This is a genomic window from Clostridium sp. AF17-21AC, assembly GCF_003461365.1.
Taxonomy (GTDB): domain Bacteria; phylum Bacillota; class Clostridia; order Lachnospirales; family Lachnospiraceae; genus Coprococcus; species Coprococcus ammoniilyticus.
This window is the reverse complement of sequence record NZ_QTWY01000001.1, coordinates 115,344-346,029: the sequence shown is the minus strand read 5'-3', so window position 1 is coordinate 346,029 and position 230,686 is coordinate 115,344. Positions and strand designations below refer to the sequence as shown.

The following is a 230,686-nucleotide window of genomic DNA, read 5'->3' as shown; positions in this document are numbered from 1 at the left end:
CCTGCTCCCACGCATCTTGATACTACTGTGACCATGGCAAGGGAAGCCGCCATACCAGCCATCAACTGGAATCCGGCAATCACATTACCGACTGCATTTGCAGCGATCGCATATGTGCCAAATGTTGAGACCAGGCTGAGCACAAGGATCTTACCAAGCTGGAACATACTGTTTTCCAGTCCGTTTGGAATACCTACCAACAGAATGCTTTTCAACATATGCCAGTTCGCCCGATAATGCAGACTTTTCTTTATATAAATACGTGTACTGTCCTGCTTCGCCTGTGCACTTTTCTTCGGGATCAGCAATATGATCATGATAACCGCTGCTGCCAGTCTGGAAACCAGAGTAGGAATCGCAACGCCTTCCGTTCCGCATTTGCATACATAGATCAAAATGGCATTTCCCACTACATTGATCCCGTTCATGATCAGAGATACCCGCATGGATATATTGGAATTACCGATGGAACGGAAAATAGCCGCACCGGCATTATAAAGTGCCAGAAACGGAATCGATGCATTTACGATCATCATATAAGTATCTGCATGACCATATACGTCTGCTTCGATCTGACCAAACACATGATTTAGGATCAGTCCCTTGCCCGCATACATTAGCGCCATGACTCCGAGCGACAGGATCATCGAAAACCACACAAGCTGGGTAGCTGCCTCTCCCGCCTTTTCTTTATTCTTCTGTCCGAGATATTGTCCGACAGTAACCGCACCCCCGGTCGCAAGTGCCGCAAACAGATTGATGATCAGCTGGAAACAGCTGTCCACCAGTGATACACCGGATACTGCTGCTTCTCCTACAGAAGATACCATGATCGAATCTGCAAGTCCGACCAACATCGCAAGCATCTGTTCAATGATCAATGGCACATACAGAGCGACCAGATCTTTATTTGAAAATAAATATGTACTTGTATTCCGTTTCCTTCTATGCATAACCATACGCTTCCTGCTTTCATTTTCTATCTGCACTGTAATTTCATTTGCATGTGTATTTCCGTCCTTTCATTTCTGTCTGTCATGTTCCGGACGCAACACACCAATACTGCATTATACTCATCCCAGAATTTACTTGCAAGCCATATCCTTTTCCATCGTGCTCTTTTCTCTTTCATCCGTCTTTTTTATTATTTAAGTACTGCCTTGTTACAAATTTCTACGCCAGATTCTGAAAAATATACTTTTCTGTAGATATCCTGTTACTGTTTTATTTGAAAATTATTACAAAAAAATGTTATGCACTTATTACCGATTGTTAAGATAATTTTGGGTAGCCTGGCTGATTTTTTTATGCTAGTATGGGTTGTATTCATAGAAAAATACGATTACAGCAACAGGAAGGAGAACATATCTATGAAAAGAAAAATTTTACTGATTTTTGCCGCTCTGATCCTGATCCCGACACTCCTGAGTGCCGGATTTACCAGTCAGGCAGCCGGGAAAAAACAATCATCCGGTTTTGTCAAAGAAAAGAACGGAACCCATTATTACTATAAAAATGGGAAGCAGGCGAAAGGCCGGGTAACGATCAACGGGCACACCTACATTTTTAACAGTAAGGGTGTCATGCAGAAAAAAGGCTGGTATACGACCAAAAGGGGAAATACCTATTATCTCCGGAAAAATGGTACAGCCGTGAAGGGCAAACAGGCGATCAAAGGTAAGACTTATATTTTTTCCAAAATCGGACGTATGCGAAAAGGCATGTACAAAAGTCCTTATACCGGAAAAAAATATTACCTAAATCCAAAGACAGGTGTATTACTTACCAATTCCTGGTTTACAACAAAAAAAGGAAATAAAATGTACTTCGGTTCCAGCGGTGCTGCCTACACCGGAAAGCATACGATTGGAAAACATACCTATCTGTTCTCAGACAAAGGTGCCATGAAAAAAGGCTTCCAGAAATTAAACGGGCATACCTATTATTTCCGTAAAAAAGGCGGGGCTATGGCAACCGGATTTCTCAGAATAAAAGGGAACATGTATTATTTCAACCAGAATGGTATCATGCAGACCGGTTTTCAGACCTTAAACAATAAAACATTCTACTTCAAAGAAAATGGTTGTATGTTAACCGGCTTCCAGAAATTAAACGGTCATACCTATTATTTTACCAAACGGGGTGTCATGGCAAAAGGATTTAAAAAACTGAATGGCCAAACTTATTACTTCCATGATAATGGAACTATGGCTGTCGGTGTCCAGAAAGTTGGCAGCAGCAATTATTATTTTAAGGCAAACGGAACCATGGCAACCGGTTTTCAGAAGATAAACGGCAAAACCTATTATTACAAAGAAAACGGAACCATGGCATATGGGATGCAGACGATTGGAAAAGACAGATATTATTTTAAATCAGATGGTACATTACTGACCGGCAGAGTTAAGATCGGCAACTGCCTGTATGTCGCAAATGACAAGGGTGTTATCTACAGAACGGTAGATGGAAATAAGAAAATGGTTGCCTTGACCTTCGATGATGGTCCTTCTCCATACACACCACTGGTATTGGACACACTGGAAAAATATAATGCAGTTGCAACCTTCTTTGTTGTTGGAAACCGCTGCTCCACATACAGTTCTTACCTGAAACGGGAATATGCACTCGGCTGCGAGATCGGTACACATACCTATGATCACGCATGGTTAAACAGATTATCCGCAGACGGAGTCAAAGAAGAGATCAAAAAGGGATCAGATGCGATCATCCGTGAGATCGGAGTTGCTCCTACTCTGATGCGTCCGCCTGGTGGCTGCGTCAATGATACTGTACGTGAGAATGTAGGTCTTCCAATGATCATGTGGTCTGTGGATACCAGAGACTGGGAAACCAGAAGCACTCCTACTACGATCACACGAGTTGTGGATGGTGCTTATGACGGAGCGATCATTCTGATACATGACCTTCACCAGTCAACCGCTATTGCCTCACAGACATTCATTCCGAAGCTGATTGAAAATGGTTATCAGCTTGTAACTGTCAGCGAAATGGCTGAGCTTCGTGGTGTAACAATGGAAGCCGGGCAGTCCTATAATTCATTCAGATAATACACAGGAATCTTGTCCTGAAACAGGCTCCCACACATATTTCCGCTTTACAGAATGGGATTTCTTATAATGAGAATCTCCCTGACAACGCAAAAAATAAGATGGAATCTTACTACCCCATTGTAATAAGATTCCATCTTTTTATTATAATCACCATAAAACCCCTGGTAATTTTTTATCTGTTGTATTTCTTATGAGCTGACTATAGCATGCCATTTTTCAAGCGTCAACCCATAATTGTCAGATTTTACAGACATTTTGTTGAATATTCAGAAAATTAATTCAGGCGGTATAAATACAATCCTGCGTACCTATACCGCCTAATAAAATTAAGTACTATTCTATTATTTTTCTATTACTTATTACTTTAAAGGCTTGCCTGTGAGAAGCTCATATGCCTGAAGATATTTGTCAATTGTTTTCTGAACAATCTCGTCAGGAAGCTCCCAGTTGTTATCCGGATTTGCCTTTAACCAGTCACGGGCAAACTGCTTATCAAAGGATGGCTGACCATGACCCGGTTCATATCCTTCCGCAGGCCAGAAACGGGAGCTGTCCGGTGTGAGCATCTCATCACCGAGAACGATATTGCCATTCTCATCCAGACCAAACTCGAACTTGGTATCTGCTATGATGATACCTCTTGATAATGCATATTCTGCACACTTCTTATATAAAGCGATCGTATAGTCACGAAGCTTTGCGCCATATTCTTCGCCCTTGCCAGGAAATCTCTTTTCCAGATATTCAACACTCTGCTCGTATGAGATATTCTCATCATGATCTCCGATCTCTGCCTTTGTGGAAGGTGTGTAGATTGGTTCCGGAAGCTTATCGGATTCTTTTAATCCTTCCGGAAGCTTGATACCACATACTGTACCGTTTTCTTTGTAGCTTGCCCAGCCACTTCCTGTGATATAACCACGAACGATACACTCAACAGGGAGCATTTCCAGTTTCTTGCACATCATACTGTTTCCGTCAAATTTCTCCTGCTGGAAAAATTCAGGCATATCCTTTACGTCAACCGAGATCATATGGTTTGGAAGAATATCTTCTGTCATATCAAACCAGAATTTGGACATCTGTGTCAGGACTGTACCCTTCTTTGTAACGATGTTCTTTAAAATGACATCAAAACAACTGATACGGTCTGTTGCTACCATGATAAGGCTGTCACCATTATCATAAATCTCACGTACTTTACCCTCTTTAATCGGTTTCATTTCCTGCATTTTTGATACCTCGCTATGATTTTATGATTTGTATTTTTTACTCTTACAAACTATCACTATCTACCTTTAATGTCAAATAGGTTATATGATTTATTGTAAACGCTTTTATTTTAAAAATCCATTGATGATCTGCTCTTCCGCTTCTGCCTCTGTCAGCCCAAGCGTCATCAGCTTGACCAGCTGCTCGCCTGCAATCTTTCCGATCGCTGCTTCATGGATCAGGTTTGCATCAATGTTATTTGCCGTCAGCTTCGGACTTGCTGATACGCTTGCGCTATCCATAATGATCGCATCACATTCACTGTGACCCTTACATTCATTATTGCCATTGATCGTGGAGAAAAATTCCTGTCTGGACTGATCTCTTGCAACGGATCTGGATACTACATTTGCACTGCAGCCTTTTCCATTCAAATCCACAACAAAATCAGTCTTTGCATACTGTTTGCCATGTGTCATGATCTTCTCCCTGATCTCTAATGATGCGTTATCCTTCAGATCACCGCCGGTCTTTCTGACAGTCGAATCAATTCCCTTGATCTGAGTCGTCTCCATCTCCATCGAGGCCCCTTCTTCCAAGTGCACGATGGTTTCCGGATTCATGATATTCTCGCCATTTCCATCTCCCTCACCATAGTGTCGTTCGATGTATTTTACTTTTGCATTTTTACCAATATAAAAAGTATGGATGCCGTCATGCTTGGAGGTGTCCACACCACAGTTATGGATACCACATCCGGCTACGATCGTAACATCGCAGTCCTCTCCGATATAGAAATCATTGTATACCATATCCTGCAGACCGCTCTTACTCAAAAGAACCGGAATATGCACACTCTCATTTTTTGTTCCCGGTTTAATGATGATATCGATTCCCGGCTTATCCTCTTTTGTTACAATATCTATATTTGCAGTTGTATTTCTGCTGTCAAGCTGTCCGTTGACACGAATGTTATATGCGCCCTCCGGTACATCATGAAGTCCTGCTACCTGCTGCAATAAACTCTTCTGAATTAAATCCATGTTCTGTTACCTCACAACTTATTTCTGTTTTTCTTCCAGCACCTTGCAAGTGGCTGATTCACCAGTCAGTCTTGGCATGATCACATCTCTGCTTCCGATTGCATCAACATGACCATTTGCGATCACAACGATCTTATCTGCTATATTAAGGATCCGCTCCTGATGGGAAATGATCAGAATCGTTCCGTTGATCTCTTCACGCATCTTTTCAAATACCTTGATCAGACTGTTGAAGCTCCACAGGTCGATGCCTGCCTCCGGCTCATCAAATAATGACAGCTTCGTACCTCTTGCAATGATCATGGCGATCTCAATACGTTTTAACTCACCACCGGAAAGACTTGCATTTACTTCACGGTTCACATAATCTCTTGCACATAAACCAACTTCGGAAAGGATCTCGCAGATCTGTGAAACATTCAGTGTTTTGCCGGATGCTATAGATACCAGATCTTTTACAGTAAGCCCTTTAAAATGAACCGGCTGCTGAAATGCATAGCTGATTCCTTTCTTTGCACGTTCTGTTATATTCAGCTCTGAAATATCTTCTCCATCTAAAAGAATCTGTCCGGTTGTTGGCTTGATAATTCCGGCTATGATCTTCGCAAGTGTTGATTTACCGCCACCGTTAGGTCCGGTAATTGCTACGAAATGTTCGTCTACTGTAAGGTTAATGTCTTTTAATATTGCTTTCTCTTTTCCATCCTCATTTACAATATATGAGATGTTTTTTAACTCTAACATAGTTCCTCCATCGCTGTTTGTATTTTTTAAACACACTGTTTTATAGTATATCCTAAAATCCCCTATATTCCAATATTCTTTTAGTATTTTTTCCGGTTTCCGGTGGAAGTATGCGTGGTTTTTCTTCCTATAATCAAAAATAAGTCCATCCGGTTGTGTGGGGGGGATGACTATATTCCCCCACACACAACCGGATGGACTTATTTTTTATAGACGTTTTATATAAATTAAGAATTTCTCTTCTTTGTTAATACGCCTGCGATTATGAATATAACGCCGAATGCTACGGAGATAACGCCCCAGATTACTAAATCAGCATAGGAACCTGCACATATAAGGCCGATCAGACCACCGACTATGTAGAAGCCTGCACTTGTGAATGCACCGCCTGCTCCGGTTGACTTTCTGGTTACAATTCCAACAATTCCTGCAACAAGGAAACAAACTGCAAGTAATACACCTGCAGAGCCTCCGGATTCCCCGTTTTCTTCCAGTGCATTTGATAATCCTGCCGCACAGGACTGAAATGTTACTAAGACTGATAACACGATCGTTATGATCCCTGCTACGAGTCTGAATGTTGATAAAGGTTGCTTTGTCTTTTCCATAATAAATTCTCTCCTCTTTCTGCTGTTATAAGTGTTCTTGCTATTATATTAAAATCCCCCTGTATCAGTCATCATTCAGGGTATTTTGATATAATTACAACCACTGCATATTCTATCTTATAAAATTTTCAGAAAGAGCTGGTGTGCTGACAGCACACTATCGGAATATATCCTCTACTATAACGAATACAAACATCACTAAAAAAAACCATGCCAGCGTATATAAAAACAATCCAACCAGCTTCCATATCTTCTTCGGTGAGCGCACAAGCGGGAAATAATTCCAAACGTCCAGATAATTATTCCAAAAAAACGGAGTAATAATAAACATCATAAAATACACAAAGCGATTTACATATAACCAAGTTCCGGAGAGCGGTTCTCCATGATCTTTTACTTCTACTGTCAGACAGAAATACATCCAAAATATATAATAAATGGCTGCAACAACCATATTCAGGATTTTTCCTTCCCGAAATCCCGGTGGCAGGAAACGAGTCCATGCCGGGCGGGATTTATCATTCAAGGATACTTTATCTGTAGCTTCATCTAAAATCATGCTCTGTTGCATCGCATCGAGCATTTCCTCTGCTGTCTGATATCGTTTCTCCGGATCGATCTGGGTTGCTTTCCGGATGATCTGTGACACTTCCTGATGATCTGCGTAAATTCCATCCCGGATCAATTTTCCACACAACATATAATTTAATAACACGCCAAGTCCGTAGATATCTGTCCGCGCATCTGACTGCGAAAAACCGTATTGCTCCGGAGCTGCAAATCCTCTTGTACCGATCAACTCGGTATCCCGATTCCTTTCTGCGTCAAAAACTCTTGCAGTATTGAAATCGATCAGATATACAGATACAATACCATGTCCCTTTTTGAAATCCCCCTGAAGCATTATATTTGTCGGCTTGATATCCCGGTGTACGATCGGCGGTATATGTCTGTGCAGTTTTTCCAATGTCCGGCAAAGATATTCGATCACTCTTCCGGCAGCATCCAAATCCAGACATCCAAACTGTTCAATATATGTTTCCAGCGTGATCCCCTGTATGTATTCTTCGATCAGATATAACGTACCATCCTCTTCCATACATTCATAAATCTGCGGAACGTAAGGGAGTTTTGATTGTTGCAGCCAATCATATATAGATTTATCATATTGCGTCAGCACTTTTTCTACATAAATCTGTCCGGTCTCTATATGCCGCACCAGAGAAATTCCCTTTTTATGCTCTACTTCTTCCAGTCTGCGATAAAAGGACAGACGACTTTGTATTTCTAAATTCATATCATTTTCCTATTGTTTATCTTGAAATTGCTTTATCGACAAGTATAATAAATATTATATGGTACTGATAAAAATTATCAAGGGAAAGAATGCAGGATTAATCATGAAAACGACCAGAACAACAGATCTGCTGAATGAATTATCAACCGATGATTCAAATATACATTTTAAATCATATATAACATCTCATGCAGATGATATGTCCTGTGACAATCTGCAGGATTATTTTAATCTTTACTTTAAAGATCACCCGGAGCTTCTGACCGCCGATGTCATAAAACGAAGCAATCTGGACCGCGGCTATGCTTATCAGATCTTAAACGGCAGGAAACCACATCCCGGAAAATACAAGCTGGTTCTTCTGGCATTATGCGCCGGAATGAATTTGAAAGAGATCCAACGTGCACTTACAATCTCCGGAAATGCCGTGTTGTATCCCAAATTTCCACAGGATGCTGCCCTGATCGTATGTATCAATCAGAACTGTACTTCTGCATTTGAAGTGATGAATTTCTTTGCAGAAAATAATCTGGATTTCCCTGAATAAACGGAGGTATATCAAATGGATACTTTTAGAAACATGAGAAACGACAAACTGGCGAAAGCCATGATAAACAAGCTGGCTGCCAGAAATATGGAAGGCTTCTATGTCCAGACAAAGGAAGAAGCTAAGGAGCTTGCACTGAGTCTGATCCCGGAAGGAAGCTCTGTCGGCTGGGGCGGTTCCATGACCGTAAAAGCAACCGGACTTTTAGATGCTCTTATCGAGGGAAACTACAAAGAGCTGAACCGTGATGCAGCAAAAACACCGGAGGAAAAAGACCGGATCTCCAAAGAATGTTTCTTCGCTGACTACTTCTTAACAAGCTGTAATGCGATCACCGAAGACGGCATTATGGTAAATATCGATGGCAATGGAAATCGTGTGGCTGCCATCGTCTATGGTCCTTCCCATGTTATCGTGATCACAGGAATGAACAAGGTAGTACGGACAGAAGAAGATGCTTTAAGCCGTGCAAGAAATGAAGCAGCTCCGATCAATGCACAGCGCTTCGGACTTTCAACCCCTTGCAGTACAACCGGCGAATGCGCAAACTGTCTGTCACCGGAAACAGTCTGCTGCCAGTTCTTAACCACCCGCTATTCCAAGCACAAAGGACGTATCAAGGTCATCCTTGTAAATGAAGATCTGGGATTTTAGAAAACAGACAAATTTCAGGGGCTGTTTATTATTATTGCGCAAGACACTTTCGTTCTATCCTACTCTGTATAACTTCGAACTAACCTCGACAATACCTCGCTAAGTTCTCAGTTATCGACGCAACGGTACATAAGGTTGCAAAATACGCAACCTAAGTACCGGCGCTCGGACAGGCTTGCTACATTATAATAAACAGCCCCTGAAATTTGTCCGTTATCCTTCTATCGAGATAATCTTCTTTTCTTCTACTTCCGGTTGGTCGTCGAATTTTGGTACATAGACATACAGAACACCATTTGCAAATCTTGCTTTAATATCTTGTTCACTGACTTTGTCGCCGACATAGAAGCTTCTCTTATAATGACCGGAATACCGTTCCTTTTTGATATAGCTTCCTTCCCTGTCTTCACGATCCTGTCCAGTATAGCTGGCAAGAATTGTCAGGTAACCACCTTTTAATTCTGCCTTGATGCTTTCCTTTGGAAATCCCGGCAGATCCATCTCTATCTCATATCCGTCCTTTGTTTCGAATATATCAGTTGCCATTGTAGTCATGGTACGAAGTCCGGAATGGCTGCCCCAGAAGGGATCATCAAAGAAGCCATTCATCATCTCAAAATTATCTGAAAAAATACTTGGTCTATCCATCCTAATTACCCCATTTCTATCTATATTTCTGATTCTCTTTCATCAGTCATATATTACTGTCATTTTCCTGCATTTTATTAGACTCACACAACTTTCTCTATTATATGCAGTTACTTCATACCATTATTTATAGCACGTTTTGTTAGCACTGTAAACAGCTGAGTGCTAATTCAAATATTATCTTTTTGTAAACTTCTCCTCCAGTACCCGGATACCATGATAGAACATCTCATTAATCGGAGTGGGCACGCCAAGCTCTTTTCCCATCTTTATGACATTACCTGCAAACATCTCTACCTCGGTCAGCTTCTCCGCTTCCAGATCCTGCAGGGTTGATGGTTTGTTCTCGGGTGGAATTGTCTTTACTGTAACATCCTGCTCCGCTATTTCTTTTTCACCTATATCGATTCCCTTCCTCTGCGCGATCGCAGCCACTTCCCGCATGGCATTGTCACGGATCCAATTCGCACTGTCGCTGATACGAAAAAATCCAAATGGGATACCGAGCAACGCACAAGTCATATTTTCCCCAATATTGCACATGTATTTAAACCAGAGTCCCTTTAACATATCCGGATCGATCTCATATGGAATATCGGCATGATCAAATACTTCTTTTACAGCAAGTACACGATCTGACAGAACATCATTTTTATTCTCTCCGAAGTGGATCTTGCCCCAGTACGGATCAAAGTCTGCTTTTCCGTCTTTCATAACAATGGACATTCTCATATATGCATACAATACATGTTCTTCGCCAAATGCCTGAATCAACTGTTCCTCACTGTCTACACCATTTAACAAAGACAGGATCAATGTATGTTCGCCTACCTGATGGCGGATATCTTCTATTGCCTGTGCAAATCCATAGCCCTTTACACCGATCAGTATCAGATCCGCCGGCTCACCCTGTTCTTCGGGTGTCACGATCGGGAATCTGTAGTTGACGCCATTGATCGTAACTCCTTTACTTTCCAGACGTTTTTTACGTTCACCACCTGCAATAATATAAAAATCATCTCCAAATGCTTCATATAATCTTGGCGCAAAAAATACACCCATCGCGCCAAGTCCAATCAATACAATTCTTTTGATCTTCATATTTCTTATTCCTCTTTTCCACTATATTGATTCTTTGTTTAACATTCTATCCTGTTTTGGTGTGATTCCACGCCATCTTTTATATGTTCTTATAAAATGACTACAGTCAAACTGTCCTCCTCACAAAACAGTCATACATTTTCTGCAAATATGCCTGGGGGATATTTAATGTATGAATGTTGAACTTGATAACTGCATACCAGACGTTTTCTGTTCTCAATCGATGCCCCGATTGAGGGTGTTTACCTTTTCGCAGTCTTCTTCCAATAATCTGCGAAATGATCTTGCGGCTGTATTCAGCGGATGCTGGCTGTCATATATCATGCAGATATGCCGGTCAGGAATTTTCTCCTTTAGGACTGCCTGTATTACCTCTCCGCGTTCGAGCGCCTCACCTGCCATGGATTCCGGTATAAATGCCAGTCCCAGCTCACAACGGACAAGCGGCAGGATCTGATCTGTTGTCGCAGCCTCCGTATCCGGTGCAAATTCTATCCCGTACGATAAAAACAGCCGCTCATAAAACCGAAATGTCATCGTTTCTCTTCCAAGACTGATCAACGGATAATTCTTTAATTCTTTTAAAGACAACGTCTTTCCCTGCAGCTCTTTAAAGGATTGTCCACCGATCAGGATCTCCCGAAACGATCTCAACATTCTGGTTTCAAGGGGCGAGTCTGCTTCCACCGGTGTCGACACAACAGCAAAATCAATCTTACCGCTCTTTACTGCATCTACTGCCTCCGGCGTGGAATGATTATAGATTCTCAGTCGAATTCCCGGATATGCAGTATGAAATGACCTTAATTTATCAAACAAATATATATTTAACGCTGTCTCGCTGGCTCCGATCGATATACTTCCATGTACCATGCCCGAATAGTCCGCCAGTTCTTCCTCTGCCGTTAATAACTGATGCATAGCTGCCGACACATACATATATAGTTTTTCTCCCTCAGGTGTAAGCTGAACGCCCCGGTTGGTTCTTACAAATAAGGTACTGTGCATCTGCTGTTCCAGACAGTTCATCGCTCTTGTAACATTTGGCTGGCTGTTTTCCAGAACCTTCGCAGCCTTTGTAAAATTATGATATTTGGCCACATAATAGAATATTTTATAATATTCAAAGTTAATATTCATCTGTCTTCTCCGTTTCTTTTATCATATCAAATGATTATGTCTATCATATCAATTATATCTTTTACTTATCATCCTGCCAATAGTATAATTATGCAGAACAGAAAAAGAAAGGAAGTCGGTTAAGCATGAACGAAACTACAATTTTCCCACGAGAAAAAAGAGCAGATTTCTTATTTGAAAAAATCCTGAATGATCCATGGGCATGTGAGAAATTACAGGAAACATTTGCAAATTACCTGTGTTATAACGAGGATGCTTACGATGCACCACTTCCGGCAGAAGAATTTGCACAAGCACTATTCAATTCCTATCATAACCGGGATCTGTCTGCATTTCTTATGGCGATCTGCAACAATACCCTGTTTGATCTTCTGCGTAATTCCTTTCTGATCCCATATCGATTCAACGCAGATGGCAAAACAAATCCTGTCATTATGACAGATGATAATGGTCAGTTGCTTCCTGAATACGAAACTTCAATCTGGGAAAAAGAATATCGTCATTTTCATAAGATCTATCAGACACTTGGAAACAACAAAAATATCTATCTCGCCCGCGCATACAGATACAGTCACGATTATGCCGCAAATGACATGAAACCGGAACAGAAGATTCTGGAAAAAAGTGACGGTGTACTGTTGATCCGCGAGCTTCCCGATACTGTAAAGCAAAAGGAGACAGAGGCAGAAGCATATTCTGCTGTATGGAATCTTATGATCGCACTGGAAAAGGAGCTTCCTATGTCCTACATTTTCTACGGGCAGGATTCTCTGGTGAAAAATAATTCCCGATATGATGAAATCGGCATATTCCTTCCAAATTCATTATTCCTGACGAATCTGGAACATCATATTGAAAAAGCGGAGGAGATCATCTATGCCAAAGAACAGTAATTATACAGATATCATGGAAAAAAACCATATGGAAATTCCATGGCATGATTATGTAAAAAACGATAGCAATGTCCTGATCGCCAAGGCGGGGCTGATAGAAAAAGCCTCTGTTATTGGAAGGGTCGGGTTAATTATGCTCTCCTGTGGAACAGGTGCCTGGCGTGTTCGTACTTCCATGAACCGTCTGTCCAAAGAACTGGGCGTAACCTGCACCGTTGATGTCGGATTGATGTCCATTGAATTCAACTGTTTTGATGGAACCGACTGCGTTTCACAGTCTCTGAGCATTGCGAATACCGGTGTAAACACCTCGAAGCTCTATCGGATGGAACAATTCGTTGACAATTTCCCAAAAGAAGAAGCCCATCTGACGGGCGAAGAGATTCACCGGCGTCTTGATCAGATTGAGAAGATCCATACACTTTATTCACCTGCAAAACTGGGTCTGGCTTCAGCCCTCGCCTGCTGTGCATTTACCTTCCTATTAGGCGGCGGTCCTGTTGAAATGATCCTTGCTTTTATTGCAGCCGGTGTTGGAAATGTCATCCGTACCAAAATGATCAAGCACCATTTTACCCTTTTCTTTAACATAGCAGTATCCATATCAGCCGCATGCATGACATATGCCATCTGCTTTCACCTTGCAGAAATCTTCTTCCACGTATCTGCACTCCATGAAGCTGGCTATATCTGCTCAATGCTGTTTATCATTCCCGGATTTCCATTCATAACAAGCGGCATTGACCTGGCTAAACTGGATCTTCGGTCCGGGCTTGAACGTCTGAGCTACTCTGTCATCATAGTTTTAGTAGCCACTATGTTCGCCTGGATCATGGCATTGCTGTTACATTTTCATCCTCAGGATTTCTCCGCTTTGAATCTGGCTGTAGGTACAAAGCTTATCCTGCGGATCATTACAAGCTTCTGCGGAGTCTTCGGTTTCTCCATTATGTTTAACAGCTCGATTCCGATGGCTGCAACTGCTGCCTGTATCGGAGCAGTTGCAAATACTCTCCGGCTGGAGCTTGTCGATTACACAAGCACGCCTCCGGCTGCTGCCGCATTCGCAGGCGCATTAACCGCAGGTATTCTTGCCTCCATTATAAAAAGGAATAACGGATATCCAAGAATCTCTCTGACCGTTCCGTCCATCGTTATCATGGTTCCGGGACTTTACCTTTATCGTGCTTTCTATAATCTTGGTATCATGTCCCTAACAGAGGCTGTTTTATGGTTTTCATCTGCGATCATGATCATTGTTACCCTGCCCCTCGGTCTGATATTTGCAAGGATCCTGACAGATCGTACTTTCCGGTACTGCTCCTGATTCATGTATCGGGCGCAAGTCCTTATTTATCTTTTATGTTGAAAAATTATCATTGAATTATGTCGTATTCTGGCATATAATATTTCCAGATATTTATATATTCAGGGAGCTGACAAATTAGCCGGCTGAGAGGAGAATGAAGTTCTCGACCTGTGAACCTGATTTAGGTAATGCTAACGTAGGGATGTGTATTAGAGGTGCCCTGCGGCATCTTTTTTATTGCTCTGTGGCAGATCGGGAGCACCACTTTCTACCACGTAAAATAACATTGGTTGTAGTAGGAGGATAATATGGAAAATTACACAACACAAATGGACGCAGCCAGAAAAGGGATCATCACTCCGCAGATGAAGATCGTAGCGGAAAAAGAACATATGGCTGTCGAGGCGCTCAGGGATTTAGTTGCAAAGGGACAGGTTGCCATCTGTGCTAATAAGAAACACACCTGTCTGAATCCTGAAGGTGTCGGCAGTATGCTGCGTACCAAAATTAACGTAAACCTTGGAGTATCCAGAGACTGCAAGGACTATAACATTGAGATGGAAAAAGTAATGAGTGCAGTTAATATGGGCGCTGAGGCGATCATGGATCTGTCCAGTCATGGAAATACACAGCCATTCCGTCAGAAGCTGACAAGCGAATGTCCTGCCATGATCGGTACGGTTCCGATCTATGACAGTGTCATCCACTATCAGCGTGATCTTGCAGAGCTGACAGCAAAGGATTTCATCGATGTTGTCCGTCTTCATGCAGAAGATGGTGTTGACTTTGTAACCTTGCACTGTGGAATCACAAGAAAAACGATTGATCAGATCAAAAAACATAAACGTAAAATGAACATCGTAAGCCGGGGCGGAAGCCTTGTATTTGCATGGATGAGTATGACCGGTCAGGAAAACCCGTTCTATGAATATTTCGATGAGATCTTAGATATCTGTGAAGAATATGATGTTACGATCTCCCTCGGAGATGCATGTCGTCCGGGCTGTCTGGCAGATGCGACTGACGTATGCCAGATTGAAGAACTGGTACGTCTGGGCGAGCTGACAAAGCGTGCCTGGGCACACAATGTACAGGTTATGGTGGAAGGTCCCGGTCATGTACCGCTTAACCAGATCGCAGCAAATATGGAAGTCCAGAAGACCTTATGTATGGGCGCACCATTCTATGTTCTCGGACCTCTGGTTACAGATATCGCTCCCGGTTACGATCATATCACCAGCGCGATCGGTGGTGCTGTTGCTGCCATGAACGGAGCTGCTTTCTTATGCTACGTTACACCAGCCGAGCATCTTGCACTTCCAAATGTAGATGATGTAAAACAGGGTATTATCGCATCGAAGATCGCTGCTCATGCAGCCGACATTGCAAAGGGTATTCCGGGTGCCAGAGAGATCGATGATAAGATGGCGGATGCCAGACGTGTCCTGGACTGGGATGCACAATATGCCTGCGCACTTGATCCTGCTACAGCCAAAGCGATCCGCGACAGTCGTATGCCAGAGGATGACCACTCCGACACCTGTAGTATGTGCGGCAAGTTCTGTGCTGTCCGCAGCATGAACAAGGCTCTCGCCGATGAGTACATCGACATTCTGTAGTACGAATGCATATAAAATGAGCGGTTCTCTGCCACTGACTATCTATAATTGACTCGCTATGATTTCTATTTGATGCACATGCCTGATTCGTAAATACTCCTGTGCCAACTCGCCTTCGGCTCAGACAGGCACCCGTATTTACTGGCAATGTGCATCGCGTGACGAAATCTTTGCTAATGTCAATATATAGTTCGTCAGTGACAGAAAAACGCCCATTTTATTTGCTGTCGTATTGCAGAATGTAAAACATGCAGTTCTTAATATAATCAGAATGTTTTCCAACATCTTTCTTTCATAAAATCTGCAATAACAAAGATATTTTCACCTTCAGCTAAAAAGCCTCTCCCATGTTTGCATTTCTCCAATATATGCATTCATCTTTTCTTGTCATACAATGGATGGTCGCCGCGGTCAACCACAACCTCGTACCCGATTCCCTGCATTCTCCGCATCATACAACCACAACACTCCGAGGCTTCTTCCCCGGTGCAGATCTTATTGTCATATAACAGATATTTTTTCCTGACACCGACCGGTGACAGATTCGGCATCACAACATTTGCCCCGGCAAGAATCCCCTTCTCCCTGCCAAGCGGATGGATCGTGCCAAGTGCTGTTGTCGCAGGAAGCAGCACAGTAGGATGGATCAGACGGATAATTGACAGCAGCCGTAAGGTCATCTCAAGTGTTCCGGCAGCATCTTTTCCAAATGGTGTGTCTGCCTGCGGAATAAAAGGTCCGATTCCGCACATTTCCGGTTCCAGTTCTTTGATCAGACAGAGATCCTCATATAACGTATCGACCGTCTGATATGGTGAACCGACCATAAAGCCACACCCAGTCTGATAACCGATCTCTTTCAGGTCATGCAGGCACCGGATCCGGTTGTCAAATGACATTTCTTTCGGATGAAGCTTCTCATAATGTGCCTTATCCGCAGTCTCGTGACGAAGCAGATAACGTTCCGCCCCGGCAGCAAAATACCGCTCATAGGCTTCTCTGCTTTTCTCTCCGATCGACAATGTGATCGCACAGTCCGGATGCTGATGTTTAATCTCTGATACGATCTCACAGATTAGGTCATCTGTATAAAACGGATCTTCGCCTCCCTGTAACACAAATGTCCGGAACCCGAGCCGGTATCCACTCTGACAACAGTCAAGGATCTGATCTTTGGTCAGCCGGTATCGATCAACATGACAGTTATCTCTTCTTATCCCACAATAAATGCAGTTATTTTTACAATAATTTGTGAACTCGATCAGTCCACGCATATAGACTTTATTTCCGTATACCTTCTGTGCTTCCGTTCTGGCACATGCCATCAATTCTTCGATCATTTCCCGATTGTCTGTTTCCAGCAGAAGCTGAAGCTGTTCCTTTGTAATATTCTGTTTATCGCGAATCTCTGTTATCAGTGTATGCATAAACGGTTTCCATCCTGTTTTTATTTACAAATAGTTTATCACATTTTACTCTTATACAACATCCACTTTTCCGGATTGCATACAAACGATGCAAAAAAAGTTCAAAGATATTGCATTTCTGTGTCGGTTTTTATACAAAAATGATGCATTTCGAATATATGCTAGATTCATCAAATAAATGAACAACCGCTCATGCCCGGGCAGCGAGTTTCGACAACAGACCATATGTCTGTAGATAAACAATGAGATAAATACTTACATGAAACCGGAGGAACTTGAGGACATGACAACTCTTACAATCAAAACAAATGCACTGGATAACAATATACGGATCATCAAACGTCTGGCAAATGGCGCAAAGGTCATAGCAGTATTAAAGGGGAACGCTTATGGGCTTGGGCTTACAAAATTTGCATCATTCTTACAATCAAAGGGTATTGATAACTATGGTGTAACCGAACTGTCAGATGCTGTCACCTTACGCAGAAACGGCATCACGGGAAATATCCTGCTGATGACGCCTTTATATAACTCAGAAGATATCACGACGGCAATCGATCATGATATCACACTCAGCATCACCAGTACCGACTGTGCACATGTGATCGATGAAACAGCCGCCTACATGAACCATCCGACAGTCCATGCACATCTCTGCATTGACACCGGATTTGGCAGATACGGTTTCTTATGTTCCGAAGAAAAACAGATTGCCGATACCGTACAGTCACTAAGGCATGTGCGGATCACCGGTATCTTCTCTCATTTCCATGCAGCTGCATGCAGAAATGAATACTATGTGAAGAAACAGTTTCAGGATTTCACTCACCTCTGTGACACACTCCAGAAAGACGGTATTCCGGTAGGCATCCGTCATATCTCATCTTCAACCTCGATGATAAAATATCCATCCATGAATTTAGATGCCATCCGCATCGGCTCTGCCTTTCTTGGCAGACTTGCGGTTCCAAATGATTATGGTTTTCATGAGGTCTGCAATCTGTCTGCCTGTGTGGACGATATCTATGAGCTGCCGGTCGGTCACAACATCGGCTATGGTCACAGCTTTAAACTGTCACACAATACAAAAACAGCCGTTATCTCCGTCGGATATTATCATGGACTTGGGATAGAACGCCACACCGATTTCCGGACAAATTTCTTCTCTCCGATCCGTATTTATTATAAATTAAAAGGCACTTTCCATAAAAAATCACCGGCTGCCAGCTTTAAAGACTGCCGGCTTCCGGTGTTAGGTCAGATCAGTATGAACTCCGTGATCGTGGATACAACCGGATGTAATATCTCGGTAGGCGATATGGTTACATTTCCGATCAACCCGATTTTCGTCAACAGCGCTGTTCCGCGGGTATATATGTAACCTGTCTCGTGTTGTCTGAACTACTGTTGTGTATATGTATCCTGCCTCATGTTGTCTGAACTACTGTTGTGTATATGTATCCTGCCTCATGTTGTCCGGGATACTGCCGGTACACTTTGTACTATCGTTTGCTTTTTTTCGTTATGAGATGCAAATTGTCAGCGAATGCGGGTGCCTGTTTGAGCCTGAAAGGCGAGTTGGTACAGGAGCATGAGCGAATCAGACATTTGCAACGAATAGAAAAAAACAAGACATACAAAGTATACCGGCAGTATCCCGGACAACATGAGGCCGAACACATACACATCCGTAAAATAGCAGTATCCCGGGCAACATGAGACAGCCAAATTTTATATCACATGGATGCGACAGGTGTTACTATCATATACCTTGCATCCCCGGTCAGCGGATCACGGCGTTTGTAATCGAATAATATATAGCATACTTCAGACAGACGATTTCCCGTCTCTCTGTTGTAATAAATCTTTTCTATGTGTGTCATTCTGGACATAGATTTCCAGTCACAGCCATGATAGTCTTCTTCCCGAAGGTATCTGTGGTCGTTGGCCTCACGGATGTAGAAGTCCCGGAACAAATCTCTCACACCCTCCTGTTCCGGGGCGAAATCCGGTCGGGTCTTCATATTCTCACGAAGATATAAATCAAATACCAGCATTTGCCGAATCAATTCTGTCTTCTTAGGGAAGTGTTCTTCTGCAAAATGAAGCAGTACATGATACCGGTAGATTCTCGCCGGTGTCTGGATAAAATATCCCTTTTTGTCATAATAAGAAGCAAGGCTCGCATAAAAATCAAACGGCGAATCAAATTCTTCCACCAGGAATGGCAGCGTGTTCTCAAACTGACAGCTGTTATAATAAATCTCTACCATTTCTTCGATCTGCTTTAACCGCAGGATCTCATCATAAGATATCCACTTTGTAAATAATACTTCATACGGCGGACAGCTTGTATACTGTAAACCATATCGTTCTGCATTATCATGCATCTTCGAACCCTTTAGCACCTTTAAAAAACCTAGCTGAAGCTGCTCCGGCTTCATCGCATATACGTCATTAAAAGAATGTGCAAATGATTCATAATCCTCATACGGAAGCCCCGCGATCAGATCCAGATGCACATGCACATTATGTCCCTGATGGATCCGGGCAACGATCTTTGCAAGCTTATCAACATCCATTACACGATTGATCTCCTCTATCGTCTGCAGATTTGTCGACTGCACTCCGATCTCCATCTGTATCGCACCTGGCCGCAGACTGTTGACCAACTCCAATTCTTCCTCATTTAAAATATCTGCAGCAATCTCAAAATGAAAATTCGTGATTCCATTGTCATGTTCTTTGATATACCTCCAGATCGCCATCGCATGTTCATGGGAACAGTTAAATGTCCGGTCTACAAACTTCACCTGTTTTACTTGATGATCCAGGAAAAACTGCAGCTCCTTCTTCACCAGATCAAGATTGCGGAACCGAACCCGTTTGTCAATCGATGACAGACAATAACTGCACCGGAACGGACAGCCTCTGCTGCTCTCATAATAAATGATCTTATTTTTAAAAGTGTCCAAGTCATAATACAGAAAGGGAAGCTCCGACAGATCGGTAAGTCCTCTTGGCTTCGTACAAAGAATATCTTTTCCTTCCCGAAGCACCAGGCCGTCAATATCCCGAAAACCCCCGGTATCACGGAAATTTTCAATACCACAGGAATTCCCAGTATTACAGGCGTTCCCGATATCATAGAACTTCCCAGTATTATGAATATTTCCAATATCAAGATATCTTCTCAGCACATCATAAAAGGTTGCCTCTCCTTCTCCAACCATAACTCCTGTAAGCTCCGGCATCTCCGCAAGAAGCTGATCGGCATCGTAGGTTACTTCCGGTCCGCCAACCCAGATATCTGTATCCGGAAGGAGCTTCTTTAATTCTGTAATGAGCTCACGGATCATCTCGATATTCCATATATAACAGGAAAATCCAATCGCATCCGGCCTTCTCTTATAGATATCCGCAAGAATCTCTCCTTTTTGATTGTTGATCGTATATTCTGCAATCTCAATATATTCTGCAAGAGACGGCTGTTTCTTTACTGAATAAGAATACAGGGAATAAATCCCTGGATTCGAATGAATATATTTTGTATTTAATGCTGCCAGTAAAAACTTCAAGGAATTCACAACCTCCTACTATATGATTTTCTGTATCTTTGCAGGCTTATTCATAATAATCTCTTTTTCATGTTTCTGATATATGAAATTATTTATCCATTTCAAGGATTATACCACAGATAAGATTTATTAAGCTACAAAATCCGGTATTTGCCTTTACTTTAGGAAACGCGGATGATAGACTGAGTCTGTAGACAAAATTTTATTATAGGAGGGTATCTATGAACAAAAAAATGAAACACGTACTTTTGGCATTGTGTGTCTGCATCTTTGGTCTGATGATGACCGGCTGCGGTTCTGCTATTAACACAACCGTAAAACTCACCTCTGCCACCAAAGCAACCTGTACGATTGAACAGGGTTATGATGATGAAATGTTGGATGGACTTGCCAGCATGTCTGAAATGACCAAAAAAGAACTCATTAATGAACTTAAGGGATCCGGTGCCAAATATTCAAAAAAGAAGATCGATGGTGTTACCTACCATATGTTCTCCATGACCGTAAAAAACAAGAAACTCAGTGATATCGAAGATTTACTTTCATCTGCAGGTTACACAAATGTATGTCTGACAAAGAATTTCTTCTATGCTACACTTGATCCTTCTACAGCAGGCAGTAATCTTACAATTGCAAAACTTGCCGACGCTGCACAGCTTCAGAAAAACGATCTTACTGACAGCCTGTCATTCTACATGAATGTAAAGGTTTCATTTAAGAATAAGGTTAAGACCACAAACGGTAAGCTTTCAAACAAATCAAAGACCGTTTCATGGACTATCAGGGATGCCAGCAAGAAGAAAAACTTCTACGCATCTACCAGTAAGGTTACAAAAACAGCAAAGACAACAGCCGTTAAGAACAACAAGTCCTACAAAGCCGGCAAGAAGATCACAGTATCCAACAGCAAGAGCCTTGTAAAGATGAAACTGGACGGCAAGGTAGTTAAGAAGAACACAGTCGTTAAGAAAAAGGGAACACATACCCTAACCATCTGGTCAAAGAACGGCAAGGTTCAGAACGTAACCTTTACAATTAAATAAGACGATTTATCACATAAAAAACATCCATACCTTTATTTACAGCATTTATCTGTATTATAAAATATGGATGTTTTAATTTTATAATTTTATCTTTTTATCATAGACAAGAATCCATCTGCTCTGTATTGTTATAAAGCAGATGGATTCTGTACTATAATCATATTCTTAATGTTTTCTATTTCATCCAGACGTCAATATCAACGGATCCTGAGATTCCCGGCACACTTCCCTCACTGGTATACTGCCAGCCGGTAAACAGATATGGGAAATCGGGTACATTGGAATATTGTGCCAGCCAGAGCTGATAATCACCCAATCGATCCATATCCAGATTCTGCGCATACCAGTTTCTATTTGCATAGATCATCGGTGTATATCCGGCATTTTTTATCGTCTCACAAAAACCAACAATGGCATCGGTACGCTCTTCATTTGAAATATCATTTGCGCGGGCACCTTCTGCTTCCATCTTCTCCGTATCAATTACAACCGGATAACTGATCTTATAACCTGCGATATTCTGAAGTACATACTGTGCTTCTTCTACTCCTTCATCATAACTTACTGCCTGTGTATAGAAATATACCCCAACCGGCATTTCTGCTTCCAGAGCTGTTTCTATATTCGTCACATAGCCGTCATCCAGTGCCAGACCACCCTGTGTATATCCACGATATCCCAAACGGATCATTGCAAACTGGATACCGGCTTCTTTTACCTGATCCCAGTCGATTGATCCCTGATGACTGGATACATCGATTCCAAGCTTTGCATGCTTGATTTTATCATCCGAATAACTCATATAGCCATTATCATCCAGTTGAAACCGTTCCAAATCATAATTATGTCTGGCTACCTTACTACTGATCTTATAAAGCTGTGCAGTTTCTTTATCATCTCCTACAATGATGTAACTCTTCTTGATATAATTCCAGTAATTGTCATAGATCAGATTTGCCAGCTCTCCCGGTGTCAGTTCTAGACCATGTTCCATTTCCGTGTACAAGGCAGGTGTCGATCTGGTTGTCTTATTATAATCAATACCAATACAGATTCCTGCAATGATTCCAATTACAATTCCTGCGCCGATGCACACTGCATATTTCATTCTTTTTGCTAATTGTTTTCTTCTGTCTGCTTCTCTCATGTCAATCACAAGCCGTTTATATTGCAATTCGTTCCGTACCTAACCGAAGCTGTATGATCTTATCATATTTTCGTCTGATCGCATGACGATATTTTCTTGCTATATCAGAAGAAAACATCTCCGTGATATCCTCCTGATTCAGGATTGCCCTGTCATACAGTACTCTGTACTTAATATTCCAGTCATACATCAGGCTGGTACAGTTATCGATACTTACTTTTATAAACGAACCTTTCTTCTTTCCTGTTAATACTTTCAGATTTGCCCGTTTTCTGCCAACGGAGTTCTTGACATCAAACAGTACCTCAGCACCCGGAAACCGCTCCCATATCGCATTCAGAAACGCCTGCAGCTTCTTATCCGTAAAATACTTCGTTACATCACAGCATACAAATAAGATTGCTTCACCCGGTTTCTTCTTCACACTGTCAAGCCATGAAAAATCAAGGATTGATTTGCCGATATTCTGCTCCCGGTCCCTGCTCTCCACCATCTTGCGCCGCAGTTCCATGGTCTCAGGCATATCTACATTGTACCATCGGATCCTGCCATTATCCATGCGGGAAAACATGGTATCTAACTCAGCTCCGACATTTACAATAACGCCATCTGCATACCTCATAATAAACTGTTTTACCCGTTTGTCAATCTCTACGATCCGTCCAATCTTAACAAGGCGATCATATTCCTGATACATCGCATTGAAATCCTTATGTGACACATTTAATTTGGCTGCAATCTTAATCGACTCATCATCCTGAAACAGCTTCGGATATCGTTCCGCTACCATTGACCGTGCCCATACTGCACGCTTGATCTCAGGATTTACAAGCTTTGCTTCATCCTTGATACTGTCGCTGATACGATTGATGATCATACGGCATTCCGGCACATGCTGATGCTCAATATAATCATGAGGCATTCCAAAATATTCAAAATAGTGAATCCGGATCTGCTCTTTCTTAAGCTTATCATATAATAATCTTGCATAGCTGTTCAGCAGATCATTTTCTACTGTGAATATGGCGATCTCATCACAGATATCAGTCAGATCCGCATAGATCGGGCAGGTATATTCATTCTGATGATACAGATCCTGAATCCAGTACCTGCTAAGAAATTCCTTAATGCCCAGCCGGTAATAATACTTCCGTACCTCTTTCTTGCGATCAAGCATATGATTGGCGAGATTTCCATCCATAAATTCTGTATCTAATGAAGGTGATAACAACACCAGCTTATCCGGTCTGCGAACACCTTCCTTCCATGCCAGAACTGCCAGTGATAACGCCAGTCCACCGCCTGTGGAATCTCCAACAACAACCAGACGGTCGATTGTCTCCTGCCTGGTCAGATGTCTGTATGTCCCGATCAGCATATCAAAAGTATCCTGTGCATTATGCTCTGGCGCCAGCGGATAGATCGGAACAGCCGCACCATATCCATTTTCCTCGACCACAGTCGCAACAAATTCCCACTGGTTTTTGTTGATTTCCATACAATGACCGCCGCCATGGATATAAAAGAAGAAATTCTTTACCTCTTTCTTCTTTGGTTTCACATAATAGCATAATCCATTCTCTGACTCTGCCTTTGTAATATGAAATGCATCCTGCATCCACTTTGGAGGCGTGCTGCATTCCCGTTTTCTTCCCTTCAGGACTTTTTTAGCAATATCATCCGCTTTCATGCGCTTATCATCCAGCATGACACCTGCAATTTTCTCTTTTATGATAACAAGACTGTTTTGTGTACTCATATAATGTATCCCTTAATATACATATGTAACCATTTTCACCTGCTACCATTTTCACATAACCGGGATTGAATATCAAGTCTAATTTTAATCTGCTGATATCTTCATTGCTACATTCAACATATCGATCACAGATCCATCGGCTGCATCTAATACCACCATCTCACTTGGATAATCCGGATCCGATTTATCATCACAGGAAGAAAAGATCCAGACAGGTTTATATTCAAATTGTCCATCTGCTGCGCCTGCTGTCAGGTAATAGGTCAAGGTCACATCATTAAAATTGATCGCGTTATATTTACATGGATAGGTTTTGTAATATTCCGGTATGGTTTCATTTGCCTTTTCAAGCAGCTCCGGAAATGAAAGGATCTCAGTCTTTGCGCTTTCTCCGGTGGACTCCAGATAATCACACCAGTTCGCATTGATGATTCCATTGGAATCCATTGTGATCTCATAGCGTTCAACCGGCACATCATAATATTCCACCTGCTTCTGCAGATTTTCAACCTGATTAAATGCCATCGTTGACACCGGCTGCTTATCAACAGCTCTTACGTAGGTGAACGAATACCCATCCACATCCGTAGCAACAACCGAATTTGTCGCATCTGTATATACCCAGTAAAGATCAGAACTGTCCTGTAAGGCTACATCCTTCGCACCGATCTTCGACAGAAATTCTTCTGCCTTCATCTGTGCTTCCTCTTTGGAATAGCTGCAGGCATTCTGAACTGTATTCTCCTGATCCGCTTCTGTTCCTGTCTCTCTTTCATAGTCAGCCTTTGAATATGGCGTGACATACGTTGCCTTTTCTTTCGGACGATACATCATAAAATCTTCCCGCATATTAAAGGAACGATAAACGCTGTCGGTTTTGTAATACAATTCATATTCCTTCCCATCCACAGTACCAACATAATCATCCGCGGAATAATCTCCGGCAGCCGGATAACTGTCCGGGGCATCTGCCAGTTCCGTTTCCAGATCGCTGATCCATGAATCATAGGAATCCGCAAATACAGGATCCGGATAATTCTCCTTTGCTGTCTGATACTGTGTGATCTCTGCCTGAATGTCCTTTTTTATCCGATGCATGGAATCATATACATAGATTCCCTCATCCTTATCAAACAGATTCTCTGCCACCTGCTTCTTCACTTCATTACTCTCCGGATCTTTCTTCTTATACTGTGCGATCTGAAGGTCGGAGGTATCCGGAACACTGATATCATCATCCGTTACATGGATCTTTGATAAGCCGGTATCTCCAATCGCAATCTCCGTATCACAGGTAAATGGAATCTTATACTTACTCCACAGACTTCCACTATCCAGATCTTCTCCGGATGCAGATGTCTCCGTCTGTCCCTGATCTGCCTCTGTTTGTTTCTGTTCGGTATTGTCTACATTGTAGTCAACATTTTTCCTTCCGCATCCTGTAACATCCGCAGATACTGTAAGTATTCCTGCAAGAAACAGTGCCATCATTTTTCTTCTTTTTGTAATGTCCATTTTCATCATTTGTATCCCTTCTTACTTAAAGATTTTCCCGTTTTCCCTCATATATCAGATAAAAATGACTTCTTTTATTATCCTTATACCGCCTCCGTTTAATCCTGTATTACACTGCATGTTCCCAGTGCCTTCGATACCTCAAGGATATCAATATAGGATCCGTCGGTTGCATCCAGCACGACCATCTGTTGAGGATCTTCATATGTAACTTCTTCAAATTCATATACTTCAACCTGCGATATGATCCATGCCGGCACATATTCAAATTCACCGTCCTGTGCTCCCGGTTTCAGACAATAGGTAAGCTGCATACGATTAAATTCGATCGACTTGTACTGTGTATTATACTTTGCATAATATTCAGAAACAGATGAATCCGCCCGCTTCATCAGTTCTTTAAAAGAAAGCAGTTCTGTTTCCTCTGCCTCACCTTCGACAGACAGATTATTCGTCCAGACAGCTCCGATCACTCCATTATCATCCACCGCAATCTTACAGTAATCTGTAGGTATATCCACACCTGCTTCCTGCTGCACCATATTATCAACATTCAATGCCTGTAAGCCCTCTCCAAGAGACTGATCCTTTATCATCTGGTTAAATGTAAAATAATACCCATCAATATCACGCTCTATAAGCGTTGATAAAGCATCATCATAGGTCCATGCCAGTGCGGAGGACTCTCCAAGTGTCATATCATTACAGTCGATCTTCTTCAGAAATTCTTCTGCTATCTCCAATGCTTCCTCTTCTGAATATTTACACTGGTTTTTATCGTTCAGTGCCTCCTCTGCACCTTCGGAACCATATTTTATACTGTCATTTAATGACACATAGCCGCCATGATCGATCATCTCCGTTCCATCCTCTGTTCCGTCTGCAGGTCTATATACCATGGCATCCTCCTTCAATGATAAATCATAGCTTAAAATCGTATCATCCGGTGTCCTCAGAACAAATTCATATTGACCACATGTTCCAAGGTACTTTGTTGCAGAATAATCTCCGGCAGCCGGATAATCTTCCGGTGCTTTTTCCAGCTCATCCTGAAGCTCTGTAAGCGTATCATTTATCTCCTTAATACGTTCCGCATCGGTTCCCAGCTCTTTTTTCAGTTGTTCATAGGATGCGATCTGTTCTTCTATATCTGCCTTTGTCTGATTGTTCTCATCATAAGCATAGATTCCTTTGCTCTTATCAAATATCGCTTCCGCTATTTTTTTAAGTGCCTCTCCTGCGGTATCATTCTTTGTTAACTTCTCAGTATACATGATTGATGTATCAGGAACCGAGATCTCATCCACCTTCAATGTGATCTCACTCAAACCCGAATCCCCTACTGCTATACTGTCATCATATGACTTTGGAATATCGTACTTATCCTGAATGCTTCCGCTGTCCTTTTTTCCGCCGGATCCATCGATATCATAGTCGATATCTTTTTTCCCGCATCCGGTAAATACCGCCGCCATCATCATTGTTCCAAACATCAGCCAGGCGGTTCCTCTTCTCCTGATCTGTTTTCTCATCTTCCTTCCTCCTCATATCGTAAATATATTTTATTTCTTTCCCGATCCCGATCACTTCTCTGCACTATCTGAAGTATCCGTATCTTCTCCAATTTTTGTATTTTTTCTCCAAATTATCTTACGACTTTCTAATTAAAACACAGGGAAAAATCATTTTCGCATCATAGCTGTATATTTTCTGAATAATTAAAAATGCTCATGTACTGCTTATTACATGAAACAGTACATGAGCATATCTTTTATATTAATATTTTTATTCTTCAGAAGATGTATCTTCGGCAGAAGTGTCCTCAGCGGATGTATCTTCAGAAGATGTATCTGTGTCTGTATCCGTATCGTCTACGTCTTCTGTATCGGAATCGTCTTTGTCATCATATGTATAATATGTGCCAAGTGACTTGGCCAGTTCCAGAAGATCGATCACTGATCCGTCTCTTGCATCGACTACAACCATCTGTGTCGGGCTGTCCTTATCTGTATAATCCTGATATTCCTCATACTGGGATAATATCCATGCCGGAATATATTCAAAGGTTCCTTCTTTGTCTCCTGCTTTCAGGAAATAGGTCAGCTCCATACCGTTAAATTCAATCTTCTTGTAATGAGATGTGTACTTGCTGTAATATTCAGGAACGGTTTCATTCATTTTATCTAACAGATCCTTATAGGAAAGAATCTGTGTTGCCTGTGGTTCTCCATCTGCTTCCAGATATTCGCTCCAGCTTGCACTATTGATACCCTTGGAATCAATGCTGATGGAACATTCCTCCTTTGGAATATCAATGGATGCATTGTCCTGCTGGATGTTATCGACATTCCATGCATTTACTGTTGCGGTTGGCTGGTTATTGATCGCTCTTGAATATGTGAATGTATATCCATCCACATCTGTTGACTGGTTGTCACCATTATCATCATAATAAACCCAGCAAAGTGCTGATGTATTCTTTAAGGTAACATCCGTACATCCGACTTTTGCAAGGAAATCATCTGCCATCTGTCTTGCTTCATCTTCTGAAAATGTACACTGATTTGTATTTGCATCTACAGAATCTGACTCATCTCCACCATACTGCATGTAATCGTCCATGGAAGTTGAATAACATCCACTTGCTCCATCCTTTGGACGATATTTTAAGAAATCATCCGCAAGATACAGGGAATATCCGGTTGTACCATTTTCCTCGCTCGGAGTGGATACCGTAAACCTTGTATCTCCGATCGAACCAATAAAAGTATCTCCTGTATAATCGCCTGCTGCAGGATATTCATCCGGTGCAGTCGCAAGCTCATCCTTCAGATCATTGATCCAGGAATCATAATAAGATGCCATGTCACTGTCACCTTTTTTCTTTTCGGCTTCATACATATCGATCTCAGTCTGAATATCTTCTTTGGTACGCTTATCGTAATCATATTCATAGATACCCTTATCTTTGTCCAGAACTGCCTCTACTGTTTCTTTTTTACTATCATTTGTTGTTTCTTTCTTCTTAAACGATGCAACATACAGATCTCCTGTATCCGGTACGATCACTTCTTCTGCATCGATTGCAATCTTCTGAATACCGGAATCTCCTGTTGCGATCTCGGTATCACAGCTTTCAGGTATTCCATATTTACCCTGCAGGCTGCCACTGTCCGCATTGCTTCCGGAACCACCATTTCCTTCTACATCATAATCAATATCCTTCTTGCCACAGCCGGTAACTGCTGTGCTGACTGCCAGCATACCAACTAACAGGCAGGCTGCCATTTTTTTACGATATACGCGAAATCTTTCTTTATTATTCTTTGTTTTGTTCTGCATATAAGAACCTCCTCTTTTCTTCTCTCATTTATTATAGCTTCTGGATCCGATCCAGTAAATGACATATTATTTGGCGCCATGTTCCGCGACCGATTACCCTTCAGTCGTATCACCGGTTGTATCTGCATCACCCTCTGTGGAATCTCCTTCACTGCCTGCGGAATCTCCGGAAGTGTTGGTATCATCATCTATAGTAGATATCGATGAACTGCCGTCATCAGATACATCTCTTGCGATCGTATCTGTTTCATAACTCTGATATGTGCCAAGTGACTTGGACAGTTCCATCAGATCGATCACCGTACCATCTGTTGCATCAAGGACAACCATCTGGGTTGGATATGTCTCATTTGTTGAATCGGTCATATCCTCATACTGTGTCAATATCCATGCAGGTACATATTTGAATGTTCCTTCTTCATCTGTCTTCTCCAGATAATAGCCAAGCTTCATAGAATTAAACTCTACTTTTTTATATCTGGTTGGATATGTGGTATAGTATTCTGCAATATTCTTATTTGCTTTTTCTAACAGCTCCTTAAATGATAAGAGTTCATTTGACTCTGTTTTTCCGGTTGTTTCCAGATAAGATACCCAGCTTGCAGATATAATACCATTAGAATCAACATATACCGTACAGGTTTCGGCAGGAATGCTTACCGATCCATCATCCTGCGTAATATTATCAACATTCCAGGCTTCCGGAACATCTGTAGTCTGATTATTGATCGCTCTGCTGTATGTAAATACATACCCGTCAACATCGACAGCCTCGGTATTCCCGTCTGTTCCATAGTAATACCAGTAAAGATCCTGTGTGTTAGTCAGGGATGCATCTGAAATACCGACCTTGCCGATAAAATCGTCTGCAATGGACTGTGCCTCTTCCTTTGTAAATGTACATACATTTGAGGCTGACACATCTACATCTGACAGATCATCCCCGCTATCCGGAGTTGAATAATATACTCCGTTCATTCCATCTTTTGGACGGTAGGTGATCAATGAATCCTTCAGACCTACGGAACCACTTCCTCCTTCCTGATCATCCATATACATAATATATTTTCTTCCGTTGATCTCTCCGATAAAGGCACTACCGGAATAATCATCAGCCGCCGGATATTCATCCGGTGCATTCTGAAGCTGATCTTTCAGGTCGGAGATCTTGGAATCGAACCAGGATGCACTGGAATTATCTCCATTTGCTGCAGAATCCTTCTTTTCCTTTTCATACTCATCGATCTGGTCCTGAATATCTGCTTTTGTCATATTGTTATAATCATATGTATAAATACCTTTGTCTTTTTCAAGGACAGCTTCTACGATCTGTTTTCTGGTATCATTTGATGATTCTTTTCTTTTTACATATACAGTCGGAAGATCTACCGTATCCGGCACTGTTACCTCATCTGCTTCTATTGCAAGTTTGCTGATCCCGCTGCTTCCAGCGTCCAGTGTAGTATCACAGGATTCCGGTATTCCGTACTTACCCTGAAGGCTTCCACTGTCCGAGCTGCCTCCGTTTCCTGATTCACCGTCTACACTGTAATCTATATTCTTCTTTCCACAGCCTGTAAGTGCAGTTCCTGTTGCCAGAACTCCTGCAATGGCAAGTGCTGCCATCTTTTTATAGCGCATTTTTCTGCTTACCTGTGTTGTCTTATTACCTGCTGTTTCTTTTCTTATTTTCTTCAAAATAATTACCTCCTGCTGTGATCCTACATTTTAACAAACAAAATTAATATGTATATTTTTTCAGCGCTGTAAAAATATTAACACAAACCATCGATTTTGTTCATTAATACGGGTCTATTTTTTTATTAAACTTTCTTAAGCTTTCTTTTCATTTTTCCCGACATATTAAATGTACATGATCACTACATATTTTATGCAATATAGTTGCATCCTTTTTGCATCCTTTTTCTACAATTTCTTGTATTTCTATATTGCATTTTTTCTTTTTATGTTATAGTATGTGCGGTGAGAAAGAATAAAGAGGTGTCATTCTAATGAATATTACCATGTTAAAAAGTAAGATCCACAGAGCCGTTGTTACACAGGCTGAACTGAATTATGTCGGCAGTATCACCGTAGACTCTGAGCTTTTGAAGGAAGCAGGAATTCTTGAATATGAAATGGTGCAGATTGTTGATATTGAAAATGGAAATCGTTTTGAGACATACACGATCGCCGGAGAACCGGGATCCGGTGTTATGTGTTTAAATGGTGCCGCTGCCAGACAGGTTCAGGTAGGCGACCATATCATTCTGATGTGTTATGCTTCTATGACACCTGAAGAAGCCAAAGAATACCGACCAACGGTAGTCTTTGTAAACGAAGACAATTCCATCTCCCGTATCACCAGCTATGAAAAGCATGGCGAGATAGGATAAATACCTGAAAACGAGGTGTATAATTACCCTTGGTATTTTGAGTTAGTTGCATAATTTATTATACCCAAAATAGCTATAGGCATGAACCCATAGCTATTTTTCTTTTTAGGGGAGTTTTTTACAGTCCCTTTTATTAATAATAAGATTCGTTAACGTCTGAAATGGCTCTTTTTCATTTCATTCCTGTTTTGTGTCCGGAGCATTCTTTTCGTCCGATGATATATATTGTCCATATGTATCCGGCATATATGTCTGTGCATTTGCAGCATATCCATTCGGATAATAGCCCTGATTCTCTGCAGTATATCCATTCGGATAATAGCCCTGATTCTCTGCAGCATATCCGTTCGGATAATAGCCCTGATTCTCTGCAGCATATCCATTCGGATAATAGCCCTGATTCTCTGCAACATATCCATTTGGATAATAGCCCCAGTTATCTGTATCATATCCATTTGGATAATAGCTTTGCATGCTTACATCATAATTATCTGATACTGTGTCATCGGCAACTGTCTGAGGCTTCTTTGCATCTGTCTTTTTCTTCTGTTTTTCCTGCCTTTTTGCCGCTTTTTTCGCTGTTTTTTTAGCCAGACGCTCTTCTCTGTGTTTCATCCTGTATCTATGCCAAGCCAGTATATACAGCACCCACAAAAGCAGTAATACCGCAATAGCAATGCCTGCATATAACTGCCACTGGCGATAAGCAACCGCGTACCGATAACCTAATGTACTGTCCATGGTCAGCAGCCGGTCACCGGAAACCTGTACAGTCAGAAATATACTGTAACCGATCACACCAGCCGCAGCAAGCGTAATGACCACCTGAATGATTGTATATACGATCATGACTGCTTCCTCCTTTTTCGCCCCTTGACAAATACAATAATATAAAGGATCAATAATACCAGTACCAGACCACCAAGTATCACATATTCAAATACACGTTTTACTGTTTTTACAGCTTCAAAGGTCACCACAGCTCTGTATACTGACTGATTTCCTACTGCATCCTCTGCGATCAGCTCCAACGTATTTTCTCCATTTGCAAGTGACACTTTTTTATGGAAATAGCTTTGTGTCAGTTCGACTGTTTCGCCATTCAAGGTCAGGGAAGCTCCTGCTTCCGTATAACCATTCAGATAAATGGTATTTTCGGTTACTACCTTTCCATCAACATCCTCGGATATGGACAACTGCGGTGGTACGGTATCCACATAGATCTCTTTGGAATATTCTACAGCATTGCCTGCCGGATCCATAATAACAAAGGTCACCGTATTATCTCCATCCTTTAAGTTCACCCGATACATACCATTTTCTTTTTCATCCGTAAGTATCCGCTCATCTCCCAGATATGCATCAAATGTATTCTTATCCTGCATCGTGACCGTTGCCTGAATGAAGCTGCTCTTTGTTCTGTCTGCATCTGTATCAAAGACTACATCAGCATCAGCCTTTACTGCAGTATCTGCCGACACAAGCTCATACCTGCAGTTCTCATCTGTTCTTATCACTGCCAGATAAACCTTAGAAGCATCACCTGTAAAATCATCATAATAGAAATCCGTGGTTCCCTGCTCCTCTTCTCTGATCAGATTATGCGCCTCATCATAAACCCGTACCGAATAAGCTTCCTCATTAGAAGCTTTCCATGAAATATAATATCCATCATTATATGTTCCACCCTTTACCCCGGAAACCTTCTCTACATCCTCCGGATTCTGATAGCTGATAAATGCATCACTATAGGCACGCTGATACACACCGTCTACGGATACACGAATATAAAAATGATATTCTCCGCTTGGAAGCTGATCCAGATCAAATGTAAACGATCCGGATTTTTCCATATTGTCACTATATACGCAGGTTCCGTCAAAGCCCTCTGAATCAGTATCTGCAAACACCTCCACATAAAGCTCATCCGGGCAGTCTGTGATCTTATAGTTTACCTTGACACTTCCGGTTCCTTTTTCTGATATTTCAAATTTACTGATGACCAGCGAATCCGGAACCTCACCTATCGTTACGTCCACCACACCAAGATTTTCTCCGGTTACCGCAGCCTTCCATGTACCTTCTTCTCCTTTTCCGACATGTATGATTGCTTCGCCATTTGCCTCATAAACCTGATCCGGCGTTTTTTTCTTGCTATATACTTTACCGGATGGTGAAGTCAGCACAATCGTTCCAGGCTGTTCATAATTTTCCCAGGTTACATAAAAGACCGCCTTACTGTAACCTTCCGGCATATCAATCTCGACTTCTGTCTGTGCTGCCCACACCTGTATCGGAAGCCAGACGATCATCCCTATAAATAATAATACGCCTGTCCACAGCCTCCACATTGTTTTCCTTACTCTCTTCATGTTAAACTGCCCCCTTAATTAGATGATGTGCTGATCTTATCCCACAGGAACAGACCTCCATCTTCATCATACCATATAGATTTTTCCTGTTGTTTTCCGTTATTCGCCTTATAATTTAATGTTACCTTAGCTTTACTGAACTCTCTGTCCCAATCGATCGTGAGCTTGCAGTCACCCTTTGCATGGACATCCACCGGCGCCATATCTACATTTCCATTTACTCCAATCTTAATATATCGATCAGTGAAGTTTCCTCCAAGATTTGCTGCTGCACTTCCTTTTACCTCGCAGCCAAAACCGGAAATTCCAAGCTCGAGTGCCGCTGATATATCAAGTCCATCCTTGTTGATCTTGGCTCCTGCCTTTGCTTTTTCAGCACCAAGCAATGACATTTCTGCTGAAACAGCAAACTCCGGCTCGCTGAAATTGATCTCAACCTGTCCCTTTGCATTTCCGATCTCGCCCCATTGCCTGAACTTTTTCATCCACTGATTTCCGGTATTCTCGTCGCCAAAGCATCCGAACAGATCCGCCTCTGCCTCAACAGTTCCGATCAGCTTAATATCCTTGTCATATAACGTCTGATCGATTCCGGCATTTAGGATCTTCTTTGTCTCTTCAGATACGAGAGAATCATATAGTCCGATCAGTAATGTGCTCATACCCTGTAATTCTCCGCCTACCTTATTGATCTCCATTATCTCGCAGACTCTTGGTCCCGGTCGCAGATTCGCATCAAGCTTAACTGTATCCGGAATCCAGTAATAGGATGACAGATATCCATCAAAGCCGGAAATTCCGGTATTACCAAATGCACCTATTGATGTTGAAAAATCAATCTTACCGCCAATTTTCCAGTATTCATGCTCCGGATCCAGCGAATTCAGCTTGACCGACATTTCATTTATTCCAAATATTCCAAAGCTGATCTTATCATCCGGAGACAAAGTCAGTTCTCCACCAAACTCCAGTCCATCTGCTGTAACTGCTACTGAAGCCGAAATATCAAAGCCCTTAAAGAAATCGGAAACGCCAAATTCCTTTAAGCTGGCTCTTTCCTGTGGTTTTTCTGTCTTTTTGTATTTGTTGGCACCGGTTTCATGCTTTAGTGACTTAATTCCTGATTTTATCATTTTATCCACCCGGATCGAATCAATGTCGATCTGCAAGCGGTTACTGTATAATTTTACTTCCGCCGCCTTGATATCCATGATAAATGGGATCGATATATTCATGTTTGAAAGGTTCTGATCAAAGGATGTCTTCTCCTCATCTATCGTTGCATAAAAGCCTGACTCTGCAACAATATAATCCCTGCCATTCATGACAAGATCCGCAAATCTGCTGCTTTTTTCCTGCATTTCTGTATAACTGACATAAAGCTTGCCATCACCCTGAATTGTACCGGAATCTCCTGCCTTTATCATCTTGCCGGACACAAGCTCCAGCTCCGGATCCATATCTGCCACGATCATCTCCATATCACCTGAGCAATGCATAAAACCATTGATCATAACATTACCACTGGCTGCCAGCCTGTCATCTGCCACCTGTCCGATCGAATCTGCTGTGATCGTCATATCTCCTATTCTTACAGACTCTGAGGTTCCTGCCTTAAATACCTTGAAAGCAGCACTTCCTGTTACAACTCTTCCATCGGTTGTTCTTACCTTTACATCGTAAATGCCTGCGGTGAGTTCTCCGGTCAGTACGCCAGTCAGACTTGTTCTATCTGTTACCTGTATATCCGTCAAAGCTGTATTTCCGATAAATACACTTTCAATATCAGCAAATCCACCTCCATTTACGGTAACGGTTATACCTGCCTTTACATCCTTTTCCGATGCATTCCCCGGTGTGACGGATGATATGCCAAGTGTATTCTCGTCTACCTTCCGGATCAGATCATCCTGCCCCAGATCTTCCGGTCTGTTTTCTTCATTTATATAATAATCCTTGGTCTCTGATGCATTATATTCTGCAATATCAACCGTCAGAAATCTTGGATCTGCTTCCGGATTTCTGGTCACAGTATATTCAATGCTGTAATTATTGACAATATATTTCTGCAGATACAGATAAATATCCGACAGCTCCGTGGATGCCTCTGCCTTTACAAATTTTCCACCTGTGTATTCTGCGATCGCCTGCATATAGGCATCATCACACTCACCAAATCCAACCGTATATACACTGATGCCAAGCTCTACCGCGCGATCAACTGCCGCCTGCATATCCTCCTCCGAACCGCCGTCCTGTCCATCGGACATCAGGATCACAGCCCGGCTTCCATTCGCGCTTTCCAGATTATCCAGTGCAAGATTTAAACCAGCCGAAATATTGGTTCCACCACCACTTGATATATTATTAATAGAATTCTTCAGGGTTCCGCTTTTTGATGTCAGGGTCTGTTCCAGATATGCTTCATTATCATAGGAAATGATCATCATCTTTTCTGCTGTTATATGATCGACTGCTTCTGCCGCTGCCTGTTTTGCATTTTCAAGCGCTGCTCCCTCCATGCTTCCACTCTTATCCATGACAATACCGATGCTTGCTCCTTCACTCTCCGCACCACTATGTAAGGTAAAATCTGTTATCTCATACTGTGTATCGATCACTGAAAAGTCTTCCTTTGTAAACTGGTCTGCCAGCTCTTCCTTGGAATCCTTTGTTCCGTTAATATTGATATAAGCACGGATAGCAGGATAATCCGTTGTATCGATCCGGCTGATATGAATACTGATCCTGTCATATTTCAAAGTCGTTGATACATAAGAGTTAAATGACCCATTAATGGTATCCTCTGACACCGGAACAACCTGTGCACTCTGTTTGTCCACCAGATCAGTCACGGCTGCATTCAGCTCCGGATTGTATGCATCATTGGATATCTGATTATACTGGGTAACAACCTCATCGATTGAATCCTTCAAAGAGGATTTATCACTGATTGCTGCACTATTATCAATTATCTGATGCAGATGTTCATTGGCAGTATCCCGGTCATCCATTGCAAGGTACAGCTTCGACAGCTGCAGTTCATAAAATCCGGTATCATCGCCATGTCGTGGTATCTGTACCAGAATATAATTTGCCGCACGCTTGATCGGAACATTACATGCTTCCTTGTAACTTTCATCTGCCTCTTCTAATAATTCATTGATCTCATCCGCATGCTTTCCTTCATAGCCCTCTTCATCAATCAGCTTCTGTGCTTTTTCCTTCGTACGTTCTGCCTGTTTCACCAGCTTTCTGATCTCCTCATCCTTCATATCAAAGGAAGCCTCTGTATAGTTTTTATCCATGTTGTTACGATAAACCTCTTCGGCGATCACATCCGTATAAATAACCGTATTCTCCGGACTTTTAAATTGTCGGTTCAATTCCGATGCTTTTTCCTTCGCCTTATCATAATCCTGTTGATAAACATAAAAGCTAACCTCCCTGCGAAGGATCTCCTCTGTTTCTCCATAGGTATGTTTCAGGTCCTTGATATCATCCTCTGTAAGCTCCGAAACAGCCACTCCATGGATCTTGTTGTCAAGCTCATACGCCTTTTCATATTTGCGCTTTTCTTTTCTGGTGAAATGCCGTTCATCCACATACTCTTCTAAAGCAGAAAAAAACTCCTGTCCTGCCGTCTTCTTTTCCTGTACATCATCGGATCCGCTTTTATATGTAGCTTCCTCCACCGCACCTTGCTTTTCCAGATCCGAAAGATATGCTTCATAATCCGTATATGCCTCTGTTCCACCATCTGTCATACCAAGCTTTTCGGAGCAATAAGTATCAAGCTTCGTCAGGCAGGTTTTGCCAGCCTTGCTGATTCCTTTTCGTTCCAGCAGCTCCTGGGTTTTGAAGTACCCATTGATATAATCACCATTCATCGTATCACAGGCTGCACCAAGCACCTCTTTTTCCTCCGAACTGCCTGATATATCATTCAGGATCCGGACTGCCTGGTCTGAATTGCCATCCATTATATAGCAATATGCCATATAGATACCCTGCTCATTTGTATCTGTATCATCGAAATAACTGCGTACGCCAAGAAAGGTAGTCCCGGCAAAAGCCAGAACTACCCCTATCGTGAGCAGCCATTCCGGGACATTTCTCTTTGTCTTAAAGATGAAATGTCCGCATATATCAACGGCTGTAAAAAACAGAAAGATAATTGCTATCTTCAGTAATATATTTAATTCCAAATTTTGCCCTCCCTTAAATATCTGAATCGGATCTGTTTTAAATGAAGACCATTTTTACCGACATTCAGACGCATAACTGAAAATCTGGTATGCAGATCAAATTCTTTTTTGATAACCATGTCTTCCCCATTTGTTCCATGGAATGTGAAACTGAGGATCGGTATATTGGTATAATACAACGTACATGGCATTTGGGCAAGTTCTGAAAGATCGGAGCTTCCGATCAGTTCAATCTCATAAATTCCTTTTTTCTGTACATCAAACGGAAGTACATAATTTACACCGGCCTTCGACTCCTTGGTATCAAGTCGTAATTCATAGTCGCCATCTAATCTGACAAATTCAACCTCTGACAGATCCACATCATCAGGCTCTGCCGGACGATTGATGATCGATACCTCTGTCGGACATCCCATGGCTCTGCGCATTGCTTCTGTATGAAGTACAAAGCCACAGATATTTGCCGCATTTCTCTGAAGCTCAGAGCGTTTCAGTCTTCCGTCTACAAGTGCTGCGACTGTATTGTCTCCGCTGGCATTTGTTGATCCATCCGGACATACCATATAGATATCATTCTGTGCACGCGCCATTGCCGCAAAATTAATCTTATCCGGCTCCTGTCCACGCTCATTGATGGATGCCCACCAGTCAGTCATGACAATACCTTTAAATCCCCATTCTTCTCTGAGGATTGTCGTACAGAGATCATAATTTCCGGCTGTCCATACTCCGTTTACCGGTCCGTATGTCGTCATGATCGCATCGCAGACACCGCTTCTTACGATCATCTCAAAGCCTTTCAGATAGATCTCCCGAAGTGCACGTTCTGATACAACAGGATCTGCAAAATGTCGTCTCATCTCCTGATTATTTGCACAGAAATGCTTCGCTGCCCCTGTTACACCTGCTGCATGCAGACCTTCTAACATCGCACCGGCAAAGCATCCTGTCACATATGGGTCTTCCGAGAAATATTCAAAGTTTCTTCCATTTAACGGATGACGGTGAATATTCATACCGGGTCCCAGTAAACAGTCAACCTTCTGTGCGATCATCTCATAACCGGTACAGGTGTAAAGCTCTTTTACAAGCTCTGTATTAAATGTACATCCAATGATCGTTCCATTTGGCAGGCTGAATGCTTTCACGCCACAATCTAACCGCATACCGGACGGTCCATCACTGCAGCATACAGAAGGGATTCCATGACGGTTGATCAGTGACTTGGATACACCGCCAAACGCTGCTGCCGTTCCCGGTGTTACAAGTGAACTTCCCATGCCTTCTCCTCGAATGATACAAGTAAGGTCATCGTCTGTCAATTCTGATATAAATTTATCCATTCCGATCGAACCATCTGCCACATCGGATAATGTATGCTTCCTCATCGTCTGACGGATCTCCTGTGGAAGATGAGCCTGTCTTCTCTGCTTCTCGTTTGATGCATGATGTGGTGCTGCTTCCATCATGACCTGATATCCGTTCTCTGTCTCTGCTGCCTTCATTCTGTCAAATGCTTCTACCGGAGCAAGTGCAGAGCAAAGCTGTTTGATCACAAGATCTCCTGCAAGCTCAAATGTGCCTGCACATTCCGCACTTCTGACATCTGCACCTGCAAATACATGATATGTGCCTGCCTCTAATACAAATGCATACGCATGTCCTGTAATACCGGAGTCGTCATAGGATGCAAAGCGGCTGTATGGAACAGTGATCTCTACTTCTTCGGATTCACCCGGTGCAAGCTCCTTTGTCTTTGCAAATCCGACAAGAACCTTATCTGCTTTTCCAAGCTTACCCTGCGGAGCTTCCGCATAGATCTGAACAACATCTTTTCCTTTCTTTAAACCGACATTTGAAACAGTTACATGAAGTGTAAACTGCTGTTTCTCCGGCTCATTTGCAAATACAACGACTGACTTTTCAAATGTTGTATAGGACAGGCCATATCCAAACGGATATCTGACGCTATCCTTTGCGAAAGTCTCAAAATAACGATATCCGACATAGATATCTTCACTGTAATAATTCTTATCCGGATCACCAAAATATGGTGTAGAAGGATAATCAGCAACTTTATATGCGATCGTGTCTGTCAGATGACCGGATGGTGAAACTGCTCCTGTTAATACATCTGCTGTTCCAAGTCCGCCAACCATGCCGCCCTGCCATACATACATAACAGCTTCCGGCTGGTAACGGTCTGTAAAACTCATATCGAGCAGACCACCGACATTTAATAAAACGATCATCTTATCAAAGTTCTTTCTTACTTTTGTGAGCAGATCTTCTTCCACATCTGTAAGCTGATAAGAACCCTTGGTATCACTTGCATCTTTATCCTCGCCTGCTGTACGTCCGATGATCACGATAGCTGTCTCTGATCGCTTGCCGGCTGCTTCCACAACCTCATCGGTCAGCTCCATTTCTTCCTGACACCATGGTTCATTTCCCCAGCCTTCGCCTTCGTTAAATGGATGTGTCTCTTCCCAGTCCTGATAGATCTTGATCAGCTCCTCATCCAGAATGACCTGACCACTCTCACGCAGACCATCTACGATTCCATAGACCTTTGATACATTTACCATTCCGCCTGAACCGGTTCCGCTCTTATAATAGTGGTTCTGGATTCTTCCAAATACTGCCACCTTCTCATCTTTTACAAGCGGAAGTGCCTGATCTTTATTCTCAAGCAGAACACAGCCTTCTGCTACTGTCTGTCTTGCAAGTGCTACATACTGATTCCAATCCAATACTACCTGATTCTTCATATCCATCATACTCCTTTTCCTGATTTTATCCGTTTGTTTTATCTCATTTATATAGTTACGTCCTTGTTTAATTTATAAATATAATAATATTTTTTTATTTATATCAATATAACAAAAGCGATATTTGCGTCATTTTTGCGACTAATTTATAACAACAAAAAACTGCTGTTTGAATTATTCAAACAACAGTCTTTTTTCATATTTTATTTGATTCATTCTTACAATATTAAATGATTTTATTAATCTGTTCTTTTAAATATGGTATATCTTCAACTAATGTATTCCACACAATCTCTAAATCTACATTTTCATAATCATGTGCATGTAAATTTCTCATACCTTTAATTGCATGCCATGGTATTGCATTATACTTTTCAATAAACTCATCCGATAATCTTCCTACAAGTTCACCTATTTGAATAATACACATATTACACGAATATTGAAATGAAATATCATTTTCATAACTTTCAAAACTACAATTATATTTTTCTTTCAGCAGTTCTATATCATCGCAATATCCAATTATTTTCTTAAGAATCTCTACATCATTATTCTTCATAAAGAACCACCCCCTCATTTTGAATATTGTCTAAAAATATCTTGTCTTTTATACCCGTCGTAACGACATCAACATGACACTGTAATTCATCTTCTAAATCATACACGAACGCCATGTACTTTATTAAACTCGTCATCTTTCCTTTATCCACATAAAGATCTACATCACTGTCATCATTTGCTTCTCCTCTTGCATAAGAACCAAACAAACACATACGAGATATGCCATGTTTTTTTGCAATTGGTATTGTTTTATCTTTGATTTCTTCAATTGTATAACACATCATACATACCTCCCTCTCAAAATATGCAAGCAAGTAATTTTATGTTTATTATACCACAAGAATCCCGCCTAGCATACACCAAACGGGATTCTTATATTTTTCTGTATGACTGACACTTACTGTTTATTCTTTCTGCTCTTTGCGAACACACAGCCAGCTCCAAGGGAAGATACCAGAACGCCTGCGATCAGAAGTGATCGAACCGAAAGTCCTGTCGCTCCCTGAATGACCAGTAGTTCTTCCGCATTGTCACTGTTAAATCCTGTAAGATGTAAGGTTTTTGAACTTATGTAAAAAATAATTCCTGTTACTGCAACTCCAAGTACAGTAGCAAGTGCGGATACAGCCGTCCGTCTGCTGCAGCCATTTAACAACAACAGGCTGACTGCTGTTCCTGTTAATATGGTCAGGATTGAGACAATCACAGGAGGAAATCCGTGGTAGATCGCCTGAATCATAAACAGTACTACCAGAAGAAGTGTAAAAACGACACCGGCTAATGCCCGTAAGCCTTTTCCTTTCCCCACAAACAACATTACCGCAGCAAATACCACCACAAGGATGCCAAGTGGCAGGCACCTGTCATAATTGAATACTGTGTAGTAGGGAGCTGCTTCCTCCGGCATATCTGCACATACGATTATTTTCTGATTCGCGTTTACATAGATGTTATGTGTCTGCGACAAATAATTATCAATCGATACTTTGTCGCCTTTCTGATCTCCTTCCAGAATCAGAACTGTAAGCTCCTGTTCCCCAAGATATCTGGAATGATCATATGGATCTGTCTCCAGCCGTTCATTATCGACAGATACTCCCCGCCCTCTTACGAATGTCCTGCTGTCGTTATTGTACATTGTATAGCTGTTGATCCGATCCCAGTCAAATGAACCTGCCGCCAGAAGAAAAGCTGCTCCTTATACATATGAAGCGGACTCACCTGCTCCTTGAGGTAATCTCACTTCATTTCTGTATTTATTATAGATATGACCGCATGTGCCTGCTATCACACTTCCGTAAAGATTGCAAGGGTTGTATATCTCTTTTGTAAAATTCACGAAAAAACAGGCAGTCTCGTTATAAGACTGCCTGCCTGATAATTATTTTTATATTGTATTGTTTTCTATATCTCATATATCACATAGGATATACCTGTATCTTCATGAGAAAATCAGTTCTCCAATAACTGTTTCTGCTGATGACTTACTCTATCTGGAAAAGCCATCATAAAAAGATTCAATCAAAGCACAGTCCATGATAAGAACATAGAACACATTTCCATAGTAACGGCTTTCTACAATTCTTCCATGATCAAGAACAGGGCGGTAGGATCCATCTTTTTTTGCAAAATGGAATCTTACATAATCATTATTTCCACTGGTCTTTGCATCAATCTGTTTCCAGATACTGGTCTCCACAGAATCCCGTTCATCCGGGTGAATAAGATTCCTGAATCGCTGCCCGGTATAATCCAGAAAATCATCGAAATCCTTGCAGCCTGCAAACTCAATCAATTCACGATTTGCAAATAAAATACGATCATCCTCCGGATCAGCTATATATATCAGGAAAGCTCCCGGAAGATTTTTTGACACATCCTGAAGTGCAAACCCAAGCTGACTTCTGTGCTGTATCTTATAATCACTGCGATAAGGACTGCAACTATGCTTCCCATGTAGTTTTACCGCATAAAGTGCCATATCTGCGCATCTGATAAGCTCCAAAACATCGTCACAGTCCTTCGGATATTCTGCGTACCCAAGAGAAATATAAAAAGGATGCTCTTCACCATTATATGTTATATACCTTGGCTTAAGGGTAAAACTCTCTATTATACTCTTTGCCTCTTCCTCTGTTGTTCCGATCAAGATAACAGAAAACTCATCGCCGCCATTTCTGCATAGAATGGCATTTACACCAAAATTATCTTTCATGTCCTGTGCAAGACTTTTCAGTGCGGTATCACCAACGACGTGTCCATACATGTCATTTATAAATTTAAAATCATCAATATCCATCTGTGCGCCCACACAATGAATACAATGACCGTCCTGTATCACCTTTTCAAGCTGCTCATCAAAACCTTTGCGGTTCAAAAGACCGGTTAACGGATCTGTTATCGCCATTTTTTTTAATATCTCACGATGTCTCTCAACCACAAGAACGATCACCGTTAATCCCGTTAAAAGCAAAATAATACAAATTCCAAAAACGAGCTGCGGAAGTATGTTCCATCCGTGGTTCCAACCATCAGTTGGCATTACCTCTAAGCCAAATGTGCTGCCACAAAATTCAAACTCAAATGTAATCGGCTCCTTCAAAATATTACCTGATGCCGATACCACCTCTGTATCATCCGACAAAGGAGAAACTGTCTTTGTCAGACAGTAATCATAACCAAATTGGGTAAGTGACTGAACCGATTTCTCAAATACCTCCGGAATACGGATAATTACAATAGTGAATCCCCAGAACGCAGAGGTTCCATCCGGGCACTCCAGATATACGGGATTTCTGATTGCAATGCCCCGGCCTCCTTGTTTTAAGTCAAACGGGCCCTGCATAGTAACTATATTTTTATCTCTCCCGTAACGGCATATCTCTCCACGACTTTCATCGTGGATCAAATCTATCTTTCCCGCTTCATTTCCCGCCTCCGGATATATATCTGTAACAACACCATTAGGTGCAATCTGTATGCTCTGAACAAAATCTGTCATCAGATTTCCTGCAACTTTTTGAAAATTATCAATTTTTCCATTTTCACTGAGTACTATTTCCTCAAGTGTATCTGTAATCGCAACGCCACGGTTCATATCATTCTGCAACCGTTCTGCATAGGTTGTGGCATTAAGTTCTGTGACAGCCCGCATATGTTTTAAATTTGTTCTGTATGAATGATATAAAACTGCTGCCAAGGCCAGACAACCTGCCAGGAAAATGAGAACCGGCAATATGAGTTTTTTGTTATGGATTTTCTGTGAATGCATAGCTTGTCATCTCTCCTTGTTCTAAATCCAACTAAACAAATTCCTGTAAATTGCACATATTCTATCGCATTCTTTTATTTTTGACAAGCCACCCATTGTGGTATATTCCTTTTTTTGTAAAATGGGATTATAATACAGGAGCGAAAAGAGGTAATCAATATGCAGATAAGTATAATTTTGCTCGGAAAACTTGTTAACTTTTTTATTATGATCCTGCTTGGTTTTATTCTTGTCAACAAACATATATTAAATGCTTCTGACAGCAGGATCCTGTCTATCATTGTAGTATATCTGGTGATGCCCTGCGCCATAATAAATTCATTTGAAATTGGCTTTACAAAAGAAAAACTGCAGGGACTATTATTTTCCGCTGTTCTTGCAACCATTATACATATTCTTCTATTGATTTTTATAAATATCGGAAGGAAACTCTGGCACTGGAATACAGTTGAATGTGCCACTGTCATGTATTCCAACTCGGGAAATATGATAATCCCACTTGTAAATGCTATGCTGGGTACCGACTATGTACTGTATTCATGTGCATTTATGTCTGTACAGCTGATATTTCTCTGGACACACTGCAGCACCATGCTCGCCGAAAAGCCACATATGGAATGGAAAAAGATAATAACCAATATAAATGTAATAGCCATAATAGCCGGACTCCTACTCTTTTTCTGTCAGATAAAACTGCCATCTGTCATACTCACACCGGTAAAAGACATAGGAAATATGCTTGCACCTCTCAGCATGTTAGTAACTGGCATGCTGATGGCTGATTCGCCGATCCGCGACAGCCTGAAAAATGCAAAACTATACATTTTCTCTGCCATCAGGCTCGTCATCTGGCCTGCTGTTTTACTGCTTATAATGTATGTAAGTCATGTATATGCCCTTATTCCAGAAGGAAGAACTTTACTCCTCATAGTATTTCTTGCCTCCATCACACCATCCGCTTCAACAATCACCCAGATGGCTCAGGTATATAACAAAGATGCTGCATACTCCGGTCTTTTAAATGTATTTACTACCTTGTTCTGTATCATAACCATGCCTTTGGCTGTCATATTGTTTTCACGGCTTGTGATATAATGGAGTTGCTCAAAAACCAATTAACCACGCCCCGACCATCATCTCTTTAGTCTTTCCATACGCCGGACATTCACCATATTTAATATAATCACTATAAAATGCAAAATTATAAATATCTATTAGCAATTCTGCATCCGTAATATCTGCTTTTCTATATTCAATCTTCATAAACAATACCTCTCCAAATTCCGATTTAACTTTCCATCAATTTAATTGCGTCATCAACAGATACACATGTAGCAAATCTCTTTGGCCACATCATATCATTGTAATATTTATAGGTTTCTTCTCCAGACATATAGTCGTTATCAAATGTTGAATTTGCCCCTTGTGGAACAATTACTTTATATCCTCTTTCAAAAGCAGATTTCACAGTTGCATCTATACAGAAGTTTGTCTGTAGTCCCACTATCACTAATGTATTATCATCTTTAACATAATCTGTAAAATCTTTATTTCCAAAACAACTATTGATATTTTTTATAAATATCTTTTCCCCTTCCTTGGGAATCACTTGTTCTGCAATTTCGAAGTCTTCATCACCGATTGAAAACCCCGTTCCTGGTCCATCATCATGTTGAAAATAGATAACCTCTATTTGATTATCTCTAGCTGCTTGTATAATTCTTGTAGTATTTTCAATAAATTCATCAAAATTAAAAAGTCTACTATCTGTTATTCCTTTTTGTATATCTATCACAAGTAGTTTCATTCATTTCTCCTTTATACATAAAAATTGCGATTTTACTTTCTTCTTAGTGGAACAAGTTATTATCCACAATATATTTTAAATTACATCTATTTAACATCCATGATTTATTCCTTGCCCCATTTTGATATTGAATAACCTGTTCTTTACATTCGTCAGATAAACCCTCATATATTTGTTGTGCTTTATCTTTAATTATTTCCTGACCTAAATTATCTGCCACAAAGTCAAGATACACATTATATTTTTCAAACCCTTCAAAGAAAAGATATCGTATAGCTGCATTATAATCTTCATCAAATCTTTTTACCAAATCCATTGCAGTATCTCGAAATCTTTTTTCTAATATATTCTTCGTTTCAAGCAATTTACTTTCCGTTGATATATCATACCAATACCCATCTTTGGGATTATAACTCATAGATGCTATTACATTGTCAACTGGTAATTTTCCGTATTTTTTATAAATAATCCTCAAATCGGCATTTACTTCAATACTCTGCCCAGATGCATTCCATTTTAACGAGAAAAAGTTTATTTCAAACACAATGTCTTTTACTGTTTTCTTCAAAATACCACTTTTTAAATACTTAAAGCCAGTTACTGTTGACAACTCACATATTAATCTTGTTTTCGTTTCTTCAACACTTAAAATATTTTCCATTTTTTCTCCTAATAACCCATGTGAAACTTCAAAGTTTCTGTTGCTTTCAATCTCTCCGCATGACTGAAAGTTTTGAGTGCCTTATATTTATCTAAATAATTTTTGCATCTGCTTCTCGAAGCTTTTTAAAATATTTTTCTTTATTCTTATTAAACATTGTTCCGATAGCTGATTCATTAAGTATTACACTATAGCCTTCTTTTATGGCCCCTAACGCAGTCAATGCTACGCACCCACCACCATCAACTCCTACGATTTCCACACATTTAATCTTATGTGCTTTTAAGAACTCATTAAGTTTAGGATTGCTAAATGCGTTTCCCTCATATTTTATGAAAACATAATCAGATATAACATGAAGATTGCTAACTAATTCCACTTCTTCAGTTCCTTCATAAGCCTTAAATGGTGCAAGCTTATTTATTAAATTTTTCTTCATGATATTTTTGATATAAACAACCACATTACTTTCATTTGCGTCAATAACTTCGTTTACAGTTTGAATCAGAATTTCATTATCATATTTAAAGTATGTAGCGTGATTTTTTCCAACACATACATTCTGCATATCAATTACCAACAATGCTTTTTTCACTTTCTTTCCCTCCGTCATCTTCAAATTCATCTAATACTTTGCATTTTTATATGAAATCAATATATGTGCAGGTGCAAATAATAGCGATGCTACAATCAATAATACAGACCTGCTCATAATTCCACTGAAGATGAAAATTACGGATGGAATAATAGATAATGTCAATGCTTTAAAAATCGTATTATTTCTAAAACAAATAATCCATATCACACAATAAAGTATAATTAAAACGACATTTGCTATTAAATATATCGCAAAAGCTTCATCAGACCACCAACCGAACCAGGTTCCAGGAATATTGACAACCATAAATCCGAAACACCCAAATCTTCCTATCTGTTCTACAACTTCAACACCTTTATTATTCCACTTATTTTCAAAACCATCTTTATACTTTAATGTAAAAATAATATTGGGTACCATGATTACTGCTATAAATACTGCCCCAAAAATGTTTATCCACTCCATCATGTTCTCACCTTCAAATTCAAAGTTTATTCTCTGTCATTCAACAGTTTATTTACTCTTTCAACTGGAAATCTGTCTTCAATATCAATTATCTTTATTATCAACTATTATAATTCCTACTATCACAAAAATAACACTTATAACAGATAATAGTAACCCTCCGTTACATTTTGCCCGGTAAAATTATTTGGACGAACTTAGGTATTTACTAATTTTTATATTTTACCGTCCAATTACCTTCAACACTTTCTGAGGTTGCATATTGACCGTAATCTAACACTGCTAAATCCCTCATCGATTCATCTATGCTTAAAATTTCACCTAAGGAAACCACTCTCGCATCTTCTTCCTTATGGTTTTCGCCGCATAAAAACTGCCAATACCCGTCCTCATCGTGAGAAACGTATAATATAGGCTTATACCCCTCCAACACATGGTAGCAGGTAATGCAGGCAGTGTCAGGACTATCTTCAAACGGAAATTTTCTATTATCCGCTTTCTTTTCAACTCTTTTAAATTTATCAAGTAATCCCATAATTTAATCCTCTCTACAACTTCAAAGCTTATGATCTGTTCGTCATATAACCAACAACAGAATCTACTCCCATAGTGCATTAATTTTATCTGGAAGTAATTCTATCTCCGTTCCAAGCAAAGCAACATCATCTTCATCTATTGGCACTGGTACATTAAAGTAGTTTCCCTTATTATCAATTCCATAAAGTTCACCACCATTTGAGCCAATAATAATGTGACCCGGCAAAATTTCTTCAATTTCATAATCATCATTTATTTCTTGCAATTCTTCCAACGGATATAATATAAGCCAGGTTTCACCAATATCGCCTTCACCACCATTATGTTTTTTCATCAATTCTATGTAATCGTTTGGCAATACCACGTCATTTATTTTCTCTATAATTTCCCCAAAATAAGGCGAATTAAATTCAAACATTCCCCATTTTTCCATATTATTCACCTCGTCGCTAAATTCCGATTTCTCAGTTTCAAAAACTGGAATTTATCGCCATATTCCACTATTAAGTTATACTCGCTTATAAATAATTGGCTCGTCATATCCAAAAGTTTTCTTTCCATTAACTTCCATGCTTTCAGATACTTCCAGGCAACTGTCAGAAAACTTTTCCCAAAGCTTAAATGTCATTACCGGAGAGAACTGGCTTGTACTGCCTCCTTCCCAGATTTCATCCTTTTCATGGTAGATTGCTGGGGTAAACTTTTCGGATTTTTTCAATTCGGTGTAATCAACATTTTTCATAGAACTATATGAAAATGTACTCTTATCTTCTCCTTTAGGTATTTCATAAGAATACAATACAATTTCATCCTCTATCTCTGTAATAAGGAAAAGATGTGGGGAAGCATTGCGTTTCCCATTTATCTCATAGTAGCTTTCTTCAACAACAAATTTACCATTAAAATCTTTAGGAAGGTTCAAAATTTTTCCATTACAGATTGTATTAATGTGTTCTGCATAAGGATATATTTTTCCTTCTGTCTTCATCTTATCAAACTGCTCTTTGTTATTAAAGTGTCCCGTCATCATATCAACAAAATTATCGAGTTTCATAATTTTTCCCTCCAAATTCCGATTTCATAGTCGTTAAAATCAAAGTATTACAAACACTGCTACCAAACATGCAACTAATCCCATGAACCAAGGTAATATAAAAGATAGAAAATTTGCCTTATTTTTTCGAAGCAGAATCATTGCGGTTATCATTATAGCTAACCATGCGAACATAATAAAATATCCAAATGGTACAAAAGACATATCCTCTACATAATCTTTTGTGCCGGGAGAAGTTTCAGGAAAAGCAAACGCCCACCCAAGTAATGCTAAGTAACTACCAAGCGTTCCTTGCAGAAGCCCTAGTATTACCAAGCATATTTTTTTGATTACATTGTTCAAAATAAACACCTCCAAACAAAAGATAAACTGGAAGTTGCCTGAATGTTATTTTTGTTGACGAGTTTGCCCGTCATGTGTTCGATTTTTATGGCAAACAACTGTGTCCGTAATGCAGAACGTTCCATTTCTTCCTCAATCTCATCTGTAGTTGGATAATATTTTGCTGCTAGCTTTCTCAATCGATCCTCAAAGATATTATTTTCTGTTACCGGCTTCACCTTTCCAAACACAACAACGCTTGTCGGATTCCATTCCCAATGACCTTCTTTTTTGAATCCCTGATTCCAGACAGTCAAGCAAACCTTATCGCATCGGTTCATTGCATCAACCTTATGCCCTCTTCTCCTCCTTCAACACCTTTTTACATTCTTCTGTTGTTATCTGCTGCTTAAATCTTCTCATTTCTCTGAACATGTCAATCTCTCCTTACTTTATAGGGAACTGCAACCCGATAACACCCCTCATCTGTTGTTCTACTCATTTTCTTCAAATAAAGCATTCCAGGCACTCACTGTATCATAACGATAGATGTCGTTCACATCATGTTCCCGCCAAAAATCTTCATCACTATAATGTTCTTCATTATAATACGGATTCGGCACCATCACATAATTATCATTCTGATTATCATCTTCCAGACAAATAGCTATCCAAAAACACTGATACCAGTCTAAGTCATTTCCCATCAGGCTGTCACTATATCCTGCATAACGGTTATACATATCAAATTCCACTTGAATACTGTCATCATCTTTCGTAATACTTTTCTGTTGCACAGTATATCCAAGGGGTTCTCCAACGCCCTTCATAAATGTCAAAGCCTCTCCTAACGCTTCATAACAGTTATGTGAGTTAAAGGGGCTTGCCATATCGTAATCACAGCCAACCCATAAATTCTCCGTTTCCACCGGATTATCCGAATCATTCCGGATGGTTACACTCACTGTATAATGCTGGGGATTTCCCGATTCTTCTCCAATATATGTTTTTTCCACTTTTACGCTGTCTTCATCAACATGCACATTTCCATCTGTTTGCTGTGGTATTATATCCCTTACTTCATCAACGGCACTCTGTTCACCATGAAAGTATAAATATTTTTCTTTGTCAAAAAATGGATTATAAATTCCTGCATAATTATCTGAGATAAAGCCATCATCATATCGAAATGCCACCCATGCCTGTTCGTATGATGTACTGTCAGAATCCATCAAGGCGTCGTCTGTTTCCCCCTCGTAATATACCACACCTGTAGTACCCCTCTCAATTTTCAATTTTCCCTTAAACACCTCTTTAAACTGTCCTTCTGTTGCCCAGGCAGATGCCTCTTTATCAAGTTCTGATACATTTTTCTCCATATCAAAATAGTAATACACAGGTATGGTACAGTCGTGCTGAAAAGTCCCTGTAATCTCAATCGGAATCGTAAATTTATAAATCTGCTTACCGTCAATTCCTAAATCCTCGTCAAAGCGGACTTCTTCTATTTTTACTCCGGACTTCACAATTTTTAAGCTGACGTTTTCCTCATATTCCTGCTCTGAAGGGAAGCTGCAACCCGACAGCACCCCTATCAAAAGCAAGAACAAGGCAAATACTTTACCCATCATTTTGGCAATACCTCCACCAATTCTGTAGCCCCTTCAAATACTCTGTTCACCAAACGTCTTGCATCCTTTTCCATTCCGACATAAGCTTCGGAAAATTCCTCTGCCAGACTTTTTGATATTTCTTCATATAAGTCATCCGTAAACGAATCGAAAGTCTTACTATTTATCAAAGCAATTAACACAATTTTCTTACCGGCTTATGGTGTATCCGTTCCGGTAAACCCATCACTTTATCGTAACTTAATTACTTTATTTTTGTCTTCATGTAACCCCCCGGCATTCATACTTTTCCCAATACATGTTCCGGTATCAATACGCCTTTATCATTATTTTGTCCCCATTCCAATAAAAAAATTATACCATAAGTTTCTACTGCAATAAAGTAAGAGTTCCGTTTTGGTTACTGTCAAGTAACCGTTGGCACGATTTACAATTAAACTATTTTCCCTGTCATCAATCTTGGAACACTTGCCGCAATCAACAGGAATACCGGTATGCAGGCAAACATCGGCCATACAACATAATGATAGGTGAACATTATGGTACCTCCTGCAATGGCATATACAATCAAATAATTTAAAAGCTGTCCTACGGAAAGCACAAATACAAATGCCAGACACATTCTCAATATTCCTTCAAAGGAAAGCATGGATGCTATCTGATTTTTTGTCATTCCAACAGACCATAACACCTTAAGCTCCTGATTTCGTTCATGAATGGATGTATAAGTAAGATTTATAAAATTCATAATACCAATCAAAGCAAGAATTGCACTAAGAGCACTTCCTACAATTAAAAACATCCGCACGGTATTCTTAAATTCCTTCAAATACACATCTCTGGATTGATAATCCAAATCCTCATTTACTGTCTCACAATATTGTTCCACATAGCTTTCTGCCTCCTGCAGATGTTCCTTATCCAGATTCATCAACAGCTGCATTGCTCCTTTTGAGTCCGGAACAACCTTCCGGTATTCCTCTGAAGAAATCGTTACATAGACATCCATTCCGTGACTGTGCTTTGGCCCCATAGAGTATGGTACATCCCCAATAGCAATTACTTCATACTCTTTTACCTTACCACTTGGCAATTCTACCGGTATTTTTTCTCCCACCTGATAAAGTGCAAACCCGGAATCATTGCGCCTTCCCTCTGTCATGGAAGAAACAATTGCGTAATCACCGGAACAAAATGTATCCCAGTCCACTACCTCTGTGTCCAATTCCATAGCATCAAAAATCATCTTATCCACACCATACAGATGAGCATCAATTTGTTTTTGGTCATAGACGAGGGAATCAAACCAGTTTTTTTGATCCTGCTCACTCACAAACCAGTCATTATGTTCCTCATAAATCCTTTTCAACCGCTCCCATGAAGTACCATCCACCTTCTGCTGTATCTCAGACATATAAATGGCTCCACATTCCGTAATACCATCCATTTTCTCCAGTGCCTCCATATCCTGAAAAGTCACGCCATCCAATACCGTTTCCAAAGAATGGGAATTATACAAGGTTGCATCAGCCACTGAAATATCACTGCCTGCAAAAGTAGAAATATATTTATCCTCATCAAAACAGGACACAATGGATACCGTTACATTTATCATTAAAATACTAAGAACCATGGAAAGAATTACCGCCGTAGATCTCTTCTTATTTCTTTTCAAGTTCTCCCATGCCATAGAAAACGGATTTACCTTCTTTGCCTTTTTCCTTTGAGACAATTTTTCTACCTGACAGTCATTAAACTCCACCGCTTCTACCGGAGATATTTTTTTGATAATCCTGCATGGTTTTGCACAACTGATTCGGACTGTAACCCATGCAAAAACAGCACATGACAGGAATACAAAAGGATTGGAATAAACCTTACATGCCTCAGATGTTATATTCTCAGCAATCAACGGCAGGACAATATGAGAAAGCACATATCCCAAAATCATACCAACGGGAATCGCAATCACACTTAAAAGCATTGCCTGCTTCAGCACCAGTTTTTTTAACTGTGTATTCGTCATACCGATTGTCTTAAGCAAACCATAGTAATGAATATCCGCCGTTACCGCAATCAGAAAAATATTATAAATGATCAAATATCCCGATAACATGATCAAGGTAAGCAAAATCAAAACAATCAGCACGGAAGTCGCATCAATGGAGCTTGTTGTATATGCCCAGTTAATACCATCATTTATCTCATCACCGAACCCATGTCTTTCCTTTAAGGCATCCATCTGTGCGGATATATTAAAAGTCGAAGGAAAATCAAAGTCCGAATTCATGGCACCGGCATAAGAATTTTGTTTCAAAAACTTGTTATAATCCTCTCTGTCTTTCCAGACCGGAGCAAAGCTTTCTTGAAATTTCTTTGACACAAAAATCTGATTTGCTATGGTTTCTGCCGGTTTTTCCCAGATACCGCACACCGTAAAATCTCCTTCATAGGTGTCAAAACCATTGGAAATTTTAAGATGAAGAATCTGTCCTAATTCATGAGGAATACCAAAATCATCCAAAACATTTGTACAGACTGCCACCTCATTGTACTTCTCAGGAAGGCTTCCCATTTCCGGATAAGCAAAGCTTTGTTTGGCATTCAATTCCTGGGTATATCGAATCTCTGTATAATCTTTTTTTAATTCTTCATTTAACAGATTACCAATAATAACATTATAAGATAAGTTGTGTATTTTTTTATCTGTTGCCAGTTCATCATATTCTTCCTGTGTCATAAATTTAAATCCTGCATGGGAACTGGTTCCGACCTGATAACAGGTAGAAGTCTCATATGACTTTATCAGACTGTTTACAACCGTAAACAATGTTGTAAGCATTACCGTTGTTAATATAATGGCAGCCAGCAGGATTCCATTTCTCTTTTTATTTGCCAACATACTTTTTTTACTGATATTGATGATACAGCGGTGATTATCAACCTTACGCATTGGTATCTCCCCCTCCCGATATAATCCGTCCATCTTCAATCCGGATAATCCGATCAGCCATCTGGGCAATTTCCTCATTATGGGTAATCATAACGATGGTCTGTTTGAATTTCTGACCTGTCACCTTCAAAAGCCCCAGCACATCCTGACTTGTTTTTGAATCCAGATTTCCCGTAGGTTCATCTGCCAAAATGATGGATGGTTTTGTTGCCAGTGCTCTTGCGATGGCAACTCTTTGCTGCTGCCCGCCGGAAAGCTGGTTTGGAAGGCTGTTGATTTTTTCGGAAAGACCTAATATATCAATTATCTGTTCCACAAAATCCGTATCCACAACTCCTCCGTCAAGCTGTATGGGAAGTACAATATTTTCATATACATTCAATACCGGCACAAGATTATATGCCTGAAAAACAAAGCCGATTTTTCTTCTTCTGAAAATCGTAAGCTCCCCATCTTCCAGATCGAATATCCTTTTTCCGTCCACCAGCACGGTTCCGGAGGTAGGACGGTCTAAGCCTCCAAGCATATGCAAAAGGGTCGACTTTCCACTTCCGGAGGTTCCCACAATTGCCACAAATTCCCCTTGCTCCACAGAAAGACTCACTCCATCCAGTGCCTTTACACAGACCATGTTCTGGTCGTAATATTTTTTCAAATTCTCTGTTCTTAAAATTTCCATTTTCCCTTTTCCTTTCCGATTCCCACAAATTATGAGAAATACGCTTCTCATAAAATAAACAATGCCGGGTATCTGTTTTTCATACCCAGCATAGCTTATCCTTCTTTCCAGATTCTTTCTCAAATCTTACAATGTTGAAATATTTGGAAAACAGACATCAAATCTCGAACCCGTTCCCACTTGTGAAGTGACCTTGATATAGCCTCCGTTGTTTTCTACAATCTCCCGTGCCAGAAACAATCCAACACCAATTCCTTCTTTGTCATGTGCGGACCTTCCTCTGTAAAATCTTCCAAACAACAAAGGAATTTCTTCCTCTGATATACCGATACCTTGATCTGTAATCCGGATACCCGAAAAAAACTCATAAGAGAATTCTTCAATATAAACGGTAGTACCCTCTCCGGAATATTTAATCCCATTATCCAGAATATTATAGACTGCTTCAATTACCCATTTTTCATCTACATAGGAGCGGTACCTTCCCACGTCCCTTACAAGAATGGAAATATTCTTTTCCGATGCTTTGGGAAGTGCCTGTTCCACTGCCTTATGGATAATTTCCCGATATGCAGTTTCCTTTTTCTGATATTGAAAAATACCGGTTTCAAGGCGGGACATTTTTACCAATGCTTCAATCAGGCTTTCTAACTTCTTTCCCTGAGCAAAAACCTCACCGGCATATTCCTTCTCCTGCTCGGTAGCTGCCACCTCTGTTAAAAGCTCCGAATACATCAGTATATTGGTAAGAGGTGTTTTGGTCTGATGGGAAATATTCGTAATCAGTTCCTTTAAATTGTCTTTTTCTTCCTGAATCTTCTTCTCGGACATGGATGCAGTAGACAGATACCGCATAAACTTTGTCTGCAATTTTGAAAGCTCGCTTTCGTCAAAGCAATTTTCCTCAAAGGTACCTGCAATTGCATCATCCAACATTTGATTCAAAATCTCGTATTCATTTCTTCTAATTTTCATTCTTCCCATTTAAAGACATAACCAATACCATATACCGTATGGATTATCTTTTCTCCAGAGCCTTCTATTTTATCTCTTAATCTTTTCACGCTGACGGATAGGGCATTTTCATCCACATACTGTTGATTCTGCCATACATAATCAATCAGCTTTTCCCGGGAAAGGGTAATTCCCTCATTCTCCGTAAAATACTTTAACAGTCGGATTTCCGTCTTACTTAATTCAATCTCCATATCATTTTTCTTGAATATCAGATTGTCAAAATCAAACAATAACCCATGCTTTTCATATCGGTTCGGAACATCACAAGGCTTCCCGGCTAACGCCCTTGATAAAAGATTATTCACCCGAAGCCTGAGTGCCATCAGGGAAAATGGCTTTGTCACATAATCATCCGCTCCAAGGGTAAGACCTGTCACCTCATCCAATTCCGTATCGTTTGCAGTCACAACCAAAACCGGTACGTCAGAAGTCTTCCTTAACTGTTTTAGAAAGTCAAATCCATTCCCATCCGGTAAATTAATATCCAAAATGATAAGATCTGCCTGCTCTGTGTCTTCAACCTCACCTAAGGAATAAAACTTCCGATATTCATATTTTTCATTTCCCAGAGTAAGCTCTATACCATGATTGATGGTTGCATCATCTTCAATAATATAAATGCACTTTTTTTCATTCGTCATAGGTGGCTCTCCTAAATTCTGTCTTTCCATTACATCTTCCTATAAATATCGTTAAACCCTCAACAACTGTAATTTATAATTCTAACGAATTTGTATTTAATAAAAATTCATACACATTCATGATTAAAATACCTTGATCATTATAAAATGGTTTTGGCGTATCAGATGTAATTACAATCTTCTTAAATGAATCATTTATTTTCAAAAAAGGACGAATCTCTTGTTCCATTTTTGCTTCGGTCTCCAACATATACGCGGACTGGATATAATATTTTTTAGAACCCTTATTACAGATAAAATCGACTTCCAGTTGCTTTTTTACCAGTTTTGCATCTTTCCCCTTTTCAACAACAGTCAGATTGCCAACATCCACATGAAAGCCTCTCATTCTTAATTCATTGTAAATTACATTCTCCATAGAATGTGTCACTTCCATTTGCCTGTAATGAATTCTTGAATTTCTAAGTCCCATATCCATAAAATAGTACTTCATTGGCGTACTGATATAGGACTTTCCCTTAATATCATATCTGCTCGCCTCTTCAATTAAAAAAGCATCCTCCAAATATTCAATATATTTCGTAATCGTTGTTGCTGTAATTTTCGAATTGTTTACGCTTTTAAATGTTTTCTGAAGTTTGTTAGGATTTGTCAACGCGCCAATTGCGGATGCCAAAACATCAAGCAATGATTCCATTTCTCCAACGTTTCTGATTTTGTTTCGTTTTACAATATCACTGATATATGTTTCCTGAAACAGATTATCCAATAGATTCATTTTTTGCTCATCCGTTTCAGCTAATACCACCAACGGAATACCGCCATAAGTAATATATTCGTTCCATCCATCATATTTATTTCCATCATAGCAACTCATAAATTCCGAAAAGCTCAAAGGGTACATATGCACCTCATCCCCTCTGCCGCCAAATTCAGTAGCTATATCTCTGGATAAAAACTTTGCATTACTTCCCGTTACAAATACATCGCAATTCTTCTTATCCGCTAAACCGTTAAGCACACTCACAAACTCATCCAGTAACTGCACTTCATCTAAAAGAAAGTAGTATTTTTCATTATCTTGAAGTTGTTTCTTTGCCCAAGGGTAAAAGATTTTCGGATCTCGATATTCTATATTATCGAATAAATCAAACGCCATTTCAATGATGTGTTTTTCATCCACTCCATTTTCAAGCAAATGATTTTTAAACAGCGTTCGCAATAAATATGATTTTCCACATCTTCTTATTCCTGTTACAATTTTAATCAGACCATTTCCTTCACGATTTATAAGTTGTTCTAAATAGTAATCTCTTTTAATTTCTTTTACCATGACATTTTCTCCCAAAAGATATTTCGGTTATTGTATCCCTAAATATCTTCTATTATACCCAACAACATAATACTATGCAATCGTCTAAAAGATATTTTGGTTAATATATACCCAAACATCTTCTAGATTCTTTCCGTATTCATATATAATATAAACACCAAAAACGGCAGGCCGTCTGTTATATGACCACCTGCCTGTTACCTGCTCTAATACTATTTTCCGTGTATCATCAGTCAATCAAACTGGAATTTAGCGATTTCTTTTTCCGGTATTCTCTGTCCCACGGATTTCCTCATGATAGAAATAATCTACGATCACCGGATGCCCCTGCGGGACTCTGCCATAAGGCATTTCATTATCCACAAAAGCACAATCATACTTCTTAGCCATTTTCTCAGCTTTTACTTCAAGTGCTTCAAAGTAGCTGCGGTTATGCTTGTTATAGATCTCGTCGTAAAGTGGTACAAGATCAGGATATTTTCCGGCGATATAATCCATAATTGTCTTTTTGAAACCGCCTCGAAGATTGAGATTTTCGAGCCAGAACAGATCGCACTGATTCTTTACCCGCTCAAAGATTGCTTCAAAATCCGTGATACCGGGGAATACCGGGGATACGAAACAGACTGTACGGATACCTGCCTCATATACCTGCTTCATAGCAACGATACGGTGCTCAATGCTCGAAGCAGAATCCATATCGTTCTTGAAATTTTCATCTAGTGTGTTGATCGACCATGAAACGGTTACACGTCCAAGCTTCTTCAACAGATCAATATCCCGTACCACAAGATCCGACTTTGTGCAGATCAGAATATCTGCGTCACTGCCGATCAGCTGCTCCAGAAGTTTTCTGGTATTCCCGAATTGCTCCTCTTGTGGATTGTAGCCATCTGTCACAGAACCGATGACCACCCGCTGTCCGGCATATTTCTTCGGATTTTTAATTTCCGGCCAATGCTTCACATCAAGGAAAGTGCCCCATTCCTCCTTGTGCCCGGTAAAGCGCTTCATAAAAGAAGCATAGCAATACTTGCAGGCATGTGTACAGCCTACATAGGGATTGACCGAGTAACCGCCTACCGGCAGACTAGACTTAGTCATGATGTTCTTTGTTTCCACCTCACGAATGAGGATTCCATTTATTACTTCTTCCATGATTTCTGTTCCTCTAACACTTTATTAAATTCTTCCGGCATTTCCTGAATCATATTTTCATCCCCTATGATAGGGACAAGGTCTTCCTTCATAAACACCGGAATGCCGAGCTTATGTGCCTGGTCCGCCAGAGACCATGCCCATTCCGGTTCCGTATGAATCTTCCTGCTCTGAGCTCCGGTCATGGTGCCGACAACGATCCAATTGATTCCGGAAAGGTCAACTGTGCCGGGATCATCGAATAACGGCTCAAAGGTAACATGGTAATGTTTTGCTCTGACGTTTTTCCGAAGAGCGTCGATACGCCACAGTTCTGCTTTTCTCGTCACCGTAACGCCAAACCACGCATTTTCCAGATCGGTATCAAAATCCAGCAAATCAGGTCGCTTGGTAAGGAACAGGAACTGATGCTGTGGATTTTCACGGATCTTTGCAAATACCTTGTCTCTCCATTCCGGCTTCCATCCGGAGAGATCGCTCATGCCGGTAAGAAGAAAGTTCTGCGGACGTTTCTTTTCCATCATCTTGAGCTTACCTGGAAAGAATTCAGGGTCAGCGAAGTCATCAATCATATGCCAGCGTTTCACGTTGTTGCGGGCATAGCAATATGTACACCCCACTATGCAGCCAATGACGATATTCATGTTCTGAATCTGATCTTTGATACAAATACTCATGACTTCTGCCACTCCTCAAGATTCTTTCTGATGCGGTCGAGGCATTCCTCAAACCGGATAATTTCTTCCTCTGAAAAACCTTTGTAGTAAATACTGCCCATCTCATCAGATACAGAATCGTACTCGCCCTTCAAGGCATGTGCTTTCTCAGTCAGAAACAGGAGTGTTTTCCTTTTGTCCGTTTCAGACTGAACACGGCTTATCAGCCCTTGATTTTCCATTCTTTCCAGCATCGTAGTAAGAGATGTTATCGCTAATCCGCATTTAGTCGAGAGTGACCTGATTGAGATACCATCCTCCTGCCACAGTACATAAAGAATACGCCCCTGGGCTCCATTAAACGCATCAATATTCTTTTCACTGAGAATCTTCTCGAAAATCCGGTCTCCAAGCTGTTTTATTTTGGTGACAAGAAATCCTCCATTCATTTCCATACAAAAGCTCCTATATAGTAGTTTATTAAAATAACATACTATATAGGAGCTTTATTGTCAACAGTTTATATGTCTTAATAGGTAAATTCCATTTTTTTCAATTCTCCAAACTGGAATTTATATAATTATTCCTCTAACTTTCCCTATTTTACAGGCTTTCCCGCCTGTTCATTAGTGAAATGATATGTAGTTTCCCTTATTTTTGCCCTTATGAGATAATCACAAGGGAAATAAGGGAAATTTTTTAGTCATTGCCTACCACTTTATCAAGAAGCCGAACCGATTTTCGTTTCGCATCTCTTGTGGAGTGAGCATAGACGTTCATTGTGGTACTGACATCTGAGTGTCCTAACAATTCCTGCACATCTTTTGGGGCAGCTCCATTTGCTAAAAGGTTGCTTGTATAGGTGTGACGTAACTGGTGGAAATGAAAGCCTTCAAATCCCTCTAATGTTTTTGCTACCTTTCTGCATACCGTTCCCAAAGTAGTCGGAAGTTCCAGACAGCCATCAGGTCTTAAGCAGACGAAAGAAATTTCTTTATAATCTGCCGGGACTTCCTCTGTTCTGTCTAAGCAATAATACTCGTAGTACACTCTGTTTTTCTCTTTGACCTCTTTGTAGTAGTTCGTGTGATAAAGTTCTCCGTACTGCATTCGATTCTTTAACTGCTCTTTCCGGGCATTACGGAAAATCTCTACCAGCGTATCTCCAAAATCAACAATCCTCACTTTTTTCCGCTTGGTTGGTCCGATGATATATTTGCGCTTTGAGCCATCATATCGGATGCTGCGTCTTATGGTAAGGCATTGTTCTTCCAGATTTACGTCCTGCCACGCCAAACCGCAGGCTTCTCCAATACGAAGCCCGGCATAATAGGCTATCTGGATTGGAAGTATTGCGGCTGGGTTCTTTTTTTGAAGATACGCAAGCAGTCTTTCATAATCTTTTCGTGAAATTGGTTGGATATTTCCGTCCATGTCCTCATCCGAAAACAAATCAACTTCGTCCGTCTGATACCGCAGTTTAATATACTGCATAGGATTGAACGTAATATACTGTTTTGGAAATACTGCAAAGCGGAATGATTGCTGCATGACTGCGGAAAAAGAATGGATGTAGTCTTTGCTGTAACCCTTTCTCTCTTTTCCATCGGGATGAACTCCCCCGAAGGAAAGCAAATCAAAGAAGGATTGCAAATGCTCAGAGGTTACATTTTTTAATTTCCGTTCTGCCAGCGGATGTTTCTTAATATTTCGGATTGTTCCGAGGTAATTCTCCACCGTACCATTGCTGAGCGTACCTGTTTTTAATTCCTCCTCTGCCCACACATCCAGAAGTTGTCCGACTGTGAGATTTTCCGCTTTGGCAACAAATTTCTTTTTCTCATAATCATCCATTGCCTGACGGAGCAGTTTTTCAGTTTCACTTTTGCTTTCTGTTCCAACGCATTCTTTCTGAACAAGATTGCCGCTTGCGTCCTCTACATAGAAGCGGTAGTACCATTTCTTTCCTTTTTTTCTTACAGATCCTTTTGCCATAATCGTATGTCTCCTTTCGATATTAGACAATCGGAACTGATGAAATGCTTCGTGCGTGTAAGTATATCATAACTCCGGTTGTCTTACTATACCGATTCGGAATCTTCGTATAAGACTTCTGATAAAAGATTTGCAAGCCTTTGTTCTGCTGTTTTTGGTTTCTTGGAATAGAGCCTTACAACGTCTGCCATCTCATTAAGAGCATTGATGGTAGGAGTGATTTCCCTTAAGAACATAATCTCATTATATTCCTCATTCGATTCAAACCCTATTGTTTTGGCAATATCCGTCTGACCATCATTCCCCTTGAAGTTTTTGCAGGCGAACTGGAAGGAATCCAAAAACAGACCATATTGTTTTAACATCAGCAGTAATAAATCTTTTGAAAAAGCATCTTCTTCTTTGGTAAGGGCAAGCGGTAACTGTTCCAGAATATCTCCCATCGCATCACGAATCTGTAACTCTCTCTTATCCGTAATGTCGGTTTCATATTCGTCTGTTTCCCCTTTGAGCCATTCCACAGATACATGGAGTGCTTCCGAAAGACCTTCCAGCACCATTTTTTTCGTATTGTCAATCGAACCATTCTCATAACGCAGGATTGTAGAAGCGGTAACTCCCATCTTTTCTGCGACATAAGGCTGTGTCAGATTCAATTCCAGACGGCGCTGTTTTATTCTGCTGCCTATCAGCTTGCGTAGTTCTTTATCTTTCATGCTGACTGCCTCCTTTTTCGGTATGTATGAATTATAGCATTGTTTCTCTAAAATTGCAATATGCAATATAAAAATTGTTTTTAATATTTCGTAACGCTTGACAAAAAGATTTGGAAGGGATATACTTACATCACAAGAATTGCATAATGCAATTTACAAGGAGGTGATTATATGACGCAAAGAAAAATTGCATTATCCATCGAAGAAGCTGCCGACTATACGGGAATCGGCAGAAACACCTTAAGACAGCTTGTAGAATGGAAGAAACTTCCGGTATTAAAGGTTGGTCGTAAAGTCCTGATTAAAACCGATATTCTGGAAATGTTTATGGAAGCGAATGAAGGTCGTGATTTGAGGGATAGAGGAAATGTAAAAGCCGTAACAAGAACTGCGGCAAATTAAAAAGGCGGCTTCCAAAGAAACCGCCAAAGGTTCTATCAGACCGAAGCCATGATATACCTACACGCAAGAAGATTATACCATGTGCTTCTTCTGATACGCAACCGAGAACTTATGTTTGCAAAAGAAAGGGGAATGTAATAATGGCAAAATCAACAAAAAGTTATGAAGAACGAATGCTTGAAATGGAAAAGAAGGAACAGGAAAGCCTTGAAAAAGCAAAACGATATGCAGCACAGAAGAAAGAACTTCTAAAACGAAAGAAAGCCGAAGAAAGTAAAAAACGAACCCATAGGCTCTGTCAGGTTGGCGGTGCGGTGGAATCCGTTCTTGGTGCGCCTATTGAGGAGGAAGACATCCCAAAGCTGATTGGTTTTCTGAAAAAGCAGGAAGCCAATGGGAAATTTTTCTCAAAGGCAATGCAAAAAGAAACAAATACTGATATGGAGGAAGTGTAATGGCGGAGGGGATGAGTTTTTCATTCCCTTCATTGCTTTTTCATGAAGGGCGCACTTATGGACAACCAGAGGTCGTCCCAATAAGTTTGCCACAAGTGGCAACCGGTCTGCGCTCACGCTTGCCGGGCTCGTTCCGTCAGCGGGGCTTTCAGCCAGACCTGCTCATGCCGCAGGAGGCACTCTTCGCCAGAGAGGCGCATTCCATGCAGGCTGCTATGCGCAGGGCACTCTTACGCAGAGGGCGTTCCGGCAATGCTGCTTTTTCTAAAACTGAAAGCAATGTTGCCGGAAATCTATGCCGGATACGTCAGAAAGGAGGAATCCAGACATGGCGATTTTTCATTACACAATCAAAATAGTCGGACGAAGTAAAGGGAAATCTGTTATCTCCGCTTCCGCATATCTCAATGGGGATGTGATGAAAAACGAGGAAACCGGGAGAATCAGTTATTACACTTCTAAAAAAGAAGTGGTCTACACCAGTCTTATGATGTGTGAAAACGTACCTCCTGAATGGCAGATAGTACTAGAAGAAAATATAAAACGCTTTCAAAAATCTGTCCGATACAAAAGATCAGAAGATAAAGAAGCTACTTTAGAAAAATTTAAAATCACATTTCAGAAACAAAGGTTATGGAATGAGGTATTGAAGATTGAAAAAAATGCAGATGCCCAACTTGGCAGGTCATTTGAATTTGCCCTTCCCAAAGAATGGAACAGACAGGAACAAATTCAATATACAACTGACTATATTCAAAAAACTTTTGTAGATAGAGGAATGTGTGCTGATTGGAGTATCCACGATAAAGGGGATGGCAACCCCCATGTTCATCTGCTTCTGACTATGCGTCCTTTTAACCCGGATCATTCTTGGGGAAAGAAAGAAGTCAAGGATTGGGATTTTGTCAGAGATAAAAACGGAAATATCGTGATTGATGAATCCCATCCGAACTGGTGGCAGGATAAGAAAAACCCTGACCGTCATGGAATCCGTATCCCTGTATTAGACGAAAACGGAATTCAGAAGATTGGTGCAAGAAACCGCCTGCAATGGAAACGGGTGCTGACCGATGCTACCGGATGGAACAATCCAAAAAATTGTGAACTGTGGCGGAGTGAGTGGGCAAAGGTGTGTAATGAACATCTTCCTTTGCATAATCAGGTCGATCACCGTTCTTATGAAAAACAGGGAAAACTCCAGATTCCTACCATCCATGAAGGCGCTGACGCAAGAAAGATTGAACAAAAGTTTCTTGCCGGGCAGGAAATAAAAGGTTCGTGGAAAGTAGCGGAAAATCAAATCATAAAACAACAAAACACGTTATTGCAAAAGATACTGGACACCTTTGGAAAAGTATCGGGTGCATTATCATTATGGAAGGAGCGATTAAATGACATTAGAAGAAAGCCGGGAAATTATACCCTTAATGGAATCCATGATTGGGCAAATCGAAGAACAGCAGACCTTAATGGCAGAAATGATTCTGGAAATGCAGAATCGGGACACCCAACTCTCTCTTATGCAGGAACAGAATCAGAAATTGCAAAAATTAAACAGCGAGTTATCCGAGCTGCTCAACATTTTGCCAAATACCGAGGAACTGCTTTCCAAGATGGAAGAACAGAAAACGAAGATAGAACTTTTGGAAAACGAAAATCAGCAATGGCAGAAATTGGTACAGAAGCTGAACAGCGAAAACAGTTTATTACTGAAACAGAACACCGAATTGCTGAACTGGAACAGCAGATAGAGAAAGGACGTGATATAGATGAACGAATCCAGAGAATCAAAGAACGCCGAACAGTTGGAAGAACTTCTCCTCTTGACCGAGGAGATACAAGAAGAACTGGAACAGAAAGACCAGCTTATCGTGGAACTAAAGACGCAGCTCAACGAATCTCTGACCTTGAACGAGAAATTAAACAAAGAGAACAGAGCCGGGAATATTCAAGCATTAAAGAACGACTTGAAGCTAGCAGACAGAGCATTGCGGAACGAGAAAGAGAAGCTGCGAAGCGCAAACGTCACGATAGGGGAATGTCAAGATAAAATACGATGCTTAACACAACAACGGGATTATGCCCGGACACATCAGAAAATCGTAGAGATACCGGTAGAAAAGCCGGTACCCTATGAAAAATGTGAAGCCTGTGACCGGACAGCCTATCAGAATGAAAAAGCGAAATACGAAACACAAAAAGAGCGACTTGCAGGACAGTATAAAGCAAAAACGGTAATGTTCCAAACAACCTTGTTCCTTCTTGCATGGTATTCGCTGACAAACACTCTTTTTCAGGCAGTACAGTCAGATGTGTTTCTTTCCGATTGCAAATCATTCTTCCATGATGCAGCGTCATTCATACAAACTTTTATCGGTTGGACGATTGAGGTCGGGCAATCTGTGGCACAGATTAGCACAAAAATTCCAAATCCTTTTATAGCCGGAATGGTATATTGGATATTGCTAATATTGATTGTAGGAATATGTGTGGCAGGAACAGGGATACTGGCGATACTGATAGAAATAAAGGTTATAGAATTATATAGGGAAAAGTGTTGGGATGTCATTACTCTACTGATGATACTGACAAGTGCTGCTGTCATCATTTATTTTGGAGAAGCAATCAAAAAAGCACTGTCAGTAAATCTTCTATTGCTTTTTGTACTTTTGCAGGGCGCATATGTTGGACTTAGGTGTTATTTAGAATCGTACCTTGAGAAAAGAAACTATTAAGCATTTTTTACAAAGCTATGTACAAAATCATTCTAAAATTCCCATTCAATAATACGATTGAGAAAACCTCTCTGATACAGTATAATAAAGTGTTAGGGAGGTATCTCTATGAAGGAAAAAATACTAATCATTGAAGATGATTTTACGATACAAACACAGCTTAAAACTCTTTTGTATGGGAATGGATATGAAGTATTTGCAGTTACGGATTTTTCCCAAACAATAGAGCAGTTAAAAGAAGCTGCACCACATCTGGTTATTCTGGATATAAAACTTCCGGGGAATAACGGTTTTGAAATATGTTCTCAAATTCGCACTTTTTCAGATATTCCGATTGTATTTGTAACAAGCAGCAATACAGATATGGACGAACTAAACAGCATTATGCTGGGTGGAGATGCGTTTATCACAAAGCCTTATAATCCTGCTATTCTTCTTGCTAAAATTGCTGCATTGTTAAAGAAAGCCTACCGTTCCTCTCAAACAGAAATTTATATGTGGAAAGAAGCTACCCTGCATTTGGAGAGTAGCATGATAGAGTACAAAGGACAGAAAGCAGAATTGACAAAGAATGAATTGAAAATCCTCTACTACCTTTTTAAGAACGCTGGAAAAATCTGTTCCAGAAATGATATTGTGGATTTTCTTTGGGATAATCAGCTTTATGTTGATGATAATGCCCTAAGTGTCAATATTACCCGTATTCGTGACAAACTGGCAACAATCGGACTTGTAGATTTCATTAAAACAAAACACAGGCAAGGATATACATTATGAGTGGAAAACAATATTTGAAAAATCAACTCCCCGTTATTTTAATCAATCTGCTGGGTATGCTTGCCTTTGCCTTGTTCCTGATTGCAAGCGATAATCCTATCCAAACAGTCCTGTTTATTCTTGCGGTCTGGTCGATTGTCCTTGTTTTATCTTTGCTGACTTTTTATTTCTCACGAAAAAAGTATCTGAATAAATTGCTCAATATGACGGAGCAATTAGAAGAACGATATTTATTGCCGGAAATCATGCAAGTGCCGGAAAGGGCTGATGAACAGGTTTTTTACCAGATTATGAAAATGGCTGAAAAATCCATGTTGGAACGGATTGGCGAAGTACAGAGGGAACGCAGGGAATATAAAGAATACATTGAACAATGGATACACGAAGTAAAAACACCAATTACAGCTATGAAGCTGCTGTGTGAGAATAACCGTTCTCCCTTTTCCAGAGAGGTATTGGCAGAGTTAGAGAATATCAATCAATATACAGAACAGGCACTTTACTATGCCAGAAGTGAACACGCTGAAAAAGACTATTCTGTCCGTGAAGTCAATTTATGCGATGTTGTGAATAGTGCAATCGCAGATAATAAGTATCTTTTGCGTCAAAGTAATATGTCAATTCAGATAGACGATATAGAAACAATGGTTTACACTGATGAAAAATGGGTGCGGTTCATCTTAAATCAGATTATCGGTAATGCAATCAAATACCATGCAGAGCAGCCTATTTTGCACTTTGGGGCAACAAAAACGAATGACAAGATTGTGTTATCTATCAGCGATAATGGGATAGGTATTCCTAAAAGTGATTTACCCCGTATTTTTGAAAAAGGATTTACAGGTCAGAATGGGCGAACCGGGAAAAATTCTACTGGAATTGGCTTATATCTTTGCAAGCGTCTATGTGATAAACTGGGAATAGGACTTACTGCTTATTCCGAAAACAGAGGAACAACGATTTCACTTATCTTTCAAATGAATGATTTTATTATCGGAGTGCAGGGCTGACAGGTTCTGCACTTCTTACATTTTTGTAAGAATTGTGTAAGAAAACTTGATACAAAAAATGAGATACTCCATTTAAAATATGGGTATGGAACAGTTAAGGAGGTTTATCCGATGAATACAATTTTGAAGCTGGAGCATATCCAGAAATATTATGGCAATGAGGGGAATATTACCAAAGCCATTAAAGATATTAGTTTTTCTGTGGAAGCCGGAGAATTTCTCGGAATTATGGGTGCGTCCGGTTCTGGAAAGACAACGCTGCTAAACTGTATTTCTACGATTGATACCGTAAGTGCAGGGCATATTTTTTTAGAGGGAACAGATATAACGGAAATCAAACCAAAATTCCTTGCCCGCTTTCGCAGAGAGAATTTAGGTTTTGTATTTCAAGACTTCAATTTGCTGGATACATTGACAATTTCAGAAAACATTGCACTGGCATTAGCAATCAATAAAGTCCCTGCAGGGATTGTAGAACCCCGCATTTTGGATATAGCCGGAAAGCTGAATATCAGCGATATTCTAAACAAATATCCTTATCAGGTATCGGGCGGTCAAAAACAGCGTTGTGCCTGTGCAAGAGCAATTATCAACAATCCGAAACTCTTATTGGCAGATGAACCGACAGGAGCATTAGACAGCCATTCCTCACAAATGCTGCTGTCTACCATTCAAAGTATCAATGAACAGCTTAGGGCGACAATTCTTATGGTAACTCATGACGCTTTTACCGCCAGCTATGCCAACCGTATTCTTTTTTTGAAAGACGGAGAAATCTTTATGGAACTGCGCAAGGACAACGACAGCAGAAGTGCTTTTTTTGATAAAATTCTGAATGTCCTTACCATGATTGGAGGGGGACAGAGCCATGTATGCTAAACTTGTTTTCAGAAATGCAAAACGGTCTGTAAAAGACTATCTGGTCTACATTGTCACAATGACAATCTGTGTTACCTTGTTTTATGCGTTCTTGTCTATTTCCAGTAGTTATTATAGCCCGGATATAGGCAGCGAGTATGATTTTACTCTGTTAAGTGACGGAATGAAAATTGCAATCTGCATGATAACATTGCTGTTGTTATTTTTGATACGGTTCGTCAATCATTATATGCTAAGACGGAAGCAAAAAGAGTTTGCTGTCCAGTCCATTATGGGAATGGAACAAAAAACTATTGGCAGGATTTTCTTTGCAGAAACACTGATTATGGGTATGTTTTCCATTTTGATTGGTATTTTTTGCGGTGTATTTTGTTCTCAATTCATTACCGCAATGCTCCTTACTGCTTATGGAAAGCCTTATGAAATCTCATGGACATTATTCCCGGATACCGTTTTGTTGACAGTGGTATTTTTTGTGGCAAGTTTTTTTGTGGTAGGAATTTTCAATACCCGTACCATTCAGAAAACAAAAATTATTGATATGCTTTCCGCAGAGAAAGAGAACGAACCAGAGCTAAAAAAGACCCGCTTCATTTCTGTTGTAGTAGTCCTCTTTGAAGTATTTACCGTATGGGGATTGATTGCAGGAATACAAAAGGTCTGGTTTTATTATGACACCCGCTTTGCGTTTCCGGTGCAGCTTATGTTTTGGGGAAATATTCTTTTTCCGCTGCTTACTTTGCTGTGGTCGATATTTTGCATAATCAGAAAGAAAAAAAGAGAATGTTTCATTGCTGGTTTGCTGATATGTTCTGTATTGAATGCTTTTACAGCAGCCAGCGTTGCAGCATTAACAAATAAATATTATCTGCCTTTAGGTGGTGGAACGCTCAATCAATATCTGCTTTTTGTTGTGATTGACTTACTTTTCTTCATTTGTGCCTTCATTTATCTTACCAGTGGTTTGATTGTAGCATGGAAAGAAAAATCGCCAGAACACCGATACCATGAGGAAGCACTTTTCTTTTTCGGACAGATTACCTCAAAGCTGAATACGACCAGCAAGACTATGGCAGTCATTTGTATCACTTTGGTATTAGCAATTTTCATGTTCGTTGCAGCCCCTATTTTGACGGGCTGGTCGTCTGGTTATTTGGATATACGCTCTATGTATGATGTGCAGGTATATTCGAGATACAATGATGTTTATGAAGAAGAAAATCTGCCACAGGACAGTTATGAAATCATTACTGATTTTCTGGCAGAACATAAAATAGATACAGACTATGATTGCACTTTCAATCTATATCTGCCAGAGAAAGACGATTTTCACAACAGACAGAAATATGATTTTCCGATTGTGGCAATTTCTTTAAGTGATTATAACACCATAAGGAAAATGTTGGGTTATGAACAGATTTCTCTGGGGGAAGATGAATTTACGACACAATGGGCGGCAATCGCCACCGAGGAAGAACGGGATAGCTTTTTGAAAGAGCATACCAGTATTTTGACAGACGCAGGAGAATTGACTCTTTCCGAGCAGTCCTATTATGAGGAAGCAATCGGAGAAACAGCGTACAATTCCTATACAGATATACTCTATGTACTTCCAGACAGTATTTGTGAAAAGCTGTTGCCGGTAATAAAAAACCGCTATATCACAACAGAAGAAAACATCTCCTATGAAAATGCAAGGGAACTGGAAAAATTTTTTACAGAGGAATACCCAGAGCAAGCAGAAAGCGGTGTTATGTATGGAATACGGTTCAGTACATTACAGAGGAACAGTACAATAGCAAATAATTTTGTTTTACAGGCTGCAATGCTTTATGGTGCTGTTGTATTGATGATTATATGTCTTACCGTACTTTCCTTGCAACAACTCTTAGACGCAGGACAATATAAATATCGCTTCTCTGTACTCCGAAAATTGGGGGTGGAAGAAAAGCATATCGGAAAACTTATCTTGCAACAATTAAGTGTTTGGTTTGGGCTTCCAATTATCACAGCAATCATTGTAGCTGCTGTTGTAATAGCTTACTTTATCCAAACCATATCAGCAGAAATTTCAGCCTATATCGGGTTTGGTGCATTGATGTTACAAATAGGGGCAACAATGGGCATTTTGGCAATTTTATTGATTTGTTATTTCATAAGTACATGGATTATTTTTAGGCATTCTGTTAATCCATAGAAAATATGTAATTATTGCATTTCGCACATTCTTTAAAGAGGGATAGCACTCTTAATGAACACTATCCCTCTTTCACTTAATAAAGTTCTAATGAATCTTCTGCATCCACCCACATCTGTAAATTGCCCTCAAGATATAATCTTGCATATTCCAAAGGCTCATCCACAGCTAATGAAGTAAGTGCACATTCTGATCCATATGTGGTTTTTAAATCTTTTTCAGCTTCCCAGCAGTCAATGCGAAGCATATATCCAGCACTTGTGTAAACATCAATACTATCGTGATTTATGTTGTATTCTGCATAAATTGTTCTCATCGTATCTTATCTCCATTTTCTTTTGATAATCAGTAATAGAGTTAAATATCGAAAACATTTCAATCAGTTCACCATGTCGTTATTGTTATATGTTATACTGTGTTATGAAATTTTCTTTCCCTTAATTTTTCCCATATTAAGGTTCATGAAAGCTAATGGGAGAATGTAACACAAGGGAAAGAGTAAGGGAAAGTACACTTGCTACAAACTTAGTATTTTCAAGGGTTTGCGAAGAATTTGATAATCAAATATAACAGTTATTAAATTTCCTAAAATATGTGAAATATCAACTGGAATTTGTCTATCTTTTATCCTTATATGCATATTCAAAGTTTATTGGTGGTGCAGTCACTGATACATACACAAATTTCTCATTACCATCATTCAATAAACCATGAACATCTTTATCTGCAAATCTTACAACATCCCCAGCAGTAAACACTTTTTCTTGTTCATCTGCAAGTAATAGTTTACCCGTTCCTTTTGTTGCATACCAAATTTGTTCTGACGCATCATGTGTATGTCTTGGTTGGCAAGCACCTATTTCAAGATGAACCTCTGTAATTGTCACCCTTTCACTTGATGAATTTTCAGGATTTAATAGTTGTCTTGAAACAACTCCTGGATTTGATAATTCAACTATCTTCTCTTTACTTATGAATTCCATACTATACCTCCACAACTCCCGATTTGATAAAATAAGATTATATCCACCATTCTGGTGTTAAATCGCCAAGCGTTACTATTCGCTCATTTTCATAATCCATCATTATCTCAATTTTTCGATATTCTTCTGGCATTAGCTGTGTCATAAATTCCCTGCAAGCTCCGCAAGGTGGAATGGCTTTTCCATCTCCATCAATAGCAATTACTCGTTTAATAGCATCCTCACCATTTGTAATCATATTGAAGATAGCATTTCTTTCGGCACATACGCCCAAAGTACACGCTGTATCTACGCACACCCCAACATAAATTTTACCCGATATAGATTCTACCGCAGCAGCAACTCCTCCTGCTTCAATAATTTTCGAAACATCTCGTGGTTTTAATACCTGTTTTGCTGCATCGTATAACTCTTCCCATTTATTATCCATAAATTTCAGTTCTCCCTTATAACTTTCGCTTTATCTTTCTACTCAACTACACGCCAACTTCTTTAAAATATTAACATAATATTTAAGCTCATTCAAGGAACTCAAATAAACACACAAGTGGAATACCTCAAATTAAGTTTGTTTATTTGAAATTGCAATATAACTGCATATAGAAATCAGGAAACTTATACAGTACAAAACAACCGCTCCAAAACTAAACAATACTTCTCCCAAATAAGTTAGTCCTGGCATAAATCCATATCCAGGAATATTATTATAGTAAATCATCAGTCCTATGGATATAAGCAGCGGAATTAGTTCTGCCGAAAACAATATTCGCCAAAGTTTTTTTTCTTGCGAATGGTTATCACAAATAATATTATAGGAAATCACAATAATAACAATTTTTTCAAAGAGTATTTTCATCAATTCCGGAAATACTAATACCGAAAATATATCGGAAAATGTATTGGAGGTTTTTATCATGAGACATTTTATCTTATCGTGTGAATCGACAACGGATCTGCCATATTCTTATCTGAATGAACGGGAAATTGCGGTCATTCCTTATACTTACGTTATTCATGAACATGTATACGAGGATAACATGGAACGAAATCCGGATCTGATGCCGAAGTATTATAAGATGTTGGAAAAAGGGCTGCTGCCTACAACCTCCCAGATCAACGAAGCTTCCTATTATGATTTCTTTGAAGAACTGATACAGAAGGGGGATGTGCTTCATATCACATTCAGCTCCGCCTTAAGCGGATCGGCAAATAATGCCTATCGTGCGGCGGCAGCAATAAAAAAGAACTATCCGGAAAAACAGATACAGATCATTGATTCTCTCTGCGGTGCAGGGGGATATGGATTATTAACAGACTACGTTGCCGATATGCGGGATGAAGGTCTTTCATTGGCAACAGCTGCCGACTGGATCATGAAGCATCGTACCTGTATCCATCACCAGTTTTTTACAACCGATCTCACCTTTCTGCACCATAGCGGGCGGATCAGCGGCACTGCTTCCCATATCGCATCGATCCTGAACATTCATCCTCTGATCCGGCTGGATCAGAACGGAATGGCAGATGCCTATACAAAAGTCCGTGGCAAGAAGCGCGCCGTAAGAGAGGTGATCTCTGAGATGGAATACTACGCAGAAAACGGGACAGACTACAATGGAAAATGCTTCATCTCCCATGCTGCCTGCCCCGAGCTTGCCTATCTGTTAAAGAACTCCGTCCTACAGACATTTCCGAATGTCACTCATCCGGTACGCATCTTAAATGCCGGTACAATTACCGCATCCCACTGCGGTCCCGGCGCTGCCGGACTGTTCTTTCTCGGACGCGAACGCCCGTATTAATTTAATATTCATCCGGTACAAGTACCTTTTCAATCTCTGCGATATAGTATCTGTGATAATCCTTATCCGGATATACCTTTGCTCCTTCCTCAGGATCAGCAAAGGTAGCAGGATCAATATCTCCTTCGCACATTTTTCTGCAAATGAGTGTAATGCCTGCCTCCTTGATAACCGGAACATCACCACAGAAATCAAGGGTGATCCCTGCTCCTGCAAATTTATCCGCTACATCCTTACCGGATGTTCTTCCGCAATAAGTCAGTGCCTTTCTGTACTCTTCCGGAAGCACACAAACGGAAAATTCCTTCTGTTCATCGATAAACTGCTTTGTATATCTCTGTGGGCGGATATAAATCGTTATAACAGGCTTTGACCAGAATTCACCAAAGGAACCCCAGCTTACTGTCATCGTATTTGCCTTCTCATGATCTCCTGCAGTTACAAGGGCCCACTTTTTGTTGATCATTTCGATCAGATTTCCTTTTAATTCCTCTGCATTGATTTCTTTCATCTTGATAATACCTCACTTTTCTGATTACTCAGTTCCTGAAGTGTTTACTGTAACAGAAATACATCCTGATACAATAATGAGGCACTGATCATTCTCAATGCCTCATTGCAAAATCGTATGGTACACTGGTATTACCAGCTGGTTTTTGGCTCATTATACCATCCGCTTTTGTTTTGTCAACCAACAGCTTTTCAGAAACAAATCGTTTTTTATTACTTTTTAACACAGGTTTTATAATATATGAAATTATTTTCAACCTTATGCTTTTCTTTTTTTATTTTTTTTTATTTTATTCAGATATCAAATACTATAACTTTATTTTTATTTTTTTATAGTGATCGGTCTGTTTTAATCCTGTGATCGATCTGTTTTCAGATCAAACACACCCTGTCCATATCGTTTAAACTGCATCATCATCTCATGTGTCAGACTCAGATGTTCTCCATAGTCCGGGATCTGCTCGCGCTCTACCCATTCGCCGCTTGCAAGTTCTTCATGATCGATGGTCAGTTCCGGTTCATGCTCATCTGACTTTTTTCTGTCTGCCTGACAGAAGAATCCCATCAGCAGATTGCTGTCAAATCCCCACGGCTGTGATTTGTAATACCGGATATTCTTAACCGGTATTCCGACTTCCTCCATCACTTCACGCCGAACCGTTTCCTCTACCGTCTCACCTATTTCCGTAAAGCCGGCGATCAGGGCGTATCGTTTATACTCTCTTGCAGCGTAAGTTGTAAGAATGATACGATTACCATCTGTCACTCCGACAATTACTGCCGGTGCGATCGTTGGGAAGATCAGATGTCCGCAGGACGGACAACGGAGCATCCGTTCTTTCTCATCCGGGAGCACAGGCGTTCCGCAGGCTCCACAATAGCGGTTCATCGAATACCACAGATGCAGATGCCATCCGGTTGCCGCCGCAAGCACTTCTTCCTTTGGCTTGCAGCTTCTGGTCTTATACATGCTCCGGTATTCATAACCCAGAATCTCCAGACGCTCTCCCCAATTTACATCAGTTGCTCCATTCGCTGATCTTTCAACATAATAAGGCTCTGTTGTCCGGACAAGATCCTGCGGCCGATACAGAAAATACTGTCTGTCATCGATCACAAACAGGTAGGTCAGATTATCCTGCCATGATGCATCCTGCGTGACCGTATCATTTATTCCTATATAGCTTTTATATTCCGAGACAGTGAGCCAGACCAGCTCATGCTCATCCTCTACCTTTTTGGCAAGGATCAGTTTCTCGGAAAATGCAAGGATCACATCATCATTCTTCGGCGGTTTTCGATATGCATATTCATTATGAAACCGTTTTGGTTCTATATCCTGTATCATCTTCCTATACCAGACAGGCTGTCTGATACGATATGAAAACATCTGTATTATCAGTGCTTTTATATGCGGATCAGCCAGCCTGTTTCTTTCTTTTTGAATTTATACCATGAATCATTTCTGTCGACACTGTCGTTTCGATTCATATATGGACACAGCTTTGCGTCTCTGTTATTACTTCTTTAACTGAGCCAGACGTTCTTCAACCTGGGCTTTCATTTCTGTATATTTTGCAAGCTTGGCTTTTTCTTCTTCTACCTTGGCAACCGGTGCTTTATCTACAAATTTAGGATTTGCAAGCATACCGGATGCACGCTTGATCTCACCGGCCAGACGACCGGATTCTTTCTCCAGACGCTCGATCTCTTTGTCGATATCAACCAGCTCTGCAAGCGGAATATAGAGTGCGGCATCATGTATCAGGGTAGATACTGCATTCTCATCAATACCATTCTTGCTATCCTGAATGAATACCTCACTTGCATATCCAAGTGTTGCAAAGAAATTCTTTGATGCTTCAAATATATCACGGATCTCACTCTTAGCAGATACAACATATACAGTTGCTTTCTTGCTTGGCGGTACATTCATACCGGTACGCAGATTACGAATCGCACGAACCGCAGCCTTGATCGTATCAACTGCATTTTCATCCTGCTTGAAGTTCCACTCCTCTTTATATACAGGCCAGTCAGAGATCATGATAGATTCTTCCTCATCCTGAATATTACAGAAAATCTCCTCCGTGATAAACGGCATATATGGATGTAATAATTTCAATGCCTGGATCAGAACTGTCTTTAATGTCCAGAGGGCTGCTGCCTTTGTCTCGTCTGCATCATTGTAAAGTCTTGGCTTAACCATCTCGATATACCAGTCACAGAATTCTTCCCATATGAAGTCATATACCTTGGAAACTGCGATACCCAACTCGTATTTCTCCATGTTATCTGTCATCTCAACTGCCAGATCATTGACCTTGGATAAGATCCAGCGGTCAGCGATCGTGAGATCAGATAATTTTACATTTGAGAAATCCGCCTTTTCCATGTTCATCATAATGAATCTGGATGCATTCCAGATCTTATTTGCAAAGTTTCTGGAATTCTCTACACGCTCCCAATAGAAACGCATATCATTTCCCGGTGCATTACCTGTGATCAGTGTCAGCCGAAGGGCATCTGCACCATATTTATCAATAACCTCAAGCGGATCGATACCATTCCCAAGAGACTTACTCATCTTCCGGCCCTGATCGTCACGAACCAGTCCGTGGATCAGAACATGCTTAAATGGGCTCTTTCCTGTCTGCTCCAGTGCGGAGAATACCATACGGATAACCCAGAAGAAGATGATATCGTATCCGGTTACAAGTACGTCAGTCGGATAGAAATATTCATATTCCGGTGTCTTCTTTGGCCAGCCAAGTGTTGAGAACGGCCAGAGTGCGGATGAGAACCATGTATCCAGTGTATCTTCATCCTGTGTCAGATGTGTACATCCACATTTCGGACATACCGTCGGAACTTCTCTGGAAACGATCGTCTCATGACACTCATCACAGTAATAAGCCGGGATCCTGTGTCCCCACCAAAGCTGACGGGAGATACACCAGTCACGGATATTTTCAAGCCAGTGGATGTATGTCTTATCAAACTGCTCCGGTACAAATTCCAGCTCATCTGTCTTGATCAGGTCAAGAGCTGCCTGGCCCATTTCCTTCATACGGACAAACCACTGTGGCTTGATCATTGGCTCTACCGTTGTCTTACATCTGTCATGTGTTCCTACGTTATGTGTGTGTGGTACAACCTTTACAAGAAGACCTTCTTTTTCCAGATCTGCTACCATTGCTTTTCTTGCTTCATAACGATCCATGCCTGCATATTTGCCGCCCTTCTCGTTGATCGTAGCATCGTCATTTAAGATATTGATCTCTTCCAGATTGTGTCTCTTGCCTACTTCAAAATCATTCGGGTCATGTGCCGGTGTGATCTTTACACATCCGGTTCCAAATTCCATATCTACATATTCATCTGCGATAACAGGAATCTCTCTATCTGTAAGTGGAAGCTTCAGCATCTTACCGATGATATCCTTATAACGCTCATCCTTTGGATTTACGGCAACCGCTGTATCACCAAGCAGGGTTTCCGGTCTGGTCGTTGCTATCTCTACATATCTTCCTTCTTCTCCAACGATCGGATAATTGATATGCCAGAAATGTCCTTCCTGCTCTACATGCTCTACCTCTGCGTCCGAAATGGATGTCTTACATACAGGACACCAATTGATAATTCTGGAACCTTTGTAGATATATCCCTTTTCATAGAGATTAACAAATACTTCCTTAACTGCTTCTGAACATCCCTCGTCCATTGTAAAACGCTCTCTGTCCCAGTCAGCAGATGAACCCAGCTTCTTTAACTGATTTACGATTCTTCCGCCGTATTCTTCTTTCCATTTCCAAGCATGCTGTAAGAAAGCCTCTCTGCCAATCTCCTTCTTATCAATGCCTTCTGCCTTTAATTTCTCTGTTACCTTTACCTCTGTAGCGATCGCTGCATGGTCTGTACCCGGCTGCCATAATGCACTGTATCCCTGCATTCTCTTAAAACGAATGAGAATATCCTGCATCGTATTGTCAAGGGCATGACCCATATGAAGCTGTCCGGTTACATTTGGAGGCGGCATAACGATCGTAAATGGTTTCTTACTGCGATCTACCTCTGCATGAAAATATTTCTTATCTTCCCATTTTCTGTACAGCCTGTCTTCTATGTCGGCCGGATTGTATGTCTTTTCCAGTTCTTTCATCTGTTCCATCCTTTCTGTTTTTATAGCATCTTTAGTGGAGCGTTTTTCCTTTACAGAATCAATCTTCTTACATAGAAAAAGCCCTTTGAAACATCTCTGTTCCAAAGGGCGTATCTTACGCGTTACCACCTTAATTTATCACTCATCTTATTCTGTAACGGGAACGACCCGGCGCATCCTACTGAACATTTCGGATGTGCTGCTCCAAAGCTACCTTCCCACAAATTTCCTCGAAAGACCTTTCAGCCTGTGGATCTTCCTCTCTGGCAGTTCTTTTATGGTACTCCTCTTTTTCCTTGCATTTATGCTGTTAAACTAAATCTCATAGTACAACAGAAGTCTTTCCAGTGTCAAGCGGTTTTAAACGTAATCTTGCTATTTTTCATACATCAATACTCTTTCCCACGGCATAAGTGTCGCTCCATCATCCTCCGAGAAACATGCGCTCATCTGATCCGATATCACCTTTAACTTTTTCCGTATTCTTTCATAGCTAAAGAATCCATTATCATTCTGCTGATCCGTCATGGCATATTCAAATACTCTCGCACGGTCTTCATTTGGAAAGCTCTTTGAGTAGGTGTCAATAAATGCAATCTCTGACGCATCACCGGATGAAAATGCTACATAGGTATTGTCATAGCTATTTTCATTTGCAATATAATCGTAATCATAATCGAATCCAGCCGGGTTGCACTCCGACCAAATTCCTTCATCAAACCAACAGCCGGTGTAATTCATATGGTTCTCGATCGCATGAAAGATCTCATGGTGGATCGTGCTGATATAGGCAGATTGATCATTGATATCAATAACCAGAAATGTGTCATTCTCCAGAGTATTCTGAACACCGGCAGCAGTTGTAAGTGCCGTTTCATCTGTTCCTATGATTGCTCCTGCCAGATAGATCTTTAATATGCTTCCATATCCATCATCCAGATTTTTCAACATCCGATCCGGATATTTCTTCAACTCATTCTTCAATACTTCCAGTGACTGCGCGGTCAGAAGTGCATTGTCTGACGCCTCATACCGGTAGATATCCTTGCTGCACTCCGTCACTTCATCAAATATATGTACCTCTACACCATTTTGATCTCCGATATCCTTTGCCTGATGCCGCAGCTCCTGCTTCAGCTCATCGGACGGATGATCCAGATAACTCCATGAATAACGGTAGACTCTGGAATCACCGGAAATGCTGCGCGCATCGTTCAGATCCCATATGTATACTTCTGGTGTGAGTCCACTCGTTGAAAATGCAAAGAAGTTGTATGTATCTATATAAGTACCTTGATCGATATAGATATAATTTGTTTCATCAAATGGGAATGTTACTGCAAGTCTGTTTTCACATTTACCGGTATCCACATTAAAGATCCGGAACTGCAGCTTCTGTGTATTTGTCTCCTGCGACTGACTGGAACAGCCATACATCGCAAGACCATGTTCTACATCGCAGCCAACCTGAAAATCACCTGTATTATCCGGAATCAGAATGCCCGGTTCTTCCCCGGACGTTTCTCCATACACCTGATAGACCTGACCATCCGCATATACCGATGCGTAGTATTTATCCCCACTTCCTTCAAATTGCACGATATTATAATCACCGGTTTCTTTTACATCCACGCCGGTCACACTATAACATCTGACCTCCAAACGGTCTGCCGTATTATCATATGCCGACACCACCAGATACTCCGGTTCTTCCGCATATCCAAGCAGCGTTGTATCTTTTCCTTCTCCTGAATATGCCAGACACACCTCTGCCTCTTTCCCTGACCGCAGATCATATTCATAGATCTGTCCATCCTCTGCATTTGTATAGAAGAAGCCGGTGAGATCCTTTGACATCAGATAACTGTCCGGTGTCCCTTTTTCGATTGGCATAACAGTCTCCTGATCCAACAATGCTCCATACCGGATCAGCTCTTTGTTGCCTTTATCATAGAGAATCACCTCATCGGTTCCATTTGAAAAAACATCTGACGCATATGTATCCTTCGGGCAGCTTACAACCGCTTTCTGCCTGAGATCCGCCAGATCATATAATGCCAGATAACCGTCTTCTCCTACGCCATACTGGATTCCAAGGGCATCCCCCAAAGCAAACATCTTATTGATGTAAATACCATCTTCCTCTACTTTCATATCCAGTTGATACAGGTTCGTCTGTCCGGATACCTTTGCCTGCTTGTAGTATTCTCCCGAGATGATCGACTTCCACTCTTCTTCTGTGGTCGATTCTTCGGTTGTCGTCTGTGAGCCATCTGCCCTGTCAGTATTTTCTTCTGTCAGATACCCGGAGGTTGTTCCCCCATTCTGATTCCCACCTGTCAGCTGACAGCCTGTTATCTGTCCAAGTGTCATGCTGATAACCAGCACTCCCGCCAGCCATCTGCCGATATCTTTCCTGTAATTCTTTCTCATATATGCACCCCATTTCTATGCCATTATAATACCCCTAATTTATCTCCACTTTTTAACAGAATATCATATATTAATTTCCTTGTAACTAATAAAAACCATCAAAATGATGGTTTTTAAGCACTGTTTCGCCATCATTTTAATGGTTTTATATGTTGATCAATTATTCAAAGCATTATCCCAGGATCACTGCCTGCCCGGAGCTTAACCGTATACGGTTGCCATTTAAGCATACGTCATTCTTATTATCTAACAAAACACGAAGCTTCGGCTGCTCATTTGTAGTCAGCAGATCAACCGTGATATCTTCTCTGCTGTAATTCGTTATAATGTAAACGGTCTGGTCTTCTGTCTTTCTTGCATATGCAAATATTCCATCCTTCTCCACAAACATTGGAACGACCTTGCCATAGGTAAATACTTCTTTGTAGTCCTCGAACTTACGAAGTGCGATCAGCTTCTGGTAATAGTGCCATACTGAATCTTTCCTGCCAAGCTGTTCTTTTACATTGATCTCTTTATAATTTGGATTTACAAAGAGCCATGGTGTTCCGGTTGTAAATCCTGCCTGTGCAGAATCATCCCACTGCATTGGTGTTCTGGCATTATCCCTGCTGTTTTCATAGCAGGCTTCCATCGCTTCTTCTACCGTGCAGCCAGCATCGATTGCAACTGCATATTCATTCTTTGTACTAATATCATTGTAATCATCGATCGAAGCCATATGACAGTTACGCATACCGATCTCCTGTCCCTGATAAATAAACGGAATACCACGCAGCATAACACTGATCGTTCCCAGTAATTTGATTCCGTCTTCATTCTGAAGGTAATCCGGCAGATAACGGCTCGCACCTCTCGGCTCGTCGTGATTCTCTATAATATTTGCAAGGAAGCCAACATCTTCACATTCCTTCTGTGCATGGAAGATCACCTTTTTCAGATCATCAAATCCGACCTTCTTCGCATCGTACCAGCCATGATCGCCAAAGGTCATCTCATGCGCTGAGAAATCAAACATCGTTGAAAAATGTCCGTCGTCACCGATAAATTCTTCCAGCTCATCCTTCTTCATATTGAATACTTCAGCAACTGTAAACGCATCGTACTTTTCAAATGTATGCTTCTTCAGATCCTCTAACAGTTCACCAACGCCATCGACGCCCTCAACCATACGGAAGATTCCTGTCATTCCATCTGGTCCGTCCGGCTCATAATTCGGAAAACTCAGATCTTTCTTGATATTGATGATCGCATCGATACGGAAACCCGCAACGCCCTTATCCAGCCACCAGTTGATCATGGTATATAATTCATTTAATACCTCAGGATTGTTCCAGTTCAGATCCGGCTGTTCCTTTGCAAACATATGAAGATAATAATAGTCCGTTCCTTCTACCTTTTCCCATGCACTTCCACCAAAATAAGACCGGTAATTGCTTGGCGGATTGCCATCTTTTCCCTTACGGAAATAAAAATAATCGCCATATTTACCCTCCGGATCTTTTAATGCTTTCTGGAACCATTCATGCTGATCAGAACAGTGATTAATAACAAGATCCATAATGATATACATATCCCGCTTCTTCGCTTCTGCTAACAACTCATCGAATTCTTCCATCGTTCCAAAGATCTCATCGATCTTATAATAATCTGAAATATCATAACCCTGATCGACAAATGGAGACTGATAGATTGGAGATAACCAGATAATATCGATTCCCAGACTTTTCAGATAATCTAAATGATCGATCACGCCACGAAGATCACCGATCCCATCTCCATTTGTATCCTGAAAACTCTTTGGATATACCTGATATGCTACTTTACCATGCCACCATTTTCTTTTCATTATAAAAACCTCCTGTGTTCCTTTTATACTGTCTGTATCTGTTCCACCATCGGATACAGATACTCGTTCTTTTTACACTTTAATTACAGTATACGGAATACATAGAGGTTTTCTATCTTTAAATTGACTATTTTATTGTACTATTTTGACTTTTTACGATATTCGGAAGGTGTCATGTCCTTCTCCTTTTTAAAGCGTCTGATAAAATATCCGATATTGTCAAATCCACAGGCAGATGCAATATCTATGATCTTATCCTCTGTCTCTGCAAGTGCCGTTGCCGCTTTCTCCACACGGATCACATTGATATATTCTGTGATCGTCTTCCCGATATTCTTCTTAAAATACCGGCAGAAATACTGTTCATTCATATTGACCAGCTCCGCCAGTTCAGACAGGCGGATCGGCGAACCGTAATGCTCCCCGATGTATTGCAACACCTTTTTCAGATTCTCTACCGTCCCGGATTCTTCCCTGCCTTCCCTGACCTGTCTTGTAAGCAGGTCATACTTATATGCAACTGCGATCAGCTCTAACATCTTTGCCTTGATATTCAAATAGAGCATATTTTTCTGTAGATTCTGTTTCGGTTCTCCTGGCATGTTCTCACGCGTTATTGAAGAATCCTGATGCTGCGCTTTCTTCGTATCATATTCTTCCATCTGCCTGAGCATCTGTTCAATCTCTTTATAACAGGCACTTAATTCTTCAAATGCCGCATCCCCGCTCTGGCACAGAACCGGCATCCGAAGCTTTCCTTCTGCAAGCGGGCCAAGCACCTTCGCCTCCGTCGCATCATACCGTTCAAAGCACAGGATATCAACAGGGAACACAACCGCACTTTCTATACCATCCTTTTCCAGGATCAATGCATGCAGTTCTTCCGGATGGATGCACATAAATGCCGGTGCATGAACCTGATATTCCTTTGTATTTATCCATACCGGGAAATCACCTTTTTGAAAATAGATCCATTCCATTTCCTCATGCCAATGCGGAACCACATGCCACTCATTTTCTCCGTTCCATTCGTACAAAGCAACCGGATACTGCACCGTTCCATGTGTTCTATTCTCTTTTAACGATGTATTTGCCATTTCCTGCTTTTTCATGCTTTGGTCCTTTCTTATTTTATGCTGGACATCTTCTATATTTCATTATACACTTTTCCTACATGGGGACAAATGGTTTTATATCGTACATCGCATTTATTTTCCTTGGAATCGGTATCGTACTGATCATAATTGCCGTTATATTACTGATACGCTATATAAAACAGGTGACCGCATTTAAGAAATACAAACCTGCATGGGAAAAACACAAAAGCATCTATGATGATTTTGCCATAGAGCTGAATCACTGGTATGATTCCGGACTTCCGCCAAAGAGCTGTGACGGTGATACCTCCTACGCCCTCCGTCTGCAAAGAGAACGACTGGGTCGCAAAGGAATCCGCATGATCCACTACACAGCACCTGCCAAAGAGACTCCCGGAACCACATATTTTTCAAGAAACACCGCATGGTATACCGTTGACCTGATGAATGAACATATCACCAGACGACTGCGGTTTGAGAATTCATCCGGCATCATATATGACCGGGATTCCGATGATACGATGTATGAATCTGTTGTCCACACACCAAATGAAGCCGAGCTTCATCATATGACAATGACCTGCCCGAACTGCGGTGCCGTAAATCCGGTTTCCGCTCTGACACAGGGCTGCCCTTATTGCAATACCGTATTTCAGGTCAAGGATCTGTTCCCACGTATCACAAATACATATTTTATCCGGGATAATAACAAAATGAAAAGAGGAAATATCATATGGTACACGATACTGGTTGTTTTCCTGCTCTCTGTGATCCCATGTCTTTCCGATCCGGATACACCGATTCCTGCAGGACTTTTCATGTCGTATTTTATTACTCTGATCGGGGGAGGATTCTGGGGACTTATTCTTTCATCTGTCCTTGTGATGACAAAACAGTTCAATCGGGATGGCCGAAAACGGATTCCTTTCTGGTCCTATGTAACAACAAAAGGAAAAATCAACCGGGCGTTTGCACCATATGATCCGTATTTTTCTTTTGAGAAATTTGAAGGTCAGATCATCGCGCTGGTTCGTATGACGGTTCTTGCCGATCAGCCGGAAAATCTTGCCTTCTATCGTGGTGCTTCCTTAAATCCATACTTTCGGGACATTATCGAAATGACTTATATGCATGCACTGACCGTTAACGATATCCACATGGAGGGAAGTGAGCTGTGCCTGAATCTTCGTACCTGGTGGATCAATTACAGTGAACATGATGGCGCCATAAACCGTCGGGGCGACTGCATCGACGTATCCCTCCGACGTAATACCGCCTACATGGAACCGCCCGGTTTCTCCATTACTTCCGTCCACTGCCCTGCCTGTGGCGCAAGCTTCGATTCCGTACGCCAGCGCATCTGCCCTTACTGTGGCAACGAATATCATATGGAGAATGCAGGCTTTGTCATTGAAAAGCTGGAGCTTATTTAGAAATGATCTCTTGCTGTTATATACAATAATTCCCACCTGTAAAGACTCATGATGTTTTCTACAAACTGCACATGCCTGATTCGTAAATGCGGGTGCCTGTCTGAGTCCGAAGGGCGAGTTGGCACAGGAGCATTTACGGATCAGGCATATACAGTGAGCAGAAAATATCATGAGTCTTTACAAGGGGATTCGTATTATATAGCAGCCGATGTCTGAAAATCTTCGGCTTTTTATCATTATGCCATTACTCGCCAAGGATGTGACGAGCTACATAGATACCACTGGCGGAGGCATGGGACAACGAATGCGTTACGCCACTGCCATCTCCGATCACATATAAACCCTTATGACAGCTTTCCAGATTCTCATCCAACTCCACTTCCATATTGTAGAACTTGACCTCTACACCATATAACAAAGTATCATCATTGGCTGTTCCCGGTGCTACCTTATCCAGTGCATAGATCATTTCCATGATTCCATCTAAGATACGCTTTGGAAGGACAAGACTCAGATCACCCGGTGTTGCCGTTAAGGTCGGTGTTACCAGCCCTTCTTCAATACGCTTCACGGTACTTCTTCTGCCTCGAACCAGATCTCCAAATCTCTGTACAATTACACCACCGCCCAGCATATTAGATAATCTTGCGATACTCTCACCATATCCGTTACTGTCTTTAAACGGTTCTGAAAAATGCTTGGAAACCAGAAGTGCAAAGTTTGTATTCTCTGTCTTCTTCTCATCACCCTCATAGCTATGTCCGTTTACAGTGATGATACCATTCGTATTCTCATTTACCACAATTCCATTTGGATTCATACAGAAGGTTCTGACATTATCTTCGAATTTCTCTGTACGATATACAATCTTGCTTTCATATAATTCATCCGTCAGATGTGAGAAGATAACTGCTGGGAGCTCCACCCGGACTCCGATATCGACACGGTTGGATTTTGTAGGGATCTCAAGCTCCTTACATACCTTTTCCATCCATTTGCTTCCGCTTCGTCCAACGGATACGATACATTTCTCACAGTCGAATTCACCCTTATCGCAGATGATACAATAACCACCATCAATAACCTGTACTGTATCAACCGGTGTATCAAAATAAAAGTCTATATGATCCTTCATCTGATCATACAGATTCTGAAGAACAACATAGTTGATATCAGTTCCCAGATGCCGAACCGACGCATCCAAAAGCTTCAGCTTGTTCTGAAGACAGAGCTTCTTGAACTTCGTTCCGGCGGTTGAATAAAGCTTTGTTCCATCGCCACCATTTTCCATGTTAATCTCATCTACATACTTCATCAGGTCAACAGCTTTCTGCTTACCGATATATTCATACAGTGTTCCACCAAAATCATTTGTGATATTGTATTTTCCATCTGAGAATGCACCTGCTCCGCCAAATCCACACATGATCGAGCAATGCTTACAGTTAATACAATTCTTGATCTTATCGCCATCAATCGGACATTTTCTCTTTTTTAAAGTATATCCTTCTTCGAATACAGCGATCTTACACTCCGGTTTCTTCTTCATCAGTTCATATGCCGCAAAGATTCCTCCCGGTCCTGCACCAATAATAATCACATCATACTTCATACACAACTTTACCTTTCATTTATCAGACAAGCTGATCCCTGAATTCGTCTTTTAATTCCGACAGGATCGTATCCATACGCCTGTCATAATCTTCAATATGTCCATGAAGTCGGTTATAAACCGCTTTCTGGACTTTATTGTAGATTGGAAGCTCCCGCACATCTTCTTTAGAATCTCCGACTTCACTCATCAGATCCTCTAAAAAGTTCGCAGGAAGTCCTCGTTTCTTAATCTCTTTTTCAAGTGTCGCAGTATCCACTGTAACTGCCAGCACACAGAAATATTCGATCAGGGATTCCTCATTCTTATTTAACGAATATGCCTTAATAAAATAGCTCTTTGCTTCATCAAGCTGAAGATTTCCGGCCAGAGCAACTGCTTTATTATGATATACATTTCCGAGGAATTCATCCTCCTGTTTTTCTTTTTCCAGATAGCAGATGACCTCATCATAGATCGCACCCGCTTTTATATAATGCTTGTACCGCAGATATCCATCCGCCCGCAGTTTCTCGACTTCGTATGATTTTAACGTACGAAGCTTCTGGCATTCCGCCATAAACTGCCGTACTTCTTCACTGCTGTAATATCCGCCATACACAAGAATCTCCACCATGATATCCTGAACAAATGCATGCTTGTCAAGTAATGTATCGATCTTATCCGCAAGCTCTGTGAGATCAAGCTCTCTTCTGATCCATGCCGACAATCTCGCCGTCACATCTTCTTCCCCAACCAGCACCATATTATTATACAGGTAGTAACACAATTCCTCGTAGGAATATACAGATACCTTGGTATTCAGGAACGTATATGGATTCTGTGCAGTTTTTGTATTACATACAATTATTTTTCCCATTTCAGGTCAAATTCCTTCCTATATATCTTATTTGTGGTCGGGAACATCGTTCCAAATCCTTCATCCCTGATAACAACCGCGCCCTTTTCCGCACTGTAGAATTCCGCTTCCAGTGAGATCTTGGTCGTCTTCGGCGGACGCTTCGGCAGTCCGTGGATCTCGATATGCTCCTTATCATAATCTCCTGTCAATATGTTGCGATAGATCAGCTCCACCTGATTTGATTCGTCCGGAAAGATATATAATTTTCCCTTTGTGTGGAACCATTCCTGTCCTCCTCTGGTGATCGGCACAAATGTCTTGCTGTCATCATTTAAACTGATACCTATATCAAAGCCAACTGTATATTCCGACCGGATCAGATAACGATCAAGCACCTTGCTGTGCCGATCGCCAAATGCCCGGTAGCAGGCTCCCTTTGTATAGATATTCTGACCGACAAATACCCGTCTTCCCTGACAGAGGATCGTCGCCGACTCCTTCAGCCAGTTATCCGCAAAGCCAATTCCGGTCAGAAACACCGAGGACACATAAGTCTCTGCCAGAAGCTCCTGACAGATCGCTGCGAACTGCTCATCCAGCTCCTCATCGTCCTTCTTAAACGCTGAAAATGTCAAGCGGTCTTTCAGGTTTTGATGAAATACATCCACAATCTCCGGTGATTTGTTATGCGTAATATCGAATCTGTAATAATCAAGCCCGCTGCTGTTAAAATCAAACAGCACCACACTGTTATTTCTTAACGACTCCGGCTGATTAAAGATGTAATAAATTCCACTGTCTATATGGCTTGTGATCTCAAACTGTTCATCACTTAAATGAAGCGCTCTCTGTAACTCCTGCACCGCCTTAATGATATGAATATCGGCATCTGCGATCGTTACTACCAGCCGCCTGATCTCATAGCTTTCAAACTGTTTTGTAAATTCCCGGATATGAAGCAGCAGCATTTTGACCAGAAGGTCTTTTGCTTTATAACTTGTTCCATAGATCTCCGTGTCCTCGTTGATGATCGTCTTCTGGTAAATACGATCAACCATCACGCCATCTTCCTTGAACCGTTTCCCTGCAGCCACCGCCCCGACACTCCAACCGGATTCATCCTTTGCTCCGGTTCTGTCTTTATATTTATCTGTATAAAACATAATATTTGGAAGCAGATATGTATCTTTGGAATCACTGTGACAGATTGATTCCGGTACCCCTTCATCCAGCTTATAATAACTTAACTGTGTATACTCCGGACTCAGATCCAATCCCAGATATAATGGATGTTCCGTCATGTTATCTCCTCCTGTTTCTGCTGTCTTATAATAATATCAGATTCTCCTCAAAGAAATGTGTGTTATTCAGATAGGTATCCATCGCCTGGATCAGCTCCTGATCATTTCTTGTCTCCTGACTGATCAGCATACTGTTGATCAGCTCAAATCGATTACTGTTCTTCTTATGACATGTTGTATTCTTTAAAATATCACTCTCAACGATGGATGAATTACCGCTCTCCGCACCATCAATGGAATATAACAGCGTCTCTCCGTGGAACACAACAAATTCCTTGATATAAATTCCCGGTATGATCTCATTCATTCGCTCCGATTTGTAATGTGCCATACTGTTGCTTTCCTGTCCGAAGCTGTAGCTTACCCAGATCTGTCTGCCGCTCTCACCCTTAAAGATCAGATAGGTCTTAAACTTCATATCATCCGGCAACGTTACAAAGGATGCAAATTCTTTAAAGAACGGCAGGATCTTACTGCTGTCTATAAAATGACGAACTGTATTCCGGATCCATTCCTTCTGTTCTGCCGAGAACCGTCCACCGCAGCCTGCAAAATAAGAGAGCAGCGCCATCTCTGAAATCTCATCTGTAATGTTCTTCTTCGCCACCTCTTTATACAGACATTCCATGATATCCGCAGGAATCTTCAGATCCTTGATAATATACTGGTATGCACAGAACCGTAAAAATGCCTTGACTACCATGCCCCTGCTTCTGCCTGCGTAATAAAGCGCAAAGATATCAAAGATTGCCTCTGTATAAGCATCCGCAAACATCATCTGTGCCAAGATATTCTCTGCAAGCATATCAATATCACGATAATTTGTGTTAACTGCCTTAAAAAGCTCTGCCATTTCCTCTAACGAGCCATTATAGTTATTGATCAGGAATGCCAGAACCTTCTGTGTCGCATACCCCCTCCGGTACAGATATACACAAATGGATAATAACGTCCTGTCATCATCATAGCGCTTATCGGATATTCCGAATTCCGCGATCCGTATCAGTTCATCCACATCCACATCTACATATCCAAACCGATGTATTCCGTTAAATGCCTGCTCATACATCCGTAAAGAAATGTAATATGTAATGATCCGGGAAGCGTCCTCTACTTCCACATAATCCAGATCAATTCGCGACAGATATTTATATAAAATGTCCGCATCATAATTCTCATGATAATACTCAACCATATGGCGGAGTGCTCTCTGCCGGATCAGATAACTGATATTCGGACAGTTAGAGATATCACGAGCCAGGTTGATCTCGGATGCATCCTTATATGAAAAGCTGTCTATATCGTTATACTCAAATAATAACAGACGATAATCCTTCGGATTATACTCTTTACAGATATCCAGATAATTTTCTTCTCCGACAACCGGCTCAAGCCGGTATGGTACCGTATTGATATATCTGCAGCCCCGACTGTCAAGTAATGTAATGATAGCGGATTCTGACACGATCTCTACATAAGCTTCTCCGTCAATCACATCCACCTGTTCACTCTTTTCCAGTTCCTCATGTGTTACAACCACTGATACAATATTCTTATTCCGACAGGTCAGCTTCTGCTTGAATATGATATTAATTAACTTTGATGCAAATTCCGGTTTCACACTCTCCGGCTCCAGAAATTCTTCATAGATAACCGTCAGATCATCACTCACTTCTCCGTCAATGATCTTCTTCTCCATGAAGTTCTCGATTGCCGGAATATACTCATGGAACACATTCATGTTCTGTGCCTTATTCATTATAACATTTGCATAGAGATATGCCAGCTCTTCATCATCTAACGTATTCTTGTAATTGAAATAACGGAGAATGGATTCTGGTATCGGCTGATACGTCTTCTTATCCATGCTCTTTAAGAAGCCCTCATACAAACCAACATATTTAATTCCTGCATTTGCCGCATCCTGATAATATACATGATACTCTTTATCACATTTTTTAAATCTGAGAAGAATTTCACATATCGTATCCAGTGTCATACGGTCATGCTTTGCTGCATAGATATTCTCCAGCATCTTGAATGCGTGAATATCAAAGAGCTTCATTCTTGCAGCCGTCTTTACGAATTCCATAATGACATCTTCGGATACAAATTCATGCCGCATACCCCAGCGGATAGCTGAGATCTCAAGCGGTGCGATCCGTTTCATCATAAGCGGCTGCTTATTGAACATATCACATATTTCAAAGTAAATAACCGGGCTGTTGACACCCTCATTATATAATTTCCGGATATCCTCATAGAGGTTCCATTTGTCTTCCGTATAGCTGTAATCTACAAATAATAACAGCCAGAAATAGAACAGCTTGTTCTTCTCCTGTTCCAGTCGTCCGCGGACAAGTCTTGCCGTGCTGTCGATCATGTCCTTATCCTTTGTCAGAAGTGCTTTCAGATAACTGTAATAACACTTCTCCATGCTGCCTGCCTCGTTCAGATCGGCATCTGCATCGATACGGACAAATTCCTGTTTTACATATTCTGTCTTGCCCTCTAACAGCTTCATATGAAGCAGTCCCAGCCGATAGATGTTATCCTCCGGTCTGTATTTGACCAGTGTTTCCAGTGCCTCTGTCGAACGTTTCGTGTAATCAGCAAGTGACATCTTATCCGTACGGAAATCAATGTATGCTTTTGCCAGTGCCTCATGACCTTTCTTGATCATGAAATTCACATGACGGTTCTTCGGCTCGGTTCTCTGAACCTCCGGCTTCTTTATGCTGACTTTCACGCTGATGTTCTGCAGGGTATTATTAAAATGGATATAACCTGCCGATACCCCTTCCGGGATCTTCGTCGGATCGATCAGGAAGTTCAGCTCATAATTATTTCCAGTGAAATCCTGACCTGTGATCCGGGTTGCTTCCGGGATCAGGAAATCGCTGTCTGATGTAATATAGGTATGGGTATAACCCCAGGTGTTCTTATTTACGGAGATCGTTGCACGAACCAGCTCATCCGGCATCTCGATCAACAACTCACGCTGCTTTGCTGTCAGTGTAAGCACACGTTTCTTATGGGTATATACAAGGAATTCTTCCATTGCCTGATTGATGGATAACGATTTCTTCAGGCTCTCATAGACTCCCTTAATGATCGCGTCATCCCCTAAAAAGGTACGCACGAATTCCGGGCTGTCAAAGATCTGAACTGCTACATCCCAGTGCTCCTCTGCGAAGGTCGCGAACTGGAACAGATCCTCGATCCGTTTGTCTTCTACCAGAACATAAGGCGGAACAACCTCTACGCTGTACGGGATCTTATATTCTCCACCATCCGTTATGATGTTGATATGTCCTTTAAAGCTCTTGCCTTCTTCGATTCCGCGGGCATCAAAAGAAAAGGCAACCGTATTCCGTCTGCCTACAAATGTATGACTCTTGAAATCGAACAGGTATCTGCTGTCATATACCATCAATTTGATCGGTACATCATTCTTTGACACCACCTTAAAGGTTCCCTGAAATATGGAGCCGGCTTCCACAGCCAGTTCCAGCTTTGCAATGGAAATATCAATATCCGGTCTTTCTACATTGAATTCTCCTCTGGCGTACTGTTCTACGATCCCTTTCATCTGGTTCTCCTTGCTTTCGTAATCATTTTATTAAAACTCATGTATTTTTCTTGTAATTAAATCCCCGAATCGGTATAATTATATAAAAACATATATTTTGATTATAGCAAAATAAATAGTTTTTTGAAACATTATATATGGAAAAAGAGGAATTTTTTATGGGAAAAAGTACGTCACATCTTTCTGGGAGCAATCTGCTCTCCCAGAATGAATCTGTAAGATTTGACCTGAACATGAATCCGCTCGGGGTTCCGGATTCTGTCAAAAATGTCATTCTTAACAGTATCGAAGATCTGAAGCGTTACCCGGATGGCTCATATACAAGATTAAAAGACAGTATTGCAGGCTATTCTGGTGCGGATCCGGACGATATCATTGTCGGAAGCTGCTCATATGAATTTATCAAACTCCTGATCGAATTCAACAGTCCAAAGCATGCTGTTCTTCTTTCACCGGGAGCACAAAATTATGAGAAGATCCTGAAAATGAACGGCTGTGATATCACATATTATCAGTTATCCGAAGAGGAAAATTATGAACTGGATATTGCGGATTTCATCTCTACGTTAAATGAGTCCATTGATATGGCATTTATCTCGAATCCAAATGGAACAACATCACAGGTCATCGACCGCGAATCTCTGGAATTCATCGCAAAGATCTGTGCAGGAAATGATATTGCACTGGTCGTTGATGAGGAGTATATGGATTTCGTTCAGGATAAGGATGATTGCACCGCTATTCCGCTGGTTAAGGAATATGACAATCTCTACGTTCTCAGAAACACAAGTAAATTCTTTGCAGTACCCGGCCTTCGATTAGCCTATGCGATCACATCTAATCCGGTTTTTAAAAAGACAATGTCAATCACCGGTTTTCCTTATGCGATCAACGCACTTGCCGAGGCAGCCGGCATTGATATGTTCAAGGATGCTTCTTACATAAGTAAGACCCAGACACTGATGAAGACGGAACGGAATCTCGTCTATTCTGCACTGGCAAGCCGCAAGACGATTAAGCTCTATAAGCCGGATGCAAATTTTATTCTGGTTAAATTATTAAAGAACGATATTACTGCTCAGACAGTTGTGGAACATTGCCAGAGTAAGGGATTGTATATCAGAAACTGTGCCGACATCACAGGATTGGATAATTCTTATATCCGCTTCTGCTTCATGAATCCGGAACAGAATGATCTGGTCGTTAACACTATTTTAGAGGTTGTATAACAAATTATATATGTTATTTAAATGAAAGGGTGGTACATACATATGAAACATGAATCAATGAAATTAACATCTTCTTACAATAATCAGTTATATATCAAAGTGATGAACGGTCACTTTGCTACAAACCATTCTCATATCAACCAGTATATCGATATGACAACCTTGAAGGTCAGAGGCACTATGGCTGCTGCCGCTGCCAAATCCATGGGAACCGAATATATGGCATCAACCATCGTTGACACGATCGTCTGCATGGACGGAACTGAAGTGATCGGTGCTTATCTGGCAGAAACCTTAAGTCAGAACGGTATCACTTCCATGAACCAGCACAAATCCATCTACGTTGTTACACCTGAGGTTCACAGCTCCGGCCAGTTGATCTTCCGTGACAACCTCCAGCCAATGATCGAAGGCAAGCATGTGCTTCTTCTGATCGCATCTGCTACAACCGGTAAAACAATCAAAAAGAGTCTGGAGTGTATCAAATACTACGGTGGTTCTATTGCAGGTATCTCAGCAATCTTCTCTGTTGCAACAGAGGTTGACGGCTATCCGGTACATGCACTGTTTACTGAAAAGGATCTTCCTGATTACAAGACCTATCCTCATGATCAGTGTCCAATGTGTCAGGCCGGAAACCGCATTGAAGCCATTGTTAACAGCTATGGTTATTCTGAATTATAATTTATAGTATTTAAAATAGAAGCCTGGGAGAAATTTCTCCCAGGCTTCTATTTTTATCATTATCAAAGAATGGTAACGCCTATAAACTCCCAGCTGATCGCCGAAATCACACCACTTAGCTGTGGTAATGAGAACGCTTATAATGTACGATCAGCCCTGCTGCCGCAAGAATCAGTATCACCACGATCGCCCACACCTGCGGCGTTACATCCTTAATGTTATAGCAACGGACATTGATCCACATCTGATTGATCCGTTTGCTGGCATCTACATCGAAGTACTGCATGATCGCACTTCGCTCGATCGCCGCTTCGTCCGGATACTGGGCATAGAGCTGACGTCTTGTCTGCTCCTCCGGAGCTGTTATGATGTAATCAGGATCCGAATTATCACCACTGAAGAAATAACCAAGCGGATATTCTGTTGTATCTTCTTCTCCATCTTCCGCACCATAATTCCAGTTCAGATAATCAAATACTGTATTATCATCTTCGCCTCCTGCAATAACAGAAGTATATCCGATGTAGTACATATTTCTGACTGCATTGTCCGGTCTTGAAAGAAAGTTCACAAAGCTTTCTGCTACCTGTTGTTTTCTGGCATCTTCATCGATACCATCCTTTAACATCACCCAGCCATCAAACCAGAGATTGGTAGATTCCTTCGGCACGGCGAAATCAAGATAAAGATCATCTTCTTCTGCCTGATCCATCGCATAAACCGCATCACCGGACCACTGATAATTTGCAAGCACCTTGCCGGATACCATATCTGCCTTACCACTGTCTGTCTCAAAGGAATATACATTGTCCTTCATATCCTGAAGCAAATCTTGTACTTCCTGTATCGTTTCCGGGCTGACATCATTCATTACCCGAAGCAGATCATCATGATAAGTATCTGCATTTATGAATTCCTCTGATGTCAGTTCGTCCTGCTTCAAAATGCCAAGTGCCGCAAAATAAGAATCACGCACATTATCCTTGATCGTAACCTGACGTGCAAACTTCGGATTATTCAGGATATTCCATGTACCTGCTTCTTCCTCTGTTATCTTCTCCGGATTATATAAGATACCGGTTACACCCCACATATATCCGGCTGCATATTTGCTCCAGCTCTCACCATTGATCTCATTTTCATCAAAGGTCTGTCTGATATATGGAGATACTCCCTTTGCATAATAATTTTCCTCTATACTTGTGTCATAAAACGAATCCGAAAACGGAACTACTTTTTCTTCTGCCATCAACTTCATGATCATGTAGTCGGATGGACAGACCAGATCGTATTTATCACCAAGGGTAAGCATGTTATAAAGGTCTTCATTTGTTCCAAAGCAGGAATATTCCACCTTTACCTTCTGACCATATGTCTCATAGTACCAGTTCTCAAAATCTGTCACCATGGAATTCTCACCGAAGATCTCGGTTCCATCTTCCAGGTCGATCACTTCGTCCTCATCCCATTCTCCAAGGTCGATATATTCTTCCCAATTGGATACACGAAGCACAATTGTATCATCCGACTTCTGTACATCGGCAGCATCTGTCTTTGCTGCATCACTTCCTGTATTATCTGATGCTGCAGACGCTTCTGCCTGATCCTGCGTTTTATCATCTGCCTCCGCATGTACCAGATAAGCCGCAGGTGTAAACATCATAAGTCCGGCACAGAAGCCGGCAAATCCTTTGAATAACTTCTTCTTATTCATATCTGCCACCTGCCTTTCCGACTCTCGCCTTTGCCTTTGATGTCATATTCATACCAACAACAATCAGTATAACGATCACGAAGATCACTGTTGATAACGCCCATAAAGCAGTCTTAATCTCTGTCTGAGAACCCTTGGTCGCATTTACGACATAAGTACTGATCGTATCAAATGTAGCCGGCTTTGTATAACTCGCAATGAAATAATCATCTAATGACAAAGTTATTGCCAGTGCAAATCCTGAAATCACACCCGGTAAGATCTGTGGAAGGACTACTTTTATCAGCGCAGTAAATGGTGATGCACCCAGATCCATCGCAGCCTCATACAAGCTTCCATCCATCTGCTTTAGCTTCGGTACAACTGACAGATAGACAAATGGTGCAGACAGCACGACATGTCCGACTACCAGCGGCACATAGGATTCCTTACTGACACCAAATACTACGATCAGCAAGATACAGATTGAAAAACCGGTTACAACATCTGCATTTACAACTGGAACCTGATTCATCGCAGATACGATCCCCGATGCAAGTTTCTTGGAATAAAATGCACCGACCGCACCCAGTGTTCCAAGCAATGTCGCAATTAACGCTGATCCAACCGCAAGAAGAACCGTACCCCAGATCATATCTGCAAGCTCAGGCTTGGTAAATAATGTAACATAATTCTGAACGGAAAATCCGTGTATTGTTCCGATATTTGCCGAATCCGTAAAACTATAAACTGCAAGGATCAGAATCGGCAGATAGAGGATCACCAACATCAATATAATAAAAGCAACCCGAAATCCTTTTTTCATTATAATAATGCACCTCCTCTGTTGTTGTCTTCTCCCTCATATTTATTTGTAAAGAGAGTAAAGATTAATATGATCAACAGAAGCACCAGTGCGATCATGGATCCATTGTGCCAATCGTATGCAGCAAAATAGCTGCCTATCAGACTACCCATAACATAAGTGCTGTTATACAACATATCCAATACAACATAGTTCGTCATAGACGGAAGGAATACCATCACGATACCACTGATGATACCCGGAACAGATAACGGAAGCGTCACCTTTAAAAATGTCTGAACAGAACTTGCGCCCAGATCATTTGCTGCTTCTAACAGACTGTTATCTAACTTCATCAATGTTGTATAGATCGGCAGGATCATAAACGGAAGAAAGTCATATACCATACCGATCACGGAATTAAAAAACGGATAATATGCCAGATTATGCTCGATCAACGTCAGGACTTCCTTTAAAGCAGTCAGTCTTAACGTAAAATTGATCCACATCGGAAGAACGAAGATCATAACAATGATCGACTTTTTCTTCCATTCACTTCTGGCAAGTATATAAGCGATCGGGTACGCCAGCAACAAAGCTGCTGCCGTCGATACACAGGCGATCGCAAAGCTGTAGGCAAGGGTTCCGATCGTGTTCGGACTGGTGAAGAATCCTGTCAGGTTCTCCAGTGAGAACTGCCCCTCTCCATTTGTAAATGCATAATATATAATGACTATAAGCGGTGCAACCACAAAGCATATCAGGAACAATGCATATGGCACACACAGTTGTTTTCTGGAAAAACGTAATGTACTCATCTCTGTCTCCTTTTGCTTTCGGTTATTTCTTAAGTTCAAAGTGGATCTTATCCTTTGGAATCACAAGGCTGACAAAGTCATCCATATTCCAGAGATATTCATCGTGAACAATGAAGTCTTCCTCATTCTCCGTACGGACTACATAGCTGTAGTGGTCTCCTTTATAGATCAGGTTAATGATATGACCGGATATGATACCTTCCTCCTGATCATCACTCATCGTAATATCATCCGGCTTGATCGTTAAGATCACCTTGAGCCGCTCATGATCGATGACATCTCCGGACGCATCCATTAATACACCATCCTCATAATGAGACGACGGAACGATCTTACTCAGATCACACGCAAGCTCACCAGCTAAGAATTCCAGCTTATAATATTTGTCAACTCCTGTCTCGATGCGGTTCAGTGCTTTCTCCGCAGGCATAACATGAATGCCATCCGGCTCTACGTTAAGTCCAACCATGTCGCCTACCTTTGCAGACTTTGTGGACTGTATCACGATCTCATTTTTACCGGACTGTACTGTGATCTCATAATGAACACCCTTGAATACCACAGAGATAACCGTTCCTTTTACTGCTCCCTGCTCCGGCGACACGATCAGGATATCCTCCGGACGCACTACGACATCCACCTGTGTTCCATGCTCTACATCATCCAGGCATTCGAATTCCGCACCACAAAAACGAACCTTTAATTTGCCTGTCATGATACCATTAAAAATGTTGCTTTCTCCGATAAAGTCCGCAACGAATGCATTCTTCGGCTCATTGTAAATATCCTCCGGCGTACCAATCTGCTGGATACGTCCTTCTGACATTACAACGATCTTATCTGACATTGTAAGCGCTTCTTCCTGATCGTGGGTTACATAGATAAAGGTAATTCCAAGTCTCTCGTGCATTTCCTTTAATTCGAGCTGCATCTCTTTTCTCATTTTCAGATCCAGCGCACCAAGCGGCTCGTCAAGCAACAGAATCTCCGGCTCATTTACCAGCGAACGTGCGATTGCAATTCTCTGTTGCTGTCCACCGGACAATGTCTGAACGCGTCTATCTTCAAACCCTTCAAGATCTACCATCTCAAGAGCTTTTTTTACTTTCTTTTCAATCTCAGCCTTTGGAAGCTTTTTCAGCTTCAGGCCAAATGCGATATTGTCATAAATATTTAAATGTGGAAACAATGCGTATCTCTGAAATACCGTATTGATCGGGCGCTTATTTGGCGGCAACTTACTGATGTCCTTACCATTTAATAAAATCTCCCCCTCTGTCGGCATCTCAAAACCGGCTATCATTCGAAGTGTGGTCGTCTTACCACAACCGGACGGCCCTAAAAAGGTTACAAACTCTCCACGCTGCACCTCCAGATTAAAGTCATCCACAGCCGTAAAGTTATCATCAAAATTTTTTGTGATATGCTTTAACTCGATAATGTTTTCCAATTATTTATACACTCTCCTTTTCAAGTTATTTATAATTTTTATCATTAGACAAAAATCAACTAATTCTAACATATCCGGGAGAAAATTAATATATATTTCGTGTTATTTTTCTTAGGTTTTGTATAGATTTTTCATACGGATTTTTATTGTGTAAGTACCGAAGCATACAGTCTGACCAGATCTGTCTTATCACCGAATTGAAGATGAACCGAACCGTAACCCGTCTCCTGAATCCGGACATTTTTATTTGCTGCAAGATCGCTCAGATGCACGTTGGAATTCAGCCGTCCATACCAGCCTTCCGGAGTCTGCGTAAGCCCTGTGACTGGAAGCTCCTGTAATATCTGCTCCAGTATTCTGCCGGTATGTGATCTCTCTGTCTGTTCCCTGCTCACGACTACCGTGTCCGATGTCAATCCATACGAAGCCACCGCTGCTGTCATCACCTGCTCCTGCGTCAAGGAATCTGCATAAATATCAGCTTCAACACTTACCATCTCCTTGATATTCAGATTATCAAAAAATGTATGAATCTGATCGACTGCCTCTATACGATCCGTCTGAACGACCAGATAACCCTGTCCGGTAACTGAATTGTCAATAAATGTAAATCTCCAGAATGCCGGATCTCCGTTACTTTGAAAAGTTGTTATCGAATCATGCCATCCGGTAACAGTCAGTTCGCCTGCAGATACCCCAAAGCATCCGGCAGTATTCAAAAGAAGATTATTTATCTTCGCCGGAGTCAGACGCGGGCAGACATCCTTTGAATCTTTATTTTCAGATTTTTCTGAATCTGCCATCTCATATACGCCCCATACACTTATATCAGCATGAACCTCCAGCTGTGTATCTGCCTCCTGCATACTGGCGAACACTTCTTCCATATCCATTTTCTCATTTATAAAAAACTGCAATGCTGCTGCGATCCAGACAAGCAGCACCATATATATCTTCGCCGAACGCTTCATGTATACATCTACCATCCTTTTCCTATATCCATATTCTGGACAATATCATGTGCTTTTATTCCAGGAACTTCTTGGATTGCTGACGTACATCATAATCTTCATATCCATGAGGCAGATCAGATACTGCAGACTTACGTTCTTTTGCAATATAGCAAAAAGAGGTGCCAGACACATAAATGCCTGACACCTCCAATACAGCTCACTTCCATCACAAATTCAGGTGTTTTCTACTTGAACTTCATCTTCTTTGTTACACCCTTCTTTAAAAGGATCTTTTTGTATGCCGTCTTCTTTGCTTTTGGGATCTTGATCGTTGCTTTTGTATAGATCTTTGAAAATGCTTTAGAGCCAACAGTCGATGCTGTTAACTTTGTTGACTTGATCGTAATGGTCTTCAGATTTGTGCATCCATAAAAAGCATAATTTCCAATCTTGGATACATTTGCACCGATCGTTACTTTTTTCAGCTTCTTTCTGTTTACAAAGGCACGGGATGCGATCGCCGTTACCTGATATGTTTTCTTTCCAATCTTCACAGTCTTAGGAATTGAAAGTGATGTGATGGTATTTGAAGTAACTCCGCCAAAGGCAACCGTCTTTGATGATGTAATCTTATAGATCATCTTATCCTTGATATAGATATCACCCTTCCGGTATCCACTCTTCTGTCCATTATCAAATGACTCTGTCTTGTCGATTTTGAAGGTCTTTACGTTCCTGGCTTTTGTCTGTACCTTGGATAACTGATATGGATTGATCTCGACAAATACGGGTGAATCGTTATTGGTTACATACCATATAACCGTACCGGATTTGGTTACAACCGGCTCACACATCGCAAGTGCCAGTGGAGAAGAACAGATCTCCGAGGTTTTATTTCCACTTTCATCCAGCAGCACCATCTTCGTTGTATAAGTATTCTTCACTGTATTCTTTTCTTCCCATAATAACAGGAACTGTGTTCCCGACAATTTTACAAGCTTTGGATTCATAACCGTGATCTTATCCTTCGCTGTATAGTTCGTGATCCACTTTGCACCTGTCTGCAAATGTGTCTTCGATCCTGCATTCACATAGATATTTCTTACAGAGGTCTTTTCGTTCTTGATGCCTGTTCCGGTCAGAATATAGTTATTGGTTCCAAGTTTCAGATCATTTAATGTATAACCGGTATAGTTATATCCTGTGTCTCCCGGAATCGCAATAACCGTTCCATACATGGACGGATCCTTTACCTGATCTCCGACTTTCGTTGCTGTAAGCGCAATACCCCTTGGATAAGCATCTCCCAGATCTGCACGATAAATGTACTTACCATCTGTTTCAATCTGCTGTGCAAATGAATGGCTGACATAACCCTCTGACAGATTCATAACATCATAATACGAATCTGCCAGCTTCATATTGCTCTCTTTTACAACAAAGGTACAGTTCGCCTGATGATGATATCCGTCGCTGCTTGCAAACATCGTATGACAGGTGTGTATATATAATTTACCTGCTGTTTCTGTCATTGAAAGTCCACCTGCATCAAATGGCATATATGTATTTGCTCCCTTGATCCGGCAGGCTCCGATCCGCTTCCAGTTTTTATCATACTTTACAACACGGATAACTTCCTTTGTCTTGCTCTCCTTTGTATTTGACTGTCCAAATACAAGATAGTTGTATTTCTCACCGCTATAATATCCACCAAATAACGGGAGTTCGCATTTGATCTTTTTCCGGCTCTTTAACCGATAAGAAGAATCATAAACCTCGCGAACTACCGAACCTCTGATATACTCTACACGCTCAAAGGTTCCATCGGATCTTGCATTCAGATAAGCGGTCTGTACATTTCCATATGTATATCCACTGTTTGTACTCAGATGCATGGTTGCTGATGCTGTACCGACTGCTCCTGTAGATTTATAAGTTTTACTGCTCTTTGATAAAGTCGAATCTGTTACCTTGAGCGTGATCGTCTTCTTCACATTGATCGGGTCTGCCTTGATCGTGATCGTTGCCGTTCCCTTTTTCCATGCATTCAGATTTCCGTTTTTATCTACACTTACGATCTTTGGATCTGAACTTTTATAAGTATAGTCCAGAGCAAAGCCACCATTTGTACTGCAGGCGGCTGTTCCTGATGCTCCTACCTTCATACTGGCCGGTGCATTCACACGGAAGGTTGTCGGATATGTCCAGTCAAATGTTTCCAGATAATAATTGTCATCCTTTTTCTCTACTACTACACAGGTGGATTTGTCCATGAAAAATGTATAGACCGGGTACTTTGTCTGTAACCGTATCTTCTCTTTTTGCTTTGCTATGTCGTATTCTGTTAATACCGTCTCATCTGTTTTTACGATCAGAGACGTTGCTGTGCTGTTTAATGCACATCTTGGTCCAATACCTGTAAGGTCAATATATCCATCACCGTAATATGAATCAGCTGTGTAAAACGCCATCTTCAATGCTTTTTTATTTGCAATGTTGATCGGTGATACGGATACACTGCTATCAATCAGGTTAATACTTGTAGAGCTCTGGGTTACATCATTTATATCATACTGATTCGAATCTATCAGTACACAGATGTTCCCATTAAATGTAGACAGAGATACCAGATACCTGTCATTTAACATCCGGATCGGAGCCTTATGTGCAAACCATCCATCCTGGTAGAGATACATCATATTCTCGCCCTTGATCGTGATAGAATTATCGCTGTTTACCTTGCCAGCCTTCAGACTTGCCATGCTGTGATCATATCCCCAATATCTCCAGTTCTCTGATCCTCGGTAATAAAAATTACCATTCGTTTTATCAAAGCCTGCAAATTCATATATCTCACTTCCACATTTGGTCGTACTCAATAATTTTCCTTCGGAATTGAACAGATACAATTTATCTTCATTGGTCGCAATATAATATCTTCCATATGAATCGACTCCAAATGTAGATATAAGATTTGCCCAGTTCGCACCAATATCCAATGTTTCAAATGCCTGCTTATTTACTGTTCCTGTCTTAAAATTATAATTTGTGATCTCTAAATCACATGTATAATCATAAGAGCCGGATTTTTCGTTCTTCGTATATGATACATCCGTTTTCGCAAAATATATGGCATTATCATCCATATAAGACTCTTCAACCCCTCGTTCACTTGTATATACCGTCGTATATGTATTCTTGGAAATATTATAGAATACGATCTCGTATGCCCTGTAATTTCCATAAACCTCACCTACTGTATGGACAAAATAAATTCCATTCTTCTCCGGTGAATACACCATATCATTGTAGGAGGTCGTCTCCCCAACCTTATCCGCATTCAGCTTTACCGCCTTTACAGCCGACAACTCCGCTTCTGTCTGGTCTGATTCAGATACTGTCTGTGTCTGCAATACAGCCTTTGCAGAATCTTCCTTTGCCTGTACCATAGCCGGACTTCCGATCAGTTCAACACAAGCGACAATTCCAGCTAATGCCACAGTTAATTTCTTCCATTTTTTCATAGTCACTCGCTCCTTTTCATTTATATGATCTGTCTTCCTCTATTCATCTCCGCAGATATTAAACATATTTTATCATTGCATTTACGCTCTGCACAATCACTAATCTATAGATGTTGTAAAATTTTTTCTTTCTTTCCATATCGCGGCAGCAAAAAAAACAGGCAGCCACCAGATCTTCGCAGATATGCATTCACTCTTTATCATGCATATCCAGACTGATAACCGCCTGTTTTTATTAATTTGTATTTAGTTAATATCTTTCAGGAAGAACATATTTCTCCTGATAATCGATCATCTCTTTGTAGATTCTCTCGCAGTTATTGTGATCTCTGTAGTAGAAGAAGTCATCGGCGCGTTTTACATATTCCGGCTTCATCTTACAATCATTCTGCATATACTCGATCAAGGTATCGATCAGTTCATCGTTGTCATGACAGATCTCCCCGAATGCCATTGTATCATAATGGAAGGTACCCTCCTCATAATGCTGTGGTATATCTTTGTGATGGAGATATACCAATGGCTTTCTCATATAAGCAAAGTCAAACTGGATACCAGAGAAATCCGTTACCATCAGACTGGATTCACAGAACATATCTTCATAGCTCATATCTCCAACTGCCGGAACGATATCTACAAAATCATTCTTATCAAAATCATCCACCTGTGAGCTTACGATCGGATGCAGAACATATTTGATCCGGTATCCATATTTCTCTGCCGCATCGATCAGACGCTTGTCATTAATAAGTGCATTGAATACCTTGAAATATTCTGATTCCTTAAACAGCGGATTGTAATCACGCTGTTCGCTCTCACTGGTACGAACCGGCATCGCTGCCTGCATTCTCCAGGTCGGACTGATCATAATCTGCTTCTTCGCCCGATCCTTCAATCCATCATAACGAGGAACGCCTGTCAGCTTCAATGCATCATAGCCGACATAATCATATACCGGACGAGACAGATTCTCGATCTCATACTTAGATGCGCAGAAGTAAAGTCTGAGATTATCCCGCAGACGATTCTGGGCGATCGCAATCTTCTGAATCGACATACCATGCTGAACACAGCAGACATGGAAATGCGGAAGGTCACGGATAAATGCCGAATTCTTCAGCTTGTAACCATTAAACGCATACACGGTCGAATTCGATATAACCATCATATCTGCATATAAGAATACCAGTCTGTGTTTTAAGGAATCACGCACCAATGGCTTGTAGCCCTCTTTCTTCAGACGCTTATAATCCGTACTCTTCTTATCAACCAGATAGTAATGCTTGATATCCTTGCTGTTTTGTGCACTGGCATATTTATACAGGTACTCGGATGAATCTCCGCCCTTGTAAATCTTATCAATATACATCCAGATCGGCTTTCTGGTCATGAATGGACGACAGATAAAGTACAGCATTCTGAATATCGCATACTTTCTTGTCCAGTTATTCTTCTTAAACATATCCTTCAGTAACTTAAGCTCTTTTACAAATTTCTGTGACTTGCTCACCTTACGGATGACCATACTTCTCCGCTCAGATGTCATCATATACTCTCTGTTATCTCCAAAAAACCAGTGGCTGTTTGCAAACGCTCCGCATACCCGACTGAAATGGGATGGGAAACTAAGGGTGATCGTCTCGATCTGCGTTCCGAATTTCGCCTCACAGGATATTGCTGTTTCATTTTTCTTTGCAACCGGAATACTCAGATGGAACGAATGTCTCTTACAGATCGCTGCTCCAAATGCCTTTGTCAGACCATATCGTCCGTTATATTCGATCTTATATTTGACATTGTTATATTTGAAATAAATCTCGTCCGCCATGGAATACAGGATTGGATGAACCGTTCCATCGATCTCCAGCTTACCATCTCTGTAATTGATGAACAGGATGTTAGTGCTTAAGCTCATAACTGAATTAAACAGGGTATCCCCGATTCCATAATAGATCTTTCCTGCAAGGAAAAATCGCTGAAACTTATAATCCTGTCCATTTCGTAAGATACCATACACCCATTTCATCGTATCACCTGTGATACAGGCCGCTATCTTATTCCGGTTCAGCATGATACTCTCTTCAATCAATCCAAGTGCCTTACCTATCAGTTCCAGATATTCCTCGCCATGGCCTTCCTCGATCACATGCTTGTTCCGATTGTCCATGTTGCCTTCAAATCTGGCATGTATGGAATACATGAAATTATACTGGATAAATACCGGTATCCTTCCATATTTTTCTTTCATTTCTGTTAAGAACGGCATCCAGAATTCTGTAATAGAATCAAAATACCACTCCTGCATATACAATCCACGATAAAATGTAATATCATGTTCCTCATATTCGTATGCTGTATATTCCACACCCGGAAGATATACAACCTTCATTTCTTCTGTCATCAAACGAAGGAAGAAATCACGTTCTATTTCCAATCCCAGTGATGTATTGACATTATGTTGTTTTAAAATATCCGTTTTTAAAATTGTTCCTGCAAAAGTAAATGGATAACAGTCGTATTTATTCTTCAAATCGATCACATAAAATGCTTTTAATTCCTTTTTACTGTCTGTGACTTTTAAGAAATTACGAAATGCACCTTTCGTTGCATTTGCAAATGTTTTTGCGACCATATATACATGATGTCCCGGGCAGATTGTAATTCCATTTGTAAGGATCTCTGCCAGATTCTCTGAGATCACATCTCCGGCTTCTATAAATGCACAGTAATCTCCCTCTGCTTTCTCTGCCATCTGATGATATGCTTCTGCCGGTGCAGTATATGCGGTATCGTCAATTGTTACCGTAAATGCAGGATTACCGATCCTGGTGATCACATTATTATACCAGTCTTTATCTGCTGTTACCTGACTGGTATTCAGCACAAACTGAACCGAATACTCTGCCATCTGCGCATCCGAAACTACAGTCTCTGATTTCTTTTCTTCTTTTTCTTTCTCAGTCTCAGCATGCTTCTTCTTTTCACCCATGCTGATCTTTTCCTGAGAAATATCATCCGCCGACAGATCACTGTCGCCAATATCAGTACTACTTCCTTCTGCAGATGCCATACTGCCTTCCCCTGCTGCATTTGCAAATTCTTCACCGATCCGGACTTTATTATTCTTACCAAGCCCATATGCCGCCATCTTTTCAAATACTTCAATGGTCGCCTTGTTTAATTCTTCGTCGTCCGTTAAACAACACAAAATGGATAATTTCATCGTCCATCTCCCTCACAACTACTTTACTTTCTTCTATATAGTATCATTCATTTCTAGCATTTTACATACAGAGATTATTTTACCTAACTTTCTTCTATAACGCAAGTAATTGTTTTAATCTTGTATTCATTATTTTCTTGATTTCATTTATGATCTGTGCTATAAAGTAAACAGTGTTTACAATTTTAAACAGACAAGGAGTGAGAACAATTCGAGAAAGTACAAAAGCAACAAAAGAAGCCATCCTTGCAAGTGCCAGAGATATCTTTTTAGAATATGGATATCAGGAAGCCTCCATGCGCAGGATCGCAGCCAAAGCCGGAATCACCCCCGGAGCGATCTATAAACACTTTTCCGGCAAAGAAGATATGTTTGAAGAAATCTTTGCGGAAAGCGGAAATAAGCTTATGCTGCTTTCCGAATCTATGTTGCATGCAGATTTTACTTCCATGACAGATGATCAGTTACTTCAGGTCTTATATTCCGGGATATCCATCCGCACCTTTGAGCTGTTAGAGGATGACATGCAGTTATTTCACATGCTCTTAAAAAATGACTCCGGTACATACCTGAGCCGTTTTCGTAAAATCTACATTGAACAATGCACCGGATTTGCAATGCAGTATTATTCCGAATTATACAAACGAGGACTTGCATCAAATCAATTATCAGAAAAAACAGTCTATATTCTCTCATCCTCTGAGTTCTCGATGGTCTGTGAAATAATCGCAGATGATTCCTGCAAAAACGGGATCACACCTGAGTGCAAACAGGCATTTTTAGAAGCAATGAGCATTCTGCTTCATGGACTGGAAGCAGCACTTGGAATAAAAAAACAGGAGGAACCAAAACATGGAAAAAATTAAGATTGAAAAAGGAACCGTACAGGAAACATTATTAATTCCTCTATATGGAAGAAAATATGCCAGATCATCGAACTGGAATTTGACTAGTATGGAGGCAGTTTAAAATGGAATATGGATTTACACAGAAATTATTTGGATATTTTTATCACAGCTCCTGTATGAAGCAGGCAGCAAAACAGAAATTGAATATTAATAAAAAAGCAATAAAGCAGGAATATGTATCGATTATGAAAAATGCGAAGGACATTGGCAAATCCAGACTTATGAGTTCCTATTGCATGGGAGCATATTTTATCGCCTTAAACCGTAAAACCCCACTGTCACCGGAAGCCTGCTATGAACTGTACAAGGACGGCTTATCTTCCAACAAGCTGTTTCATATAGCGGTTGGAAATGCCAACAGCTATCTTGATAAAAAGAAGATGCCGGGCAGACTAAAATGGTCAGCAGATTCTCATTTGCGCCGATATGAAAATGACTGGGTCGTTGATATCATTGAGGGAACTCCTCAAGATGATTTTGAACTTGGCTACGACTATCATACCTGCGGTATCTGTAATCTCTGTCGGGATGAAGGATGCTTTGAACTGGCGAAATATCTCTGTCGGATGGACTATGTTCTCGCGGATATGATGCAAATGAAGCTCACCCGGACGAAGACGATCGCTGAGGGTGCAGATCTTTGTGATTTCCGATATGGACGGAAATGATCTTATACGACCGGCAGCATTCAAATATGAAAAATTAATACACTCCGAAAGAACACAAAAACTGCCGCCAGTTGAATGACTGGCGGCAGTTTTTGCTCTTCCTTATACTTACACTCTACTTTTTTCTGTAAGCGCTGCACATCTAATACCAGATTATTTAATCTTGACTGCTTTTACAGCACTCCATTTTCCATACACCCGGTTTCCGGTAGAATCCTTCTTAAATGCACGAACCTTAACGTAGTATTTCTTTTTAGATTTTAATCCGGTTAATGTCTTGGTTAATGTCTTGGTTAATTTCTTTGTTACTTTTTTCTTTGCTCCACTCATGTTTTTCTTAGTAGAATAACAAATCTGATATCCATATGCATTCTTGACTCTTTTTATCGTTACTTTTGCTTTTTTCTTTGATGTACTCTTAACGCCAGGTTTCTTTGCCTTCGCTACTTTAACCTTTGTCCAATGTGCATATAATGTAATATTCTTATTTGCAACCTTACTCTGTCTGGATACTTTAACACCACCGGCAGGGCTTGTATACCAACCTGCAAATGTATATCCCTTTCTGGCCGAAGCAGGCAATGTACCATAATATTTACTAGGAATAGCCGACATGCTCTGCTGTTTACATGTACCACCATTTGCTGCGAAGAAAACCTTGATCGGTCTGACTTCAAATTTATAATAACCATCATAAGAAGCTGTTTTATTGGTGTCACTTACAAATTTTGCTGCAGTTGAGGCAGCATTTCCTTTTAATGTAGTTCCTTTTCCAAATGCGTATCTGGAAAGAACAACATTATCATCTAACACATCAACATATGCATTTTCTGCCAAAAAAGCATTTGCCTGAATAGCTGATACACCTTTTGAGATCGTGATATTCTTTACTGTATCTCCAAACGCACACTCTTCTATATTAATTGTATTTTCCGGTATCGTCACAGCGGTAATCTTTGTCTTTTCAAACGCACCTTTATTAATATACTGCAGTCCTTTATTCAACCGAACATCATTAAGTCCGGAGCGATAAAATGCATATTCATCAATAACCTGTACATTACCCGGTATATTAATGCTTGTTAACATCTCGCAATTTTCAAATGCATATTTACCAATCGTCTGGACATCTTTACCGATTGTTACAGAATTCAAACTACTACAAGCTCTAAATAAATAGTTTCCGATTGATGTGATCCCATCCCCAATTACAACACAATTAATTCGGTACTGATATGTTTCAAATCCATTCTTATCTTTATCCCCATACCAGAATGAATTGATCCAGTTTTTTCCACTATCTCCCTCATATGTACTTCCGGTACCGGTCAGAGTCAGAGTACCCGTAATATCCAGAACCCCTGTAACATTTGCTCCGCATTTGAACACACATTGAATGTTCGCATTGCCCGCTGCCTTTACTGTCAGCTCGGGAATCATACTGATAACCATTATCCCTACAAGCAATAATGCCGTTAATCGTTTCATCACCTGTTTCATCTGTTATTCCTCTTTTCTTTCTCATTTTTGTCGTTTTTGGTATATGCATGTATATATTTACATGTCAACCTCAGATACTGTTTTATTATAAAAAAGCATAAAAGTCCAGATACAGCATTTCTGCCATATCTGGACTTCTACTAAAATATACATGTTACCTGTCCTGCTTGTGTCTTTAGTCTATAATTGCCTTAATTTCCGATTCGCTCATATCGGTTACATCCATGATCTGTTCTAAGGTGTAGCCTTTCTTATGCATTTTCAGGATAATATCAACTCTTTCTTCCGATCTTCCTTCTAATCTTCCTTCAGACCTTCCAATGACCTTACCTCGTGCTTCGCCTATTTTTTCGCCTTCTGCCCTGCCAGCTGCTTTGCCAGCGGCTTCGCCCTTCGCATATCCCATTTCTTCTACGCCTTCACTCAGATTACACATGATCTTCACCTCGTCTCTGATACCGTGTCTGTCTACTAGTATGTCATACTCTTGTTTCATCAGCTTCAATTTTTGTTCTGCCGTCATTGTCTGCGACAATAGCGTTCCAAGTAAGCGATGCAGTTCATATCTTTCTTCCTTAGGCGGTATCTCCTTTGCCAATCCGATCATCACGATGTTAGGAATATCCAGATTGCCTTTCCAGTCCTGTTCGCCAAGTAAATCATCTTTTACCATATGAATATGACTCAGACTGTTCTCTTTCATATTCATACAGATCCAGATGGAATACACCTGTTTGATCTCGTTGTAATCAGAACCGGTAAATTCCCGCTCTTTCTGGGATGACACCAGTCTTGCCGTATAGAAGATTGCCCGATTTAAGATAAAATACTTTGTCGGTTCATTCTTCTGGGCTTCCAGATTAATGATCATTTTCGCCAGTCCATCCCGCATCCGTACATAGAAGATAATATCAAAATATATCTTTCCCTCATCAATTTCGGAACTTTCTGTATTCAGTCCGACAATCCGTTCACCGGTTCTGGCATCCACCGTTTCTTTGTTCGTTAATCCCGGTTCTACCGGAACCTGGCTGATATACGGTTCACCTTCAATCAATAATGCAACCGTATCTGCATCCATACCTTTAAATTCTTCTACTACCCTGATCAGTATATGCGCCAGTATGATCTTCTGTCCAAGCAGGCGCTTGGCACTGGCATCATACTGTGCTTTCTGATCAGTAGCCTTGGAGGAATATACAATTTCGTTATCCATATTTCATCTCCTTTCCCGATAAAACAGAATAACATGCATATTTTAGCTTTGTATATTGCCTCCATCTCTCCAAGTTTGATTGTAACGGATATCAGAAAGGAAAACAAGTTTATAATTATTTACCGTAAAATCTTACAATTGATCAGACCGATACCACATACGGTTATTCCAACTGCGATCACTACATCTTTGTTATCTCCAACAATGTTCACATACTTTGCTTTGCCCGGACGATAAATGATCTCCACCGGATCATTCTGGTTTAACTTTTTGTTTCCGCCATTTGCAGCTCGTAATTTCATATCCTGTCCATTATACTGAAACCGCACAACCGGAAAATCAACACCATTTTCATTGACAAAGTCAGTAATCGTTCCCGGAAGCTTTTTCCCCTGCCGGTCAACGATGACCTTGATCAAACACAGGATACCTCCAATAAATTCTCTGTTACACGCAAAGAATTCATTTCTTTCATATTATCGTGCGAACAAAAGAGGTACAAGTTGAAAATGTTTATTTCTTATAGAAGTTATATCCATCTATCTAATATTACAAATGCGTTAATACATATTCCCCAAATTCAGGTAATGAAAAGAAAACATACCCATGTTCCTTGCAATCAATAATACCCCTTTTCTTTAACCTGTCTCGATACGGATTAAACTCATTTGTTTTCAACGAAAGCTTATCTCGTATCTCCTTTATTTACCAGATTCTGTTTTTGCAATACCATAACAGATCTTCCTGTCTCTGCTCTATTTCTACAAGTCAATATGACTCGAAAAAATGGCATAAACATTATAAAAAAAAGAGTCGTCAATATACCAAAAGAAATTAATAAAAATATTCTGCAAATATGCAAGTTATTACATCCAGACATGCTGTTTGTTACATCAACCGTTTTTTCGTTTCTTTTTCTGCTATGGTTATGTTGTCGACAAAACAGGCGCCGGATATTACGAGGAATTAAATTTATGTACAATGAAAATGAAAAAAGAAACATTGCTGTCTCACAGAAAGGCAATGCTATACAGCCTGCCGCATTAAACATCCATCAGCTTTTCCCATCCCGAACCAAAGATGAATGTCTATTAGAATTAAAGAAGAATCCATCCGTTTACCGGACATATCTGAACTGGCCTGACAAATGGAAATCAAACTTTCTGGAATTCATGGAAGGTAAGAAAAGCCTGCCATTGACCTATGATCCATTTTTCAAAAAACTGTTCAACCCAGATATATACCCGGAACGGTTATCACGACTGATCAGCAGTATCATCGGCACAAAAGTAACCGTAAAATGTATCCTGTCAAATGAGGACAGCATGCTGCCATCAACTTCTCTCCTGCTTCTGGATATCATTGTTCAGTTAGAAGATGGTTCGATTGCAAATGTGGAGATCCAGAAGATCCCATACACCTTTCCCGGTGAGCGGATGTCCTGCTACTCTGCTGATCTTTTGCTCCGCCAGTACACCAGAGTAAAAGGGGAAAAGGGAAGTACATTCACCTATCAGGATCTGAAAACCGTTTATACGATCGTGATGTTTGAAAACAGTCCAAAAGAATGTAAAGATCCCGAATTATCCGATATCTATCTGCATCATGGAAAGGCTGCATTTGATACCGGGATCAACTTCCATCTTCTGCAGGAATACTATGTCGTTGCACTTGACGTCTTCCAAAAAAGTAAGTATTCTAAAGATATCAACGAACTTAACGCATGGTTATCCCTGTTAACGGCAACTACCCTGGATGACCTTGTAGCACTGATATCCGACTATCCGTGGATGGAAGCCATCTGCATGGATATGTCAGAATATCTGTATCACCCGGAGGAGGTTGTTACCATGTTTTCTGAAGCATTACGAAAATTGGATGAAAATACCGTCAACTACATGATCGATGAACTGAAAAAAGAACGGGACGAAGCAGTCACTGCTCTAGCCGAAAGAGATGCTACAGTATCTGAAATGAATGCTACCTTATCTGAAAAAAATGCTGAGATTGCAAAATTAAAGGCGCAACTTGCCGAGCGAAACAAATAAAATCTTATTTTCTAATATAACAACAAGCAGAAAACTCCTGATATTATACTTGTTATGTAGCAAACCTATCCGAGTGCCGGTTCTTAGGCAGCGTCCCTTGCTGCCTTACGTACCGTTGCACCGAGGATAGAGTGCAAGCGTTTTGCGTAATAACAATGTATAATATCAGGAGTTTTCGTTCGTCTGCATCACTCAAATTGATGCTCTTTATAGTGATGGGCTTCCTCCAGCATCATATCCTTGACCTTCATGAGCCGCACCTGCGTGCTTCGCTCATTCTCATCAAGCTTCATACTGATATATCGGATGCCCTCCTTTGTCTCAGGAATGATAACATGCTCCAGCGCATTTACACGTCGTCTGGTCTTTTCGATCTCCGATGCCAAAAGCTGACAGGATTTCTCAATCTCCGCCAGTTTCAGCATATCCGGAAGGATGTCAGCAAGTGACTTTACTGCATCATCCAGATCACCGGAGGTAAATGCAAAACCGTAAGAATAGATATCATTCTCATCCGCACTTTTTGTTGTATATTCAAATACCGGAATATCTACACTCATAACATTTCGATCCTTGCAGGTAAGCTGGACTTCCTGTTTCGGTGCCATCAGTGCTGTATGAAGGATCTGTTCAGACATGCCGGCTTTTGCTATGACAAAATTCGTATTAGCGGCTTTGATGCCGGCCTCAACCTTCTCACGAAGTGCCATATTCTCTCTTGCCATATCAAGGAACTGCCGCATCAGCTCATCTCGTTTATCTTTTAACAGCTTATGGCCTCTGGTTGCCGTAACAAGCTTCTTCTTTAAACGGGTCAGTTCCATTCTGGTAGGATTTACCTGTGTAGCTGCCATTTTTGCCTCCTTATAAAGGGTTTATAGACTGTGAAGCGCTTCACCTCGCCTGACGGCTCGGTGGGTTCTGTCGAACCATGCTCGCATCCTTGCAAATCGTCTGCTATAAGCAAGCTCAAGCATCCCATTTGCAAGTCTACTCACGCGCTTCTCGTTACTTTCCATAGTATTGATCTAACCACTTGTCATCGATACGTTTCAGTTCTACACGAGGCAGGATCGATAACAGCTTCCAGCCGATGTTTAATGTCTCTTCGATACTTCTGTCTGTCTCATACCCCTGAGATACATATTCCTTTTCAAATGCTTCTGCAAACTTTGCATATAAAATATCGATATCCGACAATGCAGATTCACCAAGGATCGTCATAAGCTCCTTTGCATCCTTACCACGGGAATATGCAGCAAATAACTGGTTCATAGTGCTGGAATGATCTCCTCTTGTCTTTCCTTCACCAGTACCCTTATCCTTCAGACGTGACAGAGATGGAAGTACATCGATTGGTGGTGTTACACCCTTTCTGTAAAGCTCACGACTTAAGATGATCTGTCCCTCTGTGATATATCCTGTTAAGTCAGGGATTGGATGTGTCTTATCATCCTCTGGCATGGTAAGGATCGGGATCATTGTGATACTACCATTCTTGCCACGCTGTCTTCCTGCTCTTTCATATAATGTTGCAAGGTCTGTATACATGTATCCGGGATATCCACGACGACCCGGAACCTCTTTTCGGGCTGCGGATACTTCTCGTAATGCATCTGCATAGTTTGTGATATCCGTCAGAATAACCAGTACGTGCATGTTCTTTTCAAATGCAAGATATTCCGCAGCGGTCAGTGCCATACGAGGTGTAGCGATACGCTCAACCGCAGGGTCATTTGCAAGGTTGATAAACAGTACGGTTCTGTCGATCGCGCCTGTCTCCTTGAAGCTCTCCGTGAAGAAGTTTGCTTCTTCGAAGGTGATACCCATAGCAGCAAATACTACGGCGAATGGTTCATCTGTTCCACGCACCTTAGCCTGTCTTGCGATCTGGGCTGCTAACTTCGAATGTGGAAGTCCCGATGCTGAGAAGATCGGCAGCTTCTGTCCTCTTACCAGTGTATTTAATCCATCAATAGCAGAGATACCTGTCTGGATAAATTCCGATGGATAATTTCTTGCTGCCGGATTCATTGGCAGACCGTTGATATCTCTTCTCTCCTCCGGAAGGATATCCGGTCCTTTATCGATCGGTCTTCCCAGTCCGTCAAATACACGACCAAGCATATCTTCTGATACGCCAAGTTCCATACTTCGTCCAAGGAATCTTACTTTGCTGTTTGAAAGGTTGATACCTGTTGAATTCTCAAATAACTGTACCAGTGCATCTTCACCATTGATCTCAAGAACCTTGCATCTTCTGACTTCGCCACTTGCAAGCTCGATTTCACCAAGTTCATCATAGGTAACATTTTCTACACCATGTACCAGCATCAGAGGTCCTGCAACTTCCTGTATGGTTCTATATTCTTTTGGCATATGCTTAGTCCTCCTTTGCTATGGCTGCTTCCAGTTCCTGATGAAGTGCCTTTATGATCTTGTCATATTCTGCTTCCACATCTTCCGGATGTGTATATTTGAAACGTCCGATCTTCTCACGAACCTCCATATTCAGAATATTCTTTATAGTTGCACCACTCTTCAAGGCCTCTGATGATTCCTCATAGAATGCCAGCACAAGTTCCATCATGCGGAACTGCTTATCCAGTGGTGTGTAGGTGTCGATCTCATGGAATGAGTTCTGATGCAGGAAGTCCTCACGGATAGATCTGGCGGCTTCCATCTTCAGACGGTCGCCTGCAGATAAGGCATCCATACCAACCATCTTAACGATCTCATCCAGCTCTGCTTCTTCCTGTAATAATGTCATAAGCTTCTGACGATCTTCCATCCAGTGCTCATTGACATTTTCCTCAAACCATTTTCCCATGTTATCTACATACAGCGAATAACTGGTCAGCCAGTTGATCGCCGGGAAATGTCTCTTATAAGCCAGTGCCGAATCCAGTCCCCAGAATACCTTAACGATACGAAGGGTTGCCTGCGATACCGGCTCTGAAATATCACCACCGGGAGGTGATACGGCTCCGATTACGGATAAGGCTCCGGTTCTTCCTTCCGAACCAAGTGTCTTAACCATACCGGCACGCTCATAGAACTGTGCCAGACGGCTTCCTAGATATGCAGGATAACCTTCCTCACCGGGCATCTCCTGTAAACGTCCTGACATTTCTCGAAGTGCTTCTGCCCATCTGGAAGTAGAGTCAGCCATCAGCGCAACGGAATATCCCATATCACGGAAATATTCTGCGATCGTAATACCGGTGTAAATAGAAGCCTCTCTGGCTGCAACCGGCATATCCGATGTATTTGCGATCAGAACGGTTCTCTCCATCAGGGAGTATCCTGTCTTCGGATCCTTCAGTTCAGGGAACTCGTTTAATACATCTGTCATCTCGTTTCCACGTTCACCACATCCGATGTATACAACGATATCGGCTTCTGCCCATTTTGCAAGCTGATGCTGGATAACAGTCTTTCCACTACCGAATGGTCCGGGAACTGCTGCTACACCACCCTTTGCGATCGGGAAGAATGCATCGACAACTCGCTGTCCTGTGATAAGCGGCATAACCGGCGGAATCTTCTCTGCATAAGGACGGCCCTTACGAACCGGCCATTTCTGCATCAGTGTCAGTTCCTTATCACCCTTTGCTGTCTCAATCACACATACAGTCTCTTCTACTGTGAAATCTCCGCTCTTGATCTCTTTTACAGTTCCTTCTATACCATATGGAACCATGATCTTCTGAGTTACGACAACTGTCTCCTGTACGGTTCCGATCACATCTCCGGTCTCTACCTTGTCCCCTGCCTTAACGCATGGAACAAATGGCCATTTGATGTCTCTCTTTAATGATGGAACTTCAACGCCTCGCTGCAAATTATTTCCACAGATTTTCATGATATCATCCAGAGGTCTCTGGATACCGTCATAGATACTGCTGATCAGTCCGGGTCCAAGTTCTACGGACAGCGGCATTCCGGTTGACTCTACCGGTGCACCCGGTCCAAGTCCTGATGTCTCTTCGTAAACCTGAACAGATGCCTGATCTCCATGCATCTCTATGATCTCGCCGATCAGTCGGCTCTCACTTACTCTGACAACGTCATACATATTCGCGTCACGCATTCCCTCTGCGATAACAAGAGGTCCTGCAACTTTTTTTATCTTACCTGTTGCCACGTTTTCTGGTCACGCTCCTTCCTAGTTTCCACTGAACAGAATGTCCGAACCGACTGCCTGTTCTACGGATTTCTTTACTCCATTTATACCTGCAGATGTATTACCGGAAACTCCTGGGATCAGGATGATCGCTGGAAGCATCTGCGTCTTATATCTCTCTATCTCTTTCTTGATCTGCTCTGCCATGCTCTCTGTTACATAGATAACGGCATATCCACTTTCTGCCAGTCTTCTGAGCTGTGTACTGCCCTGTTCTGCATCGGATACCGGGAAGGTCTCAAGTCCCAGAGTCGCAAAGCCATAGATGCTGTCATATTCACCTAATACTGCAATTCTATACATACATTTCCCTTACCCTTTCCCTGATTGCATCATCCGGCAGATGATTTAACTTTCCGGTCAGGATGATCCTGACTGTCTTAATCTCATTCTGCCTTGCAAGTACATAAGCAACAAGTGGTCCGATCGTAAATGAATTATATTTCTGCGGCCGGATCGCCTCTATGATCCGGTTATCGCACCAGCGTTCAAATGCGGATGAACTGTCTGATAATGCCGCAGCTCCACCGGAATACGGTGTTTCTTCCAGATATTTGATCACATCCGGCATACCGGAAAGTGCTGCCCGCATCAGCCGTTCCACATTGAGCGTCTGACATTCCTCCATCGCACGTCTCATAAAATCCAGTCCTTTTTCTGTCTTTACAGAACGGACTGCGATCTTGATATTTGCAACTGCCACAACTGTCTCTGCATATTCTTTTAATAATGCATCTCCATTCTTCTCCGCTGCCGCAAGCATTGCCCGCATGGCTGCCCGGTCAATGATAACATCACACATCTGACCATCTCCGGTATGCACCAGACACTCATATGCCTCTAATGCGCATTCCCGCATAGATTCCGGTAATGACCGGAAATCTTTATCTTTAATGATCTCGACTAATGCTTCACCCGAAACAGATGCATTGTCATAAAATATATTTGCCTGAACTTCTCCGTCTACAACGGTTTTGATCGCTGCCTTCAGATTATGGAAACTATCCTGGATCAACAATACGTCAAATACTGTCTGATCGGATACCATCTCCTTGACCAGTGTCCATGTTCTTTCCAGTTCCCTGTTCAAAATGGTCTCTGCATCCTGCACTCCGGCTTCTGTATCACCCCAGCCTTTTTCACCTAAGAACTGAAGGCAGTCCGCATATGTTTTCTGGGCAATCAACTGCTCGATCACAGCCTGTGAAAACAGGGACATCTCAAGTGCCCGGATCCTGGCAACAGCATATATATATTTGTCTGCCATTTTTCTACCTCCCTTATGTGAATAACAGGGAATTTAATTTGTCTGCCATTTCTTCTTTCTGCGCATGGAACATGGCAGCTAATGAACAATTCTCCTCGATACCGCCATAGATCAGGATAAATCCTCCGTCTATATCGCTGGCTTTATCTGCAAGCGTTAATTCTCCTCCATGTGCTTTTGCTATCTCTGATACCCGTTTTGCAAATCCTGCCGGAAGCCGCTCCATATCTTTGGCTGAGAAGCTGATCTGTCCACTCTTCGGCTGTACTGCATTTCCGATCATACGCTCCATCATATGAAAATATCTGTCAACTTCCATATCGATCATTCCGTTATAGGCTTTACCTATCACTTCATTGATGATCTCCTGCTTTGCCTTTAAGACTGTCTGGCGTTTCTTCAGGTCGGCAGAGGATTTTGCCCTTGCCATTCCGTCCGCTTTTACATGGCTGACCTTTTCAGCCGAACCCGCCTTGATCTTATCTGCTTCCACCTTTGCATCTTCTATAATCTGATCTGCCTTTTTCTGTGCATCTTCAAGGATCATATCGGATTGAGTGTTTGCTTCTTCCAGAATCTGTTCAACGATCTTCTCTAATCCTGTCATACAAATCCTCCTGTACTACTTGTTCAATCATGTTTCAAATCAACGCCTGTTTTATACCGGTACACCGTTAATTGCAAGAATTGATACGAGCAGAGCAAGGATCGCATATGTCTCTACCATTGCAGGGAAAAGCATTGCTTTACCGAACTGATCCGGCTTCTTTGCTACGATACCAACTGCTGATACAGCGGTTTTGCCCTGATGCATAGCGGATACAAGACCAACTAATGCGATTGGAAGACATGCTGCAAGGATCAGTAATCCGGTCGCTGTTGAAAGTTCTGCAGGAGCACCATTTAAAATACCGATCTTTGATAAAGCGATGAATCCTACCAGCAGTCCATAGATACCCTGTGTACCGGGAAGAAGCTGGATGATAAGAACCTTTGCGAATTTGCTTGGATCTTCACTTACTACACCTGATGCAGCCTGACCTGCGATACCTACACCGTAAGCAGATCCCATACCTGCCAAAATAACTGCTAATGCAGCTCCTGTTAAAGCTAAAACTGTACCCATTGTCATATTGATTATTCCTCCTTAATTTCCGGTTTACAGGTTTTCATGCCTGCATTCCCTATATCTACATATTTTGTATTTTCTTTAAATGGATGGAACGCTTCTCCGCCACCCTCATAAAACTTACCAAAGAATTCTACATACTGAAGTCGGCATGTATGGACATAAGCACCTAACATATTGATCGCAAGGTTAAATGTATGTCCGATGATGAATACCAGAATGAATACGATCGCGCCCAATATTCCATCTCCTACCATACTTCCCATCTGATTGATAACCTGTGCGATAACACCGGTTGCAAGTCCCAGTGCAAGCAGTCTGGAATAAGATAACAGATCAGACAGCCAGCCTGTGATATTGTAAATATCATACAAACCAAGTGCCAGTCGGAGCACTGGATTCTTATGACTTCTGCCGGACATCACAACGATGATCGCTGCACCTAAGATCGTAATGACATAGCTGAAGGTCTTAAGTCCATCTGAAAAATGGAAGCTTACCTGTGCGATCGATGCAAATAAACTGGTTGGCATCAGCATCAGTACCAGACCGATGATGAGCAGATACCAGGATATAACATCTGAGAAGAAGCCTACAAAATCTTTCTTCTTTAAACACATATAACCTTTTAACGCCAGACCGCCGAACAGATGGATCAATCCAAATAACAGGGAGAAGATCAGCATCTTCATCGGGTTATCAAGCGGTGCAAACCATACCGGTGCAATCGTGATCTCATGATGGAAGAAGGTTCGTGATACGACTGCTACCACATCTCCAAAATATCCTCCAAACAAGATACCCCATATCAATGTCGATATACCGCAATATTCAAATAATGTCAGTGACTTCTTCATGCCATCTCCCATCTTCGGGAACTTCCGAAGCAGGATGAAACATGCAAGGAATATAATAAGTCCATATGCCGCATCCGATAACATCAATCCGAAAAAGAATACATAGAATAAACTCATCGGTGTCGTCGGATCCATCTCGCCTCTGGCAGGAAGTCCATAGGATTCCAGGATTCCTTCTGCCGATGCAAATGGCATCTTATTACTTAGCCGTACCGGTGCCGGTTCATCCTCAGGTATCTCGCTGGTTTCAACCATCAGCACAAAATTCTGATTCAGTTCTTCTTTTACCCTTTCTTCATCCCGCTCCAGTACATAACCGGTTATGATAAATGTACTGTTCGACTGAAGCAGAGTTCCAAGCACCTGATATTTCTCAGCTCTGATCTTGTAATAATCGGATAAGGTCTTAAGTGCCTGTCTGCTTTCTGCAAATCCGGAAATCTGTTTTTTCAGATCCTCGATCTCATCCTCATACCCCTCTATCGTGAGTCGGTATTTCTTGATCTTATTCTCCGGTGTCCGTTTTGAAAAATACGACATCCGGGTAAATCCTTCTGCCCTTAAGGCTTCTTCCAGTCTTTCCGTCTCTGTTTTCAAACATACCACAAATATACATGTCTGATCTTTATCAGAAGATATCACCGTGATCTCATGAGCTGATAACTCCGGTTGCCTTTTTGCAACCAGTTCTTCTATCATATTCTCTGTAAAACCGGGTCCTAAACTTCCCATGATCACATCTGTATGTTCGGTTCCGGTCGTATTGATCGGAACATCCATATTGATCCACGGTTTCAGTCCATCGATTGCAAGCTGACATTTGGCAATCTCTGCTTTGCAGTTTCCAATCTTCTTATCCTTTTCCCGGATCTTCTGCACGATCATATTATAATCATGCCGATTCTCAACAATCTCTTTATATACAGAATCGTCTACATCAGCTTTGCCTGCAAGTGCCTGCAGCATTGATGTTTTTTCCGGTGCATATCTGTCAAGGATCTCTAAAGCTTCGTCGGTATTCTGGACACGTTTTTCATATTTGGAACGCTGACTGGTTGTGTTGATCTTCTTAAATCCATCCGTCTCATCCCCACCGGCCCGGATCTCCAAAGCTCCCATGGACTGAAGTTTCTCCAATATGGCTTTTCTGTCTTTCTTCATGGCGCATATGTCAATCTTTTTTATAGCCAATACCGCCATAATGATTACCTCCCTTCTGCATCCTGATATTCAAGCATTTACAATAGCTGCTTGATCACAAGCTCTACGGCTTCACCCTCTCGCTCGGATGCACGTTTTTTTAAGGAAGCAATCTCGTCGGATGCTTCTTTCAAAGCTTCTTCTGCAAGATCAGTTTCCAGTTTCTTCTGGTCGACCGCGATAGCCGCCAGATCTGTTTTAGAACCTGCATTTGCATCTACGATCATCGCATTTGCCTTTTCCTTTGCTTCCGCCTGAATTGCTTCTGCTTTTTTACCGGCTTCTTTTACGATCTCGGCTGCCTTTGCTTCTGCATCTTCTAATGTCTTCATGGCTTCCTGTAGCATAATTTCTCCCTCCGTAATTATTAATCTCGGCATGAAATGCCGCTCTGTTAATATTTTATTATGTTAGTGTGCTCTTTTCAAGCAATATTTATTTTCTTTTATAGATTTTTCATCAAAAGGTCATGAAATTTTACCGGTTTTTAAGGCATTTTTGACAAACAATACAAACTGTCAAATTTAGTTTAACCATTTTTCACGTCATTTTGCACAATTTTTGTTGTGATTAACAACAGCCATATAATAAGACCGCAGTCAAAGACTATCTGCGGTTTCTATGAACAGCATATCCCTTATCCGCAAATGTTCCAGTGCTAACTCGCCTGTCGGCTCAAACAAGCACTCACATTTGCTGATATATGCAGTTCATATCGAAATCCTCGATAATGTCTTCTGACTGCGGTCTTATTATATGGTTGTTGTTATTTTACATACATTAAATACCAATGCAAAAAACTGTTACAAAACTATAACTGTACATCCCACCCTGATAGATGATGTTTTTCTTACTACTTATAATCTTCTATAAATTACATATCCCTTATCCGCAAATGTTCCAGTGCCAACTCGCCTGTCGGCTCAAACAAGCACTCACATTTGCTGGTATATGCAGTTTATAGTATTTTTCTTTACTCTTCAATCATCTTGATTCTTCTGATATGACGTTCGTCATTTGAGAATGGTGTGTCAAGGAAGGTGTCAACGATCTTGAGTGCCAGTCCCGGTCCGGTTACACGGGCACCCATTGCAAGGATATTGGCATCGTTATGCTCTCTTGTCGCCTGTGCACTGAAGCAATCGCCACAAAGTGCTGCACGGATTCCCGGTACTTTATTTGCTGTAATAGAGATTCCGATTCCTGTTCCGCAGATCAGGATTCCTCGCTCACATTCTCCATCTGCTACTGCGTGTGCAACTTTCTTTGCATATACCGGATAATCAACGGATTCCTCGCTGTAGCATCCGTAATTCTTGTATTCCAGTCCTCTTTCTTCCAGATGCTTGATCACATCCTGCATTAATCCGTATCCACCGTGGTCACATCCAAGTGCTATCATATTCTTTGTCCTGCCTTTCTTGTTTTCAAAATCTTTTCGGGTGGTTGTCACCCAACCCGTTTTTTCTATGTTAACTTTTTTCATTATATCGTGAGCATAGCTCACTCAATGCATTTCGCAAAATCAGCATCCTTGCGAACAAATAATTTTGCGCTCATTATATCATGTGCTTCGCACATTCTATGCATTCCGCAAAATCAACATCCTTGCGAGCAAATAATTTTGCGCTCATTACATCACACCGATATGATTCTATGTCCTGCCGCCTTGATCAGCCGGTTCATGATTGCATATCCCATATCACCTTCCCGGAAGGATTCACTGTAAATATAGTCTGCGCCGATATCATCACACAAACGAAGCAGCCGGTACAGGGATGAAGATACTGTAATCTCATTCTTCTTGCTTCCTGCATCAAGGACATTTTCACAGGAATATAAATCCGTATTTTCTGTATCACACAGAACTGCCGTCTTATATCCTTCTGCCTGCTTACAAGCAACCAGCTCTGCGATCTTTGCGGCAACCTTTTCCCGCTCCCCCTCTACGATCGTGAGTTTTCCCTTCGGTGCATAATGTGTGTATTTCATACCCGGGGCTTTTGGTCTGACCTTCATATCCACGCTTTCCAATGCCGGATCGATCATGACATCTCCTAAGATATTCTTGATCATATCCGCTGAGATATAACCCGGACGTAAAATTGTCGGACGATCGCCTGTCACATCTACGATCGTGGACTCAATTCCGATTCCAACCGGTCCGCCATCTAAGATCATATCGATCCTGCCGGACAGATCTTCCTCTACATGTGCTGCTGTTGTCGGTGATGGTCTTCCGGACAGATTTGCACTCGGTGCTGCAATATACACGCCTGAATCTTTGATCAGCTTCATAGCTGCCGGATGTGATGGCATACGGATCGCTACCGTTTCCAAACCGCCGGTTGTCTCATGCGGTACAATGTCTTTCTTTTTGAAAATGATCGTCAGTGGCCCCGGCCAGAACGCTTCCATCAGCATCTGTGCCTGTGTGGATACCTCTGCCGCCAACTCCCATACACTTGCCGTATCAGCAATATGTACGATCAACGGATTATCCGATGGTCTTCCCTTGGCACTGTAAATTTTTTCGGATGCCTTTGGATTTAACGCATCTCCACCTAGTCCATATACGGTTTCTGTTGGGAATGCAACCAGCCCACCATTTTTTAATATATCCGAAGCCTTCCGGAATAATTCTTCGTTTTCCAGATCAGCTTTCGCTACTATGGTTTTCATTTTAATTACCAGCCTTACCTGTATAGTCAGACACATCGCCTGCCAGTCTCATTTTAGCCTTATCCCCTCACAGTGTCAACCTGTGAAAAAGAGCTTCCCGAATCATGGGTATAATCTCTGTATTCTCACACTTATACCCTCTATTATATGCCACTCTTGGGTATCGCACCTGTTTTTTCGTCTTCATACCAAATTTATTTAGCTTCTGTCGGATATTTTCCCTCAACATTCTTCCTAATACCCGCATCAGACTTGTCCTTGTGGGTATCGTGCGCTCATATCCTATCTCATACCCATATCTGATCAGTCGTCTCGGGTACGACGCCTACTTATCATCTACCATACCCACATCTAACCAGACACCTCGGGTATCATACTTACTCATCCACTGCCATACCCAGAAATCAAGCATCATCAAGCAATAACTCACATATACAAACGCAAATATAGCCTGTCTGGCTGTTGACTTGATCGCTGCACTATGACATTCACGAGGGTTTCGTTATGAAATGCATATGCCGGCAAATGTGAGTGCTTGTCTTAGCCCATCAGGGCGAGTTAGCACAGGAACATTTACGAATCAGGTATATGCAGCTCATCGAAACCACAGTGAGTCATAGTGCAGTGGTCTAGTCTACAGCCAGACAGGCTATATATATCTTAACTTTATTCAGCAACTGAAGCTTCCGCCGGATACTCCTTGCCAAACCATGTGGCGATCACACGATATGGGCACTTCGGCGTTGCAAGGCTGACAACCACCATAATGATCGTGGAGATCAGGCAGGCAACGATACAGGAATTGAAACCAAGTGAGATTGGCAGAACACCCATATCGATCAGGAGATATAAGCCAATACCACTGATGATACCTGCGATCGCGCCATACTCATTTGCTCGCTTCCAGAACAGTCCGAGAAGCAAAGTATGAAGAAATGCTACTGTCATACCACCGGTCGCATAAGTGATCAATGAAGCCAGAAGTTCCGGTGGATCACATGCAAATAAGAATACGACAAGAGCAACAACGATAACACTGATAACATTTAACTTCTTTAATGTCTCCTGCTTTGCATCTTTATTGAACAGGTTCTTGTACAGATCACTGACGATCGTTCCTGCAAGAGATACGATCATTCCACCAACAGATGACTGAACCGCACCACATACACCGGCGAGAACCAGACCTGCTGCCCATGCAGGCATTACACTTACTGCAAGTGTCGGAATACCAAGGTCAGGAGTTGCAAGGCTTCCTTCCGGGAACATATATTTGATCGTGAAGCACAGACCATTTAAGCCAATGAGCCAGATTGCAACTACAACCGCACCAACCTTGATCGCACGATGCAGAGTCTGTGTATCCTTATAAGTAAGCGTTGTCATTGTTACATGAGGCATTGTACAGGTTGTGATACCCCATAAGAATGCAAACGAAAGAACCGTCTTTACACTTGCAGGTACGAACCAGTCCGGATTACTCTTAACTAATGACTGGATCGTCTCTGTATAGCTGAGATCTGTTCCGTTGATGCCCATGATAAATAAGATAATAACGGAAACTGTCATGATAATTCCCTGAAAAACGATCGCAGATGCAATGCCTTTAATACCACCCGTGATGGCTGCGATGATAACCAGTACAGTGAAAATAGCAAGTCCGATACGATAATCCTGACCGGTTAAGATCTGGAAGATTCTTCCGCCGCCGGTAATTGTAGATACGGCAAATGCGCCAAGGAAGAACAGGATAACCAGTCCGCAGAGCGCACCAACGATCTTGCTGTTATTATATCTGTGCATCAGAAGTTCAACAAATGTCTTGGAATCCGTTCTTCTGGCTACGATACCGACACGCTTACCGATCAGTCCAAGTACCATGAAGTTCGTGCACATGGACCAGAAACAGCAGACCATCCAGGTCGCACCAAATGTATATGTATAACCCGGTACACCCATGAATACTCCGGCACCGGCAACACCAGCTGATACCATCATGGCAGTTACAAGCACACCACCGCTTCTGCCGCCGGTATAGAATTTGCTCAGGTAATCACCTTTTCCATTTGCCATTGCTTTTCTGGTAACAAGACTGTATACCAACTGGAAAATCGTATATGCGGCAAATACAGTAATGATTATAATTCTCTGATTTGTAGATAAGTTCATCTCTATTTGCCCTCCTTATGTTTTCTTTCTTTTAATTTTCCGTTTGGAGTAACATCCATGTCACGATATACAAATGTTACAACCAGAATAACCGCTACTACCATTGCGATCAAAATAATGATCTCATTAAAAATCCACTGTGGAAATCCAAGAATGTATTTGTACTTTGATACATCCTTACCACCCACCAGATACAGGTTGGCGATCATCAGCACCATAAATACCAGATAGGTTCCAAGCGTGATCCAGAATTCCTTTGTTGTCTGGGTGAAACGCTCATCCGGCTCTATTGATTTCAAATCATAATCCCTGCTGTCAGGATCAATGTTGTTATTTATCTGACTCATCTTATGTGTCTCCTCTCAACGTAAGTTTTTGAATAATTATGAAACGAAAAAATCATTCACCGAGTAAAATAATCACTGTTATTTACGCATATAAAATCTTCAATCGTTTTATCATAGTTTGTTCTTCTCCGGAAATGGATCGTCCAGCATTCTTGTCGCATGGAACTGACCCTTTTCTGCAGAAGCAAGCTGCAGCAATACAGCTCCGATACCTGCTGCACCATCGAATAAACCGATCGGTGTACTTAATGCATCCGGTGCGACACGGTCAAGTGCAAATCTCCATGCGCACTCTCTTCCTTCCGTACCGTCTGTGATCGTTGCTCCGTCTGTGATGACCTTACCGCACCTCTTTGCCTGTTCCAGATAAGTCTCATCACCAAATGCAGCCCACAGACCCAGATACATATTTAACAGGCCCGCAGTTCCGCAGCAGATATTGTAAGTATTCCAGTATCCTTCCGTCCGAACCTCAGGTGCGCCTGTATCAATTACACCCTGTGTCAGCATATCGATATACCGCTTATACCGGTCTTCTCCTGTCATCTCATATAATTTATAGAAGAAACGATTTGTTCCCGCCGGGCCATGACAATAGCCAAGATAGAACAGATCCTTACGATCCGGCAAACCATGTGGAATCAGGCTTCCTGCCTTCATCTTAACCGCCTGTGCGATCATGAAATCCGCGATTCCCTTTGTCGCATCTAAGAACCTATGATCACCGGATGCTTCGTACAGATTCAGCAGTACAAATCCGATTCCTCCGGTTCCCATCGGGAAGTTCGGATCGATATAATCTTCTTTTGCTCCAAAGTAAACAGGATCTACACCCGGATACCAACAGGTTCCGTTTCCAGCATCATGACGCTGCCCGAGGAAATTCTCTCCTGCTTTTGCAGCAAATGCTGTCCAGTCCTCTCTGCCAAATGTTTTTGCTGCATATAAGAAGAACAGAACCGTTCCGGCATCTCCTACGATACCCGGAAATGAAGTCCAGCTATAACCTCTGCCATTTTTTCCGGGCTTTGCATCTGCCTTTGCAGACTCAATAATATCTGCCACAAATGTTTTATATTTCTCATTTCCGGTTGTCTTATAGAGCTGTATCATGGCAAAGCCTGCTCCGCTCCAGCCACTGGAAAATGCGTATTTTGAAAAGTTTCTTTTCAGATCCCGGTCATGATCAAAACGATAACGGATATATGGGGCTGCTTCTTCTGCCTCCTGCAGATAGCTCACATCATTCGTCGCCTGATATAATCCCAGAAGAAATACGATGATTCCGGACGCCCCGGCATACATACAGATCTCATCATAATAAATGGATCTTCCTTCTGCCGCATCCTGCAAAGACCAGTAGATACCTTCCGGTCCCTGTTTCTTCCGGCTGTTTATGAAATTCATGGTTTCTTTCGCATATGTAAGATAGTCTGCCATGTTGTCTCCTTCCTGTTCTATGTTTTATATTACGTATATATGTTCTTGACCTTACCAAACAGAGGACGCTCCCGCTCGTTGTGTCCTGCAGCAGTACTAAGATGCTGCTTATGCACCATCAAGTACTGGCGGACACAAATGCCTCTGTTTTGGTAAGTCAAAACATATATTATACGTAATATAAAACATACGATATTCCTTTATTCCTCCGCATACATCTTGGTTGACAGATATTTGAATGCGTTGTCAGCCATGATGATTGCAATATTCTTTCCTGATGCTTCCGGACGCTCAGCTATGATTGTTGCTGCCTTTAATGCTGCTGCCGCTGACTGTCCGAGGAATACGCCATCACTCTTTACCAGTCTTCTTCCTGTCTCATATGCATCTTCTGCTACAATATCCAGACATTCATCATATGGGACCTGCTCCGGATTGAAGAATACCGGAACACTCTGTGCCGGAACATCGTTAAATGCAAGTACGCCGTCGATCGTATTTGCTTCCGGATGATTGACATTCTTTCTGGACTGTACTGCCGGCTGTGCGCCGATGATCTTGATACCAGGATTTTTCTCTTTGAAATATCTGGACAGACCAGCCAGTGTTCCACCGGTTCCGACCAGTGCTACCACATAATCAACATTTCCGTCTGTATCCTCCCAGATCTCAGGACCCGTTGTACGGTAATGCGCTTCCGGGTTATCAGGATTTGTTCCTTGATCAATATAGAAGTAACCATGCTCATCTGCATATTTGTTCATGATAACTGTAAGCTTTGCCATGCTTAAACCACCGTTCTGCAGCATCTCCATGAAGCCCGGTACATCGGCTGCCTGAAGCAGTTCTACGCCATATGCCTTTAAGATCAATGTACGTTCTACTGATACTCCCGGCTGAATGACTACTACATATTTATACCCTCTGGAATTTGCAAATGCTGCTGTTGCAATTCCTGTATTTCCACTTGTAAAATCAAGGATCGTTCCGCCCGGCTTCAGTTTACCTGATTTCTCTGCCTCTAAGATCATGTTAAGAGCTGCACGGTCCTTTACGCTTCCTGATGGATTGAAATACTCCAGCTTACCAAGGAGGTGGGCGTTCAGCCCTAACTCTTTTTCATAATTTACGAATTCTACCAATGGGGTATGTCCTACAAGTTCTGTAATTGATGAATGAATATTTGCCATTTTTCTATTTCTCCCTTTTCCTATCTGGTTAGTATGTTTTATTGCCGTTATAAAACCCGGAAGCATCAACCTCCGGGTAAATGTCTGTTTGCAAGTCACCATCCAACTCTGGATAAATGATTTTCTCATCCGGCACATCTTATAGCGTTTCTTTATCATAGTATTAAAGTAGGTTTTATATGTTATGCGCCTATTATAGTGACAGTTCCATAATTTGTCAACCAGTCAAAATATTTTAACTGGTTATAACCACAGCTTATAACCGAACCAATCTGTAACTCTTATAACAGTTACACCGGCTAACACTATTACATTGCGATTCACACCTTTGATGTTTTCTGCAAAGCCATCATACTTGCCTGTGGTTATGCTGTGATCACTGCTTTCAGACGGTCAAGCGCCTCCTTGATCGTTGCTCTCGGACATGCCACATTGATACGTTCAAAGCCTTCGCCTACCTGCCCAAAGATCGCACCGCTGTCAAGCCACAGCTTTGCCTGATTCACGATCAGGTTCTCCCGTTCCTTCTCTGTCATTCCGAGTGCCCTGAAATCCAGCCACAGCAGATAAGTTCCTTCCGGCTCGATCAGCTTGATCTGTGGAAGTTCCTTTTTCAGGTAATCACGCACAAATGCGATATTACTCTCTACATATCTCATCATTGCCTGATACCATGTCTCGCCATGAGTATACGCTGCTTCACAGGCGGTAAGTCCCATTGCATTTAACTGGCTGTAGCCCGCCGCATCCACCTGCTTACGAAATACTGCGCGCAGAGTTCCATTTGGAATAAAGATATTCGACACCTGAAGTCCTGCCAGATTGAAGGTCTTTGCAGGAGAAGTACAGATAACGGAGTTCTGTTCGAATTCTTTCTTGATCGTCGCAAATACCGTGTGCTGGTGGTCTCCGAAAACAAAATCCTCATGTATCTCATCACTTACAACCGTAACGCCATGCTTGATACAGATATCACCCATCTTCGTAAGCTCCTCTGCCGTCCATACACGACTGACCGGATTATGCGGACTGCACAACAGGAACAGCACAACATGATTGTCAACGATCTGTTTCTCAAAATCATCAAAATCGATGTGATATTTTCCATCATCCCCAAGTACCAGATCATTGCTCACAAGCTTCCGGTTATTGTCACGGATCACTTCTGAAAACGGATAATAGACCGGCTGCTGGATCAGAACGGCATCCCCTGCCTTGGAATATGCTTTGACCGCCATCGCCAGTGCAAATACAACACCCGGTGTCTTTGTCAGCCAGCTTCGTTCCACCTTCCAGTCATGGTGAGCTTCCATCCATTTGCTGACCGCCTCGAAATAACTCTCTCTGCTCTCCGTGTAGCCAAAAATTCCATGCTGTACACGCTCTGTCAACGCATCCAGGACCAGACTCGAGGTCTTAAAATCCATATCTGCAACCCAGAGAGGAAGTACATCCGCAGGCTTTCCTCTCCGCTCTGCAAAGTCAAATTTCAAACAGTCTGTATTTCTTCTATCTATTACTTCATCAAAATTCAGGTTTTTTTCTTCCATAATTATCCTCCCGTTATGTCTCAGATCCTATGCTGTAAATATATTTCCATATCAAAATATTTTTCAGGCAAATTACTTTTTCATCATTATTCATATATTACACTGTTTTATTCCCCAAAAGAATCAATTGCCTGTTTCAGATCCGCGATCAGATCCTTCTTATCTTCGATTCCTGCCGACAGACGCAGAACACTGTCTGTAATACCGTTCTTTATACGGATTTCCTCCGGTACATCCGCATGAGTCTGTGTCGTCGGATATGTGATCAAGGTCTCTACGCCGCCGAGACTTTCTGCAAATGGGATCAGCTTTAGGGATTCCAGTATATGGAGTGCCAGCTCCTTGCTCTCCACTTCAAATGTCAACATGCTTCCAAATCCACTCGCCTGGCTCTTACAGACCTCATAATTATTTGTTCCCGGTATTCCCGGATAATAGACATTCTTTACTTTCTTCTCCTGCAACAGGAATTCCACGATCGCCTGTGCATTTTCCTGTGCCTTCTCCATACGGATTGACAGTGTCTTGATGCCACGAAGCACCAGCCAGCTGTCAAATGGCGCAAGTCCCGCACCTGTCGTCTTTATGATATATCGTAATTTCTCCGAAAGCTCCGGTGTATTTACCACGATGAATCCGGCCAGCGTATCGTTATGTCCGCTTAAGAACTTTGTTCCGCTGTGCAGAATGATATCGGCTCCCAGTTCAAATGGCCGCTGGAAATACGGTGACAGAAATGTATTATCCACGATCAGCAGCAGATTATGTTTCTTTGCAAGTTCCGCCGTCTTGCGGATATCAATAACATTCATCATTGGATTAGTCGGTGTCTCGATATAGATTGCTTTTGTATTTTCTTTGATGTAGTTTTCCGGATCTTCCTCTGCAAAATTGATCCGGCTGAACTCAATACCATTTTTCTGATTAATATGATCAAATAAACGGATACTTCCGCCATACAGATCTGCTTCCGAAATGATATGGTCGCCCGGTTTGAAGATCTCCATCAATGTTGTAATAGCTGCCATGCCGGAAGAAAAAGCGAGAGCATCCAGTCCTCCTTCTAATGATGCAACGATCTTCTCCAACTGTTCTCTGGTTGGATTCTGGAGTCTGCTGTAATCATACCCCGTACTCTGTCCAACTGCCGGATGTGCATACGTTGCTGTCTGATAGATAGGAAAGCTGATCGCTCCCGTTCTGTCGCCTTCAAATTTTTCATGATTTCCATATATACATTTTGTAGCAATTCCTGTATCCATAATAACCGTCATCCTTTCCTGCTGCCTGCGTTTTTGACTTATGGTTTGTTCTGACAGGCTATTACTGACATTACCAATCAGGGAACGCTTCCGCTCGTTGAGCCCTGCAGCGGTACTAAGATGCTGCTTTCGCACCATCAAGTACCGGCGGTCTCAAATGCCCCTGTATTGGCAAGTCATAATAGCCTGTCAGAACAAACCATAAGTTCATGCATTATTTATACCATAGTATATCAGTAGGAATAAGATTTCGGTACTATGTATTTCTGTGAGCTGGTTATAAATACAGCTTATAGCCAACTTGTTGCTTAATTGTCATTTGCCCCACTCCTTGCAGGCTCAGACTTCATAACAAAGGAAACGGCTGAGCATTTACTCAGCCGTCTTCTTTACATTTTCCTGTGTTCCGTATTGGGTCAGTATCTCGATATAGCGTCTGCCAAGGGTACTCAGCCGCATGCCTTTTCGTTTGATATAGCCGATCGTCATTTTCTCCTCCGTGTCAAGCGGAATTGCGCGGTAAGCACTACCGTTTAATTCTTCACAGATAATACCGGAGCACAAGGTATATCCGTTCATACCAACCATCAGATTCAGCATTGTTGCACGGTCATCTGCTTTGATGATCTGCTTGTATTCCAGAGTGCTGAATACTTCTTCTGCATAATAGAACGAATTTCGTTCGCCCTGTTCAAAGGAAAGGCAAGGATAATCTTTTAATTCTTCAAATGCGATCTTCTCTTTTCCTGCCAGTGGATGCTCGTTGCTCAGATACACGAATACATCACAGTCAAATAATTCCGTAAATTCCAGTCCGTTTTCTGAGAAGATCTTCTGCAAAGCCTTTCGGTTGAACTCATTTAAATATAAGATTCCAAGCTCACTCCGGTAGTCTCTTACAAACTCGATCACTTCATTTGTCCGTGTCTCATGCACAGCCAGTTCGAAATCATCCAGCCTGATCTCCTTTGCAAGCTCGATAAAGGCTTCTACCGCAAATGAATAGTGCTGCATGGATACACTGAATTTATTCTTTTTCTTTTCGTTATTTATGTATCGATCTTCGATCATCTGATTCAGTTCTACCATCTGTCTTGCATAGCTTAAAAACTCGTCTCCCTCCGCCGTGATCACGATACCACGATTGGTTCGGATAAATAATTCGATATTCAATTCTTCTTCCAGATCCCGTATCGTACTGGAAAGTGCCGGCTGGGATACATACAATTCTGCTGCCGCCTTATTCATGGATTTGGTATCTGCTATCTTTACAGCATAGACAAGCTGTTGTAATGTCATATCTGTGCCTCCCGATTGCTTCCTTATATGTTTTCTTTTTATACAGGTACTTTATGCTTTAATATACTGCAAGACCTGTGTCCAAACAATTACACTCATTGTACCACACCTCTTTTTTATTTTCGATATTTTCTGATCGTTTTTATAAGATTCTGTCAAAGCATAGTTCTTCAAATCGAATTTTCCGGTAAAAAAATGGTTAAACCTTTCTAAAAACGGTTGACTAAGCTTTTCATACATGATAAAAATATATCATTCAAAAAGGGAGTAGTTTCATGCTGTGCATGTGCCGATTCTCGTCAGTACGCCTTAAAAGGCCGGGGATCGGATAACCGATATATACGTTAAAACGAGACTTTTTGTGCATATTTTTTGTGCACAAAAAGTCTCGTTTTTTATTATCAATTACAAAAAACAGCATGTACCAATCAGAATTTTTCCGAAATACAAGCAGTATGTTTAAAAAACTACTATTCATTATCTGTCTCAGGAAAAAAAGCAAAAGAAAGGACATGGTCTTATGAAAGAAATCTATCAGCTGAACAAAGAAGAATTATTCCGAACCTGCGGTAATCCGGAAGGACTTACCACTACAGATGCTAAAGAGCGACTTCAAACCTATGGTGAAAATACTCTGGTCGAGCAAAAGAAACAAAGTGTTGCTTCTGTCTTTTTTCACCAGTTTGCCGATCTGCTCGTTATCATCCTGATCGCTGCCGCGATCGTCTCTATGGCATCCGGCAACATCGAAAGTACGATTGTTATATTTGCGGTTATTATCATGAATGCGATCCTTGGTACGATCCAATATGTAAAGGCAGAAAAATCTCTTGATTCCTTAAAAGAATTATCTGCACCAAAAGCGAAAGTATTACGTGACGGAATCAAACAGGAGATTGCATCAAAAGACATCGTACCGGGAGACATCCTGCTCTTAGAAGCCGGTGATATGATCGTCGCTGATGGCCGTATCATCGAAAATTTCTCTTTACAGGTAAATGAAAGTTCTCTGACCGGAGAGTCTACAAATGTGGATAAAGACGACTCTGATATCACCGAGGATGTTGCTCTCGGTGACCGCATCAATATGGTATTCTCCGGCAGTCTTGTTACCTATGGTCGTGCAAATGTTCTCGTTACAGCAACCGGAATGCATACAGAAATGGGTAAGATAGCCACCCTTATGAATAATACAAAATCCAAAGCGACCCCACTTCAGATCAGTCTTGATAATTTCAGTAAAAAACTGGCAACGATCATTATGGTGATCAGCCTGATCGTATTCGGTCTCCGCCTGATGCAGGGCGAGAAAATACTGGATTCTCTGATGTTCGCAGTTGCCCTTGCTGTCGCTGCCATTCCGGAGGCTCTCGGTTCGATCGTTACGATCGTTCAGGCAATGGGTACCAGAAAGATGGCTGCCGACCAGGCGATTATCAAAGATCTGAAGGCAGTCGAAAGTCTGGGCTGTGTCTCTGTTATCTGTTCTGACAAGACAGGCACACTGACACAGAACAAAATGACAGTTCAGCAGCTTTATACCTGTGATACTCTGTTAAATGCCGACCAACTGGATCTCCATATTCCGGCACATCGTTATTTCCTGTACAACTGTATCTTAAACAACGACAGCAGTATCCGGGATGGCAAGGATATCGGGGATCCGACTGAAACCTGTCTCCTTACGATGGCAAGGAAAACGAAACTATTTGATGTCGGTGTAACAGAAGAAGTTTTGCGTGATCTGATGCCACGTCTGGAAGAGATTCCATTTGACTCCGAACGGAAGCTGATGAGCAGCAAATACCTATTGCACGGCGTACCTACGCTTCTGACAAAAGGTGCAGTCGATGTTCTTCTTACCCGTATGACTTCAATCATCACAGAGGACGGTATCCGTCCGATTACAGAGAATGACCGCGACAGAATTCTGGAACAAAACATGCAATTTTCCAGACAAGGCTTACGAGTTCTGGCACTTGCCTATAAAGAATGTGCAGGCTCTGAAGTTCTGACCGCAGCCTCCGAATATGGTTATACTTTTATCGGACTTGTATCCATGATCGATCCGCCAAGAGAAGAATCCATGGCTGCAGTTTCGGATGCTATCTCCGCCGGAATCAAACCGATCATGATAACCGGAGATCATAAAGTAACGGCAACCGCTATTGCCAGACAGATTGGTATCTTCCACGATGGTGATATGGCCGTAACCGGTCAGGAAGTCGACCGTATGACCGATGACGAACTTACAGATGTCCTTCCAAAGATCTCCGTCTATGCCAGAGTTTCACCGGAAAACAAGATCCGTATCGTTGATGCATGGCAGAAGAAAGGTCACATTGTCGCCATGACCGGTGACGGTGTAAACGATGCTCCCGCATTGAAAAAAGCAGATATCGGTGTCGCTATGGGAATCACCGGAACCGAGGTATCAAAGGATGCCTCAGCTATGATCCTTGCAGATGATAATTTTGCAACGATCATAAAAGCTGTCCTGACAGGAAGAAATGTTTACCGTAATATCATGAATGCCATCCTGTTCCTTTTGTCCGGAAACCTCGCAGCCATTCTGGTAGTTCTCTACTGCTCCATCATGGCGCTTGATACCCCATTCCAGCCGGTTCATCTGCTCTTTATCAATCTGCTGACCGATTCACTTCCGGCACTTGCCATCGGTATGGAACCATCCGATAAGAAATTACTTCGTAACAAACCACGAGATCCAAAAGCAGGAATCTTCAATAAAGCCTTCTCGCTCCAGCTTATTTGCTACGGTGTTCTGATCGGTATTGTTACAACCGTCGCCTTTTATCTGGGTGATTCCGTAAATGCCCTGACTGCCAGCACAATGGCATTTGCCACACTGACGCTTGCAAGATTATTCCACGGATTTACATGCCGCAGCGAATCCTCTATTATAAAGATCGGTATCCGCTCCAACCTCTGGAGTGTCGCCGCTTTCTTCGCCGGTGTCCTGCTGCTTGGCTTTGTCCTGCTCGCACCATTTATGCATGGCTTATTCATGATTGCCGACCTGACAGTTAAAAATGTATTGAGCATTTTAGGGCTTGCATTTATCCCAACCTTTATCATCCAGATCACACGAATAATAAAAGAAGCTGTTCGTAAATAACTTCAGCGTCAAGACTTATGAAATGGTTGTGTTGTGCCTGCAAAAGTCATGACTTATACAGAGTCGAATGCCGGCTGGCGTTTTCTTTTAATAAAACTCCAGTCGGTGTTCCACCAGCTCATCTCCTTCATAGACCAGCCGCAGAGTGAAGAAACGTTGTTCATCTTCTAATAAAAGTTTTAAAAATATGGCATCTCCTGTCCAGGTTGGAAGAGATGGCACGATGCTTTTATCTACCCATTTCAGTTCTCCTTCATTGCAGGCGGTTAAGCTTCCGGTAAAGCCATCTGCCGTAAACAGACACATCAGCTCCGGCTCACAGACATCACTGATAAATGTGATCAGGCCACGGAACTGATAAGATGTCAGTGTCAGTCCTGTTTCTTCTTTTACTTCCCGAAGCAGGCAGTCTTCCGGTCCTTCTGTTCCTTCCGCATGTCCGCCGACTCCGATCCATTTATTCTTATTAATATCTTTCTCCTTCTTTGTACGATGAAGCATCAGATATTTTCCGTCTTTCTCTATATAACATAATGTTGTCATTTTCATAGTAAGTGACATAGTCTTTCATCTCCTGTTATTTGGCATATTTACCCATATGCGCTCATTATACCTTCCCCCCGGACAAATGCAACCGATAATTCAAATACAGTTGCCATATTGAAATTATCGCTTTTCCGGTGCTATAATAAGGAGCGACAGGTTGTAAACCTGTCCGATCACAATATGTGAAGCAATTACAAAACATCGACAGTTTTGCAATTACCTATATATAACTTTATACGGAGGTATGAATATAATGAGTAAAATTGATGAAGTCAGAAGCGAAATGATGGCCGCTATGAAGGCACATGATAAAGAGAGAAAGGACGCATTATCCGCACTCCTTACAGCTCTGAAAAATAAATTTATAGACAAACGTGCTGATCTGACAGAGGAAGAAGAAAACGAAGTTGTATTAAGAGAAATCAAGCTCGCAAAGGAAACAATCGATACAACACCTGCTGATCGTACCGATATCATAGATGAATGCAAGGCAAGAATCACCGTATTCGAAGAATTCGCACCAAAGATGATGGATGAAGCAGAGATCACTGCTACGATCAAAGAAGTTCTTGCAGGTCTTGGTATCGATGCTCCAACAGCCAAAGACAAGGGTAAGATCATGAAAGAGCTGATGCCTAAGGTTAAAGGCAAAGCTGACGGAAAACTGGTCAACCAGATCCTTACATCTATGATGGCATAAGCATACAAAGCCACCACACGATAACAGAAAAACTCCATGCCCGGTGTCTATATCTTTATTTCGCAGAACACTTTCGTTCGATCCGGAACGTAACGGTACTAAACTCATCACCTGTTGGCAATTCGTTAAGAACCGACGTTCCGGATAGGTCTGCTTCATAAAATATATAGACACCGGACATGGAGTTTTTTAGTTTATATCTCTGCTTTCATTGCCGGACTCTTCTATCCTTTCTCTATTCTCGCACCAGATGTAACTTCTCCGCAAGCTTCAGGATCAGGGTTCCCTTTGGCATAGCAAGGATTTCTTCCTTCGTATATCCACCGACTGCCAGAATAGCTGCTGCATAGAAAATAACTGCAAGCAGGATTGCCAGAACAACACTGACTGAATTCATATGGATCAGGTGGTAGAAGATCTGATAACTACCCCATGCAACGATTCCCATAAATATCGATGCAACAGCAGGAGCAAGATAAATCTTCTTCACATTAAGCTTTGTAGACATATATTTGGATACAGATATATGGTTAAAGATACAAGCCAGTAATGAATACAGGATCGTAGCCGCTACCAGACCGAACAGCTTCGCATCTGTAAATTTCAAAATAGCAGCAAGAAATACTAAATGGATCAACAATGCAAGTGTCGCATTCTTCACCGGCTCCATAACCTTTCCGATTCCCTGCAAGATACTGTTTGTAAGTGTTGATAATGAATAAAATACCACAGATATGCAGCCGGCAGTCAATGCCTTAAATACCAGCGGATCCGCGCCACGGAACAACAGTGTGATGATCGGTTCTGATAGCACACCGATTCCGACTGCACATGGTATCGTCACCATCATCGTGATACTCATGGACTGATTGTATACATGATTCGTTTCCGCTTTATCCCCCTTGGTAAATGCTCCCGAAATATTTGGTATCAGGGTTGTTCCAACCGCAGATGCGATCGATACCGGAAGATTGATCAGCACCATATACTGACCGGAAAAAATACCGTACAAATTTGCAGATTCAACACGATCTACATTTTTACTGTTTAAGACATTGTAGAAAATTTTCATATCTACGGTGGTCGTAATATTATACACAAATGCAGCAATAATGATCGGTGTTACGATCATAACGATCTGCCGGAATAACTTTCCATATGATTCTACATTCGACGAAACATCAGACTCTACTGTCTCCATGATTTCTTTTCTTCTTCCTGCATATGCGATCAGAATATAAATAATTCCACAGAGAACACCTGCCCCTGTTCCCATTGCACTGCCTGCTGCACCATATTTTGCATGTTCAGAGGTTCCCGGTACAAATGGTCTGGACATCAGATAAGCAACCAGAACGCTGACAACTGCATTTGCAATCTGCTCTATAATCTGTGATATGGAGGTCGGAATCATCGTTTTATATGCCTGAAGATAGCCTCTGTAGATAGCAAGAAAGCCCGACAGAAATATTGTCGGTGCGAGGATCTGTAAGCTTAAAATCGCATTTGGCTGTTCCTTCACCAAAGCCGGTGCAAATGCAAATGTCAGGACAGCCGCCACCAATCCGACAGATACTACATAGATAAAAGCACATTTAAATACCCGTCTCGCATTTCTGTATTCTCCCAGGGCCAGCTTTCCTGAAATAATCTTAGAAACCGCTGTTGGAATGCTGTACGTAGCGATCATCAATATCATGGAATATATTGCATACGCTGTACCATAATATCCATTTCCCTCATCTCCGATAATCTGAAATAACGGTGACCGGTATAAGAGACCGATCACTCGGGATAATATACCTGCACCTGCCAGCACTGCCGCCTGAAAAGCAAAATTTGTCCTCATACCGGACGGCTTCTTTATTATCTTCTTTTCATTATCATTCTGCATGATTGTTTCTCCTGATTATTTTGTAACTGACTACAAGACGATCAGCTACCATTCTATCTGGTTGCACATATTTCCGGCGTCTGCTATACTAACATCGGAAATGACACACGTTTCCAATACCCTATATATATACCAGTTTTTTATACTTATTACAAATAAAATATGTAAAAGATTTTCATAAAAGGAGGTTTTCCACCTATGGCTAATCCAAATATTCCAAAAGATCCTGTTATGCTCCTCAGCTTTATTAATATGAAGCTTCGTGATTTTTATCCAAGTCTGGATGAATTATGTACGGATCTGGATCTGAATGTAAATGATGTTTCCGAAAAACTGGCATCTGCCGGTTTTAACTACGATGGAAAATTAAATCGATTTATCTGATAAAATGCTTCTAATTCAAAGAAAATAACTATTTTATCCTATTGCAAAAGGAACGCCGGCAAATCTCTAACCGGGTATTTACCCCACAGAAATCTGCCGGCTTATTCTATCACATAAAGCTACACTATATGTGCCCTGTCATTTCTGAATATGCTACGTTTCCTACATTTGATCATCTTTGTCGTCATCACTGCTCTGTTTTTCCGCTTCATGCTTCGTTGCTGCCAACTGATCGTCAGCTTTCTCTGCATGCATCACTTTCTCAATCTGCTGATAAAGCTTCTTCGCATGCCTCTTTGCTTCGCGATCTGCCTTTGCGGCTGCTTTTTCCTCCGGAGTTTTTTTATGAAAACGGATATCCTCCTCTTCCTCTGTCAGATAGATTGGCTTTCCGGTTTCTTCATCGATCCGTTTGATCCGCTCAAATTCCGAGGACACCGATACCATATGCTTCTTTTCCAGCTTGTCGGTACATGTCTTATTGATATACATGTAGATACATGCAAATACCGGAACACCCAGTAACATTCCGTAGAATCCGAAGATACCACCGCCTACGATAACCGCGGTCAGAACCCAGAAGCTGGAAAGTCCCGTTACATCACCAAGGATCTTTGGTCCTAAAATATTTCCATCAAACTGCTGAATACACAGGATCATGATAAGCAATATGATACTCTTGATCGGATCTGCGATCAGAACAATAAACACACATGGGATCGCACCGATGATCGGACCAAAAAACGGAATTACATTTGTCACACCAATGATAACACTGATCAGCAATGCATATGGCATATCTACGATCGTTGTCAAAATAAATGTTATAATCCCGATTATGATCGAATCCACGATCTTACCATTGATAAACTGACTGAATATCTTATTTACACTTGCAAGTCCATCCAGAATGATATTCGCGTTTTTCAGTTTAAACAGTGCATAGACGATTTTCTTGCCTCTGGAAGCCAAATATTCCTTATTCGCCATCACATAGATAGATGCTACAATACCGATCAGGAAATTATAAATGAACTTCAATCCGCCCACAACACCGGAGCTGATATTCAATACAATCTTATCCAGATTCGGAACAACATCTGTATTTACCCATTTCTGTAAGCGGTCATATACAGTGTTTACGACATTCATTACCATTTCTTCGGATTCGCCAAGGTTCTTGAATTTATCATAAATGGTATTGATCGCCTTCATGATATTATTATAGTAATTATCCATATTGGATATAAGAAGATTGATACTGTCGATGACCTGTGGCACTACCATCCAGATCAAACCCGTGAGCAGACCAAGGAACAAAATGATCGTTATAATGATCGATATGGCTCTTGATACATGAAACAGTTTTTTCTTGTCTATGATCACCCGATCCTGTAAGATCGTATGACACAGGCGATCAAAAAAGATAAGCACCGGATTCAACAAAAAAGCGATCACAAAACCAATTATAATCGGTGCTGCCGCCCCGGTTATCGTATCCAGTACCTTCCGAAAGCCTGTCCACTCCTCCAATATCTTATTAAATACAAGCGCTGCTGCAATTACCAGAAATATGATCGTTCCCGCCTTAAACAGCCGTCTTTTTTTTTCATTTCCCAATTTTGTCTGATAACCTTTCCCTTTCCGCATTCAAAACCCAACATCGGATATGTCGTTTCATTCCATTCCTGTAACAACACATCAATGGATTTATTCTTACATATAATTATAAACAACCTGAAAAAATTATATACTGTTTCAAAAAGTCAAGCAATAGAATTTCCTATTTTTAATAGATTTAAAATAGATTTAACCATGACTTTACCAAATCCAAAATCGTTCAAAAAATGAACCTTAAATAACCCTATATTTTTGAAAAAAGCATTGTCGATATCTGAGTTACATAGTAAAATGGTGACATGTTTAAGGGTTCTTAACAAACCACAAAACTTATTTTGCCTAAGACCGGGGAGGCATAAAGGAGGTGTTCTTATGGAAAATGAATTAATCTGTCAATTAATTATCTGGTCCGTTATCTTTATGGTCTGTATAATTATCGAAATCATTACTCTCGGACTTACAACCATCTGGTTCGCGGGAGGAGCTTTGGTATCTGCGATCTCTGTATTCTTTGGTACATCACTGATCATCCAGATATTGATCTTTGCAGTTATTTCATTAGTTCTTCTGTTTACTACAAGGCCTGTGGCTTTAAAACATTTCAAATTATCCGATATGGAAAAAACAAATGTTGAAAGTCTGGTCGGCAAACAGGTGATCGTATCTGAAACCATTGATAATCTAAAGGCTACCGGGCAGGTAAAAGTAAATGGTCTCGAATGGACCGCACGTGCTGCTGATGAAACTGATATTATTCCCCAGGGGACCGAAGTCACGATCAATGAGGTTTCCGGCGTAAAACTTATTGTCAGCAGAATATAATTTATTTAATTTGACAGATACTATATCTGTCGCCACTTAAAGGAGGTACTTATTATGGATTCACCACTCACATGGCTGGTAATTATCTTAGTATTCATTGCTATCATTATTATCTGCAGCACAATCAAGATCGTCCCACAGGCACATGCTTACGTTATCGAACGTCTGGGGACCTACTGCGGTACATGGTCCGTAGGTCTTCATATGAAGATGCCTATTATCGATAAGATCGCACGTCGTGTTACCTTAAAGGAACAGGTTGTAGACTTCGCTCCACAGCCGGTTATCACGAAAGATAACGTTACAATGAGAATCGATACTGTCGTTTTCTTCCAGATCACAGATCCAAAGCTTTTCTGCTATGGTGTTGAAAATCCGATCATGGCAATCGAAAACCTGACAGCCACTACTCTCCGTAACATTATCGGTGATCTCGAACTTGACCAGACACTGACATCCAGAGAGACGATCAACACAAAGATGCGTGCTACCCTGGACGAAGCAACTGATCCTTGGGGCATCAAGGTAAACCGTGTTGAGCTAAAGAATATTATCCCACCTGCAGCGATTCAGGATGCCATGGAAAAACAGATGAAGGCAGAACGTGAAAGACGTGAACAGATCCTGAAAGCAGAAGGTGAAAAGAAATCTGCAATCCTTATTGCAGAAGGTAACAAACAGTCCGTTATCCTGGAAGCAGAAGCCGAGAAGCAGTCACAGATTCTTCGCGCAGAAGCTAAGAAGGAAGCAACGATCCGTGAAGCTGAAGGTCAGGCACAGGCTATCCTCGCTGTACAGCAGGCAAATGCAGACAGTATCCGTCTCTTAAATGAATCTGCTCCATCTAATCAGGTTCTTACGATCAAGAGTCTGGAAGCATTCGCAAAGGCTGCTGACGGCAAGTCAACCAAGATCATTATTCCATCTGATATTCAGGGTGTTGCAGGACTTGCAACTTCATTATCGGAATTAGTAAAAACAGAGAAATAAGATTGAACTGATTCATTGGTAATATTAAAAACTGCCACTGTCAGAATGAAACCGTTATTGGGTAACCATTCTGATAGTGGCCGTTTTTATTTTATCTGTTATCCTTACAATTACTCCATGCTTTCATCCGCCCAGCTCTTTATCATTGCTATCTCTCTTGCATATCCGGCATCATCATTTGGTGTTTCTAAGATAAACGGTCTGCCTGCAAGCAATGGATGCGTTACGATCCGTTTTAATGCTTCTGCTCCGATCTCACCCTCTCCGATCTTCTGATGTCGGTCTTTGTGTGAATCTCTCACATTCATGCTGTCATTTAGATGAACAGCTTTTAAACGGTCAAGTCCGATGATCTGATCAAACGTGTGAAGTACACCATCCAGATCTTCCACAAGATCATAGCCACCATCCCATGTATGACAGGTATCAAAGCATACCCCGATCTTATCCTTGCAGTCAACAAGCTCTATGATACGTTCCAGTTCTTTAAAATTTCTTCCGACTTCCGAGCCTTTGCCTGCCATTGTTTCAAGTAATACAACTGTACTCTGAGTCGGTTTGATCGCATGATTTAATGCGTCAGCAATTACCGGTATGGCTTCTTCTGCCCCCTGACCAACATGTGCACCCGGATGGAAATTATAATAATTTCCCGGAAGATACTCCATCCGCCCCATATCATCCTTTAAGATATTCCATGAGAACTCCCGAATATCCGGTTTTGCTGCACAGACATTCATCGTATATGGTGCATGTGCGACCAGTTTCCCAAAATGATGCTCCTCCATCAGGGAACGTAACCGCTCCGCATCTGCCGGATCGATCTCTTTCGCCTTTCCGCCCCGTGGATTTCTTGTAAAAAATGCAAATGTATTTGCACCAAGTTTTAATGCCGCCTTTCCCATCGCCTCAAAGCCTTTGGAGGACGACAGGTGATTTCCTATATATATCATGTTGTTTCTCCTATATTGTACTTAACAAAAAAGCCGGATCACTCCGGCTTTTTTGTATCTATATCATTTCCTGATTCTTAATTGTTCTTATAGTAGTTGATCAGGCAGCCATCCATGATGATCTGTCTCTCATCATCGGTCAGGCTTCCAAGCTTCAGATCTAATTCCTTGAAGTCTTTATTTACAACATATGCCTTGATGATCTCATTCTTATTCTGGACAGCCTCACGGATACCCGGAATGAATACATAATCATCATTGTCAAATGCGAAATCTTCCTCCATGATGAATGGAAGCATACCCCAGTTGATCAGGTTGGATCTGTAACGCTTTGTTGCATATTCCTTAGCAATATTTGCCCAGCCGCCAAGTACCTTCTGGCAGGAAGCAGCCTGCTCTCTGGCAGAACCGTCACCCGGCTTTACTGCAAAGATCGTACTACCGTAACCGGTATTGGAACCTGTGATCTCACGATCTGCAAATTTTGCTTTGATTTCTTTCATCATAGGCTTCATGGATTCATCTGCCTTGCAGAAGCATCCAAGTTCTTCTCTCTTCTTCTCAACTGCCTGAATTGCCTTTGCACGGCCTACATATTCAGGATCTTTTCTGGATAAAGTGAACTCAGCAAGTCCCAGCGGATTTGAACGATAGGAAGATGTCTCACCAGATGGAATAAGTTCATCTGTAGTTGTTACAGGATCGTTAATAACAGATGCAACCTTTAATAACAGGTTGTCTGTCAGTGCGATCATCTCCGGCCAGTCTTTGATATTCGGACCAAACTTAATCTCAACAGATGGATCAGCCTTGCCGACACCATTGTAAACTCGTCTGTCATAAATGCTCTTATCGAAGAAATATTTCTGTCCCTTGTATTCAACATCCAGATCTGTAGCTGCTGTAAGGTATCCCTTGTTAGCTGCTGTCGCTGCGATCGATCGTGCATCCATAAGTGCAACGGATGAGATCTGACCATTCTGGATCTTGGAACCTTCACGGTTCGGGAAGTTTCTGGTTGAATGACGGATTGATAATGCATTATTTGCAGGTGTATCTCCGGCACCAAAGCAAGGGCCGCAGAATGCTGTCTTAACGATCGTACCTGTCTCGATCAGGTCAGCCAGTACACCGTTCTTTGCAAGCTCCATATAGATAGGAGTTGATGCAGGGTATACAGATAATGTAAATTCATCTGCACCGATGCTTCTTCCACGGATGATATCCGCTGCCTGACAGATGTTCTCGAATCCACCACCGGCACATCCGGCAATGATTCCCTGTTCTACATATAACTTGCCATCACGGACTTTATCCTTTAATGTGAAATCAACCTTACCATCCAGACTAACCAGTGCGCGCTTCTCGCAGTCGTCTAAGATGTCCATCAGGTTTGCATTTAATTCTTCAATTGTATATGTATTGCTTGGATGGAATGGCATAGCGATCATTGGTTTTACCTTTGACAGATCCACATATACAACGCCATCATAGTAAGCAACTGGGCCCGGATTCATTTCCTTGTATGCTTCCGGTCTATAGTGTGTATCATACCACTCTTTGATCTTCTCATCTGTCTTCCAGATAGAGGACAGACAGGTTGTCTCGGTTGTCATTACATCGATACCGATACGGAAATCAGCAGATAATTTATCAACACCAGGTCCTACGAACTCCATTACCTTATTCTTAACATAACCACACTGGAAGGTTGCACCGATGATCGCAAGAGCAACATCCTGAGGGCCTACTCCCTTTGCAACTTCTCCGTCCAGATAGATTGCTACTACACCGGGCTTAGCTACATCGTAAGTTCTGCATAAGAGCTGCTTTGCAAGCTCTCCGCCGCCTTCGCCGATTGCCATTGTACCGAGCGCACCATAACGGGTATGGCTGTCAGAACCAAGGATCATTGCACCACATTCTGCAAGCATTTCTCTTGCGAACTGATGGATAACAGCCTGATGAGGCGGAACATAGACACCACCGAATTTCTTTGCGCAGGAAAGGCCAAACATGTGATCATCCTCATTGATCGTACCACCAACTGCACATAAGGAGTTATGACAGTTTGTAAGGACATAAGGAATCGGGAATTCTTTCAGTCCTGAAGCTCTTGCTGTCTGGATGATACCTACAAATGTTATATCATGAGAGGTCATCTTATCGAATTTGATCTTAAGATTGTCCATATTGTCAGATGTGTTGTGCTTCTCCAGGATACCGTATGCCATAGTATTCTTTGCAGCTTCTTCCTTGGATGGAGCTGTACCTAACTTCTGTGTAAGAATCGCATTTGCATCGGCATTGTCTTCTACAAGCTCTGTGCCATTTAAAAGATAAGCACCATTGTCAAATAATTTAATCATTCTATTTCCTCCTGATTTGTTGGTGATTCTTTTTCTCATTTTGTCAATCGTTGTTTATTTTAACACAAATCGGCATAGTTGTGAACAACTATGCCGATGAAAGTTTTCATTATTATATTTTTAATCATCCTGCTTCAACCGGAACCCCGAATGAGCACCACTGCTTTTATTCTGTGAAGCACTTTCAGAAGGATCCGCAGTCTGAGGTTGTTCATGATTCATGATAGTCTCATCTACGTTCTCTGCCATCTGTGTTGTATATGGTGCTGTCTGATAGTCCGTGACCGCATTTTCATTCGCCGGAACGGTCGCTTCATCTGTAAATGCACCTGTAACCACCTGCATTCTCTTATGGAGTTCTTCCATTCTCTGCGCTTCCTCCTGTGCTTCCAGACGGGCTTTCTCTAACTTCTTCCGTTTCATCTTCCGGTCAAGCAGCCAGATATATAATGCAAACCCTGCTGCGATCACTCCGATGATCGACCAGATCATGATCGCATTATAATTCGGGAACATTCTATAATATTCCGCTGCCGTCTTTCCTGTCACATCCATAGAAACTTCTGCATCGGAACCGCCATGATCATGTCCCTGCCAGTCCGCATCAGATTTAAGGAAATAATCATATCCGACATTCTGTCCACCAAGATCATCCCATGTCAGATCGATATTATACCAGTGTCCATCCACCTGAACCCGATTCCACAGATGCTCGGATTCCAGTCCATAACCGTATTCACAGGTAACAGGGACTCCGGCCTTTTTCATAATGATATAAAATGCCAGCGCATATCCGTTACATGCCGAATCTCCTCTGTACAGAGTATTACATGCACCACCGGATGAGCGGTTATATTCATTATGTAAGATAATATAATCATGTACCGCTTTCACTTTCTCGTAATCTGACAGCCCCTTTATCTTCCCCGAAATCTGACCGGAACGGATAAATACAAGAAAGCTTTTTAACCGGCTCATATGACTGATCCTTACCGCTACCTTTTCTCCACCTGAATCCGGCGTATATACATAAGAAAATGCATAGAATTCTCCACCTGCATACATATTCTTTTCCATCAGCTTGTCAAGGACCGACTGATAATCCATATACGGTTCCCCTGTTGTCTTTAGCGTAACCGTATTCTTATACCTTGAAGCGGCTGTTGCTACTGCATCATTGATCTCTTCGTATGTTGACAGTCTTCCTGTCGATACCGGCAGCATCTTTAAAACGACACAGTAAACAATAAACAACAGAATGATTCCCTCAATTACGATCTTTACTTTTTTCCCCTTTGACATTTTTCTCTCCTCTTTTTTTACATTCTTGGTGCGATTCATTATACCTCATTTTTCATTATGACGAAATTCTGTTATCTGCACTTTTCCGTCTTTTATTCGTTCAAATTTCTTCTCTTATTTACAAAAAAATTTTTATTTACTTCTTATTTATACATGATATAATAAAAAAGTCTACGTTTTATTAAGAATTTTTTTCAATAAACCTTCTATTTGTCTGAAATAATAGGGGAAATCATTTCTATATTCATTCTGACATATCGATGCGTTTATAGTCACAAGGAGAGATTAAAAAGTGAAAGATACGATTGAGATCAGATGGCATGGCCGGGGCGGCCAGGGTGCCAAAACTGCTGCTCTGCTGCTTGCAGACGTAGCTTTTAAAACAGGAAAATACGTTCAGGGTTTTCCGGAATATGGTCCGGAGCGAATGGGTGCGCCGATCACTGCTTATAACAGAATCAGCAGCGATCCGATCCGCGTTCATTCCAATATCTACACCCCACAGTATGTTGTTGTCGTTGACGAGTCCCTCTTGGAATCCGTGGATGTAACCGCCGGATTAAAAGAAGATGGTGCGATCGTCATTAACACCCCAAAGACACCGGATGAGGTTCGTCCTCATTTAAATGGCTACAAAGGAAAAGTTTATACATTAGATGCCCGGGAGATCTCGATGCAGACACTCGGCAAGAACTTCCCGAATTCTCCTATGCTTGCTGCTATCGTTGCAGTCAGCGGTATCATGGAGCAGGATGATTTCCTTGCAGATATGAGACTTTCCTATCAGCACAAATTTGCAAAGAAGCCTGAGGTTATCGATGGAAATATGAAAGCCCTTGAGCTTGCATTTAAGGAGGTAACCAAGTAATGAGAACAGATATCAGCAGAATACATGAAAAAAGTAAATATACAGAAATCACACCCGGTAACCATGTGTACGGCGGTGGTACTTCCAAAGCATTTAACACAGGTGAATGGAGAACTGCTACTCCCGTCATAGATGAGAGCAAATGTGTACACTGTCTGTTATGTGCACCGGTCTGTCCGGACAGCTGCATCCCGGTCGTAGGCGGCAAACGCCTTGACTTCGATCTGAACCACTGCAAGGGCTGCGGTATCTGTGCTTATCAGTGTAAGTTTGGTGCTATTACGATGAAGGAGGGCAAATAAATGGGTATCAGAGAACGTTTATCAGGAAATGAAGCGGTGTCTTATGCGATCAAGCAGATCAACCCGGATGTCATGCCGGCATTCCCGATCACCCCTTCTACAGAGATTCCACAGTTTGTTTCTACATATATTTCAAACGGTGAGATCGATACAGAGTTTATTCCGGTCGAGAGTGAGCACAGTGCTATGAGTGCTGCGATCGGTGCAAGTGCTGCCGGTTGCCGTGTCTTAACAGCAACCTCTTCCTGCGGTATGGCGCTGATGTGGGAGGAGCTCTATGTTGCAGCTTCCAATCGTCTGCCGATTGCACTGGCTCTTGTAAACAGAGCTTTATCCGGCCCGATCAATATCAACTGCGACCACTCAGACAGTATGGGTGCAAGAGATACCGGATGGATCCAGATCTATGCAGAGAATAATCAGGAAGCTTATGATAATTTCGTACAGGCTTACCGGATCGCAGAACACAAGGATGTCCGTCTTCCGATCATGATCTGTCAGGATGGTTTCATCACCAGCCACGCAGTTGAGAATATCGAACTGTTAGAGGATGACAAGGTAAAAGCATTTGTCGGTGAATACAATCCGGAACAGTACCTGTTGAATCCAAAGATGCCTATGGCAGTCGGTCCATATGCAACTTCTCCATTCTATATGGAATCCAAAATGAATCAGAACGAAGGTATGAAGAATGCCAAGCAGGTGATCCTGGATGTTGCGAATGATTTCGCAAAGATCTCCGGCAGACAGTACGGCTTCTTTGAGGAATATAAATTAGAAGATGCTGATTATGCGATCGTTATGATCGGTTCCGCAGCAGGAACGACAAAAGAAGCAATCGATGCATTGCGCGCACAGGGCAAGAAGGTCGGCTTATTAAAGCTCCGTGTCTTCCGTCCATTCCCCGGTGAAGAAATTGCAAAGGCGCTGGCTCATACAAAAGCAGTTGCGATCTTAGACCGTTCCGAAGGCTTCCGTGCAGGCGGCGGTCCTTTATCCGCTGAGATCAAGGAGCACCTGTATGATATCGGAGCTTCTACAAAGGCTGTCAGCTATATCTACGGTCTTGGTGGCAGAGATTATACAACAGTGGAAGCAACCGATGTATTTAACCAGTTAGAGGAAATGATCGAGCAGGGCAAGACCATTCCGCAGTATCAGTATATTGGACTTAGAAAGTAAGGAGGTAAGACAAAATGGCATATAATTTTAAAGAAGTAATGAACAAGCCTGAGCGTCTTGCTCCGGGTCATAGAATGTGTGCAGGCTGCGGCGGTACGATCGCAGTTCGTAATGTACTCCGTGCCCTTCATGAGGGTGACAAAGCAGTTATCGGTAACGCTACCGGATGTCTGGAGGTTTCCACCTTCATGTATCCATATACTGCTTATGAAGACAGTTACATTCATAATGCATTTGAAAATGCAGGTGCTACCCTTTCCGGTGTAGAGACTGCTTATCATGTATTAAAGAAAAAGGGTAAATTAGATGAAACATATAAATTCATAACATTTGGCGGTGACGGCGGTACTTATGATATCGGTCTTCAGTCTTTATCCGGTGCTATGGAGCGTGGTCATGACATGGTATATGTCTGTTACGATAATGGTGCTTACATGAATACCGGCATCCAGCGTTCTTCCGCTACTCCGATGTATGCAGATACAACTACCACTCCTGTCGGTTCCCAGTCAAACGGTAAGATGCAGAACCGTAAGGATCTGGCACAGGTTATGGCAGCTCATGATATTCCTTATGTCGGTCAGACTACTCTGCTTGGCAATATGCGTGATATCTATGAGAAATCCGAAAAAGCCATCTACACACCGGGTGCTGCTTTCTTAAATGTTATGGCTCCTTGTCCTCGTGGCTGGCGTTATCCTACCGAACAGATCATGGATATCTGTAAGCTGGCGGTTGAGACATGCTACTGGCCTTTATTTGAAGTCATCGAAGGCAAATGGATCTTAAGCTATTCTCCTAAGAGGAAGCTTCCGATCGAGGACTTCTTACGGACACAGGGACGTTTCAAGCATTTGTTCAAGCCTGAAAATGAGCATTTACTCGTTCAGTATCAGGAGGAAGTGGATCGCCGTTGGGAGGATCTGCTGTTCCGCTGTTCGAAGAACTAATCACACATACGAAATAAATCAGTCCTTGGGGTTATAATATACCCCAAGGGCTGATTTATTTTCTGCCTGTCTCACTATTCCATACCTATGAAAAGTTCGTCGCATATAGCGACTCACTAAGAACCGACGCTCCCAAAGGCTTGCTTTATGAATAGTAAAACACACCATAGCGGGGATTCTGTTTTTTATTAGTCGATAACTTCTTCAGCTCCACAGCTACAAACTCTCTTGTGTAAAGTAATAGTACCAACAACCCACTTTTTCTGCATTTTACAGCTGTATCCGTTCCCGCCTTTTCCAACTGATATAGCCATACATATCATTGATAAAGAAGATACCGAAATTCACAACGACCGGGATATAGGCAGGATTCTTCATGGATGCCAGCACCCATAAAATGATCAGCACGATATCATTTGCCGCATACCATACTGCATAATACGAGGAACGGAGCATCGTAAGTGCCGCTGCCAGAAAACTGGTTACGATCGATATGGTGCTGAATATAATATTCGGGGTATCGAATACAACTAAAATATAATAAAATACTGCCGTTACGATCACGCCGAATATAATAAGCCCTATGATGTGCTTCCGGTTCAGCTTCTGGATCTTTACGACATTTCCGTTTCCGCCGGACGGATTTCTGAGCCATGTGATCATAGACCAGATCGCCATAGGCATTGTCATGCCAAGATATGTAATCATCTCGCCCCAGTAATGGAACCGGTAGGAAATGATCCCATAAAGGATGCTGAATATCACCATCAGGATCTGCGCCCATACATTTCCCTTTGCTGCAAAGATCAGCGAAGTTACACCCACTAATGCAGCTACCAGAGTCAGCAGATCAAAATCTGTTGTCAGTAAGTTCGATACGCATACGATACAAATAGATCCTAACCAGATGATCCATTCCTTCTTTGTTAATTCTTTTATTGGATTGTTCATGTTTTCTTTCTCCTGTGCCGCTATTCTAATATATAATCATAATTTCCGCAAGAATCCGCAAAAAAATACCCCATGGCGATCATCGGTTCTCAAAATTCTGAGTACCGATGATCTGTCATGAGGTATCTTCATTATGTATCAGCTTACAGCTTTGTTACATTTGCAGCCTGAGGTCCTTTTTCTCCCTCAATTACTTCGAACTCAACTTTGTCGCCTTCCTCCAATACTTTGAAACCAGACATATTTAAAGCTGAGAAATGTACAAAAATGTCATCACCATTCTCATCGCTGATAAATCCATATCCCTTTTTTGCATTAAACCATTTTACTGTACCTGTTTTCATTTGAATTTCCTCCTAAAACTTAATACCTGGAAAACTAAAGAGGCACAGAGCTTCTCGCTCTGTGCCTCTTTGCACTTCTCCTGTATTATATTGCTTGGATTATCTTTTTGCAAGTGTTTTTTATAAATTTCTTTTTCATTGACCAAATCTTACATCCGGCATATCCTTCTCGTGCTCGCCGATCATCTTCTCCATCCAGATCATATCATACCATTCACCAAACTTATAGCCGCTGTTATGAAAACGCCCAACCAGCGTAAAGCCCATTTTTTTATGGAATCTGTAACTGTCATCCGTCAGATGTCCGCTCTCTGCTGCCGGACTTGCGATACAGGCATTCATGTTCAGGATTCCCATTTCCTTCAGTAGTTTTTCCAGATTCTCATATAGGGCTTTGCCAAACCCCAGCTGCCTGCAGTCTTTTCGGATATATATCGTTGTTTCCACTGACCAGTCATATGCCTTTCTGTCTTTGAAACCTGCTGCATATGCATAGCCTGCGATTTTCCCATCCACGACTGCCTTTATGTATGGATACTTTGCTGAGATCTGCTCGATCCTGTTCCTGAATTCATCTACAGACGGTACTTCATATTCAAATGATATTGCTGTTTCTTCTACATAGGGTGCATAGATTGCGAGAAGCTCCTCCGCATCCGCTGTACTTACTTTTTCTATCTTCATGTCTTCTCCTTATGCCTACAAAAAATGCTGAACCGCACAAGTACGATCCAGCATTTTTTATTATTTCTTAGTAGTCTTCTTTGAAACTGCCGCTTTTGTCTGTGCAGGCTTTGTCTTACTTACTGTTTCTTTTGTCTTTGTCGCAGCCGTCTTCTTCTCCGGCTCCTTTTTTACAACTTCCGTCGTCTCTACATCCTTCTTTTCCGTTGCAGTTTTCTTCGCAGCCGTTTTCTTCTCAGCCGCGCGTTTTGCTGCTGCCGCTTTCTTTTCTGCCTCTTTCTTCTTCAGAATATCCTCCGGTGTTACATCGGTGTAATCATATTCCAGAACAACAGCAGAAAGTGGCGGTACTGTTACACTGATCGAATAAGGCATACGTTCTGTCTTCTTATCGATAGCCTTGATCTTACCACTGTTTAATCTTCCTGCTCCGCCAAACTGTACGTCGTCGGAATTCAGGACTTCTTTATATGTTGTGAAGCAAGGTGCTCCAACTTCATAATTATCATATTCAACCGGCACGAAATTGCAGATAAATAACAACTGCTTACTCGGTGTAGAACCTCGACGGATAAACGAAACCACACCCTTATCCGGATGGTCACAGTCGATCCACTCAAAGCCCATCACATCGCTGTCATTTGCATATAACGCATCATTCGCATTGTACAGATTATTTAACGCTTTTACCCAACGCTGTACACCCTGATTCAACGGATTGTCAAGGACAAACCAGTCAAGACTTCTTGCCTCGCTCCACTCGCGCGGCTGTGCAAATTCCTGACCCATGAATAACAGCTTTTTGCCCGGATGGCCATACATATAACCATATGCCAGACGAAGATTTGCAAATTTCTGAGGTTCGCTTCCCGGCATCTTATTGATCATTGAACATTTCAGATGTACGACCTCATCATGTGAAATGACAAGAACATAATTCTCTGCATATGTATAGGATAAGCTGAAGGTCAGCTTGTTATGGTTAAAGCTTCTGAAATATGGATCCATCTTCATATACTCGAGGAAGTCATTCATCCATCCCATATTCCATTTGAACAGGAAGCCAAGTCCGTTCATGGATGCCGGAGCAGTCACACCGGCCCATGCAGTTGATTCCTCTGCGATCAGGAATGCTCCCGGATTCTTTTCTTCCATAACTGCATTAATATTCTGCAGCAGCTTAATTGCATCCAGGTTCTCATTGCCGCCATTTTCATTTGGAAGCCACTGTCCATCCTGCTTACCATAGTCCAAATATAACATGGATGCAACAGCATCTACCCGTAACGCATCGATATGGAACTTCTCTACCCAGAAAAGTGCATTTGCGATCAGGAAGTTTGCAACCTCTGCTCTGCCATAATCAAAAATATAAGTACCCCAATCCGGATGCTCGCCCCTTCTTGGATCCGGATGCTCATAGAGCGGCATACCATCAAATCTGCCAAGTCCGTGTGCATCCTTCGGGAAATGTGCAGGTACCCAGTCTAAGATGATACCGATTCCCTTACTATGTAAATAGTCGATAAAATACATGAAATCTTCCGGCAATCCGTATCTGGATGTCGGTGCATAATAATTCGTTACCTGATAGCCCCAGGAACCATCAAACGGATACTCTGCGATACCCATGATCTCCACATGTGTATAGCCCATATCCTTTACATAATCCGCAACCATCGGAGCTAACTCTCTATAACTGAAGAAGCCGCTGTCATCGTCTTCAACTTTCTTTCTCCATGAACCGAGATGCATCTCATAGATGGTCATCGGCATCTTCATGCGATCTGTTCTGCTGTAGGTTTTTCTCTTATTTATCCATGCAGTATCCTTCCACTTGTAGGTCGTCAGATCTGCAACAACCGAACCATTGTCCGGACGCATCTGTGCCTGATTTCCGTATGGATCACTCTTATATAAGATCTCATCATAACGGGTCAAAATCTGGTATTTATATACTGCGCCGGAAAGCACATTTGGAATAAACAGCTCATAGATTCCACCGTTTGGTCGAAGCTGCATCGGATGTAAATTACCATCCCACATATTGAAATCACCGACAACGCTGACTCTCCGCGCGTCCGGAGCCCATACTGCAAAATAGGTTCCCTTTACGCCATCGATCGTCATCGGATGTGCTCCAAATTTATTATAGATCTCGTAGTGCTTGCCTTCTGCAAATAAATAAGAATCAAAATCTGAAATCTGGCTGTCAAATGCATATGGATCTGCTGTCGTAACAGTCGTTCCATCCTCATAAGTTGTCACCAGATTGTATTTTGTTCCGCTAAATTCCTTCTTAGGGAAAAAGATCGCATAAAATCCCTCATCCGTTACCTTCTCCATCGTATGAACTTTTTTACCTGTTCTGGATGTAACCTTCACTTCCACCGCATGTGGACGATAGGCTGTGATAATCTGTCCTTCCCCATATTCATGAATACCCAGCAGATGCTTTGGTGCATTCAGTTTACCTGCGATCAGTTCATCATACAGTACCCAGTTGATCCAATCGTTGATTCTCTTGTTCATATAACCCTCCTGAATATATTAGAATTTGTGTGGCTGTGTCTTTCGCCAGCTTATCAGTCGTACTATGATCGTAATAACAAGTCCGGCAAGTATCACTCCTGTATAGATCAGGAACATCCGAAGTCCCAGATTATCCGGGATCAGCGCGATCAGTCTGTCATCCCCTGAGAAAAATACATCATACCTGCCTTTAAATACCATCTCACGAACGCCATAGAAAATGCCGCTTCCGGATACCGCGAGCAGGATCAGTGATACTATTCCGATCACACTTGCTGCAACGCCGCCCCATACGACACACTCATACATTCGTCTTTTCTTTACTGCCAGAAATCCTATGATAAGCAGGATCACCGACAGGAACATCATTCGTTTCGCCTCATCCTTCACCTTCTTCAACTGTCTAAGCTGCGTCAGGTTATAGTCGCAAAGCTTCACATTTCCTTTATCAAAATCAACATTATTTCCGGTTTCCTTCAGGCCATCCGCAATGATGCTGTACTCCAGCCACGCCTCGAACTCCGTCAGAGCAGTTTCCGAACCATCTGCTCCATCTGTCTCAAATGTTCGTCCGGTCATCTCTGATGTGTACTCTGCCTCACTGATATTCACTCCCTGGAATGAGATAAACACCGCAGACGACACGATCAGCATTACAACTGCGATCGCAAGGATCACCTGAAAAAATCTATATTTAAACATGATTATCTATCCTGATTTCTATTCTAAAGTCTTATTTGACACATCAAATAAATTATATCGTTCTTATTACGCACATTAATTATTTTACCATTTTAATTGACTTGTGTAAAGAAAACATACTGCTTTCTTCATTATATATTTCTACCACATACTGTCTTCGCTCTTAAAATTACATTTTATTCAACTCATATTACTTTGATCCGTAAAGACTTGGCAGATGATCGTATCTTAATCTGTATTTGATTTCAGGCAATGAATTGCCGGTCAGATAATATAATGCAATGACATAGAAAAGATTTCGTTATGAGGTTTGTGCTAACTGTCAGCACCAAGCCCATGTTTGAGTCCATACGGACGAGTTTGGGCGACTGCCGACAAATCAGTGCACGAACCGAATAGAAATCTTTACTGTCTTACATTATATTATCTGACCGCCATTCCATGTCTGAAATCAATTTTCAATTAACAACGATCATCTGCCAAGTTCACGCAGGTCAAAGTAATATGGGCAGATGTCCTCATAGTGTCCATCCTTCATGCGAAAACCACCCGGAATCGTTCCAAGCTGCGTAAATCCAAGCCTCTCATAGAGGTGTCTTGCATGCACATTTGTAGCCACCACCGCATTAAACTGCAGCACCAGATAATCATACGCCTTTGCCTGTACCAGACAGTCAGACACCAACTTCTCTCCGATATGAAGTCCTCTTACATCCGCATCTACCGCATAGCTGGCATTGCAGATATGACCGCAGCGTCCGACATTATTTGGATGCAGGATATAAAGTCCGAGCACCTTTCCTGTGTCTGTATCCTCTGCCACCGCAGTATAGGTCTGGCCTGCAAAGAATCCCCTGCCTGTCTCCTCTGTCAGGTCATCCTCCTGTGGAAAAGCAACTCCATCATCTACCACACGGTTCCAGATGCGGTTCATCTCCTGTATGTCTGAATCTTTATATTCTCTGATCTGTATATTCATCTTTCGTCCTTCTTTCTTATTTTATGCATCATTATAAGCCCGTATCAAACAGGCTTCAAGAATATAAATATAGACAATCCACAAAAATCATCTTAAAATGCATATAATGAAAATCTGCTTGACTGGAAACTGCGAAGGGACGAACTTCTTCTCTGTGAAAGCAGTCTGTACGGATGAAAGGAGTACAACCACATATGTTATTTGAACTGATAAAAGATCATTTATTCTTAAGTACATATATCCTGATCAATCTGATCGTATTTTTCCTGTATGGCATCGACAAATGGAAAGCCATCCACCACAAGTGGCGCATCCCGGAAGCCCACCTGATCCTCGCCGGAGTGTTCGGAATCTTTGGTGCGATTCTTGGTATGCTGTTATTCCGACATAAAATCAGGAAGCCCAAATTCTACATTGGGCTTCCTGCAATCTTCATTCTTGAACTTATGTGTGTGATCTTATACTTGAAATATTTTTAATTAATGGTGCATCAAAGTTCCGTACATCTCCGGTCTGCGGTCACGGAACACGCCCCATTCTCTACGCATCTGTGCGATCGCATCCAGATCAAATTCATGGACAAGCACAGATTCTGTCTCACGGTCTGCCTCCTCCACGATCGTTCCGGTCTGATCTGCGATAAAGGAAGAACCGTAAAATGTCATTGAAGATTCATCGTCCGTCTCGGTTCCGATACGGTTCGATGCGATCACCGGCATGATATTGGCTGCTGCATGTCCCTGCATCGCATGCTGCCAGTGTGGTTTCGAATCAATGTTTAATGTAGGCTCGCTTCCGATCGCAGTCGGATAGAACAACAGCTCTGCACCAAGAAGTGCCATGCTTCTGGCAGCCTCCGGGAACCATTGATCCCAGCAGATGCCAACGCCGATATCTGCATATTTTGTCTTCCATACCTTAAATCCGGTATCTCCCGGTGTAAAATAAAACTTCTCCGCATATGGAAGTCCATCCGGGATATGGGTCTTACGATATGTTCCAAGGATCGTTCCATCTGCATCAATGATCGCTATTGTATTAAATGCTGTATTTCCCGCCTTTTCATAAAAACTGATCGGCAGAACAACCTGAAGCTCTTTTGCAACCTCGGTAAATCGTTTTACTGCTGCATTTTCTGAAAGTGGCTTTGCCAGATCAAACTATTCAAATTTCTGCTTCTGACAGAAATACGGAGTTTCAAATAATTCCTGTAACAAGATAATATTTGCACCTTCTGCTGCTGCCTTTCGAACCAGCTTCTCTGCCTTGTCTAACACTTCTTCTCTATTCCAGCTACAGCTCATCTGGGTAGCCGCTACCTTTACCTTTCTCATACTCATATCCTCCTGTTATCAAAATATCTATATACTGTTATCAGAACATCTTATTTCTTTATCCTATATTTTCTGCCATTGATTTCCGGCTTACCTTCTACTTACATCTGCCAAATCTATCTTCCGCCGGTTGTCTGTTTGCAACGGCTTATATTCCACTCGCACCTGCCAGATTGTTCAGTCTGTCATATATCGTCTGTCCCTCCAATATATTCCATACCACTTTGGTATCCGGTATCTTCTCAGGATCGATCGTAAACAGATTCTGATCCAGCACGATGAGATTTGCACATTTGCCTTCTTCGATCGAACCGGTTCGGTCTTCTGCCTGATAGACGTAAGCAGCTCCGTAGGTATATCCTTTTAAGACTGTCGCCATATCAATGGCCTCCCACGGATTCTGACCGGATATTCTTCCGTCTGCATCCTTTCTGGTCACTGCCGCATAGATTGTCTGAAATGGATCTAATCCCACAACCGGGTAATCCGTTCCGACTGCAAATGCCGCTCCTGTATTCGTGATACTTTTCATCGGCCATTCATATCTGCACCGCTTCTTTCCAAGCCGCACGATCTTATCATTATTGGACAGGATCAGATGATATGGCTGCATCGATGCTACGACATCCAGTTCCTTGAATCTCCTGATATCATCGGGATGAATATTTTCGATATGCTCGATCGTATTTCTGAGATCCTTTCTTCCGGTTCTTTTTTCCGCTTCCTCGTACATATCAAGCGCCATGCGCACAGAACCATCTGCGATACAATGAAGTCTGACCTGTATGCCTGCCTCATTTGCCGCAGTGATCTCCTCCTGCATCTTCGCTCTCGGCCAGAGCGGAAGTTTCTCCCCACAGGTATCCGGGCGGTCTGTATATGGCTCTAAGAGCAGTCCGGTATAAGTCTCCGTCACCCCATCAATAAACCCCTTTAAACCGGTGATCTGAAAATGTCTGGAATCCAGTTTTTCCTTCATCTCAAAGAACTTTTCAAATGAGGTATAGCCAAATAACTTCGTGTAGACATATACATTTGCATACAGCCCTTCTTCATCATCCAGCTTTTTCAGCAATTCATATTTCTTATAAGTCTCTTCTGTATAATCTTCTGCAAACATCTCACTTAAGCCTGCAACTCCGTTCTCCGCAAGTACCTGTTTGAAATGTCTGTGTATTTCTGTCATTTCTTCATCCGTAAAATCCATGAACTTTTCCATGGCGGGCGCATAGGCTTCCGGTTCGATCAACATTCCGGTAAGCTCTCCATCCGGGTAAGTCTCGATCATGCCATTTGCAAGACTCGGATTCGGTCTGATCCCGGCTTCAGCAAGTGCTGCTGAATTCAGCCACATGCTGTGTGCATCCGCACATTCCAGATATACCGGAGTATTCGGAAAATATGCATCCAGACTTCGCTTGTCCGGCATACGATCCTCCGTCCAGTTCCCGATAAACCATCCAGTTCCGCGGATTCGCTTCTGTCCTGGATGCGCCTTTACATATGCTGCCATCTGCTCCACACATTCCTGTTCCGAATGGCAGGCATCCAACGTGTTGCATACATATTCACTTGCGGCTACCGCTCCGGTAAATATATGGGTATGTGCATCGATAAAGGACGGCATGACAAGCTTGTCACGCATATCGTATATCGGAACATCCGCCGGAACGGCATTTGTCTCATCATATGGCAGGAGCTTCTTTATCCTGTCATCTTTGATCCAGACAGCAAGCGGCTTACAGCTATCCGCCCGACCATCAAATACTGCTCGGCTCTTTATAATATATTCTGCCATATCACATGCCCCCTTTTACTCTAAACTATAAATCCACAGATCAGGAAGCCAATGATTGACAACATAGCTGCGATCATAACATATGGAAGCTGGGATACTGCATGTTCCATATTATCAATGCCTGCACTGTTCGATGATAGAAGCGTTGCATCACAGTAGAAGCATGCATGGCTTCCAAATGCACCACCGGAGATAATTGCTGCCATGATCAGAACCGGGTTTGCGGAGATTGCTGCGCCAAGCGGGAATACGATCGGTGCAACGACTGCACTCATGCCCCAGAAGGATCCGGTTGCAAAACAAAGCGCCGCAACAAGGATAAATGTGATCATCGGGAACAGAGAGCCTGTTAATAATGGCTGTGCAAGATCGATTATATAATCTGTCATGTTAAGCTGTTCTGTTACCTTCTGCAATAAGAACGCAAGTACCAGTAAGGTAAGGGTTGGAAGCATATCCGCAAATCCCTTTACGATCACACCAAAGATCTCATTTACAGCTATAATCTTTCTTGGAAGATACATCAGCATACAACATGCGATCGCAAGAACAACTGCCAGAAGAAGATCACCTGTAATAATGGCGATCGCTACAAGGACTGCCATCGGAATAACGAAATCCCAGATATTTCCGTCTTCTTCATAACCTGCACGGTTTTCATGATTGTACTTTCTGCTGGCATCACTGTAGACCTTGCCGGTCTCCTCTACTCGCTTATATGCTTTCTTCATACCACCAAGCTTGGGCATGATTCCCATACAGAATAAAAATACGATCAGTAATATAATGATTGGATAAAAACAAAATGGAATGGCACTTAAGTACGCTTTCATACCGGAGGTGAATCCATATGCCTGTACACTCGGCTGATCAATGAACAGACTTGCATAGAAAACTGCCCATGTTGAAAACGGAAGAAGAACACAGACCGGAGCACCTGTGGAATCCAGCATGAACGCCAGTGTCTCTCTCGGTATCTTACGTTTATCATAAACACCCTTCATACAGGCACCGATCGATAAAACGTTCAGATAATCATCTACAAAGATCAATATACCAAGTATAAATGTGGTAAGTAATGTCTTTCGCTCTGAGTTACATAATTTGGAAACCAACTTAGAAAAACCATAATTTCCCTTTGCTGTCTGAAGTAAGGCGATCAGGCTGCCGAACAATCCGCATACTACAACGATCCAGACATTTTCCGAAATCGTCTCCTGAAGCATCGTACACCATTGTGTCAGAAATGAACCTTTAAATAAAAATGCCGCGCCGACCAGAGAACCCCCGATCATAAATTCTTCGCAGCGATGTGTCAGTATCGAACCGACAATTACGATCAGCACTATTAACAGTGCCACCAAGCCATGTGTCATAACCATTCTTCCTTTCCGTTTTGTATTTTTCCTTATAAAACAACAAAAAGCGCATCCGCAATGCCTTATAGCATTGCAGATACGCCTTCGTATCAACTGCTTTTAGTTTACAATTTCATTTACTTATTTACAATTATTATATATGATAAGTTTCTACTTGATTTTAATTACGTCTAATCCTTATTAATCACTGATAAACTTCTCACGTACCAGTTCTGCCAGATACTTTGCAGTATTTTCTACACCGAGCAGACTGCTGTTGATCAGGATATCACAATGATTGATGTCCCCCGGCTTATATCCGGCATAATTCATGTGATAGGAATCACGCGCCTCATCAACGGCTACGATCATCTTACGGGCTTCATCGATTTCCAGTCCCATCGAATTCACACAATTCTCAACACGATCCGGGTACGGAGCATAGATGAATATATTCATCACATTGTCCATCTCACTTAAGATAAAGTCAGAGCAGCGTCCAACGATCACACATGAGCTTTTCTCTGCAAGAAATCGTATGATATTCTGCTGTGCATCGAAAATATCATCCTGTGTACTGTTCGTGCCACCGCCAAGCGGAAGTACCATCCTGGAAAACGGATTCTTGAAGATCTTCTTTGCGCTTTCTTCTTCTTCGTCTACAACAGAAGCGGGAAGCTTCAACTGCTTGGCTGCCTGATCCACGATATCTCTGTCGTAATACTCTATTCCCAGTTGTTCTGCCATCAGTTTTGCGATTGGTCTTCCAAGGCTTCCGAACTGTCTCGTAATTGTTATAACATATTTTTTATCCTTCATCCGCAACGCTTCCTTTCTCTGATCTCTTTTTCATTTTATAGCTTATCTCAATTTCCTACTGTTTTTCAATTATTAATTTGAGGTAAATGCTAATCATTTTCGGTAGTATATACTTGAAAACAAGTATTTTGCAATATATAATTGTATTTATATAACTTTCGACCGGATGGCTTGCTACGCAAATGAAGCAGTCTTGGCATCTGCCTGAAAATCAACATCATTTCACACGAAGGAGACCCACAATGGAAAAGAACAACTTTCTGATCTATAACGATATCGTATATACGCTGTACCAATGTAAATCCTATGAAGCACTGAGAGATGAATTTCTCCCAAGGCTTCGCCTGCTGATCCCATTTACTTATGCGAGCATTATCTCCGTCAATCCGGAAAACCGAACTGAGATCGTACCGACTCCGGTCTGCTTTCCTGATTATTTCTATGAAGCAGAACTGCTCTACATCGATCATATGAGTGAGGATCATCTGCTCTGGATCAACAATGTACGGGAATCCCAGCTTGTAAGAGAAAGCGATCTGGTAAATGATGATGTCCGTCTGAACTCTTCTCTCTATCAGCACTGTTATCAGAAATTCCATGTCTACGATTCCTTACAGTACAGCATGATCTGCAGTGGAGAATTCTCCGGTATCCTGACGCTGTTTCGGACCAAGATCGATGGGGATTTTACAGACGATGATATGTTCTTCTTCCGTTCTCTTGGCAAGCATATCAACGTAACCTATGAACAGATCCTATATCCGGAAAAAGAGAAAGGCCATACCGCTCTTGCAAACCGTATCCCGGCACTTGCAAAAGGCTATGACCTTACTCCACGAGAGACAGAGATCCTGTCTCTGATCTTTTCATTTGCAAATAACGATGAGATTGCATCCACTCTCGGGATCAGTGAGAACACGATCCAGAAGCACTTACAGAATATCTTCCGAAAGACCGGAACCTCATCAAAATGGGATCTACTCCGTCTTTCCTGATTCTTCCGGATAGACTAAGCCCCAGTTCTTTCGAAGGTCTGTCATGATGTTCATGACATCTCTGGTAAAAGGCATCTGCATCCGGCTTACATCTCCGGACTGTACCGCTTCTTCCATATCCCGCATCTCATATTCAAGCGCACGCTTTGTTTCACCGGCTTCTACCGGTGTAACTGCTCCGCTTGCAGCATCTACGATAATCGCTTTATCAGCTCTTGGATATTCCATGATCTCGATATACCCTTTTTCACAACTGATCATTGCACGCTTTGGCTGCTTTGAATGCATGGACAGCGTAATAGCTGCCATCTGTTGTTCTTTATTCATCAGGATGATGCTTGCCTGCTCATCCGTCCCTGTCGGCGCGAACCGCACCTGACTCATCACCTGATCCGGTGTCTCTGCCATGAAGCTGCGCATCAGACTGAGTGCATATACTCCGATATCAAGCAATGCACCACCGGCAAGATTGATGTTAAAGAAACGATTATTCATATCATATTCTTTATAGCTTCCAAAGTTCAACTGTATCATCTGAACTTTTCCGAGTTCACCGGATGATACGATCTCCCATAATTTCTTATATAATGGCATATGCCAGATCGTCATGGCTTCCGCCAGTATCACATGATGCTTCTCTGCGATCTGCAATGCCTCATTTAATTCATCACTGTTCAACGTGATCGACTTCTCACACAATACATGCCTGCCGTTTGCAAGTGCCTGTCTCAGGAATTCAATGTGGGTATTATGCGGCGTTGTAATATAGATAATGTCGATCTCCGGATCTGTAAACATCTCATGAAAATCATCATATACCTTTGTTACATGATATTTCTCCGCAAATGCAACTGCCTTCTCATGGGTACGGTTTCCTACCGCATATAAGGATTTACCCATCTGTTCCAGTGCCTGTGCCATTTCATTTGCAATTACACCTGTACCAAGTACTGCCCATCTTAATTCTTTTGCCATTTCTTCTTTCTCCTGTACAAAAAAATGTATGATTCCCTGTATGTACCCGTATCCCCTGTGTTCTAGTTCTCTGCTACGATCTTACCGTTGCAGATCGTGTAATGAAGCTTTCCCGGAAGTGTCCAACCAAAAAACGGTGAATTCAAGGCTTTGGAATGAAAATGTTCAACGGTCCATTCTTCATTTTCTCCAAATATCACAATATCAGCCGGCGCTCCCGCCTGGATGCTGCCCGGTGTCATCCGGTAGAACTCCATCGGGTTCTTACTCATCAGCTCCATAAGCTTCATAAGTGTGATGTAGCCCGGCTGTACCAGTGAACGGATTCCCAGTGCCAGTGATGTCTCAAGGCCTGTGATTCCACTCGGTGCCTGTGCCATCGGACGTGCCTTTTCTTCTGCACTGTGCGGTGCATGATCGGTTACGATCATATCGATCGTGCCGTCCTGAATACCTTCAATGATCTTCAACCGGTCCGCTTCTTCTCTGACCGGTGGGTTCATTCTTGCCATTGTTCCATAGGTCAGAACTGCATCCTCTGTCAGTGTAAAATGATGTGGTGTTGCTTCTGCATGAACATCCGCACCAAGCTTCTTTGCCAGCCTTACTAACTCAACGGAATTTCCGGAACTGATATGCTGAATACAGACAGATGCTCCTGTATGAAGGGCAAGGATACAGTCTCTTGCGACCATGACATCCTCTGCTGTTCTGGAAGCCCCACCATAGCCAAGCTGCTCGGATACGGCTCCCATATTCACACCTGCACCTTTTACAAATGCAGGATCTTCTTCATGCAGACTAATCGGCAGATCAAGCGCTTTCGCACGAAACATTGCCTCCGTTAAGACTTCTTCATCCATGATCGGGATACCATCATCTGTAAATCCGGCAGCACCATGTTCTGCCAGCAGTTCCATATCTACAAGTTCTTTTCCCTTCAGATCCTTTGTAACGGTCGCCGTCTGGATCACATGGATCCCGGTCGTTTCCCCTTTTCTCTGAATATACTCAAGTGTCTCTACATTATCAACTGCCGGCTTCGTATTTGCCATACAGATAACCGTCGTAAATCCGCCATAAGCGGCAGCCTCTGCTCCGGTCTCGATGTCCTCTTTATAAGTAAAGCCCGGATCTCTGAAATGTACATGTGTATCGACCAGCCCCGGTGCAACCACCAGACCTTCCGCATCAATCACGCAAACATCATCTGTACCATACTTTTCCCTGCATGCTTCCGGATCTATCTGCTGTTCCACTTCTGTGATCACCTCACCATCAACCAGCACATCCAGCTTCCGATCTGTATTTGTCACAGGATCAACGACCCTGCCGTTCTTTATTAATAACATGCAATATCCTCCTGATATATACTATCCGCAGGCATGTGCCATATCTCACTTCCATCCTGAGACTCTCTTTATGCTATACCTGGTCCACCTGCCTGCAATGCCAGTTTACCACAACCTGTCTTTTCAACACAACCGCCTTTTTGCTCTTATCTTATATCTGCTGTAACATCTTAATTATATGAACGCAACAAGCATTTCCGGTTCTTACATCATAACTGGTATTACTTCCACATAATCCCCCTGCATGAGACACTCACGAAGTTTCTCGTTATGCGAAACACATTGCCAGCGTCTGTGGGTGCTTGTTTGAGCTATAATACTGGGCGAAAAAGAATAATTGCGAACTTCTCAGCTTAAATTATGAATGAGCTCGTTGAATTACCGAGACAGGGGCATTTGAGGTCGCCGGTCCTTAGATGGCGCATATGCGGCATCTTAGTACCGCTGCAGACCGAAACGAGCGAAAGCGTCCCCTGCTTGGTAATATCAAGCGAGCTCATTCACATTAAAACTTATATGTTCGCAATTACTACTCTCTGTTCTTCAGCACTTCAGCAGGCACCATCTTGCGGATTCTGCGGATCAGCAGATGGTTGATGATGAAGTACAGGATCAGGATACCTGCGAAGATGGCAAGGTACATCCAGAATGAGAAGGACTTGTCGATACCGCAGGCAATATTCGGAACAAAGGCAGGCTCATAAGCCACATCCATGATCCATTTGGTCAGTGGAATCGAAATCAATGCTCCTATCGTTATGATATAGAAATTACCATCCAGATACATCTTCTTCACTTCCTTATTCCGGTATCCGAAGATCTTAATCAACGCAATGTTGAAAGAAGACCGATCTATCATAACCTTCATCATCAGATACATTACAACAATGAAGATCAGAACAGATACTCCTCCAATTGTAAGGATCATTCCCTGCATTATATCCGAGAAGATACCGGCAGCCTTCTTCACATCGGTCTTTGTCGTTGTTGCATATAATCTTCCGGTCTCGACATCGAGTGCATGGTCGGAAAATACAACATTGAAATAATCCTCCGGTTCGTCGAATAACTCAAGCGCCTTGTCATATGGCATAAATACCATAAAGGATGGAGCATACTGCGCAACAGATGCGATCTCAAATGCATAGATCTTATCTGCTTCATCATCCTTTAGTGTCAGAGTATCACCAACATCCAGGCCGTATTTGTAAGCGATCGAAGAACTGATCGCAACCTTACTGGATGAATCTGATAGATTCACATCAAAGAACGGATTATTCTCTGTCAGTCCCATAACTGTTATGTCAAAGTTGTAACCGTAAATTTTCTTTTTCAGTGTCTTTGCATATGCCTCATATCCACCTTCCGGAACTTCCTCTGTCGGATATTTGTAGGTATACATATACTCATACTTTGTATCATTTACATAATCACGATTTACATTCGCACAGTAAGTATATATCTCCAGTGACATCATCGCCAGCAGAAGACTTACAAACATTCCAAATACTACCGTAAATCCGGTACGGCTCTCACGAAGCATCTGGCGGATCTTGAACAGATTCATGAAGCTCATATTTCCAAGCCTTATATCCTTACCATTACCAACCTTCTGCTCATTCCTGATCATTGTAAGAACCGGCTTCGACAGCCTCTTTCGGATAACCAGTGAATTAACGATTATAGAAATAACCGGTGGAACCACGATTCCATAAATGAACAGATATGGCATATAGATAACATCCAGATCCGGAAGGGAATAATAGTTGTAGCAGTCCTGCATCTGGATCGGCACACCAAGGCTTGAATATCCAAGCAGTGTTCCGATCAGACCTGAAACAAATGTGATCACAGTCGGAAGTGTTACATAATGTGCCATCAGATTCTTTCTCTTTACCCCAAGTGCATATAACGCACCGATAACGGCACTTTCCTGATCGATCGAATGTACAACGAACACTGATAATACATAAGAGATCAGGATCAACAGGATCGCACCTGCGATCGTACCAACGCTCCGGTATAATTCCTGATCACCAGAAGCCGCCTGAATTCTCGCATTATCCCCTGCCTTTACAAAGGTCATAAGGTTCTGTGCATCCTCTGAGAAGATGTCATCGATCATATCATCTGTCTCATCCTTTAACTCCTGAATACCATCCAGCAACTCATCGGAACCATCTTCAGCCTCTTTTGTTCCATCTGTATATTCTATAATTCCATCGTCAAATGCCTTAAGCTCCTTTAACTCTTTTGCTCCATCTAACAGCTCCTGAATACCATCTGTCAGATCGTCCTTCTGTCCCATAGTACGATTCCAGTATTCCTGAAAAAACGGATCTTCTACATCTCCGGATGTAAATTCCAGCTTCTCCAGGCGGTCTTTTAATTCATCATCCGTCATAGCACCATTTAACCGGTATGCATAATAATATTCCTCTGACTTTATACTTTTTTCTTCTGCACGAAGTGTATCGTATACATCAGCTGCAACAAATCCCGTACCAAAATGCAGGCAGTCGCACCCGGTATCTCCCAAAGATTTTAATACGTTATCATAATCCGGTGTTGTACCGATTCCGGTAACGGTAAATTCCCGTCCGCCAAATGTAAGCACATCACCTGCTGATATATCATTCTTCTCTGCAAACTGGCGTTCTACCACCAGCTCATTTTCCTTTTCTGCAAGTGTACCCTTTACCAGATCGATCTTATTGATCTCATCTCTGTTTGCAAAGATACGGAGCGTATGATCCTCGTCAATCTCATAGTCCATATAGAACTGTGGCTCGATCGCCACACCATCAGCTTCCAGATCTTCCATTTCTTCATTCTTCATCGGTACGAACAGTGAAAAATCTCCATCCTCAACACACTGTCTGCTGTCAGCATTCTTACTTCCGCGAATGATCGTCTCTGCCGCACCGACCAGACTGACTACCAGATACATGGTAAGTATGATCAGAAGGGACAATGCCAGATATCTTGGAAGGTTGCTTTTGAAATCTCTCCAAATCCTTTTTCTCAATACTTTCTGCATCTTATAAATCCTCCAATTCTGCTGCCGGTACCTTTGTCTCATTGTAATAATCTTTCCTGATCTGACCATCCTTTACGATCACGACCTGATCGACCATATTCTTAATGGAATTATTATGCGTTACGATCAGCATTGTCGTTCCATAAGTCGCATTGATCTTCTCCAAAAGGATCAGAATATCCCTTGATGTCTTGGAATCGAGTGCTCCGGTGGGTTCATCACATAAGAGCAGCTTCGGATTTTTGATCAGCGCTCTTGCGATCGCACATCTCTGCTGCTGACCACCTGACAACTGTGCCGGAAACTTATTCTGATGCTCTGTCAGTCCCAGTATCTCAAGCAGCTCATCCATATTAAGCGGCTGATCTGTCAGATATTCACAGATCTGTATATTCTCCCGCACGGTAAGGTTCGGTACCAGATTATAGAACTGGAAGATAAATCCCAGATAATCTCTTCGGTAGTCAGATAATTCATCTGCTTTCATGCCTGCGATCTCGGTTCCGTCTACCTTGATCGAACCGGATTCGATCGTATCCAGTCCACCGATACAGTTCAATAACGTAGACTTACCGGAACCACTGGTTCCCTGAATGACACACATATCGCCCTGCTTTACCTGAAGGGATACTCCCTTTAAAACCTGTATGTAGCTTCCACCTTCTCCATAACTTTTTTTTACATCTGATACCTCTAAATACATACTCGCTTCCTCCTGTTATTTTTTCGCTTACATAACACCGTTATGTTGTTATCATTTTTTTAGCTATGCAAAATAAAATTTCACATAGCTTTTTGTTATCTATTCATCTCTCTGAAACAGTGCATACCATCCGGCAAGCAGATATTTCAATATGTCTCTCAGATGGGCAACTGCTTTTTCTTCATCGGATTCATGTGTCAGCAGATGGACAAATGCATCGATCTGCATATGTGCCATCCAGTGTATCGTATAATCATCCGGTGCAGCAACTCCACACACCTTTGCCTGTGCGTCTGCCAGCATCCGGTAATTCTTCTCTGTAAATGCCACAAATTCATCAATACATCCTGCAAGACTTGATCCCTGACTCTTTGTCAGCAGAAGCTGTACCCGGTCATAATTCTGATACAGTTCATGAATGATCCGCCGGGATGCATAGATGTCATCGCTGAAATCATCCTTCCCCTCCTGAAGCTCGCCTTTTACCTCCTGCAACTCCTGCTGCATATGTGCTTCCATCATCGTACGGATACTTCCAAGCACCGGTGCCACCAGTGAAGCAAATATATCATCTTTATCTTTAAAGAAGAAATATAATGCACCGGTCGTCACACCTGCATTCTTACAGATATTACGGAGGGATGCACCCTGATAGCCCTTCTCCATAAATTCATGCTCTGCACTTGCAAGCAGCTTTTCTTTTGTCTCCCGATCGTCCTTCATCTCATCTCACCACCAATTTAATCCTGCTCTAACATATGAACGCCCATTCACATAACACCGTTATGTTACATCTAAACTGTATATATGTCAACCCCTTTTTTATATAATAGCCTCTGTATTTCCGGCTAAACATTAAATCTGCCTGACGCCTTTCCATGCTGCAACAGGCATTTCCGGTTCATATAACATAATTGCCGTTGCTTCCGTATAATAAAACCTCTACATGACGACATTCACGCAGTTTTTCGTTATGCGAAACACATTGCCAACACCTGCGGGTGCTTGTTTGAGCTCGAAGAGCGAGTTAGCACGGAGCAGGTGTGAATCAGGCATGTGTTTCAAATAGAAAAACAAGTGCGTCTCATGTAGAGATTTTATCAAGAGGAAGTAATCGGCATATTCAGAATATAAAACCGGAAATGCACTTAGTACACATTAAAAGGGCTCCGGCATATATTCAAGGATTGATTCATTGAAAAACATGCGAAACCGGAGCCCCTATGTCAAACTATATTCTTTTTTCCTACTTCGGATGTCCTAACAAGGTATCCTTTTGTCTTAAATCGTAAACAAAATCCAACCAATGCTTTTTATAGGGCAAACGATTTTCATTTATTAATTATTTGCTGATTGAATCGGTCTTGATGATAAACTTAACACTACCCTTCATATCATCTGAGATTCCACCGAAGGATTCATAAGCTTCACCGGCCTTGATGACCTTATCGCACTTTTCTGACAGAGAATCCAGATCCTTTTCTGCGTCATTTACTGCATCAACGATCTTATCTGTACCATCTGATAACTGCTTACTGCCATCCTTTAAGTCACCACTTGCATCTGTCAGCTTTGATGCGCCATCCTTTAATGTGCCTGCGCCTTCTTTCAGAGTATTTGCACCCTTTGTAAGGCTGCCTGCACCACCATTCAACTTAACCATACCATTATACAGATCAGAAGTGCCTGTATATACCTTGCCAAGACCTGTGTTCAGTGCTGATGCACCAGTTGCCAGAGCGTCTACACTCTTCTTCAGAGTTGTGATCTGTCCGGAGAATGAACTCAGCTTGCCAAGTACCAGATTCGCACCATAGGAAAGACCATCCTGATATGCTGTTGCATATCCTGACTTATAACCTTCTACATAAGCTGTACCATATCCTGACTTATAAGCTGTACCATATGCACTGCCATAACCTGCTGTGAAAGCATTGGTATATGCTGTACCGTATGCTGTGCTGTAGCCGGATGTATAAGCTGTGCCATAAGCTGTACCGTAACCGGATTTGTAACCGGAACCATAAGCTGTACCATATCCTGACTTATAAGCTGCTCCATATACATCACCATATGCAGTTGCAAATGCTCCCTGTAATGCAGCAAGTGTTGCATCATCCGGCTGGGAACCTGTCATCTGTGTATAAGCAGATACAAATTCCTGGAAATAAGTTGCAAACTGACCAGATGCTTCGGATGCTACTGTTGATGATGAAGGTGCTGCTGCCTGTGCCTCTGCTGCTACCGTAGAAGCGGAAGGTGCTGCTGCCTGTGCTTCTGCTGCAACTGTATCAGCGGAAGGCGCTGCTGCCTGTGCTTCTTTTACAACGGATTCCTTAGAAGGTGCTGCTGCTTTACCATTCTTCTGTGCCTCTGCTGTTACAGCATCCTTATCAACACCATCTGCGATCTTATCCTTGTTTGCTGTCAGGTTATTTGTAATATTTTCTGTGATCGTGCTCTTGATTGCTTTCTTTTCTTTATCACTTAATTCTGTCTTGGTTGGAAGTTCGATTCCCTTTACAGCTTTGTTTAATGTTGCAAGTCCGTCGCTGATCTGCTTGGAACCGGATAAGATACCATTTTCACCTTCAAATGCTGCTTTTAATGTACCAGCACCTGTTGTTGCAGAATCAACACCCTGTGCCAGAGTTAAGGAACCCTGATATAAGCTGTCTGCGCCATCCTTTACCTGACCAACACCATCGGATACGGAAGATACACCATCTGTATATTCTGTAATTCCTTCAACGAGGGAATTCATACCATCGCTGTATGTGTCGATCAGTTCGTTGATATCAGATTCAGCATCCTTCAGATCCTTGTTATCGCTGTCCTTGGATAAGAATCCGGTAGAAGCAACTGTCATTGTCATGTCCAGAGAGAAATCTGTACAGTCTGCTGTAACCTCGAAGTAATCCGGAATCTCAACATCTAATTTCTGCAGATCCAGGCTGTCCTGAAGACCAGGCATACCCATACCAACAACGATACTGTTGTTTCCATCATTTACAACCTGACCATTCTCAACCTTGATATTTGAGAATTTGTCATTTGATAAGATCATACCGGTCGCCATCAGGAAAGGAGTATATACATCTCCACTCTTTGAATTATTGACATATTCAAATCTCATCTTTACCTTGCCGCTCTTGCCTGCCAGCTGATCCGGTGTGATCTCCTGATCATCCAGATAATAAGTAACTTTAACTTCTACAGGAACCTGCTCCTCTGACTTGCCCTGATAATAAATGGAATTGCCATCTGCCTTCCATACAAGTTCTCCATTATTCTCTGTAAATGTCTCGTCGCCTTTTACATTCTCGATATCAGTCAGGTTACTGCTATCCTTAATGGTTGCCTCACCATCTGTGTTCTTTAACCACTCACTGACGATAACGTCCTGCTTATTACCTGCTGCATCAGCAATAACGTAAACGGTTTCATCTTTATCACTGTCTGTATTCTCGGAAAGTCCGACAGAATTCTCAAGTACATCTGACAATTCTTCATCGCTCTTACTCATGATCTCCGGGTTCTCTAATGTCTGTACATCTCCTGTTGCTGTACTGCCACAGCCTGTAACGGATAACATCATTGCACCACTCAGAGCGATCGCCATAAATCTTTTTCTTGCTTTCATATTTTTATAACTCATACTAATTACCTCCTAATTTACTACTGCCGGTCAGCAGGACCATTGGAATCATTATTTACATCTATATATTTATCATCGTCACTGTAACTGTCATCAAAATCATAGTTATCAAAGTTTCCGGATTTCTTCTTTGCAAATGGTCTGTCTTCATTCAGGAAATCATCATCATCTGCCGTTTTCTGTTCCGAAGCCGGATCAACATTTCCCGCTCCGGCATAAGCTACTTTCTGTTTGCCGGTAATACCCTTGAATCCGATTGTTGTATGGATAATCAGCTTATCGAATAACATCAACGCTGCAGGAAGCAGGAAGATGACGACAAACATACTGATGATAGCTCCTCTTGCCATCAACGTACATAAAGAACTGATCATATCGATCTCGGAGTAACAGCCAACACCGAAGGTTGCGGCAAAGAAGCTTAATGCGCTTACGATAATGGAAATCATAGATGTCTGAAGTGCAACTGTAACTGCTTCTTTCTTAGCAAGGCCATTACTTCTCTCTCTCTTATATCTTGTTGTCATCAGGATCGCATAGTCAACGGTAGAACCAAGCTGGATCGTACCGATAACGATGGATGCGATGAACGGTAATGTTGTATTTGTAAATGCCGGAATACCCATATTGATAAAGATTGCAAATTCGATTACACATACCAGAATGATCGGAAGTGATACGGATTTGAATACGAATAATATGATCAGCAGGATAACGCCAATGGATACGGTACTTACTGTGTTAAAATCCTTATCTGTGATCTCGATCAGATCCTTTGTACAAGGAGCTTCACCGATCAGCATACCCTTGCTGTCATATTTGTGAAGAATCGTATTGATCTCATCACACTGTGTATTTACTTCATCACTTGCTACTTTGTATTCTGACATGACTAACATCAGCTTCCATTCACCATTGTCAAGCTTGGATTTCAAATCCTGTGGGATCATACTCTGTGGAATCATTGGACCAACTACAGATTCCAGACCAAGTACAGTCTTAACACCCTTGACATTCTTAATTTCTGAAATAACTTTATTAATACTCTTTTCATCCAGATTGCTGTCAAGCAGAATCATATGTGTAGAGTTCATATTGAATTCTTCTTCCAGCTTCTGGTTTGCCTGAATACTTGGAAGATCCTCCGGTAATGAGCTGTCGAGGTTATAGTAAACATCTGTATGTGTATAACCATATAACGCAGGAACCAGAAGGATCAGGAATAAGATATGGAAGATCCAGTACTTATTCACGATAAATTTGCTAAGCTTATCAAACTTAGGAAGTAAAGATCTGTGACAGGTCTTTTCAATCGGCTTATCAAAGATCAGGATCATGGATGGGAGTACGGTTACACAACAGATAACACCGATAACAACACCCTTTGCCATAACGATACCAAGGTCAAGGCCTAAGGTAAAGGTCATGAAGCACAGTGCAACGAAACCTGCTACTGTTGTGATCGAACTACCGATAACAGATGAGAAGGTGGAAGCGATCGCATCTGCCATAGCTTCTTTATTCTCTTTGCCATTTACTTTTTTCTCTTCCTGATAACTGTGCCACAGGAAGATCGAGTAGTCCATTGTTACACCCAACTGCAGGACTGCGGTAAGTGCCTGTGTTATGTAGGAGATCTCTCCTTTAAATACATTTGTTCCCAAGTTATATACAATCGCCATACCGATACTTAATAAGAAAAAGATCGGTACGAGGAAGGAATCCATAGTCAGTGATAATACGATCAGCGATAAGATAACTGCTATGGTTACATAGATTGGAACCTCTTTATCACACAGATCCTTCGTATCCGTAACAACGGCTGACATTCCGCTGATGAAACACTGCTTACTTGCAAGCTTTCTGATCTGAGTGATCGCTTCCATTGTCTCATCGGAAGACATTGTTGTTTTAAAGATAATTGCCATCATCGTACAATCATCATTACGATATGCCTCTCTGATATCTTTCGGTAAAATCTCATCCGGAATAGAAATATCCATAATCGAGTCATACCAGATTACAGAATCAACATTGTCTACCTGTTCCATTTGTTTTTTTAATTTGACGACATCTTTATCGTCCATCCCTTCTACCAGGCACAGGGAGAAAGCACCCGTTCCGAAATCATCCGCCAGAATGTCCTGACCTTTCATGGTTTCGATATCCTTTGGTAAATATGAAAGTACATCATAGTTTACTCTGGTTTTCAAGAAACCAATCGCTGCCGGGATCAAAAGCAGGATACTGATAATTAAGATCGGTACACGAAGCTTTACAATCGCCTTTCCAAATTTGTTCATAGAATCAATCCTTTCGTTAATACAAAAAATGAACGGAAACCTTTTTCTTGTTTCCGTTCATAGAATATGATTATTTTGTTTGTTTGTAATTATACAAGATTTTAGGGTTGACAATTTTTTTGACATTTATCCGGAAATGTCAAAACGAATTCTAAAATAAGTATAAAAAAAGCCTGAATACCTGATAAATTCTATCATTTTCTGTACTGTCTGTACACCAAGGTCTGCCCGGCTTCTGCTACTGTCTGTCATGATCGGATATATAGACTGCCTGCTTACACTTCTCAAGCATCTCCCTCATATAATCAGCCAGCTTCTCCGGTGCCATCTTCATGCCACCCTTTGCCCATTCAACGATAATCCCACAGATCCCATATGCGAAGAACCGGGCAAATATACCACGTTCCTCGTTTTTCAGATGAGATTTCTCGTCTAACTTATCAATTGCCTCTTCAAAGGTCTGTTCTGCAACCTCAAGCATATACTGGATAATATAATCCTCTGCATGTTTGATCGTGTTAATATAGAACTTTTTCTCCTCCTGCATCTGTGTGAGGATCGCGCCTAATTTCTCATCCCAGTTCTCTAAGGATATGTCCTCCATATTAGGAGCAAATAATTCATTAAAATAGATCCAGACCAACAGTTCGTATTTATCTTGAAAATGATAGTAAAATGTCTGTCTCTTGATTCCGCATCGGTCTGCAATATCACTGATCGATATTTTGTCATATGGTTTCTCTTTGGTCAGTTCTTTTGCACTTAATGCAATCGCTTTCTTTGTAAGATTTGATTCCGGCATATTCGTATAACTCTTTCTATATAATAATATCCCCATATGTCTAAAATGCAGATTTTCTTCCGCACCTGAAACACATGGAGATAGTATAGCACATCTATTATAACTCGGGCAACATGTCTTTCATGCTGTTTAATCCGATCATCAAGGTTGATGTATTATGCAGAAGTGCAGATGTTGTCGGTGCGATCACACCCGCAACTCCAAGCACGATCAGCCCGGTATTAAACCCTACGATAAAACGATAATTTCTGTGAATCCGTTTCATAAGAAGATTTGCAAGTATCTTCAATGTCACGATCTCATCCAGACTGTCCGCATCGATCGTAATATCTGCAACCTCTCTGGCAATCTCCGCACCATCACTGATCGCGATGCCTGCATCTGCTGCTGAAAGTGCCGGCGAATCATTGATACCATCACCGATCATGATAACCTTTCTGCCTGCTGCCTTCTCTCGATCTACAAATGCAGCCTTATCCTCCGGCAGTACCTCTGAATAATATTCATCGACACCGACATGCTCTGCGATCGCCTTTGCAGTCCGTTCACAGTCACCGGTCATCATAACGACCTTGGAGATTCCAACCGACTTTAACCGTTCTACAATATCTGCAGATTCTTCCCTTAACGGATCCTCAATCAGGATTGCTGCCGCAAGCTCGTTATCGATCGCCAGATAGAGGTGGGAATATTCCGCCGGAAGATTCTCAAATACTTCTTCCATCCCATCCGGTATCGTACATTTTTCGTCCTCAAATACAAAATGATAACTGCCGATGATCGCCTTGGAATCCCCAATTGTTGTCGAGATTCCATGCGCTACGATATATTTTACTTCTGAATGCATCTCTTCATGATCCAGATTTTTTCGTTTTGCCGCATCCACTACGGCTTTTGCGATTGAATGTGGAAAATGCTCTTCCAGACAGGCAGCGATACGAAGCAATTCGTTTTCATTTGTTCCGTTAAAGGAAACGACTCCCGCAACTGTAGGCTGTGCCTTTGTCAGTGTTCCGGTCTTATCAAATACGATCGTATCCGCTTCTGCTACCGCTTCCAGATACTTTCCGCCTTTGACTGTAATCTTACGGTTTCCTGCCTCACGGATCGCCGATAATACCGATACAGGCATAGCAAGCTTCAATGCACAGGAATAATCAACCATCAGGATCGCAAGGGCTTTTGTTACATTTCTTGTAAGCAGATAGGTAAGTATCGTACCGCCTAAGCTGTACGGCACCAAACGGTCTGCCAGATGCTCCGCCTTGCCCTCCAGATTGGATTTCAGTTTCTCAGACTCATCGATCATCTGCGCAATCTTCTCATATCGGCTGGAACCGGATACCTCTTTTACTTCTATTATGAGCGAGCCTTCTTCTACCACTGTTCCGGCATATACGACATTTCCTGCCGTACGTCTGACGGATACGGATTCTCCGGTAAGTGATGCCTGATTCACCATTGCTTCACCATCACAGACAGTTCCGTCAAACGGAATGATCGTTCCGACATTGACAACGACATGATCTCCTTTTGCAATCGTATCAGAATCAACCAATATCTCGTTATTCTCTGTCTTTAACCACACTTTTCCGACATTTAATGACATCGTACGTGCCAGGTCATCGACCGACTTCTTATGTGTCCACTCCTCAAGCAGTTCACCGATTCCGAGCAGGAACATGATCGAACCTGCAGTCTTCATATCCCCTCGTAAAACAGATACTCCAATGGATGTTGCATCCAGCACCGGAACTTCGATCTTGCCCTTTGTCAGAGTCTTAACGCCTTTCCAGATATACTTAACAGACATCAGACCTGCATAAGCTGCTGATATCGGATATGGCAGAAGCCACTTTCTTGCATAATGGAAGATAATCTTATCGACCAGCTTCTCCTGATACATCGCATTCGTCTCTCTGCCGCTTCGTTCCAGATAACCATTTGGGACTTTTACATCTTCATAATGAAATCTGCGAAGTCTGTCGATAATGATATCCGGATTTCCCGTATAACAGATCACTGCATCCGCCGTCCGGTCATACACCTTTGCCGAGCTGACCGGTTCAAAAGACTCCAGATAATATAAAAGAATATCAGCTTCTTCATATGACATATGATTCTGACACATATGTACACGCAGTCTGCCCTTCATCTTATCTTTTATTATGAATTTCAATTCAGCTCATCCTCTTATCTAAATTTTTCTTATGCCTCTGCTGCTTCTGTATTTTCTGCTGCAGCTTCACATGCGCACTCAGCAGTTTCTTCTGCTGTCTCTGCAGGAATATCTTCTACAACGACATCTTCTTCTGCTTCACGATCTGCATTGATCTGCTTTGCGCCCTGGTAAATGTCATCTACATTTTCCTGAATGGTTGTAGCTGTGTTCATAACACACTTCTTTGCACGAAGAGCCGCTGCTGTACAGTTTGTGTAAACCTTCTTTGCATCCTTGCTTGATAATACCTTGATACCTGCCGTACCAAACAATAAACCTGCTGCAAATATTCCAACTTTCTTAATATCCATGATAATTTACCTCCTGATTGTATTAATATATTTTGAAGCACATTATAGCATCATTTCTTTTTTTTGCATGTATATTATCATTTTATTCACATATTTTTTACATCTGATCATTCGCAAACATGTACACTTGTTCTACTCGTGAACTATCATCTTATGTTGTCTGTAAAACCTTCGATAAAACATAAATCCTACTATAGTAGTGATTACCTCTGTAATCGGGAAAGTCAGCCAGAAATACACAAATCCGAATCTGGAAAACAGATATCCAAGCGGTACAAATAAGAACACCGTTCTCATAATGGTTAGAAACGAACTCTTAAAGGCTTCGCCGGTTGCCTGCAAAAAGACCGGATAAATCTGCGCACCTACCATCGGTATAAAGCTGATCCCAATAAATCGGAATCCCTGCACTCCGATACGGATAACTTCGCTGTCCTTCGTAAACACAGAAAGCATAGGTTCCGGAATAAATTCAAAGCATAACGTTCCGATGAACATCAATGCAATTCCCCATATAAAGGCAACCGTCATCGTATGTTTACAACGATCAATACTCTTTGCCGCATAGTTATAGCTAATGATGGGTACAATGCAGGTCTGAAGAGCACCCAGTGGTATAAAGAAAAATGTCTGCCATTTGTAATACAATCCAAGTGCTGTCACTGCCTCATCGGAAAATCCTGCAAGGATCATATTTAATCCAAATATGTAAAATGTATACGTTGCCTGCATGATGATATTCGGAATTCCAAGCGCATAGATCCTGCGGATATCCTCTGGATATTTGCAAAGAGACGGCGAACGATGAAATCCCTTCTTCATAACAAGAAGTGCCGCTACAACCTGTCCTGTGATCGTTGCAAATGCAGCTCCTGCTATTCCAAGCTTTGGTATACCAAAAAGCCCAAAGATCAAAATCGGATCTAACACAATATTCGTGATAGCTCCTGTGATCTGTGCGATCATCGGTGTCTTCATATCTCCGTTTGCCTGAAGTACCTTTGTCCATATGCTCTCTGTAAACAATCCAATGCTGCCCACGCACACAATCCTTCCGTAGGTAATTACATCAGCAATTACTGTATCTGAATTTGTCTGCAACCGTGCATATGCAGGCATCAACAGATAACAGCTTACTGCAAATAAGATCCACATAATGATCGCCAGACTAAAGCCGATGCCTGCTACCTCATCCGCCTTCTTATACCTCTTTATTCCCAGAAAATGTGCAATATTTGTATTGATTCCAACACCGGTTCCAACTGCCAGTGCGATCATCAGAAGCTGAACAGGATAAATGATCGATAACGCCGTCAGACCGCTCTCTGAGTATTTCCCGACAAATAAACTGTCTACTATATTATAAAGAGCCTGTATCAACTGTGCCAGCATGACAGGCGGTGCGATTTTAAAAAAGATCTTATTGATCTTTTCTGTGCCGTAAAAACTACTGTTTGTTTCCATTTTGTTTCCCCTGAATTTATTCCTTCACCTGTAATTTTTCTTCATCTTTTAATTCATGATAAAATGCATCCAATATACCCACATAATTTTTATTCCATGGCTTTTGTTTGCCACAGTAATGCAGGATTACTGCATTCTCGCGTACCCATGTTCTATCTATCTTCTCATGGTTCGGTTCCATATTATAAAATGCTATCATTCTGTCACTTAAATTATACCGCATGGTATCGATCAAACCGATATGTGTACCATACAGTGCAGCAATGATATCCTGATCCGGTAAAGTCAATGTCTTTCTGTGTTCTTCCACAAATGTTCCCACTTCGTGAAAATCCTGTTTTTTTCTCAAAACATCCAGATTCATTAATATTACGCCCGTATTGATATATGGAACCTTTTCCTCTATTCCCAGTCTTAACCGGTTCATCTTATTTAAGAACTTTCTGATATGTGTACAAGCTAAAAAATAGTTATCTTCAAAATCCATCTCATACAGTTCCTTCAATGAACGAATGACAATTATATCCGCATCAAGGTACAGGATCCGATCCAATGTCTCCGGTAATAATGCAGATGCATATATTCTGTAATATATCTCCATCGGATAACGGTCTGTCTCCGGAAAATTCATATCTTTACGATACTTCATATCGATAAAATGAAATGTTACGGAATTCCCCTCTATATCTTTGTCATATCGTTCCAACTGTTTCTGATCATTCAGATCAAGATCAGAATGAATCACATATATATCATACCCACCTTCTGATGGGAAACGGATAATTGATCGTACACAATCATCCAGATGTTCCATAAAGCCCTTATTAATCGTAAATAATAAATTCATTTCATATACCTCATCCCATGATATTTTACTTCCGGCTTTTTACAATTTACTACTCTGAATATCTCCGGTCAATCCATAATTTCTGAATCGCGTGCAATAATTCTGTACCTTTATTTAAAATCAGATTAAGGCACACCAAAACTGCCGGCAGATAAAAATCTGCCGGCAGCCGTCTATTTTAGATCCCCAAACCTCAAACTTCTTTGGAATCCTTCCATGCCGCATTTACGCTTCATGAATTTATTTTGTTTTTACTGCCACCGCATTGCTCCAGTCTGAACAGATTTTTGTTGTCTTTCCATTCTTCTTCACATTCTTATAAGTACAGATCCGCACATAGTACTGTTTCTTTGTACTTAACTTTGTAATCTGTTTACTCTTTGCCTTATTGGAAGATACTGTTGTCAGAATCGAGCCTTTAAATGACTTATTGGTAGAACACTGAATGATGTAGCCACTGGTGTTCTTCGTCTGCTGCTTCCAGTTGACCGTAACCTTTGCCTTTCCTGCCTTTACGGATTTGACCGTTGTTCCGGCAGGTGCGATACGAAATGTCAATGTCTTCTTGCCACTATATTTCTTACCCTTTAACTGAACCGTGACTTTATAGCTTCCGATCGATTTCCTTCCACTTGCATAGGTCACTGTATAGTCCGTACCATTTTTCAGTTTTTTACCCTTGCTGTCCTTTACCGTGACAGTTGGCTTCTTCGCTTTCTTATCATATGTATAAATGCTCTTGCTAAGCTTTACACTGCTGATCTTATTGATCTTCTTTGTAGATAAAGTCTCGCCACAGGACTTGCATTTCGTTACAAGCTTTCCATCAACACTAAAGGTTGCTTTCTTCTTTACACTCTGAGCCTGCTCCTTATGCTTGCATCCTGTCGTTTTCTTTGCTGTCAGATGATAGGATGTTCCTGATACATATATGTTCACATATCCCTTGATCGGCTCTCTTACATAGGATGCTGTATATCCGCTTCCCTCTTTGCCGAGATTATACCATTCATCCTGTGTAAGAATTACATTGTCGGAAGAAGGCTGACCGATATACCAGTCTTCTGCTCCTCCGTTTGAATCAGTGATCGATCCTATGCTGATCAGGTCACTTTTTACATAAGATATCACACCATTCTTAATATCAAGCTCAAATATGCATTTCTTACCGGTCTTATCTTCGATGTATTCCTGCTCACCTGAGGATTTACTCTTATAGGTATATGCTGATATCTCCTCCAAGGTTTTGTAATAGCCCATGTTCGATGGGTTAAATGCGGAATATCCATGTTCGATCTCATGTGCATAATAGAGATTCAAAGATTTGCAGTAGATCAGTTTATAGATATAATAGCTGGTATCATACATGTCTATCGCATATTTAGAATTCGCATCTCCATCCTTCATGTACACCTCAAATACAGAAGGCTCATCACTCAGACATACAACACGATGCATAATATACCGGTCTGTATATGCCGCCTCCGTCTTTAAAGTTTTGTCTGTGTCTGCATCGACACAGTTTTTATATTTCTCTGATATCGAGTTTACATAAAACGGCATCTTATCCGTTCCGGCGTAGACATCTACAACTGCCTTTCCGCTTACCTTGAGAACGGCTTTTGTACCCTCCGGCTGCATGGTAATTCCACAATTTTTTTCCTTGTTCTTATTAATCGTCAGAGTACCATCACCAAGAATCTCAACAGATCCGCCATAACCATAGCCCCATACAATAAGACTCTTGATCTGGTTATCACCCACCAGCTTGATCTTGAAGTCATCCCCCATCTCATTTGCCTCGATTGACATCGTTGGGTGTTTATAATTCGTAAGCGTTAAGGTATTCGTCTTCTTATCATAAACTGCCCCTTTTACAGTCTCTGCTTTTTGTGAACCTGTAACATATACAAAATGATTTGTATTCGTTCCGCCCCCCCGATTATAAATATTGATATACGCTGCACTATACTCTCCTGTATTTGGTCCGTTTGCTGCCTGTACGGTCAGCACACATCCAACCCACATACACAAAACCGCCAGCATCAGAGATACCTTTTTGAAATGTTTCATACCCATTTCCTCCTTTCATGGTTATACTATGCCATGAAGTATATCTGATAAACCGGCGGTTTATAAGTTTACATTTGTTCTTTTTTATATTTTAGTGCAATATCGTCACATAAATCCATTCAAAAGTAAGTTTTTATTAACAGGACTCACATCCTCCAGGATTGATCATCATATAGGCTTGAATCTGATCCTATTTCATAGGATGATCTCATTTATTTATACCTTTATCGGTTTCTCCACGCATAATAGAACTGGATCAAGCCGATCCTTGACCTTGTATCTGTCTTTTCATTCAGCGATGAGATATGCTTATAGAGCGCGGTTCTTGAAATATACAGCTTTCCTGCAATATCCTGCACACTTTCATCCGATTCCAGAAGTTCTCTTAACACTTCCTGCTCTCTGTCTGTCAGACGATATTCCTCTGCAAATCGGGCAAAATAATCAACAGCGTCTGTACCGCCCGACTCTTTTATCACATTTTCCGATTCAATACCGTGTTTTCCTGAAACCGAATCAAATACAGAACCCGTTGTTGCAGATGCAGATTCCACCGTAAGCCCATCCATATCTTCCTTACGTTCAAATCGTTCCTCTATGATATTCACGCGAAGCTGACTGCTGTAAATGAACATCGCAATACTGATCATCACAAACAAAATAAGGATCACGATGCTGGCAAGAAGTATAGGAGATAATCCCTCGCCGCTTCCGCTTCCGTTTCCATTTCCATCTGCATTTACCGACATGGCATACGGCAGCATGGTTGAGATAAAGCCGACGATACCCGCTCCGATATTATTAATAGCTCTGCCGAATCCTGCCCATAATGCAGGGACTCGCGTATAATAAGATACTTCCATAAAACCGGTTGTGAAGAACACAACGAAAAATCCTGCTGCCGGATAGAACACAAGCAGTCCCGCAAGGATCGAGCCACCTATACCGATCAATAAGATACAGAGCACGGATAAGACCGTCACACAGTACATGACCAGACTCATATATCTGCGTTTCTTCAGATCAAATAAAATTCCCGCAAGGATTCCACTTAAAGCCAGCAGAAGCCTCGGCCATTCACCTACATCGATCGCACCCTTTGCATGATAGTAAGTAACAATGTTATCCAGAGCCGCAAATATGAATGTCATTAAAAGGACACAACAAACCAGTGCTCCACAGGTAAGTCCCGGATGGATCGAAGCATTATTCTGCACCTCCACCTCATCCTCTATCTTAAAACAATCTACAAGTATTACAAAGATCACAACAAATATCAATAGCATAGATGCCTGAATCCGATTGTCTGTGATCAGATTATTATTTATAAACTGAAGCAGCAGGCCTGCCGCATAAGCAGTTCCAACCATCAATGCCATATGATTGCTGTTTTTCAGGATATCCGCTGCCTGATCATGCACCTTACTGCCATACATACCCGCAAACAAAAAGAACACGCAACCCCAGATCAACAAACTCCGTTCCGATCTGTTACCTGTCATCATCCAAATACTTAACATACAGATCACTCCTGAAATAATCTGCATAACCATTCCTTGTCGGCTTCCCCGATAGTGTTTCAAAATCGGATAGACCAGAAATCCTGCTACACTGACTGTAAGAATAATGCTCTGTGCCCATATGACCCGACCTGCAGGTACCAGTTCCGCCATCCGATCATCAAAGAAATATTCCGTTCCCAGAAATAAAAAATTAAAAACTGCCAGTCCTGTTATGGCCAATATATAATTTCTGTATTTTCCCTTTTGATTCTTCTGCCCGGACATATATACTTCCCCATTATCTTTATAATTGTTTCATTTGTTCCCTGTCTTCCAATATTCCCCCAGCGTAAACTATTCTGTTAATGTACTACGCCCTGTCCTCAAGATCAAATGTAATTTTTGTCAAATATGTCTCTTTGTTTTCTTTTTGCAACCGTTCCGTCAGTTCCCGCACGATATTCTTTTCCTGCCCCTGCCATTCCGATGGAACAACCATATCAAAAACAAGTTCTTTCTTTCCCTCATGAGTGTGTACGCGGAAATCATGGATTGTTATTTCTGTATCTATTTGCTGCAGGATAGTAAGTACCTGATGGTGTATCTGATCAAGCTCTGCATCATCTGTGATAACCGGATCGTAATGAATGACCATATGCACACCAAATCGGTTCAGGCATTCCCGTTCGATGCGGTCAATCTCATCATGACACACCATTGGATCGATCTTCTTATCGATCTCTACATGAATACTTGCATACTGTCTGCCCGGACCATAATCATGTACCAACAGGTCATGGCAGCCAAGTACCAACGGACAGCTGCTTATATATCCAATAAGCTGTTCCCGCAAACCGGTATTTGCACCTTCTCCAAGAAGCGGAGAGATTGTATCCTTTGCAAGCGAAATTCCGCTTACAATGATAAAAACAGATACCAGCCCACCCATAAGACCATCCATTTTCCATCCGCTGATATGTTCTACAACTGTTGCGGCAAGAACCGCAGCTGTTGTCAGCACATCATTTCTGCTGTCTGCGGCTGCAGCAAATAAGGTATTTGACTGAATCTTATCTCCCGTCTTACGATAAAAAAACATCATCCAGAGTTTTACCAGGATCGAACCGATCAGCACAATGATCATCAGCATGGAAAATTCGATCGATGCCGGATGGATCAGCTTGAGTACCGATGTCTTTGCCAATTCAAATCCGATCACAAGGATCATAGCAGCCACAACCAGACTTGCCAGATATTCAAATCTCGCATGTCCGTATGGATGTTCTTTGTCTGCCGGCTTCTCTGCCAGCTTAAATCCGAGTAATGTTACAATGGAGCTTGCTGCATCTGACAGATTGTTCAATCCATCTGCAATAATTGATGTAGATGCGGCCAACTTTCCGATCACAAGCTTGCTGCCTGCCAACAGCAGGTTACACAATACCCCTATGAAACCGGTCATCTTACCGACCGCTGCCCTTTTCTTAGAATCCTGATTTTCTTGTGCCATAATAGTTACCTCCGCATATATAAGATAACTTTATGCAACGCAATTAATAATCTTTCCATCAGATCAATAGAATTATCTCTGACCGGCTGTAGCCGGAATAATAAAAAACCTGCGGAACAAATAGTAACTACTGTCCCGCAGATCATAAATTCATTCTTTATCTGCTGCCACCCTGTGTGGCCCGGCCCTGTGGTCATCCCACCGCCTGCTCAGTTTGTACTGTAGATTGATATGCAGTGCAAAAAGTATTGATACATTATAGCATGCGGTTACCCATACATCAAGTGCCGGTTTCTGATATTTTGAAAGATGATATTTTGAAGGATCTGCCACCGGAAATCTGCTTCCGACGGCTATCCTTATTTGTACTCTGTATTACTTGGATGCGGCAGGATTTAATTTCTTGGTCTTGATCTCATCCTGAAGCATTGCAAGGAATTCATCCATAGGAACAGTTGTTGTCTTCTGCTCACCATGAAGTCTGTAGCTGACAGTCTTATCATTTACCTCATTCTTACCAAGGATGATCAGATACGGAACCTTCTCAACCTGAGCAGCTCTTACACGATAGCCAAGCTTCTCTGCACGTTCATCGATCTCGACACGGATGTTGTTATCATCTAAGAAATCATACAGCTCATGTGCATATGCATTTAATTCCTCATCTTCATTCTTTACAGGAAGGATTCTGGCCTGTACCGGTGCTAACCAAAGTGGCAGATTTCCCTTTGTCTCCTCCAGAATGTATGCCATGAAACGATCTAAGGAACCAAGGATTGCTCTGTGAAGAACGACAGGAGTCTTCTTTGTACCATCCTTATCAATATATGTCAGGTTGAATTTTGCAGGAAGACAGAAGTCAAGCTGGCATGTAGATAATGTATATTCATTTCCGATCGCCGGCTTAACATTTACATCAAGCTTTGGACCATAGAATGCTGCTTCACCGATCTCTTCCGTGTATTCGATACCGATATCATCCAACACTTTACGGAGTGCGTCCTCCGCTGTATTCCACATCTCATCGTCATCATGATATTTCACCTTATCCTCAGGATCTCTTAATGACAGAACACAACGATAATCTGTGATATTGAAATCCTTATAGGTGTCGAAGATCAAGTCAACAACCTGCTTGAATTCAGATTCGATCTGCTCCGGTGTTACAAACAGATGGGCATCGTTCTGACAGAAATGTCTGCCTCTCTCGATTCCTTTTAAAGTACCACTGGCTTCGAAACGGAAATCATGTGCGATCTCGCCGATACGAATCGGAAGATCTTTATAGGAATGCATTTTGTTTGCATAGATCATCATATGATGCGGGCAGTTCATTGGACGAAGCACGAAAGACTCACCCTCAACTTCCATTGCAGGGAACATATTGTCTTTGTAATGATCCCAGTGACCGGATGTCTTATAAAGATTTACCGTACCAACACAAGGAGTCATAACATGACGGTAGCCAAGCTTTCTTTCCTTGTTCTTGATATAATTTTCAAGCTCCTGCCATACGATATAACCCTTTGGAAGGAACATAGGAAGTCCACGTCCAACCAGATCATCTGACATGAACAGATTCATCTCTTTACCGATCTTTCTGTGGTCACGGTCTTTTGCTTCCTCCAATAACTTCAGATGTTCTTCCAGTTCTTCTGCTGTAGGGAAGCATACACCATAGATTCTCTGCATTACATGGTTCTTGGCATCACCCTTCCAGTATACACCGGAATATTTTACTAACTTGAAGTTCTTACATAATTTTGTGTTATCAACGTGTGGTCCGCGACAGAGATCTGTGAAATCTCCCTGATCGTAAACTGTAATATTTCCATCCTCTAAGCCTTCGATCAGATCCAGCTTGTAGAAATCATCCTTGAACATTTCAAGTGCTTCTGCCTTTGTAACTTCACGTCTGTAAATCTTCTTGCCCTCTTTACAGATCTTCTTCATTTCTTTTTCAATAGCTGCGATCACATCATCGTTTACAACATCATCGCCAAGGTCGATATCATAATAGAAACCTTCTTTTACAACCGGTCCAACCCAGAACTTTGCATGTGGATACAAATGCTTTACGGCCTGTGCCATAACATGGGCGCAGGAATGATTGAGAGTATTTAATCTCTCGTCTGCTTTAAAATCTACCATTTTCTTATTTCCTTTCTTTTACCTGAAGTGACATCCCACCCGATGGTACAATGTCCGATAATTATTTGTACAGGAATCATTCTGTTTCTTTGTCTATTGCACAAAAAACGCCCCTGTACAGACGTTTTTTCATCTATACAAGGGGCGATTATAATTCTTATATCGCGGTTCCACCCTTTTTATTTCCTGTGGAAATATCTCATTCATGATGATAACGGAATCACCGGACCGGATTAGGGCCGCTCAGAGCTGGTCTTCCTGAATGACTCCTCTAAGATACTTCCACCAAATGTATCTCTCTCTGTAGATTCTTCGTTCAGTACTGTTCTCATCAACACGTTATTCAAAGTATATTTCAACTGTTCCGCACTGTCAAGTAGCTTTTTCCGGTTTTATTATCATTTTTTTCTTATTGAATGATCTAAAGATTTTCCGTTAATACCTAAGACTATGGTCTCTGTCCAAGTCCGCCTTCCAGAGTGATCGTCTCTCCTGTCATATATTTGAAATCAGGGGATGCAAGCTGTACACATACACGTCCGATCTCAAGCTCTGAATCACCGAAATGACCCATCGGAGGTGTATGAACATTCTTGTCAAATGCATCCGGATATGCATTCTTGAACTGTTCTAACTGTGCTGTCCATGCAAGCGGGCAGATGATATTTACATTTACGCCATCCTTTGCCCATTCTGTTGCTGCAACTCTTGTAAGTCCACGAATTCCTTCTTTTGCTGCTGCATACGCACACTGTCCAAAGTTACCGAACAGTCCTGCACCGGATGCAAAGTTGATAACGGATCCCTTGCTCTCTTTCAGATATGGATAGCACGCTTTCATATAATAGAAGGTTGCATACAGTCCGGAATATAATGCCAGATTAAACTGATCTGTTGTATGGTCAGCAAGCGGAACACCGGATGCCGATGCCTGTGCATTATTAACCAATACGTCGATACTGCCAAATGTATCGATCGTCTGCTTTACAACATTTGCAACAACTGCCTCATTATCCGCACCGGCAGATACATCTGCTGCAACAGCCAGAACCTTTATACCATATAAGCGTTCCAGTTCTTCCTTTGCATCTTCCAACTTCTTCACATTTCGTCCTGTGATCACGACATTTGCGCCTTCTTTTGCATATGCTGTAGCGATACCGTAACCGATCGAACCACATCTGCCATCACTTAATACGGCACGTCCTCCACCTGTGACAATAACTGTTTTACCTGTTAAAAATCCCATTTTCTGTTTTCTCCTTATATTATTTGAAATCCGATACCTTCAAACTGCTTTCCGGCCTTATACAAATGTCCCAGTCCGTTTGTATCATATATAATGCTCATTATCTTCTATATCTTTCGATCATATCCTCCCACTGACAGCCTGCTTTCAAATGCACTCTGTTCTAATGGTTTATCATACAGATAGCCCTGTGCATGGTTACAGCCAAGTTCCAGAAGAAATCTTGCCTGCTCCTCCGTCTCAACTCCCTCGGTTATGACATTCAGATTCAACTGTCTTGCCATCTGAATGATACTCTTAATAATGATCTGATCCTGTGTTGAAAATGCCTCATGATTGATAAATGACCGATCGATCTTAATCTCGTTTACCGGGAAATCCCGAAGAACACTCAAGGTCGAACAGCCTGTACCAAAGTCATCAATTGATGTCGCAATACCTGCTTCTGACATATTCTTGATAAAGTCATACAGATCCTTCTGTTCACTCGCTTCTGTCGTCTCTGTTACTTCTATGATGATATACTTTGGATCAATATCATACTCTTTTATGATCCTTATAATTCGTTCCGCCAACATCCGTGGATCATGCCCAACCCCGGAAATATCATTTCTCGATATATTCACAGATATCGGAACAAGCTTATACCCTTTCTCAATCCATTCATTTATAGCCTCACAGACCCGCTTCAGAATATACAGATCCAGATGAATGATAAATCCATTCCTCTCCATGGTCGGAATAAACCGAAATGGTTGTATCACTTCTCCGTTATGAATCCATCTTGCAAGTGCCTCTGTACCTACGATCTGACCTGTCCGGATATCAACCTTCGGCTGATAATACACCTGAAATTCCCGTTTCTCCAACGCCTCAGGAAGCATCTGTTCCATCCGCTGAACATCTACTGTTTCTTCCAGCATCTTGTCCGTTAAAAACGCATACGGAAGCTTGTGCTGTCTGGCATAACTGACGGCAATCGACAAACCATTCATAATATTTCCGGGATCTCTGTCCTTTGCCGTTATCTCATAGGCACCTGCCGCTGCCGCTATATATACCGGAACGACCCGTCCCATATACTTTGCTGTTACCTCAACCTTTTCCAGAAGATGAAGGAACTCTGCCGTTCTGCTTTTCTTGACCAGCGCCATGAAATTATCTCCGCCCAGATGCGCCAGTGTCTCGTCCTCTGCCAGCCATTTTCTGACAGCGACTGCATAACGCTTGATCATCAGATCACCTTCTGCACCACCATACTTATAGCTGAGCAGTCCAAAGCTTTTCAGGTTAAAATAAAAGCCGTTGTACTGACAGATCGTCTGATCCTGCAAATGCTGCTGTATGATCCTGACAAAGCCTGCACTGTTAGGGAGCATCGTGATCAGATTACAATACGAATATTCTCTTGTCTTACGGATCAGTCTGGATCTCGTCACATGAAGATATAAAACCTCAAGGAGAAGAGCTATATCTTCTTTTTCTTCCTCGCTCCATTCTACATTTTCATATGGGAATGCCGTAAGCTCACAATATCCGTTTTCTACCGCTTGAAATGTCTTCTGATATTTGCCTTTCTCGGAATACAAGCCATCCCCGGCATAGAATACATCATGACGATCTTCATCCTGTACAGATTTGATATCTGCCTCAATGTGCAAATGTCCCGCTACCCTGCCGATCTTAAGCCGCTCAGCCAGAGGTTCGATCGCCTTTTTGAATCCATCAAATGTATTCTCAAACTGTAGTAATTCCTGTACATACAGTTCTATATCTTTTTTCTTAATTCTCTCTCTGATATCATCCACTGTCACGGGTGATCCTCCCTCTCATCTTTACTACTCTATACACCACAAAACTATTATTTTACATACAAACAATCATGTGTTTATTATAACATGCTTTTCACTTTTATGGGAAAAAAGATAGTTTTTTGATAGATTTTGAACAGGTTGGAAATCACATGACAGGCGTTATTTCTTATATGACAAATATACAGGTGTTACAATTACCACCATGAAAATAGAATACCTGTAAGCGGTGACAACACGATCATGATCATGGAAAATGTAAAAGATTCCATAGAGATCAATGTTGCCCTCTGTTCCGAAGGGAACATATTCTGAAGTATCGTATTTGTTCTTACCTGTAATGCATCATCACTAAATGCCGCAATAAATCCACCTAATGTCATAATCACATAATTACCAGAATGTTCCACTGCTATACCAAGAAGAACAAGGAATCCGGTTAATACAAATACTGTTCTGTACCGTAAACGATCACACAACAGAATCACCCTTGCTCCAAGGATTCCTCCAAGTTCCATAATAAAGAGTGCCATTCCAAGCAAGGCATTTGGGATTCCACTCTCCGGCAGCTTAGCCTGTAAGAAAAATAACAGTAAAATATCCCCTGCTCCTACCAGCGAATTTACCAACATCAAAACTATTGCTCTCCTTGCATCCTTTAGAAACTGAATACTTTCCCACCAGCAGTCAACCAATGCACGGACAATTGTATTTGCCTTATGATCCCTGTGTTCTCTATGTTCCCATATTCTATTTAAAACAAATATCTGAACCAGACACATTAAAATATCCGTTCCATATGCGGCTCTATAACCAATGTATAACGCAAATCCTGCACACAAAGTTGATATTCCATTACACAAACGGTATATACTCAACTGATCTGATTCATATTTTGCATAATAGGATTCTTCTCCATAGATTTTTAAAGAATCATATGCTAAAGCATCTCCCGATCCTGATGAAAAATTGTAACTCATCGCATGAAGTGCAATAGACAGACATATCGTAAACAAATTCCCTGATGCGATCATAACAACATTTGCAATCATTCGTAAAATACTGCTCACAATCAACATATTTTTTCTTCCAAATACATCCGCAAATATTCCTGACGGTATCTCAAAAATAATGCTGGTTACATGAAAGACCGTTTCCACAAAACCTATTTCGACCAAACTATATCCTCTGGCAGCCAATATTGCCACCCAAGCCCCTGTTAAAGATAAATTTCCAAGGACGGATGATGTGTATAAATATCCTATTTGTTTTCTAATTGTGTTCATAAAAAAATCTCCTTATCTATTTTTCTTAAATGGATAAGGAGATAGTGTACTTTTTTATTACGTTTTATATCATTGTTCTGATATATGACTTGTTCTAAAAAAAGGCGCACTATCCCCGTAAGGAACACATGTATAACCTTTTTTCAGTTGTAGATTTGTCATTTTCCAGAACATAATCTTAATCCTTTCAATATCAACTCATAGAATTGTACGGTTAGGATAGCATATCCTGCCTTCATTTGCAAGGGTATAAAAACTCACTTTATTCGCAGCATTACCGAAAACTGCTTATCTTTTACCTCTGCTGAAACCACATGCCCCAGCTTATCGGCCAGGCATTTTACAACATATAAACCAAGTCCTGCGCCTTCCTCCCGGCGGGAATTGCCACGGTAGAAGGCGTCAAATACATGGTCGATATCGATCTCATTGTCAGCCTCTATGTCATTCGTGAATGTAATGGATACTCCGTCCGCATCCTGTTGTAAGCAGACGCTGATTCTGGTATCCGCATATTTTCTGGCATTAGAAAAGAAATTTGTAAATATCCGGTTCAGCACTTTCTCGTTGCTCTGAACCCAGACTACACTTTCCGGTATGTCAAATGCTGCCTGAATCCCGGACTCCTGAATCCATTCATACTGCTCCAGCACAAGTGCTGTCAAAGTTCTTGCCACATCTATATTCCTGATGTCAATGGCTTCATCCTTTGCCTCTGCATAAGATACCTCAAAAAATGCATCCGACAACACACGGAGATACTCTGTCTTTGCGATCGCGATATCCAGATATTCCATATCCCGGTCGTCTATGCGTCCACCTTTTTTCATCAACTGCAGATATCCTTTTACTGCTGTAAGGGGTGTTCTGAAATCATGAGAAATGCCTGCGATCACATTTTTCAGTCTGGTTCTGTCCTGCTCCAGCGCACGGTTTCTCTCCTTGATCTGATCCGAATAATCATTTAACGCTTTTGCAAGAGCTACGATGTCACGATCAAAATATTCCACATGGATCTCCTGATCCACTCCTCCATGCAAGCGTTTCTGAAGCTTGGCTGCAAATATCCGCATCTGTCTTTTATATTGTATCAAACGTATAAAAAGGACTGCTGCCAGTAAAAGCAACAGTCCTGAAATTATGATATACCATTTATCCATGTATACAAATTCTCCTCAGGCTATCAAAGATCCAACACCCTAATTGAACCATCTTTTCTTATAGCTATTATATGATAACACATATGATTTCTATGTATTCCCGGTCGTCATATTTCTTTATCTTTGTCCGGTTTCCGCCATATATTCACAGATGAGATGATTGATCTCTCTGTCATCTTCAATCACAAGTAGCTTTGGCATATTGTTTCTCCATAAATCGTTAGTTTTTACATCTAAGCTCTACGCACACAACCTCCGGATAATTGAACAGGCGAACCGGAATTATGCTGTTGCCAAGTCCCCTGCTGACTATCATTTCTGTATCTGCGCGGTTATATTTTCCTGATGTGTATTCCGGTAAAAATCCCTGATCGGGTGCAACGATTCCCCCGACAAATGGAAGTCTGATCTGTCCTCCATGTGCATGTCCGGTCAAGACAAGATCAGCTCCGGCATTTGCATAGTTCTGAAGGTACTGTGGCTCATGCGCAAGTACGATGGATAATTCATTTTTCTGCTCCTGAAGCAGATTCTTTAATGTCTCATCACTTAAGTGCTGATCATCTAACCCTGCCAACATAAAAGAGGAATCCCCTTTTTCAATGCAGACGGCTTCATCATCCAGATCACATGCTCCGGCAGCAAGAATCCCCTGCATCATCTGTTCATTTTCCGATGGCTCAAGCCAATATTCATGGTTGCCGGTCACATAATATACCGGTGCGATCTTCACTGCTTCTTTCACAAATGCTACCGCACGTTCCACATTTGTATGATTAGAATCCACCAGATCCCCGGTAATAACAATGATATCCGGCGAACAGCTTCGTATGGTTTCTAACAGCTTCTTATTCTCTTTTCCAAATTCAGCGTTGTGTAGATCCGATATCTGTACGATCCGGTATCCATCGAGATCTGCGCCAAGCTTTTCTGATTCATATGTATATGTGGTAATTACCAGATGCTTATTCTGAAACAGGCAAAACGGAATCAAAATAATGATTATAAGCATCAGAATGATAATCTTTTTGTGTGGTATTTTTTTCATCTTCATCTATTCACGGTCACAAATAACCGCTCCCATCTTTTATCTATCGTCTTTACCCTGCGATACTTCCTGCCTATAATATTTTGATACAAAAAATAACGCACGGCAAATTTTATTCCTCTTATAGGATATAAAATCATTTGTCGTGCGTCAAATAAATAATTATGAATATGATGATAAAAACTGCTTTGTACGTTCCTGCTCCGGATTGTCAAATACCTCTTCCGGTCTGCCCTGCTCAAGTATATATCCATCATCCATGAATATAACCTGACTGGCTACGTCTCTTGCAAATGCCATCTCATGAGTGACAATTATCATCGTTGTCTTTTTATCTGCAAGATTTCTGAGAACCTTCAGCACTTCGCCGGTAAGCTCCGGATCAAGAGCTGATGTCGGTTCATCAAAACACAGGATATCCGGCTGCATAGCAAGTGCTCTTGCGATCGCAACTCGCTGACACTGCCCGCCTGATAACTGATGTGGATAATTGTTCATCCGGTCTCCTAGTCCCATCTGACGCAGAAGATCTTCGCCCTGTACTCTTATCTCATCCAGTATGTTCTTTTTATTTGCCTTATAGTCCGGTCTTTCCTTTGCCAGAAGCTCCCTTGCCAGCATAACATTCTGAAGTGCTGTGTACTGCGGGAACAGATTAAATGACTGAAATACCAGTCCAAAGTGCAACCGTTTCTTCCGAACCTCCGACTCCTTAAGTGTCTCCGGCTTATCCGTATCGAGAAGGATCTCATTATTTACACGGATAATTCCGTTATCCGGCATTTCAAGGAAATTCAGGCAGCGAAGCAATGTAGTCTTACCACTTCCTGATGATCCTATGATCGACAGAACCTCTCCCTGCTCTAATGAGAAGCTGATATCCTTAAGTACATCGGTCTTACCAAACTTCTTTTTTATATGTTCAACCTCTAATATCGCCATACAGCTCCTCCTCTATCTGAAGAAATCCAGTTTCTTCTCTAATTTTCCAAGTAAAACAGTAAGTACACCATTCCAGATCAGATAATAGAATGCGCAGAAGAACAATGGCCATATCGCACCTGAGATTCCCTGTGAACCTTTCATGAACGCCTGTCCTGCCCAGATAATCTCCTGCAACGCAATGATACGTGCAAGTGATGTATCCTTAACCAGCGTAATAATCTCGTTGGACATTGCAGGTACGATCTTCTTTATCATCTGAAGAAGCTTGACCTTAAAGAATATCTGTCTTGGAGTCATACCAAGCACCAGACCTGCTTCCTCCTGTCCAACAGGAATTCCCTGAATTCCTCCACGATATATCTCTGAAAAATAGCAGGCATAATTCACGATAAACGATACCGATGCTGCCACAAATCTTCCGCCTTCGCCACCACCCCAGATCGGGTTATGGAATACAAGTCCCGGGAAATAATAGATGATAAGCATCTGGATCATCAGAGGTGTGCCTCGAACGATCCACACGATAAATTTCATAAGATAGCTGAGTGGCTTAAACTTTGACATAGAGCCAAATGCTATTAAAAGTCCCAGTGGAAATGCACCAAGCAAGGTCACAAAAAACAATTTTAAAGTTTGAATAAATCCTGTATTAAGCGCCCCAAGTACAATTGGGAGCTGTTCAAAAAACAAATCCATAATAATTTTCTCTCTAAGTAATAATCAAAATAACCGTCTTATAGTCTGTTAATTACTCTGTAAGTGCTGCCTGTACCTTGTACTTCTCTGCACATTTCTCCATAGATCCATCAGCCTTGCTGTCTTTGAAAAACTTGTTAAGCTCTGCTGCAAGATCAGAATCTTTTCTGAAACCTACACCATATTCCTCACTGTTAAGGCCTACTGTATATGTAAGATTTGCATAGCCTGTGCCTTCACCTACCATAGCTGCTGCCATAAGGGAATCGATAATTGCTGCATCAGATGTTCCTGCTGCAACTTCCATAAGTGCATCTGACTGTGCCTTCACTGCTGTATAATTAAGTCCAAGTTCCTTTGCCTGATCTTCTCCGGCACTTCCTGCTTCTACAGCAAATGTAAGTTCCTTAATGCTGTCTACTGTCTGGTACTGATCTGCCTTGTCCTGTGGCACGATTACTACCTGTGCATTGTTGCAGTATGCATCAGAACATGCCATTGAACTTGTAACCTCGTCTGTAAGTGTCATACCGTTCCATACACAGTCGATTGTCTTACCATCAAGCTCCATGATCTTGTTGTCCCAGTCTATCTCTACGAATTCTGCTTTCACGCCGATGCTCTCAGCAAATGCGGATGCCATGTCTGCATCAAATCCAATCCAGTTACCTGAGTCGTCTTTGTAATCCATTGGTGCGAAATCTGTAACACCAACAACAAGAGTTCCCTTTTCCTTTACGTATTCCAGATCACTCTTTGAGTCATTTGATGAATCTTTCTTTCCACAGCCAACCATAGAAAGTCCCATTACTGCTACTAAAACCAGTGCTACTAACTTTTTCATGATTATTTCCTCCTGAATATAATTAAAAGATATATGTCTGCCCCTTCCGGGCGCAACACGATAACATAGTAACAGTTTATCACAATAAAGTCAAACGTAATCTTATGGTTTTTATGAATTTGTATTTTCCAAGAACTACAGCCAGTTAAGCCTGTTTTCAAATTTTACTTTGCGGTCTCCTGATTCTATAACTCCTATCTCATAGCAATCATAAAACCGACTGACATGATGCATTACTGCTGCCTTATCTTTTTGATTCGTCACAATATTAAAGCCTACACCACAATTAAACGTCCGCAGCATTTCTTCGTCACTGATATTCCCATTATTTCTGATATACTTAAATATGTCTAATATCTTTATTTTCGACAGATCGATCTTTGCACTCAGTCCCTCCGGAATTATCCTGCACAGATTTCCTTCTATACCACCGCCAGTGATATGCGCCATGCCATGTATAACATCTTTATCAAATAAATCTTTGATTGATCTGTAGTATGGTGTATGTGGTTTCATAATCTGCTCTATAAAGGTTAAACCATCTATCTTATCCAGTTTTATCTGCGGCATTTTGTCCATCAATAACCGTACTAACGAATATCCATTTGTATGTAAGCCATTTGATGCAATTGCCAGAACTGCATCACCCTCTTTAATCTGGGAACCATCGATTACCTTTGATCGTTCAACAATTCCAGCAATACTTGAAGTAAGTACATATACGCCTGGGTCAACAACCAATGGCTGAATAGAAGTTTCCCCACCTACCAGAGAACATTCATTTTCTTTACATGCATCTGAAACACCCTTAACCAATGTCTTTATTGTATCCGCTTCCGCATTTCCACAAACAATCGTGTCAAGTACTGCCAACGGTTTTGCACCCATAACCACAATATCATTTACTAAATGATTGACCATATCATGGCAAATAGATTCTGAATATCCATACTCTATCGCGAGTTTTTGTTTTGATCCGGGTTCTTCAGATTTTAATACCAGAACCGGATTTTCAATCTCCTGAAATTTTATATCATATAAAGAAGCAAATGGTCCCAGACCATTTAAAACACGGTCATCCTTTGTATCCAAATGTTTTGCCATCTCTCTTTTAATGGTATCAGTATAGGTTATATCAATTCCCGCCTTACTGTAAGATAACCCTTCCGCACCTCTTTCACTCCCTGCCAGGATTTCATCAACAGACACATCCAACACAATTGCCAAATCTCTTAGTATCTCAATATTGGGATAAGTTGTTCCATTTTCCCATTTTGAAATTGCCTGAAAAGAAACATTTAGCTTATCCGCCAACTGCTGTTGCGTCATGCCAAGGCTCTTTCGTTTTCCCATTATAAAATTTCCAACTTTAATACTGTCAAGCATATAAATACCTCCGTTTTTATTTTATAATAGTTTACTTTGCATGCACAAAACAATAACCACAAAAGTGAGTTTCATGCAGGGATTCAACCATGCGTTGAAAATACTTACAATTTTATAGATCTGAGGAATAAAAAATCCCACAGATACTGGATTTTTCCAATATCCATGGGACAAAAATCGTGTTTTGAATTATCTCTTTGAGAACTGTGGAGCACGACGAGCTGCCTTTAAGCCGTACTTCTTTCTTTCCTTCATACGAGGATCTCTTGTAAGGTATCCGGCCTTCTTGAGGATTGGTCTGTATTCTTCTGAATCAGCCTCAAGTAATGCTCTTGAAATACCATGTCTGATAGCACCGGCCTGACCTGTGAAGCCGCCGCCCTTTACGTTAACCATAACGTCGAACTTACCATCTGTACCTGTAGCAACTAATGGCTGCTTAACGATAACTTTCAGTGTATCAAGTCCGAAGTACTCGTCCATATCTTTCTTGTTGATTGTGATCTTACCAGTACCTGGAGCGATATAAACTCTGGCGATACTGCTTTTTCTTCTTCCTGTTCCATAGAACTTAGTTGTTTTAGCCATTGATGATATCCTCCTTCTTAGTACTTAATCTCTAAAACTTCTGGCTTCTGAGCCTGCTGCTTATGATCAGGTCCAGCGTATACATAAAGCTTTGTAATCATATCTCTTCCAAGTGGTCCCTTTGGAAGCATTCCCTTAACTGCTAAACGGATAACATCCTCTGGCTTCTTAGCCATCTTCTCTTTTAATGTAGTCTCTTTCATTCCGCCTACATAATCTGAGTGGTTGTAGTAGATCTTCTGATCCATCTTCTTACCGGTAACCTTGATCTTGTCTGCGTTTACTACTATTACATAATCACCTGTATCGATATGTGGTGTAAATGTTGGCTTGTTCTTTCCTCTTAAAATGCTTGCTATCTCTGATGATAAGCGTCCTAAAGTATGTCCTGTAGCGTCAACTACATACCACTTTCTTTCTATTGTTGATGGGCTTGCCATAAAGCTCTTCATCGTGGTACCTCCTAAATTATTTTCTAAAATATTAATATGGTATATCCTCAAATACGTTGTTTACCGGGGCATTGGTTCACACCGTATCTTTAAACTTCACACATTTGGACATTATACAATACTCATCCGTGTGTGTCAATAAACTTTCTTTATTTTTTCAGGCGTTTTTCTTTATTTTTCAGCATTCATCTGCCATTTCGCATTCAAATATGCTATCTATGTCTGACCGCAAATCTTCCGTTCATACCACGGCGGTATTTCATCATGAGAATTCTTTTGACAGATGCATTGATCCGTTTTTTCGATATCCGCTTTGTCTTGTAAGCCCGAAGCAATGCCTGATATGTTTCTTTATAATGCTCCGTGCAGAGAAGATCGTCTCCTGCCTGAACTGCTCTGACAGCACTCTCACCCTCACTTCCGGTAAAGCTCCGTACTCCTGCCATCGACAACGAATCCGTAACGATCACACCTTTAAATCCCATTGTATTTCTAATGTATTTGTTTACCTTCGGTGATATAGATGCCGGATTTTTAGAATCAAAACAATGTACAATATTATGGCTTACCATGATCATATCACATCCCGACCGGATTCCCGCCTGAAATGGCTTCAGATCCCGGTTCTTGAAGCTACTATAGCTCCGATAATCATGGATCAGGTTTGTATGCGTATCCCCATTATTTCCATAGCCCGGAAAATGTTTTAATGAGCTGATCATATCCTCCTGTTTCATGTTATTCACCACAAGATTGATATATCTGGAAGTATCCGCTGCATTTGTAGAAAAGCTTCTATTGTAAATAAAGTTACTCGAATCATATGCAACATCGGCAACCGGTGCGAGATTCGTATTGATTCCAAGCTTTTTCAGAAACTTCGCTTTATCCTTCGTATCCTTTACTATACCATTCCATCCGCCTGCAGAAAATACTGTCCTCGGCGAAGCATATGGTGTGGATCGGAACTGACGGTATCTGGATGCTCTTACTACAGCTCCGCCTTCTTCATCCACTGCGATCAACATCGGAATCTTTGACGCTTTCTGAATTCCATAGATCCGATTTCTAAGTTTCTCCGGTGTACTGTTTTCAAAATCTTCCCCAAACAAAACATATCCGCCAAACTGATATTGTTCCTGGATATTTGCAGCATTTTTAGCAGGAGCCTTCACCAGGATCATCTGGGCTATTTTCTCCTCCCAGCTCATTTCCTTCATCCTGTCAGCTACACGTTGTTTTATATATTTGTCATTTTCTTCATAATATCCGGCATGTACATCTGTGCCTGTGTCCATACATATAATCGTCAGACATAAAAGCACACTCATACATATACAAACGATTCTTTTATTCATATCGGATCTCCACCAGTGTCAAGCCTTTCGCTACTGCTGTCGGTCCTGCCTTGCTCCGGTCTCTCGCTTCCAGAATCTCCTTCACCTGCTCCGGCTCCATCAGCCCGGTTCCGACCTGCATCAAAGTTCCTGCAATGATCCTTACCATGTTATATAAGAAACCATTTCCTGTGATCCTGATATGAACCATGTCATCATCCTTTGTCACATTCACTGCATAGATCGTCCGAACCGTCGTCTGCACCTGTGCGCCTGCCGAACAGAAGCTCTTAAAATCATGCTCACCAACCAGATACGCCGCCGCCTGATTCATCCGCTCTATATCCATCGGATAATAGCAAAATGCCGCATATAACCGTTTTGACGGCAGTTCAAACCGCCGGTTCAATATGTTATATTCATAGGTTTTTACTGTATCTGCATACCTTGGATGAAAGTCCGCATCCACCTCGCAGGATTCCTGAATCCGTATATCCTCCGGAAGCCGCTGATTTAACGCAAATGAAAACTTATCCCCCGGTATCCGGGATTCAGTGTCAAATACTGCCACATTTCCACAGGCATGTACACCAGCATCTGTCCTGCTGGCTCCGATCACCTTGATATCTTCCTGCACCAGCTCGCTGATCGTCCGATTCAGCACTTCCTCTATCGTTATTCCGTTGTCCTGTACCTGCCAGCCATGATAGTTCGTACCATCATAGGCTACTACTAATTTTACTCGTTTCATTTTCCCGGTTTCCTGTTATAAAAATATCTTCATCAAGATCAATCCTACCACATATACCACCAGCAGACCATATGCAAATACATCTTTTTTGCTATATCTCAATGGTTTCATGCTGGTACGACATTCACTTCCGTGATAACATCTGGCATCCATCGCATATGCCAGATCGGTTGCACGTCGGATCGCAGATGCAAATAACGGAATAAATATCTGGGTATAGCTTCGTATCCGTTTGAAAATATTTCCGTTTTCAAAATCGGCTCCACGCGAAAGCTGTGCTTTCATAATTTTGTCCAGTTCTTCCATCAGAATCGGAATAAATCGAAGCGTGATTGAAAGCATCAATGCCATATCCGATACCGGAACACGAAAGATCTTCAGAAATCCAAACAGTTTCTCCAACCCTGCCGTAAGTGCCAATGGAAGCGTTGTATATGTCATGATCGATGAACCAATGATCAGATATACGAAACGAAATACTACAATTCCTGTTGTCTTTAAGCTGCCGGTCGTGATATGAAATCTCCAGATACTGACCAGAACCCTTCCATCACCGTTAAACAGACTGAAAAATGCTGTAAATAATATAAACGCCCAGACAACCTTAAGTCCCCGGCAGATAAAAGAAAGTGGAACACGACTTAATGCCACATACACAATAAGAAATGCTGTTGCAGCAAGAAAAGTCCACAAATCCCTGCACCAGAAGATCGTAACCGCATATACAATCGTGAGCACCAGTTTTGTTCTGGCATCCAGCTCGTGAATCGGTGATCTGGTATTATAATATTGTCCGATCGTAATGTCTCTTACCATGCTTCTTTCCTCTATGTTATCTGATAACTATCCACTTTCTTATGCTACGTTCATGTTTTGAAATGTCACCATTCATCTCTATAGCTTCATTAATTTTATATCTCTTCTTATATATTCTTTAGCTCGCTAAGCTCGTCGATCACGCCTGCCATGCTTCTTGCTATGAGCCTGATCTCCGGCAACAATGCCTCCCGGAATATCGCCATTTCCGGCATCTCTAAGCCCAGTTTTTCTACCATCTCCGGCGTTCCAAATGCCTGCTCTACTGCTCCATCATAGACCAGCTTTCCCTGTCCCATAACCAGAATACGATCTGCAATCTCATACACATCCTTCATGTCGTGTGATACAAAGATTACAGTTATATTCCGTTCTTCATGTAATCTGCGGATCAGTGCAAATAATTCCCGTTTGGATTTCGGATCCATGCCGGCAACCGGCTCATCGAGAATAAGGATCTCCGGCTTATATGCAAGGATTCCTGCAAGTGCTACACGCTTCTTCTGTCCGCCTGAAAGGTCAAACGGAGAATATTCAAAATATTCCTCTGATATATTCACAAGTGCCAATGCTTCCCTTGCCGCCTGTTCTGCTTCTGCTTTCGACATGCCGAAGTTCAATGCACCGTACATTACATCCGCTAACACCGTACTTTCAAATAACTGATACTCCGGATACTGAAACACAAATCCAATCTTCTTCCGTAATTCTTTCAGATTCTTCGTCTTTCCTACATCAATTCCATCAACCTTAAGTGTTCCCCCTATCGGACGGTAAATACCGTTTAATATATATAACAGCGTACTTTTCCCTGAACCGGTATGTCCTGCCACCGCAAGGATCTCTCCTTTTCTGATCTGAAATGACACCTGCTCTACCGCAGGAACCAGTACCGCACCATCCTTATAAGAATACTCCAGATTATCAGCCTCGACCAAGATATCTTTTTTTATCCCGGCATCCAATAACATACCATTGTGTTCTTCTCTATCCATGTTATTTCTATTATCAAGGATATCCTCATGTATTCCATCCTCATTTTTACTTGACGATATATCTTTCTGCGCCGAATTAAAATGTTCTGCTGCTTCTTGTCTGTTTACAAAAGATTTTCCATCACGCAAACATGCCTTTATCCTGTCCGCAGCATCCTGTACCGACAAAAGCCCCTCTTTTCTATCAACCAACGCACTTTTTGCGTCTTCGTCTGAATCTCTGACAAATTTCTTATCATCGGAATAATCTACTTTCAACTCATGCAACAGCTTATATGGCAATAAACTGTCAAGACCAAGCTGCTCTAACTTCTCTACCTGTGGATAAATCTCATATGGTGCGCCAATCAACTCTACATTTCCATCATCCATTACATAGATCTGATCTGCCCGAACCGTTTCCTCCATTCGATGTGTGATCATAATGACCGTGATGCCAAACTCCCGGTTCAAATGATATAAGGTATCAAGTATCTGTCTGCTTCCCACAGGATCGAGCATGGCAGTTGCTTCATCCATAACGATACATTCCGGTGACATGGCCATCACAGATGCGATTGCCAGTCTTTGCTTCTGTCCACCGCTTAGATGTGATACATTTCGTTCCAGATATGCCTCCATCCCTGTCAATCGAAGTACTTCGTTGATTCGCTCCCATATCTCCTCTGCCTGGAAGCCCAGATTTTCCAAACCAAATCCTACATCTTCCGCAACCGTATTTCCTACCATTTGGTTATCCGGATTCTGAAAGATCATCCCGACTGCACGACGGATGGCCAGCAGATCACCTTCCCGGCTCGTATCTAATACATCAGAATCTCCCTGTATCCATACCGTTCCCTGATTTGGTGCATATAAGCCATTCAGGTGTCTGGCAAATGTTGACTTTCCCGAACCGTTACGTCCAAGAACGGCAATGATCTGTCCCTTATGGGCATCAAAATCCATATCCTTCACAGCCCATTTTTCACCTGTAACATTTCCATCCTTGTCCTTGATATTAAATTTATGTCCAAGCTTTCTCACCTGAATAAAACTCATGTACACGCTCCTAGAAATAAAAAAGCTGCCAAATACACATACATGTACCTGACAGCCCTTATGTTTATAATTATACTAACTCAAGAATAACTTCCATTGCAGCATCGCCCTTACGCTGACCGATCTTGATGATTCTTGTGTAACCACCCTTGCGTCCTGCGTACTTTGTACCGTACTCATCGAATAACTTGCTTGTTAAATCAACTTTCTTTGTACCAGCTTTCTTTCCGGCAGCATCTGCAGGAACTTCAACAACCGGATATAATACCTTAAGCATTTCTCTTCTTGCATGAAGTCTTGAAGGCTGATCTTTCTTGATGGTCTTTTCTACTTCATCATATACAGTAACTTTCTTACCATCAACAACTTCCTTCACTCTCTTACCATCTTTATCTTTCTTAGCAACCTTAGCGGTAACGGTAACTTCATCATAGTTATCCTTTTCCTTAACTGCTAATGTGATAAGCTTCTCTGCAATCTTAACAACTTCCTTAGCTCTAGCTTCTGTTGTTCTGATTTTACCATGGTATAATAACTGTGTTACCTGGTTACGAAGTAATGCATTTCTCTGTGCGCTTGCTTTTCCAAGTTTTCTATACATTGCCATTTTATTTATCCTCCTTACCCTTGCGGGTCTTCACTGTGCTTACTATTATTCGGCTTGAGTGGTAAAAAGTATTATTCCTCACTGTCATTCAGTGATAAGCCTAATTCTTTCAGCTTAGCTAATACTTCATCTAATGACTTACGACCGAGGTTACGAACTTTCATCATATCCTCCGGGGTCTTATTGATCAATTCTTCAACTGTATTGATACCGGCTCTCTTTAAGCAGTTGTATGAACGAACTGATAATTCAAGCTCATCAATATTCATTTCCAGAACCTTTTCCTTCTCATCTGTTACGCTCTCAACCATTACATCAACGGATTTTGCGTTCTCAGACAGATCAACGAACAGGTTCAAATGTTCTACAAGGACTCTTGCAGCGAGGCTGACAGCCTCATCCGGTGCGATAGCACCATTTGTAAATACATCAAGTGTCAGCTTATCATAATCTGTAACCTGACCAACACGAGTATTCTGAACTGTAAGATTAACTCTCTCAACCGGTGTATATATAGAATCAATAGCGATGACATCAATCGGTGCATCTGCTTCTTTATTCTTATCAGAACCAACGTAGCCTCTGCCGTTGCCGATGGTGAGTTCCATCTCAAGTCTTGCATCCGGGCCACTAAGATTTGCAATTACAAGATCAGGATTGATGATCTCGATATCGCCGTCTACATGAATATCGGATGCTCTGACAACACAATCACCAGCTACATCGATATAAGCCTGCTTCGGCTCATTTGTTAATGAATTGTTCTTTATTACTAAAGACTTGATATTCATAACGATCTCAGTTACATCTTCCTTTACTCCGGGAATAGAACTGAACTCATGTAAAACACCTTTAATCTTAACGTGTGTTACTGCTGTACCAGGTAATGAAGAAAGCATAATTCTTCTTAATGAATTACCAAGGGTTGTACCATAGCCTCTCTCTAAAGGCTCTACTACAAACTTACCATACTTGTTATCATCTGAAATCTCAACTATCTCAATTTTTGGTTTCTCAAACTCAAACATTTAAGCCCCTCCTTTATGGGTAATTAACTGGTATACTCCAACTTTGCAAATATCATAAATATATTCTGCATCCAGACATCCACACGGGTAAACCTCGGATGGATGTACGGATGATCATATTTATTCTTATTACTTGGAATATAACTCGACAATAAGGGTCTCGTTTACAGGAACATCGATCTGCTCTCTGTTTGGCTTCTCAACTACTTCTCCACAAAGGTTTTCTCTGTCAGCGGTTAACCAACCTGGAACTAAATGTCCTTCTGTTGCAGCAATGATATCCTTATATCTCTGTAAGGATTTGCTCTTCTCTCTGATCTCGATCTTGTCTCCGGCCTTTACCTGGTATGAAGGAATGTTAACACTCTTTCCATTAACAAGTACATGCTTGTGATCTACAATCTGTCTTGCTTCTCTTCTTGTTCTTGCAAAACCTAATCTGAAGATAACATTATCAAGTCTTAACTCAAGTAATGTCATAAGGTTAGGACCTGTTAAGCCCTTCTGCTGCTCTGCCTTAGCGTAAAGGTTACGGAAAGGCTTCTCTAATACACCGTAAATGAACTTAGCCTTCTGCTTTTCACGAAGCTGTAAACCATACTCACTTACTTTTCTGTTTGCTCTTGTTGATTTTCTATTTGATTTCTTGTCAATTCCGAGATACATTGGCTCCATGCCTAAAGATCTGCATCTCTTAAGAACTGGGGTTCTATCTACTGCCATCTTACTCTGTACCTCCTAATTAGACTCTTCTTCTCTTTGGTGGACGACAACCATTATGTGGAACTGGTGTAACGTCTTTGATACTTACAACATCGATACCGCAAGCTGCGAGAGCACGGATAGCTGCTTCTCTACCTGAGCCTGGGCCTTTTACCATAACATCAACAGTCTTTAATCCGTAAGGAGCAGCAGCCTTTGCAGCTGTCTCAGCAGCCATCTGAGCAGCATATGGTGTTGACTTCTTAGAACCCTTGAATCCTAAACCGCCAGCACTTGCCCATGAAAGTGCATTACCTTCAGCGTCTGTTAATGTAACGATTGTATTATTGAAAGATGACTGAATATGAGCCTGTCCGTGCTGAACACTCTTTCTGACACGCTTCTTAGCCACTTTTTTAGTAACTTGCTTAGCCATTAACTCTTAAACCTCCTATGGTTTTCCAAATTTATACAAATGTACTTTATCTTCTGCCCGGTGCAGAAGATCTCTTATCTTCTACTATATATAAGAACAAATGAAAACAGTATTATTTTTTCTTGTTTGCTACTGTCTTCTTAGGTCCCTTACGTGTTCTTGCGTTTGTCTTTGTCTTCTGTCCACGAACAGGAAGTCCCTGTCTATGACGCTTACCACGGTAGCATGCAATTTCCTGTAAACGCTTGATGTTAAGCGCTACTTCTCTACGTAAATCTCCTTCAACAGTCTGTGTTGCATTGATTACTTCGCTGATTCTTCTTACTTCATCATCAGTTAAATCATTACAACGTGTGTCAGGATTAACATTTGCTTCCTTAAGGATACGCTGTGAAGATGTCAAACCTATACCATATACATAAGTAAGACCAATCTCAACACGCTTGTCTCTTGGTAAATCAACACCTGAAATACGAGCCATTCTAATTAACCTCCGTAAAAATTCTTCTGTCCGGCATATCGGATCTCGACATATCTCAACATAAAAATGCTGAGGTGAAATGCATATGTTTCCATCTCGCTGCCTGTTTTTTTATTTTTACTAGCATATAATGATTATGCTACAGCCGCTTTTAAAATTTACAACACATCCGTGTGTGTTGATACTTAAAAAACAAGATATCATATGGATGGGCTATCATCCGGATACCCAGTTTCTTTTTTTGATTAACCCTGACGCTGTTTGTGCTTTGGATTCTCGCAGATAACTCTAACGATACCCTTTCTCTTGATAACTTTGCACTTATCGCATATAGGTTTTACTGATGCTCTAACCTTCATTAGAAAATCTCCTTTCAAAAAAAGTCCGCTACGAATAAGCATTCTATCATTTTTCACAATAGAATGCAAGTCCCATTTTCTATTTTTTTCATATTAATGGGATTATTATGATAAATCACATCCTATAAAGGGAATATCTTTACAGGATGTTCATTACATACCTCTTTATATAGAAGAATTTATTTATCTCTCCAAACAATTCTTCCCTTTGTCAGGTCGTATGGTGATAATTCAATTGTTACCTTATCACCCGGAAGGATCTTGATATAATTCATTCTGAGCTTACCACTAATGTGTGCTAAAACCTTATGACCATTCTCGATCTCTACCTGAAACATTGCATTTGGTAACTTCTCGATTACTGTTCCTTCTACTTCAATTACGTCTGCCTTTGACATTTTTAATCCTCCTTAAAATCCTTGAGATTTTGAATTCATTTTTTATTTTCTATAATTCCAATCCTTCTGCCTGCGACAAGATGATCGGTTTGTCCTCTGTAATAAGGATCGTGTTCTCATAGTGTGCTGCATTGGAACCATCCACGGTTACGACAGTCCAGTCATCATCCAGCCAGTCTACTTCATAATCACCTGCTGTTATCATCGGTTCGATTGCGATCGTCATTCCCGGTTTCAGCTTTGGTCCTTTTTTGATCGTTTCAAAATTCGGTATTTCCGGATCCTCATGAAGATTTGCTCCAACACCATGTCCAACCAGATCTTCTACGATTCCATATCCAAATTTCAAAACATACTGCTCTACAGCCCTTCCGATATCTCGAATATGATTTCCCGGAACAGCAACCTTCATTGCTTCGAAAAAGCTCTGCTTTGTAACTGCAATCAGATGCTCATTTTCCGGCGAAATCTTTCCTACTCCATAAGTTCTTGCTGCATCGGAGTGATATCCTTCATAGATAACGCCTGCATCAAGACTTACTATGTCGCCCTCTTTCAGAAATCTTGTCTTTGATGGTATACCATGAACAACTTCCTCATTCACGGATACACAGATAGATGCCGGATAACCGTTATAATTCAGGAAGGAAGGAATACAGCCATAGCTTCTGATCACTTCTTCACCAAGTTTATCGATCTCATAGGTTGTGATTCCCGGTTTGATCGCCTTCTTCAGCTCCTCATGTGTGAGAGCCAGAATTCTACCGGCTTCTTTCATCAATTCAATTTCTCTCTCAGATTTTATAGATATTGCCATTTTATTCACCTAAAATCTTAACGATTGCTGCAAATACATCATTCATATCCATTGTTCCATCAACTTCTTTCAGGATTCCTTTCTTAGCATAGAAATCGATCAATGGCTGTGTCTGCTCATGATATACTTTCAGTCTGTTTAATACTGTTTCCGGCTGATCGTCATCTCTTAAGATAAGATCGGATGAACATACATCACATTTGCCTTCCACTTTTGTAGGGTTATATACAATATGATATGTTGCACCACAACCAACGCATGCACGTCTTCCGGACATTCTGCGAACGATATTCTCATCCGGTACTTCTACGTTGATCGCATAGTCTACAGAATCACCGATTGCTGATAATGCTTTGTCAAGTGCCTCTGCCTGTGGAATAGTTCTTGGAAATCCATCAAGGATATATCCCTTTGCGCAGTCGTCTGCTTTGAATCTGTCAATTACCAGATCTACAACTAATTCATCCGGAACAAGAAGTCCCTTATCCATATATTCTTTTGCCTTTGCTCCGAGTTCTGTTCCGTTCTTGATGTTTGCTCTGAAAATATCTCCTGTTGAGATATGTGGTACTCCGTACTTCTCAGCGATCATTTTAGCCTGTGTACCTTTGCCTGCGCCTGGCGCACCTAACATAATTATCTTCATATATAACCTCCATTTTTTATTTTCCTGCGGGATACGTTCATTGCAATCCCTCCTGTTATCAGCCGTCCTCCAAATGAACAAGCCATAGATACTTATACTATAATACACGAATAGGAAGTGCACAAGTGTACACTCCCATTTTTCGTGTTTTTTATATCTGTATCTTACAATTAATCTAATAAGAATCCCTGATAATGTCTTACTAACATCTGTGATTCCAGACTCTTCATGGTTTCAATTACAACACCAACTACGATGATGATGGATGTTCCACCGAATGAAACATTTACACTGAAAAATCCGTTGAAGAACATAGGAATCATCGCAACGATCAAAAGACCAACTGCTCCGATAAATATAATATAGTTCAGTATTTTATTTAAATAGTCCTGGGTTGGCTTACCTGGTCGAATACCCGGTACAAAACCACCGCTCTTCTTCATGTTATTTGCAATCTCCATCGGATTGAAGGTAATTGCTGTATAGAAATACGCGAAGAAGAATACCAGTAAGATATATACTGCCAATCCAAGGAATCCCCAAGGATAGTTCGGATTAAACCAGTATGACTGGCTCATTCCCTGAAGGATCTTAGCACCAACACCGGATGGACTCTTTCCAAATAAACTCGTTATAATAGAAGGAATCGCCATCAGTGAAGAAGCGAAGATTACAGGAATAACGCCTGCTGTATTTACCTTAAGTGGAATGTTGGAGGACTGACCTCCCATCTGCTTTCTACCCTGAACTTTCTTTGCATACTGTACAGGAATCTTTCTTTCAGCTCCCTGAAGCATACATACAAGAATGGTTACACATACAACAATTGCAACAACCAGAAGTGCGATCAGACACATTCTGACTGCATCTTTGCCTTTGATGAACTGTGTGTAAATATTCTTGAAATCATTTGGCATGGTTGATACGATGTTAATCAACAGGATAATGGAAATACCATTTCCCACACCACGATCTGTTACACGTTCGCCAAGCCACATTACAAATGCACTACCACCTGTAAGGATAACGATCATTGAAAGCACTGTCCAGAAATTGTAGCTGTCCATGAATCCTTTTCTTCCGAAATTGATCGCAAGACCTGCACTTTCCAGAATTGCAAGACCAATCGTTAAGATACGGGTAATTGCTGTAATTTTCTTTCTTCCGTCTTCACCATCTTTCTGCATTTCTTCCAGAGCTGGAATTGCTATGGTAAGAAGCTGGATGATAATGGAAGATGTAATATATGGTGTTACGTTCAATGCAAATATTGACATCTGATCGAACGATCCTCCGGTGAATGAGCTGAACAGATTGAAGGAATCTCCAAGTGCGTTACTTAGATATTCTTTAATTGCATCTGCACGGATTCCCGGTACAGTAATCAGGCTTCCCAGCCTGACTACTATGAGAACAAAGAATGTGTATAATAATTTCTGTCTTAATTCCTTTACTTTGAATGCGTTGATAAAGGTTTTAAACATTATTAGATCACCTCTGCTTTTCCGCCAAGAGCTTCAATCTTCTCGGCTGCTGACTTTGAAAAAGCATTTGCCTTAACTGTAAGCTTCTTTGTTAACTCTCCATTTCCAAGAATCTTAACTCCATCACGTGGATTCTTTACGATACCGCATTCAACAAGTGTATCTACTGTAACCTCTGCTCCATCCTCGAAACGATCAAGAACTGAAACATTGATTGCAACGATATCTTTGTGATTGATACATGTAAATCCTCTCTTAGGGATTCTTCTATATAAAGGCATCTGTCCGCCTTCAAATCCTGGTCTAGGTGATCCTGAACGTGCCTTCTGACCCTTATGGCCCTTACCTGCAGTCTTACCATTTCCTGAACCATGACCACGGCCTACTCTGAAATTAGTACTATGCTTAGAACCTTCTGCTGGCTTTAATGTTGATAAATTCACGACCTGCACCTCCTTCAAATATAATTAAATCTCTTCTACCTTTACTAAATAACTAACCTGCTTAACCATACCAAGAGTTGCAGCATTGTTAGGAAGTTCAACTGACTTGTTTACCTTCTTAAGACCTAATGCTTCTACAGTTCTCTTATGCTTTGGTACGCATCCGATTGGTGATTTTACTAAAGTAACTTTTAACTTATCTGCCATCTTATAATACCTCCTTAGTTAAGTATCTCATCAACAGATTTTCCACGAAGTCTTGCGATCTCTTCCGGAGTCTTGATCTCTGAAAGACCTTTGATTGTTGCAAGAACTACGTTCTGTTTGTTGTTTGATCCTAAGGATTTTGTACGGATATTCTTGTATCCAGCAAGCTCAAGTACGTTACGAGCAGGACCACCGGCGATAATACCAGTACCTTCTGGAGCTGACTTAAGCAATACTGTTGCACTACCAAATTCTCCGTTCCAATCATATGGGATACTTCCGTTTTCATTTACAGGAACTGTAACAAGGTGCTTAGCTGCATCTTCCTTACCCTTACGGATAGCTTCAGGAATTTCTACAGCCTTACCAACGCCTACGCCTACATGACCGTTTTTGTCACCAACAACTACAAGACATGCAAATCTAGAATTACGTCCGCCCTTAACAACCTTAGTTACACGTTTGATATCTACTACTTTATCTTCTAATTCTAATTTACTAGCATCAATTATTTCACGCTTCATATGTTGTTCTTCCTCCTTCTTAGAATTCTAGACCAGCTTCTCTTGCTGCATCTGCTAATGCCTGAACCTTACCCTGGTAGATGAATCCTCCTCTGTCAAATACAACAGTCTTGATTCCCTTTTCCAGTGCTCTTTCAGCAACAACTTTACCAACGTATGCTGCTGCATCTACATTATCTGTCTGCTCAAGTGCTTCCTTGATTGACTTCTCTACTGTTGATGCTGCTACAATTGTGTTTCCAACTGAATCATCAATAATCTGAGCGTACATATGATTATTACTTCTGAAAACCGCTAAACGTGGTCTATCTGCTGTTCCAGCTAAATGATTACGAACACGCATATGCTTCTTAATACGAACTTCGCTTCTTGATTCTTTATTAACCATCTTATCTCACTCCTTTATTATTTCTTACCAGTCTTACCAACTTTACGTCTGATAGTCTCGTCAACATACTTGATACCTTTGCCCTTGTAAGGTTCCGGTGCTCTCTTTTCTCTGATCTCTGCTGCATACTGACCAACTTTTTCCTTGTCAATACCAACAACTGAAATCTTGTTACCATCAACCTTTACTTCGATACCTTCTGGGTCAACCATCTCAACTGGATGTGAATAACCAAGAGCAAGAACTAATTTATTGCCCTGCTTCTGAGCTCTATAACCTACACCGTTTACTTCCAGATCCTTAACATAACCCTCTGTAACACCAATGATCATGTTGTGGATAAGTGTTCTGGTAAGTCCGTGTAAAGACTTCATCTTCTTTAAATCATTAGGTCTTGAAACTGTGATTACATCAGCTTCTAACTTAATATCCATTTCTGCTGGGAGAACTCTCTCAAGTGTTCCCTTTGGTCCTTTAACAGTCACTTTATTATTTTCTGCGATATCTACAGTCACTCCTGCAGGTACAGCGATAGGCATTCTTCCGATACGTGACATTTCGCCTTCCTCCTTAAAATTTATATTATTTGTATTTGTGCTGCATGGAGTGTATCCATGCAGGCTTTAACCTCCGGTATTTTTCAGGAAATGATGCCGGAGGGATTGTTTTATCAGCTTTCGCACTAACTTCGCACGGCGCTTTCAGCTTGTGCTCACTAAGTGCTCTAATGACATCCACTCGAACTAAACTCATCCATCGTCTTCGACTCGTATTCGTTAAGTCTCGGGATGGGCTTTCGCACTAACTTCGCACGGCGCTTTCAGCTTGTGCTCACTAAGTGCTCTAATGACATCCACTCGAACTAAACTCATCCATCGTCTTCGACTCGTATTCGTTAAGTCTCGGGATGGGCTTTCGCACTAACTTCGCACGGCGCTTTCAGCTTGTGCTCACTAAGTGCTCTAATGACATCCACTCGAACTAAACTCATCCATCGTCTTCGACTCGTATTCGTTAAGTCTCGGGATGGGCTTTCGCACTAACTTCGCACGGCGCTTTCAGCTTGTGCTCACTAAGTGCTCAATGCCTACCAAACAAATGCTAATACTTCGCCACCAACATTCTGCTTTCTTGCTTCCTTGTCAGTAAGTACACCTTTGTTTGTTGAAATAATTGCAGTTCCGAGTCCACCAAGTACTCTTGGAAGCTCATCCTTGCTTGCATATACACGAAGACCTGGCTTAGAGATTCTCTTAAGGCCTGTGATGATCTTCTCGTTCTTATCTGCACCATACTTCAATGTAATTTTGATTGTCTCAAACTTACCATCTTCGATAATGTCTACTGCCTGAACATATCCTTCTGATAAAAGGATGTCAGCAATAGCCTTTTTCATCTTTGAAGCAGGGATTTCTACTGTATCATGTTTTGCTGTGTTAGCATTACGAATTCTTGTAAGCATATCTGCTATTGGATCGCTCATTGACATAATGTTTCTTCCTCCTTCTATCTCTTACCAGCTTGATTTCTTAACGCCAGGGATCTGTCCCTTGTATGCTAATTCACGGAAGCAGATTCTACAGATTCCGTATTTCTTTAATACTGAGTGTGGACGTCCACAAATCTTGCAACGTGTATATTCTCTTGATGAGAACTTCTGTTTACGCTGCTGTTTAACTTTCATTGCTGTCTTAGCCATAACGAATCTTCCTCCTTTAATTATTTGCTGTAAGGCATACCAAATAATGTTAACAGTTCGCGACCTTCTTCGTCTGTCTCTGCTGTTGTAACAAAGATGATATCCATACCTCTGACTTTATCAATCTTATCGTACTCGATTTCCGGGAAAATGAGCTGTTCCTTGATACCTAAAGCATAGTTACCTCTGCCATCGAAACCGTTAGGGTTAACACCTCTAAAGTCACGTACACGAGGAAGTGCAAGGTTTACAAGACGATCTAAGAACTCATACATCTTCTCGCCACGAAGTGTTACTTTACATCCGATAGGCATTCCTTCTCTTAACTTGAAGTTAGCAACTGACTTTCTCGCACGTGTAACAACTGCCTTCTGACCGGCGATTGTTTCAAGATCCTTGATAGCTGCGTCTAAAACTTTAGCATTTTCTCTTGCTTCACCAACGCCCATGTTAATAACGATCTTATCAAGCTTTGGGATCTGCATTACATTTTTATATCCAAATTTTTCAGTCATGGCGCTTTTAATTTCAGCGTCATACTTTTCTCTAAGTCTACTCAACTAAGACGACCTCCTTCCAATTAATCTATCTTCTCTGTTTTGCCATCTACTTTAGCAACACGGACTTTATCTTTACCTGTTCCTTCAAAACCAACTCTTACCGGCTTGCCTTTGTAAAGATACATTACATTGGAGATGTCCATTGGAGCTTCCATTTCGATAATTCCGCCTGCCTGGTTAGCCATGCTTGGCTTGCTGTGCTTAAATACTTTATTTACGCCTTCAACGACTACAGTACCGTTCTTCTTGTCAACATGAAGGACCTTGCCTTCTTTGCCTTTATCCTTGCCGGCAATAACCTGTACCATATCATCTTTCTTAATCTTTAATGTTGCCATGGTCTACACCTCCTTATAATACTTCAGGTGCAAGTGAGACAATCTTCATGAACTTCTTGTCTCTTAACTCTCTTGCAACTGGTCCAAAGATACGTGTTCCTCTTGGATTTAAATCGTCTTTTATAATAACTGCTGCATTCTCATCAAACTTGATGTATGAACCATCCTTACGACGAGCGCCCTTCTTTGATCTTACTACTACGGCCTTAACAACATCACCTTTTTTAACAACTCCGCCTGGTGTTGCGTCTTTAACTGAGGCAACGATGATATCGCCGATATTTGCATATCTTCTTACTGAGCCGCCTAAAACTCTGATGCAAAGGAGCTCTTTGGCACCAGTATTATCAGCAACTTTAAGTCTTGTTTCCTGCTGAACCATTTTATTTGCCTCCTTATTTAGCCTTCTCTATAATCTCAACAAGTCTCCATCTCTTATCCTTTGATAAAGGTCTTGTCTCCATAACTCTTACTCTATCGCCAATATTGCACTCATTCTTCTCATCATGAGCCTTTAACTTGTAAGTTCTCTTTACGATCTTTCCATAAAGAGGATGCTTAACATTATCTACGATAGAAACAACGATTGTCTTGTCCATCTTGTCACTTGTAACGATACCTACACGTGTTTTTCTCAGATTTCTTTCCACAATATATTCCTCCTTCTAAGATAATTAAGCATTAGCCTTCTGGGCTATAACTGTCTGTATTCTTGCAATATTCTTTCTTACGTCTTTGATTCTGCTTGTGTTCTCTAACTGATTTGTAGCATTCTGGAATCTTAAGTTGAATAATTCCTTCTTTGCAGCTACTAATTCGTTCTGAAGCTCATCAACAGATTTAGCATTTAATTCGTTCATATAGTCCTTAGTTTTCACTGCCTGCTACCTCCTCTAAATCTTCTTTTGAAACGATCTTACACTTAAGTGGAAGCTTGTGCATAGCAAGTCTTAAAGCTTCTTTTGCTACTTCTTCAGGTACGTCTGCAATCTCGAACATAACTCTGCCCGGCTTAACAACTGCTACCCAGTACTCAAGTGCTCCCTTACCTGAACCCATACGAGTTTCAGCCGGCTTAGCTGTAACTGGTTTATCAGGGAAGATCTTGATAAATACTTTACCACTACGCTTCATATATCTTGTCATCGCAATACGGGCTGCTTCGATCTGGTTTGACTTGATCCATGCCGGCTCAAGTGCTACTAAACCATACTGACCGTTTGTAATCTTATTGCCTCTAAGTGCCTTACCAGCCATAGTTCCTCTGAACTGCTTACGACGCTTTACTCTCTTAGGCATTAACATTATTTATCCGCTCCTTCCTTATTTCCTTTTACAGGAAGTACTTCACCATGGTAAACCCATGTCTTAACACCAACTTTACCAAATGTTGTGTCTGCTTCAGCAAAACCATAATCAATGTCAGCACGAAGTGTCTGAAGAGGAATTGTTCCCTGGCTGTAGAACTCTGTTCTAGCCATATCAGCACCACCAAGACGTCCTGAACATGAAGCCTTGATACCAAGCGCTCCAGCTTTCATTGTTCTGCTCATGCATGACTTCATTGCTTTTCTGAATGAGATACGGTTCTCAAGCTGTGCTGCAATGTTCTCAGCTACTAACTGTGCGTCTGCATCCGGCTTCTTGATTTCTTTTACATCGATGAACAGCTTCTTATCTGTAAGCTTCTGTGCATCTGCTTTGATCTTTTCAATTCCAGCTCCGCCCTTACCGATGATAACACCAGGCTTAGCTGTATATAATGCAACCTTTACTCTGTCTGCAGCTCTCTCGATCTCGATCTTTGAGATATTTGCATTGTAAAGTGTCTTCTTTAAATAAGTTCTGATTTTATGATCTTCTACAAGGTTGTTAGAAAATTCATCATTCTTTGTGTCAGCATACCATCTTGAATCCCAATCTTTGATAACGCCGACTCTTAAACCATGAGGATTAACTTTCTGTCCCATTATTTACCTCCTATCTCTCGTCAAGCACGATTGTGATGTGACTTGTTCTCTTCTCGATTCTATATGCTCTACCCTGGGCTCTTGGATGAACTCTCTTCATTGTAGGTCCCTTGTTAGCGTAGCACTCTGCTACATAAAGGTCCTCTGCCTTAAGTCCATTGTTGTTTTCAGCATTTGCGATTGCTGACTTTAACAGCTTCTCTATAACACTTGAACCATATCTTGGGTTGTATGCCAGAATACCAAGTGCAGTCTGAACATCCTTACCTCTGATGGCATCTAATACGAAACAAGCCTTTGTTACTGACACTCTTGCATATGATACCTTAGCTGATGGTCTGGTATCTTTATTCTCATTTCTGAGTCTCTTATCATGGGATCTATGTCCTTTAGCCATGATTTAGTCCTCCTTTCAAATATTCCAAATATTATCTTCTACCCTTCTTTTCGTCTTTACCATGACCTCTGTAGGTTCTGGTAACTACGAACTCACCAAGCTTATGTCCAACCATGTCTTCTGTAACATATACAGGTACATGCTTTCTTCCATCATGAACTGCGATTGTATGACCTACGAATGATGGGAAAATTGTTGAACGTCTTGACCAGGTCTTAACAACTTCTTTGCTATTGCTTGCATTCATAGCATCTATCTTCTTGAGTAAATGCTCATCTGCGAATGGTCCTTTTTTTAATGAACGAGCCATTGTCATACCTCCTTATTAACTATTTAATGCTCTTGCCGTCTCTTCTTCTTACGATCATCTTATTAGACTGCTTGTTCTTCTTTCTTGTCTTTAATCCCATTGCTGGCTTACCCCATGGAGTTGAAGGGCCTGAACGACCGATTGGTGCTCTACCTTCACCACCACCATGTGGATGGTCATTAGGGTTCATAACAGAACCACGAACTGTTGGTCTAATACCCATGTGACGTTTACGTCCGGCTTTACCAATGTTAACAAGGCCATGCTCAATGTTTCCTACCTGACCGATTGTTGCACGGCAGATGATTGGAACCATTCTCATTTCGCCTGAAGGAAGTCTTAATGTTGCATACTTTCCTTCCTTAGCCATAAGCTGTGCTGAGTTACCTGCTGAACGAACAAGCTGTCCGCCCTTACCTGGGTATAACTCGATGTTGTGTACTAATGTACCAACTGGAATATTCTGAAGTGGGAGGCAGTTACCAACTTTGATCTCTGCTTCAGCACCACTCATAAGAACATCTCCTACTGCTAACTTATAAGGAGCAAGGATGTATCTCTTCTCGCCATCAGCGTAGAACAGAAGTGCAATGTTTGCTGATCTGTTTGGATCATATTCGATTGCATTAACTGTTGCTGGAATTCCATCCTTATCGTTTCTCTTGAAATCTATAATTCTGTATTTACGTTTCTCACCACCACCGTGATGTCTAACTGTGATCTTTCCCTGATTATTACGACCAGCTGTCTTGCTCATTGATACAACGAGTGATTTCTCAGGTGTTGATTTTGTGATCTCTGAAAAATCAAGGCCAGTCATATTTCTTCTGGAAGGTGTATATGGGTTATATGTCTTAATTCCCATTTTTGTTCTCCTTTCGGTTCAATTTATTGTCACGCTTTTTTGCGTATAAATCTGTTTCGTTATTTTACAGTCCTTCGAAAATTTCGATTTCTTTACTTGCTTCTGTAAGTTTAACGATTGCTTTCTTGTACTTGTCTGTTCTTCCAAGTGTTACGCCACGTCTCTTAACCTTACCGTCATTGTTCATGGTGTTAACCTTAGCAACTTCTGTTCCTTCGAACATCTTCTCTACAGCTTCTTTGATCTGAGACTTTGTTGCTTCCGGGTGTACAAGAAATGTGTACTTCTTCTCTGCCATTGCATTCATACTTTTCTCTGTGATTACAGGCTTAAGTATAACGTCATAATATTTGATGTCTGCCATTATGCGTACACCTCCTCAATTGCTGCTACAGCATCCTTTGTAAGAACAAGCTTATCATACTTAAGAATGTCATATACACTCAGTGAGTTTGTAGCTGTTGTCTTAACTGCTGGAATGTTGTTTGCTGAAAGAACAACCTTGTCGTTCTTGTCCTTTGTTACTACTAATGACTTAGGAGCTTTAAGATTTGCAAGGATCTTTGCGAACACGCTTGTCTTAACCTCTTCTAATTCAATCTTGTCAACTACAACAAGTTTATCTTCTGCAAGCTTTGCTGAAAGTGCTGACTTCATAGCAAGCTGCTTTTCTTTCTTATTCATCTTAACTGAATAATCTCTTGGCTTTGGTGCGAATACAACTCCGCCGCCTGTCCACTGTGGAGATCTTGTTGAACCCTGTCTTGCATGACCTGTTCCTTTCTGTCTCCATGGCTTTCTTCCACCACCTGATACTTCAGAACGAGTCTTTGCGCTCTGTGTACCCTGACGGCTATTTGCCAGCTGGCCAACTACAGCCAGATGCATTAAATGTTCATTTATCTCTACACCGAATACAGAATCATTGAGTTCTAATGTCTCAACTTCTTTTCCTTCGATGTCATAAACCTTAACTGATGACATTTTCGTTCCTCCTTCCTAAAGACTACTTGCCAGTCTTTACTGTATCCTTAATCATTACTAATGATTTCTTTGGTCCCGGAACTGCGCCCTTTACCAAAATAACATCATTTTCTACATCTATCTTAACTACCTCAAGGTTCTGGATTGTAACTCTTACGCTACCCATATGTCCAGGCATCTTCTTACCTTTGAATACTCTACCTGGTGTAGTAGCTGAACCGTTTGAACCTGCATGTCTGTGATACTTGGAACCATGTCCTGAAGGACCTGACTTTAAGCCGTGTCTCTTAAGACCGCCTGCATATCCCTTACCTTTTGTCTTTGCTGTAACGTCAATCTTGTCTCCTTCAGCAAATACATCAGCTTTGATCTCTGCACCAAGTTCGTACTGAGCACAGTCATCAAGTCTGAACTCTCTGTAGAAAGTCTTAGGTGTTGTGTTTGCTTTCTTTGCATGTCCAACTTCTGCCTTACCAGCACCATGTGGGTTTCTGATTACTTTCTTTCCTGATACATCTTTTGTTGTGATTCTTTCTTTCTTTTCGCCGAATCCTACCTGAATTGCATCATAACCGTCATTCTCAACTGTTTTTACCTGGGTTACAACACATGGACCAGCCTGTAAAACTGTTACCGGCACTAAAACGCCGTTTTCGTCGAAGATCTGAGTCATTCCGACTTTTGTTGCTAAAATAGCTTTCTTCATTTTAAGTTTTCCTCCTAATTTAATTCACAGCGGATTGTCTTAACAATCATACTAAATTACATCCTTCGGATGCATTAGGTTACTGCTTGTGCACTGTTTCGTGCTATGTTTGTTTTTTTGTGATTTGATTAGTTCACTTCTAATTTTTGTGGCTGATTATTTCATCTTTACGTCGATGTATACGCCAGCTGATAAATCGATCTTCTGTAATGCATCAATTGTCTTCTGTGTTGGTGCAATCACGTCGATTAATCTCTTATGAGTTCTCTGCTCGAACTGTTCTCTTGAATCTTTGTACTTATGAACAGCTCTGAGGATTGTAATCTTCTCAACCTTTGTAGGCATTGGAACCGGTCCGCTGACTTTAGCTCCTGTCTTTTTAACAGTATCGATGATCTGTCCAGCAGCCTGATCGATAAGTTTGTGGTCGTACGCCTTCAATGTGATTCTCATAATCTGTTTTGCCATAAAAAAAGCCGCCTCCTTTTCGCACTTTTTAATAGTACAACAAGTGGTGACTGTACACTCTCCCGTGTGTATCCTGAATTAAATCAGAATCAACACGTCGTTTCTATCCTTTTGATAGACAGTTATTGGTACAGTGACTTGTCGTCAGTAATTTTTTATTGACATTCGCTCCACGAAAAACCTATATCTATACGATACAGCAACCTCCGTTTCAACGCTATCATGTCACAGCACGTTTGATTATATAACACGTTTTTGCGGAATGCAAGCATTTTTTCTATATTTTTTAAGAATTTTTTTATTATATTTCCCTGCATTTCTTCATCCGTCATACTGTTATATTTTATCTGTTTCTTCTATATATAATGCACAATAGAAACGTTATCGCTTATTTCAGCTTAAAGCTCTGCTTCAGCTTCACGCCCCTGTTATTATATATTTCCAGCTTCGGGAAACTTAAAAGGAAAGCGATATCCGATGCGTAACCATAATTTCTGGTATCAAATCGTTCGAATTCTTCTGATAATGCATCAAACAGCTCCTGCATATCATCTATCTTGTTATTCCGTTCTGACAGATACGATGTAATAAAGTGTTCTACGTTTTCCCGGTCATCGATCATCTCGAGATAATACTGCTCTCCAGCTTTATAGAATTGAATATCTTTTCCATTTTTCAGGATTAGTTCTTCCATGCTGGTATATCCATAGTTTCTGGTATCGAATTCTGTGTGCAGCTTTGTGAGCTTATATATCAATCCTGCCAGTTCTGTACAGATACCCGAAGCTCTTTCTTCTATTATAATGCGGTAGACATCAGATACAATCTCTGATAATGGTGTCAGACACTGTTCCGGTTCATAGCCCTGCAAAATATCTATATAACAGAAGCGATTACATCTGCGGATAAACGATTCACTGTGTGCGTTACTGCCAAATACCCGAATATTCTTGCCCTGCTCCTGTGCCTTTACAACTGCCGCCAGGATCGTATCATCATCGGTCACAATATCGATTCCTTCGACCTGCCGGTCAAATGCATGGGCAACCAATTCTGTTATAAAAGTGCAGCCGGCATGATTTCCCCGTTCTTCTGCTCCCATCACGCGAAATCCCTGCTTCTGCAGTTCTTCTTTCGAAGCTTTTGAAACATAGCCGCATGCCAGACGGTCGATCAGATCATCCTGAATCATGATCTCTCTGCATACAAGCGGTGCATAAACGGTATCCACTGTATTACAATCATATATTAAAATCCGCTTCATGAATGGCTCCTTTCTTCCGTCAGCACAAGCTGCATCAGAGTCTGGTGAATGCCAAAGGTCCGGCACAACCGTTCCGCTTCTGCTTTTGCCCGCTCCCGTTTCTCCTCTGATACCGGTTTCTTCACTGCCCGCCGGATCAGAATATTTTTAGGTGAATGTTCAATATCAATAAATTCCAACAGATCTGTCTTATATCCACAATATTCCAGCATACATCCACGGATCGCATCAGTCATCAATGCTGCTGTCCGTTCCTTGATGATTCCGTACTTGGTCAGTGCCGACAACTCCTCCGACCGGATCTGTTTATTTAACTCATGCTGGCAGCACGGAACAGATAAGATGTATGTCGTGTTCCAGCAGATCGCATTATAGAGCGCATAGTCAGTTGCCGTATCACAGGCATGCAAGGTCACTACCATATCCACCTTACGGTCTGTCCGGTATCCATTAATATCACCGATTTTAAACTTCAGATCTGTATATCCGCATTTTTCTGCCAGCTTATTACAGTTCTTTATTACCTGTTCTTTCAGATCAAGCCCTGTGATATGTGCCGTCATATGACGGATCTCTACTATATAATAATATAAGAAGAAAGTCAGATAGGATTTGCCGCATCCAAAATCAATAATGTTGATCTCATCGCCTTTATAAGTCTTTAACACATCATCGACCATCTCGATAAAGCGGTTGATCTGACGGAACTTATCATACATGGAGGAAACTACTTTTCCCTCTTTGGTAAATATTCCAAGCTCCCGGAATGCAGGAATATCCATTCCCTCATCCAGAATATATTTCTTCTTGCGATTATTACCGCCGACCAATATCGTCTTATTCTCCGCCTGTCTGCGGCTGACTGCCAGATTTCCTTTTTTGCCTGCTTTTACATCATAATCTGTCGTCAGAGAAAATGCATTCATCTGCTTAAACTCTGCCGGAAAATGCATCGCAATATGCTCTGCCAGCCTTCCTTCTTCGATATTCTCATGAAAGACCTGCGTCTGTGTATATTTCTCAAGCTGGTATGCATTTCTGCCCTTTAATACCTTTCGGGCAAATATGATCTTCTTGTATTCTCCCTTTCCATTGCTCAGTACGACCTTATGTGGATGTGTCTCCGCGATCTCTTTTATAATATCCATATATTTCTCCATGTTTTCTGTCTTGTATCTGCTTATCATTTTGTGAAACACAGCTCATGAAATGTCCTTCACATAATTAACATTTTCACGAGCAAATAATTTGGCATTCATTATATTCCAAATTATCTATTGCAATTATATATTTTCATTTTGCTCTACTGCTGTGATTTTATCACCCCGGCAGATATCGGTCAATTTGTTTTCCTTATATGCCGATTTCATTTTCTTTCTATGCAGATTTCATCGTTGACTTGAAAATGACTGCACCTTATAATATAGTAGTTTTATATAAATATTTCAAACGAAACGAGGATATCGATTATGTGGACAGCCGATCACTGGCAGGATTATGAAGTAATAGATTGTTCAGATGGAGAAAAACTGGAACGATGGGGCAAATACATTCTCCTTCGTCCGGATCCACAGGTTCTGTGGTCAACTCCGAAAACAGATAAACGCTGGAAGCAGCTAAATGGTCACTACCACCGCAGCAATAAGGGCGGCGGTGAATGGGAGTTCTTTAACCTTCCGCAGCAATGGTCGATTCATTATAAAGATCTGACCTTTAACCTAAAACCATTCAGCTTCAAACACACCGGTCTGTTTCCGGAACAGGCAGCCAACTGGGACTGGTTCTCTGACCTGATCCGCTCATCGAAAAAGAAAGAGATCAAGGTATTAAACCTTTTCGCTTACACCGGCGGTGCAACCTGTGCGGCAGCAAAAGCAGGTGCGGCAGTTACTCATGTTGATGCTTCTAAAGGCATGGTTACATGGGCAAAGGAAAATGCAGTCTCATCCGGACTCGAAGATGCTCCGATCCGCTGGATCGTTGATGACTGTGTAAAATTCGTAGAACGTGAGATCCGCCGTGGCAATCACTATGATGCGATCATTATGGACCCACCATCCTACGGCCGAGGACCAAAGGGCGAGATCTGGAAGATCGAAGAAAAGATACATCCGTTTATCAAGCTGTGCAGCGAGTTGCTCTGCGATGATCCGCTTTTCTTTCTGGTTAATTCCTATACGACCGGACTTGCACCAGCCGTTCTTACCTATATGATAGCAACCGAGGTACAGTCTAAATTCGGCGGTCATGTTATCTCCGACGAAGTAGGACTTCCGGTTACAGGCTCCGGTCTGGTACTGCCATGCGGCGCTGCCGGAAGATGGAGTAAATAAACAAATACGGGACAATTATTATCTTTGTGAAGCAAACCTAATAATTGTCCCGTATTTATTTTATATAGTCCTACCAGTTTCTCTCGTCCATATCCAGATATGTCTTATGCGTTCCGACATATTTGTAAGCCGGACGGATGATCTTACCGGCATTTACCAACTCTTCTATTCTATGTGCGCTCCAGCCTGCGATTCTTGCGATCGCGAAGATTGGAGTAAACAGTTCAATCGGTATATCAAGCATACGATATACAAATCCACTGTAGAAATCGACATTTGCAGAGATAACGGAGTTTCGCTTCTTTGCAAGAAGCTCCATAGAGATCCGTTCAATATCCGTGTACAGCTTGAACTCCTCCTGCATACCCTTTTCTTCTGCAAGTCTTCCGGCATAACGCTTCAGGATCCTGGCTCTTGGATCGGACACCGTATAAACAGCATGTCCCATACCATAGATCAGACCGCTATGATCAAAGCCCTTCTTATCAAGCAGTCCCTGAAGATATTCACGGATCGCCGCTTCATCGCTCCAGTCTTTTACATGAGCCTTCAAGTCATCCATCATCTGCTGAACCTTCAGGTTCGCACCACCATGCTTCGGTCCTTTTAAAGAACCGAGAGAACCGGCAACGGTTGAATAGGTATCAGTTCCGGTTGATGATATAACATGTGTTGTAAATGTGGAATTGTTACCACCACCATGCTCTGAATGAAGCACCAGACAGATATCCAGTACCTGCGCTTCAAGCTCAGTATACTTCTTATCCGCACGGATCAGGCGGAGGAAATTCTCTGCTGTCGAAAGGCCCGGCTTCGGATTGTGAATGATAAGACTCTTATCCTGATAATAATGCTTATAGCCCTGATAGCCATACGCAGCGATCAGCGGAAACTGTGCAATCAGTTCCATACTTTGACGAAGGACATTTCGAATGCTGATGTCATCCGGGCAGTCATCATATGAATATAAAGTAAGCACACATCGCTGTAAGACATTCATCATATTCTTACTTGGTGCTTTTAAGATCACATCACGAGCAAACTTTCTTGGGAGCTCCCGAAATGTCTCCATCAATTCCTTAAATTTATTAAACTGAGTTCTGGTCGGCAGTTCACCGAATAAAAGCAGGTAAATCGTCTCCTCAAAGCCGAACTTGCTTCCGTGGAATCCACGTTCCAGATCTTCGATATTATATCCCTGAATATAGAGTCTTCCGTCTGAAGGAACCAGTTCACCATCCTGAACCGCAAAACCGGATACATCTGAAATCTCTGTCAGACCTGTTAAGACACCTTTTCCATTTGAATCACGAAGGCCTCTCTTAACATCATATGTAACATAGAGGTTCTGATCGATCGTACCTGAATCATTGCAATAACCAACCAGTTCATCTAAAATTTTCTCGTACTCTGCACTTCCCTTTTCCAAACCTCTATCTCCTTTCGAATATAGTATTTAAGCCAAGCTTAAGTTTATCAAACTTTCGCCTGGCTTGCAAGACTATTTCGCTGCCTGTAAGGCAGTCTCATCTATTTCTATAATATATTTTTCAAATGCATTTATGATCGTGGTATCCAGGTATCTGGATTCCCGTGCAAAATCCCTGCCATAATTACTATGCACATGACCATGTACCAGATACTGCGGATGATAGTCTTCGATCATTGTCCGGAAGCACTTGAAACCGGTATGACAAAGATCCTCGGAATCATTGATCCGATACGCAGGGGCATGCGTGATCATAATATCAAATCCACGATGTTTTCTTATCTGCCGACCCAGCTTACGGATGCGTTTCTCCATTGCTTTCTCGGTATACTGATGCGGCGCACCATTGTACTGATACTCCATGCAGCCTCCAAGACCCAAGATCCGTATTCCTTTATATACATAGATTCGATCGTCGATGCAGATACAGCCATCCGGTGGTGTGTCTGCATAACAGGTATCGTGGTTTCCATATACATACAGAACCGGAGCATGCGTAAATGTCGCAAGGAACGACAGATACTGCGGTGCAAGGTCACCGCAGGAAATGATCAGATCAATTCCTTCTAATTTTTTCTTATCAAAATAATCCCATAGGTATTTTGATTCTGCATCCGCCAGAACAAGAATCTTCATATCCGTATCTCCGTGTTTTCTTTTCTTTTCTACGAAACTGTACCCCGCCTGTTTCCATAAAGAAAACACGCTCATCTACATTCGTACTCCGGATCACAAGACCCGCATAGCCTTATTATACTATGTCTGTAGTTTTTTTCAATTCCAGATTTTCCGGCGTATTTACTCCCTGGAAGGTAACAACATCTCTGGCATCTTCTACCAGCTCATCCAGAGTCGGGATCGAACCAACAACAATATCTGCCAGCCAATCCATCTTCATGATCTCCTCAGGGCTCATCTCACCATCTTCATCATCACGAACCACTCCATTCTGTGAATAGAGCTTGCCGTAGAATGGACTTACCGTACCATCCTTGATCAGCTGTTTCATCAGATTTACCAGTCTGGCTGTTCCAACCGGAAGATGGTTCGAACAGATCACATCGATCACTCCGGCAGACATGCCCCACCAGTAATTCAGAACCTTTACTTTCTCGTTCTTTTCTTCCAGCTTCCAGTTACCATCCAGAATCAACTGAACGATCTTCTCATAAAATATGCGCCAGTTGTAAAATGGCATCGCAAGGTTCGATATCTCGTCCCCATCGCAGGAATACAGACCGAATTCACGGGAGGCCGTAAGCGGTGTGATCATATCCTTATCGGATACATAAGAAATGCCCAGTTCCTTAAACCGTTTCTTCGGATCGGAGCCTTTGACCTTTGACCACTCCAGATAGATCTTCGCTCTTGGATTCACAAACTTTGCTCCCATCGCAAATGCGTTGATGTTCGCCGTCGTTCCATAGATCGGATAATCAGCCACATAACCGATCCTGCCATCCTCACAGAGTGAACCTGCGATAATACCGGTTATAAACTTCGCCTCATACATTCTCGCATAATACGTTCTGACATGGCTGGTCGATACATTTAACGAGCAGTTTAATATCTTCAATTCCGGATATTTGATCGCTGCCTTTAATGACTCCGGAAGCATCTCCGGGCCGGTTGTAAATACAACATCGAATTTGTCCTGTGCGATCTTCTCCAGGCATTCTGCAAGCTTCGTATTATCATCCATATTCGAAAAAGTATGTGTCTCAACCCGATCCTTGAATTTACCTTCTACGCCCATTCTTCCGAGATCATGGCTGTAGATCCATACAGAATTCTCAGGCTCTTTATCATAAACAAATGCAATCTTAAGCTTCTTCGGTACCGGCGTGATACTGAACAGCTTCTTCTTTGACTCTACCGGTTCCAGCTTCGGAACGATCGTCATGTTCTTCTTCTGTGCACTTAACACGATCTCGTCCCAGACCTTTTCCAGATTTGCCTTTACCTCATCATAAGACATATCCTGTAATGCCTTGTATCCATATACATTTAAAAATACAAGCATAGCATCATCTACCGTGATCGGAAGACTGTCACTGCCGTTTTTCTGCCTGTATGCTGTATCA

General features: G+C 41.5%; 209 protein-coding genes, 1 pseudogene, 2 riboswitches and 1 other annotated feature (2 of these 213 only partly in view). Of the genes and pseudogenes, 39 read left to right on the top strand and 171 right to left on the bottom strand.

Going from position 1 to position 230,686, the window contains the following annotated elements; all coding sequences use genetic code 11:
- Window positions 1-953, bottom strand: partial view of an MATE family efflux transporter gene (locus DWW85_RS01610; RefSeq protein WP_173783328.1) — the 5' portion only. The gene continues 430 nt to the left of window position 1, outside the view; only the first 953 of its 1,383 coding nucleotides appear in the window; its start codon is at window positions 951-953; its stop codon lies beyond the left edge, outside the window.
- Window positions 954-1,370: 417 nt separating this feature from the next.
- Here DWW85_RS01610 and DWW85_RS01605 point away from each other — a divergent pair, with 417 nt between their 5' ends.
- Window positions 1,371-3,068: a polysaccharide deacetylase family protein gene (locus DWW85_RS01605; RefSeq protein WP_181986477.1), complete on the top strand. Its 1,698-nt coding sequence runs from the start codon at window positions 1,371-1,373 to the stop codon at window positions 3,066-3,068.
- 362 nt (window positions 3,069-3,430) lie between these two features.
- Here the strand turns inward: DWW85_RS01605 and DWW85_RS01600 are convergent, their stop codons facing one another.
- The 5 genes from DWW85_RS01600 to DWW85_RS01580 form a co-directional block, all read right to left on the bottom strand.
- Window positions 3,431-4,303 carry a phosphoribosylaminoimidazolesuccinocarboxamide synthase gene (locus DWW85_RS01600; RefSeq protein WP_021944088.1) on the bottom strand — a complete coding sequence of 291 codons (873 nt, stop codon included), beginning with the start codon at window positions 4,301-4,303 and terminating at the stop codon, window positions 3,431-3,433.
- 105 nt (window positions 4,304-4,408) lie between these two features.
- On the bottom strand, window positions 4,409-5,326 hold the full coding sequence (locus DWW85_RS01595; protein WP_117807287.1) for a SufD family Fe-S cluster assembly protein: 918 nt from the start codon (window positions 5,324-5,326) through the stop codon (window positions 4,409-4,411).
- 18 nt (window positions 5,327-5,344) lie between these two features.
- The gene (locus DWW85_RS01590; protein ID WP_117807286.1) at window positions 5,345-6,070 is read right to left on the bottom strand and encodes an ATP-binding cassette domain-containing protein; all 726 of its coding nucleotides are present in this window, start codon (window positions 6,068-6,070) and stop codon (window positions 5,345-5,347) included.
- Window positions 6,071-6,297: 227 nt separating this feature from the next.
- On the bottom strand, window positions 6,298-6,678 hold the full coding sequence (locus DWW85_RS01585; RefSeq protein WP_008401935.1) for a hypothetical protein: 381 nt from the start codon (window positions 6,676-6,678) through the stop codon (window positions 6,298-6,300).
- A gap of 157 nt (window positions 6,679-6,835) precedes the next feature.
- On the bottom strand, window positions 6,836-7,975 hold the full coding sequence (locus DWW85_RS01580) for a serine/threonine-protein kinase (RefSeq protein ID WP_117807285.1): 1,140 nt from the start codon (window positions 7,973-7,975) through the stop codon (window positions 6,836-6,838).
- A 58-nt stretch (window positions 7,976-8,033) separates the two neighbouring features.
- Between DWW85_RS01580 and DWW85_RS01575 the strand changes: the two genes are divergently transcribed.
- Together DWW85_RS01575 and DWW85_RS01570 are read left to right on the top strand one after the other, a co-directional pair.
- Window positions 8,034-8,522, top strand: coding sequence for a hypothetical protein (locus DWW85_RS01575; protein ID WP_181986476.1), 489 nt, complete (start codon window positions 8,034-8,036; stop codon window positions 8,520-8,522).
- A 15-nt stretch (window positions 8,523-8,537) separates the two neighbouring features.
- Window positions 8,538-9,176: a lactate utilization protein gene (locus tag DWW85_RS01570; RefSeq protein ID WP_117807283.1), complete on the top strand. Its 639-nt coding sequence runs from the start codon at window positions 8,538-8,540 to the stop codon at window positions 9,174-9,176.
- 213 nt (window positions 9,177-9,389) lie between these two features.
- On the opposite strand, the gene DWW85_RS01565 is transcribed toward DWW85_RS01570, so the two are convergent.
- From DWW85_RS01565 to DWW85_RS01555, 3 genes are all read right to left on the bottom strand, one after another.
- Entirely contained in the window at window positions 9,390-9,824 is a 435-nt protein-coding gene (locus DWW85_RS01565) for an Hsp20/alpha crystallin family protein (RefSeq protein ID WP_117807282.1), read from the bottom strand.
- 177 nt (window positions 9,825-10,001) lie between these two features.
- Window positions 10,002-10,925 carry a ketopantoate reductase family protein gene (locus DWW85_RS01560; protein WP_117807281.1) on the bottom strand — a complete coding sequence of 308 codons (924 nt, stop codon included), beginning with the start codon at window positions 10,923-10,925 and terminating at the stop codon, window positions 10,002-10,004.
- 216 nt (window positions 10,926-11,141) lie between these two features.
- Window positions 11,142-12,065, bottom strand: coding sequence for a LysR family transcriptional regulator (locus DWW85_RS01555; RefSeq protein WP_117807280.1), 924 nt, complete (start codon window positions 12,063-12,065; stop codon window positions 11,142-11,144).
- A 125-nt stretch (window positions 12,066-12,190) separates the two neighbouring features.
- Between DWW85_RS01555 and DWW85_RS01550 the strand changes: the two genes are divergently transcribed.
- The 3 genes from DWW85_RS01550 (at window position 12,191) to thiC (ending at window position 15,886) form a co-directional block, all read left to right on the top strand.
- Complete coding sequence (locus tag DWW85_RS01550; protein ID WP_117807279.1) at window positions 12,191-12,958, top strand: DUF4866 domain-containing protein; 768 nt, start codon at window positions 12,191-12,193, stop codon at window positions 12,956-12,958.
- Complete coding sequence (locus DWW85_RS01545; RefSeq protein WP_117807278.1) at window positions 12,942-14,285, top strand: threonine/serine exporter family protein; 1,344 nt, start codon at window positions 12,942-12,944, stop codon at window positions 14,283-14,285. Before DWW85_RS01550 ends, DWW85_RS01545 begins: the two co-directional genes overlap by 17 nt.
- A gap of 92 nt (window positions 14,286-14,377) precedes the next feature.
- A riboswitch (TPP riboswitch) is annotated at window positions 14,378-14,487 on the top strand.
- 88 nt (window positions 14,488-14,575) lie between these two features.
- Window positions 14,576-15,886 carry a phosphomethylpyrimidine synthase ThiC gene (thiC, locus tag DWW85_RS01540; RefSeq protein WP_117807277.1) on the top strand — a complete coding sequence of 437 codons (1,311 nt, stop codon included), beginning with the start codon at window positions 14,576-14,578 and terminating at the stop codon, window positions 15,884-15,886.
- Window positions 15,887-16,260: 374 nt separating this feature from the next.
- On the opposite strand, the gene hydE is transcribed toward thiC, so the two are convergent.
- Window positions 16,261-17,313, bottom strand: a complete 1,053-nt coding sequence (hydE, locus tag DWW85_RS01535) for a [FeFe] hydrogenase H-cluster radical SAM maturase HydE (protein WP_117807276.1) — start codon at window positions 17,311-17,313, stop codon at window positions 16,261-16,263.
- Window positions 17,314-17,596: 283 nt separating this feature from the next.
- Here hydE and alr point away from each other — a divergent pair, with 283 nt between their 5' ends.
- Window positions 17,597-18,694 (top strand): alanine racemase, encoded by a 1,098-nt coding sequence (alr, locus tag DWW85_RS01530; protein WP_181986475.1) that lies wholly within the window; start codon window positions 17,597-17,599, stop codon window positions 18,692-18,694.
- A 355-nt stretch (window positions 18,695-19,049) separates the two neighbouring features.
- On the opposite strand, the gene DWW85_RS01525 is transcribed toward alr, so the two are convergent.
- On the bottom strand, window positions 19,050-20,900 hold the full coding sequence (locus DWW85_RS01525; protein ID WP_347470662.1) for a B12-binding domain-containing radical SAM protein: 1,851 nt from the start codon (window positions 20,898-20,900) through the stop codon (window positions 19,050-19,052).
- A gap of 212 nt (window positions 20,901-21,112) precedes the next feature.
- On the opposite strand from DWW85_RS01525, the gene DWW85_RS01520 reads away from it, so the two are divergent.
- Complete coding sequence (locus DWW85_RS01520; protein WP_117807273.1) at window positions 21,113-21,934, top strand: hypothetical protein; 822 nt, start codon at window positions 21,113-21,115, stop codon at window positions 21,932-21,934.
- Window positions 21,935-22,109: 175 nt separating this feature from the next.
- On the opposite strand, the gene DWW85_RS01515 is transcribed toward DWW85_RS01520, so the two are convergent.
- From DWW85_RS01515 to DWW85_RS01490, 6 genes are all read right to left on the bottom strand, one after another.
- Window positions 22,110-23,042: a glycoside hydrolase family 25 protein gene (locus DWW85_RS01515; protein ID WP_242995977.1), complete on the bottom strand. Its 933-nt coding sequence runs from the start codon at window positions 23,040-23,042 to the stop codon at window positions 22,110-22,112.
- Between the two features lie 55 nt (window positions 23,043-23,097).
- On the bottom strand, window positions 23,098-24,840 hold the full coding sequence (locus tag DWW85_RS01510; protein ID WP_117785825.1) for an alpha/beta hydrolase fold domain-containing protein: 1,743 nt from the start codon (window positions 24,838-24,840) through the stop codon (window positions 23,098-23,100).
- Between the two features lie 84 nt (window positions 24,841-24,924).
- Window positions 24,925-26,364 (bottom strand): DUF6034 family protein, encoded by a 1,440-nt coding sequence (locus tag DWW85_RS01505; RefSeq protein WP_117807271.1) that lies wholly within the window; start codon window positions 26,362-26,364, stop codon window positions 24,925-24,927.
- Between the two features lie 89 nt (window positions 26,365-26,453).
- Window positions 26,454-27,887 (bottom strand): hypothetical protein, encoded by a 1,434-nt coding sequence (locus tag DWW85_RS01500; protein ID WP_117807270.1) that lies wholly within the window; start codon window positions 27,885-27,887, stop codon window positions 26,454-26,456.
- 253 nt (window positions 27,888-28,140) lie between these two features.
- On the bottom strand, window positions 28,141-29,697 hold the full coding sequence (locus tag DWW85_RS01495) for a DUF6034 family protein (protein WP_117807269.1): 1,557 nt from the start codon (window positions 29,695-29,697) through the stop codon (window positions 28,141-28,143).
- Between the two features lie 93 nt (window positions 29,698-29,790).
- Window positions 29,791-31,395, bottom strand: a complete 1,605-nt coding sequence (locus DWW85_RS01490; protein ID WP_117807268.1) for a DUF6034 family protein — start codon at window positions 31,393-31,395, stop codon at window positions 29,791-29,793.
- Between the two features lie 314 nt (window positions 31,396-31,709).
- Between DWW85_RS01490 and panD the strand changes: the two genes are divergently transcribed.
- Entirely contained in the window at window positions 31,710-32,093 is a 384-nt protein-coding gene (gene panD, locus DWW85_RS01485; RefSeq protein WP_117785827.1) for an aspartate 1-decarboxylase, read from the top strand.
- Between the two features lie 177 nt (window positions 32,094-32,270).
- Here the strand turns inward: panD and DWW85_RS01480 are convergent, their stop codons facing one another.
- The 8 genes from DWW85_RS01480 to DWW85_RS01445 all read right to left on the bottom strand — a co-directional run bounded on the left by DWW85_RS01480 (window position 32,271) and on the right by DWW85_RS01445 (window position 45,162).
- Complete coding sequence (locus DWW85_RS01480; RefSeq protein WP_117807267.1) at window positions 32,271-32,942, bottom strand: hypothetical protein; 672 nt, start codon at window positions 32,940-32,942, stop codon at window positions 32,271-32,273.
- Window positions 32,939-34,465, bottom strand: coding sequence for a hypothetical protein (locus tag DWW85_RS01475; RefSeq protein WP_147340887.1), 1,527 nt, complete (start codon window positions 34,463-34,465; stop codon window positions 32,939-32,941). The genes DWW85_RS01480 and DWW85_RS01475 overlap by 4 nt, the downstream gene beginning before the upstream one ends.
- Before the next feature lie 14 nt (window positions 34,466-34,479).
- Complete coding sequence (locus tag DWW85_RS01470; RefSeq protein ID WP_117807265.1) at window positions 34,480-38,673, bottom strand: VWA domain-containing protein; 4,194 nt, start codon at window positions 38,671-38,673, stop codon at window positions 34,480-34,482.
- Window positions 38,664-41,444 (bottom strand): glycoside hydrolase family 3 protein, encoded by a 2,781-nt coding sequence (locus DWW85_RS01465; RefSeq protein ID WP_242995975.1) that lies wholly within the window; start codon window positions 41,442-41,444, stop codon window positions 38,664-38,666. The genes DWW85_RS01470 and DWW85_RS01465 overlap by 10 nt, the downstream gene beginning before the upstream one ends.
- A gap of 226 nt (window positions 41,445-41,670) precedes the next feature.
- Entirely contained in the window at window positions 41,671-42,006 is a 336-nt protein-coding gene (locus DWW85_RS01460) for a HepT-like ribonuclease domain-containing protein (protein ID WP_181986474.1), read from the bottom strand.
- Window positions 41,996-42,292 (bottom strand): nucleotidyltransferase domain-containing protein, encoded by a 297-nt coding sequence (locus DWW85_RS01455; RefSeq protein WP_008401969.1) that lies wholly within the window; start codon window positions 42,290-42,292, stop codon window positions 41,996-41,998. Before DWW85_RS01455 ends, DWW85_RS01460 begins: the two co-directional genes overlap by 11 nt.
- A gap of 113 nt (window positions 42,293-42,405) precedes the next feature.
- Window positions 42,406-43,146 (bottom strand): YibE/F family protein, encoded by a 741-nt coding sequence (locus DWW85_RS01450; protein WP_117807262.1) that lies wholly within the window; start codon window positions 43,144-43,146, stop codon window positions 42,406-42,408.
- Between the two features lie 351 nt (window positions 43,147-43,497).
- Complete coding sequence (locus DWW85_RS01445; protein ID WP_242995974.1) at window positions 43,498-45,162, bottom strand: diguanylate cyclase; 1,665 nt, start codon at window positions 45,160-45,162, stop codon at window positions 43,498-43,500.
- 276 nt (window positions 45,163-45,438) lie between these two features.
- On the opposite strand from DWW85_RS01445, the gene DWW85_RS01440 reads away from it, so the two are divergent.
- Window positions 45,439-46,374, top strand: coding sequence for an AEC family transporter (locus DWW85_RS01440; protein ID WP_117807260.1), 936 nt, complete (start codon window positions 45,439-45,441; stop codon window positions 46,372-46,374).
- A gap of 9 nt (window positions 46,375-46,383) precedes the next feature.
- On the opposite strand, the gene DWW85_RS01435 is transcribed toward DWW85_RS01440, so the two are convergent.
- The 22 genes from DWW85_RS01435 to DWW85_RS01325 all read right to left on the bottom strand — a co-directional run bounded on the left by DWW85_RS01435 (window position 46,384) and on the right by DWW85_RS01325 (window position 63,501).
- The gene (locus DWW85_RS01435; RefSeq protein WP_309295067.1) at window positions 46,384-46,542 is read right to left on the bottom strand and encodes a hypothetical protein; all 159 of its coding nucleotides are present in this window, start codon (window positions 46,540-46,542) and stop codon (window positions 46,384-46,386) included.
- Window positions 46,543-46,567: 25 nt separating this feature from the next.
- Entirely contained in the window at window positions 46,568-47,086 is a 519-nt protein-coding gene (locus DWW85_RS01430; RefSeq protein WP_117807259.1) for a cysteine hydrolase family protein, read from the bottom strand.
- A gap of 43 nt (window positions 47,087-47,129) precedes the next feature.
- Window positions 47,130-47,747 carry a hypothetical protein gene (locus tag DWW85_RS01425; protein ID WP_117807258.1) on the bottom strand — a complete coding sequence of 206 codons (618 nt, stop codon included), beginning with the start codon at window positions 47,745-47,747 and terminating at the stop codon, window positions 47,130-47,132.
- A gap of 91 nt (window positions 47,748-47,838) precedes the next feature.
- The gene (locus DWW85_RS01420; RefSeq protein ID WP_226800971.1) at window positions 47,839-48,342 is read right to left on the bottom strand and encodes an isochorismatase family protein; all 504 of its coding nucleotides are present in this window, start codon (window positions 48,340-48,342) and stop codon (window positions 47,839-47,841) included.
- Between the two features lie 30 nt (window positions 48,343-48,372).
- Window positions 48,373-48,810: a hypothetical protein gene (locus DWW85_RS01415; protein WP_044945899.1), complete on the bottom strand. Its 438-nt coding sequence runs from the start codon at window positions 48,808-48,810 to the stop codon at window positions 48,373-48,375.
- Window positions 48,811-49,018: 208 nt separating this feature from the next.
- The gene (locus DWW85_RS01405) at window positions 49,019-49,345 is read right to left on the bottom strand and encodes a hypothetical protein (protein ID WP_117807256.1); all 327 of its coding nucleotides are present in this window, start codon (window positions 49,343-49,345) and stop codon (window positions 49,019-49,021) included.
- A gap of 63 nt (window positions 49,346-49,408) precedes the next feature.
- The gene (locus DWW85_RS01400; protein WP_117807255.1) at window positions 49,409-49,780 is read right to left on the bottom strand and encodes an SMI1/KNR4 family protein; all 372 of its coding nucleotides are present in this window, start codon (window positions 49,778-49,780) and stop codon (window positions 49,409-49,411) included.
- Between the two features lie 75 nt (window positions 49,781-49,855).
- Window positions 49,856-50,404 carry a hypothetical protein gene (locus DWW85_RS01395; RefSeq protein WP_117807438.1) on the bottom strand — a complete coding sequence of 183 codons (549 nt, stop codon included), beginning with the start codon at window positions 50,402-50,404 and terminating at the stop codon, window positions 49,856-49,858.
- A 36-nt stretch (window positions 50,405-50,440) separates the two neighbouring features.
- Entirely contained in the window at window positions 50,441-50,743 is a 303-nt protein-coding gene (locus DWW85_RS01390) for a hypothetical protein (protein WP_117807254.1), read from the bottom strand.
- Window positions 50,740-51,063 (bottom strand): hypothetical protein, encoded by a 324-nt coding sequence (locus DWW85_RS01385; protein ID WP_207660239.1) that lies wholly within the window; start codon window positions 51,061-51,063, stop codon window positions 50,740-50,742. Before DWW85_RS01385 ends, DWW85_RS01390 begins: the two co-directional genes overlap by 4 nt.
- 153 nt (window positions 51,064-51,216) lie before the next feature.
- Window positions 51,217-52,353, bottom strand: a complete 1,137-nt coding sequence (locus DWW85_RS01380) for a hypothetical protein (protein WP_117807253.1) — start codon at window positions 52,351-52,353, stop codon at window positions 51,217-51,219.
- Entirely contained in the window at window positions 52,350-52,523 is a 174-nt protein-coding gene (locus DWW85_RS01375; protein WP_181986473.1) for a hypothetical protein, read from the bottom strand. Before DWW85_RS01375 ends, DWW85_RS01380 begins: the two co-directional genes overlap by 4 nt.
- A 263-nt stretch (window positions 52,524-52,786) precedes the next feature.
- Window positions 52,787-55,306, bottom strand: coding sequence for an ABC transporter permease (locus DWW85_RS01370; protein ID WP_181986472.1), 2,520 nt, complete (start codon window positions 55,304-55,306; stop codon window positions 52,787-52,789).
- Entirely contained in the window at window positions 55,299-55,985 is a 687-nt protein-coding gene (locus DWW85_RS01365; RefSeq protein WP_021938872.1) for an ABC transporter ATP-binding protein, read from the bottom strand. The genes DWW85_RS01370 and DWW85_RS01365 overlap by 8 nt, the downstream gene beginning before the upstream one ends.
- A gap of 126 nt (window positions 55,986-56,111) precedes the next feature.
- Entirely contained in the window at window positions 56,112-56,969 is an 858-nt protein-coding gene (locus DWW85_RS01360; RefSeq protein WP_117807250.1) for a HAMP domain-containing sensor histidine kinase, read from the bottom strand.
- On the bottom strand, window positions 56,957-57,643 hold the full coding sequence (locus DWW85_RS01355) for a response regulator transcription factor (RefSeq protein WP_117807249.1): 687 nt from the start codon (window positions 57,641-57,643) through the stop codon (window positions 56,957-56,959). The genes DWW85_RS01360 and DWW85_RS01355 overlap by 13 nt, the downstream gene beginning before the upstream one ends.
- A gap of 73 nt (window positions 57,644-57,716) precedes the next feature.
- Complete coding sequence (locus DWW85_RS01350) at window positions 57,717-58,976, bottom strand: ATP-binding protein (RefSeq protein WP_117807248.1); 1,260 nt, start codon at window positions 58,974-58,976, stop codon at window positions 57,717-57,719.
- A 249-nt stretch (window positions 58,977-59,225) separates the two neighbouring features.
- Window positions 59,226-60,134: a radical SAM mobile pair protein B gene (locus tag DWW85_RS01345; RefSeq protein WP_117807247.1), complete on the bottom strand. Its 909-nt coding sequence runs from the start codon at window positions 60,132-60,134 to the stop codon at window positions 59,226-59,228.
- Window positions 60,122-60,811 (bottom strand): radical SAM mobile pair protein A, encoded by a 690-nt coding sequence (locus DWW85_RS01340; protein ID WP_117807246.1) that lies wholly within the window; start codon window positions 60,809-60,811, stop codon window positions 60,122-60,124. Before DWW85_RS01340 ends, DWW85_RS01345 begins: the two co-directional genes overlap by 13 nt.
- Complete coding sequence (locus DWW85_RS01335; RefSeq protein WP_007884694.1) at window positions 60,808-61,245, bottom strand: radical SAM mobile pair system MarR family transcriptional regulator; 438 nt, start codon at window positions 61,243-61,245, stop codon at window positions 60,808-60,810. Before DWW85_RS01335 ends, DWW85_RS01340 begins: the two co-directional genes overlap by 4 nt.
- Window positions 61,246-61,489: 244 nt before the next feature.
- The gene (locus DWW85_RS01330; RefSeq protein WP_015520149.1) at window positions 61,490-62,785 is read right to left on the bottom strand and encodes a tyrosine-type recombinase/integrase; all 1,296 of its coding nucleotides are present in this window, start codon (window positions 62,783-62,785) and stop codon (window positions 61,490-61,492) included.
- An 86-nt stretch (window positions 62,786-62,871) separates the two neighbouring features.
- The gene (locus DWW85_RS01325) at window positions 62,872-63,501 is read right to left on the bottom strand and encodes a helix-turn-helix transcriptional regulator (protein WP_055158601.1); all 630 of its coding nucleotides are present in this window, start codon (window positions 63,499-63,501) and stop codon (window positions 62,872-62,874) included.
- Window positions 63,502-63,672: 171 nt separating this feature from the next.
- Between DWW85_RS01325 and DWW85_RS01320 the strand changes: the two genes are divergently transcribed.
- The 9 genes from DWW85_RS01320 (at window position 63,673) to DWW85_RS01280 (ending at window position 71,956) form a co-directional block, all read left to right on the top strand.
- Window positions 63,673-63,903, top strand: a complete 231-nt coding sequence (locus DWW85_RS01320; RefSeq protein ID WP_004843519.1) for a helix-turn-helix domain-containing protein — start codon at window positions 63,673-63,675, stop codon at window positions 63,901-63,903.
- Between the two features lie 140 nt (window positions 63,904-64,043).
- Complete coding sequence (locus DWW85_RS01315; protein WP_006859028.1) at window positions 64,044-64,358, top strand: hypothetical protein; 315 nt, start codon at window positions 64,044-64,046, stop codon at window positions 64,356-64,358.
- Window positions 64,358-64,717 (top strand): hypothetical protein, encoded by a 360-nt coding sequence (locus DWW85_RS01310; protein WP_117807245.1) that lies wholly within the window; start codon window positions 64,358-64,360, stop codon window positions 64,715-64,717. The genes DWW85_RS01315 and DWW85_RS01310 overlap by 1 nt, the downstream gene beginning before the upstream one ends.
- On the top strand, window positions 64,687-66,408 hold the full coding sequence (locus DWW85_RS01305) for a MobA/MobL family protein (protein WP_117807244.1): 1,722 nt from the start codon (window positions 64,687-64,689) through the stop codon (window positions 66,406-66,408). Before DWW85_RS01310 ends, DWW85_RS01305 begins: the two co-directional genes overlap by 31 nt.
- Window positions 66,347-67,093 (top strand): DUF6040 family protein, encoded by a 747-nt coding sequence (locus DWW85_RS01300; RefSeq protein ID WP_117807243.1) that lies wholly within the window; start codon window positions 66,347-66,349, stop codon window positions 67,091-67,093. Before DWW85_RS01305 ends, DWW85_RS01300 begins: the two co-directional genes overlap by 62 nt.
- 108 nt (window positions 67,094-67,201) lie before the next feature.
- Window positions 67,202-67,870, top strand: coding sequence for a response regulator transcription factor (locus tag DWW85_RS01295; RefSeq protein WP_015520152.1), 669 nt, complete (start codon window positions 67,202-67,204; stop codon window positions 67,868-67,870).
- Window positions 67,867-68,880: a sensor histidine kinase gene (locus DWW85_RS01290; RefSeq protein WP_117781658.1), complete on the top strand. Its 1,014-nt coding sequence runs from the start codon at window positions 67,867-67,869 to the stop codon at window positions 68,878-68,880. Before DWW85_RS01295 ends, DWW85_RS01290 begins: the two co-directional genes overlap by 4 nt.
- A gap of 111 nt (window positions 68,881-68,991) precedes the next feature.
- Entirely contained in the window at window positions 68,992-69,759 is a 768-nt protein-coding gene (locus DWW85_RS01285) for an ABC transporter ATP-binding protein (RefSeq protein WP_117807242.1), read from the top strand.
- Window positions 69,749-71,956 carry an ABC transporter permease gene (locus DWW85_RS01280; RefSeq protein ID WP_117807241.1) on the top strand — a complete coding sequence of 736 codons (2,208 nt, stop codon included), beginning with the start codon at window positions 69,749-69,751 and terminating at the stop codon, window positions 71,954-71,956. Before DWW85_RS01285 ends, DWW85_RS01280 begins: the two co-directional genes overlap by 11 nt.
- Before the next feature lie 76 nt (window positions 71,957-72,032).
- Here the strand turns inward: DWW85_RS01280 and DWW85_RS01275 are convergent, their stop codons facing one another.
- From DWW85_RS01275 to DWW85_RS01265, 3 genes are all read right to left on the bottom strand, one after another.
- A complete protein-coding gene (locus DWW85_RS01275; protein WP_006858432.1) occupies window positions 72,033-72,272 on the bottom strand; it encodes a DUF6061 family protein in 240 nt (79 codons plus the stop codon).
- 301 nt (window positions 72,273-72,573) lie between these two features.
- Entirely contained in the window at window positions 72,574-72,939 is a 366-nt protein-coding gene (locus DWW85_RS01270; protein WP_117807240.1) for a cupin domain-containing protein, read from the bottom strand.
- 37 nt (window positions 72,940-72,976) lie between these two features.
- Entirely contained in the window at window positions 72,977-73,369 is a 393-nt protein-coding gene (locus DWW85_RS01265; protein WP_021944626.1) for a cytidine deaminase, read from the bottom strand.
- 484 nt (window positions 73,370-73,853) lie between these two features.
- Here DWW85_RS01265 and DWW85_RS01255 point away from each other — a divergent pair, with 484 nt between their 5' ends.
- Complete coding sequence (locus DWW85_RS01255) at window positions 73,854-74,741, top strand: DegV family protein (protein ID WP_117807238.1); 888 nt, start codon at window positions 73,854-73,856, stop codon at window positions 74,739-74,741.
- Window position 74,742: 1 nt separating this feature from the next.
- Here DWW85_RS01255 and DWW85_RS01250 read toward each other — a convergent pair whose 3' ends face one another.
- The 6 genes from DWW85_RS01250 to DWW85_RS01225 form a co-directional block, all read right to left on the bottom strand.
- Entirely contained in the window at window positions 74,743-75,252 is a 510-nt protein-coding gene (locus DWW85_RS01250; RefSeq protein ID WP_021944623.1) for a flavin reductase family protein, read from the bottom strand.
- A 348-nt stretch (window positions 75,253-75,600) separates the two neighbouring features.
- Window positions 75,601-76,599 carry an NAD(+) diphosphatase gene (nudC, locus tag DWW85_RS01245; RefSeq protein WP_117807237.1) on the bottom strand — a complete coding sequence of 333 codons (999 nt, stop codon included), beginning with the start codon at window positions 76,597-76,599 and terminating at the stop codon, window positions 75,601-75,603.
- A 171-nt stretch (window positions 76,600-76,770) separates the two neighbouring features.
- A complete protein-coding gene (locus tag DWW85_RS01240; RefSeq protein WP_117807236.1) occupies window positions 76,771-79,413 on the bottom strand; it encodes a valine--tRNA ligase in 2,643 nt (880 codons plus the stop codon).
- 101 nt (window positions 79,414-79,514) lie between these two features.
- Window positions 79,515-79,719 (bottom strand) — a binding site (T-box leader).
- Window positions 79,720-79,788: 69 nt separating this feature from the next.
- Window positions 79,789-81,846, bottom strand: coding sequence for a WD40 repeat domain-containing protein (locus DWW85_RS01235; RefSeq protein WP_117807235.1), 2,058 nt, complete (start codon window positions 81,844-81,846; stop codon window positions 79,789-79,791).
- A 172-nt stretch (window positions 81,847-82,018) separates the two neighbouring features.
- Window positions 82,019-83,695, bottom strand: a complete 1,677-nt coding sequence (locus DWW85_RS01230; protein WP_117807234.1) for an alpha-glucosidase — start codon at window positions 83,693-83,695, stop codon at window positions 82,019-82,021.
- 140 nt (window positions 83,696-83,835) lie between these two features.
- Window positions 83,836-84,807: an AraC family transcriptional regulator gene (locus DWW85_RS01225; RefSeq protein WP_117807233.1), complete on the bottom strand. Its 972-nt coding sequence runs from the start codon at window positions 84,805-84,807 to the stop codon at window positions 83,836-83,838.
- Window positions 84,808-84,869: 62 nt separating this feature from the next.
- Between DWW85_RS01225 and DWW85_RS01220 the strand changes: the two genes are divergently transcribed.
- On the top strand, window positions 84,870-86,225 hold the full coding sequence (locus DWW85_RS01220; protein WP_117807232.1) for a zinc ribbon domain-containing protein: 1,356 nt from the start codon (window positions 84,870-84,872) through the stop codon (window positions 86,223-86,225).
- Between the two features lie 244 nt (window positions 86,226-86,469).
- Here the strand turns inward: DWW85_RS01220 and DWW85_RS01215 are convergent, their stop codons facing one another.
- From DWW85_RS01215 to DWW85_RS01200, 4 genes are read right to left on the bottom strand one after another with little or no spacing between them, the layout of a single operon-like run.
- Window positions 86,470-87,837, bottom strand: coding sequence for an FAD-dependent protein (locus tag DWW85_RS01215; RefSeq protein ID WP_117807231.1), 1,368 nt, complete (start codon window positions 87,835-87,837; stop codon window positions 86,470-86,472).
- Window positions 87,838-87,859: 22 nt separating this feature from the next.
- Window positions 87,860-88,696, bottom strand: a complete 837-nt coding sequence (locus DWW85_RS01210; protein ID WP_117807230.1) for a hypothetical protein — start codon at window positions 88,694-88,696, stop codon at window positions 87,860-87,862.
- On the bottom strand, window positions 88,684-89,979 hold the full coding sequence (locus DWW85_RS01205; RefSeq protein ID WP_117807229.1) for a DUF5716 family protein: 1,296 nt from the start codon (window positions 89,977-89,979) through the stop codon (window positions 88,684-88,686). The genes DWW85_RS01210 and DWW85_RS01205 overlap by 13 nt, the downstream gene beginning before the upstream one ends.
- A gap of 25 nt (window positions 89,980-90,004) precedes the next feature.
- The gene (locus DWW85_RS01200) at window positions 90,005-93,571 is read right to left on the bottom strand and encodes a DUF5717 family protein (protein WP_117807228.1); all 3,567 of its coding nucleotides are present in this window, start codon (window positions 93,569-93,571) and stop codon (window positions 90,005-90,007) included.
- A 158-nt stretch (window positions 93,572-93,729) separates the two neighbouring features.
- On the opposite strand from DWW85_RS01200, the gene DWW85_RS01195 reads away from it, so the two are divergent.
- Together DWW85_RS01195 and DWW85_RS01190 are read left to right on the top strand one after the other, a co-directional pair.
- Window positions 93,730-94,800 carry a histidinol-phosphate transaminase gene (locus DWW85_RS01195; RefSeq protein WP_117807227.1) on the top strand — a complete coding sequence of 357 codons (1,071 nt, stop codon included), beginning with the start codon at window positions 93,730-93,732 and terminating at the stop codon, window positions 94,798-94,800.
- Window positions 94,801-94,842: 42 nt separating this feature from the next.
- Window positions 94,843-95,484 (top strand): orotate phosphoribosyltransferase, encoded by a 642-nt coding sequence (locus DWW85_RS01190; protein WP_117807226.1) that lies wholly within the window; start codon window positions 94,843-94,845, stop codon window positions 95,482-95,484.
- Between the two features lie 115 nt (window positions 95,485-95,599).
- Here DWW85_RS01190 and DWW85_RS01185 read toward each other — a convergent pair whose 3' ends face one another.
- The 7 genes from DWW85_RS01185 to DWW85_RS01155 all read right to left on the bottom strand — a co-directional run bounded on the left by DWW85_RS01185 (window position 95,600) and on the right by DWW85_RS01155 (window position 107,950).
- A complete protein-coding gene (locus DWW85_RS01185; RefSeq protein ID WP_117807225.1) occupies window positions 95,600-97,198 on the bottom strand; it encodes an ABC transporter substrate-binding protein in 1,599 nt (532 codons plus the stop codon).
- Entirely contained in the window at window positions 97,191-98,003 is an 813-nt protein-coding gene (locus tag DWW85_RS01180; RefSeq protein WP_117807224.1) for an ABC transporter permease, read from the bottom strand. Before DWW85_RS01180 ends, DWW85_RS01185 begins: the two co-directional genes overlap by 8 nt.
- Window positions 98,003-98,800, bottom strand: a complete 798-nt coding sequence (locus DWW85_RS01175) for an ABC transporter permease (protein ID WP_117807223.1) — start codon at window positions 98,798-98,800, stop codon at window positions 98,003-98,005. The genes DWW85_RS01180 and DWW85_RS01175 overlap by 1 nt, the downstream gene beginning before the upstream one ends.
- A gap of 22 nt (window positions 98,801-98,822) precedes the next feature.
- Window positions 98,823-100,250 carry a polyamine ABC transporter ATP-binding protein gene (gene potA / locus DWW85_RS01170; protein WP_117807222.1) on the bottom strand — a complete coding sequence of 476 codons (1,428 nt, stop codon included), beginning with the start codon at window positions 100,248-100,250 and terminating at the stop codon, window positions 98,823-98,825.
- A gap of 143 nt (window positions 100,251-100,393) precedes the next feature.
- The gene (locus DWW85_RS01165) at window positions 100,394-101,236 is read right to left on the bottom strand and encodes a hypothetical protein (protein WP_117807221.1); all 843 of its coding nucleotides are present in this window, start codon (window positions 101,234-101,236) and stop codon (window positions 100,394-100,396) included.
- A 212-nt stretch (window positions 101,237-101,448) separates the two neighbouring features.
- Window positions 101,449-104,727: a leucine-rich repeat protein gene (locus DWW85_RS01160; protein ID WP_117807220.1), complete on the bottom strand. Its 3,279-nt coding sequence runs from the start codon at window positions 104,725-104,727 to the stop codon at window positions 101,449-101,451.
- A gap of 250 nt (window positions 104,728-104,977) precedes the next feature.
- A complete protein-coding gene (locus DWW85_RS01155; protein ID WP_117807219.1) occupies window positions 104,978-107,950 on the bottom strand; it encodes a CDP-glycerol glycerophosphotransferase family protein in 2,973 nt (990 codons plus the stop codon).
- A gap of 200 nt (window positions 107,951-108,150) precedes the next feature.
- Here DWW85_RS01155 and DWW85_RS01150 point away from each other — a divergent pair, with 200 nt between their 5' ends.
- Window positions 108,151-108,816 (top strand): TetR/AcrR family transcriptional regulator, encoded by a 666-nt coding sequence (locus DWW85_RS01150; protein WP_117807218.1) that lies wholly within the window; start codon window positions 108,151-108,153, stop codon window positions 108,814-108,816.
- Between the two features lie 104 nt (window positions 108,817-108,920).
- Window positions 108,921-109,526, top strand: a complete 606-nt coding sequence (locus DWW85_RS01145) for an L-2-amino-thiazoline-4-carboxylic acid hydrolase (protein ID WP_117807217.1) — start codon at window positions 108,921-108,923, stop codon at window positions 109,524-109,526.
- Between the two features lie 153 nt (window positions 109,527-109,679).
- On the opposite strand, the gene DWW85_RS01140 is transcribed toward DWW85_RS01145, so the two are convergent.
- The 3 genes from DWW85_RS01140 to DWW85_RS01130 form a co-directional block, all read right to left on the bottom strand.
- Window positions 109,680-111,026 (bottom strand): leucine-rich repeat protein, encoded by a 1,347-nt coding sequence (locus tag DWW85_RS01140; protein ID WP_117807216.1) that lies wholly within the window; start codon window positions 111,024-111,026, stop codon window positions 109,680-109,682.
- A gap of 175 nt (window positions 111,027-111,201) precedes the next feature.
- Window positions 111,202-112,242, bottom strand: coding sequence for a hypothetical protein (locus DWW85_RS01135; protein ID WP_117807215.1), 1,041 nt, complete (start codon window positions 112,240-112,242; stop codon window positions 111,202-111,204).
- Window positions 112,243-112,361: 119 nt separating this feature from the next.
- Complete coding sequence (locus DWW85_RS01130) at window positions 112,362-112,661, bottom strand: hypothetical protein (protein WP_117807214.1); 300 nt, start codon at window positions 112,659-112,661, stop codon at window positions 112,362-112,364.
- 555 nt (window positions 112,662-113,216) lie between these two features.
- On the opposite strand from DWW85_RS01130, the gene DWW85_RS01125 reads away from it, so the two are divergent.
- Complete coding sequence (locus DWW85_RS01125; protein WP_117807213.1) at window positions 113,217-114,290, top strand: PD-(D/E)XK nuclease family transposase; 1,074 nt, start codon at window positions 113,217-113,219, stop codon at window positions 114,288-114,290.
- A 188-nt stretch (window positions 114,291-114,478) separates the two neighbouring features.
- On the opposite strand, the gene DWW85_RS01120 is transcribed toward DWW85_RS01125, so the two are convergent.
- The 18 genes from DWW85_RS01120 to DWW85_RS01035 form a co-directional block, all read right to left on the bottom strand.
- The gene (locus tag DWW85_RS01120) at window positions 114,479-115,144 is read right to left on the bottom strand and encodes a V-type ATP synthase subunit D (protein ID WP_021944903.1); all 666 of its coding nucleotides are present in this window, start codon (window positions 115,142-115,144) and stop codon (window positions 114,479-114,481) included.
- 154 nt (window positions 115,145-115,298) lie between these two features.
- On the bottom strand, window positions 115,299-116,669 hold the full coding sequence (locus DWW85_RS01115; RefSeq protein WP_117807212.1) for a V-type ATP synthase subunit B: 1,371 nt from the start codon (window positions 116,667-116,669) through the stop codon (window positions 115,299-115,301).
- 4 nt (window positions 116,670-116,673) lie between these two features.
- Entirely contained in the window at window positions 116,674-118,437 is a 1,764-nt protein-coding gene (locus DWW85_RS01110) for a V-type ATP synthase subunit A (protein WP_117807211.1), read from the bottom strand.
- 21 nt (window positions 118,438-118,458) lie between these two features.
- Window positions 118,459-118,779 (bottom strand): V-type ATP synthase subunit F, encoded by a 321-nt coding sequence (locus DWW85_RS01105; RefSeq protein ID WP_021944905.1) that lies wholly within the window; start codon window positions 118,777-118,779, stop codon window positions 118,459-118,461.
- Entirely contained in the window at window positions 118,772-119,743 is a 972-nt protein-coding gene (locus DWW85_RS01100) for a V-type ATPase subunit (protein WP_117807210.1), read from the bottom strand. Before DWW85_RS01100 ends, DWW85_RS01105 begins: the two co-directional genes overlap by 8 nt.
- A gap of 13 nt (window positions 119,744-119,756) precedes the next feature.
- Window positions 119,757-120,350, bottom strand: a complete 594-nt coding sequence (locus DWW85_RS01095) for a V-type ATP synthase subunit E family protein (RefSeq protein ID WP_117807209.1) — start codon at window positions 120,348-120,350, stop codon at window positions 119,757-119,759.
- Between the two features lie 51 nt (window positions 120,351-120,401).
- Entirely contained in the window at window positions 120,402-120,875 is a 474-nt protein-coding gene (locus tag DWW85_RS01090) for a V-type ATP synthase subunit K (protein ID WP_008402619.1), read from the bottom strand.
- Window positions 120,876-120,880: 5 nt separating this feature from the next.
- A complete protein-coding gene (locus DWW85_RS01085) occupies window positions 120,881-122,929 on the bottom strand; it encodes a V-type ATP synthase subunit I (protein ID WP_117807208.1) in 2,049 nt (682 codons plus the stop codon).
- A gap of 38 nt (window positions 122,930-122,967) precedes the next feature.
- Entirely contained in the window at window positions 122,968-123,276 is a 309-nt protein-coding gene (locus tag DWW85_RS01080; protein ID WP_021944909.1) for a hypothetical protein, read from the bottom strand.
- A 626-nt stretch (window positions 123,277-123,902) separates the two neighbouring features.
- Window positions 123,903-124,331: a ribose 5-phosphate isomerase B gene (rpiB, locus tag DWW85_RS01075; protein WP_021944910.1), complete on the bottom strand. Its 429-nt coding sequence runs from the start codon at window positions 124,329-124,331 to the stop codon at window positions 123,903-123,905.
- 236 nt (window positions 124,332-124,567) lie between these two features.
- Window positions 124,568-125,611, bottom strand: a complete 1,044-nt coding sequence (locus DWW85_RS01070) for an L-threonylcarbamoyladenylate synthase (protein ID WP_181986471.1) — start codon at window positions 125,609-125,611, stop codon at window positions 124,568-124,570.
- Window positions 125,612-126,277: 666 nt separating this feature from the next.
- Window positions 126,278-127,780, bottom strand: coding sequence for a hypothetical protein (locus tag DWW85_RS01065; protein ID WP_117785700.1), 1,503 nt, complete (start codon window positions 127,778-127,780; stop codon window positions 126,278-126,280).
- Between the two features lie 2 nt (window positions 127,781-127,782).
- The gene (locus DWW85_RS01060; RefSeq protein WP_008402630.1) at window positions 127,783-128,127 is read right to left on the bottom strand and encodes a YhdT family protein; all 345 of its coding nucleotides are present in this window, start codon (window positions 128,125-128,127) and stop codon (window positions 127,783-127,785) included.
- A 111-nt stretch (window positions 128,128-128,238) separates the two neighbouring features.
- On the bottom strand, window positions 128,239-129,567 hold the full coding sequence (locus tag DWW85_RS01055; RefSeq protein ID WP_117807206.1) for a lanthionine synthetase LanC family protein: 1,329 nt from the start codon (window positions 129,565-129,567) through the stop codon (window positions 128,239-128,241).
- Between the two features lie 200 nt (window positions 129,568-129,767).
- Window positions 129,768-130,757 carry a PLP-dependent cysteine synthase family protein gene (locus DWW85_RS01050; protein WP_181986470.1) on the bottom strand — a complete coding sequence of 330 codons (990 nt, stop codon included), beginning with the start codon at window positions 130,755-130,757 and terminating at the stop codon, window positions 129,768-129,770.
- 365 nt (window positions 130,758-131,122) lie between these two features.
- Window positions 131,123-132,307 (bottom strand): MalY/PatB family protein, encoded by a 1,185-nt coding sequence (locus DWW85_RS01045; RefSeq protein WP_117807204.1) that lies wholly within the window; start codon window positions 132,305-132,307, stop codon window positions 131,123-131,125.
- A 107-nt stretch (window positions 132,308-132,414) separates the two neighbouring features.
- Window positions 132,415-133,569 (bottom strand): PLP-dependent aspartate aminotransferase family protein, encoded by a 1,155-nt coding sequence (locus tag DWW85_RS01040; protein ID WP_117807437.1) that lies wholly within the window; start codon window positions 133,567-133,569, stop codon window positions 132,415-132,417.
- Window positions 133,570-133,941: 372 nt separating this feature from the next.
- Entirely contained in the window at window positions 133,942-134,868 is a 927-nt protein-coding gene (locus tag DWW85_RS01035) for a LysR family transcriptional regulator (RefSeq protein WP_008402635.1), read from the bottom strand.
- A gap of 520 nt (window positions 134,869-135,388) precedes the next feature.
- Here DWW85_RS01035 and DWW85_RS01030 point away from each other — a divergent pair.
- Window positions 135,389-138,004, top strand: coding sequence for a cation-translocating P-type ATPase (locus tag DWW85_RS01030; protein ID WP_117807203.1), 2,616 nt, complete (start codon window positions 135,389-135,391; stop codon window positions 138,002-138,004).
- Between the two features lie 87 nt (window positions 138,005-138,091).
- Here DWW85_RS01030 and DWW85_RS01025 read toward each other — a convergent pair whose 3' ends face one another.
- Window positions 138,092-138,553, bottom strand: coding sequence for an 8-oxo-dGTP diphosphatase (locus tag DWW85_RS01025; RefSeq protein WP_117785708.1), 462 nt, complete (start codon window positions 138,551-138,553; stop codon window positions 138,092-138,094).
- Between the two features lie 250 nt (window positions 138,554-138,803).
- On the opposite strand from DWW85_RS01025, the gene DWW85_RS01020 reads away from it, so the two are divergent.
- Window positions 138,804-139,250: a GatB/YqeY domain-containing protein gene (locus tag DWW85_RS01020; protein WP_021944919.1), complete on the top strand. Its 447-nt coding sequence runs from the start codon at window positions 138,804-138,806 to the stop codon at window positions 139,248-139,250.
- A 235-nt stretch (window positions 139,251-139,485) separates the two neighbouring features.
- Here the strand turns inward: DWW85_RS01020 and DWW85_RS01015 are convergent, their stop codons facing one another.
- Window positions 139,486-141,144 carry a polysaccharide biosynthesis protein gene (locus DWW85_RS01015; RefSeq protein ID WP_117807202.1) on the bottom strand — a complete coding sequence of 553 codons (1,659 nt, stop codon included), beginning with the start codon at window positions 141,142-141,144 and terminating at the stop codon, window positions 139,486-139,488.
- A gap of 198 nt (window positions 141,145-141,342) precedes the next feature.
- On the opposite strand from DWW85_RS01015, the gene DWW85_RS01010 reads away from it, so the two are divergent.
- The gene (locus DWW85_RS01010; RefSeq protein ID WP_021944922.1) at window positions 141,343-141,528 is read left to right on the top strand and encodes a DUF4250 domain-containing protein; all 186 of its coding nucleotides are present in this window, start codon (window positions 141,343-141,345) and stop codon (window positions 141,526-141,528) included.
- 162 nt (window positions 141,529-141,690) lie between these two features.
- Here the strand turns inward: DWW85_RS01010 and DWW85_RS01005 are convergent, their stop codons facing one another.
- Window positions 141,691-143,178 carry an AI-2E family transporter gene (locus tag DWW85_RS01005; protein WP_117807201.1) on the bottom strand — a complete coding sequence of 496 codons (1,488 nt, stop codon included), beginning with the start codon at window positions 143,176-143,178 and terminating at the stop codon, window positions 141,691-141,693.
- A gap of 342 nt (window positions 143,179-143,520) precedes the next feature.
- Here DWW85_RS01005 and DWW85_RS01000 point away from each other — a divergent pair, with 342 nt between their 5' ends.
- Together DWW85_RS01000 and DWW85_RS00995 are read left to right on the top strand one after the other, a co-directional pair.
- Complete coding sequence (locus DWW85_RS01000) at window positions 143,521-143,970, top strand: NfeD family protein (protein ID WP_008402645.1); 450 nt, start codon at window positions 143,521-143,523, stop codon at window positions 143,968-143,970.
- A gap of 54 nt (window positions 143,971-144,024) precedes the next feature.
- Window positions 144,025-144,960 carry a stomatin-like protein gene (locus DWW85_RS00995; protein WP_008402646.1) on the top strand — a complete coding sequence of 312 codons (936 nt, stop codon included), beginning with the start codon at window positions 144,025-144,027 and terminating at the stop codon, window positions 144,958-144,960.
- A gap of 110 nt (window positions 144,961-145,070) precedes the next feature.
- Here the strand turns inward: DWW85_RS00995 and DWW85_RS00990 are convergent, their stop codons facing one another.
- The 3 genes from DWW85_RS00990 to DWW85_RS00980 form a co-directional block, all read right to left on the bottom strand.
- Window positions 145,071-145,913, bottom strand: coding sequence for a deoxyribonuclease IV (locus tag DWW85_RS00990; RefSeq protein WP_117807200.1), 843 nt, complete (start codon window positions 145,911-145,913; stop codon window positions 145,071-145,073).
- 77 nt (window positions 145,914-145,990) lie between these two features.
- The gene (locus DWW85_RS00985) at window positions 145,991-148,282 is read right to left on the bottom strand and encodes a hydratase (protein WP_021944926.1); all 2,292 of its coding nucleotides are present in this window, start codon (window positions 148,280-148,282) and stop codon (window positions 145,991-145,993) included.
- A gap of 120 nt (window positions 148,283-148,402) precedes the next feature.
- Entirely contained in the window at window positions 148,403-149,584 is a 1,182-nt protein-coding gene (locus DWW85_RS00980) for a transglutaminase domain-containing protein (protein WP_173788482.1), read from the bottom strand.
- A gap of 292 nt (window positions 149,585-149,876) precedes the next feature.
- Here DWW85_RS00980 and DWW85_RS00975 point away from each other — a divergent pair, with 292 nt between their 5' ends.
- Genes DWW85_RS00975 through DWW85_RS00960 form a run of 4 tightly spaced genes read left to right on the top strand, consistent with a single transcriptional unit; the run spans window position 149,877 to window position 152,886 of the window.
- Window positions 149,877-150,452, top strand: a complete 576-nt coding sequence (locus DWW85_RS00975; protein ID WP_021944928.1) for a 2-oxoacid:acceptor oxidoreductase family protein — start codon at window positions 149,877-149,879, stop codon at window positions 150,450-150,452.
- Window positions 150,452-150,754, top strand: coding sequence for a 4Fe-4S binding protein (locus tag DWW85_RS00970; RefSeq protein ID WP_008402652.1), 303 nt, complete (start codon window positions 150,452-150,454; stop codon window positions 150,752-150,754). Before DWW85_RS00975 ends, DWW85_RS00970 begins: the two co-directional genes overlap by 1 nt.
- Entirely contained in the window at window positions 150,755-151,936 is a 1,182-nt protein-coding gene (gene porA, locus DWW85_RS00965) for a pyruvate ferredoxin oxidoreductase (RefSeq protein ID WP_117807198.1), read from the top strand.
- A 14-nt stretch (window positions 151,937-151,950) separates the two neighbouring features.
- Window positions 151,951-152,886, top strand: coding sequence for a thiamine pyrophosphate-dependent enzyme (locus tag DWW85_RS00960; protein WP_117807197.1), 936 nt, complete (start codon window positions 151,951-151,953; stop codon window positions 152,884-152,886).
- A gap of 270 nt (window positions 152,887-153,156) precedes the next feature.
- On the opposite strand, the gene pnuC is transcribed toward DWW85_RS00960, so the two are convergent.
- The 6 genes from pnuC to DWW85_RS00930 form a co-directional block, all read right to left on the bottom strand.
- Window positions 153,157-153,837, bottom strand: coding sequence for a nicotinamide riboside transporter PnuC (gene pnuC, locus DWW85_RS00955; RefSeq protein WP_117807196.1), 681 nt, complete (start codon window positions 153,835-153,837; stop codon window positions 153,157-153,159).
- Between the two features lie 143 nt (window positions 153,838-153,980).
- Window positions 153,981-154,181, bottom strand: a complete 201-nt coding sequence (locus DWW85_RS00950) for a cold-shock protein (protein WP_008402657.1) — start codon at window positions 154,179-154,181, stop codon at window positions 153,981-153,983.
- Between the two features lie 135 nt (window positions 154,182-154,316).
- Window positions 154,317-154,865: a GNAT family N-acetyltransferase gene (locus DWW85_RS00945; protein ID WP_117807195.1), complete on the bottom strand. Its 549-nt coding sequence runs from the start codon at window positions 154,863-154,865 to the stop codon at window positions 154,317-154,319.
- 60 nt (window positions 154,866-154,925) lie between these two features.
- Complete coding sequence (glgB, locus tag DWW85_RS00940) at window positions 154,926-157,397, bottom strand: 1,4-alpha-glucan branching protein GlgB (protein ID WP_117807194.1); 2,472 nt, start codon at window positions 157,395-157,397, stop codon at window positions 154,926-154,928.
- A gap of 18 nt (window positions 157,398-157,415) precedes the next feature.
- The gene (locus DWW85_RS00935; RefSeq protein ID WP_021944933.1) at window positions 157,416-158,099 is read right to left on the bottom strand and encodes a hypothetical protein; all 684 of its coding nucleotides are present in this window, start codon (window positions 158,097-158,099) and stop codon (window positions 157,416-157,418) included.
- A gap of 472 nt (window positions 158,100-158,571) precedes the next feature.
- Window positions 158,572-159,078 (bottom strand): GNAT family N-acetyltransferase, encoded by a 507-nt coding sequence (locus DWW85_RS00930; protein WP_117807193.1) that lies wholly within the window; start codon window positions 159,076-159,078, stop codon window positions 158,572-158,574.
- Window positions 159,079-159,251: 173 nt separating this feature from the next.
- Between DWW85_RS00930 and DWW85_RS00925 the strand changes: the two genes are divergently transcribed.
- Window positions 159,252-159,557 carry a DUF1294 domain-containing protein gene (locus DWW85_RS00925; protein ID WP_347470661.1) on the top strand — a complete coding sequence of 102 codons (306 nt, stop codon included), beginning with the start codon at window positions 159,252-159,254 and terminating at the stop codon, window positions 159,555-159,557.
- Here the strand turns inward: DWW85_RS00925 and aguB are convergent.
- The 4 genes and pseudogenes from aguB to DWW85_RS00905 all read right to left on the bottom strand — a co-directional run bounded on the left by aguB (window position 159,558) and on the right by DWW85_RS00905 (window position 164,387).
- A pseudogene (gene aguB, locus DWW85_RS00920) lies at window positions 159,558-160,412 on the bottom strand (N-carbamoylputrescine amidase).
- A 148-nt stretch (window positions 160,413-160,560) separates the two neighbouring features.
- The gene (locus tag DWW85_RS00915; RefSeq protein WP_117807192.1) at window positions 160,561-162,210 is read right to left on the bottom strand and encodes an amidohydrolase; all 1,650 of its coding nucleotides are present in this window, start codon (window positions 162,208-162,210) and stop codon (window positions 160,561-160,563) included.
- A gap of 20 nt (window positions 162,211-162,230) precedes the next feature.
- The gene (locus DWW85_RS00910) at window positions 162,231-163,586 is read right to left on the bottom strand and encodes a Na+/H+ antiporter NhaC family protein (protein WP_117807191.1); all 1,356 of its coding nucleotides are present in this window, start codon (window positions 163,584-163,586) and stop codon (window positions 162,231-162,233) included.
- A gap of 183 nt (window positions 163,587-163,769) precedes the next feature.
- A complete protein-coding gene (locus DWW85_RS00905) occupies window positions 163,770-164,387 on the bottom strand; it encodes a cytidylate kinase-like family protein (RefSeq protein WP_021944939.1) in 618 nt (205 codons plus the stop codon).
- Between the two features lie 242 nt (window positions 164,388-164,629).
- Here DWW85_RS00905 and DWW85_RS00900 point away from each other — a divergent pair, with 242 nt between their 5' ends.
- On the top strand, window positions 164,630-165,382 hold the full coding sequence (locus DWW85_RS00900; protein ID WP_173788480.1) for a helix-turn-helix transcriptional regulator: 753 nt from the start codon (window positions 164,630-164,632) through the stop codon (window positions 165,380-165,382).
- On the opposite strand, the gene DWW85_RS00895 is transcribed toward DWW85_RS00900, so the two are convergent.
- From DWW85_RS00895 to DWW85_RS00575, 64 genes are all read right to left on the bottom strand, one after another.
- Complete coding sequence (locus DWW85_RS00895) at window positions 165,365-166,357, bottom strand: Gfo/Idh/MocA family oxidoreductase (protein ID WP_117807189.1); 993 nt, start codon at window positions 166,355-166,357, stop codon at window positions 165,365-165,367. The two genes, DWW85_RS00900 and DWW85_RS00895, sit on opposite strands and share 18 nt — an antisense overlap.
- Before the next feature lie 62 nt (window positions 166,358-166,419).
- Window positions 166,420-167,709: a dihydroorotase gene (locus DWW85_RS00890; RefSeq protein WP_117807188.1), complete on the bottom strand. Its 1,290-nt coding sequence runs from the start codon at window positions 167,707-167,709 to the stop codon at window positions 166,420-166,422.
- A gap of 529 nt (window positions 167,710-168,238) precedes the next feature.
- A complete protein-coding gene (locus DWW85_RS00885) occupies window positions 168,239-170,749 on the bottom strand; it encodes an FtsX-like permease family protein (RefSeq protein ID WP_117807187.1) in 2,511 nt (836 codons plus the stop codon).
- 1 nt (window position 170,750) lies between these two features.
- Window positions 170,751-171,452, bottom strand: coding sequence for an ABC transporter ATP-binding protein (locus DWW85_RS00880; RefSeq protein ID WP_021944944.1), 702 nt, complete (start codon window positions 171,450-171,452; stop codon window positions 170,751-170,753).
- Between the two features lie 99 nt (window positions 171,453-171,551).
- On the bottom strand, window positions 171,552-172,175 hold the full coding sequence (locus tag DWW85_RS00875) for a TetR/AcrR family transcriptional regulator (RefSeq protein WP_117807186.1): 624 nt from the start codon (window positions 172,173-172,175) through the stop codon (window positions 171,552-171,554).
- A 619-nt stretch (window positions 172,176-172,794) separates the two neighbouring features.
- Window positions 172,795-175,110, bottom strand: a complete 2,316-nt coding sequence (locus DWW85_RS00870; RefSeq protein WP_117807185.1) for a hypothetical protein — start codon at window positions 175,108-175,110, stop codon at window positions 172,795-172,797.
- Between the two features lie 20 nt (window positions 175,111-175,130).
- Complete coding sequence (locus DWW85_RS00865) at window positions 175,131-177,413, bottom strand: efflux RND transporter permease subunit (RefSeq protein ID WP_117807184.1); 2,283 nt, start codon at window positions 177,411-177,413, stop codon at window positions 175,131-175,133.
- 238 nt (window positions 177,414-177,651) lie between these two features.
- Window positions 177,652-178,251, bottom strand: coding sequence for a TetR/AcrR family transcriptional regulator C-terminal domain-containing protein (locus DWW85_RS00860; protein WP_117785678.1), 600 nt, complete (start codon window positions 178,249-178,251; stop codon window positions 177,652-177,654).
- Between the two features lie 61 nt (window positions 178,252-178,312).
- Window positions 178,313-180,370, bottom strand: coding sequence for a heavy metal translocating P-type ATPase (locus tag DWW85_RS00855; RefSeq protein ID WP_181986468.1), 2,058 nt, complete (start codon window positions 180,368-180,370; stop codon window positions 178,313-178,315).
- Between the two features lie 53 nt (window positions 180,371-180,423).
- On the bottom strand, window positions 180,424-180,747 hold the full coding sequence (locus tag DWW85_RS00850; protein ID WP_117807182.1) for a DUF6110 family protein: 324 nt from the start codon (window positions 180,745-180,747) through the stop codon (window positions 180,424-180,426).
- 132 nt (window positions 180,748-180,879) lie between these two features.
- Window positions 180,880-182,211, bottom strand: a complete 1,332-nt coding sequence (locus tag DWW85_RS00845; RefSeq protein ID WP_021944951.1) for an MATE family efflux transporter — start codon at window positions 182,209-182,211, stop codon at window positions 180,880-180,882.
- A 16-nt stretch (window positions 182,212-182,227) separates the two neighbouring features.
- Window positions 182,228-183,058 (bottom strand): glycosyltransferase family 8 protein, encoded by an 831-nt coding sequence (locus DWW85_RS00840; RefSeq protein ID WP_117807181.1) that lies wholly within the window; start codon window positions 183,056-183,058, stop codon window positions 182,228-182,230.
- 240 nt (window positions 183,059-183,298) lie between these two features.
- On the bottom strand, window positions 183,299-185,131 hold the full coding sequence (locus DWW85_RS00835) for a hypothetical protein (RefSeq protein ID WP_117807180.1): 1,833 nt from the start codon (window positions 185,129-185,131) through the stop codon (window positions 183,299-183,301).
- Window positions 185,132-185,355: 224 nt separating this feature from the next.
- The gene (locus tag DWW85_RS00830) at window positions 185,356-186,918 is read right to left on the bottom strand and encodes a helix-turn-helix transcriptional regulator (protein WP_117807179.1); all 1,563 of its coding nucleotides are present in this window, start codon (window positions 186,916-186,918) and stop codon (window positions 185,356-185,358) included.
- A gap of 85 nt (window positions 186,919-187,003) precedes the next feature.
- The gene (locus tag DWW85_RS00825) at window positions 187,004-188,143 is read right to left on the bottom strand and encodes a cation diffusion facilitator family transporter (RefSeq protein WP_117807178.1); all 1,140 of its coding nucleotides are present in this window, start codon (window positions 188,141-188,143) and stop codon (window positions 187,004-187,006) included.
- 128 nt (window positions 188,144-188,271) lie between these two features.
- Window positions 188,272-188,366, bottom strand: a riboswitch (NiCo riboswitch).
- Between the two features lie 152 nt (window positions 188,367-188,518).
- The gene (gene thrS, locus DWW85_RS00815; RefSeq protein ID WP_021944954.1) at window positions 188,519-190,294 is read right to left on the bottom strand and encodes a threonine--tRNA ligase; all 1,776 of its coding nucleotides are present in this window, start codon (window positions 190,292-190,294) and stop codon (window positions 188,519-188,521) included.
- A gap of 448 nt (window positions 190,295-190,742) precedes the next feature.
- Window positions 190,743-191,543 carry an SDR family NAD(P)-dependent oxidoreductase gene (locus DWW85_RS00810; RefSeq protein ID WP_008402696.1) on the bottom strand — a complete coding sequence of 267 codons (801 nt, stop codon included), beginning with the start codon at window positions 191,541-191,543 and terminating at the stop codon, window positions 190,743-190,745.
- Between the two features lie 107 nt (window positions 191,544-191,650).
- Window positions 191,651-193,357 (bottom strand): bifunctional diguanylate cyclase/phosphodiesterase, encoded by a 1,707-nt coding sequence (locus DWW85_RS00805; protein WP_117807177.1) that lies wholly within the window; start codon window positions 193,355-193,357, stop codon window positions 191,651-191,653.
- A 194-nt stretch (window positions 193,358-193,551) separates the two neighbouring features.
- Window positions 193,552-194,640: an MFS transporter gene (locus DWW85_RS00800; protein ID WP_008402700.1), complete on the bottom strand. Its 1,089-nt coding sequence runs from the start codon at window positions 194,638-194,640 to the stop codon at window positions 193,552-193,554.
- Window positions 194,641-194,897: 257 nt separating this feature from the next.
- Window positions 194,898-195,800: a HAMP domain-containing sensor histidine kinase gene (locus DWW85_RS00795; RefSeq protein WP_008402701.1), complete on the bottom strand. Its 903-nt coding sequence runs from the start codon at window positions 195,798-195,800 to the stop codon at window positions 194,898-194,900.
- Window positions 195,801-196,020: 220 nt separating this feature from the next.
- Window positions 196,021-196,854: a metallophosphoesterase gene (locus tag DWW85_RS00790; RefSeq protein WP_021944956.1), complete on the bottom strand. Its 834-nt coding sequence runs from the start codon at window positions 196,852-196,854 to the stop codon at window positions 196,021-196,023.
- 156 nt (window positions 196,855-197,010) lie between these two features.
- The gene (locus DWW85_RS00785) at window positions 197,011-197,790 is read right to left on the bottom strand and encodes an amino acid ABC transporter ATP-binding protein (protein WP_021944957.1); all 780 of its coding nucleotides are present in this window, start codon (window positions 197,788-197,790) and stop codon (window positions 197,011-197,013) included.
- Between the two features lie 12 nt (window positions 197,791-197,802).
- Window positions 197,803-198,489 carry an amino acid ABC transporter permease gene (locus DWW85_RS00780; RefSeq protein ID WP_008402705.1) on the bottom strand — a complete coding sequence of 229 codons (687 nt, stop codon included), beginning with the start codon at window positions 198,487-198,489 and terminating at the stop codon, window positions 197,803-197,805.
- 52 nt (window positions 198,490-198,541) lie between these two features.
- Window positions 198,542-199,333, bottom strand: coding sequence for a transporter substrate-binding domain-containing protein (locus DWW85_RS00775; protein WP_021944958.1), 792 nt, complete (start codon window positions 199,331-199,333; stop codon window positions 198,542-198,544).
- Window positions 199,334-199,468: 135 nt separating this feature from the next.
- Window positions 199,469-200,719, bottom strand: coding sequence for a phosphoribosylformylglycinamidine cyclo-ligase (purM, locus tag DWW85_RS00770; RefSeq protein WP_117807176.1), 1,251 nt, complete (start codon window positions 200,717-200,719; stop codon window positions 199,469-199,471).
- Between the two features lie 189 nt (window positions 200,720-200,908).
- A complete protein-coding gene (gene rpsI, locus DWW85_RS00765) occupies window positions 200,909-201,307 on the bottom strand; it encodes a 30S ribosomal protein S9 (protein ID WP_008402708.1) in 399 nt (132 codons plus the stop codon).
- A 17-nt stretch (window positions 201,308-201,324) separates the two neighbouring features.
- Window positions 201,325-201,759: a 50S ribosomal protein L13 gene (gene rplM / locus DWW85_RS00760; protein WP_008402709.1), complete on the bottom strand. Its 435-nt coding sequence runs from the start codon at window positions 201,757-201,759 to the stop codon at window positions 201,325-201,327.
- Window positions 201,760-201,971: 212 nt separating this feature from the next.
- Window positions 201,972-203,117, bottom strand: coding sequence for a glycoside hydrolase family 3 N-terminal domain-containing protein (locus DWW85_RS00755; protein ID WP_117807175.1), 1,146 nt, complete (start codon window positions 203,115-203,117; stop codon window positions 201,972-201,974).
- Window positions 203,110-203,847 carry a tRNA pseudouridine(38-40) synthase TruA gene (truA, locus tag DWW85_RS00750; RefSeq protein WP_117807174.1) on the bottom strand — a complete coding sequence of 246 codons (738 nt, stop codon included), beginning with the start codon at window positions 203,845-203,847 and terminating at the stop codon, window positions 203,110-203,112. Before truA ends, DWW85_RS00755 begins: the two co-directional genes overlap by 8 nt.
- A 15-nt stretch (window positions 203,848-203,862) precedes the next feature.
- The gene (locus DWW85_RS00745; protein WP_117807173.1) at window positions 203,863-204,663 is read right to left on the bottom strand and encodes an energy-coupling factor transporter transmembrane component T; all 801 of its coding nucleotides are present in this window, start codon (window positions 204,661-204,663) and stop codon (window positions 203,863-203,865) included.
- A 107-nt stretch (window positions 204,664-204,770) separates the two neighbouring features.
- On the bottom strand, window positions 204,771-206,699 hold the full coding sequence (locus tag DWW85_RS00740) for an energy-coupling factor transporter ATPase (protein WP_117807172.1): 1,929 nt from the start codon (window positions 206,697-206,699) through the stop codon (window positions 204,771-204,773).
- A 70-nt stretch (window positions 206,700-206,769) separates the two neighbouring features.
- Window positions 206,770-207,306, bottom strand: coding sequence for a bL17 family ribosomal protein (locus tag DWW85_RS00735; protein WP_117807171.1), 537 nt, complete (start codon window positions 207,304-207,306; stop codon window positions 206,770-206,772).
- 71 nt (window positions 207,307-207,377) lie between these two features.
- Window positions 207,378-208,334: a DNA-directed RNA polymerase subunit alpha gene (locus tag DWW85_RS00730; protein WP_008402715.1), complete on the bottom strand. Its 957-nt coding sequence runs from the start codon at window positions 208,332-208,334 to the stop codon at window positions 207,378-207,380.
- Between the two features lie 129 nt (window positions 208,335-208,463).
- On the bottom strand, window positions 208,464-209,057 hold the full coding sequence (gene rpsD, locus DWW85_RS00725) for a 30S ribosomal protein S4 (protein ID WP_008402717.1): 594 nt from the start codon (window positions 209,055-209,057) through the stop codon (window positions 208,464-208,466).
- 19 nt (window positions 209,058-209,076) lie between these two features.
- Window positions 209,077-209,472, bottom strand: a complete 396-nt coding sequence (gene rpsK / locus DWW85_RS00720; protein ID WP_008402719.1) for a 30S ribosomal protein S11 — start codon at window positions 209,470-209,472, stop codon at window positions 209,077-209,079.
- A 112-nt stretch (window positions 209,473-209,584) separates the two neighbouring features.
- A complete protein-coding gene (rpsM, locus tag DWW85_RS00715) occupies window positions 209,585-209,953 on the bottom strand; it encodes a 30S ribosomal protein S13 (RefSeq protein ID WP_021944966.1) in 369 nt (122 codons plus the stop codon).
- 245 nt (window positions 209,954-210,198) lie between these two features.
- The gene (gene rpmJ, locus DWW85_RS00710) at window positions 210,199-210,312 is read right to left on the bottom strand and encodes a 50S ribosomal protein L36 (RefSeq protein WP_015533797.1); all 114 of its coding nucleotides are present in this window, start codon (window positions 210,310-210,312) and stop codon (window positions 210,199-210,201) included.
- A 179-nt stretch (window positions 210,313-210,491) separates the two neighbouring features.
- The gene (gene infA / locus DWW85_RS00705; protein WP_008402721.1) at window positions 210,492-210,710 is read right to left on the bottom strand and encodes a translation initiation factor IF-1; all 219 of its coding nucleotides are present in this window, start codon (window positions 210,708-210,710) and stop codon (window positions 210,492-210,494) included.
- A gap of 49 nt (window positions 210,711-210,759) precedes the next feature.
- Complete coding sequence (map, locus tag DWW85_RS00700) at window positions 210,760-211,527, bottom strand: type I methionyl aminopeptidase (protein ID WP_021944967.1); 768 nt, start codon at window positions 211,525-211,527, stop codon at window positions 210,760-210,762.
- Window position 211,528: 1 nt separating this feature from the next.
- Window positions 211,529-212,173, bottom strand: a complete 645-nt coding sequence (locus tag DWW85_RS00695) for an adenylate kinase (protein WP_021944968.1) — start codon at window positions 212,171-212,173, stop codon at window positions 211,529-211,531.
- Window positions 212,174-212,343: 170 nt separating this feature from the next.
- Complete coding sequence (gene secY, locus DWW85_RS00690) at window positions 212,344-213,657, bottom strand: preprotein translocase subunit SecY (RefSeq protein ID WP_117807170.1); 1,314 nt, start codon at window positions 213,655-213,657, stop codon at window positions 212,344-212,346.
- A gap of 2 nt (window positions 213,658-213,659) precedes the next feature.
- Entirely contained in the window at window positions 213,660-214,100 is a 441-nt protein-coding gene (gene rplO, locus DWW85_RS00685; RefSeq protein WP_117807169.1) for a 50S ribosomal protein L15, read from the bottom strand.
- Between the two features lie 24 nt (window positions 214,101-214,124).
- The gene (gene rpmD / locus DWW85_RS00680) at window positions 214,125-214,307 is read right to left on the bottom strand and encodes a 50S ribosomal protein L30 (RefSeq protein WP_008402727.1); all 183 of its coding nucleotides are present in this window, start codon (window positions 214,305-214,307) and stop codon (window positions 214,125-214,127) included.
- A 14-nt stretch (window positions 214,308-214,321) separates the two neighbouring features.
- On the bottom strand, window positions 214,322-214,831 hold the full coding sequence (gene rpsE, locus DWW85_RS00675; protein WP_008402728.1) for a 30S ribosomal protein S5: 510 nt from the start codon (window positions 214,829-214,831) through the stop codon (window positions 214,322-214,324).
- Between the two features lie 19 nt (window positions 214,832-214,850).
- Entirely contained in the window at window positions 214,851-215,219 is a 369-nt protein-coding gene (gene rplR, locus DWW85_RS00670) for a 50S ribosomal protein L18 (protein ID WP_008402729.1), read from the bottom strand.
- A gap of 17 nt (window positions 215,220-215,236) precedes the next feature.
- Complete coding sequence (rplF, locus tag DWW85_RS00665) at window positions 215,237-215,776, bottom strand: 50S ribosomal protein L6 (protein WP_021944971.1); 540 nt, start codon at window positions 215,774-215,776, stop codon at window positions 215,237-215,239.
- 530 nt (window positions 215,777-216,306) lie between these two features.
- Window positions 216,307-216,708: a 30S ribosomal protein S8 gene (rpsH, locus tag DWW85_RS00660; RefSeq protein ID WP_021944972.1), complete on the bottom strand. Its 402-nt coding sequence runs from the start codon at window positions 216,706-216,708 to the stop codon at window positions 216,307-216,309.
- 24 nt (window positions 216,709-216,732) lie between these two features.
- Entirely contained in the window at window positions 216,733-216,918 is a 186-nt protein-coding gene (locus DWW85_RS00655) for a type Z 30S ribosomal protein S14 (RefSeq protein ID WP_008402734.1), read from the bottom strand.
- A 20-nt stretch (window positions 216,919-216,938) separates the two neighbouring features.
- Complete coding sequence (gene rplE, locus DWW85_RS00650; RefSeq protein ID WP_008402736.1) at window positions 216,939-217,478, bottom strand: 50S ribosomal protein L5; 540 nt, start codon at window positions 217,476-217,478, stop codon at window positions 216,939-216,941.
- Window positions 217,479-217,498: 20 nt separating this feature from the next.
- Window positions 217,499-217,816, bottom strand: a complete 318-nt coding sequence (gene rplX / locus DWW85_RS00645; protein WP_021944973.1) for a 50S ribosomal protein L24 — start codon at window positions 217,814-217,816, stop codon at window positions 217,499-217,501.
- 13 nt (window positions 217,817-217,829) lie between these two features.
- Window positions 217,830-218,198 carry a 50S ribosomal protein L14 gene (gene rplN / locus DWW85_RS00640; protein ID WP_008402739.1) on the bottom strand — a complete coding sequence of 123 codons (369 nt, stop codon included), beginning with the start codon at window positions 218,196-218,198 and terminating at the stop codon, window positions 217,830-217,832.
- Between the two features lie 13 nt (window positions 218,199-218,211).
- Window positions 218,212-218,469, bottom strand: a complete 258-nt coding sequence (gene rpsQ, locus DWW85_RS00635) for a 30S ribosomal protein S17 (protein ID WP_173783815.1) — start codon at window positions 218,467-218,469, stop codon at window positions 218,212-218,214.
- A 21-nt stretch (window positions 218,470-218,490) separates the two neighbouring features.
- Window positions 218,491-218,694: a 50S ribosomal protein L29 gene (gene rpmC, locus DWW85_RS00630; protein ID WP_008402741.1), complete on the bottom strand. Its 204-nt coding sequence runs from the start codon at window positions 218,692-218,694 to the stop codon at window positions 218,491-218,493.
- Window positions 218,684-219,121, bottom strand: a complete 438-nt coding sequence (rplP, locus tag DWW85_RS00625) for a 50S ribosomal protein L16 (protein ID WP_117807168.1) — start codon at window positions 219,119-219,121, stop codon at window positions 218,684-218,686. Before rplP ends, rpmC begins: the two co-directional genes overlap by 11 nt.
- Window positions 219,121-219,786 (bottom strand): 30S ribosomal protein S3, encoded by a 666-nt coding sequence (gene rpsC / locus DWW85_RS00620; RefSeq protein ID WP_117807167.1) that lies wholly within the window; start codon window positions 219,784-219,786, stop codon window positions 219,121-219,123. Before rpsC ends, rplP begins: the two co-directional genes overlap by 1 nt.
- 10 nt (window positions 219,787-219,796) lie before the next feature.
- Window positions 219,797-220,183, bottom strand: a complete 387-nt coding sequence (gene rplV / locus DWW85_RS00615; protein WP_008402744.1) for a 50S ribosomal protein L22 — start codon at window positions 220,181-220,183, stop codon at window positions 219,797-219,799.
- A gap of 31 nt (window positions 220,184-220,214) precedes the next feature.
- Window positions 220,215-220,493, bottom strand: a complete 279-nt coding sequence (gene rpsS, locus DWW85_RS00610; RefSeq protein WP_021944977.1) for a 30S ribosomal protein S19 — start codon at window positions 220,491-220,493, stop codon at window positions 220,215-220,217.
- A gap of 19 nt (window positions 220,494-220,512) precedes the next feature.
- On the bottom strand, window positions 220,513-221,358 hold the full coding sequence (gene rplB / locus DWW85_RS00605) for a 50S ribosomal protein L2 (protein WP_021944978.1): 846 nt from the start codon (window positions 221,356-221,358) through the stop codon (window positions 220,513-220,515).
- Between the two features lie 64 nt (window positions 221,359-221,422).
- Complete coding sequence (gene rplW / locus DWW85_RS00600) at window positions 221,423-221,722, bottom strand: 50S ribosomal protein L23 (RefSeq protein ID WP_021944979.1); 300 nt, start codon at window positions 221,720-221,722, stop codon at window positions 221,423-221,425.
- Complete coding sequence (rplD, locus tag DWW85_RS00595) at window positions 221,722-222,342, bottom strand: 50S ribosomal protein L4 (RefSeq protein WP_117807166.1); 621 nt, start codon at window positions 222,340-222,342, stop codon at window positions 221,722-221,724. The genes rplW and rplD overlap by 1 nt, the downstream gene beginning before the upstream one ends.
- A 22-nt stretch (window positions 222,343-222,364) precedes the next feature.
- Window positions 222,365-223,048 carry a 50S ribosomal protein L3 gene (rplC, locus tag DWW85_RS00590; RefSeq protein WP_008402751.1) on the bottom strand — a complete coding sequence of 228 codons (684 nt, stop codon included), beginning with the start codon at window positions 223,046-223,048 and terminating at the stop codon, window positions 222,365-222,367.
- Window positions 223,049-223,204: 156 nt separating this feature from the next.
- Window positions 223,205-223,516 carry a 30S ribosomal protein S10 gene (gene rpsJ / locus DWW85_RS00585; protein WP_021944981.1) on the bottom strand — a complete coding sequence of 104 codons (312 nt, stop codon included), beginning with the start codon at window positions 223,514-223,516 and terminating at the stop codon, window positions 223,205-223,207.
- Window positions 223,517-223,904: 388 nt separating this feature from the next.
- Window positions 223,905-224,780 carry an OST-HTH/LOTUS domain-containing protein gene (locus DWW85_RS00580; protein WP_117807165.1) on the bottom strand — a complete coding sequence of 292 codons (876 nt, stop codon included), beginning with the start codon at window positions 224,778-224,780 and terminating at the stop codon, window positions 223,905-223,907.
- Window positions 224,777-225,928, bottom strand: coding sequence for an SAM-dependent methyltransferase (locus DWW85_RS00575; RefSeq protein WP_242995971.1), 1,152 nt, complete (start codon window positions 225,926-225,928; stop codon window positions 224,777-224,779). Before DWW85_RS00575 ends, DWW85_RS00580 begins: the two co-directional genes overlap by 4 nt.
- A 209-nt stretch (window positions 225,929-226,137) precedes the next feature.
- Here DWW85_RS00575 and DWW85_RS12635 point away from each other — a divergent pair, with 209 nt between their 5' ends.
- Window positions 226,138-226,281 carry a hypothetical protein gene (locus tag DWW85_RS12635; protein ID WP_181986467.1) on the top strand — a complete coding sequence of 48 codons (144 nt, stop codon included), beginning with the start codon at window positions 226,138-226,140 and terminating at the stop codon, window positions 226,279-226,281.
- Window positions 226,250-227,113, top strand: coding sequence for a class I SAM-dependent methyltransferase (locus DWW85_RS00570; protein WP_117785655.1), 864 nt, complete (start codon window positions 226,250-226,252; stop codon window positions 227,111-227,113). The genes DWW85_RS12635 and DWW85_RS00570 overlap by 32 nt, the downstream gene beginning before the upstream one ends.
- A 70-nt stretch (window positions 227,114-227,183) precedes the next feature.
- Here DWW85_RS00570 and DWW85_RS00565 read toward each other — a convergent pair whose 3' ends face one another.
- The 3 genes from DWW85_RS00565 to DWW85_RS00555 form a co-directional block, all read right to left on the bottom strand.
- Window positions 227,184-228,542 carry a citrate/2-methylcitrate synthase gene (locus DWW85_RS00565; protein WP_117807163.1) on the bottom strand — a complete coding sequence of 453 codons (1,359 nt, stop codon included), beginning with the start codon at window positions 228,540-228,542 and terminating at the stop codon, window positions 227,184-227,186.
- 72 nt (window positions 228,543-228,614) lie between these two features.
- Window positions 228,615-229,238, bottom strand: coding sequence for a metallophosphoesterase (locus DWW85_RS00560; RefSeq protein WP_117807436.1), 624 nt, complete (start codon window positions 229,236-229,238; stop codon window positions 228,615-228,617).
- 115 nt (window positions 229,239-229,353) lie between these two features.
- Window positions 229,354-230,686, bottom strand: partial view of a BMP family ABC transporter substrate-binding protein gene (locus DWW85_RS00555; protein WP_117807162.1) — the 3' portion only. The gene runs 614 nt beyond the window's last position; only the last 1,333 of its 1,947 coding nucleotides appear in the window; its start codon lies beyond the right edge, outside the window — the gene reads right to left on this strand; its stop codon occupies window positions 229,354-229,356.

Excerpts from the sequence above, each read along its gene's own strand:
- DWW85_RS01605 (WP_181986477.1), top strand. The coding sequence starts at position 1,371 with ATGAAAAGAAAAATTTTACTGATTTTTGCCGCTCTGATCCTGATCCCG.
- DWW85_RS01600 (WP_021944088.1), bottom strand. The coding sequence starts at position 4,303 with ATGCAGGAAATGAAACCGATTAAAGAGGGTAAAGTACGTGAGATTTAT.
- DWW85_RS01595 (WP_117807287.1), bottom strand. The coding sequence starts at position 5,326 with ATGGATTTAATTCAGAAGAGTTTATTGCAGCAGGTAGCAGGACTTCAT.
- DWW85_RS01590 (WP_117807286.1), bottom strand. The coding sequence starts at position 6,070 with ATGTTAGAGTTAAAAAACATCTCATATATTGTAAATGAGGATGGAAAA.
- DWW85_RS01585 (WP_008401935.1), bottom strand. The coding sequence starts at position 6,678 with ATGGAAAAGACAAAGCAACCTTTATCAACATTCAGACTCGTAGCAGGG.
- DWW85_RS01580 (WP_117807285.1), bottom strand. The coding sequence starts at position 7,975 with ATGAATTTAGAAATACAAAGTCGTCTGTCCTTTTATCGCAGACTGGAA.
- DWW85_RS01575 (WP_181986476.1), top strand. The coding sequence starts at position 8,034 with ATGGTACTGATAAAAATTATCAAGGGAAAGAATGCAGGATTAATCATG.
- DWW85_RS01570 (WP_117807283.1), top strand. The coding sequence starts at position 8,538 with ATGGATACTTTTAGAAACATGAGAAACGACAAACTGGCGAAAGCCATG.
- DWW85_RS01565 (WP_117807282.1), bottom strand. The coding sequence starts at position 9,824 with ATGGATAGACCAAGTATTTTTTCAGATAATTTTGAGATGATGAATGGC.
- DWW85_RS01560 (WP_117807281.1), bottom strand. The coding sequence starts at position 10,925 with ATGAAGATCAAAAGAATTGTATTGATTGGACTTGGCGCGATGGGTGTA.
- DWW85_RS01555 (WP_117807280.1), bottom strand. The coding sequence starts at position 12,065 with ATGAATATTAACTTTGAATATTATAAAATATTCTATTATGTGGCCAAA.
- DWW85_RS01550 (WP_117807279.1), top strand. The coding sequence starts at position 12,191 with ATGAACGAAACTACAATTTTCCCACGAGAAAAAAGAGCAGATTTCTTA.
- DWW85_RS01545 (WP_117807278.1), top strand. The coding sequence starts at position 12,942 with ATGCCAAAGAACAGTAATTATACAGATATCATGGAAAAAAACCATATG.
- thiC (WP_117807277.1), top strand. The coding sequence starts at position 14,576 with ATGGAAAATTACACAACACAAATGGACGCAGCCAGAAAAGGGATCATC.
- hydE (WP_117807276.1), bottom strand. The coding sequence starts at position 17,313 with ATGCATACACTGATAACAGAGATTCGCGATAAACAGAATATTACAAAG.
- alr (WP_181986475.1), top strand. The coding sequence starts at position 17,597 with ATGACAACTCTTACAATCAAAACAAATGCACTGGATAACAATATACGG.
- DWW85_RS01520 (WP_117807273.1), top strand. The coding sequence starts at position 21,113 with ATGAACAAAAAAATGAAACACGTACTTTTGGCATTGTGTGTCTGCATC.
- DWW85_RS01515 (WP_242995977.1), bottom strand. The coding sequence starts at position 23,042 with ATGAAATATGCAGTGTGCATCGGCGCAGGAATTGTAATTGGAATCATT.
- DWW85_RS01510 (WP_117785825.1), bottom strand. The coding sequence starts at position 24,840 with ATGAGTACACAAAACAGTCTTGTTATCATAAAAGAGAAAATTGCAGGT.
- DWW85_RS01505 (WP_117807271.1), bottom strand. The coding sequence starts at position 26,364 with ATGATGAAAATGGACATTACAAAAAGAAGAAAAATGATGGCACTGTTT.
- DWW85_RS01500 (WP_117807270.1), bottom strand. The coding sequence starts at position 27,887 with ATGAGAAAACAGATCAGGAGAAGAGGAACCGCCTGGCTGATGTTTGGA.
- DWW85_RS01495 (WP_117807269.1), bottom strand. The coding sequence starts at position 29,697 with ATGCAGAACAAAACAAAGAATAATAAAGAAAGATTTCGCGTATATCGT.
- panD (WP_117785827.1), top strand. The coding sequence starts at position 31,710 with ATGAATATTACCATGTTAAAAAGTAAGATCCACAGAGCCGTTGTTACA.
- DWW85_RS01480 (WP_117807267.1), bottom strand. The coding sequence starts at position 32,942 with ATGATCGTATATACAATCATTCAGGTGGTCATTACGCTTGCTGCGGCT.
- DWW85_RS01475 (WP_147340887.1), bottom strand. The coding sequence starts at position 34,465 with ATGAAGAGAGTAAGGAAAACAATGTGGAGGCTGTGGACAGGCGTATTA.
- DWW85_RS01465 (WP_242995975.1), bottom strand. The coding sequence starts at position 41,444 with ATGAAGAATCAGGTAGTATTGGATTGGAATCAGTATGTAGCACTTGCA.
- DWW85_RS01460 (WP_181986474.1), bottom strand. The coding sequence starts at position 42,006 with ATGAAGAATAATGATGTAGAGATTCTTAAGAAAATAATTGGATATTGC.
- DWW85_RS01455 (WP_008401969.1), bottom strand. The coding sequence starts at position 42,292 with ATGATGTGTTATACAATTGAAGAAATCAAAGATAAAACAATACCAATT.
- DWW85_RS01450 (WP_117807262.1), bottom strand. The coding sequence starts at position 43,146 with ATGTACAATAACGACAGCAGGACATTCGTAAGAGGGCGGGGAGTATCT.
- DWW85_RS01445 (WP_242995974.1), bottom strand. The coding sequence starts at position 45,162 with ATGCGGGCTGTCACAGAACTTAATGCCACAACCTATGCAGAACGGTTG.
- DWW85_RS01440 (WP_117807260.1), top strand. The coding sequence starts at position 45,439 with ATGCAGATAAGTATAATTTTGCTCGGAAAACTTGTTAACTTTTTTATT.
- DWW85_RS01435 (WP_309295067.1), bottom strand. The coding sequence starts at position 46,542 with ATGAAGATTGAATATAGAAAAGCAGATATTACGGATGCAGAATTGCTA.
- DWW85_RS01430 (WP_117807259.1), bottom strand. The coding sequence starts at position 47,086 with ATGAAACTACTTGTGATAGATATACAAAAAGGAATAACAGATAGTAGA.
- DWW85_RS01425 (WP_117807258.1), bottom strand. The coding sequence starts at position 47,747 with ATGGAAAATATTTTAAGTGTTGAAGAAACGAAAACAAGATTAATATGT.
- DWW85_RS01415 (WP_044945899.1), bottom strand. The coding sequence starts at position 48,810 with ATGGAGTGGATAAACATTTTTGGGGCAGTATTTATAGCAGTAATCATG.
- DWW85_RS01405 (WP_117807256.1), bottom strand. The coding sequence starts at position 49,345 with ATGGGATTACTTGATAAATTTAAAAGAGTTGAAAAGAAAGCGGATAAT.
- DWW85_RS01400 (WP_117807255.1), bottom strand. The coding sequence starts at position 49,780 with ATGGAAAAATGGGGAATGTTTGAATTTAATTCGCCTTATTTTGGGGAA.
- DWW85_RS01385 (WP_207660239.1), bottom strand. The coding sequence starts at position 51,063 with ATGAACCGATGCGATAAGGTTTGCTTGACTGTCTGGAATCAGGGATTC.
- DWW85_RS01380 (WP_117807253.1), bottom strand. The coding sequence starts at position 52,353 with ATGATGGGTAAAGTATTTGCCTTGTTCTTGCTTTTGATAGGGGTGCTG.
- DWW85_RS01370 (WP_181986472.1), bottom strand. The coding sequence starts at position 55,306 with ATGCGTAAGGTTGATAATCACCGCTGTATCATCAATATCAGTAAAAAA.
- DWW85_RS01365 (WP_021938872.1), bottom strand. The coding sequence starts at position 55,985 with ATGGAAATTTTAAGAACAGAGAATTTGAAAAAATATTACGACCAGAAC.
- DWW85_RS01360 (WP_117807250.1), bottom strand. The coding sequence starts at position 56,969 with ATGGGAAGAATGAAAATTAGAAGAAATGAATACGAGATTTTGAATCAA.
- DWW85_RS01355 (WP_117807249.1), bottom strand. The coding sequence starts at position 57,643 with ATGACGAATGAAAAAAAGTGCATTTATATTATTGAAGATGATGCAACC.
- DWW85_RS01350 (WP_117807248.1), bottom strand. The coding sequence starts at position 58,976 with ATGGTAAAAGAAATTAAAAGAGATTACTATTTAGAACAACTTATAAAT.
- DWW85_RS01345 (WP_117807247.1), bottom strand. The coding sequence starts at position 60,134 with ATGGAAGAAGTAATAAATGGAATCCTCATTCGTGAGGTGGAAACAAAG.
- DWW85_RS01340 (WP_117807246.1), bottom strand. The coding sequence starts at position 60,811 with ATGAGTATTTGTATCAAAGATCAGATTCAGAACATGAATATCGTCATT.
- DWW85_RS01335 (WP_007884694.1), bottom strand. The coding sequence starts at position 61,245 with ATGGAAATGAATGGAGGATTTCTTGTCACCAAAATAAAACAGCTTGGA.
- DWW85_RS01330 (WP_015520149.1), bottom strand. The coding sequence starts at position 62,785 with ATGGCAAAAGGATCTGTAAGAAAAAAAGGAAAGAAATGGTACTACCGC.
- DWW85_RS01325 (WP_055158601.1), bottom strand. The coding sequence starts at position 63,501 with ATGAAAGATAAAGAACTACGCAAGCTGATAGGCAGCAGAATAAAACAG.
- DWW85_RS01320 (WP_004843519.1), top strand. The coding sequence starts at position 63,673 with ATGACGCAAAGAAAAATTGCATTATCCATCGAAGAAGCTGCCGACTAT.
- DWW85_RS01315 (WP_006859028.1), top strand. The coding sequence starts at position 64,044 with ATGGCAAAATCAACAAAAAGTTATGAAGAACGAATGCTTGAAATGGAA.
- DWW85_RS01310 (WP_117807245.1), top strand. The coding sequence starts at position 64,358 with ATGGCGGAGGGGATGAGTTTTTCATTCCCTTCATTGCTTTTTCATGAA.
- DWW85_RS01305 (WP_117807244.1), top strand. The coding sequence starts at position 64,687 with ATGGCGATTTTTCATTACACAATCAAAATAGTCGGACGAAGTAAAGGG.
- DWW85_RS01295 (WP_015520152.1), top strand. The coding sequence starts at position 67,202 with ATGAAGGAAAAAATACTAATCATTGAAGATGATTTTACGATACAAACA.
- DWW85_RS01290 (WP_117781658.1), top strand. The coding sequence starts at position 67,867 with ATGAGTGGAAAACAATATTTGAAAAATCAACTCCCCGTTATTTTAATC.
- DWW85_RS01285 (WP_117807242.1), top strand. The coding sequence starts at position 68,992 with ATGAATACAATTTTGAAGCTGGAGCATATCCAGAAATATTATGGCAAT.
- DWW85_RS01280 (WP_117807241.1), top strand. The coding sequence starts at position 69,749 with ATGTATGCTAAACTTGTTTTCAGAAATGCAAAACGGTCTGTAAAAGAC.
- DWW85_RS01275 (WP_006858432.1), bottom strand. The coding sequence starts at position 72,272 with ATGAGAACAATTTATGCAGAATACAACATAAATCACGATAGTATTGAT.
- DWW85_RS01270 (WP_117807240.1), bottom strand. The coding sequence starts at position 72,939 with ATGGAATTCATAAGTAAAGAGAAGATAGTTGAATTATCAAATCCAGGA.
- DWW85_RS01265 (WP_021944626.1), bottom strand. The coding sequence starts at position 73,369 with ATGGATAATAAATGGGAAGAGTTATACGATGCAGCAAAACAGGTATTA.
- DWW85_RS01255 (WP_117807238.1), top strand. The coding sequence starts at position 73,854 with ATGAGACATTTTATCTTATCGTGTGAATCGACAACGGATCTGCCATAT.
- DWW85_RS01250 (WP_021944623.1), bottom strand. The coding sequence starts at position 75,252 with ATGAAAGAAATCAATGCAGAGGAATTAAAAGGAAATCTGATCGAAATG.
- nudC (WP_117807237.1), bottom strand. The coding sequence starts at position 76,599 with ATGATACAGGATATAGAACCAAAACGGTTTCATAATGAATATGCATAT.
- DWW85_RS01240 (WP_117807236.1), bottom strand. The coding sequence starts at position 79,413 with ATGAAAGAACTGGAAAAGACATACAATCCGGCCGACATAGAAGACAGG.
- DWW85_RS01235 (WP_117807235.1), bottom strand. The coding sequence starts at position 81,846 with ATGAGAAAGAATTACAGGAAAGATATCGGCAGATGGCTGGCGGGAGTG.
- DWW85_RS01230 (WP_117807234.1), bottom strand. The coding sequence starts at position 83,695 with ATGAAAAGAAAATGGTGGCATGGTAAAGTAGCATATCAGGTATATCCA.
- DWW85_RS01225 (WP_117807233.1), bottom strand. The coding sequence starts at position 84,807 with ATGAAAAAGCAGGAAATGGCAAATACATCGTTAAAAGAGAATAGAACA.
- DWW85_RS01220 (WP_117807232.1), top strand. The coding sequence starts at position 84,870 with ATGGGGACAAATGGTTTTATATCGTACATCGCATTTATTTTCCTTGGA.
- DWW85_RS01215 (WP_117807231.1), bottom strand. The coding sequence starts at position 87,837 with ATGAAGTATGATGTGATTATTATTGGTGCAGGACCGGGAGGAATCTTT.
- DWW85_RS01210 (WP_117807230.1), bottom strand. The coding sequence starts at position 88,696 with ATGGGAAAAATAATTGTATGTAATACAAAAACTGCACAGAATCCATAT.
- DWW85_RS01205 (WP_117807229.1), bottom strand. The coding sequence starts at position 89,979 with ATGACGGAACATCCATTATATCTGGGATTGGATCTGAGTCCGGAGTAT.
- DWW85_RS01200 (WP_117807228.1), bottom strand. The coding sequence starts at position 93,571 with ATGAAAGGGATCGTAGAACAGTACGCCAGAGGAGAATTCAATGTAGAA.
- DWW85_RS01195 (WP_117807227.1), top strand. The coding sequence starts at position 93,730 with ATGGGAAAAAGTACGTCACATCTTTCTGGGAGCAATCTGCTCTCCCAG.
- DWW85_RS01190 (WP_117807226.1), top strand. The coding sequence starts at position 94,843 with ATGAAACATGAATCAATGAAATTAACATCTTCTTACAATAATCAGTTA.
- DWW85_RS01185 (WP_117807225.1), bottom strand. The coding sequence starts at position 97,198 with ATGAATAAGAAGAAGTTATTCAAAGGATTTGCCGGCTTCTGTGCCGGA.
- DWW85_RS01180 (WP_117807224.1), bottom strand. The coding sequence starts at position 98,003 with ATGAAAAAAGGATTTCGGGTTGCTTTTATTATATTGATGTTGGTGATC.
- DWW85_RS01175 (WP_117807223.1), bottom strand. The coding sequence starts at position 98,800 with ATGAGTACATTACGTTTTTCCAGAAAACAACTGTGTGTGCCATATGCA.
- DWW85_RS01165 (WP_117807221.1), bottom strand. The coding sequence starts at position 101,236 with ATGGTAGATGTATACATGAAGCGTTCGGCGAAGATATATATGGTGCTG.
- DWW85_RS01160 (WP_117807220.1), bottom strand. The coding sequence starts at position 104,727 with ATGAAAAAATGGAAGAAATTAACTGTGGCATTAGCTGGAATTGTCGCT.
- DWW85_RS01155 (WP_117807219.1), bottom strand. The coding sequence starts at position 107,950 with ATGAAATTATCCATTTTGTGTTGTTTAACGGACGACGAAGAATTAAAC.
- DWW85_RS01145 (WP_117807217.1), top strand. The coding sequence starts at position 108,921 with ATGGAATATGGATTTACACAGAAATTATTTGGATATTTTTATCACAGC.
- DWW85_RS01140 (WP_117807216.1), bottom strand. The coding sequence starts at position 111,026 with ATGAAACAGGTGATGAAACGATTAACGGCATTATTGCTTGTAGGGATA.
- DWW85_RS01135 (WP_117807215.1), bottom strand. The coding sequence starts at position 112,242 with ATGGATAACGAAATTGTATATTCCTCCAAGGCTACTGATCAGAAAGCA.
- DWW85_RS01125 (WP_117807213.1), top strand. The coding sequence starts at position 113,217 with ATGTACAATGAAAATGAAAAAAGAAACATTGCTGTCTCACAGAAAGGC.
- DWW85_RS01120 (WP_021944903.1), bottom strand. The coding sequence starts at position 115,144 with ATGGCAGCTACACAGGTAAATCCTACCAGAATGGAACTGACCCGTTTA.
- DWW85_RS01115 (WP_117807212.1), bottom strand. The coding sequence starts at position 116,669 with ATGCCAAAAGAATATAGAACCATACAGGAAGTTGCAGGACCTCTGATG.
- DWW85_RS01105 (WP_021944905.1), bottom strand. The coding sequence starts at position 118,779 with ATGTATAGAATTGCAGTATTAGGTGAATATGACAGCATCTATGGCTTT.
- DWW85_RS01100 (WP_117807210.1), bottom strand. The coding sequence starts at position 119,743 with ATGGCAGACAAATATATATATGCTGTTGCCAGGATCCGGGCACTTGAG.
- DWW85_RS01095 (WP_117807209.1), bottom strand. The coding sequence starts at position 120,350 with ATGACAGGATTAGAGAAGATCGTTGAACAGATTCTGGAAGAAGCAAAC.
- DWW85_RS01090 (WP_008402619.1), bottom strand. The coding sequence starts at position 120,875 with ATGACAATGGGTACAGTTTTAGCTTTAACAGGAGCTGCATTAGCAGTT.
- DWW85_RS01085 (WP_117807208.1), bottom strand. The coding sequence starts at position 122,929 with ATGGCGGTATTGGCTATAAAAAAGATTGACATATGCGCCATGAAGAAA.
- DWW85_RS01080 (WP_021944909.1), bottom strand. The coding sequence starts at position 123,276 with ATGCTACAGGAAGCCATGAAGACATTAGAAGATGCAGAAGCAAAGGCA.
- rpiB (WP_021944910.1), bottom strand. The coding sequence starts at position 124,331 with ATGATAGCACTTGGATGTGACCACGGTGGATACGGATTAATGCAGGAT.
- DWW85_RS01070 (WP_181986471.1), bottom strand. The coding sequence starts at position 125,611 with ATGAAAACCATAGTAGCGAAAGCTGATCTGGAAAACGAAGAATTATTC.
- DWW85_RS01065 (WP_117785700.1), bottom strand. The coding sequence starts at position 127,780 with ATGAACTTATCTACAAATCAGAGAATTATAATCATTACTGTATTTGCC.
- DWW85_RS01060 (WP_008402630.1), bottom strand. The coding sequence starts at position 128,127 with ATGAGTCAGATAAATAACAACATTGATCCTGACAGCAGGGATTATGAT.
- DWW85_RS01055 (WP_117807206.1), bottom strand. The coding sequence starts at position 129,567 with ATGGCAGACTATCTTACATATGCGAAAGAAACCATGAATTTCATAAAC.
- DWW85_RS01050 (WP_181986470.1), bottom strand. The coding sequence starts at position 130,757 with ATGGCAAATATTCATTCATCAATTACAGAACTTGTAGGACATACCCCA.
- DWW85_RS01045 (WP_117807204.1), bottom strand. The coding sequence starts at position 132,307 with ATGGAAGAAAAAAACCTGAATTTTGATGAAGTAATAGATAGAAGAAAT.
- DWW85_RS01040 (WP_117807437.1), bottom strand. The coding sequence starts at position 133,569 with ATGGATACAGGAATTGCTACAAAATGTATATATGGAAATCATGAAAAA.
- DWW85_RS01035 (WP_008402635.1), bottom strand. The coding sequence starts at position 134,868 with ATGACATTACAACAGCTTGTCTATGCTGTAAAGATAGCAGATACCAAA.
- DWW85_RS01030 (WP_117807203.1), top strand. The coding sequence starts at position 135,389 with ATGAAAGAAATCTATCAGCTGAACAAAGAAGAATTATTCCGAACCTGC.
- DWW85_RS01025 (WP_117785708.1), bottom strand. The coding sequence starts at position 138,553 with ATGAAAATGACAACATTATGTTATATAGAGAAAGACGGAAAATATCTG.
- DWW85_RS01020 (WP_021944919.1), top strand. The coding sequence starts at position 138,804 with ATGAGTAAAATTGATGAAGTCAGAAGCGAAATGATGGCCGCTATGAAG.
- DWW85_RS01015 (WP_117807202.1), bottom strand. The coding sequence starts at position 141,144 with ATGCAGAATGATAATGAAAAGAAGATAATAAAGAAGCCGTCCGGTATG.
- DWW85_RS01010 (WP_021944922.1), top strand. The coding sequence starts at position 141,343 with ATGGCTAATCCAAATATTCCAAAAGATCCTGTTATGCTCCTCAGCTTT.
- DWW85_RS01005 (WP_117807201.1), bottom strand. The coding sequence starts at position 143,178 with ATGCGGAAAGGGAAAGGTTATCAGACAAAATTGGGAAATGAAAAAAAA.
- DWW85_RS01000 (WP_008402645.1), top strand. The coding sequence starts at position 143,521 with ATGGAAAATGAATTAATCTGTCAATTAATTATCTGGTCCGTTATCTTT.
- DWW85_RS00995 (WP_008402646.1), top strand. The coding sequence starts at position 144,025 with ATGGATTCACCACTCACATGGCTGGTAATTATCTTAGTATTCATTGCT.
- DWW85_RS00990 (WP_117807200.1), bottom strand. The coding sequence starts at position 145,913 with ATGATATATATAGGAAATCACCTGTCGTCCTCCAAAGGCTTTGAGGCG.
- DWW85_RS00985 (WP_021944926.1), bottom strand. The coding sequence starts at position 148,282 with ATGATTAAATTATTTGACAATGGTGCTTATCTTTTAAATGGCACAGAG.
- DWW85_RS00980 (WP_173788482.1), bottom strand. The coding sequence starts at position 149,584 with ATGTCAAAGGGGAAAAAAGTAAAGATCGTAATTGAGGGAATCATTCTG.
- DWW85_RS00970 (WP_008402652.1), top strand. The coding sequence starts at position 150,452 with ATGAGAACAGATATCAGCAGAATACATGAAAAAAGTAAATATACAGAA.
- porA (WP_117807198.1), top strand. The coding sequence starts at position 150,755 with ATGGGTATCAGAGAACGTTTATCAGGAAATGAAGCGGTGTCTTATGCG.
- DWW85_RS00960 (WP_117807197.1), top strand. The coding sequence starts at position 151,951 with ATGGCATATAATTTTAAAGAAGTAATGAACAAGCCTGAGCGTCTTGCT.
- pnuC (WP_117807196.1), bottom strand. The coding sequence starts at position 153,837 with ATGAACAATCCAATAAAAGAATTAACAAAGAAGGAATGGATCATCTGG.
- DWW85_RS00950 (WP_008402657.1), bottom strand. The coding sequence starts at position 154,181 with ATGAAAACAGGTACAGTAAAATGGTTTAATGCAAAAAAGGGATATGGA.
- DWW85_RS00945 (WP_117807195.1), bottom strand. The coding sequence starts at position 154,865 with ATGAAGATAGAAAAAGTAAGTACAGCGGATGCGGAGGAGCTTCTCGCA.
- glgB (WP_117807194.1), bottom strand. The coding sequence starts at position 157,397 with ATGAACAAGAGAATCAACGATTGGATCAACTGGGTACTGTATGATGAA.
- DWW85_RS00935 (WP_021944933.1), bottom strand. The coding sequence starts at position 158,099 with ATGTTTAAATATAGATTTTTTCAGGTGATCCTTGCGATCGCAGTTGTA.
- DWW85_RS00930 (WP_117807193.1), bottom strand. The coding sequence starts at position 159,078 with ATGAATATACAGATCAGAGAATATAAAGATTCAGACATACAGGAGATG.
- DWW85_RS00925 (WP_347470661.1), top strand. The coding sequence starts at position 159,252 with ATGAAAGGAGTACAACCACATATGTTATTTGAACTGATAAAAGATCAT.
- DWW85_RS00915 (WP_117807192.1), bottom strand. The coding sequence starts at position 162,210 with ATGGCAGAATATATTATAAAGAGCCGAGCAGTATTTGATGGTCGGGCG.
- DWW85_RS00910 (WP_117807191.1), bottom strand. The coding sequence starts at position 163,586 with ATGACACATGGCTTGGTGGCACTGTTAATAGTGCTGATCGTAATTGTC.
- DWW85_RS00905 (WP_021944939.1), bottom strand. The coding sequence starts at position 164,387 with ATGAAGGATAAAAAATATGTTATAACAATTACGAGACAGTTCGGAAGC.
- DWW85_RS00900 (WP_173788480.1), top strand. The coding sequence starts at position 164,630 with ATGGAAAAGAACAACTTTCTGATCTATAACGATATCGTATATACGCTG.
- DWW85_RS00895 (WP_117807189.1), bottom strand. The coding sequence starts at position 166,357 with ATGGCAAAAGAATTAAGATGGGCAGTACTTGGTACAGGTGTAATTGCA.
- DWW85_RS00890 (WP_117807188.1), bottom strand. The coding sequence starts at position 167,709 with ATGTTATTAATAAAGAACGGCAGGGTCGTTGATCCTGTGACAAATACA.
- DWW85_RS00885 (WP_117807187.1), bottom strand. The coding sequence starts at position 170,749 with ATGCAGAAAGTATTGAGAAAAAGGATTTGGAGAGATTTCAAAAGCAAC.
- DWW85_RS00880 (WP_021944944.1), bottom strand. The coding sequence starts at position 171,452 with ATGTATTTAGAGGTATCAGATGTAAAAAAAAGTTATGGAGAAGGTGGA.
- DWW85_RS00875 (WP_117807186.1), bottom strand. The coding sequence starts at position 172,175 with ATGAAGGACGATCGGGAGACAAAAGAAAAGCTGCTTGCAAGTGCAGAG.
- DWW85_RS00870 (WP_117807185.1), bottom strand. The coding sequence starts at position 175,110 with ATGAGTTATAAAAATATGAAAGCAAGAAAAAGATTTATGGCGATCGCT.
- DWW85_RS00865 (WP_117807184.1), bottom strand. The coding sequence starts at position 177,413 with ATGAACAAATTTGGAAAGGCGATTGTAAAGCTTCGTGTACCGATCTTA.
- DWW85_RS00860 (WP_117785678.1), bottom strand. The coding sequence starts at position 178,251 with ATGGGGATATTATTATATAGAAAGAGTTATACGAATATGCCGGAATCA.
- DWW85_RS00855 (WP_181986468.1), bottom strand. The coding sequence starts at position 180,370 with ATGAAGGGCAGACTGCGTGTACATATGTGTCAGAATCATATGTCATAT.
- DWW85_RS00850 (WP_117807182.1), bottom strand. The coding sequence starts at position 180,747 with ATGGATATTAAGAAAGTTGGAATATTTGCAGCAGGTTTATTGTTTGGT.
- DWW85_RS00845 (WP_021944951.1), bottom strand. The coding sequence starts at position 182,211 with ATGGAAACAAACAGTAGTTTTTACGGCACAGAAAAGATCAATAAGATC.
- DWW85_RS00840 (WP_117807181.1), bottom strand. The coding sequence starts at position 183,058 with ATGAATTTATTATTTACGATTAATAAGGGCTTTATGGAACATCTGGAT.
- DWW85_RS00835 (WP_117807180.1), bottom strand. The coding sequence starts at position 185,131 with ATGAAACATTTCAAAAAGGTATCTCTGATGCTGGCGGTTTTGTGTATG.
- DWW85_RS00830 (WP_117807179.1), bottom strand. The coding sequence starts at position 186,918 with ATGTCCGGGCAGAAGAATCAAAAGGGAAAATACAGAAATTATATATTG.
- DWW85_RS00825 (WP_117807178.1), bottom strand. The coding sequence starts at position 188,143 with ATGGCACAAGAAAATCAGGATTCTAAGAAAAGGGCAGCGGTCGGTAAG.
- thrS (WP_021944954.1), bottom strand. The coding sequence starts at position 190,294 with ATGGTAGATTTTAAAGCAGACGAGAGATTAAATACTCTCAATCATTCC.
- DWW85_RS00810 (WP_008402696.1), bottom strand. The coding sequence starts at position 191,543 with ATGGGATTTTTAACAGGTAAAACAGTTATTGTCACAGGTGGAGGACGT.
- DWW85_RS00800 (WP_008402700.1), bottom strand. The coding sequence starts at position 194,640 with ATGAACACAATTAGAAAACAAATAGGATATTTATACACATCATCCGTC.
- DWW85_RS00795 (WP_008402701.1), bottom strand. The coding sequence starts at position 195,800 with ATGGATAAATGGTATATCATAATTTCAGGACTGTTGCTTTTACTGGCA.
- DWW85_RS00790 (WP_021944956.1), bottom strand. The coding sequence starts at position 196,854 with ATGAAGATGAAAAAAATACCACACAAAAAGATTATCATTCTGATGCTT.
- DWW85_RS00785 (WP_021944957.1), bottom strand. The coding sequence starts at position 197,790 with ATGGCGATATTAGAGGTTGAACATATAAAAAAGAAGTTTGGTAAGACC.
- DWW85_RS00780 (WP_008402705.1), bottom strand. The coding sequence starts at position 198,489 with ATGGATTTGTTTTTTGAACAGCTCCCAATTGTACTTGGGGCGCTTAAT.
- DWW85_RS00775 (WP_021944958.1), bottom strand. The coding sequence starts at position 199,333 with ATGAAAAAGTTAGTAGCACTGGTTTTAGTAGCAGTAATGGGACTTTCT.
- purM (WP_117807176.1), bottom strand. The coding sequence starts at position 200,719 with ATGCTTGACAGTATTAAAGTTGGAAATTTTATAATGGGAAAACGAAAG.
- rpsI (WP_008402708.1), bottom strand. The coding sequence starts at position 201,307 with ATGGCTAAAACAACTAAGTTCTATGGAACAGGAAGAAGAAAAAGCAGT.
- rplM (WP_008402709.1), bottom strand. The coding sequence starts at position 201,759 with ATGAAGAGCTTTATGGCAAGCCCATCAACAATAGAAAGAAAGTGGTAT.
- DWW85_RS00755 (WP_117807175.1), bottom strand. The coding sequence starts at position 203,117 with ATGAATAAAAGAATCGTTTGTATATGTATGAGTGTGCTTTTATGTCTG.
- truA (WP_117807174.1), bottom strand. The coding sequence starts at position 203,847 with ATGAAACGAGTAAAATTAGTAGTAGCCTATGATGGTACGAACTATCAT.
- DWW85_RS00745 (WP_117807173.1), bottom strand. The coding sequence starts at position 204,663 with ATGGTAAGAGACATTACGATCGGACAATATTATAATACCAGATCACCG.
- DWW85_RS00740 (WP_117807172.1), bottom strand. The coding sequence starts at position 206,699 with ATGAGTTTTATTCAGGTGAGAAAGCTTGGACATAAATTTAATATCAAG.
- DWW85_RS00735 (WP_117807171.1), bottom strand. The coding sequence starts at position 207,306 with ATGGCAATGTATAGAAAACTTGGAAAAGCAAGCGCACAGAGAAATGCA.
- DWW85_RS00730 (WP_008402715.1), bottom strand. The coding sequence starts at position 208,334 with ATGTTTGAGTTTGAGAAACCAAAAATTGAGATAGTTGAGATTTCAGAT.
- rpsD (WP_008402717.1), bottom strand. The coding sequence starts at position 209,057 with ATGGCAGTAGATAGAACCCCAGTTCTTAAGAGATGCAGATCTTTAGGC.
- rpsK (WP_008402719.1), bottom strand. The coding sequence starts at position 209,472 with ATGGCTAAGCAAGTTACTAAAAAAGTGGCTAAGAAGCGTGTCAGAAAG.
- rpsM (WP_021944966.1), bottom strand. The coding sequence starts at position 209,953 with ATGGCTCGTATTTCAGGTGTTGATTTACCAAGAGACAAGCGTGTTGAG.
- rpmJ (WP_015533797.1), bottom strand. The coding sequence starts at position 210,312 with ATGAAGGTTAGAGCATCAGTAAAACCTATATGCGATAAGTGCAAAGTT.
- infA (WP_008402721.1), bottom strand. The coding sequence starts at position 210,710 with ATGTCAAAGGCAGACGTAATTGAAGTAGAAGGAACAGTAATCGAGAAG.
- map (WP_021944967.1), bottom strand. The coding sequence starts at position 211,527 with ATGGCAATATCTATAAAATCTGAGAGAGAAATTGAATTGATGAAAGAA.
- DWW85_RS00695 (WP_021944968.1), bottom strand. The coding sequence starts at position 212,173 with ATGAAGATAATTATGTTAGGTGCGCCAGGCGCAGGCAAAGGTACACAG.
- secY (WP_117807170.1), bottom strand. The coding sequence starts at position 213,657 with ATGTTTAAAACCTTTATCAACGCATTCAAAGTAAAGGAATTAAGACAG.
- rpmD (WP_008402727.1), bottom strand. The coding sequence starts at position 214,307 with ATGGCAGATAAGTTAAAAGTTACTTTAGTAAAATCACCAATCGGATGC.
- rpsE (WP_008402728.1), bottom strand. The coding sequence starts at position 214,831 with ATGAAGCGTGAAATAATTGATGCTAGTAAATTAGAATTAGAAGATAAA.
- rplR (WP_008402729.1), bottom strand. The coding sequence starts at position 215,219 with ATGGTTAATAAAGAATCAAGAAGCGAAGTTCGTATTAAGAAGCATATG.
- rplF (WP_021944971.1), bottom strand. The coding sequence starts at position 215,776 with ATGTCACGTATCGGAAGAATGCCTATCGCTGTACCTGCAGGAGTGACT.
- rpsH (WP_021944972.1), bottom strand. The coding sequence starts at position 216,708 with ATGTCAATGAGCGATCCAATAGCAGATATGCTTACAAGAATTCGTAAT.
- DWW85_RS00655 (WP_008402734.1), bottom strand. The coding sequence starts at position 216,918 with ATGGCTAAGACAGCAATGAAAGTTAAACAGCAGCGTAAACAGAAGTTC.
- rplX (WP_021944973.1), bottom strand. The coding sequence starts at position 217,816 with ATGGCAACATTAAAGATTAAGAAAGATGATATGGTACAGGTTATTGCC.
- rplN (WP_008402739.1), bottom strand. The coding sequence starts at position 218,198 with ATGGTTCAGCAGGAAACAAGACTTAAAGTTGCTGATAATACTGGTGCC.
- rplP (WP_117807168.1), bottom strand. The coding sequence starts at position 219,121 with ATGTTAATGCCTAAGAGAGTAAAGCGTCGTAAGCAGTTCAGAGGAACT.
- rpsC (WP_117807167.1), bottom strand. The coding sequence starts at position 219,786 with ATGGGACAGAAAGTTAATCCTCATGGTTTAAGAGTCGGCGTTATCAAA.
- rplV (WP_008402744.1), bottom strand. The coding sequence starts at position 220,183 with ATGGCTAAAGGACATAGATCCCATGATAAGAGACTCAGAAATGAGAAT.
- rpsS (WP_021944977.1), bottom strand. The coding sequence starts at position 220,493 with ATGGCTCGTTCATTAAAAAAAGGACCATTCGCAGATGAGCATTTACTC.
- rplB (WP_021944978.1), bottom strand. The coding sequence starts at position 221,358 with ATGGGAATTAAGACATATAACCCATATACACCTTCCAGAAGAAATATG.
- rplW (WP_021944979.1), bottom strand. The coding sequence starts at position 221,722 with ATGGCAGACATCAAATATTATGACGTTATACTTAAGCCTGTAATCACA.
- rplD (WP_117807166.1), bottom strand. The coding sequence starts at position 222,342 with ATGTCATCAGTTAAGGTTTATGACATCGAAGGAAAAGAAGTTGAGACA.
- rplC (WP_008402751.1), bottom strand. The coding sequence starts at position 223,048 with ATGAAGAAAGCTATTTTAGCAACAAAAGTCGGAATGACTCAGATCTTC.
- rpsJ (WP_021944981.1), bottom strand. The coding sequence starts at position 223,516 with ATGGCAAAACAGATTATGAGAATCACATTGAAGGCGTACGACCACAAA.
- DWW85_RS00580 (WP_117807165.1), bottom strand. The coding sequence starts at position 224,780 with ATGAAGCGGATTTTAATATATGATTGTAATACAGTGGATACCGTTTAT.
- DWW85_RS00575 (WP_242995971.1), bottom strand. The coding sequence starts at position 225,928 with ATGGATATTATAAAAGAGATCGCGGAGACACATCCACATAAGGTCGTA.
- DWW85_RS12635 (WP_181986467.1), top strand. The coding sequence starts at position 226,138 with ATGCCGATTTCATTTTCTTTCTATGCAGATTTCATCGTTGACTTGAAA.
- DWW85_RS00570 (WP_117785655.1), top strand. The coding sequence starts at position 226,250 with ATGTGGACAGCCGATCACTGGCAGGATTATGAAGTAATAGATTGTTCA.
- DWW85_RS00560 (WP_117807436.1), bottom strand. The coding sequence starts at position 229,238 with ATGAAGATTCTTGTTCTGGCGGATGCAGAATCAAAATACCTATGGGAT.